Source organism: Virgibacillus sp. 7505 (assembly GCF_002272135.1).
Taxonomy (GTDB): domain Bacteria; phylum Bacillota; class Bacilli; order Bacillales; family Amphibacillaceae; genus Terribacillus.
Map to the genome: position 1 here is coordinate 57672 of NZ_NPBF01000004.1, position 230686 is coordinate 288357.

Below are 230686 nucleotides of genomic sequence, written 5' to 3' on the forward strand. Positions count from 1 at the left end.
CTTATCCGGTGCTGATAAAGGCTTCTTCTGTACAATCCGGCGGATGATAGCAAATGTTGTGTCCAGGATCGGAACACCAAGAATGATGATCGGCACGATCAAGGAGAACAATGCAACGTTCTTGAACAAACCGCTTACGGATAGAACAGCAATCATATAACCGAGGAATAATGCTCCTGTATCCCCCATGAATATCTTAGCCGGGTGGAAGTTGAACACTAGGAAGCCAAGTGTGCTGCCTAAAAGCAGGACGCCCATCATTGCAGAGATTGGGTTACCCATGCTGATGGCGATCATGGCAATCGTGAACAGCGCGATAGCTGACACTCCTGCTGCCAATCCATCCAATCCATCAATCAAGTTGATGGCGTTCGTTATACCGACAATCCACAGAATCGTGATTGGAATTGCCCAAACACCGAATTCAATTCGTCCAGTGAATGGCAATGTTACAAAGTCGATCTGGATGCCGCCCAATACCGTTACAGTAGCGGCTGCAATCTGTCCGATTAACTTCACTTTTGCGGATAGCATGAACTTATCGTCCAGCACTCCGATTAAAGTAATCATTGTTGCACCAATCAGGATTGGTGCTGTATTCGAATCATGTGGCATGAAAACCAAATAACCGATGATGAAACTGATGTAAATGGCCAATCCGCCTAGTCGCGGCATGATTTTCTGGTGTACTTTTCTAGCGTTTGGTTTATCCGTTGCTCCGATTGCGAATGCCAGCTTTTTCACCATAGGCGTCAGCGCAATTGAAAGGATGAAACATGCTGCCAACGCTACGATTAAAGGCGTTATGTGTACCATTTGTATCCTCCTAAATAGCTTGCAAATCGTTCCAAAAATGCTTTTATAATCCAAGTATCATAAATTACTAGATTTCGACAGTATTCTGCGTAGGTTCTGTACTATTATAATGTTTCTATTGACAAAACACAATTGCACATAATGTAAATTTTACATCATAACCGGGTCAAGCGCCTTTACATTTCTTTTACATTTATCAAGCTTCTTTGATAAAGTTGCTGAGAATCGCAAACATCCGCTCTTTCCCTGATTGAAACGGCTCTGGTTCAAAGTGCTCTGCCTCCTGTATTATCTTACCGAGATCTTCTCCTTCTCCCCAGCTAAGGATATGCTTCTGTTCCAGGAAGATGGACATCAGCTGCTGCTGATGATCATCATTATGTTCGCCGTACTTTTTCAGTCTGGCTGCCGCGATTACCTTTTTACCCTTTTTCAAGGCGGAGATAACCGATCCGGTACCTGCATGCGTGATCACAAGCCGGGCATCCTCCATCAGCTGATCCATGACTTCATAGTTAACGAATGGTTTTATTGTCAATAAGTCACTGTCAAACTTCGTGTGTCCAGCTTGGACGATAACTTCCTCATTGATGATTCCTTCCCGTTTCAGCCGTTCCACCTCTTCAAGCAGTCGGGTGAATGGAAGCTCGTGGGTACCTAAGACGACCAGTATCAATAGATGGACCCCCCATAGACCGCTTTCGGATAAATCTGTTTCATCGTCTCCCATTGGACGATGAATAAATCGGCGATAGGATAAATCAGCTTACCTGAAATGGTCGGTGAAGTGGACTTTGCAAAGCTCTCGATGAAGATGACACGCTTCCCAAACAGCTTGGCGATATAGCACATCGGCACGGATGTATGTGCTCCCGTGGAGATGACAACATCCGGACGATGCTTCAGGAATAAAAAGATCGATTTTATAATGTTATAACTGAACTTGAATATATAGCGAAAAGGATAATTGCGTGCGCCGTATACAAGGAAGCTCATCGGGTGCTTGCCCTTCATCTGCTCCGTGATTTCAGATTTCTCTGTCACGATATGGTAGTCATATTCCTTAAAAAGCGGCTCCAGCTGCAAAAGCTGCGTTAAATGTCCGCCAATGGATGAGATCAGAAGCAATTTTTTCTTTTTCGTTTTCATCACAGATTCGCTCCATTCCAGTTAAGGTGAGATGCTATTGAAAGAATTTCTCAGGCTTCTGTTTGACCAGCCCATACAGGAACCCGAGGAACAACGCCAGATAAAATCCGGATGCCGGTGACGATAAAATGTGTCCGGCTATAAATGCTGCTCCAAGACCGATACAAGCACCAACACCGCTGAATAAAGCAGTTGTGCTCACTGTTCGGAATCGCTGCTTGAAGATGAATACCAGGATTCTGCCGATGATAAACAAAAGCGGCAGTACGAGGATCAGTGTCCCAAGATATCCAAATCCGAAGAACCAATCCAGGATATCCATTTCAATGATCCTAGGTTCTTCCCCGGTGTAGTTTCCGCCAATTCCCATGCCAAAGACTTTCTGGATGACGGGTGCCCGTTCGAAGTAATAAAGTACTGTGCCAAAGAATTCTTCCCGGCCATTCAATGCCATGAGCTGCCAGGAACTCCACTGTCTTACGCTGCCAGGAGGCGGGACATCCCCTTCTGCTTCCTCCGGCAATGGCGGAGCTTCTGCTTGTTCCTGCTGCTGTGCCGCCTTTTCATTTGCCATGTCTACAGATAACCCGAGGTTATTACCGATTGGCATCTCAGGAGAGATGAAGACGGTCACTGCAAGCAGGACTAACACGACACCAGACTGGATGAAGTTGCTTCGTGTGATGATTGCTTGTATGAGAAGTATCAGGAACGCCATTCCCAACACAAGCAGGGCTGCTCCGAATGCGACCTTCGTTCCGATTGTCAGCATCGCCCATATCATGACTGCTATAAGTGCTGTACAGATAATTTGCGCCACAAGTCCCTTCTTTATGAAGAGATAGTAGATGATTGCCCCGCAGAAACCCATACCTAAAATGGCACTGATTTCATTACCGGAAAAGAACCAGCCAGAATGGCCTTGCTTTGCTAAGTAATCATAGCTCCGCTTCCCTGTACCAGTTAGTTCGGCAAGAAGCATAACGACACTGACGACACTTGTGTTGATAAATAGATATTTCGGTACAATCACTTTCCATTCCCTATTTTCTCCTATATGGCGGAAAATCATCACATAGACGAGTAAGGCTGTGATAAAGAAGAAGGTCTTCAGGATAAACGTCAATTCGCCTGCCGCTGAAACGGGATCCTTCCATATCATATTGACACCGAAATTGATGGCAAAATAGACAGCCAGCACCAGCATGTAAATGAACGCATTTCTGCTCCAGCGCCGATCCGGATAGCTAAGCATGTACAATGCTCCAATCGGAATGACGAGCAGCCGCACTGGATTGGAAATCGGTATCGAGAAGTACGACAGCAGATCGAGAAACGGCTGAGCCAAAATGAAGAAAATGAAAAGTTTTTCGAATATATGATAGTTGTCCTTGAGTTTCTGTGTCAGAGCTTGCAAAATGATTGTCCTCCTTCTTGCCACTCTTGCCAATTACTTAGCAGCGGAGCCGCCTCTTCCCAATAGGATATAAAATGATCTGATTTTCATCAGGAATACGCAGATCAGAAATACGATGACACCGGCTGCTGAACAGATCAGGATCGTCAGGATAGGCTGTACATCGCTTAAAGTCCCTTTGATCAAGAGAACAGCGATTCCCATGATGAGTACACTGGCAGTCGTCTTGGCGACATCTGCCAGCATTGCACTTACAGATATGCCACCCGTGAGCTTCCGGAACAAAAGGAAGCAGGCAACTGCATAGATCAAGCCTGTCACGGATGAAGAAAGCGGGATACCGATGAAACCGAAGCTTTCTGTAAATAAGTAGTTGAGCAAGAGCTTCAAGCCGATAGATAAGAACCCCAGCCGCATCATGTAATGTCCCTTTTCCATCGTATAAAAACCATTGTTGACGATAATGACCAGACTGTAGAACATGATGGTTCCGAAGTAATAATATGCTGCGATGCTAGTCTCTTCTGCATGCTGTGCAGTGAATTCTCCGTTTACAAAAAGCAGGGTCACTATCTCAGGCATCAGCAGCATCATTCCTGTCAGAACAGGCAGCAGGACGAAATACATAATCTGCAGGCCGCGTGTGATGTTCTCCTTGAAGCTTTCCATGTCCCGCTTTGCATATGCGGCAGCAAGCAGTGGAAATACGATTGTACCAACTGTCACTCCGATAATATTCTGCGGGAATTGCGTTAAGTTCTTTGCGATATTTAAATATGTAACAAAGCTGCTGCCAAGCATATTTGCAAAAGATGTATCAATCAGCAAAGTAATTTGACCGATCATCGCCGTGAGCGCTACCGGAATGAAGATATGGTAGAAGCGCTTGTTTTCTTCCCAATTTATTTTCCCTTTTAAGGTAAGCGTCCGTTTTGGGAGCAAGAGCAATAGCTTGAATAGCAAGCTCAGGATCACGCCTGCCAAGTTACCAAATGCAAAAGCATAAGCCCCGATCTCATCCGCGAAGAGCAAGGCGCTTCCGATTGTTCCTAAGAGCACGATTGCTTGTGCCAGTACCGATAAATAGTATTTGTTCTCGGCATCGAAGTAGGCTTCGAGCACCGCATTGACACCGACGAATAGTAACGAGGAAAGGAATATGATCGTCATGATCGTTGCCATCTGCGCTGTATCGCCTGTCAGATTCGGATATAGAAGACGGATATATACCGGCGCGATAAAAATGAAAACAACCGAGATCAGTAAACTGAGCAGCAGTGTCCCTTTCCATACGTCCTGCAGATGTGAAAGCCCTCTGCTCTTTTCTTTGTATTTGATATAACTTGGAACGAACGCACTCTTCATACCTGTTGTCAGGAACAAGATGAACATATTCGGCAGTGCGAATGCCGCGTAGTAGGCGTCCGATTCGCCGCTGGCTCCGAAATAATTAGTTATGAGCATATCCCGGATCAACCCTGACACCTTCAGAACGAGGGTCACGAACAGCAGCAGCAGACTGGCGATGCGAAGTTTCGACTTCATGATAGGACCTCTCTCTATTGCCCATGCAGATATAGCTTATGGGATGCGTATTGCTGGCTAAATTATAAGACTGAACAGAAAGCCGTTTCAAGGCAATTTACAGTAACTTAACGTACCGCATAGCCTGCAACACGCCTTCACCCCTTCCAGTAACTGGGCTGGGGCATAACTTTACAAAATATTCGCATATTCATACTATTTACAATTACTTCACCATTGATTAACAGTTGCACAATAATCCTTTGCTAGACTTGGTTCGACATATCCTAGAAAAGGAATGGAGTGTACGTAGTGAAAATAGCTGTATTGATTCCATGCTACAACGAAGAACAAACAATCGGTGATGTTATCGATGCTTTCCGGAACCAGCTGCCACATGCAGATATCTATGTGTTCGACAACAACTCAAAAGACAAGACGAGCGAGGTTGCCCGGAGGCATGGCGCAATCGTCCGTCATGAATATCAGCAGGGCAAGGGACATGTTGTCCGTTCCATGTTCCGTAATATTGAAGCGGATTGTTATGTAATGGTCGATGGGGATAATACATATCCTGCTGAATTCGTCCACGATTTGATTGCACCGATTCAGGAAGGCCGAGCCAATATGGTTATCGGGGACCGTCTGTCGAATGGCACATATGTAAAAGAGAATAAACGCAAATTCCATAACCTTGGTAACACAATGGTGAAAAGTTGCATCAACTTCCTATATAAAAAGAAGCTTAGCGATATCATGACAGGCTACCGTGCCTTTGACCGTCTTTTTGTCAAGACAATGCCCATCATGAGTCCCGGCTTCGAGATCGAGACCGAGATGTCAATCCATGCACTCGATAAGCGGCTTGCAATCGTCGAAGTCCCTATCGCTTATCGGGACCGTCCGGAGGGAAGCTATTCAAAATTGAACACACTGGCTGATGGCCGCAAAGTGCTCTATAAGATTTTCACCCTTTTCAAGGAATACAAACCGATGCTCTTTTTCACAGCATGGTCCCTGCTGTTTCTCATTCTCGGGCTAGCTGTCGGCATTCCGGTTATTGCTGAATACTTCGCTACCGATTTCATCACCCGGGTTCCCTCAGCCATCCTCGCTGTCGGATTGATTGTCCTATCGGTGCTGAGCTTCGCTTGCGGCGCAATTTTGGATACTGTTGCTTCCAATCAGCGTAAGCAATACGAATTGGAATTGAACCGGATTCAGGCAGAAAGCAAACCGAAACCTGTCCAAGGTATGACCAGAACTGGAGGCTCCATGTAATGACGCTTGTTCGAAATCTTTTGATCAGTGTGGCTGCAGGTCTTGCAGCCACTATTTCTTTATTGGCTGTTATGCAGGAAAGGCAGGACACGTCATTTTTGAAATATGCTGTCCTTGCTGTTATCAGTATCTGTTTCTTTTATGCTTTCCTTATCTTTAGTAAACAAATTCTCCGGGCTGTTCTGGAGAAACGTTACATACTGATAGGCATTGCTTTGCTGTCAGTTTATACGCTGATCAGCTTGATCGACTGGCCGCTCTTCATCAATCGCCCTTGGTATGAGACGGTGATTGTAGATGTCATTTCACTCGCTACAATTTTCTGCTTCTTTTCCTTCATTGCTTTTATGCTGCTGCGCGGAGGTTATATGTGGCAGAGGACGGCGGTAAGCAGGTGGCAAATCCTTTGGTATATGCTGCCGATGATTCTTGTTTGGATGGTCTACTTGCTCGCTTTCTTCCCAGGTAATATGAGCCCTGATTCGTTGAACCATTGGCGGCAAGTAGAAAATATGGAGTTCAATAACTGGCATCCATTCGCTTACACAATGGTGATTCTGGTCCTGACGCAGATTTGGGATTCTCCGGCCATCATCGTGTTATTCCAAATTTTGCTCATGTCGTTTGTGTATTCCTATGGAATCTATTCCTTCCGCCAATATGGACTCGGAAAAACGATCGCTTGGATTGCAGCCCTCCTATGGGCAGTACTGCCGGTAAACGGCATTTTCTCCACCATTCTTTGGAAGGATGTCGTTTATAGTACTTTCATCGTTTTCCTGACACTCTTTGTTATGAAAACAGTGCTGCAGGAAGGGAAAAATCTGCGGACTTGGAGTGGCATCGCGACATTTACAATAGTTCTCCTCGGCATTGCATTCTTCCGTAATAATGGATTGCCAATTGCCATTTTAACGGCGATAGGCATGCTCCTTGCTTATCAGAGAAACTGGAAGCAGCTGCTGACACCGCTCGTGCTCGTTTCCGCTCTTTATATTGTCGTCACGGGACCAGTATTTACTGCTTACAACATCCAATCTGCCAACCCGAATGAATCCATGAGTATACCGACGCAGCAGATTGCCGCAGTCGTATCCCAGGATGGAGAACTGACGGAAGAACAGCTCAATTACTTAGATACGATATTGCCGATTGAGGACTGGGATGCGTACAATCCATATCTGACAGATCGTATCAAGTTCCACGATAATTTCAAGGACGATGTCATTGTGGCCGATATGGGCAAGTACTTATCCGTCTGGTTCGATATTGTCAAACAGAACCCAGCTACCGTCATCGAGGCATATCTGAAGCAGACTTCACTCGTATGGCAGATCAATAAGCCAGTGGACGGTTATACTAATCCGTACACGATTGACGTGGATCCAAACGAGATGGGATTGGAAACGAGACCGGTGAGCCAAACTCTATATGATGTATTGGAATATGGTCTGGAAACATCCCGCTACCATACTGAAGAACTCTTCTGGCGTCCGGCTGTTTTCAGTATTCTCATCATCTTGTTCAGCTTGATCGCTTCCCGGAAACTTGGAGCAATTGCTTGGCTGCCGATTTTGCCAGTGCTTTTGAATACGGCAACAATCTTTGTTGGACTGCCGGCTCAGGATTATCGCTATCAAGTAAGCAACAGTATGGTAAGTATCTTCTTCCTTCTCTTTGCATGTTTGTACAAGAAAGGAAAGGAGCCAAGCCATGGAGAACGCGCGACCTCAACAAAACAGTCATAACAAGCAAAAGCTCGGTATAGCTTTAATCTTATTGTCAGCTGTCTTTACAAGCGTCGGTCAGTTGTTGTGGAAGATCGCGGACGGGGAAATCAATATTCCCCTCCTGATCGGCTGTGCCTGTTATGGAGCAGGAGCAGTCACCATGATGATTGCATTCCGTTTCGGTAAGCTTAGTGTGCTGCACCCGATGCTGAGCCTTGGTTATGTGTTCGCATTAGTGATGGGCTCCATCTTTTTGGATGAGCATATTTCTGCCATGCATATCATCGGGACGGCGCTGATTATCGTTGGGGCGATCCTGATTGGGGGTGGGGAGAATTAGCTGGATCTTATTAGTTACCTGTACGATGCTCGGTGCGGGCGGCGGATTCTTCTTCAAGCGGGCCAGTGATCCATCAACACACACGTCTCGTACACTTCTGATCGGACTCACTTGTTATGGCTCTGCTGCTTTGATCAACATCTATGTGCTCACATTGCTTCCTTATTCCGTCGTCTTCCCCCTGACGGCCATTACGTATGTGTGGACATTATTGCTGTCGTATTACTTCTTAAAGGAACATATTCGCTTACGGCAAATAATCGGTGTCGGACTGCTTGTCGCCGGCGCTGCCTGTCTTGTCCTATAAAAAACGACTCCCGCTTTAATCGCGGGAGTCGTTTTCTTTTTGTACAGTCGCATTGACTAGTCTGTAGGGGCGTACACGTACCAATTCAGTAAATTGTTCCGATAGATGCAAGGTTGAAAATTTGAAGTTCGAGTCTGCCCAGCGCATGATAAATCCGACAGTAGCTGCCATTTGAAAATGGATCATCAGATCATAATCCACTGGAATCCTTGGAGTTTCTGTTTCCATATAAAAATCACCTGATAAGCAGTCGACGAATACTCGCAGCATCTTGTCAGTTATATCAGGATAAAGAATTCGCAGAGCCTGCAAGACACGCCTTTCTTCATAAATATGTGTGAATATGCGCATCGTGGAAGGAGCCTGCTCCTGTAAATCGACAAAAGCACTTTCCTTATAAGGTTCTAACAAAGCGATAGCAATACCATCCAGGAAATCATGAAGGATACTTTCCTTCAGACTCTCTTTATCAGCAAAATGCTTATAGAAGGTGCCACGGTTATAATCGGCTTGATCGGCTATTTGCTGGATGCTGATCCTCTTTTCTTCTTCCTCCAGAATCAAATCGATATATGCCTGTTTAAGCGCCTTCACACTTCTTTTGCTACGTCGGTCCGTTTTCAATTTCATCAACAAAACCGCCTTTTTTGTATATTAAATCTATTTATCTTCTATCTCTAAAATCTTTTTGTTGATTAGGTTACATTACCTAAATTATTGAGCATTGTTACCTAGTTGTCAATGCGCTAAGATTACTATGGCATAACCATCTCAAAATTTTCAGTAATATCTTCTATATATACGAAGGAGGCTCGCACAGTGAAGGAATTCCAAGGAAAGGTCGTTTTGATCACTGGCGCTGCCGGCGGAATCGGGTCAGCCGCAGCCAAAGCTTTTGCAGAAGCAGGCGCAAAGCTTGCGTTGATCGATCTTTCAGAAAAGGCATTAGTCAGGGCTACGGCAGCTATTGAATCAGAAAAGCTCCTGCTTCCTGCAGACGTCACGAAAGAAGCAGATGTAGAACAATCCGTGGAAAAGACACTGCAGCGATTCGGAAGAATTGATGTGTTCATAAATCAGGCAGGATTGAGCGGTGACTTTGTTCCGATTACTGAACAAACTGCAACGAGCCTGGAGGAAGTACTTCAGGTAAATGTGGTCGGTGCCTTCCTCGGCTTAAAACATGTTTTGCGTGTCATGATTGAGCAAAAAAGCGGCGTAGTCGTCAATACTGCATGCAGCGGCAGCTTACTGGGCGGACCGGGTATGAGCACGTACGTAGCCTCCAAGCACGCTATGCTCGGCCTCAATAAGACAGCGGCTTTGGAAGTGGCAGATTACGGTATCCGAGTGAACGCAATTTGCCCGTCAGCTTTGGACACAGAATGGATGGAAGCTATCGAAACGAAGGCAGCTAAAGGGAATGAGAACACAGCCCGCCGAGGGTTTGAAGCGAGTTCACCTATGAATCGGTATGGAGAAGTCGAAGAGGTGACTGGACTGATGTTCTTCCTCGCTTCTGATCGCTCCAGCTTCATCACCGGCTCTTATTACCGTGTTGATGGCGGACAAGGAACAACATCAGTATAAAAAAAGAAAGACGAGCGGACAGGTACCTGTCTGCTGCGTCTTTTTTAGTTGGAATCGAATTCTTCTTTCAGTTTATCAAAGAGGATGCGGGCACCTTCCGGACTTAAATACAAATTGTCTGCATACTGCTTGTTTTCCGGCGTGATTTCTCCCGTTATAGCACAAGTAAAACCAGGCTGGTACTTTCGGAAGATGATCTTGTCACCTTCGACAAAAATTTCCACAGGATCTTTTTCTTCTATGCCGAACTCTCTTCTAATTTCTTTCGGCACAACGACACGCCCAAGATGATCGACCCGTCTCGTAATCCCGGTACTCTTCATGAAAACGCCTCCTTTACTGTGATGTTAACACTATACTATATATTTCTAATTATTGAAAATATTATTGTCGTAAAAAGAAGCACAAACACTGATTCTGTTTGTGCTTCTTTTTGTTACTGAAGGATTCCCTCGAGCTCCTGTCGTGTCCGATCTGCGATAGCAGCATCTGAGCCGAGATAGAAAATCTCAGGCTGATCGGTAACCTTATTTAGAAAAGCTCGTGTCGGCTTCGTAACAGCATCCGGTCTCGTCAGAACGATTGGTGCATCATATTTAGCTGCAAGCGGTGCACCAGACAGACTGTCTACCGTCGTTTGTCCATTAGCAAAGAATACTTGATCCGGATTGTTTCCATGATACTTCGTGATAACAGCAGCATTCGTCGAATAGCGATCAGGACCGTATACACGCTCCACAGAAGCACCAAGCTGCTTGACTGCATCCGCTACACGTTTAGACACGACTGTCTCACTGCCGATAATTGTCACTTTTTTAATGCTATTGCGCTTGATATAATTCTTTACTTCTTCATGCAGCTCTCCCGTTCTTGTCAGCAAGATAGGGATGCCTTCTTTTCCTGCATGAGGTCCGACAGTGAGCGCATCCGGCGATTTTTCATCTCCGACTGCAAGGAAGACCTCTGATGGCTTACTTGCAACAGCTGCCACTTCCTCTGCTACTTTTACGGCTGTCGCATAACGAGTAGAGCCGGCAACTCGTTCGATTGTGCTATTAGGAAACCTTTTACGCAAATCGTTCTCGACATTTTTCGAAATAGCTGGTTCTGCACCGACTATATAGATGGTAGACGGATTCAGTCGATCAATCTCCATAATTGTCACCTGCTCCAGCATATTCTGATCCGTTAACAGAAGCGGAGAGTCTGTTTGGGCTGCCAGGACGCTTCCTGAGAAAGCATCAATTGGCAGATCGCTTCTTCCAAGTACGACTGTATCAGGAGATTCAAGATGCCAGCCGTAGTTGGAAATGCTCGCACTCGTGGCATTACGGCGTGAACCTTCCAAATTGTGCACGACCATAGATGCCTTGCTCAAATAACCGCTGGCTACATAACCTGTTTTGCCGCTGCTAGTACGCACTGGATACCAGACATAGTGATTTACATTAGAATTATTTGCAGTGTAACCGCCCGTGATTGTCAGCTTTTCCCCTCTTGGCAAGGAGCCGATGGAAGAACCATTCGGACTATTTCGCAGCGTGAGCTGGTCAGCTGTAACATATACTGTGCTGCCATTTCCATAATTCTGTGTGCTTTCATGCAATGGTCCAGGCGTGGATACTTGGTTTGTCTGGAATGAGAAGTATGAACCAAGTTTTCCGCTAATTCTGCCAGGTGTCAATAGGTGAGTCGGGAAAGGCGTCGTGGTAATCAAGGACTGATTCTCCATTTCCTTATACACAAGCTCCTGGTAAGCAGTTTGCGGATTTGCTATTGGATCATTCCGCTCTAATCGTCCATTATATGCCAGAATAGCAAAGTACCAGTTTTCTAATTTATCAGGATTACCATCGTTGACCTTTGGAATCAGATTATATGCCAAAGTGGATTCAGCTTTCGCGTTGGCCTCATTCCATTTGTCTTTCAGAATACGCATCCCGCGATCGATATTGTAATCGATATCGTGCATCAGGCGCTCTATTTCCTCGGTGTCATTGCGGTTATAATCGGAAACCTGCATGATGCCGATACCAATACAATCATAGCCGATCACCACATTGGATCCGTCCGAAATGCTGCAGGAAGCCTGATAGGAAGGGGTGCTTCCCGTCCAATACTGTTTCCAGCCGCTTTCACGGAAGGCGATTGATTTTACGATCTCTGCTGGCACATCGTATTTAACCGCAGCTGCTGTCAGCTTACGGCTGATGGTGTCATAGCTTGGGTTTGAGTAGCTTGCAGCACTAGCACGGAACATGCGTGCTTGTGAAGCACTTGCTGTCGGTTCTGTCCGCTTATCCTCTTTCGTCACTTGCTGCGGAGCTACTGTGAATGCTTCGATATATACTTCCTTTGGTTCTGCAAGCGGTACATCCTGTTCGATTTTTGGGTAGCTTACTTCTAGCTGTGCCCCTTCCTCATCTACAGTGAGTCTCGCTCCTTCATATAATTCGGATTGATAAATGCGTTCCAGTTTCTCATTTGTGACATGCAAGATATCAAATTGCAAGGCTTGAGCTGTTCCGTGTGTACGATACTCTACAATTACGTAGGATGCATTGTCCATTGTTGTTTCCTGAACAGAGGCAATATCTGCATCCGGAATTGTGGATTCATAAAGTGTCCCAGTATTTCCTTTAATCCGAATTACCCCGTTCGAAGCATTCGTTACTTCGACTGTTTTACCATCTGACAATTGTACCGTTGCCGCACCCTCTGAAAAAGCATGAATGTTCGACTCTGCTTGGACATCAGCCGGCTGGATAAATGCTAAGCATGCAAGAAAAAGACCAGCAAAAAAGACAAATATATACGTCGCTCTGCTTCTTTCCACCTGTTACCCTCTTTCTTTTACTAGATTCACAATACAAAATGCTTATGTCGAATTTTGTATCACGTCTTTTAAACTATAAAAAGAGTAGGTGGAATTTACTAGACAATCAGAACAAACTTAACATTGCAAAACCCGAATTTACAATTGCTTAACAAAAAGGCCCAACCATAGTTGGGCTTCATACAGAGAATATTTTCGTCAAGCGAGGCTTGATTTCTTCCACTTCATAAGCTGCTGCTGTCTGTTTTGCCGATTCTTGAATCGTTTGCTTCGCTGCCTCTGGCAGTTCCATATAAGCAGTGATGCAGCCAGCCAGCTCCTCAGCAGATCCTGGTTCAAAAAGAAAGCCATTCCTGCCATGCTGCATATAGTCTAACAGTCCTGCCATCCGGCTGCCGATTACAGGTGTTCCGCAAGCCATCGCTTCCAGACCTACGAGACCAAGGCTTTCTCCTTCTCGCATTGTCGGAAAACAGAATACTGTCATACTATTGTATACACTGTTCAGCTTTTGCTGGGACAGAAGCGGGAAATGCACAAGATTTTCCCGTAATCCATAACTATCCACCATATTATCAAAGCTTTCTTTTTCCAGTCCATCACCGATGAACAATAACTTGTGTTTTTCCAGTTTGCCTTGTTCCTTCAGGAGCTTGGCAGCCTTCAGATAGACATCCCAGCCTTTTCCTCTATCAATCCTGCCAACAAATCCGATATAGCTATATGCCGGATTGATCTCCAGCTCCTGGCAAGCAAGCTGGGTATCTTTCTCATAGAAGGTATCCTTGTTAATGCCTCCGGATGGAAAAATTTCGATCCGATTCGTCAAACCATATTTCTGCTGCACAAGCTGCTTATAATAATCACTCGGTGTAATGACAGTATCTGATACTTCTAATAAACGCTTCACGTAAGGCTGGTATTTCTGCCGTTTCTGAAACTCTGGCACTACATCACTGCCATGCACATTTGTGTAGACAACCATATTCTTGTTCAATTTCTTGGCAATCAGCACCGGAATTGAATTATGTGTTGCATAATGCACATAGGTAACATCATATTTCCGGAAAAGCGATTTCACGATCACTTTGATAAAATGACTGGCATAAGCAATCAGCTTACCTAAGGAACTTGTTTGCTTTGTGACGACAGTACGGTCGAATGCTACTCCCGACTGTGCAAGGATCTTTTCTGTATTTTCGACAAACACCCCATAATTGGGATGCTGCTTGCTTGGATACATATTTGCGATCAAATGAACTTTCATACGAATGCCCCTTACGTACTTAATTGTAAACAAATTGTACGCTTATTCGACAATGCTTGCAGTAGGATTGTCTACTTCTTTAGAAACAATTTACAATCAATGATCAAGCAGACCGAGCAGGAATTCATAGCTTGTAAAGGAATCTCTCCAGGTGGACCAATTCATTTGCTGCGGTTTCCACGGCGTAACGAAAGGTTCATTTTGGTAATAATCACCTTGATTTGCAGGAAGGAATGCTCCTGTTTCGAGACCAGATGTGATAGCTGCCTGGTTATCATTTTGTGCTCCGATATCCACCTTGGTTGTGAATAACTGACCGTTTGCCATTCTCCAAACTTGATCTCCTTCCACCTGTGCCGGTTTAACGGTAGGGGCTTGACTGGCATATGCAAGTAAAATATCGGTATCCACATGATAGCCAGCTAAAAGCTCATCGGCTTGGTCATCTTCTGCCAAGTAAGATGCTTCGAATTTATACGTGCTTTCTTTTCCGGCATCAGAAACGGGCTGTTCAGCCAACTCCGTGATTTCCCCTTCCAAAGCGGGACCATCTTTAAGCTTCGCTTCGATCGTCATGGCATTCTGCACCTGTTTCCGCTCCGATTCGGCCAGTTCTCCAGTAATGACGAGTTCTCTGCTCTTTATCGTAATAATAGGTTTATTCCCAGGTTCATTGATAGCTTCCACAGTGCCTGCCGCTGGACTCGTGACAGTCACATATTCCCCTGTCTCCTCCAAACCAGCCAGCTGTTCTTCCGCTGCTGCAAGTTCTGCATTTTTCTCGGCAAGCTCTTTTTCCAAACTGATGCGGTATTGCTCCTGCAGCTGGGCAGTCTGCTCTTCTGTTGCCTGCTGCAGCGCTTCAGTAGCTTGATCTGTATTTTCCTCGTTCTCAGGTTCGTCAATCGTTTCTGGAACGCTCACATCTTCTGAAAATGCTGCAGCCATATCAGATTCGCCTGCTTCTGAAATTGCTTGCTCCACGGCTGCCGCCTGTTCATCCAGCGAAGTAATGCTGGCTGTCAATTCACGGTACGTTTTCGCATAATCTGCTACTTTGTAGGTGAAAAGGTCCGCTCCCTCTTCTACTGCATCACCAGGCTCTACAAGCATTTCTGAGACAGATCCAGACTCGGAATCCAAGTAGACTGGCACTTCATTTGCAGAAGTTAGTTCACCTGGAACAGATAACGTCTCTTTTACATCCTGCGCTGTTACCTGCTCCCACTTATTTATAAAATTCGTCCTGCCTACCCGGCCTTCATCATCCAAGAATAGGATGGCGATGTTGACCAGTACAAGGACGAGTCCTAATGCTAATAGCCTTTTCTTCATCCTTCAAGTCCTCCTATGCGAAGATGAATGCAACAATCTTATTCCCAATCCCTCCAAGCAGTGTCAGTAAAAGAATGTAACAGAGATACATCATACCGACAACAGCCCATACATGCCATCGTTTGGCTGGGAACAGCATAAGCAGGCATCTGGTCTGGAAATACAGGATAAACAGCTGGAACAATGACATTGCGCCAAACAAGCTGATTATCCAGGGGCGGTCTGTAAACAAATCTGCAATGACTCCAAGTGAAAACGGCGATCGATCCCAGTCCAGGCCGGCTGCGGGCAATAGGATCAGCCAGGAGAGAGCTTCCAGCAGGAATATAATACCTACACTTAATTGGATAACTAGCAGCTTCTGATATGGTATTTCATAAAAAAGGTAAAATACGAGAGACACAACAAAAATGATAAGCAGTCCCAGTCCTACTCCCCAGACGAGACGGCCTATGATGAACCAAAACTTCGCGTATTCATAATCCGAACCTATGTAATCTGCTTTCAATTGATTCAGCGTCTCTGTACCAGCACCAACCCATCCTAGTGCTGCATAAACGAGACAGAAAGCGAGGAGGATCAAGACAGTCCATAGCCAATGGCCACGCAGCTGCTCAGCTTCCCGCAGTTTGAATAATGTCTCCTTCGGGTTAGTCAGGAGACGGAAAGGATTCGTATGATATGTCATATTCTGCCATCCTTCTTCTATGTATATAGTAAAAGATTACCGTAATTTTTCAAAATTTGCACATATATTTACAATAAAAAAATAGACTGGCAATATGCCAATCTATTTGATAAGACTGTTGCTTGGTCGAAGTGCAGTGCGGTGCTTCGCGCGTTTTGGCACAACTGGGTTGCTGAGTTTTCCTTTCACGTACTGTATGCCTACATAAGAAAGCAGAGATAACATATACAGTATAGGTGCATAAAGCAGGCCCCAAGCAAACGTGTGCGTCACAGCTGATTGATCGAGTGCCTGATCAAAGATGCTGCGCCATAGTGTATGAATCAAGTAGATACCAACTACATTTTTAGCAATAATGCTAACATAACGATGCTTTCCGATGTTACGTGCTTTCAAGGTGAACAGCAGAAGGGAAATTGTCAAAGGAATCGTACTGATAAGATACTCTCCCTGCGGCAAATCCAGCCCGTAATATAGGATAGACCGCTCCATCAGCTGCAGAACAAATCCAGCAGCTACCATTATACCGATCGTCCTTACACGGATTGCTTGTGCTGCATGAACGATTTGTTTTTCATATAAGCCAAAGCAAGCTCCTAGTGCTGTATAAAATAAACCAAAGTAAATTCCGTTTCTTGTCGTCTCTTCCATCGTGACATGGAAGAGTGATCCATAAGATTGTCCCAGGAGACCAATTAGATTAAGAATAAGACCCACTAACAAAGTCATCTTCATTAGGCGTAATCTGTAAGCAGCATAAATGATGATGATTGAAAAGATCAAAGCGAACATAAACCAAAGCTGGAATTGTGTATAAGATATCCCATCCAATAATGTGCGCCACTGGAAGGTATCCTGAATGTATGCCGTCAGCTCAGCTTTTTGCTCACTCATTGTTCCGTTTGAAGTCGTGAGCATCTTTATAAAATCATATACCCAATAAAAAGCAAACCATGCAGCAAGCAAGCTGATCAGCTTTCCAGTATAGCGTTTGAAGTACGCGAATGTGTCATCTGTTCGCTGGAGTTTCATTGCGAATAAATAGCCTGATGCAGCAAAGAAGAACGGGACCGAGAAGCGTGCGATTGTATCGATGATGAATGCCCAGGTTTCACCGTTCCCGAATGGGACAGCGGTGTCTCGGAATGTATGTGTATGAATACAAACGACGCCGAAGATCGCCAGGCATTTGAAGAAATCAATGGAGTAATTCCTCGTCATGTGCATCTACCTGCTTTCTATATTCTAAGAAATCATATCCGTCTTTTCTTCTTTATATACCCTCAGTTCGGGGTCTCGCAAGAGTTTTAACAGAACTGTAATGACAACACAATCTGTTCGCAATATGATTACAAACTCTATCCAATTAGCCCTAATTTTTCCCACAAAAAAAGCACTTACCGTAGTAAGTGCTTAGGTGGTTTGGCTGAATGCCTGCACAAGCAGATCAAGCTTCTTGGCATCACTTGGCGGCTCATAGCTATCGTCTTTGAAATGCTCGTCGAATGCAGCAGCCAATGCGCCGAAACGGCTGTCCTGCAGAATGGATTGGTAAAACTCGAAAAGCTGACCGTATTGTTCGATATAACGCGCCATCTTCTTATCGAACCCAATCAAGTGATTGGCTGATGGCATACCTAGGAATGCAATTCTTGCCGGATCATATATCGGATAATGCACATTCAATAGATGCAGCATATGCGTAACGAGGGGAAATTGCATGGAAGGGTTTCCCCGGCGATTTCTCACTTCATATAACGCTGCTGTCAATTCGACGATTTTCCGCTTGTCCGGCTGGCATGCGGCTTCCTGGAACAGACGGAAAAAGGTCTGTTCGAATGCCTCTGTCAGATTGGGATTGACCAAGCCTATGTAGTGCTTCAATACGAATTGAAATACTGGACTGTGTTCAGGTCTTCTCGCTTCTTGGCGCAAGAACGCATCGAGGGCGATATCCTCCCGTCTGATTGATGATAGAAGCTGGTCTTTATGAAGCAGCAGCTGCTCCAGAAGATCGGCTCCGTTGTATGTGTCGCGCATAAGACAGGTTTCCTCCTCCACTCCAAAGCTGGTAATGATAGTTTACATGATAACATAACCGCTTCGGCAGAAGAAGTGATTGATAGCTTCAGGATAAGCCTTGCCCCATGAAGAAATGTTCATTATTTAGTAAGGCAATGACAGTACCTGTCCTTTTATACTGCTGGTCGAAGGAACGCTCTGACGTTTCTACAAACAAAGCAGTACCATTATAGAAGCTGACTCGGGTGCGGCTTTTTGTTTCTTTAAAGGATTGAATATGATAGAAGGACAGCCAGACGCAATGGGTGTTCGTAGGTGAGGAAGTCGGGAGCATAAAAACGCCATGGGCCGGATGCACTGGAATAGGCACCTTCTTGTCCGTTCGCAGCAGTCTGCCAATTGCATGTACTCTGCCCTCATAAGAGGATCCGTACTGCATGCAGCTATGATCAATGATCGTAAGAGGCGATTGTTCCACCCATATTTCTTTATCGGCTTCAAGAACACGGGATTGGTACACTGGATCGTGCAAACGAAAGACAGCAATGGTATTGCGGGTGATGATGTACTGTTCCCTTTTTTCTATTTGCATAATTTCCCCCTCCAATTGACTGATACAAGACTATATTACTATAAACAACTGCCCTAATATGTAAAGGAGTTGTAAAAAATAGTAAAAAAGGACGAAGCATATGCTTCGCCCTTTTATTTGATTGCAAAAGTGATTTCAGCTTCGCAAGCAAGCTCTCCATCAACAGTTGCTGTTGCTTTTCCTTTACCGATTGGTCCTTTCAAACGGACAATCTCTACTTCCAGCTTCAATGTATCACCTGGTTTCACCTGGCGTTTGAAGCGGCATTTATCGACGCCGGCAAGGAAGCCGATTTTTCCTTTGTTTTCTTCCTTCATCAGCATCGCAAATGCACCTGTCTGCGCAAGAGCTTCAAGGATCAAGACACCTGGCATTACCGGATAATCAGGAAAATGTCCTTGGAAGAATGGTTCATTGATTGTTACATTCTTCTTGCCGACAGCGCGTTTGCCTTCTTCGATTTCAGTTATTTGATCCACAAGCAAGAAAGGATAGCGATGCGGGATTATTTCTTTGATTTGTTGAACATCATACATAATATGGTGAGCCTCCTGAATGGTTGTCTTTCCTAACGTATTATACCAAAAATGATGCTAGCATGTTTAACGCGTTTTGCGTTAAGGGTATTGTTCCATAAAACTGCTGGGAGGGAAGCCAATTGCTTAATCTTTTGTTATGGATCGGCATCATCGTAGTCGCGTTCTGGCTTATTGGTGTCATTTTCAATATCCTCGGAGGAATCATTCACATTTTCCTTATCATTGCTGTGATCCTGTTCGTTATTTATGCAATCAGGAAAAGCAGGGGAAGGAAATAGAAAAAAGGCTTGCCCGGTAACCGGAGCAAGCCTTTTTTATGACTTCTGGTTGATTAAGTCATAGATGTGTGTCCATGTATCTCGTTTGAGGACGTCCAGCGCGTTGCCATCACCCAGTACGCCGTAGCCGAACAGCAAACCAAGCAGCAGGAAGACGATCAGGATAATCGGCACTACAAGCAAGCGAAGCCAAATCGGAAATAATCTTCTCCGTTGTTTTTTCGGTGCCTTTTCTCCTTCTGCCTGCTTCTTTTTATCATGTTGTTCTTTTGTCTGGAGTTTGGATGCATTACTCGGCATAGCGTTATGGCTCCTTATTCTTATCTAATCTGGTTAATGAGACCGCTCATCTGATCACTCATGGAAATGGAGCGTGCATTGAACTGATAAGCACGCTGTGTATTTACCATTGCAGTCATCTGTTCACTAAGATCAACGTTTGACCCTTCCAGGCTGCCTGCCTGTAATTCGACTTCTCCCGCATTAAGCGCTTGGGCAAGCGCAGGGTCAGCAAGCTCAAAGGCAGTATCACCTGTACGTGTCAGGACGCGTGGATTATCGATGGCTGTAATCTGAAGGTTTGCTTCCACAGCATTTACTCCATTGCGCTCTACAACGATTTCTCCGCGGTCATTGATTGTAATACTATCAAAATCAGGACGTAATGCAATAGGTCCATCGACACCGTTCACCAAGTTTCCTTCTGCTGTCGTCAAAGCAACTGTGCCATCCTGCTGCGGCTGAAGGTAGAAATTCCCGGCACGTGTATAGAGCTGCTCTCCGTTCTCGCCTGTAATCGTGAAGTATTGGTTGTCATTCACAAGTGCCGCATCCAGATTCCGGTCAGTTGTCTGGATCGTTCCCATCGTCATGAGCGGGTTTGTACTGCTCATGTATGCTCCAGAGCCGATCCGGATGCCGTCACTTGTGCTTCGGCTTGTCGTATTCGCCTCATCATTCGGCGGGTTATTCATCTGCTGATAAAGCAAGGAAGAGAAATTAGAGGTCTGTGCTTTATAGCCTGATGTATTTGTATTCGCCATATTATTCGCGATCAAATCCAATCGCTGCTGCAGCTGCCCCATTGTTACGGCAGCCTGTGTCATCATCCTGCTCATTTTGCTCCTCCTTTACAGCTTCCCGACTTCATTGACTGCTTTTCCAAGGCTTTCATCATATGCTGTCAGTACCTTTTGGTTCGTTTCAAACGTCCGGTATGCCTGCATCATGTCTGCCATTGTCTGCTGCAAGTCGACATTCGAGCCTTCTACTGCGCCTTGGACGATATTATATGTCACACCAGCTGTTGTCCGGGCGTCTGCTGCCTGGGCTTCTTCGCTAGCGGTATAGACGTTCTCACCCTGCTTGTCCAGCAAATTTGCATCCTGTACGTATGTCAGTCCGAGCTGGATATTCCTGCCGTCGGTGAATTGCATAGAACCATCTGCTGACATCGTATATGTCTGATTGTTTGTCTGAATCGGGTTGCCTGCTGTATCAAGAACATAACTGCCCTGATCATTCGTCAGAAAACCTTCTGCATCAATGGTAAAATTACCATTGCGAGTATACGCTTCACCATCTGCTGTCTGCAGATTGAAGAATACAGAGCCATTTTCATCCGGGTACGCTCCGTCCACTAGAGCCGTATCTGTACTGATACCTGTTTCCCGTAAATCTCCTTGGACAAAGTTCGGAATCGTCTCTTGCACATACACGCCGGAATTGATACTGCCGATTTCCTTGGAAGTCGTAACATAGCGGGAGTTATCCGCTGATGTCGGCTTGCTCTCCATCGATTTCAAAAGCATCTCCGGAAAAGCCCGCAGCTGACCTTGATCTGCTTTGTATCCATTTGTATTCGCATTAGCTAAGTTATTAGACAGTACTTCCTGTCTGCGCTGCTGGGCGAGCATACCGGATGCAGCTGTATATAATCCTTTAAGCAATGTTTCGGTCCTCCTAGGCAGTTAGATTGCCAGTGTTTTTGGTTTCTATCTATTTATATCGGCAGAATCCTAAACAAATTGAACCTCTTCCGTATACATTAGAGAATAAAGTACACAGAAGAGGTCAAATTATCATACTACTTTACGTTTTTCCAGTTTGTCGATGTTTTCAAGCATGATGCCAGTACCTTTTGCTACACAATCCATCGGATCTTCTGCAATGAATACAGGAACCTTCAATTGTTCAGCAAGCAGCTGGTCAATACCGTGAAGCAGTGCTCCACCGCCAGTCAGGATAATACCGCGGTCGATGATGTCTGCAGACAGCTCAGGAGGTGTCTGTTCCAATACGGTACGCGCCGCTTGTACAATCATGGCAACTGACTCACGCAGTGCTTCTTCTATTTCCTGCGAATGTACAGTGATCGTACGCGGAAGACCGCTTACCATGTCCCGGCCGCGGATATCAATCGATTCCTGACGCGCGCCTTCAAATACTGTCGCAATTTCAATTTTGATATTTTCGGCTGTACGTTCACCGATCAATAGCTTGTATTTACGTTTGATATACTGCAGGATTTCTGAATCGAACTTATCCCCAGCCATCCGAATGGACTGTGCTGTCACGATGTCACCCATGGAAAGAACAGCAACATCTGTTGTGCCGCCGCCGATATCGACGACCATATTACCGCTCGGCTGGAATATATCCATTCCTGCACCGATAGCTGCAATTTTTGGTTCTTCCTCCAAGTATACTTTCTTACCGCCGGATTTCTCCGCAGCTTCCCTGATTGCTTTTTGTTCCACTTTCGTGATATTCGTTGGGCAGCAAATCAGCATGCGCGGTTTAGATAGAAAACCTTTTACATTGATCTTGTTGATGAAATAGCGGAGCATCGCTTCAGTTACATCAAAATCAGCGATTACGCCGTCTTTCAACGGACGAATCGCCTCAATATTTCCAGGTGTTCTGCCTACCATGCGTCGTGCTTCTTCCCCGACTTCAAGTACATTGCCTGTAATTCTGTCCATCGCGACAACGGATGGTTCATTCAGAACGATTCCTTTTCCTTTTACATGTATTAGTACGTTTGCCGTACCGAGGTCAATTCCTATATCTCGTGCCAATATCCTCAGATCCTCCCTGTAAAGATAGAAACTTTGTCGCATCCGTTCGAGAACATAATGCTACTTATCTTATAGTGTAGCACAAAACATGGAGAATAGTAGCAAATTTTGAAAGAAAAGAAGGATAAAAGTAGGAATATTGGAAAGGGATTGGATGAACCTTTACAGGATGAAAGTTGGGTTTTAGGCAGGAGCGTCGGTATTTGTTTCCAGCTTATACTTCAATTTGGTGGCCTCCCCGCCCCTCAGATGACGGATAGCTTTGTGATAATCAAGGATCTCCTTCACTTCATTGGCCAAATCCGGATTGATCTCCGGCAGTCTCTCTGTCAGATCTTTATGCACAGTACTCTTGGATACACCGAATTCCTTTGCAATCACGCGAACTGTCTTCTTCGTTTCCACAATGTGCTTACCTATGCGCACCGTGCGCTCTTTGATATAATCATGCACAGCCCATGCCTCCTTAAGTTGACGGTTCTTGATGTTCATGAGACAAGATGAGAAGCGATGAAGTAATTCGGATATGTATTTTTCTTGTGCAAGTCATAGATGATTGGGCATCTGCGGCGTTGAGCGCTTCACACTCGTTCCCTTCAAACACTTGCTTTGGTTTGTAACATCTTATTAGCTGGAAAGCTGTTTTATTCCATAAAAAAGACCCTCTCAGCTAGTGGAGGGTCTGTCGTTATCTATTTTCTGGATTGCGTACATAGGTAAACGGGAAAAATAGAAGTCTTTATGTCTGCGGATGAATAGGTGATAGGATGCCACTAGATAATCCTTATTCTGGTGGATGAGTCCATAGAAGTATTTATAAAAAGCTGTCTGTTTTTCAGGCTTCCACTTAGGATAGCGCTTTCTTGCATTATCCACTTCGCCAAGCTGAAACTCGATATATGCAAGTGCATGCGGGTCATCTGTCAAATACGTATGCAAAATCCCAAAGTGGGCAGCTACGATCGGCAGCACTTGCCGGTCAAGTAATTGTGCCAGACAAGTGATGTTGTATTGCTTTGCCATCTTGCTCCCTTCAGCAAGATGAGAAAAGCTTGCAATCTTGTCATCGAAGAGGAAGGTCAAACCCATCTTGTAGTGCTGAACGGCTCGCTGGCCTGGCAGATATGTATGTTGGAGAATGTTCCTGCTATGTTTCCTGGCGATGATCAATTCGTTCCGTTTCCAATGATATTGGAAAAGCAGCTTGTCCATTCGTACAGTCATCATGATGCGCAGGAAATAATCTTTGATAAGGATAATCGTCTCCTGTAATTCATCCAGATAATATGCAATGGCATGATAATCGTGGCATTGGAAATGCTGGTAGATCCTGCCGAACAGAATCAAAGCCTTCGCCTCTGGAAAATCCGCTTGATGGCGGCTTATCTGCCTTTCAAATTCATTACCTGGCAGCTTGTACACCTGGTACTGATTTATCAGTTCATATAAGTGGGCATATGATCTGTTCCGCCGGTGCAATGATTGCTTATTCTTTTGTATCAGCAGTTGAAGCTCTTTCTCATAAAAGTTCATACCAAGGAAATCCATTGCTGCCAACTGGACATCGGCAGATGCGGAATGTACACAGAAATTCGCAGTCAGGTCTGTTACCTGCTTCACATCATGACTTGTCTCTACTAGCTGAATGAAGGACCAAAGATCTGTCATCCGGCTTGTTGCTGCCGAGAGCTTGCCCAAGTCAGTCGCTTCCTTACGCAAACTGGATTGATTCAACGTTCCTTTCTCCTCTCACATTTCCCAATCTTACCTCCATGGAATCACTTGACTTCGACTTTCACTTTGTGTTTTGCACCATTTCATTATTCCATCTTTTCAGATAATTTCAAGCAGTTTCTAGACTGATTCGTTCGACAAATTATTAGGTTTCCTGGTTTTATTGTTGGACTGCTTTATGCCTAAAAAAAGCACCCCGGGCTCGGGGTGCTTCTGTCGAATCAAGTTTGGGCTGAAGAAGAGGAAGACGTTGCTTCGTCCTCTGGCTGCTCATCTTGTTCTGGAGATTTTTCTTCATCAGATGTATCAGGTGTTTCTTCTGTTTCACCGGATTCATCTGTTGGAGTTGCTTCAGCATCTGCATTTTCTTCCGCTGGAGCTTCAGTCTCAGTCTGTTCATTCTGACCAGCTGTGTCAGCTGTATCTTCCTGTACTGCTTCTGCTTCAGCTTTTGCTTCCTGCAATTTGCTTACAGGCTGATTGAAAAAGCTTTCCGGGTTTACAGGTGTATCGCCGTTAAGCACCTCAAAGTGCAAATGCGTCGCTTTATCTTTTGCAAATAGGCTCTGTCCTGCTGTTGCCAGCACATCACCTTGTTTCACTTCCTGGCCTGCTTCTACTTTCACATCTTCCAGACTTGCATAATACGTTGCTACGCCATTTTTATGCTCGATCTGAACAACGTTTCCGTGGAGGGCATCTTCCTTCACTTCTGTGACTGTCCCGCTCAATGCAGCAAGGACATCGAATGCTCCGCCATCAGCTGCAGCGTAATCCACTCCGGTGCTTTGATAGTATTTGTTGTCGTAGAGTACGAGTGCATTCTCTTGGGCTTCGCTGTCTGCATTGTGATCATAGAATTTCGTTACGACTGTTGCTTCTGCGTCTTCAGCTACAGGAGCTTTCACTACTTCATCTTGTTCTGCTACAGGAGTTGCTTCTTCATCTCCATTAAAATTCAGGGAGTCGAAGATGCCTTTGTCATCCTCTGCTTGTTCCGGATCATTCGTACCGCTTTGGTACCACAATACGGCTGTCAGAAGCAAAGCAGAAATACCAAGATACAACGCTGGGAAAAACCATTTTTTACGGAAAAGACGTTTCCACTTAGATTTTGAAACGCTATTTTTTTCCTTCATAGATCATCACCTCTGCAACCATTGTCGTCACAAAGATAGATTCCTATACATATGTTTCAGAAAATTTTTCCAGCCTCACTTGGACACCAGCTTGGCGCCTTCTGCCGGCAGTTTATTAATCTCCGTATCTTTATAATAGTACGTCAGGATATCCTTATACGATTTGCCTTCTGCAGCCATGCCATTCGCACCATATTGACTCATCCCGACGCCGTGACCATACCCCTTTGTTTGAAAGATGAGATGATCATCCTTCATCGATATCGTGAAATCTGTCGATTTGAGTCCTAGTTTTTCGCGAATTTCCCTGCCTGTGAACTGCTTGCCGCCAATTGCCACTTCGGCTACGCGCTGACTGCTGTTGCGTTTCAGCTCACCTGGAGGTTTATTCGGATCAATTTCGACACCAAGCAGCTTCTCTGCTTCCTCTATTTCAATTACTTTCTGATCTTCGAATTTCGGTGACTGCTTATCCCATGGACTTTCAACTGATTTCAAATATGGCAGCGGATTTTCCCAATAGTTCTCCGCATTTTCCGTGTATCCATTGCTTGTGGAGAAAAAGGAAGGCGTAATCGGTTCGCCGTCATATGTGATAATCTCCCCGCTTGTTCCTTCCACCGCCTCTGTCAGCTTCGTCATTTTTTCTTCATAATCCTTGCCCCATGCCTGGCGGAGCTCGTCTTCATTCTTGTATACTTGGTCGCTGGTAGAATCCGATACCTCAATCGCTTCTGGTTCCTCTGCTTGATGATCTTCCATATAACGTACCACGTAAGTCCGAGCTGCGACCGCTTGCGCCTTGAGTGCTTCCAGTTCGAAATCGGCGGGCATCTCAGAAGCGACCACACGTGTCACGTACGTCTCAAGCGGAACCGTTTCAACTGTATTGCTTGCTGTACGGCTTACTTCCACTGCTACACTGGCTGTTTCCTTGACCTCTTTTTCTTGTTCCATTGCTGTTGCCGTCCTCTCCATTCCGCCGGGGTCTATAAATGGTACTACAATCAATGTAGGGAGCGCCACAATGACAGTGAAGAAACAGATGATCAAGATGCTGATGACTATGTGGGACTTGAGACGTCGCTTTGTGCTTGGTTTCTTATTTTGCATAGAGGACCTCCTTATCTGCCTGCTGGTCTACTCTTTACTCTATGTATCTTCTGTGGATTGCTAGAACATCTGCCCATAAAAAAATAGAGTACCCGCGGGCACTCTATCAGCTCCAATATCTTCTGACGGCACAAAGCTCTGTTTCATATACTGTGCCCGCCAAATTCAGGATTTCAATTTGTTTTCCTGTTTTCGGGGCATGCAGCATTTTTCCGTTCCCATAATAGAAACCAACATGGTGAACACGTCCCTTTCCACCATCATAAGCGAAGAACAGCAAATCCCCCGGTTCTGCTTGATCCAAACTAATGGCTTTTCCCTCCAAAGCCTGTGCACTCGCATCCCGTGGAATGACATAACCGCTCGCAAGATGCATATTGTAAGCAAATCCGGAGCAGTCATAGCCCCAGCTGCTCATTCCGCCCCATAGATAGTCCAGCCCAATGAATTGTTCCGCATACGTAATCAGTGCCTCACCGTCTTCCTCATGAAAAGTCCAGATACTGCTCTGGGCCTTGGAAAGTCGCCCCCGGCCGAGTGGTGTCATAACGGTAAAGGCTGTTCCCGACTCTTCAATAAAAGGCAGCTTTGTCAAAAAACTGAGTTGAACTATCTTGCCGGAACCCTCTACTTGCAGAGCAGCCTGCTTCGCTCGTACTTCAACCATATGATCTGATTTTGGCAGCGGATCTGCAAGCTGACGAGCGGGAATCCATCCGGGATATCCTTGTTCATCTTTTGGTGTGGACTGGGAGGGTATCACCACTTTGACCCAGTCACCCTTCCGCTCCGCTTCCCATACTGTTGTGCCGAATAGCACTTGTGATTGAAGCAAATTGTTTTCATGAAGCTCCAATCTATCGGCGTGAGAAAGGTCATGCACCCAGCGTGACGGATCAGACGGATTAGAAACAATCGGTGTATCCACTTGTCTGGAGGAGGCAGGATTTGTCCACAGATTAGCAACGGAAACAGCAATCACGCTTTTTTTCATAATACCTTTTCTCCTTGGACATCCACCGCCAGGATACCGAGCCCTGGCGATGCATTGAGCAGCAGTCTGCTACCTTCATATCGGACGCCGCCTGTAACGATATCCTCCCGGAGCATGAGCGGTGCATCAAAATCGACCCGTGTAATATGCTGCTGACTGGCAGCCAGATGCGCTGCTGCGCTGATACCGATTCGGGATTCGATCATACAGCCGACCATGCATTCTACACCATAAGAGCGAGCGATACGGGCGATATCCAGGGCAGGCTGAATGCCGCCCGCTTTCATCAATTTGATATTGAGCAAGTCAGCCGCACGCATTTCCAGCAGCGCAAGTGCATCCTGCGGAGAAAATAAGCTTTCATCAGCCATGACTGGCGTCTGGACATTTGCTGTTACATACTGTAATCCCTTCAAATCTGCAGCAGCTGTGGGCTGTTCCACGAGTTCGATAGCAAGGTCCATATCCTCCATCCTGCTGATGGCACGGACTGCGGTTTTCCTATCCCACCCTTGATTGGCATCTAGACGAAGCGTGATACTGCTGCCAACTGTCTCCCGGATTGCTTGCAGTCTTTTTATATCCGTTTCGATATCATCCTTGCCGACCTTTATTTTCAAAGTCCGGAAACCGTCCTTAACATAGCCTGCAGCGTCTGACGCCATTTCCGATGGTGTATTGACGCTGACTGTGTAGTCGGTTTCCAATGTATCACGAGCGCCGCCCAGCAGCTGATATAGCGGCATTCCTGCATACTGTGCAATACAGTCATGCAATGCCATATCTACAGCTGCTTTGGCGCTTGTGCTGCCGACGAGGCATTGCTGAAGCCGATGAAATAATGCGTCTCGTTCCAGCAATGACATGCCGGTGATGGCAGGTTTGATGATGGCTTCAACAGCATAACGAATGCTTGCCAGGCTGTCTCCCGTTATCACATGCGTCGGCGGAGCTTCCCCCCAGCCAATCACACCATCATCAGTTGTCACTTTTACAACGATGCTCTCTGCTACTGTCACCGTTCGCAGCGCTGTCTTGAAGGCTTTTTTCAAAGGAACAGCAGATTGGTATACATCTATTCGAGCAACCTTCATGCTCTCACCCCAGCACTCACCTGCAGGGTTTTCGTTTTGGTATCCATCGTTGCCTCTGTTCCAAGCGGCACTGTGATATTCGGATTGCAATGCCCGATGCGGAACCCTTTAAGGACAGGCTTTTCCAGGTCAGTCAGGTAATCAACAAGGACTTGATCAAAGGAGAGGGACGTTTCTGGATCCTTCGCTTCACAATCCGTGAAATCCCCGATAAGAATGCCTGCTGCCGCATCCAGCTTGCCTGCCAGCTTCAGCTGATTCAGCATACTGTCAATTTTATATGGCGGTTCAGAAACATCTTCTAACAAAAGCAGCTTGCCCTTTGTATCAATTTCATCTGGTGTACCAAGTGTACTCGTCAGCAAGGATAGGTTGCCGCCAACTAATGCTCCTGCAGCTCTTCCATGCACGATAGCCTCCAGCGGAGAAATAGCTGTTGTATAAACAACATCCTGCGGAATGAAGAATTGCTGTAGCAAATCATAGCTCAGTTTGGCAAAGTCAGATTCTCCCATGTCGTGAGCCACCATGGGACCATGAAAAGTAATCAGTCCTGTCCGCTGCCGGATCGCTGTATGTAGATACGTTATATCACTGTATCCGAGCAGCACTTTCGGGTTTTGTTTGATAGCTTCATAATCCAGCATTTCAACAATCCGAGCAGAACCATAGCCGCCTCTGCTGCAAATGATTCCTTTTACTTCATCATCTTTGAACATATCGTTCAGATCAGCAGCTCGATCAGAGTCAGAACCCGCAAGATAGCCATTTTTATCATACACATGCTTTCCCAGCTTCACATGCAGACCTAACGCTTCCACAATCTTGATCCCCTGCTCGAGTTCCTCGCGTTTAATCGGACCTGCTGGTGATACAATCCCGATTGTATCTCCTTTTTTCCACACAGATGCTTTCATCATTATCTCCTCCCAGTCTATATGTATGGTATGACAGACGGAAGAGAAGTGGTTCTCACCACTTCTCTTCCTCTGCTTTATTCAATATCCGCCCATTTCAGCTCCAAGTAGCCGACTGGGTGCATGATGACATTCTTTACATTCGTCTTTTGCAAGTACACATGCTGATAGAAGTGAAGCGGTACGATCGGCATTTCATCCATCAATATTTTCTCTGCTTCCATCAGCATCTCGTAACGCGCAGCCTCATCGCTTTGCGTTTTCGAGTCAGCAATCAGCTTATCGTATTCTTCATTGGACCAGCCTGTTCGGTTAGAAGAGGATTCAGTCGTAAAGCTTTCCAGGAAGTTAACCGGATCGCCATAATCCGCCAAGAAGGATCCGCGGAACAACTGATAGACGAGCTTCGTCTGCTCTTCGCTGAACACACTGGATTCGACTGTCTGCAATGTTACATCAACACCTAAGTTTTCAGAAAGCATATTCTGCACGCCTTCCGCCAAGCGTTCGTTTTCTGTATTTGTACCATATGTCAGTGTCACAGCAGGCAACTCATCCCAGCCTTCTTCAGCCATGCCTTCTTCCAGCAATTTCTTCGCCTCGGCTGGATCATCTTGGATTAAATCGCCATTTTCTTCACGGAAGTCACCGCCATCAGGTGTTTCAAAGCCATATGGTACGAAGCCGCGAGCAGGCTGTTCGCCAATACCGCGGACAAACTCGACGATATCATCACGATTCATTGCCATAGCGAATGCTTTACGGACTTTTTCATTCGTAAATGGTTCTTTCTGTACGTTGAAGCGGAGGAATTGATCACCGGCCTGCACCTCGGTTACCAGCTCATCACTTTCCATCAATTCCTTCGCATTATCTGCAGGGATGGAGGATCTGTCCAAGTCTCCGCTCTGATACATTTGGTACTCCGTATTCCGGTCAGCAACCATTGCCCAGTTCACTTGATCCAGCTTCACTGTTTCAGCATCCCAATACTCTGGGTTTTTGGCCATGATCAGTTCTTTATCATGCGACCAGCTGTCAATTTTGAATGGACCGTTGCTCACATATGTGTCTGCTTCGGCGAACCATTCCGGATTTTCCTCAGCTACTTTTTCATTGACTGGGAAGAAAGCAGGGTTAGTCAGCAGGTTCAAAAAGTATCCAGTTGGTGCTGTTAATGTCACTTTGAACGTCTTTTCATCGACTGCTTCAATGGCAACGTCATCCGCACTGCCTTCACCGCTGTTATACGCTTCGGCTCCTTCAATCACATATGCCAGGAATGCTGGCTGATAAGCCTGGTCCGGATCAAGCATATGCTTCCATGCATAGACAAAATCGTTAGCAGTGACGTCATCACCATTGGACCACTTGGCATCTTCACGAAGATGGAAAGTATATTCCTTGCCGTCCTCGCTGATATCCCAGCTCTTTGCAATCGCTGCTTGTGGCTGGTGACTTTCATCAAGACGAGTCAGTCCCTCCATCAAGTTGTTGACCATTACCCAGGATACACTGTCAAAGCCTTCTGGCGGATCAAGGGATGTAGGCTCCTGGCCGTTATTAAGGCGAAGGACTTTCTTATCCTCTCCTTCTCCACCATCGCCGCTTCCTCCGGCACTGTTATTCGCAGTACACGCAGATAGCAAAAGGACCAATGCAGCAAGACAAGCAATCATAGATAATTTCCAGTTTCTTTTCATCTCTTTTCCCCCTTGAAATTTGATCAGACTGGCTGCCGTTTGGCTCGTGCATCCTGCAGCCAGCATTCCACCTGATGTGAATCGGATAGATAACTGGTGCTAGGATGTACATTTGCGCATACTTGCATGGCATGTGCACATCGGGCCGTAAATGGACAGCCTTGCGGCGGTGCGAACAAATCCGGCGGTGTCCCGTCGATTGGCTGCAGGATATCTTCTTTCATATCGAGCCGCGGCACAGATTGCAGCAAACCGATTGTGTACGGATGCTGCGGACGATAAAAGATATCATCCTTATCCCCGGTCTCAATGATCTTCCCACCGTACATGACAGCGACACGATCCGCTACGCGGGCAACGACCCCAAGATCATGTGTAACAAGAATGATCGATACACCTGTTTTTTCCTGGATCTCCTTGAACAGCTCCATGATTTGTGCCTGGATGGTTACATCAAGTGCCGTTGTCGGTTCATCAGCGATGAGCAAGTCTGGTTCGCATATTAGCGCCATAGCGATGACAATCCGCTGCCGCATCCCGCCGCTGAATTGATGCGGGTATTGCTTCAGCCTGCTCTCCGGATTGGCTATACCGACAAGCCGGAGCATTTCCAAGGCCTTTGCCTTCGCTTCGCCTGAACTCACTGATGTGTGCTGCTTCAGTCCTTCCGTCAGCTGGTCACCGACAGTCAAGGTCGGATTGAGTGCTGTCATCGGATCTTGAAAAATCATCGAGATGTCGACACCGCGGATAGCCCTCATTTCCTTTTTCGATGTTTGTACAAGATCCTTGCCTTTGAAACGAATCGAACCGCGGACGATCTTACCGGACGGAGATGGAATGAGCTGCATGATGCTGTTGCTCGTCACACTTTTCCCGCTGCCGGATTCACCAACGATCGCAAGCGTCTCTCCTTTATTCAAATACAGATTCACACCCCTGACAGCCTGGACTGTTCCGCCATATGTCGAGAAATGCACATGCAAGTCATCAATTTCAAGTATCTTTTCCATTCTGTCACCTCCTCAGCTTCGGATCGAATGCATCCCGTAAGCCATCACCAAGTACATTGAAGGCGAACATTGTCAAACTGATGAACAATGCCGGGAAGAACAGCAGCCACCAATCTCCGGATAAAATTGCAGACAGACCATCATTGGCCATCGATCCCCAGCTCGCATTCGGCGCCTGTATACCAAGACCTAAAAAGCTTAGGAATGCTTCTGCGAAGATTGCGGATGGTACAGTCAGTGTGATCTGCACAATGATCGGACCCATCGTATTCGGCAGCAAGTTCTTGCGGATGATTCGACCTGTACTTGCTCCTAATGTTTTGGATGCAAGCACATATTCATGGTTGCGCAGCTGCATCACTTGGCCGCGGACAATCCTAGCCATTCCAATCCAGCCTGTAATCGTCAAAGCAACAATAATCGTGAAGAGACTCGGTCCCATCACAACAAGCAGCAAGATAACAACCAGCAAATGCGGCAGTCCGTAAAGCACCTCGATGATACGCATCATGACACTATCCGTACGTCCGCCTTTATAGCCTGCGACACCTCCATATATGATTCCGATAAAGAAATCGATCAAGGCAGCCGCTACACCGACAAATAACGAAACACGTGCTCCGTGCCAAAGCCGGGTAAACACATCACGTCCCAAATTATCAGTGCCAAACCAGTGTGCAGCAGATGGCGCTAGGTTTTGGTTCCGTAATGCCCCTTCTGAAATGGAATAAGGCGAGAAAATTGGAGCGAAGACTGCTGCTAGGATCAGGACGATCAGAAAGAATAACCCTGTAATGGCTAATCGATTTTGCTTCAATCGCAGCCAGGCATCTTTGTAGAAGGACAAGCTTGGACGAGCTACTTCCTCCGCTTTGTTCAGATCCTTTTCTATCGGCTGGAACCATTCATCCGGTATTTGCTGTCCAGTCGTATCAATCGGTCTATTATGATGTTCCATATCAGCTGCCTCCTTTCTTGTGCAGCTTGATTCTTGGATCCAGAATACTGTAAACGATATCGACTAGGAAAAGCATGAAAATGAGAAAGGCACTGTAGAAAACGGTCGTCCCCATAATGACCGGGTAATCACGGTTGTTTATACTTTCAACAAAATACTTTCCCATACCAGGTATGGCAAAAATACGCTCAATGACAAATGTTCCTGTCAGGATAGCAGCCACCAATGTTCCAAGAATGGTAACTACGGGCATCAGAGCATTCCGCAAAGCATGCTTAATGACGATTTTAGCTGGTGACAGACCTTTTGCCCGTGCTGTCTTGATATAATCCTGTGTCAGAACCTCTAGCATGCTGGATCTTGTCAAACGTGCAATGATCGCTGTAGGCCCTGTCGCCAAAGCAATGATCGGCATGATCATATGCATCGGTGAAGACCAAGTCGCAGCTGGCAGTATCTGCAAATTCACTGCAAGCTGCTGAATCAGCAATGTTGCCAGGATGAAGTTCGGTATGGAGATACCTAATACAGCCAATGTCATCGCTATATAATCTATAATGCCGTTATGCTTCAGCGCAGCCAGGACACCTAAAGTGATACCAGAAATAAGGGCGATTGTAATTGTCCACATGCCTAGCTCTGCTGATATCGGGAAACCGCGGGCAAGCAAATCATTCACGGTTTCAGTCGGCTGCTTGATGGACGGACCGAAATCAAATGTTGCCAAGGATTTAAGCCAGATGCCGTACTGAACGATCATTGGCTCATCCAAATGATAATGAGCATTCAAGTTTTCCTGGACAGCTTCACTTGTGCTTCGATCCTGTGTCGTGAACGGATTCCCCGGAATGCTGTGCATCAGGATGAATGTCAGTGTCGCGATAACGAATATGGTTGCTATCATAATTACAAATCGGCGAATCAGATAAATTGCCATAAGCTGTCACTCCTAACTGAAGGTCGTATGCATGGCAAGCTCCGTCATAACGAGCATGGCACGATACGCTTCGATGATGTCTTTGGCTGGAAAAGCAACAATGGTTGTACCTGGCTCGATATAGGTGCCTGGCATCAGATGGGCCCATTCCGCTTGTCCATAGTTGGTGAATTCAATTCGCAGAACGATTTTATCCGGCGGGACGAGCGGTTCCGCCATAGTCACTCTCTCCATCGCTTCTTGGACCTTTTCACGAAGGAGCTTGCTTGCTTTCTTCGGTGTCAGCGTTAAAACTGCAGAGCGGGATAGTGACTGTTTGACTGGAGCTGTTACAACCCCTGGGATAAGCTGCTCTGCCTCTAAACACGCTTGATCATCCCCTGCAACCAGAAGGACCGGTACACCGTAATGCCCAGCAACGTACGCATTGAAACCGAGTTCTCCGATCGGCTCATCATTCAGAAAAAAGTTACGGACCCCGTGAATCATGCTATGGGACATGACACCGAACTGTCCAGCACGTGCATGATAGCCGGAAAACATCACTCCTGCAAAGCTTGCATCCAGACTTTGCACCATTGAAAGCGGTTTCACTTCACCAGATATCAAATAAGCCTCTTCATGTAATTCCTCTACCAAAAGGTTATTCATTTTAGAATGGCTGTCGTTGACAAGAACATATGCTGCACCTGCATCCATCGCTGCCCCAATGATGCTATTCGTTTCGGCAGTCATAATCCTTCTTGCCCGTTCGTAATTATGTTTTGAACTGTCTACATATGTATAATCCGGTAAACCGACGATCCCTTCCATGTCCACCGACAGGTATATTTTCATTCTACCCCTCTCTTCCGAACATTCTTTATTAGTTGAATTTTCTAAATAATTATAGCATAGCGCTATACGCTTAGGAAGAAGAATTACCAATTTGTAGGGAAGGTTTTCTGACAAAGACATAAAAAATAAGCCCCTTCTGACAAAGGGACTTATCCTTAGTAGTATTAATAAGTTGTTTCTTCCATTGTAGCAGCTGCTTCTTCGAACACTTCATCATTTACGCGTTCGATATCTGCACCAAGTGCTGCCAGTTTTCCATGGAAATTCACGTAACCGCGATCCAAATGCTTAAGCTCTGTAACACGCGTATAACCATCTGCAATTAATCCTGCCAGAATAAGAGCTGCTCCAGCACGCAAATCTGTTGCCGCTACTTCAGCGCCTTGCATGTTTGTCGGACCTTCCATGATGACACTGCGTCCTTCGATTTTAATCTTCGCATTCATGCGGCGGAATTCTTCCACATGCATGAATCGATTCTCGAATACTGTTTCCGTAATGATGCTGGTGCCTTCTGCACATAGCATCAAGGCCATCATCTGTGACTGCATATCTGTCGGGAATCCTGGGTGTGGCAGCGTTTTGACATCTGTCGCTGTCAATTTGTCAGGACCGATAACACGAATGCCATTTGCTTCTTCCTTGATAATGACACCCATTTCTTCCATTTTAGCAGCAGCTGCACGCACATGCTCCATTTCAATGCCTTCAATCAAGACATCGCCTTTCGTGATTGCGGCTGCAACCATGAAAGTACCAGCTTCGATACGGTCTGCGATCATGACATGCTCAGCGCCTGTCAATTCTTCAACACCTTCGATACGGATTGTTTCTGTACCAGCGCCAACGATCTTCGCACCCATCGCATTCAGATAGTTTGCTAGATCCACAATCTCTGGTTCTTTTGCACAATTTTCGAGAATAGTAGTTCCTTCAGCTAGTGCGGCTGCTGTGATGATGTTCTCTGTTGCACCTACACTAGGTACATCCAGATATATTTTAGCGCCCTGCAGGCGTCCTTCTGTACGTAATTCTACATAGCCGTTGCCGACCTGTACACTAGCTCCCATCGCTTCGAACCCTTTCAGGTGCTGATCGATTGGTCGGGAACCGATTGCACAGCCACCTGGCAGTGCCACTTTTGCATGACCGAAACGTGCCAACAATGGGCCTAAAACCAATACAGATGCCCGCATCTTACGAACATACTCGAAAGGCGCTTCTGTCGTCATTTGCTTTGTAGCATCGACAGTGATAGTTCCATTGCTGAATACCACCTCAGCACCCATGCTGCGTAACACTTCATTGATGGTAAATACATCGGCTAAAGCCGGGACATTAGTAATAACACTTTTTCCTTTACTTGCAACTATACTTGCTGCGATGACAGGCAGTACGGCATTCTTCGCACCTTCGACCTTGACAGATCCTTTAAGCTGCCTTCCACCACGGACGATGATTTTTTCCAAGTTACATTCTCCTCCGCGTCCAATTTCACTATATTAATATTCAGTCGTTATGATAGGCGTTCCTACAGTTACGGTTGATTGCCCATTCCCATCATGCAGCGCAAGCTGGATATTCATGTTGTCTGCTAAGGAACGGCTGGCTTTCAATTGTGTTGTATATCCTGTTGTCGTAGTGTAAACGTTATCTTGCATATTCGTTAGTGGTTGAACATCTAATTTTCCCATGACATTCTGAAACAAAATACCACCGCTTATTTTATCACCGAAACCCGCTTTGAGACAAGCGAATTTTGTCGCATTATATGTGAAAAATCGCGATTCTGCCGCAGATGTCAAGTCTTGGACAGATTGTTGCACCTTTTCTGTCCATTCTGACCCGGAAACTGTATAAATAAGTTCTGCCTGGTATGCCTTATCTGTAGGTACTACCAACAATATACGTTCGGCAATGGTATTTTGTTTATGGGGGGTATGTACCAAAAATTTTGTAGATTTTTCCGTTTTTTCTTCTACAATGGTTCCCGCATTATTCATATCCATCAACTTTCCCTCGATATCGTCCCGGGAAATTGTCTCTCGTATTGTGACCTCAAAGGATATAAGCTCGGCCCCTTCGCTATCCAAAACTTCATACATACGATTTACATCATCTGATACGTCAGCTTTCACTGCTCCATATGATTCCAGGCTATTACCTACCAGCATAATGATTATTACGATTAGTCCAAGATAATGTTTCATTTTTCTTTCTCCCCTGTCCGACCATTTTAGAAACAGTATGAACAGAGATGAAAAAGCTTATACACTTTTGATAGAATGCTAGAGTAAATATTGGAGCTGTTTGGTCCAGCTGACCAGTTGAAGGAATACATTACTTACAGTTGTCCCGATAACGATCGTCAGTAAAATAAGCAGCATCCTTGCCTCAAATACTTTCCCTTTTTTAATTAATGCATCTACATTGACCCCCATCAATATACGCCAAGTAATTGCCATAAAAGCTATGTGGGAAACTATACCCAGCATCGCATCCTGTCCTAATACCGCAAACATGATATACACTCCTTAACGGATAAACAGGTAAATACGCGCTTTTTAGCCACATAATACCTTGATATCCTAATTTCCGTACCATTAAACCCGTTTCCTTCAAATTATAACGGCATTTGCTAAGCCCCGCCATCATTATTGCCCAGGAAATGACATAATAAAAAAACAGCATTCCTTGTGGGAATGCTGTTTTTATCAGCGGGCATGAGACGCGACATCAAGTCGGTTGATTGCCCGGTTAAGCGCTTGTTCAGCGCGGATCTGGTCTAAGTTAGCCTGCTTATCCTGCAGACGTTTCTCAGCGCGTTGCTTCGCCTGTTCTGCACGGTCCACATCAATGTCACTCGCTCTTTCGGCTGACTGAGCAAGGATTGTGATCCTGTCCGGACGGACTTCAAGGAATCCGCCGCTTACAGAAACCCAATCCGTGCGACCTTGGATCTGTAGACGAACCGAGCTAACCTTCAATGGCGCTACCAGCGGAATGTGACCTGGCAGGATACCAAGTTCACCATTTTCCGCCGTACAGCTAACCATTTCATAGTCTTCTTCCAGAACAGGGCCATCAGGAGTAACAATGCTTGTTGTTACGGTACTCATCAGGAGCCCCTCCTATCCTACTATTACATGATTGCTGCTTACTGGTTAACGCCAGCTTTTTCAAGCACTTCTTCGATACGTCCAACAAGGCGGAAAGCATCTTCCGGAATGTGATCGTATTTACCTTCAAGGATTCCTTTGAAGCCTGCAACTGTTTCTTTTACAGGTACATAAGAACCTTTTTGGCCTGTGAACTGCTCAGCAACGTGGAAGTTCTGAGATAGGAAGAATTGTACGCGACGTGCACGTGCAACGACAAGTTTGTCTTCTTCACTAAGCTCATCCATACCAAGGATTGCAATGATATCTTGCAATTCACGGTAACGCTGCAATGTTTGCTGCACTTGACGTGCTACATTGTAATGTTCTTCTCCGACTACGTTCGCATCCAATGCTCTTGATGTAGAAGCCAATGGATCTACGGCAGGGTAGATACCTTGTTCGGATAGTTTACGGTCAAGGTTTGTTGTTGCATCCAAGTGAGCGAAAGTTGTAGCCGGAGCCGGGTCTGTATAGTCATCGGCTGGTACATATACTGCTTGGATGGAAGTAACGGAACCTACATTTGTAGATGTGATACGCTCTTGCAGCTGACCCATCTCAGTAGCAAGTGTCGGCTGGTAGCCTACTGCTGATGGCATACGGCCAAGCAATGCGGATACCTCGGAACCTGCTTGTGTGAAACGGAAAATGTTATCGATGAATAGAAGTACGTCCTGACCTTCTTGGTCACGGAAGTGCTCTGCCATTGTCAAACCAGTCAATGCAACACGCATACGTGCTCCAGGCGGTTCGTTCATCTGACCGAAGACCATTGCAGTCTTCGCGATAACGCCGGAATCCTTCATCTCGAAGTACAAGTCGTTACCTTCACGAGTACGCTCTCCAACACCAGCGAATACGGAAATACCACCGTGTTCTTGCGCGATGTTGTTGATCAGTTCCTGGATAAGTACAGTTTTACCTACACCTGCACCACCGAAGAGACCGATCTTACCACCTTTGATATATGGAGCAAGCAAGTCGACAACTTTGATACCTGTTTCAAGGATCTCTGTTTCTGTTGCAAGGTTTTCGAATGCTGGTGCTTCACGGTGGATAGGATCTTTCTTGATTTCGCCTTGGATAGGCTCATCCAAATCGATTGTTTCACCTAAAACGTTGAAAATACGTCCTAGTGTAGCTTCCCCTACAGGTACGCTGATTGCTGCTCCTGTATCCACTACTTCTTTCCCGCGCTGTACGCCTTCTGTAGAAGACATCGCGATTGTACGAACACTGTCGTCACCAAGGTGAAGTGCAACTTCCAATGTCAAAGAAGAAGTTTCGTTCACTTGGACAACTAGTGCATTATAGATGGCAGGCAGGTGGCCGTTAGGGAAACGTACGTCCACAACCGGACCCATAACCTGCGTAATGATACCTTTGCTCATCTGGACCCCTCCTATCTGTATTCTTAGGATTGCTGCGCAGCCGCTCCGCTGACAATCTCACTGATTTCTTGTGTAATAGCTGCTTGACGTGCCCGGTTATAAGTAAGCGTCAGCTCATCGATCCGTTCGTTTGCGTTGTCTGTCGCACTTCTCATTGCTGTCATACGTGCAGCATGCTCACTAGCTTTCGCATCGAGCAACGCACCGTAAATCAAGCTCTCGGCATATTGAGGCAGCAATACTTTCAAAATTTCTTCCGCATCAGGTTCGAACTCGTACATGCTTTGTACGGAACGTCCTTTTTCCGAAGAAAGATCTGTTAATGGAAGCAGCTTCTGTGAAGTTACTTCCTGGGAGATAGCACTGTTGAAGTGGTTGTAGAACAATACCAATTCATCGATTTCTTCTTCCAGGAACATCTCCACTGCTTCAGATGCGATCTGCTTGATATCAGCAAAGTCTGGCTGATCAGGCAGTCCGATGATTTCTTTGGCAATCGGCAGGTTGTTCTTTTTAAAGAAGTCCCGGCCGAAACGTCCGGCAGCAATCACCGTATATTCATCTGCAGAAGCGTGCTGATGCTGGATGGTACGATACACTTCACGGATTACGTTGTTGTTGTATCCGCCAGCCAGACCACGGTCAGCCGTGATGACAAGATAACCTGTCTTCTTGACTGCACGAGTTTGCAGCATAGGATGTGTCGCGTCGCCTGATGCAGCGATCTGCGTCACAACCTCCTGCATTTTCTCACTGTATGGTACAAAAGCTTTTGCATTCTGTTCTGCCCGCGTCAGTTTAGACGCAGAGACCATCTGCATCGCTTTCGTAATTTGTTTCGTCTTTTTGGTAGAGTTGATTTTACTCTGGATATCTCTTAAGGATGCCAAGGCGCATGCAGCCTCCCTTCCGTAAGGAATACGTGCAGCATTCCGAAATTTATAGAAACGTTAGTTTACGACGAATGTCTTCTTGAATGCTTCGATCGCTTTGTTAAGCTGATCAGAATCAGCTGGGTTGCCAGTCTCACGGATGCCTTTAAGCAAGTCCGCTTGATTCGCAGCAAACCATGTGTGGAATTCATTCTCGAAACGAACAATCTGCTCAACCGGAATATCATCCAAGTAGCCATTTACTAGCGCATAGATAATTGTTACTTGCTTCTCAACGGAAAGCGGCTGATGCAGGCCTTGCTTCAGAACTTCTACAGTACGTGCTCCGCGGTTTAGACGGGACTGCGTCGCCGCATCCAAATCAGAACCGAACTGTGCGAAAGATTCAAGCTCACGGAATGCAGCCAAATCAAGACGCAATGTTCCGGCAACCTTCTTCATCGCTTTGATCTGTGCTGATCCACCTACACGGGATACAGATAGACCTGGGTTGATCGCTGGTCGTACACCTGAGAAGAACAAATCGGACTGCAAGAAGATCTGTCCATCCGTGATGGAGATAACGTTTGTCGGGATATAAGCGGAAATATCACCAGCTTGTGTTTCTACGAACGGCAATGCAGTGATGGAACCGCCGCCTTTTGCGTCACTTAGCTTCGCTGCACGCTCCAATAGACGGGAGTGCAAGTAGAAAACATCCCCTGGGAATGCTTCACGGCCTGGAGGACGTTTAAGAAGCAAGGAAAGCTCACGGTATGCTGCTGCTTGTTTGGAAAGATCATCGTATACGATCAAGACGTGCTTGCCGTTGTACATGAACTCTTCACCCATAGCTACACCTGCATATGGTGCTAGGTAAAGCAATGGTGCAGGATCAGAAGCACCTGCTGCTACTACGATTGTGTAATCAAGTGCACCGTGTTTACGAAGTGTTTCTACTGTACCGCGTACAGTGGATTCCTTCTGGCCGATTGCAACGTAGATACAGATCATATCTTGATCATGCTGGTTAAGAATTGCATCAATAGCTACAGATGTTTTACCAGTCTGACGGTCACCGATGATCAGCTCACGCTGACCGCGGCCTACAGGTACTAGTGCATCGATTGCTTTGATACCAGTCTGAAGCGGCTCATGAACGGATTTACGATCCATTACGCCTGGTGCTGGAGATTCGATTGGACGAGTGCTGCTAGCTTCGATTGGACCTTTACCATCGATCGGCTGCCCTAGTGGGTTAACAACACGTCCGATAAGCTCTTTTCCAACAGGTACTTGCATGATACGTCCTGTACGACGAACTTCGTCTCCTTCGCGGATGCCTTTGTATTCACCAAGAATAACGACACCGACATTTGATTCTTCCAAGTTCTGTGCAAGTCCCATGACACCGTTAGAGAACTCGATCAATTCTCCGGACATTACATTGTCCAAGCCATGGACACGCGCGATACCGTCACCAACTTGAATAACAGTACCAACATCACTTACTTCTATTTCAGCGTCATAACTTTCGATTTGCTGTTTGATCAACGCGCTGATTTCTTCAGCTTTCATGCTCATGCGGTCTCACCTCTATCCTTATTTGCTCACATTTACTAAATTTCGTTCGATACGAGTCAGCTTGGTTTTAATCGAGCTGTCGTAGATTGTATTGCCGATCCGTACTTTCAAACCGCCTAGCAGTGTCGGATCAATCTTGTTATCGATGGAAACAGCTTGTTTGCCGAGCTTTTTCGCAAATGTCTCTGCCACTGACTGACGTTCCGCTTCGGAAAGCTCACGGACAGAATAAACTGTCGCCTGTGCAGTTCCTTGCTTTTCGTCATACAACGTTTGGAAAGCATCCGCCACTTGAGGGATACTGCTGATACGTCCAGCATCCAAAAGCAGTTTCAACGTATTGCGAACTTCGATGCTTCCTGCAGCGAAGCTGGTTTCGATCAATGCTTTCTTTTTGTCCAAGCCAATCTTAGGCTCTGAGAGGAACCGGAGGAAAGCAGCATCGTTTTGTGCCACTTGCTTCGCTGTGTGCAATTCCGCTCGCACGGTTTCCACGATATCGCGGTTCTCTGCTACTTCGAACAGCGCTTCTGCGTATCGTTTTACAATGGTCACATCACGCATAGCTTATCGCTCCAATTCTTTCACATAGTCACTAATAAGCTTGTCCTGATCGTCGGAAGAAATTTCTTTCTCGATGATTTTGCTTGCAATCTGTACGGAAAGGGATGCCACTTGTGCTTGCAATGCTTGCATTGCTTTTTCCTTTTCGTTGGCGATATCTTCGACCGCTGCGTCTTTCAGGCGTTCAGCTTCACGGCGCGCTGTAGCAATGATCTGCTCTTCCTGCTGCTGGCCCGCTTTTCTTGCTTCTTCTATGATAGATTGTGCTTCTGCACGTGTTTGTTTCAATTCCTCTGCTGCAGTTTTAGCTGCTGCTTCGGCTTCCTTGCGGCTAGCTTCTGCCGTATCAATCTCATTTGAGATATATTCCTGGCGGTCCTGCATGACTTTCAATAAAGGCTTCCATGCGAACTTCTTAAGAAGCGCCAGCAGGATGATGAAGCTGATAAGTTGAATCAACATGCTACCGATAGGTAATCCACCTACTGCAGCACCAATCGTAAGTGTTTGCAACTGTGCCACTCCTTTCGAGCTAAACTATCTTTTTCCCGATTTATCCGGGGCCTTACAAAAAGAATGGCGAATATTCAAGATATAGAATTTCGCCATTCATTCAAATTATAGAGTACTTGCGATAGGTGAATTACATTACCATGAACGCGATAACTAGGGCGAAGATAGGAATAACCTCTACTAGTGCGACACCGATGTACATTGTAGTTTGAAGTCTTCCAGCAAGCTCAGGCTGTCTTGCGATCCCTTCTACTGTGCGGCTAACGATCAGACCGTTACCAATACCTGCGCCTAGTGCGGCTAAACCAATTGCAATTGCAGCTGCTAATGAACTCATGTTTAAATTTCCTCCTTGTATTTAAAAACTGATTAATGTGCTTTTGAAACTTTGTGCGACATATAAACCATTGTCAGCACCAGGAATATATAAGACTGGATTGTCCCGATGAAAAGACTGAAGCCCTGCCATGCGATCATCGGCACGAATGCCAATACTGTCGTAAATGGCGGGTTAACGCCAGCCAGAGACTCCCCAATCAAGGATAACAATACTTCCCCTGCGAAAATGTTACCGAAAAGACGCAATCCGAGTGTCAGTGTATTCGCTGCTTCCTCGATTAAGTTCAATGGAAGCAAGAACGGCACCGGACGAATGTAGCCCTTGAGGTATTCTTTTCCGCCAAGAATCTTGACACCATAGAAGTTGGTGAGCAAGATGACCATCACTGATAATGTTAGTGTGGTTGCTGCATCGGATGTCGGTGATTTCCACCAAAGATTATGGTCTTGACCCACGACAACCATGATGATGACACCAAGCATGTTACTCACAAAGATGTACATGAAGAGCGTCAGACCGAGCGGCAGGAATTGTTTGCCTGTTTTCCAGTCCATTGCGTCGCCAATCACTTTCTTTACGAAGTCAACTAGCATCTCCATCACGTTCTGGAAAGCACGAGGTCTGCGCTGCAGATTCCTGCTGCCCATTACACAAAGGATAAAGACGATAACAGAGGAGATGATGGTCATCAGAGATGTCGACAAGTTGAAGTCGAGCCATTCGATACCGAATGCATTATTCCACATTGGTGATCCGTGATTCAATTAATTTCACCTCTTTCATTACTAGTCTTTTAAACTCGTGAAGAAACTATCTATAAAGATAATGATGTAGCCAGCAGCTAAACCAATAACTACTGCAATAAGATGGAAATAAGCGTCAAAACGAAGTGCGAGCATCACAGCCAACACAGACGCTGCCATGCGGGAAAAGGTGCCTAAGGCTGGTATTCTGCCATGTGTAGCGACAGATTCAGTGAACTGTCTGATCTTCCGTTGAAGAAGCCACACGGAGAAGAAGCTGGCGGAGGCCCCAAGAAACAAGCCGAGGAAAATGCGCTGGTACGGAGTGAAACCCGCTCCAAGCATCAAAAGTGCCAGTAAATATAGCATCCATTTGAGTTGTCGTGCATGGATCATCTTATTGACTTGCTGCATCTTCATTACTCCCATGCGTGTAAGACGTACATTTACTGCTTATACTTATGTATGGAAAGCGGTAAATACGAAAAGATGGATCAACCTGCAAACCACATATAAGACATATAATTGCTTGTCCACCATTGTTCTTTCTTGCGCCGGTGTTTTACATGATCTGTAGGGACGCTGCGCGCAAACCACGCCTCACTTATGATACAAGTGCCCACCACACGCAATGTATAGAATACAATAGGCCTATTCGTGGTGTCAATACAAGATTGTGAAATAAATTACAAAGTTAATAATTTCCTTCCACAACAACATTGGATACGCTTCCACGAAAGCAATTAAGCAAAGGACTATCCGTCATCAAACGCATAGGCCTCCGCTTACTATTATATAGGATAATCAGCTGTTCATATATGACAATTCTGTGACATATAATTCACTTACTTGTACTATTTCACGAGCATCCGGTCTGACAAATAAAGCGGCAGTTCCGTGGTCACATACTTTCCATCATTAAGACGGAGCTGAATCAAAGCCAGATAGACTCCGGGTTTTCCGGCTTCCCTCTTACTCAGTCTCCCCTCCAGCAGCCCTGCATCCACTTGTTTTTTGGTCAGCAGCTTTCTGTTATAAATAAGTGTATCTGGGTCATACAAGTCTATTCGTAGTTCAGCCGCTCCTTCAGGCAAATAGATTTGATAGTGGTAGGCACCTCTTCTGTCAAGCGGTTTCCATTCCATTTCGAGCCCCATTGCCTTCGGGTAATCTGCGTTTTTTAAGAGGAATAAGTAAGGGATCTGCACTTCCTGTTTCCCAAATCGGGCCGATACATATCCTTGGTGGACACCTGCTTCCTGTATATCAGGATTGACAGAGATACTTATTTTTAATCGTTTCGTTTCATGAGGCGCTAGATTGACTGCCAATGGCACCTTCCAGCGTATACCACTCACTGCTTTAGGCTGATCGAATTGCAGATGCTGCTGGACGTCGCTTACATTATGGACAGTAAGTACGTATTCTGCTTCTTGCTTTGTATCGATCTTTCCGAATCGAATCAGAGGATTTTCAATGATGACTGGCGTAGAGATTGCTTTGGATGGCTGCATTTTCCCCATGCCTTGTTCAATCGGGGCATAGGGCTGCCCATCTGGCTTCAGGAGCTGCTGTGCCGTTGTAAGCAGCGCACCTATTTGCTGCTCATCAGTCCATTCTGGATGCGCTTCTTTAACGAGTGCCAGGGCCCCTGCCACATATGGCGCAGCCATACTCGTACCCTGTAGAGCTTGATACCCGGATTGGGGGACTGTACTCCATACAGGAGCGCCAGGTGCAGCTATTTCCGGCTTGATGGCCCAGTTCCTTGTAACAGGTCCTCTCGAACTGAATGCAGCCATTCTATTCTGGAGCTCTATTTGCTTCGCCGACAGCTGTGCAGTCTGCGCATTTTTTAGAAGCCATAATCCATCCCGCTTTGTGACGGCTGCCACAGGGATTGAAACTGGCTTTTTGCCATCCTGGATGGATGCTTCCAAAGGACCGCTCCCATCGTTATAAATGAGGACTGCTGCAGCATTCGCTTGCTCCGCAGCTCTAGCTTTTTCTGCAAATGGTATTTTTCCTCTTTTGAAGACGACAATTTTTCCTGTCGCATCCGGAAGCTGCCTTTCTCCCGTACCGCCATCCATTATCGGCAAGGAACGACGCTGCTTCCACTCAACAGCTCCTTGAAGCGGCAGAATCGGAATCAGTTTCTTATAAAAACGCTCGTATAGGACAGCTGTTTTCTGCGGTGTGGTAACAGCACCGACAGATAATGCTTTCGTGGCAGTTGCAGGGGAACCGACTGTCCAATTAGCAGGGCCTTCATTCCCATTTGCTGTTACGACGATCACGCCCAGCTCCACTGCTTTATTCACAGCCAGGCTGGTTGGCCAATCCGGTCCGTTCACAGAGCTACCCAACGACAAATTGATGATATCCATCTTATCTTCGACCGCTTTTTCAATAGCCGCAATCACCTGGACTGATGTTCCTGTACCACCTGGTCCCAGTGCCCGATAGCTATAGATGTCAGCATCCGGGGCAATACCTTTCATTTTTCCATTTGCTCCGATGATACCAGCAACATGCGTCCCATGAATTGTCGCTTCTCCTTCTTCCGGTTTTGTCTCCATCGGATCGTCATCCCAGTCGACAACATCAAAGCCGCCTTTGTAATTCTTTTTCAAATCAGGATGGGTGTAATCAATACCAGTATCGATGACTCCGACTTTGACCCCTTTCCCGGTGACACCCGCTGCACTAGTCCCGAGGAACTCCTGTGTCACAAATGGAACTTCCGCTTTTCTTGTTTCTGCTTTATAGGTATGCACCTGATGGATATTCAGCAGGTGACTGTGCTGGGACAATTCATTCAGCTGCGCGTCCGTCGCGCGCAGTGCCAATCCTTGGAACAAGGTGTCGAATTCTTCCACGACTTCAATAAAAGGATAATGCATCTCTAAATACTCCCGATAGGCAGATACGTCTCCGTCCAATTCAATGATTACCGTACTCTGCTCTGCTGCTTGAACCGGCTGAAAACCGAAGATGATACATACACATATGAACAGTAAACTAAATCGCTTCACAGCCTCTCCCCCCTCGTGCCATTAGGATGCACGTGTGAAGATTCCCTATGCAAAAAACCAGCTGCCCTATTTGGGATCAGCTGGTTGGAAAGGTATAGGCGGCTGCGATTGTAAGCCGAAATAATATTGAAGATAATCGGCAATACGAATCGAAGCTCGTCCATCTCCATAAGGATTGGACGCTTGTGACATTTCTTCATGTGCTTGACCATCACGAAGAAGCTTGTCTGCCATATTGAAAATGGTCTTTTCATCTGTACCGGCAAGTTTTAATGTACCTGCCTCGATACCTTCGGGCCGTTCTGTCGTATCACGAAGTACAAGCACAGGAACTCCAAGCGACGGCGCTTCTTCCTGGACACCACCGGAATCTGTGAGAATCAAGTAAGCCTGGGAAGCAAAGTTATGGAAATCAATCAGCCCTAGCGGCTCGATCAGTTGAATTCGATCATGGTTCCCGAGGATTCGATTCGCTATGTCACGCACTGCTGGATTCAAGTGCACCGGATAGACAATCAATGTGTCCGGATGAGCATCAGCAATCCTTCTGATCGCAGTGAACATATGCTCCATATTCTCACCAAGATTTTCCCGGCGGTGGGCTGTGACAAGCACTAAACGTTTGCCAGCAGCTTGTTCCAGGATAGGATGCTGATAATTCGGGTCGACAGTAGTCTGTAAGGCGTCGATTGCTGTATTGCCTGTAACAGCAATAGCTTCCACGCTCTTATTTTCATTAAGCAGATTTTGCCGTGCTTGAGCTGTCGGAGAGAAATGAAGATCTGCTATCACACCAGTCAGCTGCCGATTAAGCTCTTCCGGAAACGGTGAATACTTGTTCCAAGTACGCAACCCCGCTTCCACATGCCCCACAGGGATCTGATTATAGTATGCTGCCAGTGAAGCTGCAAAACTAGTTGTCGTGTCCCCATGTACAAGCACGATATCCGGCTTTATCTCTTGGTATAGCTCGTCCAGCCCCTCCATCACTTTTGTAGTGATATGTGCCAGGCTTTGCCGTGCTTTCATGATATTCAAGTCATAATCAGGAGTGATGTCAAATATGGTTAGTACTTGATCGAGCATTTCCCGCTGCTGTGCAGTCACCGCGACAATCGTGTCAAACTGCTCTGACCGCTTTTTCAATTCAAGAACAAGCGGTGCCATCTTGACTGCTTCAGGACGTGTCCCGAAGACAAGCATGACTCTTTTTTTACTTGGTGCCATATAAACGATCCCCAGCATCGCCAAGACCTGGTACGATATAGCCGTGATCATCAAGTTTTTCATCCATTGCAGCCAGGTAAATATCTACATCCGGATGTTCTTTCTTGATCACTTCCACACCTTCAGGAGCAGCGATTAAGCACATTAGACGAATCTGTTTCGCACCGCGCTTTTTCAAGGAGTGGATCGCATCATTAGCAGATCCGCCCGTTGCAAGCATCGGATCGATGACAATCAATTCACGTTCTTCAATATCAGATGGGAGTTTGATATAGTACTCCACTGGCTGCATTGTTTCCGGATCTCGGTACATACCAATATGTCCCACACGCGCAGCAGGGATCAGGCGCAGGATTCCTTCCGTCATACCAAGACCCGCACGCAAGATCGGTACAAGTCCGATTTTCTTCCCAGCAAGTACCTTCGTTTTCGCTTCTACGACAGGTGTTTGAATCGTTGTCTCTTCCATTGGCAGATCACGTGTGATCTCAAACGCCATAAGCGCAGCAACCTCATCCACCAACTCACGGAACTCCTTCGTACCTGTATTCTTATCACGTATGTACGTAAGCTTATGCTGAATTAACGGATGATCCAAAACAAAAACATTACCCATTTCCGAACACTCCCTCTAAAAATATTCAAATCTTTAATAGTATACAGAAAGAAAAAAAGGAACGCAATGAAAATACGAAAAGCGAAAGAAACCGCTTAGAAACGAAGAAGCAAGTGAGAAAGCCCGGAGAGGGGTGACCTTCCTCTCGCAGGGATTTATTGCTTGCGCCGCAGTTTCTGGTTTCTGTAGCTAGACAGCTCCCGAAAAGTGAATTACAGATCACTTGAAACTGGGATAAAACCCTGATTGTGTACTTTCTAATATGCACAAAAAGGTACCAAGAGACATGCATAGCCGCTCCGGCAGAATATTCCGCTTTCCTGCAGGCGGCAACAAGATTCAAACAAAAAGACAGCCGCCCATGCGACTGTCTTTCTTCTTTTACTTATACAGCGGGAAACGATCAGCCAATGCTTTGACGCGGCCTTTCACTTCCTCCAGCTTCGCTGCATCATCATGATGCTTCAATGTTGTAGCGATGATAGCAGCAAGCTCGTCCATTTCCGCAAGCTTGAAGCCGCGAGTAGTGACTGCTGCTGTACCGATCCGTACACCACTTGTGATGAATGGACCTTCTTTATCAAATGGAATCGTGTTTTTGTTCGTTGTTACACCGACCTCATCCAATGCAAGCTCCGCGTCTTTACCTGTAAGACCTAGTTTGCTTACATCAAGAAGAAGCAGGTGGTTGTCTGTACCGCCAGATACAAGACGGACGCCTTCTTTTGTAAGGCCTTCGGCAAGACGCTGTGCGTTATCAACAATCTGCTGCGCATAAGCTTTGAAATCATTATCCAGGATTTCTTTGAAGCTCACTGCTTTCGCTGCGATCACATGCATCAATGGTCCGCCTTGCATTGCTGGGAAGACAGCTTTATCAATCTGCTTAGCGTACTTCTCTTTTGTCAAGATCATACCACCACGAGGTCCGCGCAATGTTTTATGGGTTGTTGTTGTCACAACATCTGCATAAGGAACTGGCGATTGATGTACGCCTGTTGCTACAAGACCAGCAATATGCGCCATATCAACCATAAGATAAGCACCGACTTCATCAGCAATTTCGCGGAATTTCGCAAAATCGATTTCACGCGGATAAGCACTTGCTCCAGCTACGATCAGCTTTGGCTTTACTTCTAGTGCTTTTTCACGTACGACGTCGTAGTCAAGCTGCTCTGTTTCCTGATCCACACCATATTCCGTGAAGTTATACAGCTTACCGCTGAAGTTCACTGGACTGCCGTGGGTCAAATGGCCACCGTGACTGAGGTTCATCCCAAGAACCGTATCGCCTGGCTCCAAAAATGCGAAATAAACAGCCATGTTTGCCTGTGCACCGGAGTGCGGCTGTACATTGGCATGCTCTGCACCGAAGATTTCCTTTGCTCGGTTAATTGCGAGATTCTCTGCTACATCAACATATTCACAACCGCCATAATATCTGCGGCCTGGATAGCCTTCCGCATATTTGTTTGTGAGTACGGAGCCTTGCGCTTCCATGACAGCCTGTGATACGAAGTTCTCAGAAGCAATCAGCTCGATCTTGTCGTGCTGGCGCCCTCTTTCGTCTTCTATAGCTTGGAATAGTTCTGGATCATTCGCTTGAATATGTTTCATCGAAACATGCCTCCTCGTGTATTGTTGATGTATGTCGTGGCCGGTGTTTTATTCAGGGTACACAGCTCTCACGCCGCCGATCAGTTTAGGTCTTGTGTAAGCTGTATTGATCCGGGCACCGCCGATGTAACGCTGTTTGAGACGGAATGGCACTGCAACAGGCTTCAGATGCATCCCGATCATCGTTTCCCCGATATCAATTCCGGCATTTGCCCGGATATCTTCGACCAACACAGGATTCTCAAACTGCTCATAAGCGCAAGCAGCCATCGAACCACCGGCTCTTGCAACAGGTTTCGCGGAAACTTCGGTTAAACCGTATTGCCGACTGATATGCTTCTCTACTACAATAGCACGATTTAGGTGTTCACAGCACTGAAATACGAGATTTATGCCAGTTTCTTTTTTCAGCCATTCCAGCTGCTGGTAAAGCAGTTCCGCAATTTCCATATTTCCTGCACTGCCGATTCGCTCACCAGCTACTTCGCTTGTCGAACATCCGATCAAGAATAAATCTCCCTGATGCAAATGGCCACAGGAAGCAAGCTCCCTTACAACAGTTTTAATATGATCTGCAATTGCTTTCATGTATACCCTCGCTCTTTACTTGTTTTCGTACTCTGAAATTTTGTTGACGCGGTTTTGGTGACGACCAGCTGTAAATTCAGTTCCAAGCCACGTTTGAACGATTTCGCGTGCCAGTCCTGGCCCGATTACACGTTCACCCATTGCCAGCATGTTGCTGTCATTATGCTCACGCGTTGCTTTTGCGCTGAATACATCGTGCACGAGTGCTGCACGGATGCCTGGTACTTTGTTCGCCGAAATACTCATACCAATACCAGTACCGCAAATCAGGATACCGCGATCGAATTCGCCGTTTGCTACTCTTTCTGCAGCTGGAATTCCGTAATCCGGATAATCAACGGAGCCCTCACAATCACAGCCTGTATCTACAAATTCAATATTCAACTCAGTTAAAAGATCTGCAATTTCCTTACGAAGATTTACTCCACCGTGGTCTGATGTTAGAATCACTTTCATTTTCTTCATCCTTCCTTCCGAATTCCGCGTGATGCACGGATGATTGTTGTGTAAAATGGAATTGTTTCATTTGTTCTCTGAGCCTGCCAGCTTGTTCCTCGAGTGATGCCGATAATTGCTCCAGGTTATGCATGACAGATGCTTGCTCCTGAACAGAAGCACTTACTTCCTGCGCTCCGGCTGACGCCTGCTCAGCAAGTGTCGCCACACCTTTGGACTGATCTGTAACCGATGCAATTTCTTCTCGTTGCTGCAAGGTCAGCTTGCCGATTTCCTCAATCGACGTAACAACGTGTGTAATGGCTGCCGTCATTTCCTCCATGACGACACTGCTTTCGGAGCCTTTTTCTGCCTCAGTCCGTGCCAGTGCCAATTGCTCGTCAATTTCTGTAACAACTTGTCCAATGTTCTGCTGGATCTCTTTAATATTAACAGAAATGTCCTGTGCTGCCTGTCTGCTTTCATCCGCCAGCTTCCGAACCTCTTCAGCTACTACTGCGAATCCCCGTCCCTGTTCGCCGGCACGCGCCGCCTCGATGGAAGCATTAAGTGCAAGCAGATTTGTCTGTTCTGCTATATCACTGACAAAACGGATGATCTCTTCGATTTTTGAAGCGTTCTTTTCGAGCTGCTTTACATTGCCGATTGAATGCTCCTGTTTTTCTGCGATCATTTGAATTCCCTGTACCAAATCCATTACAACTGTCTGGGAACTGTGCAATTTTCCAACCATCCCATTGGATAGTTCCTGTGACTGATCCGCTTTAATCCGGACATCCTCTGACAAGGCTGTTGCGTTGTCGAGTGATTGCACAATGCTGCCGACCGCACCTGATGTAGATCGGGCTCCTTCAGCCATTGTCTGCATAATTCCATCAATCTCAATGACTTTTTCAGATGCAGTCATTGTTTCAGACTGGATCTGTCTGGCGTACTGATCATTCGCTTTTGCATTTGCATCAATGTCTGAAATCATTGACTTCAGGTTATGAAGCATTTTCTGAAAAGCGCGTGTCAAAGCACCAATCTCATCATTCGAAGGAACAACCTCCCATTCTTCCTCCAGGCTGCCATCAGCAGCTTTTGTTGCAACCTTTTCCAAATCCTTCAACGGCTTCGTGATAAAGCGGGCTGCAGAAAAGGCTAGGATCCCGGTCCATAAAACACCGAGAAATAGTGTGAGAAGAACCAGTACCGGACCGGCAACATTCCAATATTGCTGTACAAGGGGATGCACAATATAAATGAATAATGCACTCACACTATAGGTGACCAATGCGAGAACTGTGGCGAAAATCGCCAGTTTGAGACGCAGACTGAAGCTTTTCATGACATAATCCACCATCCATGCTGATATTTTGGTATGAGAGTCTTTTTACCTACTTCTCATTGTGAATCTTTTCTGCCAATTTATCAACATAGAATTCCAATTCCTTCAGCGTCGTGCGGTACACTTCAACAGAACGACCGAAAGGATCCATGATATCAGCTGCAGGCATACTTGCTTCAAGCTCCTGAATATGTGCGATCTCGTGCTGGTGGGCGCGCATGAATTCCCTTTGGAATGCAGCAGGGTCTCCAGAAAAACTGCTTGCGAACCGGACACGTTTTGTTTCCAGATCAGCATACGCTTCCTGCAATGATTTCCAAGCAGCTGCCGCCTCCTGAGATGCGTATTCCGGCAAGGTATACAGTTTTCCAGCCGCATGAGGATACTGTTCCAGCAATAATTGTTTATGCTGTTCTGTCATCGTCAGGATCAAATCGGCCCAATCCACACGCTCTCTCGTCACAGGCTTGGATTGGTGACTAAACAGTACTCCAGCCTCCTCCATGACTGTTACCGCCTGATGAGAGGGCGGTGACCCGTCATGTGCGAATATACCAGCGGACTGTACCTCCACCTGCGGCAGCCGTTTGCGCACAAGTGCTTCTGCCATCGGGCTTCTGCACGTATTGCCAGTACAAACAATCAATAGTTTCATCCAAATATCTCCTTGCTTCTAGAATTGTTCTACTAGTAGTATACAACAGGTGAGGCATTCTTACATCGTCATGGACATCTGCCCGAATCCGGTAATATTTATCACATAGAAAAGGAACGTCACACTGGACGTTCCCTTTTTGCTTATATTCTTCCTGTCGCTGCCTTTTCGAGCCTATTCATGATAGCTGCACCGACTCCATGCTTCTCGAAGCTTTCACAAAGGATGACAGTTACATCTGATTTCTTGAAATGCCTGAGCGCATCGTACAGATGCTCTGCTACTGTGGAGAGATCGCTTCGTGTGCCGCAGATTTGAATCCGCTCACCCTGCAGCATTTGCGCAAGCTCCTCTGTTGCAATAATGCCGACCTTCTCCCCTGCTTCAGTAAGCTTGTCCGCGTGCAGCTTCATCTCTTTGTCCACTAAATATAGCGGAGCTTCTGGTGCATAATGGGTGTATTTCATACCTGGTGCTTTTGGTTTCTCTTTCTCTCCGCCAGCAAGTCCGGGATCCACCATCACTGTTCCGATGACCTCTTGGATTGCTTCAGCTGTCACACCGCCTGGCCGCAATATGACTGGCACTGCTTCCGTACAGTCAACCACCGTGGACTCCAGGCCGATTCCAGTCGGACCACCGTCCATGATCCCGGCAATTCGTCCATCCAGATCATGGACTACGTGTTCAGCTTTCGTCGGGCTGGGTCTGCCTGATATATTCGCACTCGGTGCTGCAATCGGTAACGCTACTTCCTGCAAAAGACGTAAGCCAACCGGATGACTCGGTATCCGGATACCAATTGAATCTAGTCCAGCACTGACATTCGGTGCAACTGTCCCTTTGCTCTTCAAAATAAGCGTAATCGGCCCAGGGCTGAATGCCTCTAGAAGTTTATAAGCAACATCAGGGATATCTTCAACAAGGTCTTTCAGCTGCTCTTTGTCCGCCACGTGGACGATGAGCGGATTATCAGACGGACGGCCTTTTGCTTCGAATATTTTCCGGACGGCTCGTTCATTTGTTGCATCAGCGCCAAGACCATAAACTGTCTCGGTCGGAAAAGCAACAGCTTCCCCTTTTTTAAGAAGAGCTGCTGCCTCCTCCATCGCTATTTTATCGAAGGACTGCTGTAGCACAGTCCAATGCTTCGTTTCCATCATGGATCAGATGCTCCTTTTGCTAATATCACTAAGAGCTATGATACCACATAGACTGACAATCCCCAATGTCAGAGCGCCTTCTCCCAAAAGCCATGTTTAGCTTCAAATCCATACAGAGCCATTAGCTGGTCGAGCGTTTCATGGTGGCTGATCAGCCGCAGACTGCTCGCTTCCCGCCTTCTTGCTTCTATGCTGGCAAGCTCCATACAAGTTAAAATGATTGTCCCGTTAGCTGGCGGCTTGACGTACATGGAATGCACGCGCAGAGCCTCGCCATGCTGTTCCAAACAGAAAAACGCCCGCCATCCTTCTTCCGCCTCTATGATATAACCCTCTTCATATAGTTTCTGCTGCTCGAGATTCCACCGGGGCAGGCTATTCTCAAAAAAAGCATCCAGCTCGGACAGCTCGCACGCTTGAGCAGGTATCAATTGCATAAAAAGTCCTCCCGTCTAGCACTTATTACTAGATTATATGAACGGGAGGAATAGAATATGATCCTAGCTGAACCATTCTAATAGAAAGAACTTCACTTTAGGCTTTTCTTCTTCTGCCGGCGCTTCCGCCGCTACTTCGACTGGCTCTGCATCTGCATTCTCTTCTGCTTCTGCTACACTTGTACCGCTGGAGAAATCCAGAAAGCAAAGCGGCGGGAAGAGCACACACCACCAGTTTTCGCCTTCACCTTCTCCAAGTGTGATCAATACTGCCTCATACTGCCCTGCTGGATAAAGATAGGTTCCGTAAAGCTTTGCCGGAAAAGAAATCTCATCACTGTACTCCACGTTGAACCCTTGGCTCTTCCCTTGTTCATTCAGCACACGAGCGACCGTCTTCTCAATCTCAGGCAGATGCTCTTCGATAAGTGCCCGCGCCTCTTCAATATCCGTCATATCCTTCACCCAGCTATTGATCTGCGCATTCACTTCATCCCGGATCATGCGCTTCAGCTGCTGATCACCATCTGAATTGCTATTTGCCAGAATACGGAGACGTATTGCTTCATCCGGAATTTCTTTCACTGCTTGGGAACTATTGCTCACCTGCGCTTCTGTGCCATTTCCCGGATATAAAATATATAAAAATAATAGAAAGATTGCAGTCAGGGAAAAACAAAGCTTCTTCATATCTGGTACCTCTTTCCTTTTGTGTGATGGTACCAGTATGAACATGCTGGGAGGAATTAAACCTATGAATCTAGTTTTTTTTCACAAAAAAAAAGAACTGTGCCTGTGCACAGTCCCTTTTATTCTGGTATCCAAGCAAACACCATACGGTCCTTACCATTGATATCCTGTCGTACTTCCACTTCTGCGGATGGGAACTCCTCCACTAGCAAATCACGGACAGCCTGTCCTTGCTGCCAGCCGATTTCAAAGGCAGCAATAGCCGGAAAAGCAAGGATATCTGATAATCCGCTAATGATCTCCTTGTAAGCCGCAAGTCCGTTATCATCGGCGAACAAAGCGAGACTTGGATCAAAGTTTTTCACCGTGTCGCTCATATGTTCTCTGTCCGATTCATCAATATACGGCGGATTGGAAACAAGCACATTCACTTTTTTTTCAAGCTGACGGAGCGGTTCCAGGTAACTTCCTTGCTTTAGACTGATAGATGCCCCTAATGTGCGGCTATTGCTTTTGGCAATGAGCAAAGCTCGCTCGGATATATCCGTTGCTATTACTTCAGCCGCAGGAAAAGCAAGCTTCAAGGAAGTTGCTATAATTCCGCTGCCAGTACCGATATCCGCAATCGTCAAATCCTGTCCGGTCAGCTGCTGTTGAATCATCTTTTCTACACCAAGGACAAGCTCTTCCGTTTCCGGTCTTGGAATGAGCACATCCCGATTCACATAATAGCGTCGGCCAAGAAACTCTTCTTCTCCTGTCAAATGCTGGAGCGGTATTCCTGTTTCTGCATGCTCTTGCAGGTCTTTTCGGAAAGCAGCATAAAGCACAGGATCCACCGTTTCCCTCATATTCATCAGAAGCTCCGTTTTATTGATGCCAAGATGAAACAGAAGCAACAGTTCCGCTACTCGTTCTTCCCGCTGATGTGCTTGCAGGAATGCTATCGCCTCCTGCAAAGCCTGACTGATAGTCGGATACTGCTTATTCTCCGATTTGCTCAAGTTTCTTCGCCTGCTCTTCCATGATCAATGCATCGACCACTTCATGGAGCTTCCCTTCCAGAATCTGATCTAATTTCTGGATTGTAAGTCCGATTCGGTGATCTGTCACACGGTTTTGCGGGAAGTTGTATGTTCTGATACGCTCAGAACGATCCCCTGAACCGACAGCTGATTTCCGTGCATCATCGTATTCAGCCTGCGCTTCCTGCTGGAACTTATCATAAATGCGGGCACGCAGGATTTTCATTGCTTTTTCTTTGTTCTTGATCTGGGATTTCTCATCCTGCATGGAAACAACGATTCCTGTCGGCATATGCGTCAAACGGACCGCAGACATCGTCGTGTTTACACTTTGTCCTCCTGGACCGCTGGATGTGAATGTATCCACCCGGATATCTTTGTCCTGAATGTCTACTTCTACTTCTTCCGCTTCCGGCATAACTACTACAGTCGCTGTCGATGTATGGATACGACCGCCAGATTCTGTTTCAGGAACACGCTGCACGCGGTGGGCGCCATTTTCAAACTTCAGATTGGAATAGGCATTGGCACCATTGATCATGAAAATGATCTCCTTATAGCCGCCAACTCCAGTCGAATTCGCTTCCATCAATTCCGTCTTCCAGCCTTGCGCTTCGGCATATCTGCTGTACATACGGTAAAGATCCCCTGCAAATAAGGCTGCTTCATCTCCGCCAGCTGCTCCGCGGATTTCCATGATAACGTTTTTGTCATCATTTGGATCTTTCGGCAGCATAAGAATGCGCATCTGCTCTTCCAATTCAGGAAGACGCGGTGACAATTCTGAAATCTCCGCTTTGGCCATTTCTATGATTTCTGGATCTTTTTCCTCGGCAAGCATCGTCTTGGCATCTTCTACCTGTGCGCTGATATCTTTGTATTCGCGATAAGCTTGTACCACATCTGTCAATCCTGCTTGTTCTTTGGAAAACTCACGTAATTTATTCGTATCACTGATCACATCTGGATCACTTAATAATTCATTCAGTTTCTCATAACGATCTTCCAAAGCTTGTAAACGATCTAGCATCGTGACACCTCTTTCCTTGCTTTATTATAGCTTCTGCTGACAAACCTAGCAATTCAAGCCAAGCGTTTTGCGAATCTGTTCTGCGGCGCTCTTTTGCGCTTCTATAACCGTGTCACAAAACTTATCGAATTCAGGGTCTGGCTGCTGCCAATCAGGGTGACGTTCGAAATTCTCGATTGCTTCCCTGACTCCTTGGTCAAACCGCTTTGTTGCTGCGAATGACGGAACAAGCCGTTTAATTTTACTTGTATCAAAGACAGCACATTCCGCTTTATCCCCATACAGTGATCCTTCGAGATCAGGTCTGCACATAACGAGGAAGTCTGTCGACACATGAACTTTATTTACACGCTTTCCTAAAGCGTCTCCGATTATGTCGTAGATGCTGTTCCACGTCAGGACTTCATCAGAAGTGATGTGCACCGTCTCTCCAATTGCAGCTTGATTTCCCATCAACCCGACAAATCCTTTAGCGAAATCGGTATTGTGAGTCAAAGTCCAAAGCGAGGTCCCATCACCATGAATGAGAACAGGCTTGCCTTGCTTGATCCTCTCTACTACTTGCCAGCTGCCATTAGCGCCATAAAAAGCCACAGGAATCTTCTTATCTCCATATGTATGGCTCGGACGGACAATTGTTATAGGCAGTCCATTTTCCCGATATGCCTTTTGCAGCACTTCTTCTGCTTCTATTTTAGCCCGTGAATAGCTCCAGTAGGGATTCACGAGTGGTGTGCTCTCCGTTGTCTTATAGTGACGGGGCGGTTTTTGGTATGCAGATGCGGAGCTGACAAAGATGAATTGTTTTGTCTTATCTGCAAAAAGACGAATATCACGTTCAACGTCCGATGCTGAAAAAGCTATGAAATCCGCTACAACATCAAACTGCATATTCTGTAGTTTCGCTGCAACTGCTGCTTCATCTGTAATATCAGCTATGATACTATGACAGCCCTCTGGTACAGGCTTCGAGCCGCGATTAAGCAAATATAGCTCCCATCCTTGTTTTACAGCCAAATCGGTTACGCTTGAGCTGATTGTTCCGGTACCTCCGATAAATAACGCTTTCATCTCTGCCAGTCCCTTCATTCATTAATGTAGTTTTTGTTCATTTCACAGGGGTGGATTGGTGTGGCATCTGCGGCAAACAGGATAATAAGAGTCATTGCCGCCAATCTGTATCTGATCTCCTGTATACACTGGCTTGCCATCGTCGACTCGCAGGTTCATGGTTGCTTTTCGTTCACAGAACCAGCAGATTGTTTTCATCTCTTCGATTTTATCCGCATAAATGAGCATATAACGGCTTCCTTCGAACAGCTCATTTTGGAAATCATTCTTCAGTCCAAAGCCCATAACAGGAATGTTGAATGTATCAACGATGGCCGCCAACTGGAGCACATGCTCTTTACTTAAAAATTGCACTTCATCAATTAGAACACAATGCGGTGTCGGTTCATGTGATTTGACGATTTCCATGATGTCGGTTTCTTCGAAAATCGGAATTGCTTTTCGGCGTAATCCAATCCTGCTGGAAACATAGCCGACTTCATCTCTTGTATCAATGCCGGAAGTGAAGATAAGAACCGATTTGTTTTGTTCCTCGTAATTATTGGCCACTTTCAGTATTTCAATTGATTTTCCGCTGTTCATTGCGCCATATTTGAAAAATAATTGTGCCATGTCATTTCTCCTTGTCAAATAAAAAAGATAGTGCCACATTACACTATCTTTATCCATACTATATCTATCCCACTTATGTATATCTGGATGGTCAGTGTACATGTAATGGCAAGCTTTAAAAAAGGGGTTAGAAGCAGAAAAAACAGGCAAAGGGTGTTTGCCTGTTTTCTTCTTCATATCTCAAGCTATTAGCTCAAGTTGTATTTCTTCTTGAAACGATCTACGCGGCCGCCAGCTTTGTCAGCTTTTTGCTTACCAGTGTAGAACGGGTGAGAAGCTGAGCTGATTTCCACACGAATCAACGGGTAAGTGTTGCCATCTTCCCATTCGATTGTTTCGTCAGAACTCTGAGTAGAACCAGTCAAGAATTTGTAGTCAGAACTAGTATCTAGAAATACAACTTTGTTATATTTCGGATGGATTTGTTCTTTCATGCGTTAGCACTCCTTTTTGCCCTGAATCCCTTGGAAACAGAGTTTATTGTGAGAGACCGATAACACTGTCGTGAAAGCTCACATAACGTGATTATAACAGTCTGTCTAGCCCATTGCAAGAGGAAATCCATGTAATCAGACGCGCTTATTCGTGCCTTTTCGTTTCATGTCCTCTTCCATATTCACAAGGAATTCCTCATTGTTTTTAGATGCTTTCAAACGGCGCAAGAAACGCTCGGCGAAGTCATGAGAATCCTGCATTGTCTTACGAATTGCCCACATTTTATCCAATTGACCTTTCGGGACAAGCAATTCTTCTTTTCTTGTGCCGGAACGAACCATATCGATTGCAGGGAAGATGCGTCTTTCCGCAAGGGAACGATCCAAATGCAGCTCCATGTTACCTGTTCCTTTGAACTCTTCGTAAATGACATCATCCATGCGGGAGCCTGTGTCGACAAGCGCAGTAGCAAGAATCGTGAAGCTGCCGCCTTCCTCGATGTTACGAGCAGCACCGAAGAAACGTTTCGGACGGTGGAAAGCTGCTGGATCGATACCACCGGAAAGCGTACGTCCGCTTGGCGGGATAACCAAGTTATACGCCCGGGCAAGACGTGTAATGCTATCCATCAGTACGATAACATCCTTTTTATGCTCAACTAAGCGCATCGCGCGTTCCAGTACCAGCTCGGAAACCTTGATATGGTTTTCCGGTACTTCATCGAAAGTGGAACTGACAACATCGACATCCGGGTGAACGGAACGTTCGATATCCGTCACTTCCTCTGGGCGTTCATCTACTAGCAAAATAATAAGCTTGGCATCTGGATGATTTGTTGTGATGCTGTTGGCAATCTGTTTCAGCAGCATCGTTTTCCCAGCTTTTGGAGGGGCTACAATCAATCCACGCTGCCCAAAACCAACTGGCGTCATCAAATCGATGATACGTGTAGACACTTTACGAGTCTCCGTCTCCAGTTTCATCTGCTTATCTGGATATAAAGCTGTCAGTGCAGGGAAATGCACGCGCTCCTTCGCCACTTCCGGATCTTCATTGTTTACCGCATCTACATGCAGAAGTCCATAATAGCGTTCATTTTCTTTCGGCGGGCGAACCTTACCGGAAACTTTATCTCCATTTCGCAAATCAAAGCGTCTGATCTGCGACGCACTGATATAAATATCCTCTGCACTTGGAGCATAATTGATCGGCCTGAGGAATCCGAAGCCCTCGGATGGTATGATTTCCAGGATACCGTCCATGAAAAGGAAACCATCCTTTTCAGCCTGTGCTTTCAGAATGGCAAAGATTAATTCGCGTTTCGTTAGCTTCGCATAATACGAAACACGGTATTCGCGTGCCATCGTGTATAATTCTTTCAATGTCAATGTTTCTAGATGAGAAATAGATAGTTCAGCCACAAAATCACCACACCTATTGTATTTAAGGACTTGTCCTTATCTGTTTGGCTGTTTATTGTCATTTCCTTCATTGGTGCTTCAAAACTGGCGGAATCTGATTCAAGCTATTGGCCGGCATTCATGACCGAAGAGGTTGCAAGGGATTCTTTTTGACCATGCATAGCACTTGGAAGAAAAGGAAGGATGGTAGTGTATAACTAGAATAGAAGATTATAACTATCATTTTTTACCACAATACAGCTTTTTTAAACTTGCTGCGTTTTTTAGCATAACTAATCATACATTTTCGTACTTGAATATTCAACTGTATTTTTCACGTGAAACGAAGGAATTTTTAAATATAAAAAGACTGGCTTACGCCAGTCTCTGCATGAGGAAGGTTGGATGACAAGATTCGATTTCTTTTGCATGCTGTGCCCGCACAATAAAGAATAAGCTATCGGTTAAAATTTCTTCATCTCTTACCCTGCAGCCGGTCAGGAGTTCTGAAACTGCTCTACTTCCTGCTCGCTCATCTCTTCCCGCCAAATATTGGCACCTAGCGCGACCAGCTTCTCTGTAATACGCTCATAGCCGCGGTCAATGTGTTCAACGCCGGTGATTTCTGTCACGCCATCCGCCATCAAGGCAGCAATGATAAGGGCTGCCCCTGCCCGAAGATCACTCGCTTTTACCTTGGCTCCTTCCAGCTTAACAGTACCAGTAACGATGGAGGCTCCTCCCTCTACCTTTACCTGGGCGTTCATCCGGCGCAGTTCATCAATGTGCTTAAAACGTGCCTGATAGATGGTGTCCGTAATGACACCAGTACCATGTGCTTTGGTCAAGAGAGCAGTAAAAGGCTGCTGCAGATCAGTCGGGAAACCTGGATAAACCAGTGTCTTTACATCGACACTATTCAGTCTGGCTCCAGGCCTGACTGTCAGCTGCTCCTCCCCTTCTACAATCTCTACGCCCATCTCCCGCAGCTTGGCTAGCAAGGATTCCAGATGCTGCGGTATGACATTGTCGATAACTACTTCTTCCCCTTGGGAAGCAGCCAGGATTGTATACGTGCCAGCCTCGATTCGATCAGGGATGATGGTATGACGGCAGCCGTGAAGATGATCGACACCTTCGATACGAATCACATCTGTTCCAGCACCTTTGATCTTTGCGCCCATACTCGTCAAAAGCGTCGCTACATCAATGATTTCTGGTTCCTTGGCTGCATTCTCAATTACTGTCTTCCCTTCGGCTCGCACCGCTGCAAGCATGATATTAATCGTAGCCCCAACACTTGGAACGTCCAAATAAATTCGCGCTCCACGCAGCACATCCGCTCGCAAGTAGATTGCACCTTGCTCATTCGTCACTTTAGCTCCTAACGCTTCAAAGCCCTTGATATGCTGATCAATAGGTCGAGGGCCAAGATAACAGCCGCCAGGCAGGCCGATGACTGCCTGCTTGAACCGTCCGAGCATCGCACCCATGAAATAATAGGAAGCCCGGAGTTTCTTCACTTTCCCGTTCGGAAGAGGCATGGACGTCATTGCGGAAGGATCAATCGTAATTGTTTGACCGGTTTTAGATACTTTGCCGCCAATTTCTTCAAGCAAATGACTCAGCGTCTCAACATCTGATATCTCGGGCAGCCCTTCTATCGAAACGGAAGATTCAGCCAGTATCGCAGCTGGCAGCAATGCTACTGCGCTGTTTTTCGCTCCGCTTATCTTCACTTTTCCTTTAAGAAGGTTTCCGCCCTCTACTAGTATTTTCTGCATAAGGAACTCCTCACATTTAGGATAACAGCAACGTTAGTTTCCTCTATTTTACCATAATTATACTATATACGACTGTTCCAGTCTGCAAGAAATCGTTGGATACCTGCATCTGTCAACGGATGCTCTACTAATTTCCGCAGGACATCAAAAGGAACGGTCGCGATATGCGCTCCCTGCTGAGCGGCTTCTGTAATTTGAATCGGATGCCGGATGGAGGCTGCAATGATTTTCGTCTGGATCATATGCCGATCGAAAATCTCCGCAATCGTACCAATCAGGTCCATCCCATTATGCCCGATATCATCCAGCCTTCCGATAAATGGCGAGACATATGTAGCCCCAGCACGTGCCGCAAGCAATGCTTGGTTCACGTTAAAGATAAGTGTCACATTCGTCTTGATATTCAACTCGGATAAAACATTAACTGCCTTCATTCCTTCGAGGGTCATTGGAATACTCACGGTAATATTAGGGGCAACTTTAGCAAGCTCCTTGCCTTCTTCCACCATTTCATCTGCTTGTTCGGAAACAATCTCCGCACTGACAGAGCCAGACACCTCTTCCGTTATCTGCCGCAGCCTATCGTGAAAAGATATACCTTCTTTGGCCACCAGCGTCGTATTCGTTGTTACCCCGGATAGTACACCAAGTGCATTGGCTAGCTTAATTTCTTCCAAGTTCACAGTATCCACAAAGAACTTCATTTGTTCCACTCCTTAAGTAATTCCGAAGTAGTTTATGCAGGACTCCCTCATATGGCAAAGGATTAAATGAGCTTACGGTAAATTTCTTCGGTTTCGGCGCTGTATGCAGGAGGTACATACTCCTGTAACTCCACTCTACAGATTAAGTTACCGATTTTCCCATTCCTAAACCTTATGAGCTTTCTAAATCGACCCGTCGAAGATTCTGAGAACGAAGGCGATTATGCTTTCGCCCTGACTTTATTCCCTTGTCTCTGAACGGTTTTTTGCTTTTCGTTTAAATAAAAAAAAGAAAACCAACCATATTGGTCAGTTTTCCTTTTTGTTTTGATATGCTTACGCTTTGCCTGAAGATCCGAATTCGCGCATTTTGCCGATTACTGTTTCTTTGATAGCTTCGCGAGCTGGTCCTAGGTATTTACGAGGATCGTATTCATTTGGTTTTTCTGCCAATACTTCACGAACGCGTTTAGCAGAAGAGATTTGGTTTTCTGTGTTCACGTTGATTTTAGAAGTACCAAGCGTGATTGCTTTTTGGATATCTTTTGTCGGGATACCAGTACCGCCGTGCAATACCAATGGAAGACTTGTTGTATTGAAAATCTCTTCCATACGGTCAAAACCAAGGTTTGGTTCGCCTTTGTAAGGGCCGTGTACGGAACCAAGCGCAGGTGCGAAGCAGTCAACGCCAGTTTCTTCCACTAGTTGTTTACATTCAGAAGGAATCGCATACGCTGCGTCTGCATCGTCTACGATAAGATCGTCTTCTTGTCCACCGATGCGGCCAAGTTCTGCTTCTACAGATACGCCGTGGAAGTGTGCAAGCTCAACAACCTTCTTCGTAAGTGCGATGTTTTCTTCCAAAGGATGGTGGGAACCATCGATCATTACGGAAGTGAAGCCAGCGTGGATCGCTTTCGCACATGTTTCAAAACTGGAACCGTGGTCAAGGTGAATTGCTACTGGGACAGTGATGTTATAGTCTTCCATAAGACCTTTAACCATCAATACTACTGTCTTGAAGCCACCCATATATTTCGCTGCACCTTCGGATACACCAAGGATGACAGGAGAGCTTTCTTCCTGTGCTGCTTGCAGGATTGCTTGTGTGAATTCAAGGTTGTTGATGTTAAACTGTCCTACAGCATAGTGATTGTCTTTTGCTACATCTAGCATTTCTTTCATTGATACTAAAGGCATAACAAAAATCCTCCTTCAAATTTGCACGACGGTCGGCAACTATCTATGTGAAGTCGTGTATTTATCGCTTCCATACATAAGAATACCAACTCACCCGTCATGGTGCAACATTTCCCGCACTTTTATACCAGATTCGACCCTTGTTTTAATACTTGATTCACCATTTTTCGCACATTTAGTATGTCGAAAGGCTTAGCAAGCACACAAATTAGAAAGTCATAATTCTGCAGGAAAGTTTCTGCTTCCTCCGCCAATCCGCTCATCATGATTGTCGGGATAGACAGACCCTGTTCCTTCAGCCTGTCCAGTACCGCTGGTCCATCCAGCACCGGCAGCTTATAATCAATCAGCAGTAAATCCGGCTTCTGTCTTTTTATCTGATCAAGAGCATTTGCTCCCGTGCCTACGGAAATCACTTCATGTCCTTCTTCCCGGATGACTTCCTCCAGCAATATTCTGATACCTGGCTGGTCATCCACGATCAACACGCGCTTATTCATCCGCATCTCCCCCTAGAAAACGAAGCAAGCAGCTGCTTGCTTCGACATAATGTTCACTGCTGTGACCCAATTACACCTTTTTCTAGTAAAAAGCTCCAAATTCCTGCTTATCCACTCAAAATATTGTATACGGTCGTATCAATCAGCCTTCTTTATGCTGTAAAGATGCTCCGACAAAGCCGTGGAACAGGGCATGCGGACGGTTTGGACGGCTCTTGAATTCCGGATGATATTGAGAAGCGATGAACCAAGGATGATCCTTGATTTCAATCGTTTCAATCAGGCGTCCATCTGGGCTTGTACCGGAGAAGACAAAGCCTTTTTCCTCCATTTGTACACGATACTGGTTATTGAACTCGAAGCGATGGCGGTGACGCTCATAGATAACATCTTCATTGCCATAAGCTTCTTTTGTTTTCGTGCCTTCCTGCAGACGGCAAGGATATACGCCTAAACGCAATGTACCGCCAAGATCGGAAATGTCCTTCTGTTCAGGCAGCAAGTCGATAACTGGATGCGGAGTAAGCGGATCGATCTCACTGGAATGTGCACCCTCAAGATGCAAAACATTACGTGCGAACTCGATAGTTGCCAGCTGCATGCCAAGACAAATGCCAAGGAACGGAATTTTTCTTGTGCGGGCATAGTGGATTGCTTCAATCTTACCTTGAATACCGCGATCACCGAATCCTCCAGGTACAAGGATACCATCTGCATTACCGAGCAATTCACCTGCATTATCAGCTGTTACATCCTCGGAATTGATCCATTTCACTTCGATATCTGTATCATAAGGGTAGCCTGCATGCTTCAAAGATTCCACAACAGAAATGTATGCATCCTGCAGCTCCACATATTTACCTACCAATGCAATTCGGACAGTTTTCTTAAGATTTGTTACATGCGCTGCCATCGCGGACCATTCTGTCATATCAGCTGGCGGACACTCCAATTTGAAGTGATCACATACAAACTGATCCAGGTTTTGACGCTGCAAGGCAAGCGGTACATCGTAAAGTGTATCTGCATCAATACATTCAACAACTGCATTGACTTCCAAATCACAGGAAGATGCGATTTTTTCTTTCATATCCTGGCTGATAGCCATTTCAGAACGAAGAACGATTGCATCCGGCTGGATACCAAGCGAGCGAAGTTCTTTAACGCTATGCTGTGTAGGTTTTGTTTTTAATTCTCCAGCTGCCTTGATGAAAGGCACAAGCGTACAATGCAGATACATCACATTGTCACGTCCGATATCGGACTTGATTTGACGGATTGCTTCCAAGAAAGGCAACGACTCAATATCCCCTACAGTTCCACCGATTTCCGTGATGACAACATCTGCGTTCGTTTGTTTACCGGCACGGAATACTTTGTCTTTGATTTCATTCGTGATATGCGGGATAACTTGGACAGTACCGCCAAGATAATCACCACGGCGTTCTTTTTTCAACACAGTGGAATAAATCTTACCAGTTGTTACGTTTGAATATTTATTTAAATCGATGTCGATGAAACGTTCATAGTGACCAAGGTCCAAATCCGTTTCTGCTCCATCTTCCGTGACGAAGACTTCTCCATGCTGATATGGACTCATTGTTCCTGGGTCCACGTTGATATATGGATCAAATTTCTGGATCGTCACCTGCAAACCTCTATTTTTCAACAAACGGCCAAGTGATGCCGCTGTGATGCCTTTCCCCAGAGAAGATACTACTCCTCCTGTAACAAAGATATACTTTGTCAACGCAATCCCTCTTTTCTAGCATTTATTTATAGAATACCCATGTCCTTAAAAAAGTTTAAGAAAAAATAAAAAGCGCTCCCTTTGTTAAGGGAACGCGTCTTCGGACAATTAAAGAGCCCACATAAAATATTACTGATTCTCTAGTATAAAGTCAATAACATTCAGCGAATATATTCGCTTAGCGGTCTTCCTCATCGTCGTCTTCGTCACCAGTCAGCTGCATGTCTTCTCCAACGATTTCACGAGTTTCTTCGTCTGTATCATCGCTTTGATAATCGCCTTCGTAATCATCTTCGGCTACGTCATCATCAGCTAGATCATCGTCTTCTTCATCATCGCCGTAATCTTCATCAAAGCCTTCTTCGTCCAAAGTGAAGTCTTCTTCAAGATCATCCAGATCCTCATCTTCATCCGCAGTACGTTTCTTTCTTTTCTTCGTTGGTTCGACTGTAACGTCTTCGTCGAATTGATCTACTGAATACCAGCTTTTCAGTCCCCAAAGATTGGATCCTGCTGTCATGAAACGGCCATCTACGTTCAAGTCCGTATAGAACTGAAGCAAGTATTCTTCACGCTGATCGGAGCTCAATTGTTTGATGTCAGCTACTTTATTGAATAAATCTTTATAATCGGTTGCTTTGTTTTCTTCCTCAAGAATCAGATTCGTCAATTCCACGAGGGAAAAATCAGCAAGCTCTTCTTGGCTGTATTCTTTCAAACCCACTGTCACAGCACTCCCTTTGTCAATAAGTTGGTTATGTTCACGTCTACCGTTTTAGAACCATACCTTACATTATATTGCCAGGCCTATCAAAATGCAATATTTCTTCAGATCAGCGGCGTTTTTTAACTTGTTTGACGTTTTTAGACAGCTGTTTGAACTGCCTCCTCTGTTCCAGCTGGGCTTTGGCAGAGGACTTTCTATCAAGATACTGAAGCTCCCGCTGCAGCTTGTAATAGCTGTTGAGCCGTTCTTGCTCTATCTCACCAGTCTGTACAGCCTCCTGCACACGACAGCCAGGTTCGTTCTTATGTGTGCAATCACGGAAACGGCACAACTCACCAAATCGCTCGATATCGGAAAATGCTGCTGACACGCCAGTCTGCTGCTGGTCCCATAGCTGCAGCTCACGCATACCAGGTGTATCGATGATCATCCCGCCGCCGGGCAGCTGTACAAGCTCACGATGCGTAGTAGTATGTTTGCCTTTTCCATCATCTTCCCGGATCTCCCCTGCCAGCTGTACTTCTTTTCCATACAGCATGTTGACGAGAGTGGACTTCCCTGCACCTGAGGATCCGAGGAAAGCCGCAGTGATTCCTGCTGTAAGCTGTCTTCTAATCGCATCGACACCTCTTCTGTCAACTGCGCTTGTGACATAAATGTCAACCCCCGGAGCTATTGCTTCGACTTCGCTCCATCTTCCTTCTGTATCCTGGCACAGATCACCCTTACTTAAAATGATAACTGGTAATGCTCCGCTATCATAAGCAGCCAATAAATAGCGTTCCAGTCTGCGAAGATTATAATCCTGATTCAATGCCATAACCAAGTATACATAATCGACATTCGCAGCAACGATTTGTTCCCTGGTTACCGTTCCTGCTTCTTTCCGTGAAAACTTGCTTTTTCTTGGCAGCAAGACGTGTATCGTAGCTTTCCCTTCTTCATGCCGGGCATCTACCAGTACCCAATCCCCGACTGCTGGGAAATCCCCATTTTGCCGAAACTTCCCTGACGGTGTTGCCAGCATCTCTCCTCGGTCATCCAGCACTCTGTACATATGTTTATGCTCAAGCACGATACGTGCAGGCGTCCAAGCCTTATCATATGCTTGCTTTGCTGCTTCCAATTGGTCATTCCATCCTAATAAATTCCATGCTTCGTTCATGTTTTCCTCCTAGTGGGATCTTTTTTGGCCATAATAAAAAGGACTGTTTGCACAGCCCTCCCACTAGAAGTTTAAATAGCGGAAATATCCGCTATTCCAGACAAGCAGAAGGGATGTGCGTAGTGACGGACGGCTTTTGAGTCATCGCAAATGTCAACATAATCATCATCCCTTTCTGCGTCCGGCTTTACCGTTCGCTTTGATTTGTATTTATGATACATGATATTGGCTATATTTGTAAAGCCTATTATTACCTTAGGAAAGGAGATCGGTATATGTATGTCTTCTTCCTCCTGCTCGCTCTCCTGTTCCTCCTAATAGTTCTGGTATGGGTGGACTTGTCGCTTGGCAGGAAGTACAGCAAAAGAAAAGCAGTCAATCGGCTGGTCGGCGATAAACATGCCTTTGTTTCCACGTTAGATGATGGAGTCAGTTTCTTCGAGGCACTGATCCGTGACATAAAAGCTGCACAGCAGTCTGTTGATATTCAATTCTTTCTTGTGAAATGGGACGAACCTACACAACAGCTGACAGAATTACTGCAAAAACGCGCACAGGAAGGAATCAAAATCCGTTTCTTACTGGACAGAATCGGAGGCTATCGCTTGCCCCGGAAAGAACGGCAGCGTCTGCGCCAATCTGGTGTAATGCTCCGATTTGCTAATACACCACGTTTTCCTTATCTTCTGTATAATCTGAACTTCCGTAATCACAGGAAAGTCACCATCATCGATCAGCGAAGTGTCTATATAGGTGGATTCAATATCGGCAAGGAGTACTTGAGCAAGGAGCCCCGGTTCGGTTACTGGCGTGATTGTGTTGTGAAGCTCGAAGGCGAAGCGGTCTACACATTTGTACAGCTATTTGCTTCCGATTGGGGTGATCCATTTCACGTACTGCCAAAGCAAGCTCCAGCACTCGATGGCGCCCAGATAGAAGTAGTAATTACAGAAGCTGATGGCTATGAAGACTGGCTGCTTCATCAGATTCATCAAGCAAAGGAATATCTTTACATCGGAACACCCTATTGTTCACCGTCCAGACGCGTAGAAGCTGCCCTCAAGCGAGCTTCAGATAGGGGTGTCGATGTAAGATTAATGCTTCCGTCCAAGGTGGATCATTATGTTGTCAATCAAGTGTCCTTCCATTTTGCAAGGCGTCTGCTGCAGCATGGCATACGAATCAATTTATATTATAATGGCTTCTATCACGCGAAAATCCTGCTTAGCGATGGCGTATGGTGCGCTGTCGGTTCCGCCAATCTTGATGGTCGGAGTCTGTTGATTAACAAGGAGCTTACTGTGACCATTAGGGAAAACGATCTCTTTTACGCCCAGCTGCTTGCTCTTTGGAAAAAAGATGAACAATCCAGTATTCAAGCAACCATCAAGACGATTCAAAAACGTCCTTGGATCGCTAAGGTTACCGGCATTCTGTTTAGGCCATTACGGAATTACCTATAGAAAAAGCCCGCCAGCATTGTCGCTGACAGGCTTTTTTATTTTTTACATTTTTTCTGGTGCTTCCACACTGATGAGTCGCAATGCATTTTTGATTGTGATGCGAACTGCTTTCATCAACGCAATCCGAGCTTTTGTCAGCTCTTGATTATCCGGGTTCAATACCTTCTCCGCATTATAGAAGCTGTGGAGTGCAGAAGCCAAATCAAAGGCATATTGCGTTATACGGTGCGGCGTACGTTTTTCAGCTGCATCTGTCACTACTTGAGGGAATTCCCCAAGACGTTTTAGGAGATCCAATTCCTTCTCAGCAGTCAGAAGACTCGCATCGTAGGCTCCTTCTGTCTGGAATCCTTTATCAGCAGCCTGCGCGAGCATCGTGCTGATCCGGGCATATGCGTACTGTACGTAGAAAACAGGGTTTTCATTGGATTGGGATTTTGCCAAATCCATGTCGAAGTCAAGATGAGAATCACTGGAACGCATGACGAAGAAGTAACGCATCGCATCGATACCGACTTCTTCCATCAATTCACGCAGTGTAACTGCTTTTCCAGTACGTTTACTCATTTTCACCTTTTCGCCATTTTCGAACAGGTTCACCATCTGGATAATCGTAACTTCCAGCGTATCAGCATCATAGCCAAGTGCTTGGATAGCAGCGCGCATACGCGGGATGTAGCCATGGTGATCGGCTCCCCATACGTTGATCAGTTTCGAGAATCCGCGATCAAGTTTTGTTTTATGATAGGCGATATCCGGAGTAAGGTACGTATAGCTGCCATCCTGTTTGATGAGTACACGGTCCTTGTCATCACCGAAATCTGTCGAACGGAACCAGACAGCACCGTCTTCTTCAAAGACATAGTCCGTTTCACGAAGTGTTGCCAATGCTGTATCGATTTTTCCGTCTTGGTAAAGAGAAGTTTCTGAGTACCACACATCAAACGGAACACGGAAATCAGCAAGATCCTTCTCGAGCTTTTTAAGCTCATAAGTCAAACCATACTGACGGAAGAAAGCAAGGCGCTCCTCTTCCGGTTTAGACGCATAGCTATCTCCATGCTTTTCGGCAAGCTCTTTACCAATTCCGATGATATCCTTACCGTGATAGCCATCTTCCGGCATTTCAGCATCCTGTCCAAGCGCTTGCAAATAACGCGCCTGTACACTGCGTGCAAGATTATCGATCTGATTACCAGCATCATTTATATAATATTCGCGTCCAACCTCATAGCCTGCTGCATCAAGGATGTTGCAAAGAGAATCGCCTACCGCCGCACCACGGGCATGTCCAAGGTGCAAGTCACCTGTCGGGTTCGCCGAAACAAACTCAACTTGGACTTTTTCTCCTTTACCTGCGTTCGTGCGTCCGAAATCATCGCCAGCTTCCAAAATAGTAGATACTAGTTCGCCAAGATAGCTGTTACGCATGAAAAAGTTAATGAATCCTGGTCCAGCGATTTCGATCTTTTCAACAGGTGCCTGGCCGTAATCGAAGTTCTTCTGCAGATCCTCCGCGATGGCGCGTGGTGCTTTCTTCGCAACACGAGCAAGCTGCATTGCGATATTCGTTGCATAGTCGCCATGCGCTTTATCCTTCGGCTGCTCTAAAATGACAGCAGGAATTGTCTCTTTATCAGCCAAACCAGCCTTCAAAACAGCCTCCTGAATCGCCGTTTTCAATTTTTGTTCTGTTTGTTGTACGATATTCATCCGTTACTCTCCTCCTGCACACGCAACGTCAATGCATGTCTTCTAGACTGCACCTGATTCAAAGTTACTGTATAGCTTATTGTAAGTTCCGCCGGGCTTCCAGCTGCCAGCGGCGAGAACGTCATCGCGTGTGTGCTTGTTTCCATATGCATTGTACCATAAGGATGGCGGTATACGTTCTCTGTCGGCTGATTCTTTATGAAAACTTGCTTCATATCAAATCCGCCTGAGCGTTTGATGCTCACCTTATCAGTCGAGATGGTAATCATAGTTTTCGTTTCCCCGACTTCTTCGGATTCCTCTGTGAAATTGACGACTGTCAATCCCCCATTGGCGGAATAGGTACCTGCTGCCCTCAGAGTTGTATACTCCGTATCATCTTCCTCCGTTATTGCCGTATCCATCTCGATCCATACCGGAATTTTTGTTTGACGCATGCAGCTCTCCCCTTTCAGTAAGAAAAACGCTTCCCACGGAAGCGCCTCTCCATTTTTATTTCAATAGATCTTGTACGAACTTCGGCAGTACAAAAGCAGCTTGATGCAGCTCTGGTGTATAGTATTTCGTTTCGATAGGCTGGAACCGTTCTGCTTTCACTTCTTTTGGGTGATGCACCTTGCTGCCCATCGTGAACGTCCACAGACCACTTGGATAAGTAGGAATATTCGCCGTATACAACTCTGTAACCTGGAAGATTTCTTTCACATCTTTGTACACCTGTGAAATCAGGTCTGCTTTGAACCATGGATTATCTGTCTGCGCAACAAACAAGCCATCCTCTTTGAGTGCTTTAGCAATCCCGGCATAAAAGCCTTTCGTGAATAGGTTGACTGCTGGTCCTACTGGTTCTGTCGAGTCCACCATAATGACATCATAGGCATTCTCACTTTCAGCAATGTGCATGAAACCGTCACCGACGCGCACATCTGCACGCGGATCATCCATTTTACCTGCGATGGAAGGCAAGAACTTCTTGGAATACTCGATAACTTTGCCATCGATATCAACAAGCGTCGCTTTTTTCACTTTGTCATGCTTGAGTACTTCACGGATGACACCGCCATCTCCTCCGCCTACAATCAGCACGTTCTCCGGATTCGGGTGCGTGAACAATGGTACATGGGCAACCATCTCGTGATAGACAAACTCATCCCGCTCTGTAGTCATGACCATGCCATCCAATGTCAGCATATTGCCCCATTCTTCCGTCTCGAGCATGTCCAATTTCTGAAAATCAGTCTGCTCACTGTGCAGGGAACGCTTCACTTTTGCTGTGATACCGAAGCTGTCTGTCTGTTTTTCTGTATACCAAAGTTCCATTAGCTGTCAAAACTCCTCTATGTGTAAAATCCTTTAACATCTCGCAACTAGTGTTAGTCATTTTTATAGCTTTAAACAATCAAATTATAGAGAAATTCCGAAAAAAAGCAACCCTTTCCAATGTTTATTATCCTACTGGATGACGATACTGTTTTTGACACCATGAAGGAAGCAGGCGATAGATTTGATTCGGATTCCGATAGCCAGATGGCAGAGGTGGCTCCGGCCCAAAAGGCTGGCAGCTGTCATTCTTGGAAGCTTAATAACTGCCATCGGCGGACTGCTCCTCATTTGTTATCTGATGGGGCCTCCGGCGATGACAAATAAATGGAGTACAACATTCTATGCGAACGACAGCACAATCCTCGGTGAACAGTATGGCAACACACAGAAACGCTGGATCGCCTTGGACGAAGTTTCTCCGCATTTGATTCATGCGACTATCTTGGCAGAAGACAAGAATTTCTACAAACATCATGGCTTTGCCTGGAAACGTATATTTGCTGCCGCCCTGTCAGATATCAAGGCTGGCGCCAAGGTTGAAGGAGCCAGTACCATTACCCAGCAATATGCCAAAAACCTTTACTTAACGAATGATAAGACATGGACTCGAAAATTCAAAGAAGCAATATACAGTATCCGCCTAGAAATGTTTTACTCGAAGGATGAAATATTGGAAGGGTATCTTAATACGATTTATTACGGACATGGGATGTATGGTATTCAAGCAGCAAGCGATTATTATATGGATAAAGATCCCGGCAGTTTAACAGCTGCTGAAGCCGCACTGCTTGCCGGCATACCAAAGGGGCCATCCTACTATTCCCCTTTTCAAAATAAAGAGCTTGCTGATGAAAGGCAGGAATATATTTACGGACTGCTGCAGGATGCAGGTTATATCACAGAACCCGAATCACTTCCCGCTGTGTCTCTGTCGACAGAACAGGAACGGGAAACAATTAGACGTGCCGGTTATTTTCAGGACTATATTACAGATGAATTAGCCGAGGTTCTGGGGATGGATAAGGATGAGGCTGTAGCTTCTGGATATCATGTCTATACAACGATGGATTCTGACCACCAGCTTAAACTCGAGACGCAAATAGCCGATACGATTCCGGCTGATACAGAACTGCAGACAGGAGCCATTGCCATGGACCCGGATTCTGGTGCAATTACAGCTATGGTCGGCGGAACAGATTACAAGATGAGCACATATAACAGAGCTACTACTAGTAAACGTATGCCGGGCTCCTCATTTAAGCCTTTTGTCTATTACACTGCCTTGAAAAATGGTTTTACACCAATGACACAGTTAAGAAGCGAAGAAACGACCTTTGAGCTGCCAGAGGGCGGCGAATATGCTCCTGGTAATTTTCATGGCTATTATGCAAATGAGGAAATCACGATGGCAGAAGCTATCGCGATGTCGGATAATATTTATGCGGTGAAGACGAATTTAATGGTTGGCGCGGAGAAAGTCGCTGCGGATGCCAAGAAGCTTGGAATCACAAGTGATTTACAGGCAGTACCGTCCCTAGCACTCGGAACTTCGCCGGTATCTGTTGAAGAAATGGGCGTTGCCTACAGCCGGATAGCCAACGGTGGTAAACAGATAGAGAGCTATACGATTGAAAAAATCGTCGATCGCAATGGGAAGACTATCTATACGCATAAACCGCAGAAAACCAAAAGCAAGCTGGATAAAAAAAGACTGTTCGTGCTCACTGATCTCATGACAGGTATGTTCGATGATTCGCTTAGCAGCTATATGCGCGTCACAGGAGCATCGATCAAGGATCAGCTGAGCCGGCCATACGCAGGCAAATCTGGAACGACAACGACGGATAGCTGGATGGTCGGATTCAGCCCTGACTTAGTTACAGCGGTCTGGACAGGCTATGATGACAACCGCTCCATGGAGAAAGTAAAGGAATTGGCCTACAGCAAGGAAATTTGGGCAGGCTTTATGGAAGCAGCCCATCAGGGCGAACCAATCAAAGCATTCCGCCCTCCTGCAGGCGTACGCGGCGTGTTTGTTGATCCTGATTCCGGCTTCCTTTCTACGTCGTATTGTGAAAAGCGCCGATTCACTTACTTTGTACGAGGGACGGAGCCAAAGCTATACTGCCGGCCTGATTTGGATGAGTTTCCTCTCCGGCAAGATCAGGAAGAACCGATGAATAGAAGGAAACGCTGGTTCGATTGGCTGTTTTAATAGGAAAAGCCGCTGTCCTCCTTGAGGACAGCGGCTTTCATTTATTGCAGTTGATTTTCTAACTCCTTCGGTGACCTGCTCCAGAATTCCGGCTTATAGTCCTTAAGGAAATCCAGCAGCAATCCCTTCGATAGCTCATCCATATGCTCGAGCACGTACTTCCCTTTCATGGATTGCTCCATATGCTTCACATGCTCCGGCATTGATTTATAGGCGATACGATTCGGCCGATCGACGAGGATCTCGCTGGCAGCAGCTCCAAAATAATAAGGGCCATCCCCGCCATTTTGCACGGTTACCCAGACAATCCAATACAGCTTCCCGTCTTGTACCTTATCCTTCTCATGCTGGAAACGCACGCGTCTTTCCACTTGACTGCGGGCGTGCATCGCTGCCATGTCCACGTACGCTGTTTTCTCGTGCGGATCAACGATGACCGGACTCATATTTTCCAGACTGATGGAACCGACCCCATATCCCCCGTGACCATCTGTAGAATCATCCTTCATGATCGTGAAAGCATTATTTTTCTTCTTTTCCACGTATACCGCTCCCTCGACTTTTGCTTCTATAGTAGCATGTGTCGGATTATTACTTCAATTCAATTGTTTCATCATGGAAGCGGAAAGCATTGGTTGAGACGACAGTTGATGCGGCAACTTCGGTCAGAATTGGTTTCGATATCTTTTCTTTCTTTGGAAGATTAATCCCGAGTCTCCTTAACTCAACCTCTTTCAATCCGTCCACCATCAGTTGAACACAGCCAATCAATAGCAGGTATGCCAGTAAGATACTGATGGTATAAAAACCTTGCCCCGTCATTAGCATATAGCGGAGAAAGGAAATCTGAGAAGACCATTCACTAGTGGCTGGAGAACCAGAGAAGCCCTCTTCCCCAGGCACCGTACCACCGAAATACAACTGAAACACACCTAAATGGATGAATAGGACTATTACTTGAAGTGTTTGGTGGCCGAAAAGGATGTAACATCTAATTTTGATCTGCGGCCACACATGTTTTCTTAAAAGCTGCAAGCGGCTCGCTCCAAGGACAACTCCGCTTGTTACGTATGCACTCGATAGGGATTGATGTATTTCCTTTCCTAACAGTATGGTAGTTAGCGGTAATACTAACAGGAACAGAATCATTAGTTGCCAGATGATCTTCTCTGGAAATGACAGCATCGAGTCCGGCGCAATAATTGGCGTCAAAAGCATTATCGCTAACAAAGACTGCGGCACATAATGTAATCCATCCGCCAGTTGGTCCAGGAACTTCCGGATCCTTGATGGTATTAGCAGGACGTAGGGAATAGCAAGTAAGAACCCACCTCCGATCCGCAATGCAGCGACCAGCAAAGCGAATCCGATTGTATACTTAGCACCTGCCAACAGCACATCATCCAAATGCCTCCCCAGTCGATCCGTTCCCAGCAAATAGTCTTCTCCCGGTCCAAACGGCGCTTTTTGTACCATATTACCCGCAGCATCATATTGATATTGATCCACATTGATAACAGGATCCGCTGCTAGCGTATATATACAGCTGCCGATAAACAGCAAGGCAATCAACGCGAAACCCACGATGAACTTTTTATTTCTATAGATTCTTTGATTATGTGAAACTCTAGCGAATGGTATTCGGTTTCCATTGCTACTTGTTCCAAACAGCGGTGCCGCCTTCCATGCAGGTGCGGAGGAGATTCCTGACTTTCCCCCGAAAATCATTTCAGCAATGGAATAGATAAAATAGAATGGCACAAAGAATGCTGCTAGGATAAAGAAAAAAATAATACTCTGTACAGGCTGCAGCAGCATCTCTTTCAAAATACTTGTAATACCGTACAGATTCATTAAATATTCAATCGCTGGCAGTGCTGAGAGCGTAGCCCAAGTAATGACTTTTGTATGCAGGAAAGCAGATGGCAGGATATTCGGCAAGACATGACGGAATAGAATAGCCTCTCTTCCTATCCCCTTACTTTTTGCTAATAGTACATAGTCCTTTTGCTGCTCCTCTTCCAACATAGACAGTACGATGCGGTAGAAGGTTACAAAAGGCAGAATCGCTAATATCAGAATCGGCAGAACATAGATTTCTTCTTGGCCTACAGAGCTGAAACGGAATAATAAAAAACCGAATTGTTTATAAAAGAAAACAACAAATAATTGGATACCGAAAGCTAATATGACATCCGGGATGGATTCAAGCAGATAACCCAGCCGCTTAAATGGGAAGACGACTTTGTTTGGCAGCAGACAAGAAACGACTGCAAACAGCAACCCTCCAACAAATCCAGTCAACAATGCTCCAAACAGGATTGTCATGGAATACGACATCGCAGGAGCAAGATAATCGAATAATGGATAAACACGTCCATAGCCTTGATCATATATCCAACGGGAAGGATCTAGTACTTGCTCAACTAAAACAGCAACCGCACGGAAATATCCCGATGAATCCGGCATGAATACTGATGGGACACAGCTTATCATTACAAGTCCAACCAAACCAACAAACAGATAACCTACAAAAGAGACAGCTCGCATTCATCCCACTCTTCTTCCTCATGATATTTAGTGCCCTTTCAAAATTCTATTATATTATAATTTTCTGTTAATTATATACAAAAATGTAAGATCACTAAACGGGAATGTGCAAAAATGGACTAATATTCGGCAGAAAGTACACAATTCAATAAGCCCTTCTGCATGTAAGCCATCTAAATATGGATCAGCACCACAGTAGGATTATGGCAAGTTCGAATCGGGAAAAGTATTCACGCAGCAACGACTGAAAGGGGAATTTTATGTATTTTTGGCTTAGCTTGATTTTCGCAGCGGGGTTTGCACTTATTCATTACTGTTCTAAATATATGAGCTTTCTAAAGGAAACACCTCGGAGCAAGTTCCTGTCGGTTTCTGCGGGAATTGCTGTCGCGTATGTATTTGTACATCTTCTCCCTGAGTTGAATACTTATCAGGAAAAATTGGAAGCTGAACTTGGAGATAGTGTATGGCGATATGCAGAACATCATATTTATATTGTTGCTTTGATTGGTTTGGTACTTTTCTATGGATTGGAAAGAATGGTGACGGTATCGAAACATACAAATAGACTCAAAGATCCCGAAGCGGCAGGATCGGGTATTTTCTGGCTGCATATCAGTTCTTTCTTTTTATATAACGCTATTATAGGCTACTTGCTGGTACGGGAAGAGTATGAGTCTCCCCTCGGGATGCTGTTTTACTTTCTTGCTTTAGGTGTCCACTTCATCACCAATGACCGGAGCCTGCGGAGTGACCACAAGCATATCTATGATCGATATGGAAGATTACTTCTCACTGGAGCAATTCTAATAGGATGGTTGATCGGTATTTTAACCGAATTGAACGAAGCTGCAATCTCGATACTCAATGCCTTTATTGCAGGCGGTATCGTATTGAATGTACTGAAGGAAGAGCTTCCTGAGGAACGGGAAAGCAGTATCGGAAGCTTTCTGATTGGTGCAGTCGGTTATACCATATTGTTATTACTGGTTTAAGTAAAAGAGCGAAGGATCATGAGGATCCTTCGCTCTTTTCATGCTTGCTGCTTTTTTAGCGTATGGATGAATTCCCAGGCTTGGGTCATCTCTTCGTCTGTATAATTTTGTTTCTTTTTCACTGTCCGTACTTTTTCCTCTACTTCATCCTGCGGAAGCTCTTCGAAATACAGCATCGTGGAAACCAGCTCCAGGAATCGGGAGCTCTTTTCTTTCAGCAGGCGGATAGCCTCCTGATAATCAGGGAATTGATTATCATAATGTGTGAGAAACTGTTGGCCTTCCTCCGTAATTGTATAACGGTATTGGAAATAGCTGCTTTTATCCTCTTTTGTCTCTTTGATCAGACCGAGGTTGCTCAGTTCATCCACACGCAGGGATAATTCCTCCGAATAGGGACCGAAAAGATGGAATTCATATTTTTCACCGAACGGAATACCATTTTTCTTCAGTATGTAAATCATCTTCTGTAGTTTCTTTCTTCCTACCACTTCTTCCACGGAAGAAAAGAATTGCAGGAGATTTGCGTGGTTGGCTAGCATAGCTGCTCCTCCTTATTGGAATAAAATCTCATAAATCCGTTGCTTCTGTTGACTGTCATCCGGCAGGGCTTCCAGAATGTCCTGTGGGAAATATAATTTATGGTCTGTTCGTTTCTTACCCGAAATCGCTTCTACAATATCCGATTGACGCGATAATTCCTTCAATTTTCCATTAGGCAATTGTAAGTGAATCGGCAAGCGCTCCTCTTCCTCGCCTGGACGGTAGAAGTCATAAGGCAAATCAGATGAAGAATCATCAATCAGATAATATTCTGGATCGATTCCTACTTCGCTGAAGAGCCTGGACAGCTCGACCATCTCTTTCATATGCAGGAGCGGATTGAACTCGATATACTTGAATAGTCGGCGATTCAGGAATCTTTCACATAAGTCTCTTAGTATATCATCATCTTCTTCAAGCCAAGCCTGGAAATAGAAGGATGTGACATTTTCATCAAGCCGTATATAATCGTCCAAGGTAACTTTTTCATCAAACAAGGAAATGAAGTGCTGCGGTCGCAGCTTGAATGTATAATCACTTTTATAGAGCGCTTTTGCACGATGTAATATCTTCGTCAGAATCACTTCCGCACTGCGTGTTACAGGGTGGAAATATACTTGCCAATACATCTGATAGCGGCTCATGATATAATCTTCGACCGCGTGCATGCCGGACTCCTTGATTACGACCTGATCTTCACGTGGACGCATCACACGAAGTATGCGCTCCATATCAAAATGTCCATAGCTGACACCTGTGAAATAAGCGTCACGCTGCAGATAATCCATCCTGTCTGCGTCAATTTGGCTTGAGATGATACTGACAATCAATTTGTCATCATAAGTCTTATTAATGACTTCGGCTACTTTTTTAGGAAAACTTGCACTCACTTTCCGCAGCACATGATTGACTCCTGTATCCCCCAGGATAATCTTGCGGGTGAATTCCTCATGATCCAATCCGAAAACCTTCTCAAAGGAATGGGAATAAGGGCCATGACCAAGATCGTGGAGCAAAGCAGCACATAAAAGCAGCAGCCGCTGTTCCTTTTTCCAATTCTTGCGGTTCTCGAAGTTGTTCACAATCCGTCTGACTATCTCATAAACCCCTAGGGAATGATTGAAACGGCTGTGTTCGGCACCATGAAACGTCATATAAGAGGTTCCAAGCTGCTTGATTCTGCGAAGCCGCTGGAATTCTGGCGTCGCAATCAGATCCCATATCACCCTGTCACGGACATGTACATAACGATGCACAGGATCTTTGAAAACTTTTTCTTCATCTAGCTTTTCATCTCGATACGCCATTTCCTCTGCCTCACTTTATGTCATTCTGTCTCGTATTTTTTTGTCCAATAGAATTAGTTTATAAAATATCGGCTCCCCAGTAAATAACCAAAAGTAATTTTTACTCGTTTCTTGTCTACCCTATTCTTTGCTATACTATGTATTGGCGTTTAACGCCATTCAGCTGAAAAGGAGCGCGTTCTACGTGTTACATACATTACTTCAAACACCTGAATTCCGTATTATTGATCATTCCGGTGAAGATGGTCCCGAACAGGCGATGGCCTCCTTCGCGATAGACGATGCATTGGCTATCTCTGTCGGCGAAAATTTGGCTCCGCCAACTGCAAGGCTGTGGATCCATGACCGCACGATTATGCTCGGCATACCTGATTCCCGTCTGCCTTACATAAAGGAGGGAATATCTTATTTGCAGGAAAAGGGCTATAAAGCAGTCGTCCGAAACTCTGGCGGACTAGCTGTGCTGCTGGATAAAGGCGTTGTCAACCTATCCTTCATTTTCCCGGATGCCAAGCACATCGGAATCCATGATGGGTATCAAGCAATGGTTTCCTTCATCCAATATATCTTCCAGGATCTTACCGATAAAATCGAGGCATTCGAGGTAGTCGGTTCTTATTGTCCCGGAACCTATGATCTGAGCATAGACGGCCGGAAATTTGCCGGTATCTCCCAGCGCAGGGTGAAAGACGGTTCTGCCGTCCAAATTTACTTATGTGTAGATGGAAGCGGCGCGTCACGTGCAGAAATCGTTAGAGGATTCTATGAAAGGGCTAAAAAGAAAGCGGAAACTCGCTTCACCTTCCCTGATGTAGTGCCGGAAACGATGGCATCATTGGAAGAATTGCTCCAAGTTACTCTTACTAGCGAACAAGTTTGTAGACGGATTGCTGATGGCCTTGCATCTATCACGAACATCAATCCTACTGATGAGATGACGGAACGAGAAGTTCAGCTGCAGCAGGAACGGATGAAGCTGATGCGTGCCCGTAATGAGAATTTCCAATAAAAAACCGCTGACCGATTATCGGTTCAGCGGTTTTCTTCTTTTTCCAAAAAGGTTAAGGCTTGTTTCACCGAAGAATAGAACTTAATGTTCTGATCACTGAAGTCTGCTTGACGTACACTATCCATGGCCATCTTCGGATGGAAGCCTGTTACAATGAGTCGAGTACCCATCATATCCAGCAGCTGATGCAAGCGCAGCACACCATGATGGACTCCGCTATGGAAGCGACTGATTCCTTGCAAATCAAGAATGAAATTCCGCTCTCCTGTCTGTTGAACATGTTCTCCTACCCGTTCCAATATTTGATTCAGTCTGCGATCATCGACATCCCCAATCAATGGTAGGATCGATGTCGTATCCGTGATTGGTACAATAGGTGTCGATAAACGGGAAACTTCCTCCAAGTAACGGGAAACAAGCTCTTCGTTCTGCTTCCGCTGTGTCACGTCTTTCTGGACACCAACAAAGAACGTCTTCTGCTCACTTTCCAAAAAGATCGGATAGATCTCCAGCTCGTTCCAGAACATCTCACCGTTCTTGCGGTAATTTTTCAGTTCGACCACAACAGCTTTTTCATTTCGTATTGCATTCCGAACAGCAGCAACATCTTCTTTTCTCGTATCTTCCCCTTGAAGAAAACGGCAATTATGGCCGATAATCTCTTCAGAGGGATAACCGGTAAGTTCTTCGAAACCTTTGTTTGTATAAATAATCGGATTATCAGGAAGTGAGGGGTCTGTGATTACCACTCCTGCTCCTACGTAATCGATGGCATGCTTCACAAACTGATCTGTTACTTCGGATGAATAGCGGATATCTTTGCCCAACAAATACTCACTCCTTTTGCATCTGAGACAAGGCTATTCTACTATACTTGAGCTGGAAAAACAAAACAAACAAAAAAGACGCCCCCCTTTAAGAAAGGCGTCTTTCCTATATGCTTATTCTACAGACTGTGCAGCAGTGATAAGTGTAAGCTTGTACACATCATCTGCATTACAGCCGCGGGACAAATCGTTTACTGGTGCGTTCAGGCCTTGCAGGATCGGACCTACAGCATCGAAGTTACCTAGACGCTGAGCAATTTTGTAACCAATGTTACCTGCTTCGAGGCTAGGGAATACGAACACATTCGCATCACCTTTCAATACAGCATCCGGCGCTTTTTTCGCAGCAACGGATGGTACGAAAGCTGCATCGAATTGGAATTCGCCATCGACCACTAGGCTAGGGTTTTTCTCTTTTGCAATCGCAAGCGCATCTGCCACTTTCTCTGTTTCCGGAGATTTAGCAGAACCTTTTGTGGAGAAGCTTAGCAATGCAACTTTCGGATCAATACCAAACATAGCTGCTGTTTCAGCACTTGCTACAGCAATTTCTGCAAGATCCTGGCTGTCAGGTGCGATGTTGATGGCACAGTCACCGAAAACATAGCGCTCATCTTCTCTTACCATTACGAATGCTCCTGAAGTCTTTTTGTATCCTGGCTTCGTTTTGATGATTTGCAATGCTGGACGTACTGTATCCGCAGTAGAATGAGCCGCTCCGCTCACAAGACCATCAGCTTCACCAATATAAACAAGCATTGTACCGAAGTAATTTTCATCTTTTAGTAATTTCTTTGCATCTTCTTCTGTCGCTTTTCCTTTGCGGCGTTCCACGAACGCTGCAACCAGCTCATCGAATTTTTCATACGTATCTGGATCAAGAATTGCTGCGCCGTGCAAGTCGATAGACAGTTCTTTTGCCTTCTGTTCCACTTGCTCTTTATTGCCGACCAAAATCGGTGCAATAATCCCCTCTTCGGCAAGCTTTCCTGCTGCTTCCAAAATACGTTCATCCAAGCCTTCCGGCAAGACGATCTTTTTATTTTGACCTGTTACTTTTTCCCGCAATGTTTGAAATAAATCACTCATCCTAAAACCCTCCTAGAATATGTCTGCATTTTCTATAGTAAATCTTTTTGTTTTACTTTTAAAGTCATATCAGCTGATGCTGATTTTTTTAATTAAAATAACCGCTTCTTTAGATGTTCCCATTTCTGTCAAAGTATACACACCAGACATACGGAACAGTTGATATAATAGAGGCGGGAACTAGAAAGCAGCGACTAGCATGATGAGATGTCGTTTGTGTTACACTATACAAAGAATGTGAACGAAAAAGGAGTGTTTAGGCATGGCAGAAGCAGTAGAAACCATGGACGGCTGGTATTGCCTGCATGATTTCCGTGTAATGGATTGGACAAGCTGGAAACTGGTTTCCGAGGATGTGCGTCAAGCAGCAATCGAGGAATATCAGAACTGGCTTTCAAATATGGAACAAGTTGAGGAAGCAAAAAACGGCAGTCAGCTTGTCTATAAAATAATTGGTCATAAAGCAGACCTGATGTTTATGATTATGCGACCGACAATGGATGAATTGCAGGAGATCGAAACAGCTTTCGATAAGATGCAGATCGCATCTTTCATGACGAAAAGCTTCTCTTACTTATCTGTCGTCGAGCTCTCCAAATATATGAGCAAACCTGGTGTTGATATCGAACAGAAACCAGAAGTACAAGCGCGTCTGAAACCAATTCTTCCTCGCTGGGATTATATGTGCTTCTACCCAATGGATAAACGTCGTATGAATGATGACAACTGGTATTCACTCGAAAAAGATGCTCGATCAAAACTTATGTATGAGCACAGCAAAACCGGACGTAAATACGCTGGGCAAATCAAACAAATCATCACAGGTTCGTTTGGTTTCGATGATTGGGAATGGGGCGTTACATTGTTTGCACACGATCCACTGCCAATCAAAAAGCTAGTCTATGAAATGCGATTCGACGAAGTGAGCGCACGTTACGGCGAATTCGGTGACTTCTATTTCGGAAATAAGCTGGATAAAGAAGCAGTATCCGACTACTTTCATATTTAATGAAAGCTGGACCAACTTGGTCCGGCTTTTTTTATTCCTTTGTTCTACTCCCCTTCCAGGCTTCATATCATGTCAAAGAACAGGCATGAGTTCCTTAGACATGAGGTTAGGCGATAACAGTTAATGAAGGCTGGAGCATTTCTTGTATTCATGGTGGTCGTACGATCGAACACAATTCCTGGCCTTCACAGTTTTAGCCAGCCAAAATGTCTTCTGAAAGGATATAGGAAAGGGGAATGAAAATGAGCAAGAACCCGAATCAAGAAAACCAGTCTCCGAGCACCCCGCAGTATCAGGAACAGAGCCCGGCTTATACTTATCCGCAAGTCCCGAACTATAGCTATCCAACTCGTCAGCAAAACCAACCGTTTTTCCCGCAGCAGCAACAACAGCAGCAAGTCCCATCACAAGTTCAAGGCGGAGGGCCAGCAGGACCAGGACTGCCCGTTGAGCAGTCTTATATCGAGAACATTCTGCGTCTGAATCGAAATAAGCTCGCCACCGTGTACATGACCTTCGAAAACAATGACCGTTGGAACGCAAAAATCTTCAAAGGCGTGATCGAGGCTGCTGGTCGTGATCATCTAATCTTACGTGATCCAGAGAACAACCGACGTTACTTATTATTGATGGTCTATCTCGATTATGTAACATTCGATGAACCGCTTAATTATAGTTACCCATTTGGCAATCCAGGCGGCACTGCAACTTATCCACCACGATAAAAAAACCTCTGCTTCGGCAGAGGTTTTTTCCTTATAAATATTTAATTGCTGAATAGCCTAGCAGCACCCATCCGATCAGGAATGCCACACCACCGACTGGTGTAATGATGGCAAAGATCGTGATTCCGCTGACAGCATATATGTAAAGCGTTCCTGAAAATAGCAGGATGCCCGCGATAAAGAAACCGCCAGCAGTCGTCAAACTGCCTGCTTGGATCTTTTGCAGCAATAATGCTACTCCGATGATCGCCACTGTATGGAACATTTGATATTGAACTGCTTTTTCCCACGTGGCAATTGCCTTCTCTGACAATCTTCCTTCCATTCCGTGCGCTCCGAATGCTCCAAGTGCTACAGTAAGGAACCCACTTATGGCTCCGATTATGAGTAATGCTTTCATTTTTCTGCTCCTTTATATCAAAAATCGAACAATGACTTACCGTTCGATTCTTCATCATCATCTTCAAATGCTTTTTTGGGCTGCTGCTGGGCTGGCCATTCCCCTGTCATCGCTGCCCATTCAGCTGCTGATGGGCTCACTGCTGCTTCTGACGGTTTAGACACCTTAGACACCTGCGTTTTGACTGGATGCTCTGAACGCTCACTTTGCAAAAACAAGTCACACATCGAACGAACCGCTCGAACGTGCTCCCGCTGCTTTTGTACATCCTTAAGGTCCAATGCCCTTTCTAGCTCCTCTTTCATATGCCGAAGCACTGCTTCTTCACTTAACAAGTCGAACACCTCCATCGTTTTGCTGCTACATGCATTATAACAGATATAAAAGGAAATATTTAATCCCGAGACGAGAACGTATGTTCCTTTTCGGCGGAAAACTGGTATACTGTTCATAACATATACATAAATTAGAGCCTTAAGAAATGAAGACAGATGATGTAGAAGAAACTGAAGACCCTATGAAATTACAGAATTCAGTATGGCTTATATGGAAGCCGGTCATTCCTTACAATCCTGTTATGCAGAACCCAAACCAGAAAATAAAAAGACCCGCCGTATGGCGGGTCTTCTGTTATTGCGCTTGCTTTAGTATATCTAATTGTTCGGCGACATATTGTTCATGCATCCATTTCAAGAAATCATATTCTGTGGCTGTGGAAGGGCGCTTCATGTCCTGTTCCACCTGGTCGACAAAAGATAAAAAGCTAATCATTGCTAATTACCTCCTCTGGTTATACCTCTATCATCATTCTAATCGAGAATTGGATGCTTGACAACAAATTTTCAAAATATTCACGACAAATTAATAGTTCTATACAATCTATCAATCTTCTTTATTTTGAAAACGCAGCTCCAAATGACTGATCCGCTGCTTCAAGGCATCAACATCTGCTTTCGTGGCAAGTCCCAGGTCATGGACTTTTTTCTGCATATTCTCTTGATTCTTCTCATTCCATTCATTGGATTTGGCTTCTCCCTTATCTACAAAGCGCTGAATCAAATCCTTCGCTTGCTGTGGTGTTAACTCTCCCTTAGCCACAAGCTCTTTCAATTTAGCATCCAGCTTTTCCTTCCCAGCCAAAGCAGCACCAACACCTAAAAGAAATCCCTTTCGTAACAAATCTGCCATTATCATAACCTCCTAGTTTTATTTATGGATATAAGCAGCAGAACATGCTTGATGAAGAGAATTAACCATAAACCAAAGAAAATGAATGTCAGGATGAACCCGACGAGGACGAGCCATAATGTATGGTGGATGATTCCTTGGATGCCAGTGTATGTCGAACCTGCCGTCAAAGCGAGTAACAGAACCGTATAAAAGAAGTAAAATTGGTGCAGCAGCTGGTTCTTTTGCTTATCTCTTTCCCAGCCGCGCTGCTTCTCTCCGTCAGTGAGCCAGTCGACGAGTGCTCTTGGCATCGACAGGAATGGACGAAGTGAATTAGTAATGATACCAGTATAAATGGAGCTATGTTTTTTCGACCCTCTCATCCACCGCAGGATGACGGGTTTTCCCCATTCTACTAAATCTGCTTGCGGATAAATGACAGCCACCAGGCCAATTGCCAAGAAAACTGCCCGTCCGAGGAAAGCGAAATCTGCCGGGAGCTGGATCGGCTGTTCCTTTACGATCACCTGCAGCTCCTCCATCAGCTGCAAGAAGGATTCAGTATCACCTACATCCAGCTGCCCGCCCTTATACAGGTCCACTGTTTTCCGAAGTATCCGTTTCACTTTCTCCGTATCAGCTGACGGAAGCAAAAACTCCATCTTGTAAAGGGCTTGAATGACAGCCTCATAATCATCGAGTACGATGCCCTGGATAGCCTCCCGTAAGTACTCCGTGTCCGTTGCTCTAATCTCACCGACCATACCAAAATCGAGCAGTACGATTTTCCCGTCAGGCTGAACCATGATATTGCCTGCATGAGGATCAGCATGGAATATACCGCTGTTCAGAAACTGATCTGAAAAGAATTGAAAAAGTGCTTTGGCTACCTGCTCACGGGGAATCTTCTGGGCATCCAGATAATCTGTATCCGTCACTTTCCGTCCCTCTACCCAGTCCATCACAAGTACTCTGCCCGTGCAGAGCTCAGGATAATAATCAGGTACTCTGATATCCGGATTTCCTTTGTACCGTTTCCGGAAATAATCCGCATGCTCCAGTTCTTTCCTGAAATCCAATTCCCGGCTGATGATGGTTACTACTTCCGCGTATAAAGCCTTCATGTCCGATTTCTTGCCGATACTCGTAAATTTTCGGAGGAGGAAAAAAATGATTCGGAGCGCTTTGAAATCCATATGGAAGATCTGCCTGACATTGTGGCGCTGGACCTTGACCGCAATCTTCCGACCGTTCTGCAAGTATGCCTCGTACACTTCGCCGATAGAAGCAGAAGCAACTGCTTTAGGGTTCAGATGCACAATCTCCGTTTCATAGCAGCCGCCAAGCTCTTCCTTTAATATTGCTTCCGAATGTGTAAATGATGTCGGCTTTACCCTGTCGACGAGGCCTTCCATCTCCCGGATGAACACTTTTGGCAGCAAATCAGCACGCGAACTGAGAAACTGGCCTAACTTGATCAGCAATCCGCCCTTCTTCTCCGCCATTTTCCGATATTCCCGCGCCTGCTTGGTCAGTAATGCTTCCCATTCCTGTTTATCCTGTTCATCCCATACACGGCTATGCAGCAGGTAAAACCAATAGATCTGCACCATAAATCGGATAACCATCCACACGATAGCCATAATACGACGGGTGGATTTGACACGCATGTACACACCTCATTTTCAGACAATTGCCTTCTTTCTTGCTATTTTCTATTATAGCTAGTACTTCTCTTGCTTGTCTATTAACCTGCGGCTGTGTCGAAAAATGTAAAAATAGTAGTTTTATAAATATTTTTTAATAAAACAGTTTATTTTTTCTCAGAAAACGCTTACAATATTGATATATAAGACTGATGGTAAATCAAAAACCCTTAACGGAGGTATAGTATGTCTAGCATATCTAAAAATGCTGTTCTGCCTGAAAAACGTTCCGTCGAAAATACTAAGTCAAACAAACAATTTTTGTACCCTTCTTACCTGCTTGAAAACCAGCTGATGGATGCTGTATCCGATGGTGACTTGAACGGGGCATTATCTATAATTGAAAGCCTATCCACTTCTGAACGCCCGAAGTATGCCTTTCAACCATTACGTTCTGCCAAGAACCAATTGATCAGCATTTGTACGCTATACACACGTGCTATCTTAAGAGGCGGTGCTTCCCAAGAAGTAGCATCGAGCCTCAATATGACTTATATGCTTGAAATCGAGAACTGCCAGACAGAGCAGGAACTTTCAGAATTGGAATATGATATGCTCGTCCGTTTCATCGAAGGCTTGAATAAAAGCAGAGCTACACAATACTCCAACATCATCAATGAAGCTATCGGCTATATTCAGTCACATATCCTGGAAGACTTGAGCTTACAGGCAATCAGCTCTCACTGCAATGTGAATCCGAGCTACCTTTCCCATCTATTCAAAAAAGAAGTTGGCGTATCCACAGTCCAATTCATCAATCAAAAGAAGATTGAGGAGGCCAAATACTTCCTGCTTCATACGAACCAATCGATTGCTGATTTGGCTAAGAAGTTCAACTTCTGCAACCAAAGCTATTTCACGGCACAATTCAAGTTCTATACATCCATGACTCCAAAACAATTCCGCGACTCACGCGCAATCTAAAGATACCGCACAGGATAACCTGTGCGGTATTTTTATGGGCTTTTCAGCTCTATCAACGGTTTCCATATCCGCAGCATCCAGCGCTGGGAAAGTACCAGTACAATGCTTAGTGTGACAATCAGGAGACCTAAAACATCAAGACTATTGCTTACTTCGAACAAATCATCCACCCTGATCCACTGAATGAAGAATCCGTGCAGGAGATAAACATACAGTGTTCGCTGTCCATACTTCGTAAAAGGCATTTCTTTGTTTGGTACAAGCGCCAGTACGCTAATCATCATCAGCCCTGAAAACATATAGATCGACAAGCGGATCAATCCGCCTGATTCCCCGGCCCCTAAAACTGCATAAGATTTCGATCCGAGCAGCCAGTCAGTCGGGAAGTCAGGATAGAGATAAAATAAAGCACCTGCTGCCAGCAGCAGCAGTCCGCCTCCTATCCTGACAGGTATACGCCGAAGTACGGCAAGCTGATCCTTTGTCACCCAATATCCGATTAAGAAAAACGGAAAGAAAACAAATGTCCTGGAAAGGCTCATCGCTCCTCCAATTTCATTAAAGTAACCCACTAACAAACCGATGAACACTGCTAGCGGAATACCAAGGCTGGGACGTATCCTTTTGAATGGAATAAGCAGTATATGCCAGCAGAACAAGCTAAGTAAAAACCACAGCGCCCATTGCGGCACAAGAATGGATTCCATCCAGCCCTCTTTTCCGATCATGTAATAGTAAAACGTGTAGATGACTTGGAAAAACAAAAACGGTAAAAGCAGCTTTTTCGCAAGTTTTTCAATGGCAGCTTTATTGCCTGCCCCCCTTGCAAAGAAACCAGCCAAAAAGATAAAAATAGGCATGTGAAAGGTATATATCATTGTATAGCTCCATTGCAGGAATAACATGTCCTGATACGGCTGAATTAGATGTCCGAATACGACAAAGGCAATCATAAGCAATCTTGCATTATCAAAATACGCATCGCGTTCCATTCTATCGCTTCCTTCTTCCGGATGTATTCTTCCATAGTAAGGAGCACGGAGCAGAAACGCTATAGCGGACGCGGCTTCTTCATCTACTTGTTAGCCAGCTGTCAAGATGCTGTCATATACGACATCCGTGTGTAAAAAGAAGGGCAGAATTATCCAGCTTCCGGTTTCTTTTTAGGTCGGCTTGCCGTCTTTTTCCTCGTGGTCTTCTTGGCTGCGGGCTTATCTTTTTTCGCTTTATCGAGAGATGCCTGCAATGCGTCCATCAAGTTGGTTACATTGCTAGGCTGTTTCTTAGCTGTAGGAATATGAACTTCTTCATGATCCCGCTTCGCTTGAATCAAATCAAGCAGTGCTTCGCGGTAATCGTCATTGTACTTCTCCGGATCGAATGTAGCTGTCAGCTGTTCAATAAGCAGCTTAGCTGTTTTCAGCTCTTTATCGACAATAGCATCCTCTGCAGGGATATTCGGCACATCAGCGACATTTCGAACCTCATCGGGATAATGGATCGTCTCCACAACGAGCACATTCTTATACACACGTATAACCGCCAGCTGCTGCTTCGAACGGATGACCATAGAGGCAACACCGATTTTCCCTGTATCCTCAAGTGCTTTTCGCAATAAGCTGTATGCTTTTGTTCCGCCTTCATTTGGAGACAAGTAGTAGCAGCGTTCAAAATAGATTGGGTCAATTTCCTCTAAGCTGACAAAATCGACGATCTCCACTGCTTTGTCTTCCTGCTCCTTCTGCAACGCCTGCAGCTCGTCCTCATCCAGCACGACAAATTTATTCTTCGTGTATTCATAGGCTTTGACGATATCCTCTGTCTGTAATTCCTTCTCACAATGCGGACAGACTTTTTCATACTTTACCGGTGTGTTGCATTCTTTATGCAGCTGCCGCAGCTTCACATCTTTATTTTCCGTAGCAGCATGCATTTTTACGGGAATATTCACAAGCCCGAAGCTGATTGTTCCCTTCCACATCGTATGCATGAACTGATCACTCCTTTTTATCCTAGTTTGTACGTCTGTTCCATGTTTAATTCCGGTGCAATGCTTCAAACTAAGAAAGAAAGGAGTGGAATACGATGCAGGTAATGAAACCTATCTATCGAGATGATTGTCCGGTCGGGGAAGGATGGATTTATGAGGTGAAATATGACGGATTTAGAGCAGTTCTGACAGTTGCAAGTGACAGTGTGACACTGACAAGCAAAAATGGAGTCGATTTATCTCCCCAATTTCCCGAGATCATCTCGTATGCTGAACAGCAGATGGATTTAGTGGATAAGCACATCCCTTTCTCAATTGATGGTGAACTGATCATACCTAAAAATGCAATTAGCGGTGATTTTGGTTTGCTTCAAACACGCGGCAGATTGAAATCAGCTGATCGGATCAACCAGATTGCGTCTAACCGCCCTGCTGTGCTGATGGCCTTTGATTTGCTGATTGACCGTGGTAAGAATCAGGAAAAACGGCGGCTGACTTCCAGGAAGCAAGCATTACAGGAGCTGATCGACCTATTCGATAATCATTCAGGAGCTATACGGTACGTGGATTATTCCTTAGACTCATCTGCTTTGATGGATTCTGTCATTTTGCATCAGGGTGAAGGCATTATAGCTAAACGCTCAGCGAGTACATATAAGACTGGAAAGCAGCATCATGACTGGTATAAGATAAAGAATTGGCGTACAATTACTGCGATCCTGACAGGATATGATAAGGAAAATGATTATTTCCATGCACAGCTGTCAGATGGTAAAGGTCATTTCGTGCCGATCGGAAAATGCAAGCATGGGATGGAGGAAACAGAGCGAAGCACACTGACAGCTTTTTTTAAGGAAAATGGAAAAACAGAAAATAATCTCCTGCTTCTCCCTCCAGCAGTTTGCGCCAAGATAAATTGCCTCGGGCAGGCGGACGAGGAATTACGCGAACCAAGATTCCATGGTTTAGCCCCCACAGTGGCAGCAGCCGATTGCACAGAACAGCAAGCAGCTATAGATCTTGCCCAGTTTCCGCAATCAGTCGAGCTGAGCAACCTGGACAAGCTATATTGGGAAGAAGCACATATTGATAAGCTGCGTTATCTGCTTTATATTCGGACCGTCGCACCATTCATGCTGCCTCATATGATAAATCGGGAGATGACGATTATCCGCTGCCCCGACGGAATTGAAGCGGACTTTTTCTATCAGAAGCACAGACCTGATTATGCACCTGATTTTATTCCAGATACGAAGTCATTGCAGTGTCCGGACTTGCAGACGTTGATTTGGTTCGCAAACCACGGAAGTATCGAATTTCATGCACCATTTCACCATATCGGAAATGAGTTTCCCCGGGAAATCGCGATTGATCTTGATCCGCCAACGGATGATGCACTTCCTCTGGCCATCAAGGCTGCAAATTTGCTGAAGAACTGGCTGGATCAAATGCAGCTCTCTTCGTTTATCAAAACTTCTGGCAGCAAAGGGTTGCAGCTGTACATCCCGTTACCTAAAAACCAGCTTACTTACGAACAAGCAGGCACCTTTACAGAAGCATTGGCAAGATTACTCGTACAGCAGCATCCAGATCTTTTCACAATTGAAAGAATGAAGAAAAATCGCCATGAGCGTTTGTATATCGATTATGTTCAGTTCGGTATGGGAAAAACACTGCCAGTTCCATACACGGCACGAAAACGCAGCAGCGGCTCTGTCAGTACTCCATTGTTTTGGGAGGAAGTAAAAGAGGGTCTCTTACTTGAGGACTTCACCATTTTCACTGTGCCAGAGCGCTTACGCCAAAAAGGCTGTCCCTTTACTTCCTATGGGGAAGTCCGGAACAGCCAAAGGCTGGATTCTATCATCCAATTGGTATGATCATTTGAATTCGAACGCCCATGCTCCTTGGCGGAAGACTGCGACTGTAGTTCCGTCTTCTTTCACGCCATCGATATCCAGATCAGCAGATCCGATCATGAAATCTTCATGCATGATGCTGTCATTCACGCCTGCCGCTTCTAGTTCTGCGGCTGTCATATCATTTCCGCCTGCAATACAAGTAGGATATGCCTTTCCTAATGCAAGGTGGCAGGAAGCATTCTCATCGAACAATGTATTATAAAAAATCAAACCGGATTGTGAAACTGGAGACTTATGCGGAACAAGTGCTACCTCGCCAAGTCGTTTAGCACCAGCATCCGCTTCCAGAAGGTTTTTCAGCGCTTCTTGGCCTTTTTCTGCCTTATAGTCAACCACTTCGCCATCCTTGAAAGTCAGCTGGAAATTTTCGATCAGCTGGCCATTGAAATTGTAAGGCAGTGTACTGGAGACTGTACCGTTCACACCATTCTTGTGCGGCATTGTGAATACCTCTTCAGTTGGTATATTGGCATTGAATTCGACCCCTGCGTCTGTCGGACCAGAACCGCCGCTCCAAATATGCCCTTTTGGAAGCTCGATTGATAAATCTGTACCTTTTGCTTTATAAATCAATTTGGAGAACTGCTGCTTATTCATATAATCGGCAGCTAGGTGCAGCTGTTTATTATGCGCCTTCCAGGCAGCATTCGGATCTTCATTCCCCGTCACGCGGCTGATGCGCAGGATTTCTTCCATCATTGCTTCCTGTGCTTCCTCGACCGATTTGTCCGGGAACACTTTCTTGGACCATGCTACGGTCGGATAAGCAACGATTGACCATTGCATTTTGTCCTTCATCATGTAATCACGATATGGTGTTAATCCTTTTCCAGCAGCTTTCATATATGCCGCAACTTTGGATCCATCTACTTTTTCCAAAAGATCAGGATTCTCACCAAGGATATTCAGAACTGCGTAATTATCCTTGACCATTTCGTTACGAGCATGAAATTTCCATGCAGGTACATTCTCCAAAGCTTCGATCGGAGCATGTGTATAACGCTGAACGACCAACTCATCATCTAACCACTCTGTATGTACATCTTTAGCACCTGCTTTATACGCCTCTTCCGCTACCATGCGAGTGAAACGGACAGATTCAATCGGTGCTACAAGCAGAAGTCCTTGTCCCTTTTGTAGATTAACACCGGTCTGGATAGCCAGTTTGGCGAATTGCCGAAGCTGTTCTTCGAATTTTTTCATTTGAATACCCCTCCATTAAAACAAATATACCCACCTATTATATCGTAAAATTAGAATATTCACGAAACATTAGACATAACTGAATGTTTTGCGTAAGAATAATTAATTTCCTGAGCAGTCAAAAACCCGAACTCACACAAATCTTTTTTTTGAAGATTCATGTCAAAGTTCGGGCCTTCGATTTAGTCCACTCTTATTTATTCGTCAAAGCTTGCTCCAATGTTTCGATATTTTTATCCATCAGACTGAAGTAATCTTCACCTGCATCGATTTCATCCTCCGTGACCGTTTCCAGGTTATGGATTCTGAGTACGTCTGCTCCGATTTCATCTTGAACGATGGTTGCAACCTTTGGCGAGATATTCTGTTCGAACAATACATAATTAAGCTTGTTATCTTCTGCAGTATGGATGATTTCCTCTAATTCCTGCTGTGAAGGTTCATTTGTCGGTGAAAGACCAGTTATAGCAATTTGTTCGATACCATAACGATCTTCCCAGTATCCATACGCTGCATGAGAAACGATGATTTTCTTGTTATCCTTGCCTTCTACAGCTTGTTGGAATTTTTGATCAAGTTCGTCCAATTCTTTCGCTACCGCTGCATAGTTGTCTTCATATGTTGTTTCGTTATCTGGGTCAAGCTCAACAAGTGTATTTTTCATATTCTCCGCCATCTGCTTTGCACGTTCCGGATCAAGCCAGTAATGCGGATCGATACTTCCATGGTCATGCTCTTCTTCTGTTGCCTCTTCTTCATGATCATGTTCATCTTCCGTAGCCTCCTGACTGTGATCGTGCTCTTCTTCCGTAGCTTCGTGACTATGATCATGCTCTTCTTCGAAAGGAAGCAGGTTGATACCTTCTGCTAATTGGGCTATCTTAACATCTTCGTCCCCTACCGCATCGGCAATCGTTTTAGCGTATGTTTCCAGCTCATCACTCGAATAGAGGAATGCATCTGATTTCGCGATATCCACCATCTGATTCGACGTTGGCTCGAAGTTATGTGCATCACTTCCAGGCGGTAGTACGGATTCCACTTCCACTTGGTCGCCGCCAATTCGTTCAGCAAAATACTGAATTGGATAAATCGTTGTATAAACCTTAAGCTTTCCATCTTCTGTGCTTTTTTGACTGTCGTCATTTCCACAAGCTGCAAGCAGAACCAAAAGCAAGGCCGTGCTGATTAAAAATAATGATTTCTTCAAAATGATTCCTCCCGTTACATATAAGCTCTAATCGAGATTATATCGTAACCATTACTATTTGTAAACAGTAATAATTACGTTTCGTTCACAAAAAAATACTGCCTATCAATTATTGACAGGCAGGGCAAATGCCATACACTTCGAAATTATGGTTTTCTATTGTATAGCCACCTGGCAGCACCGTTTTCACATCTGCTATAGGACAAACATCAATTGCTTTCGTAATGCCGCATTGTTTGCAGATGAAATGATGATGATGGCCTTCTATATTGCAATGGAAACGGAAATGCTTATCACCGTCAATAGTTGTCATTTCCAGGATACCAAGTTCGGCCATCGTATAAAGATTACGGTACACGGTATCGTAGCTGGCACTCGGAAAGTCCTCACGAAATTCTTTCCAAAGATCATTCACCGCAGAATACTGGGACCGTTTCTGGAAGATATCCAGCAGTTTTTCGCGCTGCTTTGTCTGCTTAAAGCCATTCTCTTTCAGAATATGCATCGCACGTTCATTATTCATACGCTTTCCGTCCTTTATCTTGCAAAATTATTATGATTTCTTCTCGATATTCAGGTCTGCCTCTAAGCTTACTTCCACATTTCCTTTAATCGCTCTTGTGATCATACAGCTTTCTTCCGCCTTGACGGCAAGCCTCTCCAGCATCTGGAATTGCTTCTCTGTCGCTTCTTCTTTCAAATATACTGTAGGTCTATGGATAATTCGCTTGTACGTAATTACGCCATTTGTTTCGTCAACAATACCTTCTGATTCCAGTTTCATTGATGATAGTGGCAGATTAGCACGTTCGATCATTGCTGCTAACGTGATGATATAGCAAGTTGCCGCTGCTCCGAGCAGCATCTCATCTGGATTCGTACCGATGCCGGGGCCACCCATTTCTGGCGGAATACTGATTTCCGTCTTCAGGTTTCCTGCTTCTATTGTACCGGAGCTGTTTCTGCCTCCCGGCCAGGCTGCCGCTAAATGAAAATGATGTTCTGACATGGTACTCGTCCCCTTCTGCTATCGTTGTGCTATCTTCCATTTTAACGCTTCTAAGCAGGAAAAACAAAATGTCTGATCAAAAAACCTTCTACCAAAAGGTAGAAGGTTTTTTAAAATTATTCAGTTCCGCCAGCGGAATCCTCTTTTTTATGATCACCTTTGTTTTTACCGGACACAATCCAGCCGACTACTGCAATTGCAACCAATACACCATAGAAGATTAATTTCCAAGTAGTGGAATGAGCAAAGTCATGTGGCAACACACCCACCGCATCATGCGCAAGTGTACTAACTGTGAGCTTAACCCCTACCCAACCTACGATAATAAAGGCTGCAATCTCCAAAGCTGGTCTAGAGTGAAGAAGGTCCACGAAAATGTTAGCTGCAAAACGCATAATGATCAGACCAATGATACCGCCTGCAAAGACTACATAAAACTGTCCGCTATCCATGCTTCCTACTTGGCCCCAGCCAGTCGGAGGAAGTGCAACAGCGAGTGCTACTGCAGCAAGAATAGAATCAACTGCAAAAGCAATGTCAGCAAGCTCAACTTTCAAAACAGTCATCCAGAAGCCACTCTCTTTTTTCGGCTTCTTGTTAGCAACATCATTGTTCTTGGCACTGAATTTGTCGTACAGGTTCTTTATGGATATGAACAATAGATACGCAGCACCAATCGCCTGTACTTGCCATACATCGACAAGGAAAGAAATGACGAATAGCGATAGGAATCTAAATACAAATGCTCCCATTAATCCATAGAAAAGTGCTTTTTTACGTTGATCTTCAGGTAAATGCCTTACCATGATTGCTAGTACTAATGCGTTATCCGCTGCAAGCAGTCCTTCAAGTCCGACAAGGACAATCAGAACCCAGCCATACTCGAGAAGTAATTGTGCATCCATGTAGTTACGCTCCTTTAAGTGTAGTATGCGATTATCTTTGCAATCATACCCCATCTTAGTAAAGGCGTAACACTTTTTACTAAAAAAAAGCGAGACCTTTACCAAGAAGGTAAAGGTCTCGCTAACAACGTCTGAGTTGCCAATAAAGCCGGAGATTTCTCTCGGAATGACGACTTTACTGTACAGCTACTCCCCTTTAAAAGCATATTGCGCTTATCACACATTCAGTCTAGTAGAATACAAGGCGAATGTCAACAATTTATTGCAGGTATTTGCCAAGATCTGCTTTGAGCTTCTCTAACAGCTCCAGACTGCTTTCCCGGCTTGCACTGTTCACACCATAATAACTCTTGATCTTCGGCTCTGTTCCGGATGGACGCAGGCATACCCAGCTATCCTTCTCAAGGAATAGTTTGATGACATTTTCCCGTGGAAGTGTGATTTTCTCTTCCGTATCGGATTCGAGAATACGGCGTGTTTGTGTGGAATAGTCCTCCACTGTAAGTACCTTCAGGCCGCCGAGCTCTTGTGGTGTGTCTGCGCGTACAGCATCCATCATAGCGGCAATCTTCTCAGCGCCATCCTTGCCTTTTAGCGTAATGGAATGAAGATCTTCCAGGAAGAAGCCATGCTTCTCATACAATACATGCAATGCTTCAAGCAATGTCTTCCCTTGAGCACGCCAATGCGCAGCCATTTCGCAAGCGATCATAGCAGCCTGCACAGCATCTTTGTCACGGACAAAGTCACCGATCAAATAACCATAGCTCTCTTCATAGCCAAACAAGAAATTCTCGTCTGTTGTTTCGAATTGCTTGATTTTTTCACCGATATACTTGAAACCAGTAAGGGTATCGATTGTATCGACACCATAAGAAGCTGCTACCGCACGTCCCATTTCAGTCGTTACGATTGTTTTGATTAGTTTTCCGTTACGCAAATCAGCTTCTGAAGCATTCGCCAGCACGTAATCCAGCATCAATGTACCAAGCTGGTTTCCTGTCAGCACTTGATAAGCACCATTTCCGTCCTGTACAGCAACTCCGAGACGGTCTGCATCCGGATCGGTTCCAATCAGAACATCTGCTCCAATTTCCTTTCCTTGCTCCATAGCGAGTGTGAAAGCCTGATGCTCCTCTGGGTTTGGAGATTCAACTGTAGAAAACTCTGGATCCGGCTTTGCTTGTTCTTTGACCACATGAACATTTTGGAAGCCAAGCTGGTCCAAACCACGCAAAACAAGATCATGAGATGTACCATGCAGCGGAGTGAACACGATTTGGAGCTTGTCCAATTGCTCTCTCGCAGAATCAGACATATAAGAGATTGTTTTCAGTTCCTTCAGGTAGGCACTGTCCACATCTTCCCCGATCGAATGCAGCAAACCGTTTTCACGGATAGTTTCCAGATCTTCAACCTCCACAGCCAGTTCGTTTTCCACCTTTGCAATTTCCGCAATAATAGCTTCTGCCTGTTCAGGAGGAATTTGGCCGCCATCTTCGTTATACACCTTAAAGCCATTATATTCAGGTGGGTTATGGCTTGCTGTAATCATGATACCAGCAGCAGCGTTAAGATGACGTACCGCAAATGATAGAAGCGGAGTTGGTCGCAGGGATTCGAATACATGCGCCCGAATACCATGTGCTCCAAGAACACGTGCCGTTTCATCCGCGAACTCTGGAGACATGTAACGAGAGTCATATGCAACAGCTACGCCGCGCTCCTTATAATCAGAAATGTTTTTTTCCATATATACAGCCAAACCTTCTACAGCTTTGCGGACAGTATAAATGTTCATACGGTTTGTACCCACACCAAGCACACCACGCATACCGCCTGTACCAAATGTTAATTCTTTATAGAAAGCATCCTCCAAAGCTGCTTCATCATCAGCAAGCTTCGTCAGCTCCTCTTTATATTTCGGATCAAGTGCTTTGAATATAGTCCATTTCTTATATGTATCTTGCCATACCATGAGTTTTCCTCCTGAAAAATAAGTATAGTGATATCCTATCACATTTGTAAGTTGAATTGGCGCAGAATCCCATCCTGCTGGAAATTTAATAAATACTTGGGGAAAGGGTTACGCCATAGCCCGGCTATGCTATGCTAAGCTATATCAATAATTGGAAAGGATACTGATCTAAGTTGACTCAGAAAAAATGGTTCCAAGGCCTTGTGGCCGCTGTTCTGACTTTCACACTTATACTGTTGATTGCGAAAGTCGATTTCATCTTCCAGCCTCTGGCTACATACATAGGAGCGATTGCATTCCCGATGATTGCAGCCGGCCTTCTATTCTATATCACCAAACCGCTCGTGCGGCTCCTGGAGAAAATCCGCTTCCCAAAATGGGTAGCCATCCTAACGATATTCCTGCTCTTGATTGCGCTGGTATATTTCGTCTACAAATTCGCTGCACCAATCGTGCAAACCCAATATCAGGCATTGGTGAATAACATCCCGGGCATCACAAATCAACTCACGTCGATTGTGGACTATTGGGAGGAAAATCACTCTGCATTACCTGATCAAGTAGAGGAATCCATTCAAAATTTCGCAACAACCTTACAATCCAGCTTGCAGGATGTTCCAGGTTATCTGATCGGATTCATTTCCAGCCTGGTCAACTTTCTGTTCACATTGGTTTTGATACCCTTTTTCTTATTCTTTATGCTTAAAGACGGAGAAAAATTGATTCCATTTATAACAAAATTTTTCGATAAGAGAAAAGGTGCCAGTGTTAAGAAGCTGATGGAGGATTTGAATCATACGTTAGCATCCTTCATCCAAGGTCAGTTCATTGTATCGGTGTGTGTCGGCACGATGTTATTTATCGGATATGTGATTATCGATCTCAAGTATGCCTTCACTCTCGCTATTATCGGACTGGTCTTTAATGTCATTCCGTTTCTCGGTCCGTACCTAGCTGCTGTACCTGCTATTCTTGTTGCTTTATTCCAAGAACCAAAACTAGCTATCTTAGCTGCAGTCGTCATGCTCATTGCCCAGCAGATTGAAGGAAACCTGATTTCTCCGAATGTCATGGGAAAAGCACTGAGTATCCATCCGCTGACAGTTATCACGCTTATTCTGGCAGCCGGAAACATTGCTGGCTTCCTCGGTCTTCTGTTCGTCATCCCATTCTATGCCGTGTGTAAGACTATCATCTCCCACTTCTACCATGAATGGGTCGATTATAGGATGAAGAAAAAATCTGCTGCTGGAGTTCAAGCAGAATAGGAGGTCAACTATATGGTAAACAATCAGCCTCCCTTATGGACAAGAGCCTTCATTTTCTTATTGCTGGGCAATTTGTTCACTTTTATGAGCTTCCAGATGCTGCTGCCGAATCTGCCGCCGTATATCGCCTCCATTGGCGGCAGCAGCTTACAGGTTGGATTGGTAACAACAGCATTTTCGATTGCTGCGATTCTAATCAGGCCATTCATTGGCCATATCCTGCTGACGAAGAAAAGGAAAACGCCGATACTGATCGGTTCTTTCCTTTTGCTCGTCTGTGCAATTCTATATCCCTTCACCCAAATTGTTACACTTCTATTAATATTCCGCTTTCTGCATGGAGCAGCTTGGGGATGGAGCACCACCACAAATGGCACAGCCGCGGTTGACCTTGTACCGAGAAGGCGTGTCGGAGAAGGCATGGGTTATTTCGGTCTTTCTATTACTATCGGTATGATCATTGCACCAAGTGTCGGTATCTTCCTCTATCAAACTTATAACTTTCGGACGCTAATCCTCGTATCGATCGTACTTGGCATGGTTGCTTTTCTATTTCTGGCACTGACTCGATATGCTGAACCTGAAGCATTGTCACGAAACCAAGCCCAGCCTCCTAAATTTTCTTTTTTTAAGTCATTGATCGAAAAGAAAAGTGCCTATCCTGTATTCATTACGTTCCTTACATCATTCGGGTACGGTTCCATCGTCACTTATCTTGTCCTTTTTGGTCAGGAACAGCAGCTTACTGGAACATTTCTCTTTTATTTAGCCAATGCTTTATGCGCAACGGTTTCCAGACCATTTACTGGCCGCTTGTTCGATGCCAAGGGACCTTGGGTGCTGATCATGGGTTGTTCCGTTGTTGCTTTCCTTGCCATGTGGATACTCAGCATAGCATCAGCTAACTGGTATTTCATCGTCTCCGGTGCCTTATTCGGAATCGGTTATGGGTCTATGATCCCCGCTTTGCAAGCGTGGACAATTTCCAAGACAGATGTAGAAAGAAGCGGCATTGCCAATGGTATGTATTATTCATCTATCGATTTTGGCATCGGTTTGAGTGCCATCATCCTTGGCATCCTGCATCAATTCGTTTCGACATCTACCCTGTTCCAAATGTCGAGTTTCCTATTTTTGCTCGTATTTTTGTTCACGTTGACCGATTTTGTTATCAAGCGTCGAAGAGATCAGCAGCACGCTTTAAATGTAAAGAAATTATAAAGAATACAACAAAAATGAGATACATCGGTAATCACGGGTAAACAGGTACTATCGTCCTTTTTTCTGCATACTTTGGTGCTTTCATTTGTATTTATTTATAAAAGCATGTAGTATAGGGATAATATTTTCAACATTGTATTTATTTCGGATAGCGATGTTGATGTTGTGTTTCTTCCATAACCCGTTTCAGAGCGGCAGCGGTTTGCAAGGGATTTCCCCGGGAACCGGGAATTCAGGCTTGCAAGATAACTGATTCCGGCTGAATGGGCTATTGAAGAGTATTTTAGGGTATTCCATACTTATAAGGAGGATCTACTTATGCAGACTACAAATGTTTTGGAGCTGAAAAAACAGTACGAACAAACACATTTCGAGCTGTTGAAATTGTTGAACGAACAGGCAAGCCTTAAGCAGCAGCTGAAGGATCTTCCTGAAAGTGAACGCAGCCAGTCCGAGAAACTTCTTCTGGCAGAACTAAAAGCACAGAATGAAGCTGGTGTGCTTGGAGATTCCACGATGGATTCGATCTTCAAGGCTGTTTTGCAAGCGAAGACGAAAGAAGAAGAGGCCGCAAGCAAGCGTCCGATGCTTGTATCCCGCGCTTATAAAAACGAAGATACAGTTATCGACTTGAAAGGTGAAAAGGTCGGTACTGGTAAGGCAAGCTTCGTCTTTGGACCATGTTCTGTGGAAAGCTACGAGCAAGTGGCTGCGGTAGCGGAATCCTTAAAAGACAAAGGACTTAAATTACTACGCGGCGGTGCCTTCAAGCCCCGTTCATCACCATATGACTTCCAAGGCTTAGGTGTAGAAGGCTTGGAAATTCTGAAGCGTGCAGCAAATGAATACGATTTGGCAGTCATCAGTGAAATCGTCACTCCGCATGATATCGAGAAAGCACTTGATTTTGTCGACGTCATCCAAATCGGCGCACGTAACGCCCAAAACTTTGAATTACTGAAAGAAGCAGGACGTACCAACAAACCTATCCTGCTTAAACGCGCCCTGTCTGGTACTATTTCAGAATTCATTGCAGCGGCTGAATACATCCACTCCGAAGGCAATGGCCAAATCATCCTTTGCGAGCGCGGTATCCGCACGTATGAGACAGCGACACGGAATACATTGGATATTTCGGCTGTACCAATCCTGAAACAGGAAACGCATCTTCCTGTAATGGTTGATGTGACACACTCTACTGGCCGAAAAGATATCATGCTTCCATGCGCGAAAGCTGCATTGGCTGTCGGTGCAGATGGAGTCATGGCTGAAGTTCATCCGAATCCTGCTGTTGCATTGTCTGATGCAGGTCAGCAAATGGATATTCCAGCATTCGATAAATTCTACAAAGAACTCGCTGCCTTCCAAAGCAAGATCTAAAACGAAGAGGACCGTCACTAGTTGTGACGGTCCTCTTTTTATTTAAAGTCGATTGCACAGCTCTCAGCTATTCTTCGATAGCCAATTTTCTGGTACAGCTTGTTGGGTCCGGGATCATCCGCATTTGTGAACAAGCAGCAGAATTGCTTCCCATCCTCCAGCAATTTCGCAGAAAGTGCCGCTACGAGCGTCTGGGCATATCCCTTTCGCTGCTGTTCCTCAGGAGTGAATACCGCGTTAATCACAATCCCATTCCGGCTTTCTCTTGAGCAGCCAGCCATACTTACGATCTGACCATCAACCGTCCAGACGTACATCCGCTTTTGCGCAATCAGTCTGCCGATTACTGTATCCGCTCGTTCCTCTGTCATATGTTCTCCAGTAACTTTTCCAAATTGCATTAGCCAATCACGTAACAGGACGAAATCATCATTAACGGCCGCACGCATCTCCCCTCTGGCAGTACTTATATCCGTTACTTTATCGAGCTGATAGATGAACTGATTCATGTGTACTTTTACCTGTGTTTCGTTCAGCTGCTGCCAAGCTCCCGCAAATTGATTCGCTTGTTTTACTGGACCGATAACTCCGGGCAGATCGGGTGTTAAAGTTTGAACAAGCTCAGCTAGCTGGGCAGCTTCTTCCTCAGTCCAGACTGCGCCATCAGATAGGATGATCCGATTTCCTTTTGTATTCAAGAAGACTAGCCGAATTCCATCATTGTCCTCGCCATACCCAAAAACCGATCCCATATCTTCTCCCTCTGCCATTCTGCCAAGCAAACCCAACAGCAGATTATTTTCTGCTTCACGCTCCAATAAAAATGATTCCGCTTTTTCCAGCAGCCGATGCACATCCTGCTCTTGGATAAAACGCATCCTTTCCCCTCCTCGCTTGACGTTTAGACTCCTTCTTTCCTATTCTTAGTGTAGAGGTGATGATATGAATAGACAAGAGCTGGAAACCAAACTGGCTGAATTGAAAATGACGTATGCAAGCGTGCAGGCAGACGCTGACAAACTGGCATCAAGCGGTGCTGGCGCTGCCCACATGGAAAGACAGCTTGAGGAGATGGAAATCGAGATCAAATCGCTTCGCCAGCAGATCCGGGCACTGGAATAATTCCACAGTTCCCGGATATACTAATACATGCAGAGTATTTGGATTACACATAAAAAAAGCGTATAATGGATATAATGAAAACGCATTTTTTGCGTTTATTTTTTTAAGGGAGAGATTTTATACATGAATAGTCCGGATGATCCTGGGAGTCCAGTTTTACTCCAACTCGTATTGATTGGTATTTTAACAGTACTGAATGCTTTTTTTGCTGCAGCAGAAATTGCATTGGTCTCACTGAATAAGAACCGCATCTCACAGCAAGCAGACGAAGGTGATAAGAAAGCGGCAATGCTGCAAAAACTTATTGCTGATCCTAGTAAGTTCATCGCAACTATCCAAGTGGGTATTACGCTGGCAGGCTTCTTCTCAAGTGCCTCAGCTGCTACCGGGCTTGCAGATCGATTCGCTGGTGTACTTGGAGATATTCCTTACGCACAGCAAATCAGCGTTGTGGTCATTACTGTCTTGCTGTCTTATGTAACACTTGTATTCGGTGAATTATTCCCGAAAAGGGTTGCCCTTCAAAACGCGGAGAAGATTGCCAGATTCTCTGTCACACCGATTCTATTTATCAGTAAAATCGCAATGCCATTCGTCAAATTCCTTTCCTTCTCCACGAATGTACTTGTGAAAATCACACGTGTTGGAAATGATGCAGAAGCCGAAAAGGTCTCCAGGGAAGAGATCAAACTTCTGGCTCAGACTGGACAGGAGGAAGGAATCCTGAACGCGGATGAATTCGATATGATCAAAGGTGTTTTCGACCTTGATGATAAAATTGCACGTGAAATCATGACGCCGCGGACAGATACATTCACCCTAAGCATCGATACCCCAGCTGAAGAACTTGCAGATATTCTGCTCGAACAGAAATATTCCAGAATTCCGGTCTACCAGACAGACAGCGATACTATCGTCGGTATTCTGAACATGAAGGATTATTTCAAAGCAGTACGAGAATATGGATTTGATGGAGTGCGACTCGAAGCTATTTTGCGGGAAGCGCATTTCGTGCCCGAGACTAAATACATTGATGACCTTTTAAAAGAATTGCAGCAGACACATAATCATCTTGCAATCCTGATCGATGAGTATGGCGGCTTTTCCGGTATCGTCACGATGGAAGACATGATTGAAGAGATTGTCGGAGATATAGATGATGAATACGATGAAATCGAAGGAGAGCTGACCCGTATCGATGATAATACGTATATGGCGAGCGGTTCCCTTCAAATTGATGAATTCAATGATTTCTTCGATACAGATATCGATGTACCGAACTTTGATACGATTGCAGGCTTCATTCTAAGCCGCATCGGTTCGATCCCTGATGAGGATTCCGATACAGTTGTGGAATATGAAAACATGCTCTTCACTGTAGAATCTGTACGGGATAATCGACTGGAGAAAATTAAAATTGAATTGAAGCGCCCGCATAGCGAGGCAACGATTTAAAACAAGAAACTGCCTGTTCCATAACAGGCAGTTTCTTATTTTTCGACTAAAAAGCGATGAAGCCTCTAATCATGTTATGCTGTATGTAATGAGAAATAGGAAAGGGTTTTGAACGTGGAAGCTACAGCGCAGCAAATATTGAAGGATTATTACGGCTACGATACCTTCCGTAAAGGACAAGCCGAAGTAATCGAGCATGTGATGAAGAATGAAAATACATTAGCGATCATGCCGACAGGCGGAGGAAAATCGATATGTTACCAGGTGCCCGCTTTAATGCGCCATGGTACTGCACTGATCATCTCTCCGCTTATCTCCTTAATGAAGGATCAGGTCGACGCACTGACGGCAATGGATATACCTGCCGCTTATATAAACAGCACACTCGAAGCTGCCGAAATGGAATGGACGATGCAGCAAGCTGCAGAAGGTGCCTTCACCTTCCTTTACGTGGCACCAGAGCGACTGGAGAATTCTCGTTTCCTGCACATGATCCGTCGCCTTTCGATAAGCCTGATTGCTTTTGATGAAGCTCACTGTATTTCCCAGTGGGGACATGATTTTCGCCCAAGCTACCGATCTGCTATCAGCATACTGGATAAACTGACAGAGACACCGCCTGTCATGGCTCTGACCGCTACTGCCACGCCGCAGGTAGCAGACGATATTCAGAAACTGCTGGATATCCAGGAAGACTTCACGACTCGCACAGGCTTTGCTCGTGATAATCTTCGCTTTCAAGTAGTTAAAGGTGCAGATAAGGAGCGCTACATCCTGGATTTCATTCAAAAACGCAAGCAGGATACCGGTATCATCTACGCACCTACTAGAAAGCTAGTCGACCAGCTTTCCCTGTTCCTGGACCGACAAGGAATCAAAACAGCCAAATACCATGCTGGCATGAGCGAGGCAGACCGACAGGCCGCACAATCTTCCTTCATCCAAGATGAAGTCAGTGTCATGATCGCAACGAATGCTTTCGGAATGGGTATCGATAAAAGTAACGTACGTTATGTTCTGCACTATGCCTTGCCTATGAATATGGAAGCCTATTATCAGGAAGCAGGCCGTGCAGGTCGTGACGGTGAACCGAGTGATTGTGTACTGCTCTTCTCAGGTCAGGATGTACATTTACTGAAGTTCCTAATTGAAAATTCATCTTCCGATACACAAGCGGAATATCAAAAACTGCAGCAGATGATGAATTACTGCCATACACAGAGCTGCCTCCAGACGTATATGCTTCACTATTTTCAAGATCCGCACATCCCAGAGGATTGCGGCAGATGCAGCAACTGCTTGAATGAATTCGAGAAAACGGATATGACACGAGAAGCGCAAATGGTACTTTCCTGCATCAAACGGATGGATGAGCGCTTTGGTGCTGTATTGGTTGCGAAGGTATTGAAAGGTTCCAAGGACAAACGAATCAAGCAATTCGGTCTCGAAAGTCTTTCCACGTACGGCATTATGAAAAATCGGACAGAAAAGGATATCACACAGTTCATTCATTATCTTTCTGCTGAAATGATTCTCGCTCCAACTGATGATAAATATCCTGTTCTGACACTAACAGATGAAGCTGTCCAAATTCTTAAAGGTGAAAAGAAAGTGATGATGCAAATTGCCAAAGCTACCGAGACAGCCGAAGCGGATTATGATGAAGCGTTATTCCAAGAATTGCGGGAATTGCGCAAGCAGATTGCCCAAGCAGAAGGACTGCCTCCATACGTCATCTTCTCGGATGCAACACTAAAAGAGCTATGCCGATACATTCCGCATACGCAAGATGAGATGCTGGGGATAAAAGGTATCGGGGAAAGACGGATGGAACAGTATGGAGACCAATTCCTTGAAGTGCTAAAGCAGCATGAGCAGACAGCGATTGTACCTAACCGTGATCAAAAGCCATTACTCCAGGAAAAGCAAGATACTCCAAGTCATCTAATCAGTTTTGAAGCCTTTGAGAAAGGCAGTTCCATGGAAGAAATAGCAAAGGATAGAGGCTTGACTCCAATGACTGTCAGCAATCATCTTTTCAAAGCCTATGCAGATGGAGAACCACTGGACCTGCAGCAGTTTTTTACATCAGAGCAGGAAACAGCAGTTCTCGATGTACTGAAGCAGCATGATACACTTCCAAAGCTTCGGGAAATCAAGGAACAAATGGATGTAGCGTGTGACTACCATGCCATTCGCGCTGTACTCGTGCACCATGGTATTCTAGATCAATGAAAAAAACCCGCATTACTGGCTTTCTCCAGTAATACGGGTTTTTATTTAATCGAATTTGATTGCCCAGCTTCCATCACGGAAAACGGGTTCGGATGATCCATCTGCAAAAATGCCGTCAATGGAAAGGTCTGCTGATCCGATCATGAAATCAGTATGTGTCAAACTGTCGTTAACTCCATGCTTATCAAGCTCTTCCGCATTCATGGAAGCTCCGCCTTCCAGTGTAGTCGGATAAGCTTTTCCTAAAGCAACGTGACAGGATGCATTTTCATCATACAGCGTATTGTAGAAGATGAGACCAGACTGGGAAATTGGAGATTCATGCGGTACTAATGCAACTTCCCCAAGACGCAAAGCTCCCTCGTCTGTTTCAAGCAAGTGCTTCAATGTCTCCTGACCTACCTCGGCTTTATAATCGACAACCTTTCCTTCTTTGAAGGTAAGTGTGAAGTTATCGATCGTATTTCCATCATAAATCAATGGTTTTTTACTTGTAACAGTTCCCTCCACGTCGTATTTATGCGGCATCGTGAACACTTCCTCAGTCGGCATATTCGGATTGAATTCAGTACCGCCCTCGGTAGTAGAAGAACCGCCTTTCCAAATATGACCTTCTGGTAAGCCAATCGTCAAATCTGTTCCTTCAGATTTAAAATGCAGCTTCTTGTATCGTTTGCCATTCAGTACGTCGCGGGCATTGTGCAGCGTAGCATTATGCTCCTTCCACGCCTGAATCGGATCGTCCTGATCAATACGGACAATCTTGAAAATAGAATCCCAAAGAAGCTTCGTTGCTTCCTCAGCAGATTTCCCTGGGAAGATTTTTTGTGCCCAGGCGTCTGTCGGAATAGTTATGATCGTCCATGGAACGATATCATTCATTGTATAATGACGGAGATGCTGCAAAGCTTGCGCAGTAGCTTTTGTTGCTTGTGCCACTTTGTTTCCATCCACATCTTTTAGAAGGTCAGGGTCAGTGGAACGAATCTGCAAAAGTGCTGCACCCTTCTTCATATAATAAGCACGCTGCTCTACCAGCCAATCAGGGATGTCTGTCAGTACTTCCTCAGATTGATGCTTATATTTCAAAAGCATGAGAGTATCATCTGACCAATTGATATGTACCTCACTTGCGCCCAGTTCATAAGCACGTTTTGCAATCAAGCGTACAAATTCCGCTCCGTCAAGCGGTGCCATGATGAATAGCGGTTGATCCTTCTGGATATTTACACCTGTACGCAAAGCGACCTCAGCATATTTTTCTAATAATTCCTTATCTGGCATTGGAATCAATCCTTCCCGTCATTAAATTCAGACTATTCTTCCATTCTAGTAAAGTATGCACAAATTGGCACGAAATATGCCTTGGATGTGTAGCTGCGGTGACCAGAAACTGCGCTGTAAGCAATGTATCCCTGCATGGCGAAAAGCGCCCCACTCCGGGCTCCCTTGCTTACCGCTCCGTTTCTAAACGGTTTCTTTCGCTTTTCTTAGTTTTTCTGACTTTCGATTTCTTCTACTAGCAGGGATAATTCTTCCCATCGCTCCATCTTTTTTTCCAGTTGCTGTTCCAGCTCCTGTTGCTCGGTAAACAGTTCTTGGACACGCTCACTGTTACTGCCTGCCTCGGTTATCCCTTCGGCACACGCTTCCAGTCGCTCTTCCAGATCAGCAATTTCGTCTTCTATAGAGTTCCATTCCTGCTGTTCTTTATAAGAAAGCTTCTGCTTCTGCTTTTTCTTTTCTTTCTGCGCTTGGACTGGCTCTGGCTTTGTCTGTTGCAGTTTCGGCTGTTCCTGAACCTTTTCCCGGTACTCGCTATAGTTGCCATAGAACGTTGAGACTGCCCCTGCTCCTTCGAAAAGGATTAGCTGGTCCACTACACGGTCAAGGAAATAACGATCGTGGGAAACCGTTATGACGACACCTGGATAGCTCTCCAGATAATCTTCCAGAATGCCCAATGTTTCCGTATCCAGGTCATTGGTCGGTTCATCTAGAAATAGGACATTCGGTTCCTGCATCAATACACGAAGCAAATACAGCCTTTTTCGCTCACCGCCTGATAAACGGTGGATATACGTATATTGATGATTCCGCGGGAATAAGAATTGCTCCAGCATCTGTTCTGCAGTGATGATGTTACCATCAGCAGTATGGATAACTTCGGCTACTTCCTTAATATAGTCAATAATGCGCAGCTGCTGGTCCATATCCTGCTGCAGCTGTGTATAATACCCCAGCTTTACTGTCTCTCCGGTCTCAACCTCCCCTGCTGTCGGCTGGATTCTGCCTGCAAGTGTATTCAAAAGGGTCGTCTTCCCGCTCCCATTCGGACCGATAATTCCAATACGATCTCCTGGTTTGAACAGGAAGTCGAAATGACTGAATAGCGGCTTATCCCCGAATTGGACCGTTACGTCTTTTGCCTCCAGCACTTTCTTTCCTAAACGGGCTGCTCCAACCTGTAAGTCCAGTTCGTTCTCCTGTGTCTGAAACTTGGTTTCTTTCATTTGCTCTACTCGCTGGATCCGTGCTTTTTGTTTGGTTGTCCGGGCTTTTGCTCCGCGGTGCAGCCATGCAAGTTCCCGGCGCAATGTATTCTGGTGCTTTTCCTGATCCAGCAGTGTCTGAGCCTTCCGTTCTGCTTTTTTCGTCAAGTATGTTTCATAGTTTCCTTCATATCGATAGAGACTGCCCATCTCCAATTCAAAGATATGGCTCGTTATCCGATTCAGGAAATATCGATCATGTGTTACAAGCATAAGAGCTCCAGGATAGCTAGGCAGATAGCCTTCAAGCCATTCGATTGTCTCGTTATCCAGATGGTTTGTCGGCTCATCCAGAAGCAGCAAATCAGCAGGCTGAATAAGCGCTTTTGCTAATGCTACCCGTTTGCGCTGTCCACCTGATAAAGTGTCGACAAGCGCTGTATAATAATCTACTCCAAGCTTCGTCAGGATTGTTTTCGCCTGCGTACTTGCATCCCATGCATCTTCTGCATCCATTTTAGCTTGAAGGGTGAACAGCCGATTTTGCGTCTTTGCGTTATCTGGCTCCTTCTCCAAGCTTGAGAGTGTTTCCTCATATGCACGAATTGTCTGCAGGATTGGACTAGTACCGCTAAAAACTTCCTCCAGAACAGTTTTACCCGGAGTCAATTCCGGCTCCTGGGCCAAATAAGCCAACTGAAATGTTTTGCTGTGGTCGATGTTTCCGCTATCCGAACTTTCGATACCAGCCAATACCTTCAGCAAAGTTGATTTTCCAGTTCCGTTTACACCTACCAGACCAATTCTTTCACGGCTTTCGATGTGGAATTCGATTTCCTGAAACAGCTGTTTATCTCCATATGTCTTCGTAAGATTCTCTACACTGAAAATACGCATGTACTCCTCCTTCCTGGACAAGGAAAAAGCCGCCCGTACAGGCGGCTTTTCCTCATCCATCCCTGCTTATTGCTGCGGCATGGACTTTCTGGCACCATGATTGACAGGGCCTACATATTGATTAAGCTTGAAGCCTCCGCGAATCGCTTCTGTAATGAATGTCTTCGCTTCATAAATCGCTTCTTTCACACTGCTGCCGTTCGCTAACAGCGCACAGATAGCTGCAGAACTTGTGCAGCCAGCACCGTGAGTATAAGTCGTATCGACATTCTCACTCTCAAGAATTTCAAAGCTTTCTCCGTCATAAAGCACATCAATTGCTTTATCTGTCTCAAGCTTGCTGCCGCCTTTTACAAGGACGTATTTCGCACCGAGCTCATGGATTTTCTGTGCTGCTTCTTTCATTTCTTCCACAGAATGAATAAGTGGCATTTGCGCCAGTTTAGCAGCCTCGAACAAGTTAGGTGTGATCACAGTCGCAAGCGGGACTAGTTTCTCACGGAGACTGACTGTGTTTTCCGGCTGCAGCTCTTCATCCGCACCTTTACATACCATAACCGGGTCAATTACTACATTTGGTATATTGTTTTCTTTAATCATGTTTGCAGCCAATTCGATGATTTCCGGAGAACCTAGCATTCCTGTTTTCACTGCATCAACACCAGCACCTACTACGATCGTATTGAGCTGTTCCTTTACAGTATTCACATCAACCGGGAATACATTATGATGCCAGTTATTATAAGGATCCATTGCAACGATTGTCGTCACAGCAGACATTCCGTATACGCCAAATTCCTGCATTGTCTTCAGATCCGCTTGGATACCTGCCCCGCCAGAGGAATCTGAGCCTGCAATTGTCAAAGCTTTTTTCATGTCCGTTACCCCTTTTGCACACATGCTGTCATTTTTTTCACTAGTTTTATTATACTCCTTTTCCTCCATGACTATCAACCAGCCTGCATATAAGCAAAGAGCCCGAGTTAACTTTTGAGGAATTCTGCATTATATAAGGTTTTTCGTCAATCCTCTCTCCTTTTACTGGAAAACTATGTTGGATTTGTAATACAATGAATCTAGTTGTTTTTACCTATTTTATTAAGGAGGTGTTCCCTGTTGGAAGAGTATGGATTGGAAGAATCATATTTAAATAAGAGTTCTGCGCTCCATCGCCGGCATTATGGTCAGTATTTCACCCCCGATTATATTGCACACATGATGAAACAATGGGTGCTGCATAATCTGGAGGGCAGGAGGCTGCTTGATCCTGCTGTCGGTATGGGGAAGCTGGTTAAAGATATACCAACTACATATGATATAGACGCTTACGATGAGGACTTAGAGATTCTGGAAGCTAACAGGCACTTTTTCTCATCCCATTCGTCCATTCAGCTATATGAGCATGATTTCCTTGTAGATGGATGGGACAAAACATATGACGGTATTATATGCAATCCTCCCTATATTCCTTTTCGAAACGAAGATGAGAAGGAAATCTACTTAAACTTATTCCGGCAGAATATGGGCGTCTCGCTTTCTACATATACTAATTTGTACGGTCTATTTATATTGAAAGCACTGCATCAGTTAGAAGAACACGGACGTGCTGCATTTATTGTACCTTCAGACTTTTTGAATGCACGGTATGGGACGAAAATAAAAGAATATCTTCTGGATGATAGCGGCTTGGAAATGATCATAAATACTGACATCCAGATGGGCTGGTTCAAAGGGGCAGCGACTACCAGCTCTCTCCTGCTATTCGATAAGTCAAATAGAAGTGACACAATTGAGTTTATTCGAACGCAATCCAATGAGGAGCTTCAGCAGGCAGCAGCATATATGCTGTCTGATCGGAAAAAGCCCCTGGGTATCATTCGCCGCCAACAGGATCTGGCCCCGGCTGATAAATGGAGATTACATTTCTATCAGGAAGACCAGAAACGTTTCAGGAACGTCCAGCCGCTTAACCATTTTGCTGCAGCTAAACAGGGTATAAAAACTGGATCAAATCAGTATTTCTGCTTCAATAATAGCAAGATGCGCCAGTGGAACATCGGCAAGCAGCATTTTCTGCCTTGCATTTCTAAATCAGCACAATTGAAAAATCCCTTTTTTACGTATATTGATTACAAACAGCTCGTGCAAGAGGATGAACAAATGCTTTTGCTGAACGCTGATGATGAACAATTAGATCATGCATTGGTACAGTATCTGGAGGATGGCAAGGCCCACCGCGTCGATCAGCGCCACCTCATCCGATCCCGCAAACCATGGTACCGATATCCTGTAGTGGACGCAGCTTCGATCTTGGTAAGTGTATTCAACCGGAAGCAGATACAGTTTGTGCGAAATAAAACCAATGTCCGCCATCTGGACCAGTTAATCGGTATTCATTTTTATGAGGAATATGAACAAGATGCAGATCTTTTCATGGCTTATTTCCTCAGTGACAGAGCGCAGGAGCTAATGGCAAATCCTCACAAGGAATACGGTAAGGATCTGAAGAAACTGGAGCCTGATGATCTGAACTCATCCCTTGTCTTGGATGTTCACGCACTTTCTGAGGATCAGAAGCAGGAAATCCGCAGTCTATACGGACGAATCGAATATTTAACGACACATGACGGAGATCAGCGGGAATTGGAGCACCACTATCGGCTGCTGAACGAGTTGTTTCATGATTGGATACAACCATTTGAGGAAGAGGAGCTGTAAAAAAAGCTCCTCTTTTTTTGGTTAAAAACGCTAAACTAATCCTGGATTCCTCCGATAGATACGAATGTACATGTATAGCTACTAGGGGGATGACATTGGAAAATAAAATTGAAGCAATCATAACAGCAGTGCCATATATAAAAGCAATCCTTAGAGAAGAAGCAATGATCACCATTTTTGATGCAGAGCAGTATCTGTATTATTCTCCAAGTGCAGATCTAAACTTCCACCATAAAGCTGGAGATCCATTACCTGAAGATTACAAGCAATTCAAGCAAGTCAATCCAGACGGCGTTACTATCGTAAAAGTACCGAAAGAACAATTCGGCGTACCATTTGATAGCATTTCCATCCCGATAAAAGACGATGATGGGAAGATGATTGGCGGCTTGAATTGTGCAGTGACGACAGCCAAACAAGATCTGTTCAAGGACATTATCAGCAGTATGGAAAGCGCAACCGATGCTTTACTAGGAAAGATACAGCATATTGCAGCGCATTCTGAGGAGTTATCTGCAACGACTGAGCAAATCTCCGAGAATACACGCAATACAGTGGCACACTCTGCTAAAATAACTGATATTGCAGGAACAATCAAAGGTATCAGCGAACAGACGAACCTACTCGGTCTCAACGCAGCCATCGAAGCAGCACGCGTAGGCAGTGCTGGCGCCGGATTCGGAGTTGTGGCTACAGAAGTCCGCAAGCTCAGTATTGAATCAAAGAATGCAACTGTCAGTATCGAAGACACACTTCGTGCAATAAAGGATTCCATCAATCGGATGCAAAATGATTTCCAGGAAATTGCAAGCTCTTCCCAGGAGGAAGCCAAGCTTGTTACAGAGTTTATGACCGAAATTGAAACGCTGACAAAAACAGCGGCTGACCTTCGTGAATATGCAGAAAAGAATATCCTGACATAAAAAAGACGAGCCTGGCATGAAAGCAGGCTCATCTTACTTATTATTCTTCGAAATTACGACCATCGTTACGGAACCACGGATAGTCTGTTCCGAATGCCACTGCCATTTCCTTGGAGCGTTTCAACCGTTCCTTTCGATAGGCAGCACGCTGCGGCGCACCATCATGCAGCCACTTCTCTTCCGGGCTTTCCGGAAATACTTCTGGTACTACAACCGGCTGTTTGTTGTCATCCAATGCAACCATCGTTAAAAACGCTGTTGCCGATACCTTTCTGTCTCCTGTGCGCAAATCCTCTGTCACTGCTTTGACAAAAACCTCCATGGAGGTATTGTTTGTCCACGTAACAAATGCTTCTACACAGATTGTATCTCCTACTTTCACCGGTGCAAGGAAATCCACACTGTCGGTTGAAGCTGTCACAACAAGCTGTCTAGCATGGCGGTATGCAGCGATTGCTGCTACGTCATCGATATGAGCCATGAGCGTCCCTCCGAACAGCGTACCGTGGTTGTTCGTATCAGGAGGAAGTACATGGGACGTTTTAACTGTCAAAGATGCGATACATGGTTTCGATTTCACTATGGGTTCCTTCTTTCCGCCAGACTTTAGGCTACAAGATCGGGGAGATCAAACGTGAAATGGATTCCTTGAAACGAATCCAGTTTGACCTCTGTTTATATAGTTTATGTGAAAGCTGTGTTGATAATAGGATATCCTCTTCAAATTTTTCTTTCAATACCCCTGCCGTATTTTGATCATATAAAAATGCATTTACTTCGAAATTCAGACGGAAGCTTCGGACATCGATATTAGCTGTTCCGACCGAAGATATCTTATCATCCACCACAATCGTCTTCGCATGCAGGAAGCCATTTTGATAAATATAAACTTGGGCACCGGCCTTGATCAAGTCACCAGCATTCGAGTAAGTTGCCCAATAAACAAATGGATGATCCGGCTTGTTCGGAATCATGATCCGGACGTCTACCCCTGACAGCACAGCAACCTTCAGTGCATCCGCCAGACTCTCATCCGGAATGAAGTATGGCGTCTGGATATATACATACTTCTTGGCAGAGAGAATCATCTTGATATAGCCATGCTTGATCTGCTCCCATTCAGAATCCGGTCCGCTTGAAACGATCTGGACCCCGACATTACCGACTGGTTCAGATAAATAATAGCGGTCTTCATATTCGATATCGTGCCGGGAAGCTTGGTTCCAATCCAAAATGAAGCGTGTCTGCATTGCTCTTACGGCCTCTCCAGTGATCCGCAGATGCGTATCACGCCAGTAACCGAATTTTTTATCATAACCTAAATACTCATCCCCGATATTGAAGCCGCCAATATAGCCGACCTTCCCATCGATGATAGCCAATTTACGGTGATTTCGGTGATTGAGCTTCAGATTGATTTTCGGAATGAAGGACGGGAAGAAAGCTTCGATTTCAACACCAGCTTTTACGAGTCTGCGAACATAGTTCTTCTTGATACTTCGCGAGCCCATATCATCATATAAAAAGCGAACTTTGACGCCTTCTTGTGCCTTCATAATCAATACATCTGCCAACCGTTCGCCAAGCTTGTCGCTTCGCACAATATAATACAAAAGGTGGATATGGTCCTTTGCCTGCGAAAGATCATGCAGCAGCGCATGAAACTTCTTCTGGCCATCCGTGAACAGCTCCACATCATTCCCCTGCGTCAAAATTGCATCATCGTTCCGCAAATGCATGTAGGCCAGGTCTTTGTATTCCTTAACCGCCTCCTGTTTATAGACGAATGTATCTTCCTCGATAGCGCGTAATTGGGCCTGTACTTGCTTCTTCACACCAAGTCTGGATTTCGTATCCCAGGTGAATATCTTACTCGAGAGCTTGCGGCCGAAAAGCAAATAAATCACGAAGCCCGCTACCGGAATAAAGACGAGTACGAGCAGCCATGCCCATGTGACACTGGCATCGCGCCTTTCCAGGAAAACAATCGCTAATGCCAGGAGAATATTTATGATAGTTAATAATCCTAATAAATACGCAAATATATGCACATGAGCGTCTCCCTTCATATGTAGCATATTTCCAATTACCCATACTAATATATAGTATCACAGCAAGCATTGACAACTTCTTGAAACCCCAAAAGAAACAAAAGTATTGAAAAGCGTCAAACTCAACCTTACACTTGAATCATACAGAGAAAGAAAGAGAGGCCATAATAATATGCAATCGCAATCATCCAAGTCCGGCGTCGTGTATGCAGCAATCGCATACGTGATGTGGGGCGTACTGCCGCTTTTTTGGAACTTATTAGGGGAAATAGACGCAGGTCATCTGCTGGCTCACAGAATCGTCTGGTCCTTTGTGACGATGATCCTTGTAGTTCTTTTGCTAGGGAAAATCCGTCCCTTCCTGAAACAAATAAAGGATTTAGTTTCAGATAAGCGTGCGTTCTGGGGTCTGTTCGCTGCTTCCTTGACCGTAAGCCTCAATTGGCTCGTATTTATCTGGGCGGTAAATTCCGGACATGTCCTGCAGTCCAGCTTAGGTTATTATATAAATCCACTGATCAGCATTTTGCTCGCGATGATTGTCTTGAAGGAAAAAAGCACTCGCTTGCAAATTGTCAGCTTCATCCTTGCCGCTCTTGGCGTACTCTATCTGACTATCAGTTATGGTGTGTTTCCTTGGGTATCATTCCTGCTCGCAATCAGTTTCGCTGTTTATGGCCTGTTGAAAAAAGTCGTTACCATTCCGCCAATGTTCGGACTGACAATCGAAACAATGTTCGTCACACCGCTGGCCATTTTGTATCTGCTATTTGTACCCGCAGCACATAGCGAACCGATAGCTGCAGGTACAGCTATCATCCTATTTTTGTCTGGGGCTGCCACAGCCGCACCGCTTCTGCTGTTTGCCCATGGAGCCCGCAGGCTTACTTTGACACAAATCGGTTTGCTCCAATATATCGGCCCGACACTCATGCTTCTCTTAGGTGTCACTTTATTCGGCGAAGCATTCACACATGCACACCTGATCGCTTTTTCATGTATTTGGGGAGCTCTAGTCCTCTACACCATTTCGGGTATCCGGCTGAAGCGCCTGACGACGAAGCAGCTAAAACAAGCCCAAGCTGCAAAATAAGCCACCTTTATTTACGAAAAGGTGGCAAGAAAAGCAATAACACAAATAATCCACATAAGATAGTAGCAAAGATGTATAATGTCCCTTTGATGATCTCCTCCTGAAACAAGAAGGAGAATACACTGGTAACAAGCAGCAGCAAAGCCGTTACAGCAGCCGGGATGAATAAGACGAACGGGTTCTTTGTGAAATGTCGCAGCACTCCGATACTAAGCAGTGCAATTCCAGAAAAAGCTAACAGCAGCAAGGAAAAATCCATACCTGCACCTCCTGCTGTTCAGCTTATTCAGGAACTGCCCAATCGGTTATAACATATCGGCAATTCCTGCCGGGATTTTTTTAAAACCGCCGTTCTTCCCCAATCTCCTGTTGCGCATCATAGATGACAACTTTGCTAGGCGCATTATCCTTGGCAAGTCCTTCCGCTTCCAGAACAGCATCATCACGCGAACTATGATATTCAGCCGGTGCCACATTTTCTATCTTCACGTCACAGCCAGACACATCCTTGTTCTGGACACCACTGTATCCTTTCATACCATGTGCCTCCTTCATAACTTTACTTTTGTTCCCAGCTGTTCATCTCGTGAAACATTACATGCCAGCTGTTCCCACTATTCAACTCCCTTTAAATCTAGTAAAATATAATTTTACATTCAATTCACGATTCTATTTTATCGTATACCGCTGTCTAAGGAATTTGCTAGCGGGAATACGTAACTATATTTCTACCAAACGAGGGTGATGATGCTTGCAAAAAAGAAAAATCTACTTGATTATCGCATCATTCCTGCTTGCCATTATCATCGGCACAATGATTGTCCTTGCTGCATCCGAACAAAAAACAACAGTCACCAATTCCCCTGCAGAGGTCGTTCCATCTGAAACTGATTCCTCCGGAAATTCTGGTGAAGACGCTGCCGCATCGGAAGAAGAAGCGGATAATTCTTCTGACATAAAAGATGCTTTCCAGCGATTGCTTAAGGATACACTCGGCCTCTTCATCAAGGAAGATTTGCATATTACGGCTGTTGGTGATAGTTTGACTCAAGGAGTCGGTGATGAGACGGAGAATGGCGGCTATGTCGGTATTCTTCAGCAAACCTTTGAACAGACAGATGATCGTGTGAAGATTGATAACTTCGGTAAACGCGGAAATCGAACAGATCAGCTGCTGAAAAGACTGGATGATCCTATCATTTCAGCTTCCATCGAGAATGCTGATGTTGTCCTGATTACAATCGGTGCCAATGACATCATGAAAGTGACAAAGGATCACTTCACCGACTTGGATTATGAGGACTATAGTGCCGCCATGCCAGCCTATGAGAAACGAATGAATGATGTTTTTAATAAAATTGATACATTGAATCCAGATGCCGAGGTATATTTGATCGGCTTTTATAACCCATTCGAGGAGAACTTCCCAGAACTACAAGACCAGCTCGGAACAATCATCAATGAGTACAACGACATAGGCAAGCAGGTCGCAGGGGAGAAAGACCAGCATTATATCGAAACAGCTGATTTATTCGAAAATAAAACAGCTGATTTATTATCTGAAGACTACTTCCACCCGAATGAAGTCGGGTATGGAAAAGTTGCAGAAAGGGTATTGGAAAGCATCAAGCCCGTAATACAGGAAGACGATGAATAGGCAGGTGATGTATCGTGGAAAACAGGAAGAACGAATCTCAGCCACCGAAGCAGCGTGACTGGAAAAAATACTTTAAAATATTAGCTATTGCGAATGGTATCGTCCTGCTGCTTCTATTGCTGCTCATTTTCCTTCCGGCATTCAGCCCGGCACCGGAGCCTCCGAAGGAAGCACAATTTGACAGCTCTGACTCCTCGGAGTTCACAATCAGCTCAACGAAAGCAAATGTTAATGAACTGATAAACGCATATATCGATAAAGAGCTTAATGATAATTCCGATAATTATGCTGTCGTTCTGGGTGATGATGCTGTAGAGCTAAGCGGAGGTATTACAGCATTCGGCGTGCGGATTCCGCTGCAGATGACACTCGAGCCGCAGGTACAGGATAACGGAGATCTATTGCTTGTACAGCGTGATATCTCCCTCGGCAGTCTTTCCCTGCCGAATGATAAAGTTCTCAAATATATAGATAGATATTATAAAATGCCGGAGTGGGTAACTATCAATCCGGATGAAGAATCCATTTATGTTGCTGTTACCCAAATGGAATTAGAGAACAATTTCCACGTGGAAGTAGAGCAATTCGATTTACCGAATGATAATCTTAGCTTTAAGCTGTATATCCCGAATGATACATTCGGCTTGTAAAAAAACAGGGCATCTCCTTATAAGGATGCCCTGTTTTTTATGGAAGAAGCCCATTCTCATGGACATAAATTGCTGCTTGTGTCCGGTCCTGCACTTCGAGCTTACTTAGAATATTACTGACATGCACTTTGACTGTCTTTAAAGCAATGAACAGTTCAGAGGCAATCTCTTGATTCGATCTGCCCTTCGCTATCAAAAGCAGCACCTCCTGCTCTCTCGCTGTCAATGTATCGTGTAAAACGGGGGCTTGGGGCTTTCGCATGCGTGCCATCACTTTGTTCGTCACTTCAGGCTCGAAGACTGACGTGCCATTATATGTAGATCTGATTGCCTTCGCTATTTCAGAAGCTTTGGATGTTTTCAGCAAATAGCTGGCAGCTCCTGCTTCCAGGGCTGGATATACTTTATCATCATCCAGGAAGCTTGTGACGACGATTACTTTGGCTTCTGGCCAAGCAGCTATGATTTGTCTGGTAGCCTCTATTCCATCCATACGGTCCATTACAAGATCCATCAAGATGATATCCGGACGCAAATCAAGTGCAAGCTCCACCGCTTCCTCTCCATTATCTGCTTCACCTATCACCTCGATATCAGCTTGGGTGGATAGATAGGCTGAAACTCCGATTCGGACCATTTCATGATCGTCTACAAAAAGCACCTTGATCATGCTTCTTCTTCCTCTCTGTCAAGCATCGGAACGCGTACCTCCAAGCGTGTGCCTTGCTTCGGCACACTTACCACACGCAGATGAGCGCCGATTTCCGCTGCCCGCTCCTTCATATTTTGTAAACCGTATGCACCTGGCTGTTCGGTACCTATTTCAAAACCGATCCCATCATCTGCAACAAGCAGGATAATAAAGCTGTCGCGCTGCAGCAGTTTGATTGACAAGCTTTCAGCTTTCGCATGACGCAGCGTGTTGGATACCGACTCCTGCACGATTCGGAACAGCTGATCCTCGATCCCTATCTCTACAGGAAATGTGTCCAGCTCCCAGTCGATCGATAGGGGTACCTTTGCCCGCAAATCTTCCAGGAGCAGCTCCATTCCTTCCTGCAGCGTTTTCCCTTTCAGTGCAGCCGGTCTTAGATGCAGCAGCAGTGCACGCATCTCCAGCTGTGATTGCTGCACCATTGCCTCCAGCTGCTTCAGTGCTTTAAACAGAGCTGTCTCTTCTCCCTCGGATTCCGTCAAAGCAGAAATCAGCATAGATGCTGCAAACAGCTCTTGACTGACTGAGTCATGCAATTCCCTTGCCAGGCGATTCCGCTCCTCTGATACAATACGCTGGACCTCTTCCTCACGATCGATCACACGCTCATTTGTCAGCTTTTGGGCAAGCTTAGCCTGTTCATTCATATAAGTCTGAAGACGTTCGAGTTCAGCCCATGTCTGCTGCAGCTCGGTTAAGCTGAAGCTGCGTTTCTTCAACGGCTGCTGACCTTCCCGGATGCTTTCCATTTCCCTCGCCGCCTGATGCCAGCGCTTGCGCCAATACAGCCCGGAGAACAATCCAAGAATAGCCCCAGAAAAAAGGACAAAGAGCGGGGCTGCAACTAAAAATGGCAGGGTGCTTTCATGCATCGTCCAGATATCTTTCCAATCATCCAAAGGAAAATCGATAATATACAGAACAGTTAATCCGACCAGCAATAGCACACTGTACAGCATACCGAAGCCAACATGGCGTTTCACGATATTACTCATACGCGCACCACCTCCAGCTTACCGGCTACTACACTCGTAACGATTTTGATGCGCTGGGAGGATTGCTGATAGCCTTTCGTACGCAAATGGATCACTTTGCTCCAGCAGTTCTGTTCCCTGTGGTCGAAAATTGTGACTGAGCCATACACAACTGAATGATGGACATCGACTTCTATATCATATGGCACTATGATTCGTACATTTCCGAGCACTTTACGCACCATCAGGACGGCTTCTTCTTTTGGCAGCACAGTATAATTCAAGTCAATGATTGTATCACCTATGAACGATTGGATATTCGTATCCTGCCACTCATAAATGCCACTCCCTGCCGACTGCGCACCAAACCAGCTGTTTTGGAATAGAGATTTCTGTTCGAATACTTGCTCCTCCGACGCAGCCTGGTCAAAGGAAGGCTGATAGGTTTGCGGTTTATTTGCCGCACTGTCATGGATTTTCGAAAAGTAATAGATAATGCCTGCTGTCAGAACAAGATAAAAAGCAAATGATTGCAATAAACTGAAGGCAACAATGACTATCCCTATCCAAAACATGACTGGTCTTTTACCATTGGAAAGCCTCCGTTTTCCAAGATAAATGAAGAATATCCCGATTCCGATCCCTATCAGGACACCTGTGCCTGATATCAATAATTCAGCCACAAAAACGACAGCTGCTGTGATCAGCAGCCAGCGGATCATATCGTTAGGCTTCAATTCCGAGGCACTCCCTTTCATGCGGCAAGTGTAAATAAGGAAGCACACAGCCGCCTGTGTCCTTCCTAGATTACCATGATGTGCCTATTTTAACTAGATTTCTTCTCAAGCTCTGCAAGCTTGGCATCCAATGTCATTTTCCTGTAATCTGCGTCCACTTTCCGTTCCAAACGGTCAATATAGCCTTCCAAATCATTGAATTTGTTTGTAGCAAATTCGAATTCAGGTTTATGTTTCAATATTTCATTCATGCTTCGATGCGCTTTTGCGACATTTTCACGCTCCGCGAACTCCATTTTCTTTACATAAAGGTCTTTTAGTTTATGCTTCATCTGCACGTACTTCTTCTCAAGCTCTTGCAGGTCAGAACTTGCTTTATCCATCATTGCTTTAATCTTGTCTGCGCGTTCCTGATATTGCTCACGTTCATTTTGCGCTTGTTCAGCGAGTTCTGCTTCCCCTTGCTCGGCAGCAAGCTTCGCCTGTCTCTCCCGTTTATCTGCCATTGCCTGCGCTGCATGATATTCCTTCGTGAAATCATGCTTGAGCTGGTATTGCTTTTCGATCAATTCACGAATCTTTTTCGCTTGCTGCTCGCATTGACGAATATATTGACTGAGTTGAACCGTTGGATTCTTTTCTTCCTTCTTATCCAAGATTTCGTGAAAATCTGCTGCTACCGCCTGTTTGATACGAGTAAAAATGTTTTCCATGTGTACCTCTCCTTTTTTGTTTAAAATATGTCATCAACAAGAGCCAATACTGGGATGAGCAGTGCCAAAATCGGGATAAATGCCCAAATCCACGTATTATCCTGCCTATTCGGCTTTGCCTGCTCCTTCAGCTCTTCCACTTCCAATTCCAGCACACGTATTCGCTGCTCCAAGTAATCGTCCACTATGCTCTTCCTTCCATTTACAGAGTATAATCGAACTTCTCAGCTTCCTTTTCCTTCTTCCAAGCCCGGTACATGTAATACAAAGCTGCAAGAGCAACCAATCCGATCAACGCCGGCAAATTGGAAAGTGAAATACATACACCAATTCCAATCACTACACCCCAGCCAATCTTGGCACCGACACTATCTGTCAGGATGAACCTCCTCAACCCGTAATAGCCAATTGCAACACTGATAGCCAGCACAAGCAGCGAGCCCAGATTAGCCAAGAGCACTGCCGCAGCAATGACCGCACCGATGATCAATAACACCTTCTTCATCAAGCCTCTCTCCTTCCTTTCATACTCCTAGTCTACCGCTATCCCCGCTCCCCCATAACGACCCCCAGCCATAACTTGAATAAGACTTTGGTCTTACGAAAGGCGAAGGTGACCGTTCAGAAACGGAGCGGTAAGTGAGAAAGCCCGGAGTGGGCGTCCTAACCCACGCAGGGATTTCTCGCTTACAGCGCAGTTTCTGGTCACCGCAGCTAGACAACACGAAAAGCGTAAGAAACCGGTTAGAAACGGAGGGATAGGCGAGAAAGCCCGGAGGGTGTCCTTTCATTGCAGTAACTAATCGTATTGCTCCAATAAAAACAAACAAAAAAACGCTCGTAAATTATCGAGATAATTCACGAACGTCCTTACTACCTAAACGTCTAAATCAAATATGAAACTTCCGCTTTAACTTCTCTACCCACTTTTTAGGCATTCTATATGAAATCAGGAGCAAAATAGAACCTAATAAAGTAGACGGAAGAAGTTCATCCACAGAATGAAAAACTATGTTTTCTGTATCTGCATACCTGCCTACTATAAACTCAATTCCGATGAGGAGTATAAGAATAGAGAAAATGATATAGCCGCTTTGGCGAAACCAGCTTCTATTCCTTTTAAAAATAGCTATATTTATTACCAGCAGTAACAGAGAAATACCCAGGAGCGGGAATGCCGTTTCGACTGACCATCCTGTATATCCATTGATTACGTCAAAACCTACTAAACCAGCGCATATTGTTATGAGTAAGACGATAATTTTATCTCTAGTTCCTTTCACATAACCAAAGGCTACATATAGAAAACTCCAGCATATAACAATAGATAAGTTGCTGTATAGAGACCATGTCAACTCTTTATTCAATATGACATCTATAAGTGTAGGAATAAGGAATCCCAGGATCATCAGAACACATAGAACACGATACACAACACGTATGAAAAAATTCACCAGGTTTTCATATAAACTATAATAGGTCGGAAACCCGTTCGCATCCAGCAATTCTTCATCGCTTACAATTTTCGGTATGTATGTAAAGCATAGCGGACAAGGAATTTGGTCCTTTTCAACACTCACCCCGCATTTAGGACAGTAAGCCATTAATATGCACTCCTGTTGGTTTCGATTTTTATTTGTACGCCTTCTTTCACTAATTTCCTAAAAAACATTCTTTCTACCAGTCGGTCATTCGACAAATTACCAAAAGTAATATACATATCATCCTTGTAGCTTATTACTCCAGCTTTTATCTTGTTGCCGATACTTGGCGGAGGATAAAATTCAAAGCGCTCCACATGTTTTTCTAATTCTGTATCGAGTGATATTACTCCTAGATTGGAGATCGAGCTTGTGTATAAGTTTTCGCCAAACCTGGCGTGCACCATTGGAGAGATCCAATCTTTTACAAACAAAGGCAGCGCCCGCAGCAAAAAATTACGTTCGCCCCTCACACCGCGCGCAATTAATGTTTTTAACTGTTTATCATTTAGATATCGTTTTAGCTCTATACTAATCGTTTCAATGATATCCTCGAAACTATATGTACCAAGACGAGGATCTATCGTTACCGGAACACTTACAAAGAAATTTTTCAATGTATTCGTTTTAAAGAAATTACGTAAATTAACGGGAACATTTATTGTAATAGGCCTTCTTGTTTTCGTATTTTCCGCTTGAATATCAATCAATATTTCAGCATATAACGCCAGTAAATAGGTTGTGATACTTGTTTGGTATTTCTTTGCTATCTTCTTCAATTCCTGGATCTCCAGCTTACCAGTCGTAACGTGATACACGCCTCTTTTGTCCAATCTTAATGGTAGCTTATAGGCTCTGTCCAGAGTATCTTGCCATTTCGGAACCATTTTTTCATAATGCTGGAAAAATGCGTTATCAAAATTAAATCCATTAAGCTTTTCCCGTATACAAGGCAGGTCAACGCCTTCTTTTTTCAAATAGTTTCTTACCAACAGCTTTAAAAATTCTATTCCTCCAGTACCGTCGGTCAGCATATGGGACAGCTCTAGAGAAATTTTTTTATTATAGTAAAGCACTCTGTAAGGAAATGTGTTACGACCTCTGAAAAATAAATTGGAACAAGGATAATAATGCTCTTCAGATACAGTAGGAATAGTGGCTGTCTTTTCGAAGTAGTACCAAAATACGCCTCTTTTTACGATAACTTTGAAGGAAGATATCTCTTCCAATGTTTCCTCTAAAGCTTCTTGAAGAAATGCAGCATTGACAGATTTGTACATACTTACAGAAAGACGAAAGACAGTGGATACCCTGGAAGAAACAGTAGAAGCATAAAGCTTACCAGCACTATCTAGTTTGTACCAATCTGTTTCCATACTACTATCTCCTTCTTGTGCTCGGTTTCTTAGTTATAAATAAGATCAACTTAACCATAAAATTGTACTATATTCTACTTCATATTCTTTCAGTTATTTAGTTTACTCAAGCTTGAATGCTATTCTCCTCTCCCAGATTAAAACTGGCAGACATTAAAAAACTCGCTAACGGTGCTCTTCGTGGAAGAAACGATTTCCGATAACAAATAATATAAGTATGATACCTAATAGTAAAATACCGGTACCAACAGCAGAAAAGACAACTGCCGAAATGGCAATCTCCGTAACCTGAAGGATATGATACATCGCTATGCCTCCAAACGGAAAAATCAAGATAAGACCTGTGACAATGCCTGGAGCGTATTTCCGCTCTGCAATCATTGCAACAGCATGGGGCACGATTACATTTAGAAGCATAGCGCCAATCAAACCGATCTGAAGGTACTGAAAATATATATTAGATGGCCAGAGCAGATACAATGTACCAATAGAACATGCAAGTAATGTTATGACAGTTACAGCAAAATGGAATACCTTTGGTTCCACTGTCTTTTGATACTTGCTTGTCTTAGACCAAGCAGGCAAAAAGATAGCTTCCTCTATATTATGTAATGTAACTGCGATAAGGAAAAGCAGGACTTCCATATAAAAACCCCCCTCCCCTTCATTATCGCATATTAACCAAATCAGTTGTTTAACTTCCGAATATCAGCTAGTATCATTTGACTCTTCGGCATACTCGGCATGGCAGAATGACTATAGCTATAATCCTGCTTTGGAACATTATATTGCAGGCGGTTTGTAAGAAAGTCAATGCTAACTTCCATCACCTGTATCGTGACCCATTCTCCAGCACAGCGATGTCCCATGTCAAAGTCCCCGCCGCCCTGTGGGATAAAGTCAAATGGGCTTTCCTTCCAATCGAGGAATCGGTCTGGATTGAATAGATCCGGCTGCTCCCATAAATGCGGATCATGATTGTTACCATACAGATCCAGCAAGGTCATGGTACCTTCCTTGAATTGATAGCCTTCCCATTCGAAATCCTTTTTCACTTTTGCCATGGTTGCGGGGAAGAATGGATAGAAGCGGCGGGTTTCTTGTACGAACCTGCGGATACTGCCATCCCCCTTTTTCAGCCGTCCTCTTTCTCCCGGAAACTGATGCAGGGCAAGTGCAGCAAAAGTAATATAAATACTGATGGCGACTATAGGCCGCAGTATGTTCAGCACTTCTACAGCAACTATCTTTTCAGGAAGCAGCTTCCCATCACTATCCCGATGCTCGGAAAAAACGCGGAGTGCGCCTTCCTTAGTCGCATGCAGATTCCCTTTCCTTACCTGCTCAACAAGTCCGGCAATCCAGTTCTCCGCATCAGAACGGGAGGTTCGTCCTTTCCAGTGGGCGGGTCCTACGGCTGCTGGCGATTCGAATAGGTGTCGCATTTGATTTGTCCTTTTTTCCTCATCATCCAGCGGCACCCCTGCCCAATCACATGCGGCCTTCATCAGGATTTTCTGTGATTCTTTATATAACGTTATCTGATCGATTTTTTCCCATTGCTCGCTAGCCTTCTCCCATTCCGATTCCAACAATTTATCGAGCTGCTGCAGCTGAGCCTTAGACATGATGGACATGAACATCCCCTTGCGATTACGATGCTGTTCCCCATCCAGCGTCTGAACACCGCCTTCGCCAAATAGTGTTTTAACAAGCCGATTCGGAGCAGCTCCAGCACGAATGAACTTATCTGGGTCATAAAAGAGCGCTGCACCTTCTTTTCCACCAAGACAAATAGCCTTTTTTCCGAGCAATGTAGTCTCAAACACATTTGACTGAAAACTTTTTCTCCTATGCAGGATGAATTCATAGCCTTCTTTTAAAAAAGCTAGACTATGATCTAATCCTTCTTCCTTCGGCATGGACATATCATGTCACCCTTCCCTGTTTAGTTTGTCTATTTCCCTTGGATTGCAGGATGAAAACGAAAAGTACCTTGCTTATTTTCTCTAAGCAAGGTACTTCCTATGTATTAAAATGCTACATAAAGTGGGTGCTGATTCTCATCAAGGCAGTTCTCGATCCGTTCCAGGAAGTTTCCCCAGGTTACCATTTCCTTTACTTCTTCAAGCGGAAAATAGCCAACTTCCAGACTTTCTTCCGAAGGCGTACAAACACCGCCAATCGGTTTGCCTAGGAAAAGGGTATTGCAGATACTTTTTTCTGTATTTTGATAGACTCCGCAAAACCTGTTCACTTCTATATCGATTCCGCTTTCTTCCTTCACTTCCCGAATTGCTGCCTGTTCAAGTGATTCTCCTTCTTCCACTTGTCCTCCCGGCATCTCCCAGCCTCGTTTTGGTCCTTTAATCAGTAAAATATGTCCTTGGTCGTTCCGAACAATTGCTGCGGCGGAAACAATATGTTTTGGTGGCATCTTAAACTCCTCCTTCTTGTTTCTTTCCCTAGCAGGGACGACGGTTCCTGCTGCTATAAAGATTTTTTATGAGCATTTCTCCCATCTTCCGTTAATGGTAGAATCTAAAAAAAGGAGGCCATTCAATTGCCTGAGATCATTCTTCTTGGATTCGCTTTAGCTGCTACGCCAGGCCCTGATTTTTTGCTTATGACACGAAGCACCTTGTCGCATGGCAAAGGATTCGGGTTCATCACATTGCTCGGCAACCGCTGCGGCCTGCTCATTCACATCAGTTTTGCCTTACTCGGACTATCGATGATTCTGCAGGAATCTGTAATCCTGTTCACTAGCATCCGGCTGCTTGGGGCATGTTATTTGATTTATCTTGGCATCCAGAAAATCATTCATCTTTTACGCAGCAAAAAAAGCACGCATGATAGCGCAGCATTTACCATCACAAAAGTGCAGGCTTTCCGGATGGGGTTCCTAAGCAACTTCCTGAATCCAAAAGTCAGCTTATTCTTCCTGAGTATCTTCCCCCAATTCGCTAGTACCGACCAGCTGCAAAACCCATTTCTGCTTATCATCTGCTTCCTGCTTGGCAACAGTGCGTGGTACGTTGGGACATTGCTGCTTGTCGGCATGAAACAAATCCGTATGATTGTCGTCAAATTTCAATCTTACTTGGATGTAGTGTTTGGCTTTGTCTTCCTCATCTATGGCGGAAAAATCGTCTGGGAAGATGTGCTGCGCAAAATCACCTTTTCTCCCCGCCTGTATTAAAAGAAGCCCTGCCAAATGGCAGGGCTTCTTCGTTTATTGTTTCTTAAATTTAGCAAGTGCATCAGCCAATGCAGTATTTGCGAAGCTATCATCTTGCTGATTCTTCTTCAGATACTTCTGTACATCACGCTTACTCGCTTTATTGGTTTTCTCTTTCTTGCGGCGTTCGTTGAACGTACTCAGCTTTTCACGATGTCCGCATTTGCAGAAGAAAATCTGACCTTCCCCTTCACCGCGCAGTTCCAAACGTTTATGACAGTTCGGGCAGCGTGCATTCGTCGTTTTGGCGATATTTTTCTTATGCCCGCATTCCCGGTCCTGACAAACGAGCATACGACCACGTTTGCCATTGACTTCAAGCATCAGTTTCCCGCAATCCGGACACTGTGTGCCCGTCATATTATCGTGCTTATACTTATGCTCGCTGTTCTTGATTTCGGCAACGACTTCTTTCGCATACTGCTTCATTTCAGAAATGTATTGCTGCTGGTTCAGCTTCCCTTCCGCGATGGCACTTAGCTTCATTTCCCATTCTGCAGTCAATGCTGGTGATTTCAAGTCTTCCGGTACAAGCTCAAGCAGCTGTCGGCCTTTGGAAGTCATTTTCAGATACTTGCCTTGTTTCTCGATATAGAATGTATTGAACAGTTTATCAATGATATCAGCACGTGTCGCAACTGTGCCAAGTCCGCCAGTCTGGCCGATCGTTTTGATAAGATCCTTGTTCTCACCAGCCATGAAACGGACCGGATTTTCCATCGCATGAAGCAAGGTGCCTTCTGTGAATCGTTCCGGCGGTTTCGTCTCGCCCGTCGTCATCCGATACGCAAGCGACCACTCCTCGCCTTTTTCGACGTTCGGCAACGTTTGATCGTCATCTGCTTCCTCGTCATCAAAGTTGTTCGCATAGACTTCCTTCCAGCCTTGCTTTTGTACGATTTTACCTTTGGCAGTGAATGTTTCTCCAGCTGCCTCAACAGTCAATGTTGTCTGTTCATATTCAAACGGCGGGAACAGGACAGCGAAGAAACGCTTGATGACCAAATCATAGATTTTCCGTTCCTTATCGGAAAGGTCAGCACCATACGCATTCTGATCTGTTGGAATGATTGCGTGGTGATCAGATACCTTCTTGTCGTCAACAAATGCTTTTGTCGCTTTAATTGGTGCGTTCGTAATTTTCGTTGCCAGACGGCCGTAGCTTCCTACACCTGCAGCTTTAACCCGATCCTTCAGCGTAGGAACGATATCAGAAGAAAGATAACGTGAGTCCGTACGCGGATATGTGAGAAGCTTATGACGCTCATACAGCTGCTGCATGATATTGAGTGTTTCTTTACCGCCAAACCCAAACAGACGGTTCGCATCGCGCTGAAGTTCAGTCAGATCATACAATTGTGGAGCATAGCTCTTCTTCAGCTTCTTCTCCACTTCCTTCACTGTAGCCTTGACCTGATTCAGCTTCTGAAGCACCTGCTCTGCCTTATCTTTAGAGAACGTCCGTGTACTGTTATGCTTCTGATCCTTCCAGACGAGGCGCAAGCCTTTCTGAGTCTTTGCTTCGATGCCATAGAATGTCTCTGGCTTGAAGTTCTTTATCTCTTCTTCCCGGTGATGGATCATCGCCAAAGTCGGCGTCTGCACGCGTCCACTGGACAGCTGTGCGTTGAATTTCGTCGTCAATGCACGTGTTGCATTCAGACCGACATACCAATCAGCCTCAGAGCGGGCTACCGCTGCTTTATAGAGGTTCTCGAACTGCTTGCCGCTTTTCAGGTTTTTAAAACCGTCCTTGATCGCCTTATCCGTAACCGAGGATATCCACAACCGTTTCACAGGCTTGTTCACACGAGCTTTCTCTAGGATCCAGCGTGCAACAAGCTCCCCTTCACGCCCGGCATCAGTAGCAATGACAATATCACTGACGTCGCTTCTGTTCAATTGCGTTTTTACTGTGCTGAACTGCCTGCCAGTCTGCTTGATCACAACAAGCTTCAGCTTATCCGGCAGCATCGGCAAGTCCTCTATTTTCCAAGTTTTATATTTATCGTCATATGTCTCCGGGTCCGCCAATGTCACTAAATGACCAAGCGCCCACGTTACAATATAGTCTTTTCCTTCCATATAGCTGTTCGTCTTCTTCGTACAGCCAAGAACACGCGCTATATCGCGGCCGACAGATGGCTTCTCTGCCAGTACAACCGTTTTACCCATGAAAACATCCTTTCTCGAATCACTTCCTATAGTGTAGCACATGGCGGCTTTTTTCGGGAGCAAGCGGCATAGCAAAGGCAGTGCCAGCGCACTGCCTTTCCCTTTACTTATCCAATCGGATGATCCAACCTCTGCTTATCGAGAAACTTGACAATCTGTTCAAAGACTAACAGTTCATTTTCTTTCTTAGAGAAGCCATGCCCTTCATCCTCAAGCAGCAAATACTCTACTTCCACTCCTTTATCCCGTAATGCGTTTACGATTTTATCCGACTCTGCTTGTACGACACGCGGATCATTCGCTCCTTGTACAACCATCATCGGTTTTATCATATTTTCTAAATATGTAATTGGCGAATCCTCGATGAACTTCGCTTTATCTCGGTCCGGATTTCCTACGAATTGATCCATCATTTGCTTCCAATGATCCGGCACAGAATGATAAAAAGTGAACAAGTCACATGGTCCGAAAATGTCGACAAATGCCCGGAACAAATCACTATGCCTTCCATGCAAGAGCAAGGTCATGTAGCCGCCATAGCTGCCTCCGACACAATAAAGTGTTTCTGGTGTGGCATACCCTTGATCAAACAGCCATTCGGCACCTTTTACACAATCTAAGCGTGGACCGTAACCCCAATCCCTTTCCACCATTTTCATAAAGTCTGACCCATAACCGGCGCTGCCGCGGAAGTTCGGAGCAAAGACGGAATAGCCATTTGCCAGCCAATATTGGAAATAAGCACGGAAAGCTTTCGTTTCCAAACTTTGCGGTCCACCGTGCGGCCAGAAAATTGTAGCCCGGTTACTGACTTCATCAGAAGCTTTGAACCACAAAGCTTCGATTTGTAAGCCATCAAATGATGAATATGTAATCGTTTCGGCTTCGACAAGCATCTCTTCCGGCACGCCCGGCACGCGATTCGTGACAATTGGCTCCCACTCTGAACCAGTAAACGTAAAAATTTGCATCGGTGAAGTGGAAGTAGAGCCAAGAACATAAAGCGCACCGCTTGCAGCAATCTTCAAGCTTAGAATCATATCAAATGGCGTAACTACTTCCCTCCAACCTTTATCCGCAATTGTAAGACGATAAAGCCTCGCAATCGCGCCTTCCAAAGTCCTAACATATAAACAATGATTAGCAGCATCATAATCCAGTTCATCCATCGAAGCATTAGGAAGTTTTTTTATAATAGTAGTCAATTGCTCATCTAAATCGTAAGCGGCCAAATAATGATGATCTTCATGCAAGTTTGTCAGGTAATACACTTTTCTGCCTGCTACAACGGCTTGGCGCATTTCCTGTATTTCTTCCGGTTCAGATGAGAGCACATGTGTCTTGTCTCCGTCCAAAGCTTCGATCAAGCTATGCGTGTTGCTGAATTTTTTCACATAAGCAATGATATAACCGTCTTCGCTAACAGATTCAATTGTCGTTAATGCATCTTCTCCAACAACAAGCAGTTCTTCCTCACCTGTCATTACATTTCGCCTAAAACTATTGAAGTATTCAGGATTACCCTGACTCGTTGCATAGTATAGATATTCACCATCATCGGACAGATGTGAAATGAATTGCTTCGTCTCCTGTTCTGCAGGAATTAAAGATTTAGCCTGGCCTCCTGCTGGAGAAATGACTTTGATTTTGTAATTCTCATCTCCGTCTACGTCGCTGGTAATTAGCGTATATCTGCCTTTTGGATCACCATGAACACTCCCGATAGACTGATTTTCGAACGTGAGCTGGCTGGGGAAACCGACTGGAAGTGCTTTGCTCCACAAATTCATCTTACCGCTTAAATTGGATACAAACAGAAGTTTATCCTCGTTACTTGTTACAGCGAATTTCCCAAGTGTCAAGGTTTGCAGGAATTGCCTTGCCGCTGGTTTTGGAAAATCAATCATATGCTCATCCCTTCCTTTTTATGTAAGTATAGCAAACACCTCATAATAAAATCAGACTTTATTACAAAATTTTGAACATTGACTTACACTCTTATTTCCCGTAAGCTTAAGGCATGCGTGACATTTTTGATCATGGAGGAAAAGGTATACATGATAACGGTAAATAATGTAGGTCTACAATATGGCGACAAAAAGCTATTTGAAGAAGTTAATATAAAGTTCACCCCTGGAAACTGCTATGGGGTTATAGGTGCAAACGGTGCCGGAAAATCCACTTTCTTGAAAGTACTTTCTGGTGATATTGAGCCGCAGGTAGGTAACGTAGCGATTGGTGATGGAGAGCGTCTAGCCTTCCTGAAACAGAACCACTTCGGATATGAAGAGCATGAAGTTCTGCAAACGGTCATGATGGGTCATGAGCGTCTATTCAAAATCATCGAAGAAAAAGATGCGCTTTATGCAAAAGCAGACTTCTCTGAAGCAGACGGCATGCGTGCCGCTGAACTTGAAGGTGAATTCGCAGAGCTTAACGGTTGGGAAGCAGAATCTGATGCCGCTGTTCTATTAAAAGGCTTAGGTATTTCTGAAAACTTGCATGATAAAAAAATGGCTGAACTGACTGGTTCCGAGAAAGTGAAAGTGCTCCTTGCACAAGCCTTGTTCGGCAACCCTGATGTTTTGCTTCTGGATGAGCCTACCAACGGACTTGATTTGCAGGCGATCCAATGGCTGGAAGAATTCTTGATCAATTTCGATAACACAGTTATCGTCGTATCCCACGACCGTCACTTCTTAAATAAGATTTGTACGCATATCGCGGATGTTGACTTTGGTAAAATCCAGCTTTATGTGGGTAACTATGACTTCTGGTATGAATCCAGCCAGTTAGCTACACAAATGGCACAGGATGAGAACAAGAAAAAAGAAGAGAAAATCAAGGAATTACAAGCCTTCGTCGCGCGATTCAGTGCGAATGCTTCGAAATCCAAGCAAGCGACTTCCCGTAAGAAGATGCTTGATAACATCACATTGGAAGACATCAAGCCTTCTTCCCGCCGCTATCCGTATGTAGGATTCCAGCAAGAGCGCGAAATCGGTAATGATGTACTTACTGTCAAAGGCATTTCGAAGACAATCGACGGTGTCAAAGTACTCGATAACGTCAGCTTCACAATCGGCCGTGAAGACAAACTTGCCCTTGTCGGCCGCGATGAGATCGCGAAAACAACACTATTGAAAATCATCATGGGTGAAATGGAGCCTGACGCTGGTGAGTACAAGTGGGGTATCACTACTTCCCAATCGTACTTCCCGAAAGACAACTCCAAATACTTTGATGGTGTGAATTTGACTTTGGTGGAATGGCTTCGTCAGTACTCTCCTGAGGACCAGACAGAGACGTTCCTTCGCGGATTCCTTGGACGTATGCTATTCAGCGGGGAAGATGCACTGAAAGAAGCGAACGTGCTTTCCGGAGGAGAAAAAGTACGCTGTATGCTATCGAAGATGATGCTCAGCAAATCGAATGTATTGGTAATGGATGAACCGACGAACCACTTGGATCTTGAATCCATCCAGTCCTTGAACGAAGGATTGATCAAATTCAAAGGTGTTCTTCTCTTCACTTCCCATGACCAACAGTTTGTGAACAGTATAGCGAACCGTCTGATCGAGATCACTCCAGCTGGTATCGTAGATAAAGAAATGACGTATGATGAATATGTTTCTGACAAAAAGCTGCAGAAAGAAATTGCGGCAATGTACAGCTAATCTATCAAGCTCCAAGGCTTTCCGCTTTGGAGCTTATTTCTTAGGAGGCAATCATGTCTTATACAAGTAATATCGAGACGCCTTTAGGTAATGTACAGATTACAGCAACAGATCAACTCATAACAAGCATCCTATTCGGTGAACAGCTGCCTGCTAACGAAAACATGCTGACAAAACTGGCTCAAACTCAGCTGCAGGCTTATTTTAACGGTGAACTTACCAATTTCCAGCTGCCACTGGCGATGAACGGAACTTCGTTTCAGCAGCGTGTGTGGGAACAGGTCAATCAAATACCATATGGCAGTTCCGCTTTTTATAGCACAATTGCCGAAGATGCAGGTAATGGACGAGCCGTTCGGGCAGCAGCCAGTGCGGTCGGGCGAAACACATTCGCCATCGTCATCCCCTGCCATCGGGTTGTCGGCAGGAGCAGGATTGTAACAGGTTACCGCTGGGAGCCGTGGCGTAAGAACTGGCTGTTGGAATTCGAACAACAAAGGAGCAGATGAAAGATGAAAGTACTTGTGACAGGAGCTGCCGGTCATATTGGCAAGAATTTAGTCAAGGCTATCCACGATCAATATGATCTAGTGATGACCGATATTAAACAAGACGAAGACTTAAATCAATTCGGTACATTTAAACAAGCTGATCTTGCTGTAGCAGAAGAAGTCGAACAGCTGGCAGAAGGTGTGGATGCAATCGTCCATTTGGGCGGGATTGCAACAGAAAGCACATACGAGAAGATTAACCGAAACAACTTCAATGGAACCTACCATGTATATGAAGCAGCCCGGAAACATGGTATCAAACGCATCGTTTTCGCCAGCAGCAACCACGCTGTCGGCTTCCATCCGATCAATCAATCGATCGGACCAGATGCCCCTCACCTGCCTGATACATACTACGGTTCCAGCAAAGCATTCGGAGAGAACCTGGCGAATATGTATCACAAAAAGCATGGCATTGAAACGGCCAGCCTGCGCATCGGCAGCTATTTGGAGAAACCCGCGGAGCATCGCAACCTGAATACATGGATCAGTGTCCGGGATATGAATCAGCTGATTGTCTGCTGTCTGGAGGCGGACCAAATCGGCACGAGTGTCTTTTATGGCGTGTCTTCCTTGCATAATGACTACTTTGATAATCGAGATGCAGCCAAAATCGGCTATGATCCCGACGACAATCCTGAGGATTACAGGGAAGAAATAGAAAATGTGAAGATGGAAAATGTGACTGACTTTGTTGGCGGTATATTTACCAACTTCGGAAGATGATTCGAACTATCCTATCCGGCCAGTCTGGATGGATAGTTCTTTTTTACATAGATAGTAAAGGAATCTCGCAATCTGCCGCGAAATCCTTACAGGAATGAAATAAAACATAGTAAAGGATGAACTTACATGGTACAAGGAATCAATTCTTATATTGTGACAAACGGCAATGGACAAGAAGCAGTCAAATTATATGAGGAGGCCTTAGGGGCTCAAGTACTGCATATACAAACTTTTGGTGAGATGCCGGAGGATCCTAACCACCCAATTCCGGCTGAAGCAAAGGATCGCGTTTTGCATGCGCATTTAAAAGTGGGCGGCAACGACTTGATGCTATCTGATACATTCCCAGGTCAGCCGCTCGAGTTAGGGGACCAAGTAGGAATTGCCGTTATTATCAGCACTCCGGAAGAAACAAAGGATGTATTTGAGAAGCTGTCAAGCGGCGGCCAAATCATTATGGAACTGCAGCAGACCTTCTGGAGTCCTTTATATGGGCAGGTCAAAGATAAGTTCGGTGTAACATGGCAGGTATCTACTGCAAATGAGGCGCAATAGAAGATTGGCAAGGTATAAAGCGTAGCTATAGCTCCCGCCTAAGCGGGAGCTTATTTTTAACAAAAAACGTACAGAAAACAAGAAGTTCTCTGCACGCTCAACAATCTTACCATATCTATTTTTTTATATTTCCTGATAGCTTTAACGCTTCCTTCAGCTGATTGAATGATCCGCCTTTACCATACATCAATACGCCGCCGCGATAGATTTTAGCAGCAATCCAAGCAATCAGCGTAATGGTTGCTACAAGGATTGCGATGGAAAGGGCTATTTCCCAGGCAGGAACGCCAAGCATTCCAATACGTAAAAACATAATCATCGGTGTGAAGAATGGAATGTAGGATGTCACGACTATGAGTGGTGAATCGGGTGAGCTAAGTCCATAGATAGATAGAAAGAATGCTCCCATCACCAAGAAGATAACTGGACTTACAAGCTGCTGGACATCCTCCATTCTGCTTACAACCGATCCGAGCCCTGCACAAATTGTGGCATATAAGAAGTAGCCTAGGATAAAGAAAATCAACGCAAAGGTTAATGTGACCGGCGATGCATCAGCGATACCAATAAAATCGAAGAAGCCTCCGCCCAGTTCTTCCCCGCGGATCTGCACCATTGCATACACTGCTACCGTGATTAAAGCGACTTGTGTAAGTCCTACCATTCCTATCGCCAGAATCTTGGCGAACATTTGGCCGACCGGCGAAGAGCTGGAGATCAATATTTCCATCACTCTTGATGATTTCTCATTGGTGATATCCGTTGCGATCATCATGCCGTAAACAATCACACTCATATATAGAGCAAAAACTAAAATATAAACAAGTCCATATGATCCTGCCAATTCTTCTTCCGTTTTTGCATTATCATCAAGGGCATCCCGCTGGAAAGACACTGGTGCATATATATCCTGCATCGTCGCTTCGTCAACGCCTGCCTGAGAAGCTGCTTGGGCAACTTTGATTTGCTGCAGCTGTGCTTCTATTGTTTCACTGGTACTGTTCGTGAGCTGCATACTGTAAAAAGCGGCTTCTGGCAAGCTTTGTTCAGACTGACTTAAAACGAGCAGTCCTTCATATTCCTCATTCTCTACTGCATCTTTCGCTTCTTCTTCGCTTCCATTGAATAATTCTGGCTGATATTCTTCTGCACTGGCATGTAATGCTTCATAGGTCTGCTGATTTTCTGTTTCATCTATAACAGCTACGACCGGTTCTTCAGAATCGCCGGTAAAACGGTCGATAATATCCGGCACATAAAAGATTCCGCAGATAACAAGTAAAAATATCGCACTCGAAATGACATAACCTTTTGTTTTTACTCGAGAGAGATAGGTATGCGAAAACACCGTCCAAAACTTACGCATAAGACTCACCTGCCTTTTCAATGAAGATATCGTTCAGCGTTGGTTCTTCCACTTCAAATTTGCTGACAAATCCTTTCTCGGTCAGCTGCTTCCATACAGAAACGGCATCTTCTGATGATGCAATCTGAAGTCGGCATCCCTGCTGCGTCTGATGGTACTTCACCACACCTGATGCTTCTTTTAAAAAGGTTAAGTCATAGTCTGCTGATATGGTAATGTTCTTCTTGCGGAAGGATCGCTTTATTTCGATTAAGTCGCCCTCTACGACCGGCTTTCCGTGCTTCATAATACAAAGAAAACGACATAGTTCTTCTACATGCTCCATGCGGTGAGACGAGAAGATGATTGATGTTCCATTATTTTTCAGGTCCATTACGGCTTGCTTCAGCATTTCCACATTAACTGGATCCAGTCCTGAGAATGGTTCATCCAATATCAATAGGCGAGGATTGTGCAATACAGCGGATATGAATTGTATTTTCTGCTGGTTTCCTTTAGAGAGCTCTTCCACTTTCTTGTTTTCATATTCTGTTATATTAAATCGATCAAGCCAGTTCTTTATTGCTTTCACACTGTCTGCCTTTGCCATCCCCCTAAGCTTGGCTAGATACACGAGCTGATCCTTTACGGTAAGCTTTGGATAAAGTCCGCGTTCCTCCGGAAGGTAGCCAATTTCATCACTCTGGTCATACGTAATCTTTTTACCACGCCAGAATATCTCTCCTTCTGAATTCTCCAATAAGTTAAGAATCATACGGAAAGTAGTCGTTTTACCAGCACCGTTAGCTCCTAGGAATCCAAAAATTTCTCCTTCTGGTATCGACAATGTCAGCTGGTCGACAGCAGTATGCTTGCCGAACCTCTTCGTCACATCTTTTAGTTCAAGCACTAGCACCATCCTTTCTTTTTCCTCTTAATGAATCTACGGATGGTTGCCGGAAATGTTTCACTGTATTATAAGTTTGAACTAAGCGTTTCGGGCTGGGGACAGACAGACCTTTCTCCTCTTAAACAAAAAAAGCGCAGAGAAAACATGATTTCCCTGCACTCCAACTATAACGAAAACAAATCATTTACACTTGCTTCCTTGATCTAATCAACTCTTCCACTTGCTGTCTGTCTCCTTGATGCAATGCATCGACAATCTTACTTCCGACCACTACTCCATCACAATATTGGCTCAGTTCCTTCACATGCGCTGGTGTAGAAACTCCGAAACCAGCCAGTACTGGTGCGTTGCTGATTTTTTTCAGCTCCTGCAGATGTGTTCCCAGCTGATCGACGAATGTCGCTCTCTCCCCTGTGGTACCTGAAACTGTCACGGCATAAAGAAAGCCTTCAGCGCGCTCAGCGAGTGCCCGGATCCTTTCTGGTGTACTGGTCAAAGCGACCAAACGGATCAGAGCTATTTCATGCTTTTGAAGGGCTTCGACAACAAGTCCTTCCTCTTCAAGCGGCAGATCAGGCAGGATAAGACCAGATATCCCTGCTGCAGCACAGGCTGACGCGAAGTCTTCCACACCAAAGGCGAAGACTGGATTCAAGTACGTCATGATAACAAGCGGCACATGGCAGCTGGCTTTTTCCTTAGCAACCTCATCGAGTACTGCACGGACAGTCGTGCCTGCCTCCAATGCGCGAATTCCAGCTGCCTGGATAGTTGGCCCGTCTGCGACTGGATCTGAAAAAGGAAGACCAAGCTCGATTGCTGTTGCACCACTATCAGCAAGAAATTGAATGCGTTCATTCAAACTGTCCAAGCCGCCATCACCAGCCATTATATATGGTACGAAAGCTTTTTCCCCAGCTTGTGATACCGTTTGAAATGCATTATCCAGCATAGCTTTACTCATACAGATCTCCTCCTGTTTCATGCGCTTCCCTGATTGTGTTTACATCCTTATCCCCGCGTCCGGACAAACAGACAACAAGCACATCCTCTCCACCCATCACTGGCGCCAGCTTTTTACAGTATGCGACTGCATGCGCGCTTTCCAGTGCTGGTATGATTCCTTCTGTTCTGGATAGAAGTCGCACAGCCTCTAGCGCTTCTTCGTCGGTAACAGCATCGTACGTAACTCGACCAGCATCTTTTAAATAGCTATGCTCCGGACCGACGCCTGGATAATCCAATCCGGCCGAAATGGAGTGAGGCTCCTGTACCTGACCGTCTTCATTTTGAAGCAAATAGGATAATGATCCATGCAGAATTCCCGCTTTCCCCTCTGTAAGAGAGGCTGCATGCTTACCTGTTGGTAGCCCCATACCTCCTGCTTCCACACCGTACATTTTAACACCGCGATCATCCACGAACGGATAGAACATGCCAATTGCGTTACTTCCTCCTCCAACGCAGGCAACAATTGCTTCCGGCAGCTTGCCTTCTGCCTCGATGATCTGCTTGCGGGTTTCATCGCCGATAATCCGCTGGAAATCACGGACGATTTGCGGGAATGGATGCGGGCCGGCAGCTGTACCGAAAATATAATGTGTATCTTCTACATTCGCCGTCCAATAGCGCATCGCTTCGTTTACTGCATCCTTCAAGGTGCCGTTACCCTGATCGACGGATACGACTTGAGCGCCTAAGAGCTCCATCCGGTATACGTTCAATGCTTGTCGTCTGACGTCTTCTTTTCCCATGAAGATGATGCATTCCAATCCTAGCAACGCACTGACTGTCGCAGTGGCAACACCATGCTGGCCAGCGCCTGTTTCCGCCACAACCTTTTTCTTGCCCATCCGCTGTGTGAGCAACGCCTGCCCGATTGTGTTGTTGATTTTATGTGCCCCTGTATGGTTAAGGTCTTCTCTTTTCAAATAGATCCTCGGTCCGCCAAGAGTTGCTGTTAAGCGTTCTGCAAAATAAAGCGGGGTCTCCCGTCCGATATACTGTTTCAAGTAATAGCGCATCTCTTCTTGGAAGGCAGGATCTCCCTTCGCTTCCTTGAATGCTTCTTCTAGTTCCAAGATGGCTGGCATGAGTGTTTCTGGTACAAATCGGCCGCCAAAGCTTCCATAATGCCCGGTTTCTGTCGGATATGTTGCCATGTTTTTCACTGTCCTCTCTTTGCCGCTGTAATGAATTGTTTTATTTTAATCGGATCCTTTTGTCCATCTGTCTCCACGCCGCTGCTGACGTCGACCCCAGCAGGACTCACTTCCTCAATCGCCTGCTGTACATTGCCAGCATGCAATCCGCCTGCAAGAAAGAGCCTTTCCCTCGGAATTGTTTCTGAGCTTGCCAGCGACCAGTCGAATGTGGTGCCGTTCCCTCCCCTATATGCTTCAGCCGGACTATCCAGCAGATAATAATCACATGGGTAATCAGCCAGCTGCTTCAGGTCATCCTCTGAACCTACCGAAAAAGCTTTAATGACAGGCTTGCGGATAGCTTTAATGTAGTCTGGTGTTTCGTCGCCATGCAGCTGAATATAATCCAGTTCTGCCGTCTCGGCTATGACCAGCAAACTCTCGATCGGCTCATTGACAAATACACCTACTTTTTTCACATGATCTGGAAGCTTTTTCCCGATGCCGGCAGCTTGCTCAGGTGACACTCTCCGTCTGCTGTCCGCAAAAACGAATCCGATCATATCAGCTCCTGCAACCACCGCTGTCTGCCCAGCCTCCACAGACTGAATGCCGCAAATCTTGACGATCATGACTGCTCCGCTCCAACCGGAACTTGGAGTGTCTCCAGTACTGCTGCTATATCGTCAGCTCGCATAAGTGTTTCCCCAACAAGGATTCCCCTTGCCCCTGCTTTTGCTGCACGAGATGCATCAGCTGATACCGTTATGCCGCTTTCGCTGATAACAAGAATATTTGAGGACTCAATTCTCTCTATCAATCTTTCTGTTACACCCAAATCCACCTCGAAGGTTTTTAGATTTCGATTATTGATGCCGATGATATTGGCACCAAGCTTCTGCGCTTGCTCTAATTCTTCTTCATTGTGCACCTCTACCAGCACATCCATCTCTTTGGATTTTGCATACTGATAGAGAGCGTGCAATCGCTCTTCTTCCAATGCCGCTACAATCAATAGAATTACATCAGCACCATAATCAGCTGCTCGGTCTATCTGAATTTCATCAAGGATGAAATCTTTATTCAATATCGGTACTTCCACTGCCTCCCGGACAGCTGCCAAATCATCCATCGTGCCTTTGAAAAACGGTGTATCAGTCAACACTGAAATTGCACCCGCTCCTGCGGCTTCGTAAATCTTTGCCTGGTCCGCAGGTACAACATCGGGATTGATCATTCCTTTGGAAGGTGAAGCACGCTTGATTTCTGCGATAATCTGCAGCTGTTTCTGTTCTTTGAATCGTTCATATAACGATATCGGCTTGCGCTGCGCTGCTGTCGGTCGATATGTTTGCTTCATTGTACTAATTTCCGTTCGCTTCTCTTCTAGTATCCTTGCTAAGAATGTCATGATCTCACTTCCCTTTGTTTATAATCGATCAAGTATTGCAGTTTCTGTCTAGCAGCTCCGCTATCAATGCTTTCCTTAGCAAGCTCGATGCCTTCCTGTATAGAAGCCACTTTTCCATTCGCAAATATGCCAAGTCCTGCATTCAAAACCACTGTGTCCCGATGGACACCTTTCTCCCCATTCAACACACGCAGCAGAATGTCTGCATTCTCAGCTGCATCACCGCCCTTGATTGCTTCAAGCGGATAAACCGGCAGGCCAACCTCATCCGGATGAAGAGTGAAAGCTGTCTGTTTACCGTCCTCCAGCAGGACAAGATGGTTCTCTCCTGCAAGTGATGCTTCATCCATATATCCTGCTCCATTAATGACAATCGCTCTTTTGCGTCCCAGCTTATGGAGCGCTTCGGCCATCATCCCAAGCATATCGCGGCGATAGATGCCGAGCAGCTGTGAATCAAGCTGGACCGGATTCGTCAATGGCCCGATTAAATTAAAGATCGTAGGAATTCGCAGTACTTTGCGCAGCTGCATCACCTGCTTCAGACCTGGATGAACATGAGGCGCGAATAAAAAGGCGATACCATTCTCCTCAAGCAGATGCGTCATCTCCTCTGCCGGCAAATACAATGGGATCCCCAGCTTCTCCAGTACATCCGCACTTCCGGTTCTGCTTGATATGCTGCGATTCCCATGTTTGGCAATCGTAATACCCGCTCCAGCAATGACAAAGGCTGCAGTCGTACTAATGTTGAAGCTTTGCGATCCATCGCCTCCGGTACCGCAGTTATCCATCACATTTGCTGCCTGAAGGGGAATTGTCTGCGCTTTTTCCCGAATTGCAGCCACCATACCAGCTACTTCATCCGCTGTTTCCCCTCGGGTTTGCAGCATCGAAAGAAATGCACCTGCCACAGCATCAGGCATACTGCCATCCAGCAATTCCCGGGATGCCTGCAGCGTTTCTGCATATGTCAAAGCCTGTGTATTCGTAAGCTTAGCCAATAATGGTTCCATTACTTTCCCCTTCTTTCATGGTTAGGATATAATGCTTCACGATCTCCTTACCTGCTTCTGTTCCGATTGATTCCGGGTGGAACTGCAGTCCGTAAACCGGATAGCGGATATGCTGGACAGCCATGATTTCCTCGTCATCCTCTGAATAAGCGGTAACTTTCAATTCATTCGGAATATTGTGCTTATCGATGACTAGAGAATGATAGCGCATGATCGGCAAATCCTTAACTATCCCTTCGATTGCAGGTTCTCCCTCATATCGAAGCGTCGATGTCTTGCCATGCTTGATTTGCCCTGCACGGATAATGTCCGCACCGAAGGCTGTACCGATTGCCTGGTGACCAAGACATATGCCGAGTATCGGAATTTTTCCTGTAAAGTGGCGGATTGCATCGACACATATTCCTGCATCTTCCGGTCTGCCCGGACCAGGTGAGACGATGATTGCCTCGGGTTTCAATGTTTCGATGTCCTGGATGGAGATTGCATCGTTACGTACAACCTTGACTTGTTCCCCAAGCTCCGCTGTGTATTGGAAAAGATTATACGTAAAAGAATCATAATTATCGATCAGCAGTATCATGTAATCCGACCTCCGTTAAAGATTTCGCTTTATGCAGCGTCTCGTGATATTCTGTCTCGGGGTCGGAATCATACACTAGTCCGGCTCCCGCCTGTACATACGCCTTGTTGTCTTTTATGATCATCGTTCGAATAGCCAGCGCCAGATCGAGATCGCCATTCATATTTATATAGCCTACCGCCCCGGCATAGAGCCCTCTTTTTTTCTTTTCAAAATGATTGATCAATTCCATTGCCCTAATCTTAGGAGCACCTGATACGGTTCCAGCAGGAAGTGCTGCAACCAATGCGTCCAATCCAGTCATATTATCTGCTAGTTCTCCTTGTACTTCAGAGACGATGTGCATGATATGCTGGTACTTTTCCACCGTCATATACTTTGTCAGCTCGACGGTGCCGACCTTACACACACGTCCCAGATCATTGCGGCTTAAGTCGACAAGCATCCGATGCTCTGCCAATTCCTTTTCATCGGCCAGCAGTTCAGTCGTCAGCTGTTCATCTTGCTCTGTCGTTTTACCACGGGGCCTTGACCCAGCAATCGGGTTAGCTGTCACTTTATTGCCGCTAGCTTTGATCAAGCTTTCAGGGGAAGCACCGAGTACGGTATAGTCCTCAAAATCGAGGAAGAACATATACGGCGAAGGATTGCTAGCCCGAAGCTTTCGGTAAAAGCTGAAAGCATCTCCATGGAAGTCTGCTGTCAATCGCTGCGAAAGCACTATCTGGAATACATCACCGGCTTTGATGTACGCCTTGGCATCTTCCACCATCTGCATAAATGTTGCTTGATCCGTCTCAGGCTGGAAATAGACTGGCTTCAATACTGCATCGGGTATGTTCTTGAAGGTTGTAATCTCTCGCTCCATAACCTCCAAACGAGCCTGGAGCATATCCGCCGACCGGTTTCTCGCGCCATCAATAGCCAGTAAAGTGATCTGCTGATGCTTATGGTCATAAATGATGATATCCTCATAAAACATAAAATGAACTTCCGGCATACCAATCGGATCCTCTGGCACTTCTCCAATCACTTCGTATTGCCGGATCGAATCATATGCCATATATCCGACAGCACCGCCATAGAAAGGAAACTCAAGCGGCAGCTCCATTCCGCTTATCTGTTTCTTCAGAACCTCTAACGGTTTATCTGCCAGCTTCTCTTCCTGTCCTGAAGACTTCAGCGTTGTATCCTGTCCCTGCCCAATCAATTCTTTATAAGGATTAGCTCCAATGATGGAATAGCGACCCTTTCCTGTATGGTGTACCGAACTTTCCAGCAAAAACTTCTTTTCTCCTGCCAGCCGTTTATAAATTACGACAGGTGTGAGTGTATCTCCGTTCAATTGCTTCTTCTGAAATCGAACACTATCCGTAACCGTCATCTTTTTCGCTCCCTTTTCTTTGAAATAAAAAAACCGTCCCCTATGCACATGATTGGTTCATGTGCATAGGGGACGGTTTTACACCGCGGTGCCACCTCTATTGAAAGCTCTTTTGCTTTCCTCTCATTCGGATACGAAAGCTTTAGCCTTGATATCCTATCCCGGTAACGGGGGAAGCCGGATTCCCCTACTATGTTTCAAGGAATCTCTCTGAAGTCCATTCCATGCTGCCGATTTGACCTGGATCTCACCACACCAGGCTCTCTGTGCAAATCAAGCAGCATGTACTCCTCTTCATCAACGAGTTATGTGTATAAAAAAAGGGCAATCTCTCCAATAAAGGACGAGATTACCCGTGGTACCACCTTTGTTAGCTAACGAACTAGCTCACTTTGCTCCTGCTATCGGGGGAGTTGCCGCCACAGCCTACTGGTCATTTCAGCTATGGTGCTCGGAAGTCCATTCACGTATGTGTCACACCGGTTTCCACCATCCACCGGCTCTCTGAAGTGACCACATAAGCTACTACTCTTCGTCTTCGCTCACGTATCAGATATGTTGGATTCATTGTATTACCCTTGTTTTCATTTGTCAAGGGCAATTTACTCTGCATCCAGTAAATCAGGCTTGCCATTCTCTCCGAAAACAAGTTCTTTTCGCGGCAGATGCTGTTTTGTTTCTTTTTCAATTTGTTTTATTTGATGTCTGTCGCGAGGTGTCACAAAGGCTACCGTTAAGCCCGTACTGCCTGCCCTGCCTGTACGGCCGATGCGGTGGATATAGCTTTCAGTATCCTCCGGAAGATCGTAATTGAATACATGGGTCACACCTTCAACATCCAACCCCCGAGCTGCTACATCTGTTGCAACAAGGAACTGCGTCTTATACTCCCGGAAATTCTTCATAGCACGTTCCCGCTTTGCTTGTGATAAATCACCATGCAGTTCATCCGATTCGAAACCCTGCGCGCGCAAATACCCATGCAGCTCAGAAGCACGTCTTCTTGTCCGGCAGAAGATAATAGCAGCAAATGGACGATACATTTGCAATAACACCTTCAATGCATTCCGCTTCTCACGATCAGACATTTCCAGGACAATCTGCTTTATTTCCTTCAGAGTCACATTGGTTGTTTGAATGGTGATTTCCTTTGGCTTTTGCATCTGGGAGGATGCCAGCTGGCGGATTTCCTTCGGCATTGTAGCAGAGAACAGCAGTGTTTGTTTCGTATTCGGCAATGCATTTGCAACGTCCTTTACATCATGCCAGAATCCCATATGCAGCATCTGATCTGCCTCATCCAGCACGAATGTCCGGACATGGGAAAGATCCACTGTGCCGCGCCGCATATGGTCGAGCAGACGTCCCGGTGTCGCGACAACGATATCCACTCTGCCTTCCAGCTTCTTAAGCTGCTTGACGATATCCTGACCGCCATAGACTGCCAACGTACCAATTTCTTCTTCCGGATGAATCAGCTTCGCCAGTTCATCATAGATCTGGATAGCCAGCTCCCTCGTCGGGCTCAGAATAAGTGCCTGAATGCCAGCACTATCAGCTTCCAGCATTTCCAATATCGGCAGCAGGAATGCAAGTGTCTTACCAGTACCTGTCTGTGCTTTGGCAATCACATCTTTTCCAGCCAAAATTTCTGGAATAGCTTGCTTTTGAACAGGTGTTGGTTCTGTCAGACCTAATTTATGTAATATTTCCAAACGATTATTTTGTAAGTTCAGATCATTGAACACGTTCATGTTGTTCCCTCTTTCATACTTTTTCCATAATTATTATGTGAAGTTTCCATAGAAGTACGCGCGAAAAGTTTGTAAGATACTAGTATACACATAAAAAGGGGGAAATTATATGCAAAAGTGGCTGATCGGCATTTTTGTCCTGCTGATCATCAGTTTCAGCATAATCGGTCTTTTTCGAGGGGAAGGAAATATCCAAAGCATTAACGAGACAAGTAAATCTTCTGTAAATTTAAAATAGTGATGCGTTTATCCTGCACACATGCGGGTAAACTATAATATAAATAAAAACAGGCAGAGCAAACCGCCATTTGCTCCACCTGTTACGCTATTTGTATTAGTCTAGTACTTTTACTGTTACAGTTTTACGTCCCCAGTTCAAAGCAGTTCCTTGATCAGGTACGTGTACATCGATCTTATTACCTTTGATTGCACCGCCAGTATCGCCTGCAATTGCTTCACCATAGCCTTCAACCCATACTTTGGATCCCAAAGGAATGACACTAGGGTCTACTGCAATAACTTTCGCATTAGGATTAGCGTTCAAATCGATACCAGTTGCTGTTACACCAGAGCAACCTTCACATTGGCCAGTATATGCAGTTGCGGATACTGTCAATTCTTTCGTTGCTTCTTGGCTAGTACTTGTAGCTGCTTTTTCTTCTTGGGCAGGAGCTGCTTCTTGTTTAGCAGGTTCTGCTTTTTGTTCTGTTTGTGCAGGTGCTTCTTGCTTTTCTTCTTGTTTAGGAGCTTCCTGTTTAGGAGCTTCTGTCTTAGCAGCTTCCTGCTTCACTGGTGCTGTTTCAGTTACAGCCCCGCCAGTTACAGCTAGTTGCTGACCTATTACAATCAAATCGGAATTAAGGCTGTTCCAAGATTTCAACTCGCCTACCGATATATTGAACTTCCCTGCGATCTTAGAAAGAGAATCGCCTTTTTGTACTGTGTATGAGTCTGTTTGGTTTGTTTCTTTATCTATAGTTAATTTTTGATTAGGAAAGATTAGGTCAGAATCAAGTTGGTTAAGCTCTTTAAGCTGATCTACACTCACTTCGTATTTGTCTGCGATTTTCCAAAGAGAGTCCCCTGTTTGAACATTATATTCAGCAGCTGATGCTGTTGTACTGAATGCCCCCGCAATTACTAGTCCTGTAGCTAAAGATACGACTGTTTTTTTCATACGTCGTTTACCTCCTTAAATTTCTAACAGAACTTATGGTATCACATGGGCTTAGCCAGGTGGGTTACAGGAAGTTTAAGGTTATATTACAGGCTAGGCCTCCAGCAATACTATTGTTACACTGTAATCTTTCTGTAATAAAACATTCGATAACCAAGCTTTTAGGGGCTTTTTTGTAATAAAAGGCCTCTCTTTATTCCATTAATTGTAAAATGACAAAATTAAATTTCTTGTTGACTTTGTTTGCACTCGCTTTTTTTCATTCGGTTTTTGTCGTTTTTCCGGCTTTATTGGGACAAATGTTACAAAATCAATCCTTGATTTCCCTTTTTTATTCCAATTACAGTAGAAAACAGGAGCGGGAGCTCCTGTTTTCTACTTCTTCACTACCCAATTATGATTGCAAGTTGCTTCGATTACATTTCGCTTGCTGATGTAATCTGCAATTAGTTCCGTCATATCTGTTGTGATCTCCCTGACAACATGCTTTCCTTTGAACATGACGTAATCTCCACCGCCAGCTGCCCGGTAATTATTCATTACTACCTCATACATCTCATCTGCAATGACAGGTGTGCCCTTGATGGTCAATTCCTGTACACGGTCTCCAATTTCACGGCTGATATCCAATGTATAGTCTATTCCTTCCCACATGTCATAATTGTAGTGCTGCGGCTTAGGTTCCAGGAAGGAGCGGCTCACCTCAAGCTCACCCTCTTGATCCAAATTGAAGTAAGTAGCAGAGAGTTCGAGTGCATGCTTCATATCTGCTCCAGAAATCTCAATCACCTTTAACGTGTTTGGATAGATATAATTGGAGACGATATCGCGCATCGTAATATTCTGCGGAAAACCAGGCGAAGCATTATGAAACAATGCTGTACTGGAGATGGCAACATTTGCTGCATCCATCTGAACTTTATTGATGAACTCAATAAATGGTGTCTCCTTCACCCTCGTTTCAAAGGCATCATGGATGATCATATCTCCATTTATTTTCCCGATCGGCTGGTCCAGCCATTTCTGTGTTTCCTCTTCATAGGAAGAAACTAGTCTCAGAATCGTTTCATCAGGCTGAATTTCATTCGTGATCGTATGTAATTTCGTCTCTGATGTGACACGTTTTCTACTATTATACAGATGCTCGACAGCAATCGAGACTTCTCCTAGGAATGCACCATTGGATCCAGGCTGCACAACGGTCACATTATTCACCTTTTCAGCAAGTGATCGATGCTGGTGACCGGTGACCAGAATATCAATTCCTTCTATTGAATGGCAAATTTCATAGCCTACATTTTCGCCAGTAAGTGATTCTGTTGGTTCTCCGGTTTCCAGATCACGTTCGAACCCGCCATGATAAGCAACGATAAGGACATCAGGCTGTTCTTTTTCCCGAACTTCCTTCACCCATCTTCTCGTCGATTCCAGGACATGCTCGAACGTAAGCCCCTCAATGTGGTTCGGATCTTCCCAGTTAGGAATGAAATGAGTGGTGACACCAATGACCGCCAGTTTCACGCCATCAATCTGCTTGATTTCATATGGTCTGCCAAAGACAGGTTCCTTTTTCGTCTCATCAAGTATATTGCCACAAAGGTAAGGAAACTCTGCAAGCTGGATTGCTGACTGCAGATACGGCATGCCATAGTTGAATTCATGATTTCCTATTACCGCAGCATCATATTTGAGCTCGTTCATGCATCTGATCAAGGGGTTATCCTTATCTGCTTGGTATTTTGCATGATGATACGTCAGCGGTGTCCCTTGTATCATATCCCCATTATCCAGCAGCAGAACATGCTTCTTTTCTTCTCTTATTCTTTTAATCAAGGTAGCTACCCGTGCCAGTCCCTGAGGAGCTGGTTCGTGATCCCGGTATGTAGTAGGAAAGATATTTCCATGCACATCACTAGTAACGAGCATGGTGATATTTGTCACTTTTTCAGACATACTTTTGATTCCTCCGACCTATTTTTCAGAATTAAAACAGTTTTTGCTATTATCTATCATAACATGCCAAAACTATCTTTACATTCTTATTACAGTAAGTTAACATAAACTGGAACAAGTCGTGATATAGTTGTTCATGCAGTGCAAATTAAACAATTTTTGGGGGTATATCATGTTTAAGAAAATTGCAGGTGTTGGCGCGACTCTATTTCTTGCAGCAGGGTTGCTAAGTGCGTGCGGATCTGACGATTCCAGTGCAGATGGCGGCAGCAACGGAGATTTGAAAGAATTGCGTGTGCAGTTCGTTCCTTCTCAGAATGCAGAAACACTTGAGGCAAAAGCAGAGCCGCTTGCAGATCTTCTCGAAGAAGAACTGGACATTCCTGTTGAAGTAAGTGTATCTACTAACTACAACACTATCATTGAGGCAATGGCTTCCGGCCAAGTAGATGTCGGTTTCCTACCGCCTACAGCATATGTATTGGCACATGACAAAGGTGCTGCAGATGTTATCCTCCAGTCCCAGCGTTACGGTGTCAATCCAGAAGACGGTTCGCCAACTGACGAATTAGTAGATTTCTACTTAGCACAATTCGTCGTGAAGAGCGATTCTGGTATTGATTCTCTTGAAGATTTGAAAGACAAGACGATTGCTGTTCAGGATGTAACATCCTCTGCAGGTTATGTATGGCCTGCCGGTGCACTTGATGCTGCTGGTTTGGACATTCAGTCCGACTTGACTCCAACGACTGTAAAAGGTCATGATGCTGGTATCATCAGCGTATTGAATGGCGACACAGATGCTGCTGTAACATTCCAGGATGCACGTAACGTCGTTAAAGCTGACTACCCAACTGTATTCGAGGATACAAAAGTAATTGCTACTACTGAAAAGATCCCGAATGATACGATCGCAGTCACTCCTGAAATCAATGACGAGTGGAAAGAAAAAATCACGGATGCCTTCATCAACATCGGTAAAGATCCGGAAGGTTTGGAAATCATCCGCGATGTTTACACACATGAAGGTTACGTAAAATCCGATGACAGTAAATTCGAAGTTGTTCGCGAGTATTCCGAAAAATTCGCACAAGAATAATTGAATAATCAAGCTTTCAATCCAGCCAGCCTGAGATTTCCTTAGACTGGCTGGGCTTTTGTCTGTATGTATATCTTTTCTTAACCGTATTTTTTCTGCTTTACTATTAAACTACATAAAAAGGTTGGTATAGAAAGTGATAGAATTTCGCAACGTTTCGAAAACATATCCGAATGGCGTCAAAGGTTTGAAAAACATCAACTTGACTATCGAAAAAGGCGAGTTTATTGTCATTGTTGGTCTTTCCGGTGCCGGTAAGTCTACATTGCTACGCTCGATTAATAGATTGCATGAAATTTCCGAAGGCGAAATCATGATCGATAATGAATCCATTACAGCTGCAAAAGGAAAGAACTTGCGTCATATCCGCCGTGATATCGGCATGATTTTCCAAAACTTCAATCTCGTTAAACGTTCTACTGTTCTGCGGAACGTACTTTCTGGCCGTGTCGCTTACCATTCTACTTTAAGAACTGTTTTCGGCTTATTCCCAAAAGAAGATGTCAACTTGGCCCTTAACGCTCTGGATCGTGTAAATATCATCGATAAAGCGTACACGCGCTCGGATCAGCTTTCTGGCGGACAGCAGCAGCGTGTATCGATTGCCAGAGCTTTGGCACAGGAAGCTAAAATCATCCTTGCTGATGAACCAGTGGCCTCCCTTGATCCGCTGACAACAAAACAAGTAATGGATGATTTGAAAAAGATCAACCAAGAGCTTGGCATCACGACTGTTGTCAACCTTCACTTCATTGATATTGCACGTCAATATGCAACACGCATTATCGGTTTGAATGCAGGAGAGGTCGTGTTCGACGGACCAGTAGAAGAAGCGACAGATGAGAAATTCCAGGAAATTTACGGACAGCAGCTGGAAAAAGAACAGCAGCGAGGGCCAATTGGAGCGGGTACCGAATGAGTCAGCCTCCGAAGAAGACGATTCCGAAACCGCCTACCAGAATTAAGCATTATCTGACAGCGGCAATCGTACTTGCCCTGCTTGCCTTAAGTTATATTCAAACTGGCTCAAGCTTCATGGATTTGATTACGAACCGTGATCAAATGGCCAGCCTTATCATCGATATGTTCCCGCCAGACTGGGCTTATTTTGAAAACATCATCGAACCGATGCTCGAGACGATCCGCATGGCTGTCATCGGGACGACATTCGGAGCTATCATCTCCGTACCAGTAATTCTGCTATGTGCTAACAACGTAAACCGGATACCTTGGATCTCTTATCCGGCGCGATTTGTACTGAACTTGATTAGAACAGTTCCAGAACTATTGCTAGCCGCAATCTTCGTAGCAATTTTTGGTTTAGGCATGATTCCTGGTATCTTTGCTCTGACAATCTTCTCCGTGGGGATTATCGCAAAATTGACATATGAATCTGTCGAAGGAATCGACAAGGGACCTATGGAAGCCATGACAGCGGTTGGTGCGAATAAAGTCCAGTGGATCACTTTCGCTATCATTCCGCAGGCTGCTGCCTATTTCGTTTCGTATGTGCTGTATACATTCGAAGTGAATATCCGTGCCGCTGCCATCCTTGGCCTTGTAGGAGCTGGTGGTATCGGTCTTTACTACGACAGCAACCTTGGTTTCTTGAATTATCCACGTGTCAATACCTTGATCATTGCGACACTTGCCGTTGTGTTGATCATCGATTATGTGAGTAACAAACTACGGGAGAAATTACTATGAGCCAATTACCTACACATACTGTCGATAAACCGAAAGGCCGCGGTAAAAAGGTCTTCAACCGTGTGTTGATCCTAGTTATCCTGGCTGCCATCTATGTTTGGGCTTTTTCTGGGATAGAAGAATTTGAAATCAAGGAAACTGCCGGTCAGATTTCCAAGGCGATTTTCGATGGTATCATCCATCCGGACTGGGCATTCGTCAATGAAGAGGAAGGCCTTATCTTCGGATTGATCGATACACTTGCCATCTCCATCCTTGGTACGTTCATTTCTGCTATTCTTACGATACCATTCGGTTTCTGGGCCGCGAGCCGCCGTGATAAATCCGGCTTCTTCGTTACTGGCCTGGGCCGATTCGTACTTAGCTTCATCCGTGTATTCCCAGAGGTTGTCCTGGCGATTATCTTCATTAAAGCAGTCGGCCCTGGATCATTTGCCGGTGTACTTGCCTTGGGTCTGCACTCCATCGGGATGCTCGGTAAACTATTTGCTGAGGAAGTAGAAGCAATCGATCATGGGCCACGTGAAGCCTTGATCGCAACAGGTGCTAATCGTATCCAGGTACTTGTCTATTCTGTATTCCCGCAAGTACTGCCTGGTTTCATCTCCTATACACTCTATCGTTTCGAACTGAATGTCCGTGGAGCTTCCATCCTCGGTATTATCGGCGCAGGTGGTATCGGAGCACCGCTTATCTTCGCTTTGACTTCCCGTAACTGGCCGCGAGTTGGTGTCATTTTGCTTGGTATCATTATATTGGTATCCGTTATTGATTTAATCTCCGGCTATTTACGTAAAAAGATCGTATAAAGAAAACAGCGATTCTGCTTTGAACAGAATCGCTGTTTTTTAGTTCAATACAGTTGTACGTTCGCTTGCAGGCACTCTTGGCTTCGCTTTCGGTTCCTTCCCGATAAATCCGACTTGCAGGAGTCCGATATTACGCTCCCCTGGCCTGATTTGCAGTAATTCCCTCGCATCTGCATTCTCAAGCAATGCATTCGTCTTCCAGATCGTCCCGATGCCTTTTTCCCAAGCAAGCAGACTGAAATTCTGGATCAGCATACTGGCAGAAGCATAATCTTCTTCCCGGAATTTCATTTGTGTATTTTCCTCTAGGACGACCGCAATCCAAAGCGGGACATCGGTAATCTTCCTTCTTAGCGCCTCTGCTTTTTTCTCTTTCTCTTCGGCAGTTGCAGCACCTTTCGCCCCTTGCTTCGCATTGATGTCCCCAAGCCTTTGTTTCGTATCGCCATCAATCAGGATGAAACGCCATGGCTGCGTCATCTTATGATTTGGCACCCAAACTGCTATATCAAGCAATTTCTGTATCTCCTCGTAAGAGATCCTTTTACTCGTATCATAATTCGTTATGGATCTTCTGTCCTTAATCAGCTGCTCCAATTGCATCTGTCTCACTCCTCTTCCCATCTCCGTGCTTTTCTTTAATTGAAAATCATTATCAATATCATATCTGAATATTCCATACACTGTCAATGTGCGAGTAATTTGGAAAAAATCTTACTTTTTTATGAAACTTTTCGGATAACGCTTGAACAGACACCAATTTTGTGACAATATAAATGATAACGAATCTCATTCTCAAAGCAACGAGAAGAGGAAAGGGGTACCAGTAATGGGACGTTTACAGACGGAATTACTCGAAGTAGCCTATGGAGATAAATCAATCGTAAAAGATTTGACTATAGAAATACCTAAAGGAAAGATTACAGCTCTTGTCGGAGCGAATGGTTCCGGCAAATCCACTATACTTAAAACGATGGCACGTGTCATGAAACCGAAGAACGGCACGGTACTATTGGACGGGAAAAGTATCCATAAACAATCAACGAAGGCTGTCGCGAAGCAGCTTGCCATCCTGCCGCAGAATCCTGTTGCACCCGAGGGTTTGACAGTGTCTGAGCTTGTTGCATATGGCCGCTATCCCCATCAGAAAGGCTTCGGCACACTTACTTCTTATGATAAGGAAGTCATAGCTTGGGCAATCGAAGTGACAGCAATGGAAGATTTCGCACAGCGTGCGGTCGATCAGCTTTCCGGCGGACAGCGTCAGCGCGCTTGGATTGCAATGGCATTGGCACAAGAAACAGAGACTCTCTTCCTTGATGAGCCGACGACATTCCTTGATATGGCGCATCAGCTGGAAGTGCTTATGCTGCTGCATAAACTGAATCGTGAAGAAAATCGCACAATTGTCATGGTCGTACATGATCTCAATCATGCGACACGTTATGCAGATCATATGATTGCTATCAAAAAGGGACAGGTCATTTGTGAAGGTTCACCCGCTGAAACCGTCACTGCGGAAAACCTGCGGGAAGTATTCAATATCGAAGCTGATGTGATCATCGACCCGCGTTCAGGAGTGCCTCTTTGCTTGCCATATAATATTCTCGGAAGTACCGCTCCTGTTGAGCCAGAACGTATGATGGAGAAAACTTTAGCATAAATAAAACGCGTTGCAGCTTTCTGCAACGCGTTTTATAATGCCTGCTCTTCTTCGATTTGTCTTGTTGCTCGGATAAAAGCTATTGCTCCGCCTATCTCCTTTTCGGTCATCTTCCTTTGATCGACTGACAGCTCTGTATTCCCCCGCTCTGTCAGCTCCAGACTTCTATCAAAATGACGTCCCAGCAAATCGTCACAGCTTGTTCCAAATAAGTCTGCCAGCATAATCAGTGCCTCAAATGACGGACGCCGATATCCGGATTCGTAGCCTGCATATGTGCTCTTGGCTATACCAAGACGGTCTGCGGTATCTTGCAGCGACCAATTTTTCTTTTTCCTTAATTCAGATAACCGATCCAGATTCATCCTACTTCCCCCGCTCATTTTTCCTTCCTATTATTATAGCATCGTTTCGTACGCGATACGAATAATATAATCTTGATTAACCCTAATACCTTCTCTATAATTAGGGTTAAAGTACGCAATTAGCGAATAACATTTTGAGATAGATAGAAGAGGTGCAGGGAATGAAGAAGCTATTATTACTTACCACCGGCGGCACCATTGCATCAGTCGAAGGAACAAATGGCCTGTCACCGGCTGTAGATGCGAATGAATTATTAAGCTATGTTTCCAATATGGATAATGATTATACAATGGAAACAATCTCGCTTATGAATCTGGACAGCACAAACATGCAGCCGGAAGATTGGGTGACGATGGCAGAGGCAGTCAAAGAACATTATGATGCTTACGATGGCTTTGTCATCACGCACGGAACCGATACGATGGCTTATACGGCAGCAGCTCTATCCTATATGCTGCAAAACGCAAACAAACCGATTGTGATCACCGGATCGCAAATCCCGATTACGTTCCAAAAAACAGACGCCAAGAAAAATATCAAGGATGCCATCCGCTTTGCTTGTGAAGAAGTTGGCGGCGTCTATGTTGTATTTGATGGCCGAGTTATACAAGGAACACGGGCAATCAAGCTCCGAACGAAAAGCTATGATGCATTTGAAAGCATCAATTACCCGTACATCGCCTTCATCCATGAAGATGAGGTCGAATACAATAAAAAAATTCAAAGCGAAAAAGTCCCGTTTACCGTTGATACTTCCCTCTGTACTGATGTACTCTTATTAAGGTTGTATCCGGGCTTGAAGCCCGAGATATTGGATGCTTTAGGAAGCATGTATAAAGGAATAGTAATCGAGAGCTATGGCAGCGGCGGTATTCCATTCGAGGGACGCGACCTTCTCCAAAAGATAAACGAATTGGTGGAAAGAGGCATTATCGTCGTCATCACTACACAATGCCTGGAAGAAGGCGAAGACATGAGTATCTACGAAGTCGGCCGGCGCATCAACCAGGATTTGGTGATTCGTTCAAGCAATATGAACACAGAGGCAATCGTACCGAAACTCATGTGGGCACTAGGCCAATCCACTGATCTTAAAGAAGTGAAACGCATGATGGAAACACCGATCGCTGAAGATATTACTATATGGCCCTCTTAAATAAGTGAAAAGGAAGGTTCAGTTCATGGCAGACTTACAAGAGAACTACCGGATTGAGAAAGACTTTCTGGGAGAAAAACAAATTATAAAGGATGCCTATTACGGCATTCAAACGCTGCGTGCGTCAGAGAATTTCCCTATAACGGGTTACCGCATCCATGAAGAAATGATCAAAGCACTTGGTATCGTGAAAAAGTCAGCTGCTCTTGCCAATATGGATGTAAAACGCTTGTATGAAGGACTCGGCAATGCAATTGTTCAAGCATCAGATGAAATCATTAACGGCCAATGGCATGATCAATTTATCGTAGATCCAATCCAAGGCGGTGCTGGAACTTCTATTAATATGAATGCGAATGAAGTCATCACGAACCGCGCCCTGGAAATCCTCGGTCATGAAAAAGGCGATTATCAGCATTTAAGCCCAAACACACATGTAAATATGTCTCAATCGACGAATGATGTATTTCCGACAGCCATCCATATTTCGACATTGAATATGCTTGAGAAATTACTCGATACGATGGAATATATGCAGCAGGAATTCAAGAAGAAAGCAAAACAATTCGATTCTGTCATCAAAATGGGGCGTACGCATCTTCAGGATGCAGTGCCGATTCGTTTAGGACAGGAATTCGAAGCGTATAGCCGTGTGCTGGAAAGAGATATCAAACGAATCAAGCAGTCCCGTCAGCATCTGTACGAGGTCAATATGGGAGCAACAGCGGTCGGTACAGGTTTGAATGCAAACCCGAAATATATCGAACATGTTGTCGAACATTTGGCTGCCAACAGCGGCCTGCCGCTTGTAACTGCTGAAAATCTTGTCGATGCAACACAGAATACGGATGCCTATACCGAGGTTTCCGCTTCTCTGAAGGTTTGTATGATGAACATGTCCAAGATTGCCAATGACCTACGCTTGATGGCTTCTGGCCCGAGAGCAGGACTGAACGAAATCAACTTGCCGGCACGTCAGCCAGGATCATCCATCATGCCTGGGAAAGTGAATCCAGTCATGGCTGAGATGATCAACCAAATCGCATTCCAAGTAATCGGCAATGATAACACGATTTGCCTGGCATCCGAAGCTGGACAGCTGGAATTGAATGTCATGGAACCTGTGCTTGTGTTCAACCTATTGCAGTCCATCAGCATCATGAATAACGGCTTCCGCTCCTTCACCGATAACTGTTTGATCGGCATTGAGGCAAATGAAGCTTTATTGAAGGAATACGTAGATAAAAGTGTTGGCTTGCTAACGGCAGTCAATCCGCATTTAGGCTATGAAGTTGCAGCACGGATTGCACGTGAAGCGATCCTTACTGGTAAATCTATCCGTGAACTTTGCCTCCAATATGATGTCTTAACTGAAGAAGAGCTTGATATTATCTTAAATCCTTACGAAATGACAAAACCGGGTATTGCAGGCGAGGAGCTTTTTGATAGATAATAGAAAAATGTGCGTGCGACCTATTTCTTTAAAAAAATAGGTCACAGGGCGCATGTTTATCCGTTTCTATTTGTAAGCGGGTTCATTATTATTTTTAGGAGGACTGGTTTTGAAAGAAGCAAGATTACCAAAAATTACTGAGATAATCATCATACTAGGAATATTTCTAGCGCTTGTATTATCATTCACAGTCTATCTTGACCTGCCGATTCAGCTGGCAATTTTCATATCATGGTTTGTTGTCATCATACTTGGCATACGACTTGGTCACCGGTATCAGGACTTGCAGAAATCGATTATGGGCGGTATATCGAACGGATTGGAAGCAATCCTGATTCTTGTTGCCGTTGGAGCATTGATTGGTACATGGATCGCCGGTGGTGTCGTACCGACATTAATATACTATGGTCTTGAATTCATTCACCCTAGTATCTTCCTGCTTGCAACCTTGATCATCTGTTCCATCATGTCCGTCGCTACAGGAACATCCTGGGGAACCGCTGGTACAGCTGGTATCGCGATGATGGCGATCGGCGAAGGACTAGGTATGCCGCTGCCGCTAGTAGCTGGAGCAGTACTGTCCGGATCTTATTTCGGGGATAAGCTCTCCCCTTTGTCTGATAGTACAGTGCTTGCTGCATCTCTCTCCAAGGTAGATGTATTGGAACATGTTCGAGCTATGCTGTTCCTGTCACTACCAGCGTTCGTCATCACGGCTATTCTTTTTACAGGGGCTGGATTCCTCTATGCTGGCGATGATATAGACCAAGCAAGGGTAGATTCACTCAAAACTGCTTTGTTAAATAACTTTGATATCAGCATCCTTATGCTGATCCCAGCGATAGCAGTACTTGTTTTACTGGCCATGAAGAAACCATCCTTGCCGGTAATCGTTACCGGAGCCCTGCTGGGCGCGATTTGGGCATCCCTGTTCCAGGGAATGAATTTCGCAGAAGCGCTTGGCACTGCTTATAATGGCTTCTCAATAGACACAGGTGTGAACTTCATTGATGGCATCCTCAACCGAGGCGGCGTAATGGGTATGCTCGACACACTGATGGTCATCATCTTCGGTCTTGGTTTCGGTGGATTACTGGAGAGGCTTGGCGTCCTGCAGGTTATCGTTTCCACTTTCGAAAAGAAACTTGTATCAGCAGGCAATACGACAGTAGCTACACTTATAGTTGCATTCCTTGGTAATGTACTTGGCTGTGCCATGTATGTTGCCTTGATCCTAACACCAAAAATGATGGAAAAAACGTACGACAGGCAGCAGCTTGACCGTCGTGTTCTGTCCCGTAACACAGAAGTCGGCGGTACATTGACATCCGGTATGGTACCTTGGTCAGACAATGGCATATACATGGCTGGTATTCTTGGCGTTTCTACATTATCCTATCTGCCTTTCATGTGGCTGAGTTTTGTAGCTATCGGACTTGCAATCATTTACGGTTACACCGGAAAGTTCATTTGGTATAATAAAGAAAAAACAGCAGCCGAAAGCTAAAAAACACCTTCAAGCAATAATTGCTTGAAGGTGTTTTTGCATTACCAGCTCCAGAACAGGTTCTTCACCCAATTCCACACAGTACCGATAATATCTTTGACGATGTCCACAATCGGATGATTTGGTGTTTCGTCTTCATCCGGCTGATCAGGTTCGGTCGGTGGTTCTTCCGGATCCACTGGCGGATCCTCGGGTTCTGTTGGAGGATCAGTCGGTGTATTTCCGCTCACCTCTGAAATGCGTCCCTCTGCTGCATAGCTTATCGGCTTCATTTCGAAGCTGCGTACATATTCCACAGTAGCCTCCAGGTCCTCTGGTCCCATTATAGGGTTGCGTCCCAGCTCGCTTATCGGACGATATTTATCTCCTAATGAAGTTCCCATGAAGTTATTCACTGTCAGCGTATATACTTCATCGTCGTCAATAGGCGAACCATCAGGAAGCTTGATGTCCACAACCTGATTTGTTTCTCCATCCCACGTATACGTAAAGCCGCTTATACTGTAATCCGGACCGTAGGAAGTGATCTGGGCATTCAATATAGGTGCCAAATCAGCTCCATCGATTTCAAATGTCATGAGTGTATTATTGAAAGGCTGGATATTGAAAAGCTCACCCCAAGTAATGTCACCTTCCAATAAATCATCCCTGATTCCTCCGCCATTCATCATAGCGAAATCACTATTCATTGCATGATTCATGCCATCAGCAAGCAAATTGCCAAGTGCATTATCACCTATTTCCCCTTTAACGGCATAACCGCCAGTCATCGTATTAGCTGCGACACCTACAACTTCGTTCATGATTGGCGCCACTTCTTCTGCGTATTTAGACAGTATAGCTCCGACTGCCGGATCAGGTGTATAGGCCGCTTGATCTGTCCAGACAATTTCAGCTTGCTTGGATACGATATCGCCAGTTTCACGGTCGATTTCCAGGTCCACATCAGAGAAAGCCTTGCCGTATTCAGATGCTTGTACTATAAGTTTATTGTCTACAGTTGCGTTGACAACAGCATGGTTATGCGCTGCAAAGATGATATCAACTTCGTCATCTACCGCGTTTGCCATGTCAGCTGCGTCACCTGTAGCACTATCTCCGCTCTGCTCCGCTGGCATATGAGACAGAACTACAATAGCCTTCACGCCTTGCTCCTTCAGTTCTGCTGTTGCTTTGTTGACTGCTTCTACCTCATCTGTAATGGTAATGTCTTGAATTCCTTCCGGCATGACCATACCAAGGGATGCTGTCGTATTTACTCCGATAAAGCCTATTTTTTCTCCGTCCACTTCCTGAATGCTGTAAGGAGGAAGAATTGTCTCACCACTGTCTTTGTAGACACAGTTCGCACAAAGTGTGGCAAAGTTCGTACCATCATAGCCTGAAGTCCCATTCGGGTGCTCCCCGCCTTCCACGATACGCAGTAGCTCTTCTGTTCCTTCGTCCAATTCATGGTTGCCAATTGTACCGACATCGAAGCCCATCGCTTCCATAATCTCGATTGTCGGCTCATCCTGAAGCAGAGCTGATACAGGTGAGCTGCCGCCGATCATATCTCCGGCATGTACTAACAAACTATTTGGATTCTCTGCTTCCCGCTGCTTGATAGCGGCAGCAGTATAATCCATACGGCCGAATGTACCATCCATCGTACCATCTTCGTTTGTATCAAGTTCGTATTGCTGATCAATCTTCCCGTGCAGATCATTCATACCAAGCAGCTGCACCGCCAAGTTATCTTCATTAGCTGGAGGCTCTGTACCATCATCTGCAGTATAGCCTTCTGCAATGGCATCCTCTTCTGTCCAGAAGAAGATACGCTTATCAACCGGAATAGATTCCCATTCAGTTGGAACTACATATTCCTTTGTATCCGAGTTTCCAACATATTTATCCAGACCGCCGCCATCATAGCGGGCCCGGAATTCAAATGGCAGTTCCTCCAGCGGCGAATCAGGATTCCAGATACCTCTTTCCTGTTCTTTTGCATCCGCAACAGCTTGCTGGAAGATGTCATATTCGTCTGTATCCCCTATTGGTGCGATGAAATAAGTGACTGCCAGTCCTTCTTTCACCAATTCGAGGTTCATATTTTCGCCTTCATCAGTGATGACCTGTGCCAGCAAACGGCCGTAGTTATCTGTCGGCTCTTCACCCACTTTCAGGGTAATTTCCTCGCCTGCAGAAAGCTTTGTCTTCAAATAATCAGACGCAGCTTTTCCATGATCCAGCTGGTTCTGATCCAATTCATTTTTTACAGAGTGGAATGTCTCAGGCGTATCCGCATTTACAAAACGCACACGATCCGAGCCTAAAACAGGGTCTTGAAGACGGATTGTGTCTCCGTCTGTGACAGATTCCACAATTGCTTTGTACGTACCTTCCGTATGAGGTGCTTCTGGCTGTTCTGCCGCAACCTGCATATCCTCCTGACTACGAGGAAGAATTTGATAGCTGTCATATTGGCTCAGGATAGCGGTAACGTCATACCACTTACCTTCTTCGACAGTCGAAATATCCAAGGCGGATTCCATGATACGCAATGTAACAGATTCATAGTTTTCATTGATAAACTGCACATTGTAGCCACCGCCAGCTGGGCTTTCCGGAATATCCTTGATGTAACCTGTCACCTGGACAAGCTTTCCTTCAGCCGGTTCAGCTGATGTTTCATCCTGAAGCTGACTGATTGTCATTTCTTCAGCTAAAGGTATCTCATTACCGACAGAAACGATTGTGACGCCATCTTCTGCTGGTTCTATTTCAGTTAGTCCTTTATAACTCGTAATTTTCCCAGTAACGCGGATAAGGTCGCCTTCCTTGATATCCGGAAAAGCAGCTGTATCCGTATGATAGATATTGATACCAGCTGTATCGTCTTGAAGGAATGTGGATAACCTCCCACCGCCGATACTAGCATTATCTGCTGTAGCAATTCCTTCCACTGTTACCGTTTCACCAGTCTTGCTCTTCACATCGGCTATCGGCTGGACTGTACCTGCCTCCGGCTCTTCTTCAGGATTCTCACCAGGCTGCTCTTGCCTGTGAGAGCCGATAGTGTTAAACGTATCCTTTTCCGTTACCTCCCACTGCTCTGAAACGAAGACTGTGTTGCCTTCGGTCACTTCAGTGGACCGGATAAGGCCGATATCCTTGGCTGTTTCCCGATCATTCCCGATTTCACCAACCACATCCAGAACAGCACCATCCTGCTGGAGAGCAACTGCATCATTTCCATTGAAGTTAATGACGCTTCCGTTTGTCTGATCCGCCGCTGCAAGCAATTCTTCGCCAGCACGCGGGTTGGCGATCACATATGTAGCACCAGATTCCAATGTACCCGATAATGTCAGGGAAGCAGTCGCTTCCGTATTGCCATTGAAATATCCTGCCAGTTCGAATTGACTTAGGTCAATCGGCTCGCTTGTCGGATTATAAAGCTCGATCGCTTTATTATAAGAGCTTCCTTCTACGTATTCCGATAGAATTGGTGCCGCAGCACGTTCTGCAGCTTGTACCGAAGAAAAGCTCGGCAAAATCCCGGAACAAATAAGTGTGACTATTGCAAAAACAGATATGATCCTTTTGCCCATCTACTTGATTCCCCCAAAATATTAGTAAGTTCGGCAAATACCGGCGAACTCCGTCATTTACATACTAGCGGGAATGCCGCTTTCCTGATATAGGAGGATAGTTTTGATTCTGGTTAATTTTCTGTAAAGCAACCGGGTGTTCTGGGCAAAAAGGAAAAAAGCAGCCGAAGCTGCTTTTCTAACGTAGTGGATAGGCGTCCATATAAGCTTTGGCTGCACGAAGCACACGGGCATCCTGAAATCGGTTGGCAGCTAGCTGCATGCCGATCGGCAAGCGCCCTTGTGATAGACCTGCTGGCAGGGAAGCTGCCGGAAGACCAGTCACATTATAAGCATGTGTCATCATCCAGTCTGCATCTTCCTTTACTTGCTGCCCATCAATGACAGACGGACCTAACAACTGATAGTCGAATGCTGGAACTGCCAGTGTCGGCGACAGCACCAAATCGTAATCCTGTAGTACCGTCTGCAGCCTGTTCCAGACTGTCGAGCGATTTCTTTCGTATGCACGATAATCCGAGGCCATCAATGGCTTGCCTTTTTCGATCATATCGCGATAGGAATCTGACACCCATTCTGGATTGGTTTCAAGCAATTTGGCACTGCCTGCAGCTGAAGACGCATACCACATACTTGTAAAGAATCCATTGAATTCATGTCTATCCATATCAAAGTTAAGATCTACTGTCTCAATAGACATTCCGAGCGACCGCCAATTATCAAATGTTGCTTCGACGACTTTCCTCACTTCTGGATCCACAGCATACATGCCGAAATCCGGTGTATAGGCGATACGCAAACCTTGAGCTTGTTCCTCCAAATAGGAAGAGCCGATATGACTATCCAGAAGTGGCAGACTGAAAGGATCTGTTGTGGACGGACCCTGAACTGCCTCAAGGAAAAGCGCACTGTCATCTGGATGTTTGGAGAGCGGTCCATGATTGACGAACGGAGAACTTGATCCAAATACATTACCTAGATTGTTATCCATCGGAATACGGCCATATGTCGGCTTAAAGCCAAATACACCGCAAAGGCTGGCCGGAATTCGAATGGAGCCTCCTCCATCGCTTCCCTCTGCCAGCGGCACCATTCCTGCTGCAACAGCTGCAGCGGCCCCGCCGCTTGATCCGCCTGCTGTCTTGGTATGATCCCAAGGATTCACAGTCGCACCGAAGACCATATTATCCGTCGTACCTTTATGACCGAATTCAGGCGTGTTCGTCTTGCCCATGATCAGAGCACCTGCTTGGCGCAGACGCTTGACGATCGTAGCGTCCCTATCAGCAATATGATTCTTATAAGCCGGTGAACCAAAAGTGGTACGCATACCTTTTACCGGAGTAAGATCTTTGATCCCGACTGGAATACCATGCAAGAGCCCTGTCTCTTCGCCGCGCATCACTGCCGCTTCTGCCTCTTTCGCCTCCGCAAGCAGCTCATCATTCATGGTAACGAACGCATTGATCTCGCCGTTTTTACTCTCTGTCTGCTCCAAATAATAAGAAGCAACCTCAACTGGTGAGATTTCCTTATCTTTGATAGCCGTCACTAATTCGCGTACTGTTTTGCCTTCCACTGTCATCGCCCCTTTTTATCCTCTACACGTATCATAACGCTAGCATGTCCAGCGTTCAACCGTCAGAGGATCATCGCTGCAATCCAGCCTAGTGCGATTACAGGCAAGTTGTAATGGAGAAATGTCGGGACGACTGTATCCCACATGTGATCATGCTGTCCATCTGCATTTAAGCCGGATGTAGGGCCAAGTGTACTATCAGAAGCAGGCGATCCTGCATCACCAAGCGCACCTGCTGTACCAACCAACGCAATGATAGCCATCGGACTGAAGCCTAGTTCGATTGCCAAAGGTACAAAGATCGTTGCGATTACTGGCACTGTTGAGAATGAAGACCCAATTCCCATAGTTACAAGCAAGCCAACAACTAGCATCATCAATGCACCAAGAGCCTGGCTGCCATGAATTGCTTTTGCTGCAGTCTCGACCAGCGATTCAACATCTCCGGTAGCACCAATTACGCTGGAGAAACCGGAAGCGGAGATCATTACGAATCCAATAAAAGCCATCAGGCGCATGCCATTGGTCAAGATTGTATCCGCTTCTTTCCATTTGAGTGTTCTTGTAACATAGAGCACGATAATACCGGCCAAAGCACCGAATACCATGGAGTCAGTCCAAATCTGAACGGCTAGTGCTGCAACAATGGATAAAATGGAGAAGATTAAGGTAGAACGTTTCAGATTCACATTCTCTTCTTTCACTTCATCTGGGACTGGCAGTTCGACAGTTTGATACTGTCTTGGTTTTCGATAAGAAAATAGTGCAATAATCAGACCTGCCACCATTCCCAAGGATGGAATAAGCATTGCAGTCGGGATTTGATCCGGATTCACTTCCAAACCGCTTGCTGTCATATTCGTTGCTACGATTTCATGAAAAATCTGGCCATAGCCTGCTGGCAGAAGCATATATGGCGTTACCAAACCAAATGTCAAAATGGTAGCCGTCAAGCGGCGGTCAATTTGCAATTCATTCATGATCTTCAACAGCGGCGGAATCAATAATGGTATAAATGCTATATGCACAGGAATCACATTCTGCGAGAAGCAGGCCATGATTAAAATCAAAATAAGAATGAGTGCGCGCGTACGTTTTTTAGCGTAAGCTGTATCTTTCTTTCCACTGATGGAAATGATGCCTCTTACCATCGCCTCTGGAAGACCTGTGCTAGCAATTGCGACAGCAAATCCACCGAGCATTGCATAGCTTAAGGCGACATTTGCCCCTCCTCCTACACCATCTGTGAACGCACTAAGCGTTCCATCTATTCCTAGCCCTCCGATTAATCCGCCGATTAGGGAGCCTAATATCAATGAAAAAACAACGTTGATTCGCAGCAAACTGAGAACCAGCACTGCGATAACTGCTATAACAACTGCATTCACTTCTAATTCCTCCATCGCTTTATTATGGTAAAGTATTAAAGTACAATAACAGATAATCCAACTTTTTGTCAATGTAATCTAAATTAATCGGAATATTCAAGACAAAAGAAAAACCAGCATTCCTGCTGGTTCCCCTCCCTCTTATTCTGATATGATTACATCAATCAGCTTGAATGTCGTAACATCGGCAAGTCCGCGATTCGTTACACGAATCTCCGGAATGACTGGTAAAGCAATCAAGGAGAACGTCATAATCGGGTCTGTAATGCTGCAGCCCAGCTTTTCCCATGCTTTTACTAGCTCCCCTACTTGACCGACAACTGTTTCCAATGGCTGATCAGACATCAATCCGGCAATCGGCATCGGTAATTCTGCCAAGATCTCGCCGTCCAGAACAGCCACAAGGCCGCCTCCGATTTCTGCTAGCCTATTAGCAGCGATGGCCATATCTTCTCGATCGACACCCATGACAAGCAGATTATGACTATCATGTGCAACAGTCGAAGCGACTGCTCCACGCTGGAACTGGAACCCATGCACGAAGACGTTGGATATCTGTCCGGTTCCTCTATGTCTTTCAATATTAGATAAATGGATGATGTCCTGTTTCTTATCTATTTGCACCGCTCCATCCTTGACTTGCAGTGAAGCGGTCATCTTCTCTGTCCGCGCACTTCCTTCAATTGCTTTGATGACATTCACCTGCACGTCACCGTCCGGACGATCTGTCCGATACAGGAAATCATCCGCTTGCATGTCACGCGTGAGATGCACGGATCTTCGCACAGCATCCGGATACGTATACGCTGGGAATGCTTGCTGCAGCTCACCATTTTCAAATTGGATGCTTCCATCCGCGATAACAGTAGCTGCTTCCATCTGCTGCAAATCCTCGATTAAAAGCAAATCAGCAAATTTACCAGCACTGATGCTGCCAATATCATTTTCCATATGGAAATATCGAGCCGAGTTGATCGTAGCCAGCTGAATTGCTGTCACAGGATCAAGCCCTTCCTCGATCGCACGGCGGACAACATGATTCATATGTCCTTTTGTAATCAAAGTTTCTGGATAAACGTCATCCGTCACCAAGGAAATGTTGCGTGTGTCGACATTATACTCCGTGATTACCTTGATAACTTCCTTCACGTCACGCCAAGCTGAACCTTCGCGAATCTGCACATGCAATCCTGCACGAAGCTTAGCCAATGCATCTTCTTTGGCAATCGTTTCATGATCAGATGTAACACCTGCTGCAATATATGCTTGCAGCGCATACGGATCCTCTGAAGGGAAATGGCCGGTAACTGTCTTCCCTGCTTTGATTGTCTCCGCTATTTCGCCATGCATTTTGCTATCTCCATAAACGACACCAGGGAAGTTCATTACTTCTCCCAGTCCTTGGACATTCTCCCACGTAAGTCCTTCCTGTATATCTGCTACAGTGAGGCTTGCTCCCGCATCCTCCAAGTCATCCGTTGCCGGGACACATGACGGGAACGTCGTATACACTTTCAATGGCAGCTGCTGCCCTTCTTCGTGCATATAACGAACACCTTCAATCCCGAATACATTCGCTATCTCATGGGGATCCATGAATACCGTCGTCGTACCTTTTGCGAGTGCTGCTTTGGAGAATTCCGTCACGGAAAGCATCGTACTTTCCACATGCATATGGCCATCGATCAGCCCTGGAACTATGTACTGTCCGTTTGCTTCTATCACTTTTGTATCTTGTCCTTCATGCTCCTTCAGTGCTTTACCGACTAGCGCTATCCGGTCGCCTGATACGACAACATCGGTATGCTCCAGCAGTTCTCCTGTGAATACGTTGACTAGCACACCATCTCGGATAATCAAATCAGCGGGACGCTTTCCTAATGCAACCTCACCTAATCGCTTTGCTGCTTCATATAATTTCGTTCTTTTTCCCACTGTGTTCAACTCCTATTATCCTTATACGTTATGCCCATAAACGTGTAAAAAATTCCCGGCATCGTGGAACTCAAGCTCGGTAAACTCTCTTTCTAATACGCATTTATTTCTATTTATAGAATCATATATCAGATGCTTGCGTCAACCCCGACATACGAAAAAACCGCCCTGCCAGGCGGTTTCAAGTTGTTATTTCTTTTTAGTATCAAGCGGTGTCAGCTTAGCTTCAATACTCTCCCGCTCACCTTCGAGAAACGGCGGCAGCGCCAATGTCTCACCTAAAGCATCCGGATCTTCATCCGTTGCAAATCCAGGTCCGTCTGTGGCAAGCTCAAACAAAATACCATTCGGCTCCCGGAAATAAAGAGATTGGAAATAATAACGGTCCACCAGTCCCGAATTCGGCAAGTGAGCAGCATATAGGATTTTCTTTGCGCGCTCCAATTCGTCCCTGTCTTTCACCCGGAAAGCTACATGGTGCACACTTCCGCGGCCAGGACGCTCCCGCTGTAAATCAGGTACAACTTCTACCATTATTTCCGCGCCTGTGCCGCCTTGGCCAACTTCATATATATGCAAATTCGTTCCAGCAAGCTGTGCCTCTGTTTTCTTACGGAATCCCATAAGCTCTACTAAGACACGTTCTGTCGGTGCAAGCTCCGGCACAGTCAGCTTTACAGGCCCAAGACCAATGATGGCAAACTCCGCCGGTACATCGGCATCTTCCCAAGGAACTCCTGCAGAGACACCTTCGTTCTGTTCATCCGAAACAAGCATGAGCCGCTGCTTTTCCGGATCCTCAAAGAAGAGAACCTTACGCCCCTGCAGTTCCACCTGCTGTGATTGGATATCATAATCCTCCAAACGATTCGCCCAATAGCGAATTGCTTCATCTGATGCGACACGCAAGGAAGTGAGGGAGATACTGTTGTTTCCCGTATACGTGCGGCCAGCACGATGAATTTCGAAAAAAGTTAGATCTGTTCCCGGACTGCCAAGCTTGTCAGCATAGAAAAGGTGATACATCGACGTATCATCCTGGTTGACTGTCTTTTTGACAAGACGCATCCCCATCACTTTTGTATAAAAATCATAGTTATTCGCTGCGTTTGCTGTTATGGCTGAAACGTGGTGAATACCGTGAAGCTCCATCATCTGCTTCGCCCCCTAAACGTACAATGTATTAGTTACTTACAAAATGTAACCTAGTTCAAATAAAAATGCAAATGCCCCCTCTCTTTATTGATAGAATTAAAGGGAAGGAGGACAATTATGCTGACAACTCTTTATGTTGTGCGTCATGCGCATACTATTTATACACCAGATGAACGGAACCGGACATTATCCGAGAAAGGATATCGTGATGCGAGGATAGTTCAGAAGCTTTTAGCAGCCGAACAAGTAGATACCTATATCTCCAGTCCCTATCGGCGTGCTTGGGAAACGATCGTGCGTAATGCTTCCGCTGCTGTTCTGGATGAAAGACTGCGAGAGCGGCAAGTTGCCGCTGCACCGGTTGAAGACTTCCAAGGAGCTATGGACCGTTTATGGTCACAGGAAGAATATCAGTTTCCGGGAGGTGAATCGAATAGGAGCGCTAGAGCAAGAGGCGTAGATGCCTTTCAGGATATACTCGCTGCTTGTGCTGGCAAACGGATCGCTATCGGAACGCACGGTAATCTGATGGTGCTGACAATGGGCCATTACGACACCCGATTCAATTATGATTTCTGGAAACAGCTGAACATGCCCGCTATCTGGAAGCTAACGTTCGATGGCCAGCAATACATACAGGCAGAGCCTTTATCCATACAAAAATAGCGGACATCATCTGTCCGCTATTTTCCATCCATATGCAATTTCAGGGTAAGATACCCCTTCAATCTGAAGCTTGTCTTCAGCGATTTTCACTCCGCCTAAGCTTTCATAGAAATGCCTGGCATCATTTCCGACGAGCATCCATGCCACCACGCCTGTCATCCCTTCGGCCGCAAGCCGATTTTCCAAAGATCGAATAAGCATCTTTCCAATCCCACGATTCTTATTGGCAGGATCAAGATAAACTGCGTATACCTCGCCATCGTAATCCGGATGTATATTATCCCGGCATCTGCCTCCGCTGATGAAGCCGACAACCGTCTCTCCTTCTTCTGCAACAAGCAGTAAGGATCCGGACTCCAGCACCATTTCAAACCGAGCTGCTCTTTCTTCCGGTCGAATGGCAGTTAGATAATCAGCAGGCAATATATCCTGATAGGCAAATTGCCAGCCAAGCATACTAATTTCTCCGATCCTATTACAGTCAGCTTTTCTTGCTTCACGTATGGTAACTGTCATCCTGATCCCCCTTTTTAGATTAAGCTAATACAGTAGGCTGAAAATCTATCAATAAAACAGCTCGTACACCTGGACGATCTGCTTCCCCTTTTTGGATTGGGCTGACATAGTGACTGACTGCCTCATCATGTACTCCGTAGGATTCCAACGGCTTATGGATTTCAAAGCTTTCGTGGAATTGACTGGAGTCAGCGTCTTTAGGCAGCTTTCCGGCACAAGCAGGAGTCGCAATGATATTAAGCCCTCCAACGACATTATCCCGCTTGATAAGATGGGCAAATGTGAATGGTTCGCCATCCTGATGAATCAGATTCGGCGAAGATACGCCCTCTTGTCCCTTTTCAGTCACTTCCAGCTTTACGAAATGAATGCCCGCATGAACCGGTAAAATCAAATCCTCTTTACGCCAGAATGTTTCGTGATAATCATGCATGATGATTTTCTGTAATAATTTGTTTTCCAGGATATGATCCGGCAGGGCCGGAAATTCACGGTAAGAATCCACATACTCCGGATTGAAGCGTCCCTGGAAATACTGCGCCATGCTTCCGTTTTCCCGTTCGATACCCGGCAGCCATTCCAATCGGTCATCCTTGTCGAAGATGATTGCCCGTGAATAGCGACGGTAACGATTTAAATCAAGCGCATAGCTATCTGCCGGCAATGTATCGAAAACTGCCTGTATTTCAGCTAAATCCTGTTCCATCCCCTCATATGCCAGATCCTTTTGTAAATCATATATGCTGTATCCTTGTTTCTCTAATGCATTCATGCTTAAACCTCCACAAAACTATAATCTTTCTCTATCATAATACATGCAGAGATAAAGGAACATGCTTTCGTTTGCGATTTTGTGACATTTGAAAAGGAGTGGACCATTTGAGAAAATCAAAAGCAGAATTTGAAAAGCTATTCCAGACAGCTTCCAACCTCCAAAAGCTGCTTCAGGCTGGTGACGTACTGTACAGTTCGATTGGTCCTTCCACCTTCTTCTTCAGCCACGCTGGTATAGTCGGCAGTGACGGGCGGATTTTCCATGCACACCCATCAGGCGGTATCACCGAATCATTGACAGTGTATCTGTCCCGTCACCGCTACGGCGGAACAATCACGCTGCTCCGGCCAAAAATAGATCCGTCTGGTGCAGCGGATTGGGCAAAACGTTCCATCAGCTTAATGAAAGGATACAGTTTCAGCCGCACCTTGGCAGACCCTGCTTGGAATTATTGCACCAAGTTCGTCTGGCAGGCGTTTTGGAGCGGCGCCAGCACCGATTTGACCAGTGCTCGAAAACAGCTGCCCAAACGCTGGATCTTTCCGCACCATATCAAGCACTCCACCCATTTTGAGCCGATTGCAAAATTCTCTCTTGAGTATCGGCTCTAGTCATAATTTTCTGGTAAAATGATGAAGATAGTATAATTAAAGGGGGATCTTGACATGCAATTTGAACAGAAATTAGAGAAATATGCCAAGCTGCTGCTGCATATCGGCTTGAAAGTTAAGCAAGGACAGGACTTGATGATTGTAGCTGATCTAGCTGCTGCACCTTTTACAAAGGTCGTAGCTGAGAAAGCATACGAAGCCGGCATGCGGGACGTAATTGTCGATTATCAGGATGATAATATTACAAAAGCAAAAGTGAAGCATGCAAAAGAAGAAGATTTGGATTACTTCACCCCATTCCGAGGCCGTGTGTATGAAGAACTAGCAGCAGCGGACACAGCTTTCCTGGAGCTCAAGACACCGAATCCATCTCTTTTTGACGGAATTGATCCAGCAAGGGTTGCACGCTATACAAAAGCAGTGGGTGCTGCCAGACAAGGGTATCAAGCTCACAAAACAAATGGCCGTATTAATTGGCTGATCGCTTCGGTACCAACTGTCGAATGGGCAGAGTCTGTCTTTCCCGACTCACAGGGACAGGAAGCTATCGATAAGCTGTGGGATGCTATCTTCTTCACAACTCGCTCCGATCTGGAAAATACAGTCGAGCTGTGGGAACAGCATGTTGCAGCCATGAAGAAGAATGCTGACCACTTAAATGCACGCGACTATCGCAAGCTCCATTATACGGGGCCAGGTACTGATTTAACGATTGAACTGCATCCTGATTCCTTCTGGACTTGCGCAGAATTCATGAAAGAAGATGGCTCTACATATATCCCGAATCTTCCTACAGAAGAAGTATTTACGATTCCAGTTAAAAATGGAGTAAACGGAACAGTTAGCAGTACAAAGCCCTTGAATTATGCTGGTACGTTGCTGGAGAACTTCTCCCTTACCTTCGAAAATGGAAAAGTAGTAGATTTCAAAGCCGAAAAAGGCTATGAAACATTGAAGAACTTGCTGGAAACGGACGAAGGCGCACAATTTCTTGGAGAGGTTGCACTTGTACCGCATCAATCACCGATTTCCCAGTCGGGAATCGTCTTCAATAATACCTTATTCGATGAGAATGCTTCGTGTCATTTGGCTCTCGGACAAGCGATTGGCATGTGCGTGAAGGATGCCCGCGAGAAATCAAAAGGAGAACTAGAGGCAATCGGCTTCAACTACAGTCTCACACATGTTGATTTCATGGTTGGCTCTGGGGAATTATCCATCACGGGCGAAACACCAGATGGCACCGTGGAACAAATCTTCGAAAATGGAAACTGGGCTTTTTAAGAATACAGAAAAGGAGCAGCATTACGCTGCTCCTTTTGCTATGTACGGCAGATCATGAGTACTTCTCGGTAATAGCCAAGCTGATGAGGACAAAGTTCTTCATGTGCAACCTCGATCCGCTGACGTGGAGCTCCTGCCACAATTTCCGCTTCTACGCTTGCTGCTTTTCCTTCGACGAGCTTCTCCAAATCATTAACCCGCATCCGTACGATTTGTACCACTTCTTCATTCAGAAGAATATCCGGGAGTTCCTCCAAATAATAAAAGAATTGGTGACAGAACTCTCGATCAACCAGGTTTTCAGCAAATAACTCTTCTTGAATGATTCCTTTATAAAAAAGATCGCTCTCCTGGAGCGTCACACCCAATTCTTCCTGCACTTCACGTAAACCTCCGACCACAGGCGTTTCGCCGCTTTCCAGATGACCAGCTGCGGTAATGTCGTATTTCCCGGGAAATTCACTTTTATTGAAAGAACGCTGCTGTAGATAAATGTATAGTTCTGTACCATCATGTTCCACGAACCAGCAGTGAAAAGTCTCATGCCAGTCTCCATCACGATGGACTTCCTCTCTTTCCTTCACCCCAAGCTCCCGATGCTGCTCATCGAAAATCGTCAATAGCTCCATGTTTTGCCCCCATACTTATTCCTTTTTTTCTAATGTAAGCGATATCGCCAGGCTTGTCTACCGTATATTTCCAATCAAATCGAGTTATCGCGCATTTCCTCGACTAATGGCATGATTTCCTTAGTAAAACGTTCCATTTCCTGCTTGTGCGGCGAAAATTGAAGCAGCAGAAGACTGACGCCGGCATGCTCGTAGGCAAGTATCCGCTGCGCAATTTGCATCGGCGTCCCAACCAGATGCGGCCGCAAGCCCCTTGCAGAAACAGCATCGTCGCTGATCTTGCTTTTTTGTGCCAGCTCTTCCTCTGTTACATATGATTCGTAATCCGCACCGGTAATTCTTTCCCATTCCTGGTAAGCTTCTTCCTCCGTTTCGCGGCAAATGACATAAGCTGTCATGCCAAATTCTGTAAACGGAGACTTGCCGGCTGCTTCACGGCGAATCTGCATATCAGCGATCATACTGGCCACTTCCTGTACAGTACCGCCCTTCATTACATAGGCATCGCATGTCTCGGCAATTGTCTGTCGTAAATAGTCGCTCTCGCCGCCTGCGTATAATGGCGAGATCTCTTTGCTCTTGCCAGCTGGTAAATAATCGACGTGCTGAACTTGATAGTACAAACCATCATAGGTGTAATTGCCAGCTGCCCAAACTCCGCGCAGCACTTCGAAAAATTCCTCGGTTTGCATATAGAAATCCTCTGATCCAGCGATATCGCCATCTTGGCGCTTTTGTTCCTCTTCGCGCAAGAAAGAAACGACTGCCAGGGAAAAACGGCTATTACTTACCTGATCAATCATTACTGCTTGTCTCGCGGCTTCCGCGGGCTGATCAATGCTCGGCCGGACTGCTGCCATGATGTGCAGTCTATCGGTTGCTTCCGCAATAGCACCAGCAGCTTCCCAAAAGTTAAGCTGCTGATCGGCATTTTTCCCTTGGTATAGGTAGGTATCTGGAAGAAAGACGGCATCGAACCCTAAATCCTCCGCCAGATGCGCCGTTTCCTGCACATCTGACAAACTTAGCGGTCCACCATCCTCCACATGACGCAGCCAGCTGCTTGAAACTGGCTGCCAGTATGCATATTTCATTGTTATTACTCCTTTTGCACATAGGAAATCCTACCGAACGACACATCGATTCTACTAAAAAAGCTTCTTCGATGAGGAAGAAGCTCTGTATTGCAGCCGTCGTCATCTTATCACGCAGCTTTCGCTGCAGGTCGTAGCACCTTCCTGCAGGACTGCCCTCCTGCAGTGGGTTGCCGGGCTTCATCGGGCCTTTCCCTCCGCCACTCGTTATAAGATTTCTTATGAATTGTACTTCCTACTATACCAGATTTGCAGTGTCAGATTCAAACAGAACAACTGCTATGCCATTTGCATATACGCCTCCATCAAAAGGCGGAACCCATCCTGTCTTGCTTTTTCTTCATAAACAGGACTGGTGAGCATGAACTCAATCTCCCCGCCGTAGTAGTCTTCCAGCTCTCCAAGCTGCTGCAGCACCTCAGCTGGTGTTCCGATTACCATGGTTGGACGATTGTCCTCAAGACGCTCCTTTTCATAAGGAGACATTTTATAATCTGCTGCTGTATCTGGACGCAGCATCCCTTTGACGGGCCTTCCCTGTTCCTGAAGCAGCGATGCAACCTCATGGCTCTTTGCCAGTGCTTCTGCAGCTTCTGTTGTCTCTGCACAGAACAAAAACAGACTGACCATCATTTGCGGCTGCTGCTTCCCTTTCCGGAAGGATTTCTGATACACATCCAGCACTGCCGCATCCTTTTCTCCCCGTATGAATTGGGCATAAGCGAATCCGATTCCATGATATGCAGCAAGACCTGCACTGCCAGCGCTGCCGCCCAGCAGCCAGACAGATGGGGCGGTGCCAATGCTCGGCATCGCTACCAAGTCCCCGAACCGATGTTTTTCTTCTTTTCTTATATTCAAATAATGAAGCAAATCGCGTATCTGCCGATCATACCAATCCTCCGGCACAGCTCTATGCTCTTGCAGCGCTCTTTTCGCTGCCGGCATTCCTCCTGGCGCACGCCCGATACCAAGGTCGATTCTTCCTGGATGAAGCGCTTCGAGCAATCTTGCATTTTCTGCAACTTTATACGCACTATAATGAGGCAGCATAACACCGCCTGAGCCGATACGGATACGGGATGTTTTAGCAGCAAGATGCCCCATCAGAAGCTCTGGACTGCTATGGGCGAGGCTGCCGGCGTGATGCTCGGACACCCAGAAACGCACATAGCCAAGCTGATCGGCAAGTTCGGCCAGCCGCACTGTTTCCTCCAATGCCTCTGTTGCATTACCGTCTTCTTTGATTCGGGATTGATCCAATATACTAAGCTTCATACTATCCACTCCTTCTTTGTATCATATCCTGTGCGAAAGACTTTTAAAAACAATCCGTTTTTCTGTATGCTAGAATTGACTGAATAAAAAGGATGGTGCTCATATGATTGGATTTATCGGATTAGGAATCATGGGTCAAAACATGGCAGCTAATCTGCTCGAAAAGGGCGAACAGTTAGTTGTCTATAATCGTACAAAAGAAAAAGCTCAAGCACTATTGGACAAAGGTGCTGTCTGGGCAGATTCCCCCCGGAAAGTCGGAGAACAAGCTAATATCGTATTTACGATGCTGACAGATCCTGCAGCTGTCCAAGCAGTTGCTTACGGAGAAGATGGGCTTTTCAGCGGGATGCAGGAAAACAGTTTATGGGTGGATGTCAGTACTGTTAAGCCAGCGTTCACAAAAGAGATGGCAGAAGCCGCTCGCGCGCATCATATCCGTTTTGTTGATGCCCCTGTATCTGGTTCAAAGGCACCAGCACAGCAAGGTAAACTGCACTTCCTTGTTGGCGGAGACGACCAAGATGTAAAGGAGATCGCCCCCCTGCTTGAGAAAATGGGACAAAGCATCCAGCATATGGGCGCCAATGGGAATGGCTCAGCTACTAAGCTGGCAGTGAATATGCTGCTCGTTCAATCCTTGACTGGTCTATCTGAAGCAATCAGCTTCGGCGAAGCAGTCGGCCTTGATAAAGAGCATCTGATGGATGTATTGCTTGCCCTTCCAGTTACAAGCGATATTCAAGCAGGCAAAAGGGATACGATTCTCCAGCAGAACTTTGAACCGCAATTCCCTCTGGAGCATGCTTACAAGGACTTGCAGCAGATTTCCGAAACAGCTTATGAAGCAGGCGCTCCCCTTCCAATGACAAACAGCGTGAAAGAACTGTATGCATTAGCGAAGAAAAATGGTTATGGCAAACAGGATGTCGCTGCCGTTTTTGCACTTTTAGCAAAAGATTGAGACGAATCAGACTAAGAATCCGAATTTTTTCGGATTCTTTTTTTATTCTCATTTATTTTTTTTAATTAACATTGGCATATTAACAAGAGGCGCAAGGTATCAAGCTCTGAGATACTTAATTTATGTGAAGTAAATTTTTTGCTTATTTTCACCAAATTATAATCATTATCATCTGACTGATTTATTAAATTTTTTAAATCGGACAAAAGCATACTGGGACTGAACAGAATACTTTCATATCAATATTTTTATGCTAATATAATTATGGTTTTATTAATTTCATTACTTTTAAAAGGAGTCTTCATCATGGCTGATTCATCTAACAAACCAAAACGGGAGGTCAAGTGGATTCCGCTCCTGATCACTGTATTGATCGGCGTAATTATTTGGTTCGTCCCTTCACCAGATGGTGTTAAAGCAGAAGCATGGCATTTATTCGCTATCTTCGTTGCTACGATCATCGGTCTGATCATTAAACCGATGCCAATGGGCAGTGTCGCCATCCTTTCGCTGACGGCTATCGTTTTGACGAAGACACTTGGATTAGAAGAAGCGCTGAGCGGCTTCCAGAACAGTACAATCTGGCTCATCGTCATTGCATTCTTTATTTCCAGAGGTTTCATCAAAACCGGCCTCGGATCCAGAATTGCCTATTTGTTCGTACGTCTATTCGGTAAGAAGACTTTAGGCTTGTCTTACTCGTTGATTGGCAGTGACTTGATCCTGTCACCGGCTATGCCATCCAATACAGCTCGTGCCGGCGGTATCATTTTCCCGATTATCCAGTCGTTATCAAACTCATATGGCTCTAAAAGCGGTGATGGTACGGAGCGCAAAATCGGTTCCTTCCTGACTTTTGCTTCCTATCAGGGAAACGGGATTACTTCCGCAATGTTTCTGACAGCAATGGCAGCAAACCCATTGGCAGCTAGTGCTGCAGAGAGCGTCACTGGCCAATCCATCTCTTGGGGCAGCTGGATTCTCGCTTCCATCGTTCCTGGTATCATCAGTTTGATCGTTATTCCATTCGTCATCTTCAAGCTGTATCCTCCTGAAATCAAGGAGACACCGAAGGCGACTGAAATGGCAACAGAAAAATTGCAAAGCATGGGTAAACTGAAGCGTTCTGAATGGTATATGATCGGCGTATTCTTATTGCTGCTCGTATTGTGGATCTTTGGTGAGAGCTTCGGAATCGGCTCTACGACTGCAGCTTTCATCGGACTAGTCGTACTATTGCTGACTGAGGTTTTGACTTGGTCTGATATCAAGCAGGAACAAGGTGCATGGGACACACTTGTATGGTTCGCTGTGCTTGTCATGATGGCAAATTACTTGAACGAACTTGGCCTTGTCCCTTGGTTCAGTGACATTATGGGAAATATCGTAAGTACACTTTCCTGGCCTGTCGCTTTGCTCATATTAGCTATTGTGTACTTCTACTCCCACTATTTCTTTGCGAGTAACACAGCACACGTTAGCGCTATGTACGCAGCCTTTCTTTCAGTAGTTGTGGCTGCCGGCGCGCCGCCATTATTGTCAGCCCTGCTGTTAGCTTTCTTCAGTAACTTGTTCGGCTGTTTGACACACTACGGCAGCGGTCCAGCACCTGTATTCTTCGGAGCAGGCTTCGTCACCCAGCAAAAATGGTGGGGACTTGGCTTCCTCATCTCCATCATCCATCTTGTCGTCTGGATCGGTATCGGCGGACTTTGGTGGAAACTGATTGGTCTATGGTAAATAAATAAAAACAGGAATCCTTCGTGGATTCCTGTTTTTTTAATTGCTTGTATAAGTAGCTGCATCTGCTGCTTCAATAAACGGACTCAAGTTACCAATGCTGTACATATGCAATTCATGCATCGCACGTGTACATGCTGTATAAAGCAAGGTACGTTCTGATTCATGGCCATACGCCTCATCTGAGACATCGTACAGAATGACAGCATCGAATTCGATACCTTTGGCAAGATATGCCGGAATAACCGATAACCCTTTTTTATACTGGGAAGTTGTCTCTGTAATCAAATCTGCTTCCATTTCATCCTTGATCCAGTTATGCGCTTCTTTGCTTTCTTTACTAGTTTTGGCGATAACAGCAATCGTCTCATAACCAGCTTCCTTCAAGGAGTGGATTTTCTCCAAGACCAGCTTGCGTCTCTCTGTATCATCAGCTGCTTTCGTCAGTGTCGGAAGATCTCCATCACGGTTGAATGGCTGGATTCGCTTTGCATGATCCAAAAGCTCCTTTGTAAAATCAACAATCTGCCTCGTTGAACGGTAGCTGCGCCATAGCTCGATCCGATGGCTGTCAACTGTGTTGCCGGAGAGCACATTCTCCCCTGTCAGCGCATGCGCCTGAATGGCCTGATTGATATCCCCAAGCAATGTCATCCGTGCGTTAGGGAATGCCTGCTGTAAATAAGCGAATTGGAAAGCAGAATAATCCTGCGCTTCATCAATAAGCACATAACGGATGGTTTTATCCGAACGGTCACCAAGTACTTTATCACGGAAATAGACAAACGGCGTCACATCTTCCCAGCTCATGTACTTGCGGATGAGATTTTGCTTGGTTGTTTCATATAGTTCCGTCCATGATGCTGGCATTTCCGGTCGTCTTTCAGCTGTCAGCATACGTAAATAGGATTTTTTCACATTGATGAAGGCATGCTTGCGCACTTTCTTGATCAACGGGCGAAGCTTTCGTTCTACAACCCATTTGCGAAGGATTTCTTCTTCCTGTTTGTTTTCCTCAAAATCATCTGTTTCTGTGCGGTCTTTCTTTTGAAGCTCGGAAAAGGCCTCGACATAGTCTTCCTTCTCCATCAGCTCTACTTCTTCCCGGACCCAATCTTTCCTTGTCTCCCAATCACCCCAAAGCTGCAGCTTTTCTACGATCCAAGCTGCCGTCAGCTCTGCTCGGTTCGAAATCGGCAAAGTGTTGGATAGGCTGTAGAAATAAGATTGAATCTCCTGTTTGCTCACTATACGCTGCTTGCGGAAGCTGACGTCCTTGAATATAAGGCCGGCGCGCTTGAATTCATCCAGCTTGTCATCGATATACTGTTTAAAATCAAGGCTTGCTTTATACTGGATTCCAGCCAGCCGCTGCTCTTTTTCCTCACTGGAAGCAAGCAGCATATACTCCATCTGTTCAAATGGTGTTTCGATCGTTTCTCTGCCTTCCAGCTGGGCATCCATATGGGCATAGAAGGTGGCTTGCCTCATATTATCTTCGCCAAGCTCCGGTAGGACATTGGAAACATAGCTATTGAACAGCGGATTCGGCGACAGCAGTACAATATTCTCAGCCGTAATGCGGTCACGATAATGGTATAGCAGGTAAGCAACACGCTGCAGTGCTGCTGAAGTTTTCCCGCTGCCTGCCGCACCTTGTACGATCAGATTAGCTGCTGATTCATTACGGATGATTTGATTTTGTTCCTTCTGAATCGTGGCAACAATACTTTTCATCTCTGTACTGGCATTACCGCCCAGAACATACTGCAGCAGACTGTCTCCTATCGTCACTCCAGTATCGAACAAGGCTACAAGCTTGCCATTCCGGATGATGAATTGACGTTTGAGTGTCATATCACCCTGAATCTTGCCTTCTATCGTTTCATACGAAGCACCACCAGGAGAGAAGTCATAGTACATACTGGAGATTGGTGCACGCCAATCATAAATAAGGAAATCCTCTTCTTTCTCATCCATCAGACTCGCTAAGCCTACATAGATTTCTTCGTCTTGATCAGCACCCTCTTCCCGGAAGTCGATACGACCAAAATAAGGGTTGCGCTGCAGCCGATCCAGCGTCTTCACTTCATTGTGAATCTGCTGATGCGTTCGTTCCCGCTCCCCCAGAAGCTCTGCTTGCTGCTTCAAGCTGGCTTGTGTTTCGTTCACATCATCCGGTTCATCCAGGTTTACGGTCACATCCTCCCAGAAGTTTTTCCGAAGATCAATTACTTTCTCCCGCAGACCCTGTATCATGCCTGCCGTTTTCTCACGCTTCTTTTCGATCGTCTTCTGGACACGGGCCACACGGGCTTGTTCGTCCTTCAAATCCTTTTCATCTTCTGTCATTCCGGCGTCCCTCCAAAACAATTGACATTTATATATAAATAATGTATAATTTTAAATGGTTTGCTAAATTATGTTATATTAGCAGAACATCCTCTATTTTATCATGTTCATTGTTCCCCTGCAATTTTTCTCTATCCTGTCATTTCCAAGCTATCCTTTTGCATATCCTTTCTATTCGTGTGTATAATTAGTTAGGGAATCGAAATATTAACGCGAAAGAAGTGTTTTTCATTCATGACGGACGAACAGCTCGCAAAGCGTAATCTGTTTATCATGTGGTTCGCCAACTTCTTCATCTCGGCGAGCCTGAGTATGATCATGCCATTTCTATCCTTATATATTTCATCATTCGGCACATTATCTGAACGGGAGGTTCAGAGCTGGTCAGGTATCATTTTCGGGGTAACTTTTGTTACCGCATTCATCTGTTCGCCATTCTGGGGTAAAATCGGCGATCGGTATGGACGAAAGCTGATCCTGATTATATCTTCCTTCGGCATGGGGGTTTCCATTCTCCTGCTCGGATTCACCGAAAATGTATGGCAGCTATTCATGCTACGTGTGTTCATGGGGATCTTTACAGGCTTCATCGGTATATCCCAAGCATTCATCTCGACTCAGACGCCCAGCCACATTGCTGGACGTGTGCTAGGCACCTTACAGACCGGAAGCATCACCGGTATGCTTTTCGGACCAATGATTGGCGGAATACTCGCAGACAGTATCGGCTTCCACGGTACGTTCCTGCTCGTATCGATAAGTGTCTTCACCTCTGCTCTCTTGGTCACCTTCGGAACAAAGGAATATCCGGTCAAGATTCAAAAAGGCGAAAAGTCACACTATACCTTTAAGGAAGTGCTCGCACATATTCTGCGGGACCCGATTTTATTGGTCGTACTCATCTTAAGTTCATTGATTCAAATTGCCAATTTCAGTGTACAGCCTATTTTATCCTTGTATGTGCAAGAACTGCACGGACCTGAGAATATAGCATTCTACTCTGGTATCGCCTTTTCAGCGGCTGGCCTTGGCAATCTGCTCATGACAAGGACTTGGGGGAAGCTTGGCGACCGTATCGGATATGTGAAGATTCTGATTGGGCTTATTTTTGCAGCTGGTATCGTTTATATACCCGGCGCACTGGTCGGCTCCGTATGGGAACTCGCTGCTATCCGCTTGCTCCTCGGTATGGCGATAGGCGGCATCATTCCTTTACGCGTCGCCTATATCAGGCAAGCTGCTCCGCTTACGATGCAAGGAGAAGTACTCGGATATAATAACAGCCTCCGCTTCCTCGGAAACTTCATCGGTCCGATACTTGGCGGGATGATGGCTGGATACTTCGGATTCTCAGCTGTATTCTACATGACAAGTGCGCTGCTCATCATCTGCGGCATTACCTTGCTCACTGCCCATATCCGGAATGCTCGTGCACAAACACGAACTTCTTCCATTTAAAAAAAGATTGCCGAACAAATCGGCAATCTTTTTTTCTTACATATTAAAGCTTCGTACGGCAATCGCTTCGATTTCAACATTCGCACCTTTAGGCAGTTTGGAAATCTCTACTGTTGCACGTGCCGGGTATGGCTCGGACAAATGACGCCCGTATACTTCATTCACCGCTGCAAAATCATCTAAGGATGTAAGGAAGATTGTTGTCTTCACGACTTGATCAAATGACAAACCTGCTTCTTCCAAAATAGCGGACAGGTTCTTCATCACCTGATCTGTCTGTTCCTCAATCGTTCCTGCCATCTCTCCTGTTGCCGGATCCAATGGGATCTGACCGGAAATATAAACCGTCCCTGCAGTTTCTACCGCTTGAGAATAAGGTCCGATTGCTTGTGGTGCTTTGTCAGTTTGGATGATGTTACGCATTCGTATCTCTCCTATTTAAACAGATTTAATTATGAAGTCTAAAATAGATTTTTGAAAAAGTCACCTATCGACTTGAAGAAATCCTTCACACTTTGCCAGAAACCATCATTTCCAGCCACTTCATCTATCTTATCCTGGATAGTAGTAGCGATGTCATCAAGCTGTGATTTCACGCCATCGAAATTGATGTCCAGCTCACGCATCTTATCGAATAGATCGATAAGCAGCTGACGATCTTCATCGCTAAGGCTGATTTCCAGCTTGCTCAGCTGATCCGTTACGATCTGCTCCACATCTTCCCGTGTTGCAGGATTCTGCTCTGCGATTTCTTGCTTGATATCTGTTAAGAGCTGGGTAACCTTTTCGTTATCCAAGCCTTCTTTTTGCGCAAGATCTGTAGCCAGATCAAGCTCTTCATTAGCTACCTCTGTCCGCTCCGGATCCAGGTTCCCATCGGCTGTATCATACGCCTTGTAGATGCCTGTCAAAGCGGAATGTCCGCTAACCTTAACCGGGGAAGCTACATCTACTGTTGCATCCTCAATACCAGCTGTCAGCAGGGCATTTTTATACATATCCACTGTTACCTGTGTGATATTGTCAGGTGTGACGATTTGGACATCCAGCCCATGACCCTCGTCTTCTCTTGTGATCATCGCTGAGGAATACATTCTGGAATTTGCATCTCCATTTATGTATTTCACGATATCATCGGCTGTAACCGGAATTTCTTCTATATTATCCGTATTTGTGACACCAAGGTCTTCTCTGACTTGTTCTTTTTGTGCTTCTGATAATGAATCTCCAACTACGACAATCGGCAAGCCGAATTTTTCATTGATACTATCCGTGTTCTTTCCTGTACTTGCGGATACAACATCGGAAAAGGCAAAGCTGAACATCAAAGCAACCGCGAAACAAGCCGCTATGCATTTGGTTAACCCTCTCATGGAATGATCCACCTTTTCTTCAATATGGTCTTGCTTTCCCCATTATAAGCTTTTCTAGGAATAAATAAAGCATTATCCTGACAAGCAGGAAAAGCGGACATACAAAAAGAGCTGTATCACAAGTGATACAGCTCTTCCTTTAGGAACGCTTCTGAACAGAACCGTCTTTTTTATGGATGATCGTCTCAGTCCCTTTATTATCTGCAATCTCTTTCGCTCGTTTGATTGCATCCTGCTTGTTATCAAAAACCTGTGAAGGCCGCTTTGACCCTTTTGCCTGCACTGCCCAGCCCTCATCATGCGGAACCACTTCCTCCGCATTATCGATCAGATCTGGATTACTATGGGAGGCATGCGAATCACGCTTCGTCGGGTCATCGTTCTTTAGAAAGTCCTTCACTTCCTTTTCGGAAACATTCGACTTCCACTCTTTCGCCTGATTCGTCGCAATGGGAATAGCCCTGCCTTCATCGTAGCCTTCATCCACCATCGCATTGGCAATTTCTATGGCTTTCTTTTTCACCGGCTTGTCCAGATTCTTAAGCGATGCGGGATAATCATTCATAGTCCATGGCATGCTAAAACTCCTTCCGATGTTTTTTATGTACTTACTATTCCCCTTGCCGTATCTATAAAACACATTAAGCAAAAGAGTTGTATGAGCCACTTACCCGTCTTACAATTGCCCTATTACCAAAAAGGAGATGATAGCACATGGCGAAAAATGAAGAAATCCAATTAGCTAAACGTCCGGAAGGCACACCAACAGAAGAGAACTTCCGCTTTGTTGAAACAGAAATACCAGAGCCCGAAGAAGGACAGGTGCTCATCAAGAGTATCTATATCAGTGTCGACCCATATATGCGTGGTCGAATGAACGATACAAAATCCTATGTACCGCCATATGAACTCGACGCTCCCATCTCAGGAGGCATTGTTGGTCAAGTGACCGAATCCAAATCAGATAAATTCAAAAAAGGCGACTATGTACTTGGAAACCTGCCATGGGCTCGTTACAATGCAGCAAATCCAAATAATTTGCAAAAAGTAGATCCGGAGCTAGGACCGATTTCCACCGCATTAGGCGTGATGGGAATGCCCGGACTTACAGCATATTTCGGCTTGACTGATATCGGTGAACCAAAATCCGGCGAAACAGTCGTTGTATCAGGTGCAGCTGGCGCGGTCGGTTCTACCGTTGTCCAAATCGCAAAAATCCTCGGTGCGCGCGTTGTCGGCATCGCAGGATCCCCGAAGAAGCTCGATTATGTGAAAAACACGCTCGGTGCAGATGAAGTAATCAACTATAAGGAAGACAATGTAGCAGAAGCATTGGAAAGAGCGTGTCCGGATGGTGTGGATGTTTATTTCGACAACGTCGGCGGCCCCGTATCTGACGCAGTTTACCCACTGCTCAATGCGCACGCACGCATTCCGCTCTGCGGCAGCATCTCTTCTTACAATAAAAAAGAAGACCAAGGCCCGCGCGTTCACGGCTACCTTGTCAAATCCAAAGCCAAGATGCAAGGCTTCATCGTCGGCGACTACAGCGATCGGTTCGCTGAAGGAAAGAAACAGCTTTCCGAATGGTTCAGCCAGGACAAGCTTACCTTTGAAGAAAATATTGTAGAAGGTTTCGAGAATGTGCCTGATGCTTTTCTTGGACTGTTTAAGGGTGAGAATCTTGGGAAGCAGTTAGTGAAAGTAGCAGAAACGGAATAAAAGAAAAAGCTAGTGCAGCCCCCCTTTTTGGCTTCACTAGCTTTTTTCGGTTATTAACAATTTTTTTCTTCATCGTAGTAGTGTTTTCGATCATACATTATATAATATAGTCTGTATCCTTTTTTCAGACTAGAAGAAGAGGTGTCCTACTATGATATTTATAATACTATTCGGCATCCTTGCTCTTGTTATACTAATTGCATTATTTGTAACAAGAAATCAAAAAAATGTACCAATGGATAATTATCGAAAAAGTATAGAAGAAGCCAAGATTGACGCGAAGAACCACTCAAATAGCAACAATAACAGTAACTCTGGTTTATAAACAATCACTATATTTACTATTGATTAACGGTGATTCCCTTCAAACAAGATACCCCTTTTACTTTTTCAGGAAAAAGAAAAGACACCTCTTTCAAGAGATGTCTTTTCTTTTATTTCACTTTATCTATTATCCACTTTCTCCGGATACATATCATGGTTCATCATGCGATGATCTGCCATTTGCTCATACTTCGTGCCTGGACGGCCGTAGTTGACGTATGGATCGATGGAGATTCCGCCGCGTGGCGTGAACTTGCCCCATACTTCGATGTAGCGTGGGTTCATCAGTTCTTTCAGGTCGTTCAGGATGATGTTGATGCAATCTTCATGGAAGTCACCATGGTTACGGAAGCTGAAAAGATACAGCTTCAGTGATTTGCTTTCCACCATCTTTTCATCAGGAATGTAGCTGATGTAAACCGTACCGAAATCCGGCTGGTTTGTAATCGGGCACAGCGTCGTGAATTCCGGACAGTTGAATTTCACGAAATAGTCACGGTATGTGTGTTTATTATCAAAGGTTTCGAGAACCTCAGGTTTGTAATCGAAGTCGTAAACATTGTTTTGGTTGCCAAGCAATGTTACGTCTGTCATTTCTTCAGGATTTCTTCCTGCCATTTGTATTCCTCCTTGCAAACTTTTACACAAGCGATTCTTATTATAAAGGATTTTCTTCTTTTTGTCTCATGAAGGCGATGACTTCTGCATCAGTCGGCATTCCTGCCTGTGCGCCGTGTGATCCGATCTGTAAGGCAGCAGCTGCATTTGCATAGCTGCATGCTTCCGCCAACGTGCTGCCGCTTGCCAGCTTCAGTCCAAGTGCTGCATTGAATGTATCGCCCGCACCTGTTGTGTCTACTGCTGAGACAGGGAATGCTGCCACATGACCGCCACTGTAGACAACGCCTTCCTCACCCTTTGTAATGACAAGCTTGTCGGGAAATTCCTGTAATGCTTTATCCGTATCTTCAAATAGGATTGCCGCTTCTGACTCATTCGGCGTAATGTAAGCAGCCTGGTTGATAATTTCATAAGGAAGCGGCTGCGCTGGAGCTGGATTCAATATGTAAGGCACATTTGCCTCTTTACAGCACTTTGCAGCTGCTGCTACTGTCTCTAGTGGAATCTCTAGCTGGATAAGGACGATATCACTGTTTTGGATGACATCCCTTTTTTCCTCTATATAATCCGGCATGAGCTTAAAGTTGGCTCCTGGAATGACTGTAATGCTGTTATCTCCATCCACTACTTGGATGACAGCTACACCAGATGATGTGTCAGCTCTTCCAATGTGCTCTGTTTTTACTCCTTCCTGACGAAGGACTTGCGTTAATTCATCCCCAAAAGGGTCCTGGCCGACCATGCCGATCATCGTAACGTCTGCTCCCAGACGCGCTGCCGCTACCGCTTGATTGGCACCCTTACCGCCAGGAAACGTCTCAAAACGTTCGCCAAGTATCGTTTCCCCTGCTGCAGGACGTTTAGCTGAAGTTGCTGTCAAATCCATATTGAGACTGCCGATCACGGTTATCTTGGGCTGTTGCGACATAGCTAGTCCTCCTTAAAATACGATCGTTTTATTGCCGAATACGATTACCCGGTCATCTATATGCCATTTAATCGCCCGCATTAATACACTGCGCTCGACAAGACGTCCGACACGTTTCAAATCTTCCGCTTTATCTTTATGATTGACCCGATGTATATCTTGTTCGATGATTGGGCCTTCATCCAAGTCGGAGGTCACGTAATGGCTTGTTGCACCAATCAATTTCACTCCGCGTTCATATGCGCGTTCATAAGGCTTGGCACCGATAAAAGCCGGCAGGAAGCTATGATGAATATTGATGATCTTATTTTTAAAATTCTCCAGGAATCCAGGTGTGAGTATCTGCATGTACCTTGCGAGAATGACTGTATCGATGTTGTATTGTTCCAATAGGTCAAGCTGCTGACGCTCTGCTTGCAGACGGATATCTTTGTTTGCAGGAATGTGATGGAAAGGAATATTGTAGGATTCCGCTAGTTCCCTTGAGTCTTCATGATTACTCACAATAACCGAGAGATCAGCCATGAGATTTCCACTCTGATATTCCCAAAGTATCTCCTGCAAGCAATGCAGCTCCTTGGAGACGAAGAGTGCCAATTTCTTCATATCCCGTACGCGCACTAGCTGCCACTCCATCTTAAAATGGGCTGCTATGTGCTGGAAGCCTTGCTCCAGCAGCTGCTGTGTGTCGCCATCTTGCTGACACTCGAATTCGATTCGAAGAAAGAAGCTCCCTCCATCTGGATCCGTTGTGTATTGATTTGATTCCATAATATTTGCTTGCTGATTAAAAAGAAACTCGGAAACTGCTGCAACAATCCCCGGCTGATCAGGACAGGAAATGACGATTCTATATCTGTTTTCGTTCTTCTGCTGGAAAGCTTTGATTTTTTCTAGATAATGTGCGGCCATGACTAACCTCCTAATATTCTTCTATCTTAACGATTGTATCTTGTTTCTACAACAGAGAATTGTGACAAAAAAATACGATCCCAAATGATTGGAATCGTATGTATTGTATGAGCGAAGAACAGCTTTATTCACCCGCAATCTGTTTCAGTGTTTCGATGCAGAAATCAACTTCCGCTTTATTTGTATTGAGCGGCGGCAATATCCGTAGTACGCTCTCTCCAGCTACTAGCACGAGCAAACCGAGATCTCGAGCCTGATTGACGAGGTCAATCGCTTTTCCTGTTGTACCGAGACCAAGCAGCAATCCTTTTCCCCGTACATCAGTGAATGCACGTGATGCTGCTGCGATTCCTTCCAGTTCCCTACGGAAATAGTCAGCTGTCTCTTGAACTTCAATCAAAAATTGAGGATTCGTGATTACTTCCAGTGTTGATTTGCCCGCTGCCGCAGCCACCGGATTACCTCCGAAGGTGCTGCCATGACTGCCTGCTTCAAATGCCGCAGCAGCTTTGCCCGTCGCGATCATTGCCCCGATCGGGATACCTGAACCCAATCCTTTTGCCGTTGTCAGCACATCTGGTTCCAGCTCGTACTGCTCATAAGCATAAAGGGTGCCGGTTCGACCGACTCCAGTTTGTACTTCATCCAGCATAAACAGTACATCGTGCTCCTTACAAAGGCGCTCCACTTCCTTTACCCAAGCAGGATCAGCTGGGATGACACCGCCTTCCCCTTGGACAAGCTCCAATAATACGCCGCATGTATCCGGACCGATCAGCTCATCAAGTGCTTCCACATCATTATAAGGAAGATGCCGGAAGCCCTTTGTCAGCGGTGCGAAATGCTTTTGTATCTTTTCCTGACCCGTTGCAGCCAACGTCGCTAATGTCCGGCCGTGAAACGACTGACTGAATGTGACCACCTCATAGGCATTTGTCCCTTTCACCTTCTGGGCGTAGCTGCGCGCCAGCTTGATTGCCGCTTCATTTGCCTCTGCCCCGCTATTGGCGAAGAATACTTGATCAGCGAATGTATGACCAGTCAAAAGCTCCGCCAACTGCTCTTGAATCGGAATATGGTATAGATTGGAACAGTGCCAAATGGTGTCCAGCTGTTCCTTGACAGCTTCCTTTACTGCTGCAGGGGCGTGACCTAAATTACAAGTAGCAATTCCTGCAGTATAATCAAGGTATTGCTTACCGTCAGCATCCCAGACATAGCTTCCTTCTCCTTTTGCGATAGAGATTGGAAATCTGCTATACGTTGGCATCACAGATGATACTGCTGCATTCGTTTCAGACATGATGAGCCTCCTCCGATAATGTTATGGTAGTACCTGCGACTTTACCTTCCACTAACTGCAGCAAACTGTCATCAGCCAGTCCGTTGACGATCGTAACCTTTCCTGCTCCATGCTCCAATGCTTCCAGCGCTGCCCGCACCTTCGGGATCATACCATCCTTGATGAACCCTTCCGCTATCATTTGCTTCAATTCACTGTCTGTTACATTTGTGAGCATCTGTTTTTGACCATTCACTTGCCGATAAATGCCCGGGATGTCACTTATGAAGCACAGCTCCGCATTCAATGCCCGTGAGATGGCTGATGCTGCTAAATCGGCATTTATATTGAATCTGGAGTTGCCCTCACCTCCAGCGAGCGGTGATATGACCGGGATGTTGTCTTGAGAGACAATTTGCTCGATAAGCGCCGTATTTACTTCTGTGACAGTACCGACAAGTCCGAGTTTATCTGCATTCGCAACAGGTTCCGCGTAAAGCAGCTTACCATCCAGTCCGCTGACCCCATAAGCATCTGTTCTGCTCATCAGCTTGCGAACCAGGAACTTGTTCACTGCTCCGCTGAGCGCCATCTCGACAACATCCAGCACCTCTTCGGTTGTCACCCTTAAACCATCGACGAATTCCGGCTTCACACCTGTTTGTTCCAGCAGCTCATTGATTAGCTTGCCGCCACCATGGACAATGATAGGCTTCCAATCACCCTGCTTTTGAATAGCAGCGATATTATCATAGAAATTATCCGGCAGCTTATCGATTATACTGCCGCCGCATTTTATAATAAGATAATTCATTTCGCCGCCCCCTTCATGTCCGGTAAGAAGCATTGATTTTGACGTAATCGTATGACAAATCACAGCCCCAGGCGGTCGCTTCTCCGTTTCCTTCCTGCAAATCGATCGTGATTACGACATTGTCCTGTTTTAAATGTTCGCTAGCCTCCAACTCATCAAATAAAGCGGGTGTTCCTTCCTTTACGACCAATACATCTCCGAGCCAAACCGAAATTTTTTCAGGAGTAAATGCTGCACCGCTATAACCTGCTGCCGTAATGATACGGCCCCAATTTGGATCGGCTCCATAAACTGCTGCTTTCACCAGACTGGAGGCAACTACCGACTTTCCTATTTTCCGCGCCTCTTCTGCCGATTGCGCCTGACGTACACGAACTTCTACAAGCTTCGTCGCGCCTTCTCCGTCACGAGCGATTTTTTTGGCCAATTCCTGTGAAACATATTGGAAGGCTGCACAGAATTTTTCCCATTCCGGATGGTTTGGATTAAGCTCCTTGTTGCCTGCTTTTCCGTTTGCAAGAACAAGTACCATATCATTTGTACTCGTATCTCCATCTACCGTAATCATATTGTAGGATTTATCCGTCGTTTTCCGCAGCTGCTGCTCCAATACATCAGCCGGAATGACGGCATCAGTTGTCACGAAGGCTAGCATAGTCGCCATATTCGGATGAATCATGCCAGATCCTTTTGCAGCTCCGCCTATCGTTATTGGTACACCATCAATTTTGACGCTGACTGCAATTTGCTTTGTGCAAGTATCTGTTGTCAAGATGGCCTGAGCGAAATCCTCTGCCTTGCCTTCTCCTGAGATTGAATGAATACCCGACATTATCTTATCCATCGGCAGCTGGACGCCAATCAGTCCAGTTGATGCTACCGCCGCATGCTGTACTTGAATTCCGAGCTGCTCTGAGAAAGCTTTGCGCATCGCATAAGCATTTGTCAAACCCTCTTCTCCTGTACATGCATTTGCATTGGCGCTATTCACTACAATTGCCTGCAGCTTCCCCTCTTGCTTAATACTTTCCTCTGTCACAAGAAGCGGAGCTGCCCGAAAAGAATTCAATGTGTATACTCCAGCAGCAGCTGCTGGCACTTCTGAATAGACCCAACCCATATCGAGCTTGTCATGCTTGCGTAGGCCAATTGCGACACCGCCCGCCTGGAATCCGCTCGGACTGGTGATATTGCCATTTTCAATGACTGTATATGCAGTCTGTTCTGTCTTTATCATTAGATCCCTCTCCTTTATGGATAAACCGGCAGCATCCACAATCCTGCAGTCTGCTCCCAGCCTTGCATGATATTCATATTCTGGATAGCTTGGCCTGCCGCTCCTTTTACCAGGTTGTCGATAACCGATACGATAGTCAGCCTGTTTGTCCGCTTATCCAGATGCAGCCCGATATCACAGAAATTACTTGTGGCTACTTCCTTTGTCGCCGGCCATTCTCCTTGCGGTCTGATACGTACAAATGGGTGTGATCGATAATAATTTTCATATGATTCCAATAATTCAGCTTCTGATAAGTCCTTTTGAAGATCTGCATAAATGGTAGCGAGAATCCCTCTTGTCATCGGAACAAGCTGCGTGGAAAAGGTAATAGGCTTCTGCGTACCGCCGACACCTGCCAAAACCTGTTCTATTTCCGGGATATGCTTGTGTGTACCTAATTTATAAGCTTTCATATTTTCATTTATCTCACTATAATGCGTAACAGAACTTAGAGACTTGCCAGCTCCGGAAAGACCTGATTTGGCATCAACGATAATGGAAGATGGATCAATCAAACCATTATGTACTGCCGGCAGCAGACCGAGAAGCGTGGCTGTCGGGTAACAGCCCGGATTAGCTACAAATGCAGCGCCTGCAACCTCCTCACTATTCAGCTCAGGCAATCCGTAAACAGCTCTTTCCAGCAGGTCAGCTGAAGCCGCGTCCAGCTTATACCATTCCTTATAGACTGCTGGATCCTTCAAACGGAAATCCCCTGCTAAATCTACACATCGAATACCAGCTCCCACAAGCTCCGGCAGAAGATCCCTGCTCACACCAGGAGGAGCAGCAAAGAATGCAAAGTCCACTTGCTCTTTCAATTCCGAAACATCAAAAGTTTCCATAGTTCCTTCTACAAAACCATCCGTATGCGGATACAATGCTGTTAATGAGTTTCCCGCATTAGAATGGGAGATAATCGCCTTCACTTCTGCATATGGATGTATATGCAGAAGTCTTAGTAATTCCACCGCTCCATAACCTGTACCGCCTATTATTGCGACTTTCACGGACGTAACCTCCTATAAACAAGTACGAATTAGTTAGTAATTATACTTTAGTATGTATTTTTATTCAATAGGAAAGGTGAAAATTATACACTTGCTGCTGTCTCTCCGCATCCCAGTGTTATACGTTGTAAATACATTTACTTTTTAGGGGAATATTCCTTATCTCAAGTGCATTCTTTTAGTTTTATTACGTCGCATACTATTAAGAGCAAGCAAAAGTTGTTACTTCTTTATTGAAAATATTGGAGAATCTGAGATGACAAAATAGATCTGCCTACGCTGTTATGTGAGAGTGTTTCATCCTGATGAAAATATCCTTCTTCCTGAGCAGAAAGAACTTCGAATATCTCTGATAGGGAAAGCACGCACCCGTTGTGCGCTTTCATGCATATACTTATCAAAATCATTGCACTCACCATACAATATGTTATACTGCTATCAAGTAATGTGTAAGCGCTATCAATAAGTTCATCTTGCACTTTTCTGCTACTGCTGTAAAATTTGGTATGCTAAACTGCTAGACAAAGGAGAATGATATATGCGATCAAAGAAAACACTCATCCACGCTGCAGTAGATATCAATCAAACTGCAAACCAGTTCAAATCGAGTATTGTATTAGTAATGGATAACAAAGTGGTAGATGCCAAAAGTATGCTCGGACTTTCCAATAGTGTACTGACATCCGATTTTTTCCGCTTGGAGATATATGGCGAGGACGCTGAAGAAGCGAAGAAGGCAATGCGGGATGTATTCCTAAGTAATGGCCTGCCAGTGGAAATCAGCAATAAATAAAAAGACAGCTTCGGATAACCGAAGCTGTCTTTTCTATTAGATTCGGGCTGGTTTAGGAATGATCTTGTTGCGAAGCTGACCGATTCCTTCGATTTCTATCTCAACCACATCTCCGTCTTTTAAGAACTGCGGCGGATCCATTGCGAAGCCAACGCCATTCGGAGTCCCTGTCATGATGACATCTCCTGGTTCCAATGTCATGATGCCTGAGATGAAAGAAACCAAATGAGGTACTGAGAAAATCAGATGTTTTGTACTGGAATCCTGTCGTTTTTCCCCATTCACAAACGTACGGATCGAAAGATTGGATACGTCTTCGATTTCTTCCGCAGTAACAAGGTGCGGACCCATAGGGGCACTGCGATCTAATGTCTTTCCTTGAAGGAATTGCGGAGTCCGGCGCTGCAAGTCACGAGCGGACACATCATTGGCAATGGTATACCCTGCTATATAGTCCATTGCCTCACTCTCTGTTACCTCCTGCGCCCTTCTCCCGATTACAACCGCAAGTTCTCCTTCATAATCAAGCTTTTCAGTAAGCTTTGAATGGTATACACCTTGGTCATGCGCGCATACCGCATTAGCGAATTTACCGAAAAGAACTGGGTAATCTGGCAGTTCCCGGCCCATTTCCTCGATATGGTCCTTATAATTCAAACCCACACAGACAATTTTCCCTGGCTTCGGCACAGGTGGTCCAAGTATGATTTCTTCTGTTCTAAACTGGACCTCCTCCAGCCCTTCCGCAAGCGCAAATGCCTCCGCACGGAATGCACGCTTCATTGCATGCGGACCCATTTCATAGAAAGCATTCGGATCAGCTGGCAGCAAACTCTCGACTGTCATCGCCAAATCTATCTCTTTCTCTGACAGTAAATAATGCCGGTACGCTTCCTGTAAATCGATTATACGCCCTTCCACTCTGCTTCCGATTCGATACGGATTAAGGTCTCTGCCAACTTTATAAGCTACTAGCTTCATCCAAACCCTCTCCTTTTTATGCGAATACTCAAAATTGACTCTCTCTTTCTATGATATAGTAAGAAAGTCAGACAGCATAGAAGAAAGGGAGTCATAAAATGAAAAACGTCTATTTAAATCATGATGGCGGAGTCGATGATCTTATTTCGCTATATCTTTTATTGAAAATGGAGAATGTGCGCCTTATCGGCTGTTCCGTCATTCCAGCAGATTGCTATTTGGAACCTGCACTGTCAGCAAGCCGGAAAATCAATGATCGCTTCGGCAATCCGGACGTACTCGAAATTGCTGCGTCCACTTCCCGAGGTAAAAATCCGTTCCCGAAAGACTGGCGCATGCATGCCTTTTTCGTTGATGCTTTGCCAATTTTGAATGAACATCTTCCGGTGCGTACAAAGGTTGCCGAAAAACCTGCCCACTTGGATATCATAGATAAATTGAAAGCGCAGGAAGAGAAAACGACTCTCATTTTCATCGGACCACTGACTGATTTGGCACGAGCATTGGAAATGGATCCGTCTATTGAACAGCATATCGAAAAGCTTGTATGGATGGGCGGCACATTGCTTCCAACAGGGAATGTGGAAGAACCAGAACACGATGGTACAGCTGAATGGAATGCCTTCTGGGATCCAGAAGCAATGGACACTGTTTGGAAAAGTGACATACTAATTGATATGGTAGCGCTGGAGAGTACAAATCAAGTTCCTCTTACTGTGGATATCCGCGAGGAATGGGCACGCAACCGTAAGTATGAGGGTGTCGATTTTGTAGGTCAGAGCTATGCTGCTGTACCGCCGCTCGTACACTTCGAAACGAACTCGACTTACTATCTGTGGGACGTACTTACAACAGCTTCTGTCGGCAATAGCTCCTTAGTGAAAAAACAGTCTGTTCACGTAAGTGTAGAGGCTGATGGACCATCACAAGGTCGTACATACGAGGATAAAAATGGGAAAGAAATTCAATTGGTTCATGATGTCGATCATGATGCTTTCTTCTCTTACATCCTGTCATTGATGAAAGCATAATACACCGTAGTTTCATATAATTGGTATCGCATATATACAATAAATTTGTTATACTATTCCGGGGTTGTTATCCACATGTGGATAACCTAATAAGTACGAACGGAAAGAAGGCAGATTAGAGATTATGTATATGGATTACCATCATCACACGAATAACTCAATCGATTCCAAAGCTGTCATGCAGGACGTGTGTGAAGAAGCAATCAGCAAAGGAATCAAAGAAATCTGTTTCACCGAGCATTTTTCCGTAAATCCATCTGCGCCAACATATGGCCATATGGATTTCGCCAAATATCAGCAGGATATCAAAGACTCTCAGGATTCCTATGGTAACCAGCTAACGATCAAAATGGGAATTGAGCTCTGTGAACCGCATCTTATGAAGGATGTGTATCAATCTGAGCTCAGCTCCATTCCATTTGATTTCATCATGGGATCTGTTCATAATATCGGCAACCAGAAGCTGCGTCTTCATCTTCGTGCGAATGAAGACACTTTTTACGATGACTATTTCGCAGAAATGTACACGCTTGTATCGGATGCCGATATCGACGTACTTGCTCACATCGATTTGATGAAACGTTACGCAGTCCAAGAAGGGCATGATGTTTATCTATTCGAACAACATAAGGATCAAATTGCCGCGATTTTGGAAAAGGCGATACAGCGCGGTATCGGTATTGAGATCAACACTTCCGGTTTGCGGAGCTCACTTAAAGAGGCTCTGCCTACACCGCAGATCGTTTCTCTATATCGTGATCTAGGCGGGAAGATCCTGACACTTGGCTCTGATTCCCATAAAGCAGAGACAGTCGGGGCAGGTATAAAAGAGGCTGCACTAATTGCCAGACAATGCGGATTCACTCATATCTGCCAATTTGATAAGCGCGAACCGCGTGCTGTGCCTTTACCTTTAAGCTAATACTTCCTTTTCATTACGCAGCTTATGCTTGATAAAAGCTTTGAATTGCTCATCCTGACTGTCCGGCACTAATGCTGGATTGTCAGGATTTTGCATATAGGATTCTTCTTCACTCCATAATTCCTTCCTCAGCACTCGCAGTCTTACATAATACGTCATCAGCTTCAGATCAAGCCACATTTCTTCTTTGAAGAACTCAAATACTTCTGCCTGACTTGCTGTTGTCTCCTCTTTCTTCTGTGCAATCGTATATTGCGCTTGTACGATCTTATTCAGATGCTCTTCCATCACTTCCTGTTCAGCAGTTGTGAATGTTCCCTTACTGATGGTATCATTCATCAGCTTCTCGGCTTCTGCTGTATGCTTCAATATTGATTCCTGCTCCTGCCGAATTGTATCCAACAGATCAAAAAATCTAGAAAATGCCTGCTGGATGATATCGGTAGCAAGACGCATCACATTCTTCTCCACAGCCTCAAGCAGCTGACGAAAAGAATGATAGCGAGTGTCCGTCAGTTTAACTCCATCATCTGAAGTCAACCTCCGAATCATCTGCACACTGGTCATATAGCTATAGTAACGAGCAGCCAGATCCTCCACTTCATGCTGCGTAGGTACTCTGCCGTCCTCTGCAATAAGCAGCCGTTCATTGCTGGGCATAAATGTAAAATAATAATGCACTGGTATGTTATTGTCCTTGCATACAGCAGGACATACATCCATACGTTCATCATCCTGCTTCCGATTGCGCTCGGCCGCTTCACTCACCTGCTGCGGTAACAACTCTTTCGTAATCATCCGAATTCCTCCGTTCTTTCCTGCTTATATCTAGTATTTCACAAATTTATCTAACTCAATCCTACCTTATTTCCCTATTCTTATGTAAGCATTTTCATTCCATAATAAAAATAACAGCCCTCATAGGACTGTTATTCTGTCTCAGCTTTTCGAGGCAAGATCAAGACTTCCACTCGGCGGTTCTTTTCCCTGCCTTCAGCTGTATCGTTTGAAGCGATCGGTTTAAATTCACCGTATCCTTTTGAACTGAACCAGCGTGGGTCAAGCTCCTCGTTTTCCAATACGACTTTCATGAAGTTAACAGAACGCATCACACTAAGCTCCCAGTTGGAATTGTATGATGATGTGCTTATCGGCACATTATCGGTATGACCGCTGATGATTACTTCGCGCGGCGGATCCATCACAAGAAGATCCGAAATCTCTCTTGCGATCTCTTCATCACTTACACTGACCTCACTGCTGCCCGAGTTGAACAAGACATTGTCATTGATAGTCAGCAGCAAGCCCTCGTCTGTCAACGCAGTTGAGAACTTATCACTCAGATCTTTATCCTTGATATATGTCTCTATCTTCTCCTGAATCTTTTGCAGCTCTTCCTGTTCGGCTGCTTCCAAGTCAGCTTCATTAGCTTTCTCTTTATCAGCCTCTTCAGATGCAGCTGTCTCTTCTTTCTTTTCTTCTTCATTATTCTGATCAATAGCAGTTGAACTAGTATCGTTTCCTGGAGTCATGCTTGTATTGGATTCCAATAACCCTTCTCCGCCATGCAAGATACTGCTGAAGGAGTCAGATATTTTGGCGAACTTCTGCGCATCGATTGAGCTGGTGGCGAACAAGACGATGAAAAGCGCCAGCAGAAGTGTCAGAAGATCGGCATACGGGAGCAGCCAGGATTCGTCCACATGTTCTTCATGCTTTTTGTGCTTGCGCCTCCGGCTCATACTGCCACTTCCTCTTCCGTCTCCGCCTCAGCAAACTCAGCTTTTTCTTTACTTGGCAAGTAAGCAAGCAGCTTCTGTTCGAGCATGCGCGGTGTCTCGCCTTCTAAGATGGAGAGGATACCTTCCACCATCAGCAGCTTATGCTGTACTTCCTGCTGTGTCTTCCGCTTCAATTTATTGGCGATCGGGTGACAGATGACATAGCCTGTAAATATCCCCATTAAAGTTGCAACAAAGGCAGCAGCAATAGCATGACTTAACTTATCGATATCTGATATGTCGCCAAGTGCCGCAATAAGGCCGATAACAGCTCCCAGTACACCTAATGATGGTGCATAAGTGCCGGCCTGTGTGAAAATAGATGCACCAACCGCATGACGATCTTCCAACGCATCAACCTCTTCATTTAAAACATTACGGATATATTCTGGTGACTCTCCATCAACAGCCATGCTCAATCCGTTCCGAAGAAAATCATCTTCTACATCACGAGCACTGTTCTCCAATGCAAGCAATCCTTCTTTCCGGCTAATCTGTGACCATTCCGAAAACATACGGACAAGCTCTTTTGTATTGAATTCCTGTTTATTCTTAAATACAACGCCAAGCAGCTTAGGGAATCGTTTCAATTCATTTCCCGGAAAAGCCAGTACAACAGAAGCTGCTGTACCTACGATGATGATCAGTATGGCAGCAGGGTTAATAAGTGCTGCAGGACTTACACCCTTCAATACCATACCGACTCCTACTGCAACCAAGCCCAATATAACACCAATGATTGATGATTTATCCATATTTCCATTCTCCTAAAAAAGTTTGATTACCATTAATATCGGATGCAATTATAAAATCTGTATGCTTTTTCATAAACTTTACGTTTCTTTTCCAGGAGAGAAGGTTATCAGTAACAAAAGTGTCAAAATTATATTCGACAGTATAGTCTGCGGCCTTTTACCTAAGCTAAAAACATTGCAAAAGACACAGTTGGCAGGAAGACACGTGACAAAGGTGGTGTTTGTTTCTGTTGTGAAATCGCATACATACCTCGTAAGATAGAAGCAAGCACTACTATATACAATATTTTTTCACATATAAAAGGGGGAAAAAGCATGGCACAGGAAAAAGCCGGTGTCCGCGCTCGTGTTCAAAAGTTTGGCTCATATTTGAGCAGCATGGTTATGCCAAACATCGGTGCATTTATTGCTTGGGGTCTTATTACCGCTTTATTCATTCCGGATGGATACTTTCCAAATGAAACGATCGCTGCGATCGTTAGTCCGTCCATCACGTATTTACTGCCATTATTAATTGGTTTTACTGGAGGACGTCTCGTCCACGATATCCGAGGCGGTGTCGTTGGGGCAATCGTCACCATGGGGGCAATTGTAGGCTCTCCGGATACTCCGATGTTCCTTGGTGCAATGGCAATGGGTCCGCTCGGCGGATATGCCATCAAATTGTTTGACCAGTATATCGGTTCTAAAGTACGTTCCGGTTTCGAAATGCTAGTCAATAACTTTTCTGCCGGTATCATCGGCGGTGCACTTGCTATCGGTGCAATCTATTTTGTAGGTCCGCTCCTTGAAGGTTTGACGAACGTATTGTCAGCTGGTGTTGACTGGCTCGTTGGACTTGGTCTTCTGCCGCTTGTTAACGTCTTGATTGAACCAGCGAAAGTATTGTTCTTGAACAATGCGATCAACCATAGTATTTTTACTCCGCTTGGTCTTGAACAATCAGCAGAAGTCGGTAAATCCATACTATTCCTGCTGGAAGCTAACCCAGGACCAGGACTAGGTATCCTACTTGCTTTTATGGTCTTTGGAAAAGGAAGCGCAAGAGCATCTGCACCAGGTGCAGCAATCATCCATTTCTTCGGGGGGATTCATGAGATCTACTTCCCGTATATCTTGATGAAACCATTCTTGATTGTTGCGGCAATTGGCGGCGGTGTAACAGGTACACTTATCTTCTCTCTAATGGATGTTGGTCTTCGTGCGGCAGCATCACCAGGTAGTGTCATCGCAATCTTCTTGATGGGTAATCCAAGTGACTACCTCGGCCTGGCACTTGGTATTCTCGGTGCAGCTGCAGTATCATTCGCTATCTCTGCTGTCATCATGAAGAGCAGTAAAGCTTCCGAAACGAATATTGAGGAAGCAACTGCGAAATCTAAAGAAATGAAAGGTACAAAACCAGCTGCTGCTGTCGGTATCAACCAAGCTGGCGGTGCTGCAGATGAAGCTGCAGAAACACTTGATACAAAAGTACAGCACGATGAAACGAGCAGTAATTCATTCGACTACAGCAATGTAAACAAAATTACATTCGCTTGTGATGCAGGCATGGGATCAAGTGCAATGGGTGCTTCCCTTCTGCGTAAGAAGATGAAGGATGCTGGATTGACTGAAATCAAGGTCGATAATGCAGCCATCTCCAATATCCAGGATGATGCTGATATCGTCATCACACAGAAGAATCTGACAGACCGCGCCCGCAACAAACGTCCTGACGCTGAGCATATCTCAGTGGAAAACTTCTTGAACAGTCCGAGATACGCAGAACTGATCGAGAACCTTAAAAAGCATCAATAAGCAAGGAGTGATTGATTTGGAATTGGTTAGCAGCAGAGAAAGAAGAATAATCCTGCAATTGCTGCGTTCCAGAAACCAATTCATCTCCATTCGAGAGCTGGCAGAGCTATTACATGTCAGCTCTCGAACTATTCACCGGGAATTGAAGCAAGTGGAACGTACACTTGCCGAAAATAAGCTGTCCCTGCTGCGCGTTACCGGATCCGGTATCCGGATTGAAGGAGAAAGGGAACAGATGGAAGCATTGCAAGAGCAGCTGCGTGATGCGGTCGAGGTAGATACGACCCAGGAAGAGCGGCTGCTTCATTTGCTTTATCTACTAGTTGAGGCTGCCGAACCTGTTAAAGTAGCTTATTTGGCAAATGAAGTGCAATTATCGAAAACGGCTTTATCCATGTATTTGGATGCATTGGAGGCAAGGTTAGCCGATTATTCGCTGTCCATCATAAGGCGTCGAGGTGTTGGAGTTGAGCTGGATGGAGAAGAGAACGAAAAAAGGAAGGTACTCGTCCAGCTCATGATGGAACAGCTGGATCAAGCATCCATCTATACTTTTACAAATGATCACGAAGAACAGAATTTGCATCAGTTCCTTCAAAACATCATAAAGGATCAGCGTATGACAATGGTCGAAAAATACGTAATGGATCATTTGACCAAACTGTCGTATTCCATTGCAGACAATGCCTACGTTGCATTGATCACCTATATCAGTATTACGATCAAAAGAATACAGCAGGCCAATAGCGTTACACTATCTCCCCCGCTGCTCGAATCTTTACAAAAAACGGAAGAATATACGATTGCCGCGGCCCTCAGCAGGGAATTGGAAGATACCTTCTCTGTAACGTTTTCAGCTTCTGAGATTGGTTATATTGCCGTACAGATCCAAGGTGCGAAGCGGAACGAAACGACACATCGCTCTGATCCGCTGTTTGAGTTGCAAGTACAAGCTTTCATCCAATTGGTTGCTGCTTCGATACAGCTGCCACAGTTGGAAAAGGACGAAACTTTTACTGATGGACTGCTCGCTCATATCGAACCGGCTATCAGCCGAGCGAGGGAAGGTATTCAAACGTACAATCCGCTCACAGAGAAGATTGAACAAGATTATCAAAAAGTTGTAGCCGCAGTTCGAGATGCTCTTGAAACGGTGTTTCCAACTTTTCGTTTCGGACAAGGAGAAGTTGCCTTCCTGGCACTGCATTTCGCTTCCGCAAGGGAAAGGCAGCGCAGCAGACAACGATTGCATGCCTTAGTCGTTTGCGCAAGCGGGATTGGCACTTCCAAGATGCTTGCCAGCAGGCTGCAGAATGAGTTTCCCGAAATCACCCAGGTGTCGCTGTCATCTTTTCTAGAGTTGAAGGATATGGAGTTGGAAAGCTTTGATTTGCTTATTTCAACAATCAGCCTTGACCAATTCCACCGCCAATACTTGCTTGTCAATCCACTCCTGCCTGGACCGGATGTCAAACGAGTAGATGCATTCATCCAACAGGAACTTCCGACTATTTATAAGAAAAGAAAACATATAGCACCCGCTAAAGCGTCACCCGCAACATATCCGACAGTTTCAGCTTTCGATTCAAAATTAGAGGAATTGAAGACATTGACAGCGGCTACTCGAACTGTATGGAATAACTTTTTGATCGATGAGACATATCAATCGCAGATAGATTTGTTCTCCTATATCGATCAGCGTGCAGCGGATCATGCTGTCATCAAGAAAGAAGGAACGCTTGCAACCCTTCTCCGACAACGTGATGAGCTCGGCGGAATGGGTATCCCTGATACAAGAATGGCTTTGTATCATAGCCGCAGTACAGAAATCGAGCAGCCCGCATTTTGGATGATGGCGCTATCCTCCCCTATTATGATCAAGGGGATGGACAACAAAGTGATGGAGGCTGATCGCCTTTTCATCCTTGCTGCACCGGACAATTTGCCTGCGAGCTGTTACGAGCTGTTCAGTAAGATCAGTATCCTTATTTTAGAAGAGCATATTCAGCACATGATTCGCTCTGCGGATCATGTTGCACTCAGCAAGGAATTGGCGCAGCTGCTCACTGCCCACATCCAACAATTCACAGATCACTTAGGAGGGTAATCATGGAAGTATTACAAGAAGCAAATATTTTGATGAACACGACATTGGACAATCAGGAAGATGCTATCCGGAAAGCCGGCCAAATTCTTGTGGATAATGGCTATGTTAATGAAACGTATGTGGATAAAATGATCGAACGAGAAGCATTGACATCTACTTATATGGGTAATTTCGTAGCTATTCCGCATGGTACAGAAGATGCAAAAGGCGAAGTTATCGCTTCCGGTATCTCTATCATCCAGGCACCAGAAGGCGTTACATTCGATGGCAATGAAGTGAAGCTCGTTTTCGGTATTGCTGGTAAAAACAATGAACATTTGGATATCCTTTCGCAAATTGCTATCGTTTGCTCCGAGGAGGAAAACATTGAAAAGCTTGTGAATGCAACAAGCAAACAGGAGATCATTGACATGTTCTCTGAGGTGGATGCGTAATGAAGAGCGTACACATTGGTGCCGGCAATATCGGCAGAGGCTTTATCGGCGCCCTTCTCTCTCATGCGGATGTACATGTTACTTTTGCTGATGTGAACAGTGACATCATCTCCGCTTTGAAGGAAAAGCAGCAATATGAAGTCGTCTATGCACAGGAAGAAGCACATTCCGAAACCATAACCGGTGTTACTGGTTTAAATAGCGCCACAGAAGAAGAAGCTGTCATCAAAGCAATTGCAGAAGCTGATCTTATTACGACCGCAGTCGGCCCATCCATCCTGCCTCATGTTGCACCTGTAATCGCCAAAGGACTCGTCAAACGGGCAAAACAGCCCAAACCGGTCCATGTCATTGCATGCGAGAATATGATCCGAGGATCAAGCCAGCTGCGTGAGTTTGTCATTTCTCACATCGATGAACAGGATATGGAAAATGTAGAAAGCTATACAGCATTCTGCGATGCTGCTGTTGATCGGATTGTTCCGATTCAGGAGCAGCAGGATTTGCTGACAGTCCAAGTGGAACCTTATTTCGAATGGGTTGTGGAGAAGAAGAACTGGCAGGGCGAACTACCCGCAATAGATGCTATCACTTTTGTTGATAATCTGGAGCCTTATATTGAAAGAAAGCTTCTGACAGTTAATACGGGTCATGCTGCCATTGCCTATGCTGGCTACGCAAAAGGCTACGACACAATCATTGACGCTATTAAAGATGAAGAGATCCTTACTTTAGCTAAGCAGGCACTGCAAGAAACAAGCTCTCTATTACAAGAAAAGTGGGGCTTCGAGGAAGATGACCTGTCCCACTATATCGCAAAAATCCTTCAGCGTTACCAAAACCCATACATTTCAGATATGGTGACACGCGTGGGACGCGGACCGATCCGTAAGCTTGGACCTAAGGATAGATTGGTCTACCCAGCACAAGCATTGCTGGAGCAAGGCAAATCGGCTGATGCGCTGCTTACGACAATCGCCTTTGCATTGGAATTCGATCCAGAAGGCGATGATGAAGCGAAAGAGTTGCAGGAACGCATCAAGTCGGAAGGGGCAGCTTCCGCTTTATCGCATATTAGCGGACAGCCTAAAGACAGCGAGCTAGTAAAGCAAGCTATCGAAAAATATGAACAACAAAAAGACAGAGCGTAAAGCCTGACCAAAAAAAGAGGATCAATCCGTTCCATTTCGAACGGACTGATCCTCTTTTTTTATGTTATATCTTTCATTAACTTTATGATACGTCACCTGCAAGACCTCTGCATACTACCGTCGTTAGCCTATCTCCGCAAGGAATCGTTGAACTGTAATGTTATGTTCATTAGATATTGCTGTAGGCATAGATGCAGATGCAAATACAAATCCTATTCCCTTAAGTTGGTCTTTTCATTTTGTCTTCAATAAACGCTTTTGCATCCAGATAGCTGCCTGCATGCCATCCCCCATCGCGATACTGACCTGCTCAGAATGAACCGTAATATCTCCGGCTGCCCAGACTCCTTCTACGCTTGTTTCCTTTGTACGGGGATTGTTTTCGATATGCTTATTCTTATGAAGTTCCACACCTAATGATTCTGCCAGCTCGCTGTTCACTTTGTTCTTACCAAAAGCAACGAAAGCTTTCTCCGCCCATAGCTTCTCGCCATTCACTAGGAAGCCTTCCAATTTATCCTCGTCGTCTAATACGACTTCTTGGATCGGCTGGTCATAGTATTCGATCGAATGCTTTTTCAATTTCTCGAAAGTTTCCTCTGACACCGGCTCCTGCTCATGATTAACAAAGACTATATCATCCGACCAGTAATGAAGCATGATGGCTAAATGTGCTCCTGCTTCTCCTGAACCAGCAACAACTGTCCGCTTGCCGCTTATTTCATAGCCATCACAATCAGGACACACATACACATCCGTACCAAGCAGCGGATACAGCTCCTTGATTGGTATACGGTCTGTTATTCCTGTCGAGAACAACAGAAGTTTTGCATCATGCTTATTTCCGTCTGCTGTTTTGACTGTGAAGCCTTCCTTCCATTTCTCCACTTCCACTGCTTCCTGCTGTTCAATACTAATACAGCCATACGAATCAATCTGTTTCCTGCCCAGCTCCAGCAAATGATTTCCTGATACCCCATCTGGCCACCCAATTAAATTATGGTAGCTTTTGCACCAATGTGATCTTCCGTCATTACGCTTATCCAGAACAAGTACATCACGCTTGTATCTGCCGAACTGTATAGCAGCTTGAATACCTGCGATTCCGCCGCCAATAATAATTACATCATACATTAACTTGCCTCCTAAAATTTATAGCAATGTTTCTGCACCGTCCGCATAAAGGACACTTCCTGACATATGCCCGGAAGCATCGGATGCGAGAAAGCAGACAATTGATGCTACATCTTCCGGCTTACCAGGCTCCCCTTTTAAAGGATGCTGACCTTTGGGAAAGATTTTGGGTATTTCCACTTCTGCCAGATGCTCCTCGTCTTTGTTCGTCCGTTTTTCAATATTCGTTTCGATTCCACCTGGGCAAATGACATTCACCCGAATACGATAAGCCGATAACTCCAATGCAGCCATTTTACCGAAAGCAGTTTCTGCAGCTTTTGAAGCACTGTACGCACTCATGCCAAAACCAGAAAATGTACGATTTCCATTTATCGAACTTGTAATGATGATACTCCCGCCATTGCTTTTCATGTAAGGAATGGCGAATTTCACTGTCAGAAAAGTACCTTTCGCATTCGTTCCTAGGGTCTTATCCCAATCCTCCTCAGGCAAATGTTCAATCGGAGAAAGCGTGCCATTGATGCCCGCATTAGCGAAGACGATATCCAGCTGTCCGAACTTATCCAGCACTTGCTTGTACGCCTCCTGCAGCTGACTGCTATCTGCTACGTCGACTTTGGCTGCTATCGCCGCTCCTCCAGCTGATTCGATTTCTGCTGCTGTCTTCTCTACAGCAGAAGCGTCCATATCAAACAACCCTACCCGGACACCCTTTTCAGCTAGCATGGCTGCAGCTGCCTTTCCGATACCAGATCCCGCTCCAGTCACAACCGCCACCTTACCATTCAATGATGCATCCATTCCGTCATCCACTCCTTCATCTATTTACTAGTTATTTCCTTACTAATCCTGAAGTAAAACCCGATCCATCAAAAAAGAGTATCCGTATAGGATACTCCATTAGTATTCGTTTTCGTTTTTCAGCGCCAAGCGAATATGAGCCAAATGATGTTTGCCATGCCAAGCATAGATGCCGATATTTTCTTTCAAGCTCACCTCACCTGATTCCGGATGCCGGAATGTCCGAGCAAGCTGTTCGGCAGTAAGTGATTGCAGCAGAATAACCCACTTTTGATGGATGGAAGCAAGCAGATTTAAAGCAGCTTGAGCTGGCATGTCATAGTCTGGCAGCTTGGCCCATTCTGCTTCTTCGTATGATTTAATGATTGGATTTTCTTCCGTCAATGCCAATTTGAAACGGATGAAGGAGTTAAGATGGCTGTCAGCTAAATGATGTACAAGCTGCTGGATAGTCCAGCCACCTTCCCGATATGTATGCTGGAGATCTGACTCTGACAGCCCCCTCACTAATGATGTGACCTGCTCTGGCAGCTGGTTTATTTCTTCTATCCACCGCTTCACTTGCTCCTCGGCTATAGGTCCTTCCTGTCGAAACTGACCAATTGGATATTTCCTGTCCATCGAACCCCTCCTTCACTTCATTTTTGATAATTTTACCATAGAAAAAAGCCTGCACCCATTGGGCACAGGCTTTTTTCAAGATACTTGTGAAGCTGCGTTTGCTTCTGTAATCCGGGCTTCTGTTTCTTTATCGAAGAAATGTACTTGATCCATATCGAACAATAGTGTCCGCTTATCCTTATTCCTAATATCCGAACGGGCGTCAACACGAGCAACAAATTCCTGTCCAGCCATATCCGCATAAAGGAAGCTTTCAGCACCCATCAATTCGACTACATCGATTGTCGCTTCCACTTCATGCGCATGCGCCAGGCTTTCTTCATAATCTGCATCGTGGATATGCTCCGGTCTGATACCCATTACAACCTCGCCGCTGCCATAGCCTGCCTCTTGCAGCATTTTACGTTTTGCTGGCGGAAGCTGGAAAGTAACATTACCAAGTTTCGCTTTGCCATCCTGGATGGTCACGTTGAGGAAGTTCATAGATGGAGAGCCGATGAAGCCGCCTACGAACATATTATTTGGATTATCATACACATCCTTCGGTGCACCTACCTGCTGGATGATACCGTCTTTCATGACAACAAGGCGGCTTGCCATCGTCATCGCTTCCGTCTGGTCATGCGTTACATAAATTGTAGTCGTCTGCAAGCGCTGGTGAAGCTTTTGGATTTCCGCACGCATCTGCACACGCAGCTTTGCATCCAAGTTGGAAAGCGGCTCATCCATGAGGAATACTTTCGCATCACGGACAATCGCACGTCCTAGTGCAACCCGCTGACGCTGACCGCCGGAAAGGGCTTTTGGCTTCCGATTTAAGTAATCTGTCAATCCAAGAATCCGGCTTGCTTCCTGCACTCGTTTGTCGATTTCGTCCTTTTTGAATTTACGCAGCTTCAGACCGAATGCCATATTATTGTATACGTTCATATGCGGATATAGCGCATAGTTTTGGAATACCATTGCAATGTCCCGATCCTTTGGAGGGATATCGTTCATTCGTTCTCCGTCCATATAGAAGTCACCGCCTGAAATTTCCTCCAGACCAGCAATCATACGTAAAGTCGTTGATTTCCCGCAGCCGGAGGGACCAACGAAAACGATGAATTCTTTGTCATCTATCTCTAAGTTGAAATCTTCAACTGCCGTAACGTTCTTATCATAGACTTTCTGGATATTCTTCAACTGTATTTTAGCCATGTAAGCGCCTCCTTTTGTATACCTTTACTTTACCTTGTTTCGGAGTTTATTTCCATTTGTCACTTGCACAAAATGTAAGCGCTTTTATTGTGCGATATGCTAAGAAGCGCAGCTTTAGCTACGCTTCATCTCTCCTTCTTCCAAGAGCACTGTATCGTCCAAATAGATTGTCGGAGCTTTTACAACGCAATCGATGTGGACACCCGCAGCCACCATGCCTCCGAAGGTGTTGTTGCTGCCAAAAGCGATATGAATCGTTCCATATACTTTTTCATCCTCCAGGACATTTCCAGTGATTCTGGCTTTGTCATTCGTACCAACACCGAATTCAGCTACATTGCGTCCATCACCGCTCCCAAGCATTTGCAGCAGCATTTCTCCTTGCCGGCCAGTAGCTTCTGTCAAACGCCCTTCTTCTATTGTAAGGAGAATCGGTTCCTCCATTTTGCCTAAACCCGATATCGAGCCATCGATCCAAATACGTCCTGAAGCTGTACCTTCCAATGGTGCGATATATGCTTCACCAGAAGGCAGGTTTCCGGATTGCCCCTTTTCCCGATAAATACCTGTACTTGGTACGCCGCTGCGGCCTTGGATGGAGAAGCTTAGTTCTTCGCCGTCTTTTTGGATTGTTACTCGTTTCGATTGACCCAATTTTTCCGTTACTTCAAATGTCATTCTTTCAACTGTATCGTAATCTGCACTTATTGCGCCTTCCAAAAACATATCATATGTAATTCCAGGCATCGTCGCAACGCGAACTCCAGCAGCCACAGCTTCTTTTTTGGCTTGTGTATGCGTCAGGGAATGCTCTGTAATACAAACCGCAACATCACAATGCTTCATTGCTTCTGCCACGCTGCTCGGCGGTTCCTGACCAGACTTCTCCCTGTCTTGCATAACAAGCAGCAGTGTTTCCGATCCAATTGATCTGCCAGCTGCATAGAGTGCTTCCGCAAGCTCTTTCTTACTGTCATCTGTCACAATAAGCAGTGTTTCTTCTTTTTTCAGCGCTAAACTACTGCTTAATACATTCCGGCTATTCTCCACTAATTTGCTTCCCATTGGATATCCCTCCTGTTTCTTCCTATTATACACAAAGAAACCGCCTGCTTAAGCAGACGGTCCTCCATTCAAATGAATAGAAGCAAACTAAGAGCCATCACCATCATACCGCTGATCAGTCCGTAAATAGAGGTATGACCTTCATCGTATTTCTTAGCGGCTGGCAAGAGACCGTCAAGTGAGATAAAGACCATGATGCCTGCTACAGCAGCAAAGATAACTCCGAACATGATATCGTTTAAAAATGGCATCAAAACTAGAAAAGCAAGAATCGCACCTACTGGTTCGGATAAACCGGATAAGAACGAAAGACGAAAAGCTTTTTTCTTATTTCCCGTTGCAAAGTACACTGGCACCGCAACAGCGATACCCTCTGGTATGTTATGGATCGCAATGGCTACGGCTATTGCTATACCCAGAGAAGGATCCTGCAAGGCAGACGTAAAGGTGGCAATACCTTCTGGAAAGTTGTGGATAGCAATAGCTAATGCAGTAAAAGTACCCATTTTGAGCAAGGCTTGATTCTGAGCTGGATTATCCATCTCTTCCAGCTTCTTGCCTTCATGCGGGTTGGATTGTTTTGGTATCACTTTATCAATTAGTGCAATAAGAAGCATACCGCCAAAAAATCCACCTACAGTTGCCCAGTTACCAGCCTGGATACCCATGGCACCTGTCAAGGAATCCTTTGCCTTGACGAAGATTTCCACCATTGAAACATATATCATTACCCCAGCAGAAAAACCTAGGCTAAGTGATAAGAACTTTGTATTTGTGGTAGAAGTAAAAAACGCCATTAAACTTCCTATACCTGTTGCAAGGCCTGCCATTAAAGTTAACCCTAAAGCTAGTAATACATTTCCGTCCATTTATTGCCCTCCTCATTTTTAACAATATATTTTCTCTTATCATGCACTATAACAATAAAGTTTCCCACTGGCAACTTTTAAACAGCAGAAACCTATCTTCCCTTACTATATGTGCATCACCCGCCTATGTTTCCAAGAAAAAGGCCGGCAATGATCGCCAGCCTCTCCTTATTCCAATGCCTCAACAAACTCCATATTTACCAGCTCTTCGTATTTATAATCTCCCTTATATACACCCGTCTTCGTCACGACATCCATCGTCTTATCTGTTGCTTCTTCCGTTATATAGCCGTCCTTGCTCCATAGCTCATCCGCATACGCACGATCCAATGATGCTTGCAAACTCGCTTCCTCCGTTGTCGGGAACTCCTTCTTTAATACCCGCATCGCCAGCTCTTCATCCTCATCTACTGCTTTCAAAGCTTTTGTAATAGCAGTCACGAATTTCTGGACAGTTTCGGGATCTTCGTCAATGGTAGACTGCTTTACACTGATGACACTATACGGATAATCTCCCAAACTAGGAAATCCGTAAAAAGGTTCCTTCCATACCCCTTTTTCAATACCATCGTATATTTGCGGTTCAGCTCCATTGGCAATATCCGCCTGGCCGTTTTCCACTAATGATACGACTGCACTTGCGTCGGCAGGCTCCTCAAGTAAAACGTCTTTGCCTGGCTCCATACCGAGCTCCATGATCAAATAACGTGTCAGCAGGTTCGGACTGCCGCCATAACGCCCAGCAGCGATTGTTTTTCCTTCCAGGTAAGCTGCCAACTCTTCCTCTGATGCTCCTGGAGGAGGTGTGTCTCCGCCCGCCATCAAGTAGACATTCGCTCGATTAACCACGTTGACAACAGATACGATTGGGTCATTTGAGTCGATATTGGCAAGGGCATTCGAATCCGGACCGGCGATATTACCCCAGGCATCTCCGCTTACAACGGTTGTCACATGTGCTCCGCCAGTTGCGGTTACTACTTCTACATCCAGTCCTTCATCCTCAAAATACCCTTCATGGATTGCTGCATACAGCGGCAGATAGCCAGTCAAGTGCACTGGTTCTGCAATAGTGATTTTCTTCAGCTTCTCTTCCTCACCGCCACCTGTACATCCTGCCAGGATACCAAGCAAAACTGCCAAACAAATCACACCAAACAACCGTGCTTTACTCATTGGACACCTCCTATTGTTTCGGCTCTTGACCGCGAAGCAATAACTTTTCCAAGCTGACTGTCCCTGCGTACATGAGCAAAGACAATAGTGACAATACGACAACTCCAACCCAAACAAGGTCGATATCTAAAATCTGTCCTGCATAAAGGATCATCCTGCCAATCCCTTGACGGGAACTGATGAATTCTCCGACGATGGTTCCTGCAAGCGCTAATGCGATATTGATTCGCAGACTGCTGACAATCCAAGGCATCGTTGTCGGGACAACTACTTTTGTAAAGACATGTCTGCGTTTCGCTCCTAAAGAATAAAGCAGCTTTTCCAGGTCTCTATCAATTGCTTTAATGCCGCTATGAGCAGCCAGTGCAGTTACGATAACTGTCATCAAGAATGCGAGCATCACTTTGGAAAAGAATCCGATGCCGAAAAGAATAACAATGACCGGCCCAAGCGCAAGCTTTGGAATGGCATTAAATGCAATTAAATAGGGCTCTGATATTCTTGAATAGTAAGCAGACCACCAAAAAGACAGACCGACCAGGGAGCCAATTACGGTTCCTGATGCAAAACCAGCAAGTGTGGCAAGCGATGTATAGACCAAGTCATCCCAAAGCGTGCCTTCCAAAAATGCGACTTTGGCAGTTTCATAAATTGTACTTGGACTGCTCCAATAATAAGGATCCATCACTTCGTATCGTGTCAGGACCTCCCACAGCACAATCATCAGAATCCCAAGACCAATCTGACCGCCGAATACTATACGCTTCATACGCTGCAGACGTTTTTTCTCATCCTCGATGTAGCGTTTCTTTTCAGGTTGTGCCATTGTCTTTCGGTTCCTCTCTAAGCAAATCCAGCAATGTTTGCTTTAATGATATGAAATTGTCCGACAGCAATGTCTCTTCCCCGCGCGGCCGTTCCAATTCCACATGAATTTTCGCTTTAAGCTTGCCGGGACGATGGGACAGGACATAAATATCATCTGATAAGAAAATTGCTTCATCTATATCATGGGTGATGAATAAAATAGTTTTCTGAAAATCCTCCCAAATGCGGAGCAGCCATCCTTGCATCTGCAGTCTCGTCTGTGCATCAAGCGCCCCGAACGGCTCATCAAGCAGGATCACATCCTGGTCATACAGCAGCGTCCGCAATAATGCTGCCCGCTGTCGCATACCGCCTGATAACTCTGGCGGATAATTATTTTCAAAGCCTTGCAAACCATATCTCTCTAGTAATGGCTGAGCCCGCTTCCTGGCCTCCCTCTTCGAAACACCCTTGACTTCCAAACCGAGAATCACATTATCCAAGATTGTCCGCCATGGCAGCAGCAGATCCTTTTGAAGCATATATCCGACATAACCACTCTTGCCGACAATATCCTGCCCATCCAATAAGATTTTTCCAGTGGTGGGTTTAATAAGCCCGGCAATCATATTAAAGAGTGTCGACTTGCCGCAGCCACTGGGGCCAATAATACTGACAAATCGTCCAGCAGGTATTTGCATTGTAGTCTCCTGCAATGCAACAACTTCCTGTCCGTCGCGTCTGAATATCTTGCTAGCATCTACGACTTTTAATTTATACATTGCGCCACTCCTGTCATTTCTATAGACCCATCATACGCAGGAGCGTGCTAAATGATTACAAATTAATAGCATGTCCAGCACAATTTTCCTTATTTCCGCAAAAAGCACAAAAAAACAGCCTGCACAGTCGGATATGCCACGCAACATATCACCTGTACAAGCTGTAAGACAAGCCGAACAATGCATTCTGCTTGCAAATGAGAGGGATTAACCGAGAACATGACGAATGTTGCCTATAGGTTACAGTTCGTTTGTTACCCGAAAATCTTACCCTTACTTTAGCATAGGGAATATAGGATAACAGCAAACTTGTAAGAAAATATGACGCCCTTTTTACAAAGAAACAGCCAGTGCAAAAATGCACTGGCTGTACTTGTCATAAAACTTTACTCAAGAAAGCTTTTGTCCGTTCTTCCTTCGGATTATTGAAAATTTCCTCCGGTTTCGCTTCCTCTACGATATAACCGCCATCCATGAACAGCACCCGATCACCTACTTCGCGCGCAAAGCCCATTTCATGCGTTACAACTATCATGGTCATGCCTTCATTCGCAAGCTGCTTCATAACTTCGAGCACCTCACCGACCATCTCTGGATCAAGTGCAGATGTTGGTTCATCGAACAGCATCACCTTCGGTTCCATGCATAAAGCACGAGCAATTGCGACACGCTGTTTCTGTCCGCCTGAAAGCGATTCGGGATATACGCCTGCTTTGTCCTCCAGACCAACTTTACGAAGCAGTGCAAGAGCCTTTTCTTCCGCATCTTTCTTTTTCCATTTGCGGACAACCATCGGAGAAAGCATGATGTTCTCCAGTACTGTCTTATGAGGGAACAGATTGAACTGCTGGAATACCATGCCGACATCTGTACGCACTTTATTAATGTTTACTTTTCTCTGGGAGATATCTGTTCCTTCTATATAAACATGACCACCCGTAATATCCTCGATCCGGTTGAGGCACCGAATGAAAGTGGACTTGCCGGAACCTGAAGGGCCGATAACGACGACCACTTCCTTTTCCTCTATTTCGACGTTAATGTCCCGCAGCACCTCGAGATCGCCGAACGACTTTTTTAGGTTTTTTACGCTGATCATCTGTCGCATACTTCCTTTCTAAAAAGCTCTGTACATATGATAATACTAAACAAACGACGAAATATAAAACGGCAACAGCCAAATACGGCTCCCAAATTCGGGAAGTCGCGCCTACCGCTACTCTGCCCCAGTAAAACAGTTCCGGTGCAGCAATGACGGCTCCAAGTGAGGAATCCTTCACCAACACAATAAATTCATTACCAAGCGGCGGAATCATCCGTTTGAATGCCTGCGGCAGCACGACATGCCGCAGTACTTGCGCATGGTTCATACCGAGACTGTATGCAGCCTCCCGCTGCCCCTTATCGATTGAGTTGATACCAGCACGGAAGATTTCTGCAATATAAGCTGCAGAATTCAAAGCCAAAGCAACGATCAATGATATAAGCGGCTCCGGCGGCTTAATGAAAATCGGCATCACCGCAAAGTGGATCAAAAAGATCTGCACTAACAGCGGGGTGCCTCTGAAAATATTCACATACCAAATGAACGGCAGCCTGAGGATCGGATTGTTCAAGCTTTTTCCCATTCCGATCACTAATCCGATTAAAGCCCCAATGAGGAACCCTATCAAAGACGCCAGGATTGTATAACCTAATCCTCTCATGAAGAAAGGCAAATATTCACTAATAATTTCCCATCTAAAATCCATTTCTCTCACCTCAGTATAGCTGATAAATCAACACATAAATATAGCGTAACGGTAATTATCGTTACGCTATATGATTCTTCTTATGGCTGTGCGCTTTCCAGACCTTCAATATCTGGTGTACCTTCGAACCATTCCTGATAAATCTCTTCATACGTTCCGTTTTCCATGATCGTGTGAATAGCTTCATCTATTTGTTCTTTATATTCACTGTCCTTCGGAAGCAGCATACCGTAGTATTCCTGTTCAAAGTTCTCATCGTCTTCAACTAAAGTAAGATTGGCATCAGGATTATTTTTCACATAATGCTGAGCTACAGCGATATCGGTAACAACAGCCTCTACATCACCGTTTTGCAAAGCCATCATAGTTGCTGCAGATGAATCGTACTTAGAAAGATCACTGCTGTTCTCTCCAACAAGTTTCTGTGCAGCTTCATCACCAGTCGTACCGTTCTGTACGCCGATCTTCATCCCTTGCAGATCTTCGGCTGATTGAATATCTGTTCCTTCTGGTACAGCGATAACTTGCGTTGCCTCGAAGTAAGGTGCTGAGAAGTCATACGTTTCTTTTCTTTCATCCGTTATTGTGATACCAGCCATTCCAGCTTGCAGCGTTTCATCCTCTACTCCGACAAGCATCGGATCCCAGCCAGTGTTTTCGTATTCATAATCGAGACCTGCTTCTTTCATGACAGCATCTAGCAAATCTGCATCAAATCCAACAATTTTATCACCTTCCATGGATTCGAAAGGAGCGAAGGTCGCTTCTGTTCCGATAGTGAGTTTCTCTTCACCAGAACCACTTGATTCGTTATTGGATATACACGCACTTAAGAATAAAACACTAAAAAGTCCCGCTGCTGCCATGAGCTTCTTTACTGATTTCATAGTTGATCTCCCTTTTCTATCTATATTTTAAACTTGCAATAAAATCTATAATTATTCATTTCCGGTGCATTTATTTTACATAACATCCTATGCCTTGTAAATATAAAAATAGAACAAATCATTACTTTTCGACTATTTACGCGGTTTAAATTGTCAGTATATTGAGATTTTATGTTACAGTACACGTATACCATAGGAAAGCAGGGGAATATATGACATCAACCAGCAAAGTATTCGCAAAGGAGTTTGAGCAGCTTTTAGATCTTCAGCAAGTACGTGACGCCCTCTATTTTCTCAAGCAGGATAATGAACAGACGACAAAGGATCAAATAGAAGTGACAGAAGTGGAAGCACCTCCCTTCAAAGAGGAAGGCCGCGCAGCCTTCTTCAAAGAGAAACTGGAAGATTTTGGCTTGGAGGACTTGAAAACAGATGACGAAGGAAATGTATATGGCATACGAAAAGGCAGCGGTAAAGGACCTACGGTTGTCATCGCAGCCCATTTGGACACCGTCTTCCCTGCTGGAACAAATGTGAAAGCAAAAATTGAAAATGGAATCGTCTATGCTCCCGGAATCGGGGATGATGGACGCGGCTTGGCAGTTTTACTGACTTTACTGCGTACTTTGGAAGAAAATAAGATTGAAACGGAAGGAGATATCGTTTTCCTTGCTGATGTCGGAGAAGAAGGTCTGGGAGACTTGCGCGGAATGAAAGCATATTTCCGGGATAATACATATGTGGATGGCTTCATTTCTGTGGAACCAGGTTCACCTGGCGACTTAATTTATTGCGGTGTCGGCAGCAAACGCTACAATGTAACCTTCAAAGGAAAAGGCGGACACAGCTTTGGGGACTTTGGTACTTCAAGTGCCATTCATGCAGCTGGACGCGCTATCGCTGCGTTAGCAGATCTGACCGTTCCAAATGATCCGAAGACAACATACAACGTCGGCACGATTCATGGTGGTACATCCATCAACACCATCGCACAACACGCAGGATTCCAGCTGGATTTACGTTCTGTATCCAGCGACGCTCTTGCAGAGTTGGAAGCCAACGCACTAGCTATCATTGAAGAAGCGGCACAGGCAGAAGGCGAAGCACGAAAGCAGCCGGGCAGCATCTCCGTTACGACAGAGCTTGTAGGAGACAGACCTGCTGGCAGCCAGCCAGAAGATGCACCGATTCGTCACATTGCACTACAGGCGGCTGAAGTTCTTGGTATTGAAGTAGAACGGGAGGAACCGCTTAGTACCGATGCAAATGTTCCTATCAGCCTGGGTATTCCAGCCCTAACACTAGGCGGCGGCGGTAACAGCGGCGGACACCATACACTGGAGGAGTTCTTCGATCCGACGGATGCCTTCTATGGGCCGCAGCGAATTCTGCTTGCCCTGCTTGGAATGGTAGGCATTAAGGATGCGACCGCTCCAATGCTTCCTATCCGAAACTAAAAAATGAGCAAGAGCCGCTACCGGCTCTTGCTCATTTTTTTCAATTATGCGGAGGATATTCATATTGGATATCATCCCATTTACGAGAATACTTAACGCTCAAGTCTACCCCTTCAAAATACCATGCATCTGAACGTTCGACGAAGAATGTTATACCCTGTACTTCCTCACTTGTAATTGGATCATTTGGCTGTTCCGCGGAAATACCAAGTGAAAATCCTTCTTTAATGCCGCCCATCCCGCCATAGCGAACATAAAACCGCACAGCACTGCCAGGTTCAAGGTCCATTTCTTGAACAAACCAGTTTGATGCGGGCTTTGTAATGGAGATCTGCATAATTTCACCCCTTCTATACAACTATAACAAATAGTGACAAAGTGTACCTCATTCGACAAAAATCAAACGAAAACATTGATAATTATTAATAAAAAGTTTACAATCTCTAGAGGATAGTTTACAAAAAATTATCATTATATGTTCCCAGGAACAACCCTATTCAAACACCATTCGGAGGTTTTGTAATGTTCAAGAAGAAACAAGACAAATTCTCTTTGCTTTTAGCTGATATAGCAAAGAATATTGATGAGACTGCTGACTTTTTTGTTACGTATAAAGTGAAAGATGCAGCAACTTTATCCGAGTTTTCCAATAAATTGAAGGAATACGAGACAAAGGGTGATCAGCTTGTACATACGATCATCAAGGAATTGAATCATGCCTTCATTACACCAATCGAACGCGAAGATATCCTTCAGCTGACGAACAGCCTGGATGACGTACTTGATGGAATAGAAGAATTTTCTGGAATGATGGACACTTATGGTATCTATTCTTCTGATAGCTTCATCGACCAGTTTACAGAAGAAATCCGTTCTTGTGCAAAGGAAATCTTGATTACAATCGATTTGCTTTCACACAACAAACTGAAAGAAATACAAGAACATGCAATCAAAATCAAGGAGCACGAGCAAAACTGCGACACGATCTTCCGTAAATCCTTGAAACAGCTCTTCCAGAACGAAAAAGATCCAATCAAGGTGATTCAGTACAAAGAGTTGTACTACATCCTTGAAGAAATCGCCGACAGCTGTCAGTCTGTTGCGAACAATCTTGAAACAATCATCATGAAGAATTCGTGAGGCGTAAACAATGGATGTTTTATTAGTACTAACCATCTTAACCGTCATTTTCGCCCTTGCCTTTGACTTCATCAATGGTTTTCATGATACGGCTAATGCTATTGCAACATCTGTATCAACTAAAGCATTGAAACCAAGACACGCTATCATTTTGGCAGCAGTCATGAACTTTGTTGGAGCCATGACTTTTACTGGAGTGGCAAAGACAATTACAAGCGATATTGCTAATCCGAATGACATCGTCAACGGATCTGTCGTTATCCTAGCTGCACTGATTGCAGGTATTGCATGGAACTTAATTACGTGGTACTACGGTATCCCGAGCAGTTCTTCCCATGCCATCATCGGTTCTCTTGCAGGAGCAGTTATAGCATCAAGTGGATTTGCAATTCTCAATGTAGAGGGATTTTTGAAGATCCTGCAAGCGTTGATCATTTCCCCGATTTTGGCTTTTGTTGTAGGTTTTATTCTATATAACATCATCAAGCTGATCTTCCGGGAAAAGAACTTGCCGAAAACTAACAAGAATTTCCGTCGCGTACAGATCTTGACTGCAGCGCTGCAATCATTTACCCATGGTACAAACGATGCCCAAAAAGCAATGGGGATCATCACAATGGCATTGATCACAGCAGGCCTGCACACAACATCTGATATTCCATTTTGGGTACAAGTTGCCTGTGCGACTGCAATGGGACTTGGTACTTCAGTAGGTGGATGGAAAATCATCAAAACTGTCGGCGGTAAAATCATGAAGATTCGTCCAGTGAACGGTGTTGCAGCTGATTTGACTGGAGCGTTCATTATTTTTGGTGCCACATATATTCACTTACCGGTAAGTACGACACATGTTATTTCCTCCTCTATCATGGGGGTTGGTGCAGCTCACCGACGCAAAGGTGTTAACTGGGGTACTGCCAAGCGCATGGTCATCACGTGGTTCATTACCTTACCGATCACTGCTACCCTAGGTGGCTTGATCTATTACATCTTAAATATTTTCTTCTAATATATAGTAAAGCACGCTTGGAATTAACCAAGCGTGCTTTTCTTAGTCTTTTCGCAATCGTCTTGCCAACACATTCCCGAATGTCTGCATTGCTTGTACAAGTATGATCAGGATGATGATAACGACATACATAACGACAGGCTCGAAGCGCAAATGCCCATATTGATATGCCAAATCTCCAAGGCCGCCAGCACCGACTAAACCAGCCATTGCTGTGGCTCCGATCAATCCGATTGTTGCGATTGTTAAACCTAGAATCATCGTAGAACGTGCTTCCCTGATGATTACACTCCAGATTATTTTACTAGTCGATATCCCCATCGATTCATATGCCTCGATAACACCTTTATTCACTTCCAGTAGCGCAGACTCCATTAAACGCGCAATATAAGGAGCTGTATAGACAACAAGCGGAAGGATAACGCCTTCTACGCCAATTGTGGTTCCGACTAAAGCTCTTGTCAGAGGTAAAAGCAGGAATAAAAGGATGATAAAGGGAATGGATCTGATTACGTTTATAATCGTATTCACGATTGAATAAAATACTCGATTCTCTGCTTGGCCGCCTTTTCTTGTCATGACCAGCAAAATACCCAGCGGCAGTCCGATCACGATTGAAATAGCTAGCGAAATACCAGTCATCAGCAGCGTTTGCCAAAACGCCTCGGTGATGTCTGCACCCCATTCTGTCCAGAACTCAATCATGACGCCACCTCCTCAACCGTTACTTGCTGCGACTCCAAGTAAGAAATTGCCTTCTCCACTTCTGCTGGATCTCCTTGCAAATGGATAAGCAATTTACCAACGGAGCTGGCTTTCAGCTGATCAATTCCCCCTGCCAGTATACTTGGAACAACATCAAATTTCTTTGTGATGGCCGCAAGGAATGGCTCATTGGAAGCTTCCCCGATAAACGTCAGTGAAACGAGACGCCCTGTAGCAGAAAGTCCTTTTTTCACGCTCTCCGGTACTTGGAAATTCGCATCATCAAAGACAAATTTCCGGGTCTGCGGATGTTTCGGTTTAGTAAAGACATCGATAACAGCCCCTTCTTCCACCAGCTCTCCATGGTGCATAACACCGACACGATCACAAATACGCTGGATGACATCCAGCTCGTGTGTAATCAGGAAGATGGTGATGCCAAGCTCCTTATTCACTCGGAGCAGCAGTTCAAGGATGGAAGACGTCGTATTCGGATCCAAAGCACTTGTGGCCTCATCACTTAGCAGCACTTCCGGCTCTTGAGCAAGTGCTCGTGCGATAGCCACTCGCTGCTTCTGACCACCAGATAATTGAGCCGGATATACATTCTTCTTTTCTTCCAGACCTACAATTTTCAGATACTTATCAACGCGTTCCTTGATTTCATACTTCGGCACCTTACTCAGCTTGAGTGGTCTAGCGACGTTTTCGTATACTGTTGCAGTCGTCAGCAGATTAAAATGCTGGAAAATCATACCGATTTTCCCTCTTGCTTTACGAAGCTGCCACTTCTTAAGCTTCGTGAGGTCTACACCGTCGATGAATACTTCGCCCTCAGTTGGACGCTCCAGTAAATTGGCACAGCGGATCAGGGTACTTTTCCCTGCTCCGCTGAATCCGATGACGCCATAGATTTCACCTTTATTGATATTCAAGGAGACGTTTTTCAGCGCCTCCACTTTTTTCTTGCCAGTGGTAAAGGTCTTCGATACATTTTTTAGTTCAATCATACTGCTTCCCCCTTACCAGCTTGGAACAACGGATCCTTGGAATTCATCTTCCACAAACTGTTTTACTTCATCAGATTGGTAGATTTCTTGAAGCTTCTTGACGACCTCATCTTCCGTGTTCGCTGATCTTACAACAAAATAGTTGGACCAAGGATTGTTTTCTGATTCCTCTGCAAAGATTGCATCATCATTGATATTCAAGTCAGCACCCATCGCAAAGTTCGTGTTGATTGCCGCTGCTGCTACTTCTGGAAGCTGGGCTGGAAGCTGGGAAGCATCCAATTCAACGATTTCCAGGTTCAGTGGATTTTCTACGACATCTTTTGCCGTGGCAGAGTTTTCTGCTTCCGGATCAACTTTCAATACTCCTGCTGCCTCAAAGAGCTTCAACGCACGATATTCGTTGGCTGGATCATTCGGTACAGCGATCTTGTCGCCTTCCTTCAATTCGGAAATATCCGAAATCTTATCTGTATAAATACCCATTGGGAACGTCAGCGTCTTAAATACCTCTTTCAATTCATAACCTTGGTTCTTTACTTGGTCTTCTAGGAAAGGAAGTGTCTGATAGCTGTTCGCATCAAGGCTTCCATCATCCAACGCACTGTTTGGTGTGTTGTAATCATTGAATGTTTTGATTTCGACATCGATACCTTCATCTGCTGCTAATTCTTTTACTTTTTCCATTACTTGCTCATGCGGTCCGCCGCTGACACCGACCAATATTTTGTCATTTGCCAGTGCAGCAGATTTGTCATTGCCACATGCCGCTAAGAATAATGCTAATAATCCGATAAGTCCAAAGCTTAAGATTTTTTTCATGTTGCTCTCCCCTTTTTCTTCGCTGTTATCAACTACAATAAAAAAAGCGCCTCTCTAGATTAAGAGAGGCGCATGGTATCCGTATGCACTCATTCTCTTATCTCTCAGTACAGCTGTTCGCCGTCTGCAGGAATTAGCACCTAGATCATCGATCTGGTTGCCGGGCTTCATAGGACCTGTTCCTCCGCCGCTCTTGATAAGAATTTCATTATACATTTGTTGTTGATCTGTTTGTTACTTTACCTTCCAAACTAGTTATTGTCAATATAATTTTAAAATTTATAGAAAAATCAATCTGATTTTTTGTATTATGATTGCTGGAGAGTATGCAGGCATTCAACCCAGTCTAATAATACGAGAATATGACTGCATATCTTTAAAACAAACGATTGATCAAGCTGCAATTGCCGACAGAAGTCTTCATTTATTCTTTGTGAATCACTTTGATAATGCTGTCTGCTAAGTGATTTATGACGAATTCGGCAGATTACCTTTTAGTTGTATATACGTTTTGAATACTTTACTTCACGTATCCTATTTTTCATTAAAATCATTTAAACTGGCTAGATAACAGCATGTCAGAAAGTTATCCAGTGATTTATAGAGTAAACTTTTTTGACAAAATAAAAAGCCGGATGATAACCATCCGGCTCTCCTGTGTACTAGGCCTCCCAACACATACGTACACACACACTTACTCTCTCTGTATACCAAAGCGGGCGTTGATCTGTCCACGCAGCATTTGCTGGCGGCTTTCTCGTTCCGCTTCTTTTCTCTTGTCTCTCAGCATCTGCTGACGAATTTCGAAGGTTTGCACACCCTCTTCCCTTTTGTTGGCGATCTCGATCAATTGCTCTACATCCGAAAAAGAGTACTTGCGATTTCCCTTCGCTGAACGTTCAGGAAAAATGAGCTTGCGTTCCTCGTAATAACGAATTTTGCGTTCAGTCAGACCAGTCAGCTCGCTCACAATACCTATTGTGATTACTTTCCTGTTCTTGTAAGAAGGCTCGTTACTCATCTGTTCACCTCATCACCATGTGCTGTTACTCCACATTATACCGTATTTATCCATTCATCCTAGTGTTGTGTGAGGAAACCTGACAAACAACAAAATAGTTCGTCAGCATCGTTAACATGTTTGATGCAAAATTATTCGGCTATAAGTATACTGAGTGTAACAGTAAAAAGGGAACATCAGAAAGGAGCGTCAAGCACGTGGCACATGATCAGGAAGCCCTTGATTTAGCCAAACAAATCGTAGAACTCGACCTGAAGCGTGACGAGTGCTGGGAGGACCTTGCTGCACTTGCAGGAGACAGAGCATTCGAACTGCTTCGACTCGTTCAGAATAGATAATATAAAAAAGGAGACCTGTAAAAGGTCTCCTTTTTTATTTCACATAATTCGGGTAGTCTGTAATGATTCCGTCAACACCAGCTCGGATTAAAGGCTGGACTTCACCAGGTGCCCGTACTGTCCATGGCATAATTCGCATTCCACGTGTATGGATTCTGCCAACTAATGTATCATCCTGTGTGACGTTTGTAAAATGTGTATTTACATAGTTTGCATACGTAGATATTTTATCAAGTTTACGATTTGTGAGGTCAGCACTTCTTGACGTCAATACACCAAGCGGTACATGCGGCAACAGCTGGGAAAGATACGCAATTGATCCAAAATTGAAGGATTGCAGAATCACTTCCTCATAAAGAACATTAGCCAAATCATTTTTTTCCAGCAGCTCAGCTGCCGCTTCCTCTATACCATCATAAAGCTCTGGCGATTTTAATTCGATCAGGAACTTTGTTTTTCCTTTATACTTTCTTATTACATCCTCTAACAACGGGATTCGCTGACCTTCATACACCGAATCATATCCAGCACCTACGTCATAAGACTGTAAGGCGGCAAACGTAAGGTCCTTCACGTACACGGCCTCTTCAGGGGCATCGACAGCTGTGCGATTTATAGATGTATCATGAATGACAACAAGCTGACCATCCTTGGACATTTGTACATCCAGTTCGATGAAATCGGCTTGCATCTCTACAGCCAGATCAAAAGCAGCGATTGTATTTTCAGGTGCAAATCCGGAAGCGCCGCGATGAGCGATGACAGGCAGGATTCCAATTTGCATGTACTGACTATCAAGCGACCTTGTAGTTACGGACTCATACGATGGATTAATCTGATTCATCATTCGGATCATCTCCCTGTAGTTATCTGGATTGTAATCTTTGTTCTATGCAGAGTACATGAATTTGACGGTGATCTTGGTTATCTTCTTGACTTTAATATAGCTACTTTTTATTAAGCAGATGTTGAGCTGCTGTGTAGAATGATGCAGCTTATCTTAAGAACGTGTAAACATGCCACAAAGCTTAAATGTTTGTAATCTTGTAAGATGGGGAATGCTATTATCACAACACATTAAATCACATCATTGTTTGGAGGTAGGTATTATGAGTTTCATCTTATATCTAATTGTTGGTGGTATTATCGGCTGGCTGGCAGGCTTGATCCTTGGACGTGACGTTCCAGGTGGTATCATTGGTAATATCATTGCAGGTATTATCGGGGCATGGCTTGGCGGACTTATCTTCGGAGACTTCGGTCCTGACCTCGCAGGTATAGCAATCATCCCTGCTTTGATCGGTGCCATTATCTTCGTCTTTGTAATTAGCCTAATTCTACGCAAAATGCGCAGAAAGTAATAGAACAAAAAAGGACTTGCAGGCAATATTGCCTGCAAGTCCTTTTTTTGTGCCGGGATTGTATGAGCTTTGTAAAATAAACAGTCATCTCCTTCTTCTCTGTAAACGCTTTTTCACCCACTCTTCACGTTAACTCAATTTTCACTCGATATAGTATAGATGAATTCACAGAAAGGAGCAGATTATGACACATGTAACCTTGGCTGGTTTAAAAAAGTCTTACGATGGCAAAAAAAATGTTATTGAGCAAGTGGACCTGCAGCTGGAGCAAGGCGAGTTCTTCGTGCTTGTCGGTCCTTCAGGTTGTGGGAAAAGCACTATTCTCCGCATGATAGCTGGCCTGGAGCAGATAACGGGCGGGGAATTGTTTGTGAATGGCAAGAAGATGAATGATGCACCGCCGAATAAACGGGATTTATCCATGGTCTTTCAGAATTATGCATTGTATCCGCATTTGAATGTGGAACAAAATATCACCTTCGGCTTACATACAAAAAAAATTTCACGCGAGGAACAAAGACGCCGCACTCTCGAAGCTTCTGACATGCTCGGATTAGCTGATTACTTAAAACGCAAACCACGTGAGCTATCTGGCGGCCAGAGACAGCGTGTCGCCCTGGCCCGTGCCATTGTGACACAAGCTCCTCTTTGCTTGATGGACGAGCCATTATCAAATCTTGATGCGAAACTGCGGACGCGGATGCGTTCGGAAATCCGGCAGATACAGCGGAAGCTCGGGATTACGATGGTATATGTTACACATGATCAGACCGAAGCGATGACGATGGCAGACCGAATGATGATCCTCCATGAAGGCGAAGCGATGCAAATCGGCAAGCCGCTTGATATCTATAATAACCCTGCCAATACATTCGTAGCATCATTTATCGGATCACCTGCCATGAATGTAATGGAAGCAGACGTTTCTCCAAACGGTATTGTTCTATCACCAAATTGCAGCTTACCTAACCCAATGAAAGGCAATGTAAAAGCAGCAAGCAAGAATGTCCAAGTGGGTATACGGCCAGAGCACATCCTATTTGCTGCTCCAGAACAAGCCGATGCTATAGTAGAGATCGTTAATACTGAGATTCTTGGTACAGAAACGCTCATTACTTTCATTCTGGATGAATCCAATGAGCAGTGGATTGCCCGATGGAACGGACAATGGCAATTCTCTGTCGGAGATCGGATTCCGATTCGTTTTGATTTGGATGCTATCCATCTCTTCTCAAAAGACAATGGACGGATTCTATGGTCAGCTAGTGATGGACAACCGAAGCAGACAGCCAGAGAGGTGCTAAGATGAACGCTTCCCGGGATTCACAGCCTGTTCCACCTCAGGAAAGCGTACCAAAGCGGAATCTATTTTCCTTTCTGGAGGGCTGGCTCTATTTGCTTCCTTCTATCATTTTGTTCAGCGTGTTCGTTTTCTACCCAATGTTCCGAACCATATACTTGAGTTTCTTTTTAGCTGACCAAATGGGTCCATTCGAATTCGTCGGATTGGAAAACTATCAGTATATCCTAAGCTCTGACAGTTTTCAGAGCAGTGTAAAAGCTACCATTCTTTTTGTGCTGTACACAGTACCCGCAGGCATCCTGCTCGCTCTTTTCCTGGCTTTGCTGACAAATGAAAAGATACAAGGAATCGGCATATTCCGGACATTGTTTTCCTCAACAATGGGGATGAGCGTTGCAGCATCCAGCGTCATTTGGATGTTCATGTATAATCCTTCAATCGGCATATTCAGCAGGATTGCCGAGTGGCTGGGCTTTCCGGCCGTCCAATGGCTGCAGGACCCCGACTATGCCTTGCTTGCAGTATCATTATCCACGATTTGGATGAATGCCGGCTTCGCATTTCTGATCATACTTGGAGGATTACAGAACATCGATACACACCTATACGAGAATGCAAAAGTGGCGGGAGTAAGCTATCTTTATCAGCTTCGTCGAATTACGCTGCCCATGCTGTCCCCCACTTTATTCTTTATCGTGACAGTATCGTTCATCAATGCCTTTCAGACATTCGGACAAATTGACATCCTTACAAAGGGCGGACCGGTAGAATCAACCAATGTAATCGTCTATTCCATCTATAAGGATGCCTTCATCAATAATGATGTCGGCTCTGCGAGTGCTCAGGCAGTCATCCTGTTCTTCTGCGTCCTGCTGCTGACAGCACTGCAATTTAAGCTTGGCGAGAGGAAGGTGCATTATCAGTGATACTCGCAAAGCGTATCAGTCTTTATGCGGTCCTGATCATCTGTGCCATTATCATGATGTTTCCGATCTTCTATGCTTTCAGCATCTCGTTCATGGATGGCGGGGAAGTGATGGGCGGCCAGCTTCTCCCTAGCAGTCTATCGCTGGATAATTACGTCGAGGTATTTCAAAAAGTGCCGCTTCTAACCTACTTGCTCAATAGTTTCGTCACATCAGCCATTGTTATGATTGGCCAGCTGCTAGTCAGCAGTTTAGCCGCCTTCGCTTTTGTTTTCATGAAATTCAAAGGTAGGGATTTCGTCTTCTTCCTGTTCATTTCTACCATGATGATACCTTGGGAAGCAACGATGGTACCGAACTTCATGACCATACAAGGTTTAGGCTGGACAAACAGCTATCTTGGTTTGACAGTTCCGTTCTTTGCTTTGGCATTCGGAACCTTCCTATTGCGCCAGCATTTCAAGACAATACCACAGGAACTCTACGAAGCTTCTCGGGTAGCTGGCATTTCCAGATTTCGTTTTTTCTGGAATGTCATCCTGCCTATCAGCCGATCGAGCTTAATCACCTTAGGTATTTACAGCTTTCTTACCAATTGGAATATGTATCTTTGGCCGTTGCTAGTAACAAATACGGAATCTGCAAGAACCGTCCAGATCGGGCTTAAACAGCTGCAAACACAGGAAATCGCGTCTGACTGGGGTATCGTCATGGCCGGTGTCGTCATCGTCATTCTGCCTACACTGCTGCTGTTGTTCGCCGGACAGAAAAAACTGCAAAAAGGTCTCACGCAAGGTGCAATCAAATAAAATCGAAAGAGGTTATATGATGAAAAGACTATTAGCTGGTTTATCTGTTTTATTTGTACTGTTCCTCACTGCTTGTTCCAGTACGGATTCTGCGAGCGGTACGACTGAGGATGGCAAGACTGAAATCATCTTCTGGCATGCCATGGGCGGAGAATTGGAAGCAAGCGTCAATGAAATCGTAGACGAATATAACAATTCACAGGATAAATATACTGTAAAACCAGTTTATCAAGGTTCCTATGAGGAATCTTTAACAAAATTGAATACTGTTGCAGGTACTGCGGATGCTCCAGCAGTTACACAGATTTTTGAAGCAGGTACAAAACAAA

Annotated in this window: 230 protein-coding genes, 2 riboswitches and 2 other annotated features (2 of these 234 only partly in view); of the genes, 62 read left to right on the plus strand and 168 right to left on the minus strand. The window is 45.1% G+C overall.

Annotation, left to right across the window (positions count from 1 at the left end):
• The 5 genes from CHH91_RS00245 to murJ all read right to left on the minus strand — a co-directional run.
• A protein-coding gene (locus CHH91_RS00245; RefSeq protein ID WP_095220894.1) for a glycosyltransferase family 4 protein crosses the window boundary here: on the minus strand, nt 1–816 show its 5' portion. It extends 276 nt beyond the left edge of the window; only the first 816 of its 1092 coding nucleotides appear in the window; it begins with the start codon at nt 814–816; its stop codon lies beyond the left edge, outside the window.
• A 196-nt stretch (nt 817–1012) separates the two neighbouring features.
• Complete coding sequence (pssE, locus tag CHH91_RS00250) at nt 1013–1492, minus strand: PssE/Cps14G family polysaccharide biosynthesis glycosyltransferase (RefSeq protein ID WP_095220895.1); 480 nt, start codon at nt 1490–1492, stop codon at nt 1013–1015.
• The gene (pssD, locus tag CHH91_RS00255; protein WP_095220896.1) at nt 1489–1965 is read right to left on the minus strand and encodes a PssD/Cps14F family polysaccharide biosynthesis glycosyltransferase; all 477 of its coding nucleotides are present in this window, start codon (nt 1963–1965) and stop codon (nt 1489–1491) included. The genes pssE and pssD overlap by 4 nt, the downstream gene beginning before the upstream one ends.
• A 34-nt stretch (nt 1966–1999) precedes the next feature.
• Nucleotides 2000–3382, minus strand: coding sequence for an O-antigen ligase family protein (locus CHH91_RS00260; protein WP_176465606.1), 1383 nt, complete (start codon nt 3380–3382; stop codon nt 2000–2002).
• Between the two features lie 33 nt (nt 3383–3415).
• Nucleotides 3416–4927, minus strand: coding sequence for a murein biosynthesis integral membrane protein MurJ (murJ, locus tag CHH91_RS00265; RefSeq protein ID WP_095220898.1), 1512 nt, complete (start codon nt 4925–4927; stop codon nt 3416–3418).
• A gap of 291 nt (nt 4928–5218) precedes the next feature.
• Between murJ and CHH91_RS00270 the strand changes: the two genes are divergently transcribed.
• From CHH91_RS00270 to CHH91_RS00285, 4 genes are read left to right on the plus strand one after another with little or no spacing between them, the layout of a single operon-like run.
• Complete coding sequence (locus tag CHH91_RS00270) at nt 5219–6187, plus strand: glycosyltransferase family 2 protein (RefSeq protein WP_095220899.1); 969 nt, start codon at nt 5219–5221, stop codon at nt 6185–6187.
• A complete protein-coding gene (locus CHH91_RS00275) occupies nt 6187–7935 on the plus strand; it encodes a DUF6020 family protein (protein ID WP_095220900.1) in 1749 nt (582 codons plus the stop codon). The genes CHH91_RS00270 and CHH91_RS00275 overlap by 1 nt, the downstream gene beginning before the upstream one ends.
• Nucleotides 7901–8257, plus strand: a complete 357-nt coding sequence (locus tag CHH91_RS00280) for a DMT family transporter (protein ID WP_095220901.1) — start codon at nt 7901–7903, stop codon at nt 8255–8257. Before CHH91_RS00275 ends, CHH91_RS00280 begins: the two co-directional genes overlap by 35 nt.
• Nucleotides 8244–8564 (plus strand): EamA family transporter, encoded by a 321-nt coding sequence (locus CHH91_RS00285; RefSeq protein WP_286160656.1) that lies wholly within the window; start codon nt 8244–8246, stop codon nt 8562–8564. The genes CHH91_RS00280 and CHH91_RS00285 overlap by 14 nt, the downstream gene beginning before the upstream one ends.
• A 15-nt stretch (nt 8565–8579) precedes the next feature.
• Here the strand turns inward: CHH91_RS00285 and CHH91_RS00290 are convergent, their stop codons facing one another.
• Entirely contained in the window at nt 8580–9194 is a 615-nt protein-coding gene (locus CHH91_RS00290; RefSeq protein ID WP_095220903.1) for a TetR/AcrR family transcriptional regulator, read from the minus strand.
• Between the two features lie 189 nt (nt 9195–9383).
• On the opposite strand from CHH91_RS00290, the gene CHH91_RS00295 reads away from it, so the two are divergent.
• The gene (locus CHH91_RS00295) at nt 9384–10154 is read left to right on the plus strand and encodes an SDR family NAD(P)-dependent oxidoreductase (RefSeq protein WP_095220904.1); all 771 of its coding nucleotides are present in this window, start codon (nt 9384–9386) and stop codon (nt 10152–10154) included.
• A gap of 44 nt (nt 10155–10198) precedes the next feature.
• Here the strand turns inward: CHH91_RS00295 and CHH91_RS00300 are convergent, their stop codons facing one another.
• From CHH91_RS00300 to fabZ, 9 genes are all read right to left on the minus strand, one after another.
• The gene (locus CHH91_RS00300) at nt 10199–10477 is read right to left on the minus strand and encodes an AbrB/MazE/SpoVT family DNA-binding domain-containing protein (RefSeq protein WP_095220905.1); all 279 of its coding nucleotides are present in this window, start codon (nt 10475–10477) and stop codon (nt 10199–10201) included.
• Between the two features lie 113 nt (nt 10478–10590).
• Nucleotides 10591–12990, minus strand: coding sequence for a cell wall-binding repeat-containing protein (locus CHH91_RS00305; RefSeq protein ID WP_095220906.1), 2400 nt, complete (start codon nt 12988–12990; stop codon nt 10591–10593).
• 178 nt (nt 12991–13168) lie between these two features.
• Nucleotides 13169–14257 carry a glycosyltransferase family 4 protein gene (locus CHH91_RS00310; RefSeq protein WP_095220907.1) on the minus strand — a complete coding sequence of 363 codons (1089 nt, stop codon included), beginning with the start codon at nt 14255–14257 and terminating at the stop codon, nt 13169–13171.
• Between the two features lie 96 nt (nt 14258–14353).
• A complete protein-coding gene (locus tag CHH91_RS00315; RefSeq protein ID WP_095220908.1) occupies nt 14354–15592 on the minus strand; it encodes an efflux RND transporter periplasmic adaptor subunit in 1239 nt (412 codons plus the stop codon).
• A gap of 13 nt (nt 15593–15605) precedes the next feature.
• The gene (locus CHH91_RS00320) at nt 15606–16280 is read right to left on the minus strand and encodes a hypothetical protein (RefSeq protein ID WP_095220909.1); all 675 of its coding nucleotides are present in this window, start codon (nt 16278–16280) and stop codon (nt 15606–15608) included.
• A gap of 102 nt (nt 16281–16382) precedes the next feature.
• On the minus strand, nt 16383–17501 hold the full coding sequence (locus CHH91_RS00325) for an acyltransferase (RefSeq protein WP_176465607.1): 1119 nt from the start codon (nt 17499–17501) through the stop codon (nt 16383–16385).
• Between the two features lie 192 nt (nt 17502–17693).
• Nucleotides 17694–18320, minus strand: a complete 627-nt coding sequence (locus CHH91_RS00330; protein ID WP_095220911.1) for a hypothetical protein — start codon at nt 18318–18320, stop codon at nt 17694–17696.
• Nucleotides 18321–18408: 88 nt separating this feature from the next.
• The gene (locus CHH91_RS00335) at nt 18409–18894 is read right to left on the minus strand and encodes a competence protein ComK (RefSeq protein ID WP_095220912.1); all 486 of its coding nucleotides are present in this window, start codon (nt 18892–18894) and stop codon (nt 18409–18411) included.
• Nucleotides 18895–19007: 113 nt separating this feature from the next.
• A complete protein-coding gene (gene fabZ, locus CHH91_RS00340) occupies nt 19008–19430 on the minus strand; it encodes a 3-hydroxyacyl-ACP dehydratase FabZ (RefSeq protein ID WP_095220913.1) in 423 nt (140 codons plus the stop codon).
• A 122-nt stretch (nt 19431–19552) separates the two neighbouring features.
• Here fabZ and CHH91_RS20210 point away from each other — a divergent pair, with 122 nt between their 5' ends.
• Entirely contained in the window at nt 19553–19711 is a 159-nt protein-coding gene (locus tag CHH91_RS20210; RefSeq protein WP_286160647.1) for a lmo0937 family membrane protein, read from the plus strand.
• A gap of 36 nt (nt 19712–19747) precedes the next feature.
• Here the strand turns inward: CHH91_RS20210 and CHH91_RS00345 are convergent, their stop codons facing one another.
• The 52 genes from CHH91_RS00345 to rsgA all read right to left on the minus strand — a co-directional run bounded on the left by CHH91_RS00345 (nt 19748) and on the right by rsgA (nt 69618).
• The gene (locus CHH91_RS00345) at nt 19748–20011 is read right to left on the minus strand and encodes a DNA-directed RNA polymerase subunit beta (protein ID WP_095220914.1); all 264 of its coding nucleotides are present in this window, start codon (nt 20009–20011) and stop codon (nt 19748–19750) included.
• A gap of 20 nt (nt 20012–20031) precedes the next feature.
• On the minus strand, nt 20032–20829 hold the full coding sequence (locus CHH91_RS00350; RefSeq protein WP_095220915.1) for a flagellar hook-basal body protein: 798 nt from the start codon (nt 20827–20829) through the stop codon (nt 20032–20034).
• A 12-nt stretch (nt 20830–20841) separates the two neighbouring features.
• Nucleotides 20842–21660, minus strand: coding sequence for a flagellar hook-basal body protein (locus tag CHH91_RS00355; protein ID WP_095220916.1), 819 nt, complete (start codon nt 21658–21660; stop codon nt 20842–20844).
• 132 nt (nt 21661–21792) lie between these two features.
• The gene (gene mreB / locus CHH91_RS00360; protein WP_095221237.1) at nt 21793–22794 is read right to left on the minus strand and encodes a rod shape-determining protein; all 1002 of its coding nucleotides are present in this window, start codon (nt 22792–22794) and stop codon (nt 21793–21795) included.
• 180 nt (nt 22795–22974) lie between these two features.
• Nucleotides 22975–23244, minus strand: a complete 270-nt coding sequence (gene spoIIID / locus CHH91_RS00365) for a sporulation transcriptional regulator SpoIIID (RefSeq protein ID WP_038564118.1) — start codon at nt 23242–23244, stop codon at nt 22975–22977.
• A gap of 213 nt (nt 23245–23457) precedes the next feature.
• Entirely contained in the window at nt 23458–24525 is a 1068-nt protein-coding gene (locus CHH91_RS00370) for an AimR family lysis-lysogeny pheromone receptor (protein WP_095220917.1), read from the minus strand.
• A 221-nt stretch (nt 24526–24746) separates the two neighbouring features.
• Complete coding sequence (spoIIQ, locus tag CHH91_RS00375) at nt 24747–25664, minus strand: stage II sporulation protein SpoIIQ (protein WP_095220918.1); 918 nt, start codon at nt 25662–25664, stop codon at nt 24747–24749.
• A 75-nt stretch (nt 25665–25739) separates the two neighbouring features.
• Nucleotides 25740–26777: a stage II sporulation protein D gene (spoIID, locus tag CHH91_RS00380; RefSeq protein ID WP_095220919.1), complete on the minus strand. Its 1038-nt coding sequence runs from the start codon at nt 26775–26777 to the stop codon at nt 25740–25742.
• Between the two features lie 106 nt (nt 26778–26883).
• A complete protein-coding gene (locus CHH91_RS00385; protein WP_095220920.1) occupies nt 26884–27771 on the minus strand; it encodes a C40 family peptidase in 888 nt (295 codons plus the stop codon).
• Complete coding sequence (locus CHH91_RS00390; RefSeq protein ID WP_095220921.1) at nt 27768–28865, minus strand: mandelate racemase/muconate lactonizing enzyme family protein; 1098 nt, start codon at nt 28863–28865, stop codon at nt 27768–27770. The genes CHH91_RS00385 and CHH91_RS00390 overlap by 4 nt, the downstream gene beginning before the upstream one ends.
• Nucleotides 28862–29785, minus strand: a complete 924-nt coding sequence (locus CHH91_RS00395; RefSeq protein ID WP_095220922.1) for a S66 peptidase family protein — start codon at nt 29783–29785, stop codon at nt 28862–28864. The genes CHH91_RS00390 and CHH91_RS00395 overlap by 4 nt, the downstream gene beginning before the upstream one ends.
• Nucleotides 29786–29859: 74 nt before the next feature.
• Complete coding sequence (locus tag CHH91_RS00400) at nt 29860–31485, minus strand: peptide ABC transporter substrate-binding protein (protein WP_095220923.1); 1626 nt, start codon at nt 31483–31485, stop codon at nt 29860–29862.
• A gap of 23 nt (nt 31486–31508) precedes the next feature.
• Nucleotides 31509–32498, minus strand: coding sequence for an ABC transporter ATP-binding protein (locus CHH91_RS00405; RefSeq protein WP_095220924.1), 990 nt, complete (start codon nt 32496–32498; stop codon nt 31509–31511).
• Nucleotides 32499–32502: 4 nt separating this feature from the next.
• Nucleotides 32503–33456, minus strand: a complete 954-nt coding sequence (locus tag CHH91_RS00410) for an ABC transporter permease (protein ID WP_095220925.1) — start codon at nt 33454–33456, stop codon at nt 32503–32505.
• Nucleotide 33457: 1 nt separating this feature from the next.
• The gene (locus tag CHH91_RS00415; RefSeq protein ID WP_095220926.1) at nt 33458–34393 is read right to left on the minus strand and encodes an ABC transporter permease; all 936 of its coding nucleotides are present in this window, start codon (nt 34391–34393) and stop codon (nt 33458–33460) included.
• A gap of 12 nt (nt 34394–34405) precedes the next feature.
• Nucleotides 34406–35230: a M55 family metallopeptidase gene (locus tag CHH91_RS00420; protein ID WP_095220927.1), complete on the minus strand. Its 825-nt coding sequence runs from the start codon at nt 35228–35230 to the stop codon at nt 34406–34408.
• A gap of 164 nt (nt 35231–35394) precedes the next feature.
• The gene (murA, locus tag CHH91_RS00425; protein WP_095220928.1) at nt 35395–36699 is read right to left on the minus strand and encodes a UDP-N-acetylglucosamine 1-carboxyvinyltransferase; all 1305 of its coding nucleotides are present in this window, start codon (nt 36697–36699) and stop codon (nt 35395–35397) included.
• A 33-nt stretch (nt 36700–36732) separates the two neighbouring features.
• Nucleotides 36733–37440: a YwmB family TATA-box binding protein gene (locus CHH91_RS00430; RefSeq protein WP_095220929.1), complete on the minus strand. Its 708-nt coding sequence runs from the start codon at nt 37438–37440 to the stop codon at nt 36733–36735.
• Nucleotides 37441–37518: 78 nt separating this feature from the next.
• The gene (locus CHH91_RS00435) at nt 37519–37752 is read right to left on the minus strand and encodes a DUF1146 family protein (RefSeq protein WP_095220930.1); all 234 of its coding nucleotides are present in this window, start codon (nt 37750–37752) and stop codon (nt 37519–37521) included.
• Between the two features lie 192 nt (nt 37753–37944).
• Complete coding sequence (locus CHH91_RS00440) at nt 37945–38349, minus strand: F0F1 ATP synthase subunit epsilon (protein WP_141234103.1); 405 nt, start codon at nt 38347–38349, stop codon at nt 37945–37947.
• A 38-nt stretch (nt 38350–38387) separates the two neighbouring features.
• Entirely contained in the window at nt 38388–39782 is a 1395-nt protein-coding gene (gene atpD / locus CHH91_RS00445) for a F0F1 ATP synthase subunit beta (protein ID WP_095220932.1), read from the minus strand.
• Nucleotides 39783–39805: 23 nt separating this feature from the next.
• Entirely contained in the window at nt 39806–40672 is an 867-nt protein-coding gene (gene atpG, locus CHH91_RS00450) for an ATP synthase F1 subunit gamma (protein WP_095220933.1), read from the minus strand.
• 60 nt (nt 40673–40732) lie between these two features.
• The gene (atpA, locus tag CHH91_RS00455; protein ID WP_095220934.1) at nt 40733–42238 is read right to left on the minus strand and encodes a F0F1 ATP synthase subunit alpha; all 1506 of its coding nucleotides are present in this window, start codon (nt 42236–42238) and stop codon (nt 40733–40735) included.
• A gap of 18 nt (nt 42239–42256) precedes the next feature.
• Entirely contained in the window at nt 42257–42802 is a 546-nt protein-coding gene (locus CHH91_RS00460; protein ID WP_095220935.1) for a F0F1 ATP synthase subunit delta, read from the minus strand.
• A 3-nt stretch (nt 42803–42805) separates the two neighbouring features.
• Nucleotides 42806–43315: a F0F1 ATP synthase subunit B gene (gene atpF, locus CHH91_RS00465; RefSeq protein WP_374074647.1), complete on the minus strand. Its 510-nt coding sequence runs from the start codon at nt 43313–43315 to the stop codon at nt 42806–42808.
• Nucleotides 43316–43445: 130 nt separating this feature from the next.
• Nucleotides 43446–43652, minus strand: coding sequence for a F0F1 ATP synthase subunit C (gene atpE, locus CHH91_RS00470; RefSeq protein WP_077307123.1), 207 nt, complete (start codon nt 43650–43652; stop codon nt 43446–43448).
• 32 nt (nt 43653–43684) lie between these two features.
• Nucleotides 43685–44419 carry a F0F1 ATP synthase subunit A gene (atpB, locus tag CHH91_RS00475; protein ID WP_095220936.1) on the minus strand — a complete coding sequence of 245 codons (735 nt, stop codon included), beginning with the start codon at nt 44417–44419 and terminating at the stop codon, nt 43685–43687.
• Nucleotides 44420–44440: 21 nt separating this feature from the next.
• Complete coding sequence (locus CHH91_RS00480; RefSeq protein WP_095220937.1) at nt 44441–44812, minus strand: ATP synthase subunit I; 372 nt, start codon at nt 44810–44812, stop codon at nt 44441–44443.
• Nucleotides 44813–45252: 440 nt separating this feature from the next.
• A complete protein-coding gene (locus tag CHH91_RS00485) occupies nt 45253–47436 on the minus strand; it encodes a S8 family serine peptidase (RefSeq protein ID WP_095220938.1) in 2184 nt (727 codons plus the stop codon).
• Nucleotides 47437–47502: 66 nt separating this feature from the next.
• Complete coding sequence (wecB, locus tag CHH91_RS00490; RefSeq protein ID WP_095220939.1) at nt 47503–48663, minus strand: non-hydrolyzing UDP-N-acetylglucosamine 2-epimerase; 1161 nt, start codon at nt 48661–48663, stop codon at nt 47503–47505.
• Nucleotides 48650–49279 (minus strand): uracil phosphoribosyltransferase, encoded by a 630-nt coding sequence (gene upp, locus CHH91_RS00495; protein WP_038564063.1) that lies wholly within the window; start codon nt 49277–49279, stop codon nt 48650–48652. The genes wecB and upp overlap by 14 nt, the downstream gene beginning before the upstream one ends.
• Before the next feature lie 381 nt (nt 49280–49660).
• On the minus strand, nt 49661–50896 hold the full coding sequence (locus CHH91_RS00500; protein ID WP_095220940.1) for a serine hydroxymethyltransferase: 1236 nt from the start codon (nt 50894–50896) through the stop codon (nt 49661–49663).
• A gap of 48 nt (nt 50897–50944) precedes the next feature.
• Nucleotides 50945–51484 (minus strand): TIGR01440 family protein, encoded by a 540-nt coding sequence (locus tag CHH91_RS00505; protein WP_095220941.1) that lies wholly within the window; start codon nt 51482–51484, stop codon nt 50945–50947.
• Nucleotides 51485–51499: 15 nt separating this feature from the next.
• Nucleotides 51500–51940, minus strand: coding sequence for a ribose 5-phosphate isomerase B (gene rpiB / locus CHH91_RS00510; RefSeq protein ID WP_095220942.1), 441 nt, complete (start codon nt 51938–51940; stop codon nt 51500–51502).
• Nucleotides 51894–53270: a methyl-accepting chemotaxis protein gene (locus tag CHH91_RS00515; protein WP_176465609.1), complete on the minus strand. Its 1377-nt coding sequence runs from the start codon at nt 53268–53270 to the stop codon at nt 51894–51896. The genes rpiB and CHH91_RS00515 overlap by 47 nt, the downstream gene beginning before the upstream one ends.
• 49 nt (nt 53271–53319) lie before the next feature.
• A complete protein-coding gene (locus CHH91_RS00520; protein ID WP_095220944.1) occupies nt 53320–53925 on the minus strand; it encodes a low molecular weight protein arginine phosphatase in 606 nt (201 codons plus the stop codon).
• Between the two features lie 143 nt (nt 53926–54068).
• Nucleotides 54069–55085: an L-threonylcarbamoyladenylate synthase gene (locus tag CHH91_RS00525; protein WP_095221239.1), complete on the minus strand. Its 1017-nt coding sequence runs from the start codon at nt 55083–55085 to the stop codon at nt 54069–54071.
• Between the two features lie 71 nt (nt 55086–55156).
• Nucleotides 55157–55525 carry a hypothetical protein gene (locus CHH91_RS00530; protein ID WP_095220945.1) on the minus strand — a complete coding sequence of 123 codons (369 nt, stop codon included), beginning with the start codon at nt 55523–55525 and terminating at the stop codon, nt 55157–55159.
• 63 nt (nt 55526–55588) lie between these two features.
• On the minus strand, nt 55589–56215 hold the full coding sequence (gene spoIIR / locus CHH91_RS00535) for a stage II sporulation protein R (RefSeq protein WP_095220946.1): 627 nt from the start codon (nt 56213–56215) through the stop codon (nt 55589–55591).
• Nucleotides 56216–56334: 119 nt separating this feature from the next.
• Entirely contained in the window at nt 56335–57219 is an 885-nt protein-coding gene (gene prmC / locus CHH91_RS00540; protein WP_286160648.1) for a peptide chain release factor N(5)-glutamine methyltransferase, read from the minus strand.
• Nucleotides 57200–58270, minus strand: coding sequence for a peptide chain release factor 1 (gene prfA / locus CHH91_RS00545; RefSeq protein ID WP_095220947.1), 1071 nt, complete (start codon nt 58268–58270; stop codon nt 57200–57202). The genes prmC and prfA overlap by 20 nt, the downstream gene beginning before the upstream one ends.
• Nucleotides 58271–58315: 45 nt before the next feature.
• Nucleotides 58316–59341, minus strand: a complete 1026-nt coding sequence (locus CHH91_RS00550; protein ID WP_095220948.1) for an SDR family oxidoreductase — start codon at nt 59339–59341, stop codon at nt 58316–58318.
• Between the two features lie 42 nt (nt 59342–59383).
• Nucleotides 59384–59953, minus strand: a complete 570-nt coding sequence (locus CHH91_RS00555) for a thymidine kinase (RefSeq protein ID WP_095220949.1) — start codon at nt 59951–59953, stop codon at nt 59384–59386.
• Nucleotides 59954–60141: 188 nt separating this feature from the next.
• Nucleotides 60142–60387: a type B 50S ribosomal protein L31 gene (locus CHH91_RS00560; protein ID WP_038564035.1), complete on the minus strand. Its 246-nt coding sequence runs from the start codon at nt 60385–60387 to the stop codon at nt 60142–60144.
• A 135-nt stretch (nt 60388–60522) separates the two neighbouring features.
• Nucleotides 60523–61809 (minus strand): transcription termination factor Rho, encoded by a 1287-nt coding sequence (gene rho / locus CHH91_RS00565; RefSeq protein ID WP_095220950.1) that lies wholly within the window; start codon nt 61807–61809, stop codon nt 60523–60525.
• Nucleotides 61810–62285: 476 nt separating this feature from the next.
• Nucleotides 62286–63572 carry a UDP-N-acetylglucosamine 1-carboxyvinyltransferase gene (locus CHH91_RS00570; protein WP_095220951.1) on the minus strand — a complete coding sequence of 429 codons (1287 nt, stop codon included), beginning with the start codon at nt 63570–63572 and terminating at the stop codon, nt 62286–62288.
• Nucleotides 63573–63634: 62 nt separating this feature from the next.
• Complete coding sequence (gene fsa / locus CHH91_RS00575) at nt 63635–64276, minus strand: fructose-6-phosphate aldolase (protein ID WP_095220952.1); 642 nt, start codon at nt 64274–64276, stop codon at nt 63635–63637.
• Between the two features lie 336 nt (nt 64277–64612).
• Nucleotides 64613–65476 (minus strand): class II fructose-bisphosphate aldolase, encoded by an 864-nt coding sequence (locus CHH91_RS00580; protein ID WP_095220953.1) that lies wholly within the window; start codon nt 65474–65476, stop codon nt 64613–64615.
• A 122-nt stretch (nt 65477–65598) separates the two neighbouring features.
• Complete coding sequence (locus tag CHH91_RS00585; protein ID WP_176465610.1) at nt 65599–65976, minus strand: response regulator; 378 nt, start codon at nt 65974–65976, stop codon at nt 65599–65601.
• A 142-nt stretch (nt 65977–66118) separates the two neighbouring features.
• Nucleotides 66119–67726, minus strand: a complete 1608-nt coding sequence (locus CHH91_RS00590; RefSeq protein ID WP_095220957.1) for a CTP synthase — start codon at nt 67724–67726, stop codon at nt 66119–66121.
• Nucleotides 67727–67904: 178 nt separating this feature from the next.
• A complete protein-coding gene (gene rpoE, locus CHH91_RS00595; protein ID WP_095220959.1) occupies nt 67905–68450 on the minus strand; it encodes a DNA-directed RNA polymerase subunit delta in 546 nt (181 codons plus the stop codon).
• A 109-nt stretch (nt 68451–68559) separates the two neighbouring features.
• Nucleotides 68560–69618, minus strand: coding sequence for a ribosome small subunit-dependent GTPase A (gene rsgA, locus CHH91_RS00600; RefSeq protein WP_095220961.1), 1059 nt, complete (start codon nt 69616–69618; stop codon nt 68560–68562).
• A gap of 275 nt (nt 69619–69893) precedes the next feature.
• On the opposite strand from rsgA, the gene CHH91_RS00605 reads away from it, so the two are divergent.
• Nucleotides 69894–71081: a phospholipase D-like domain-containing protein gene (locus CHH91_RS00605; RefSeq protein ID WP_176465611.1), complete on the plus strand. Its 1188-nt coding sequence runs from the start codon at nt 69894–69896 to the stop codon at nt 71079–71081.
• Nucleotides 71082–71123: 42 nt separating this feature from the next.
• Here CHH91_RS00605 and argS read toward each other — a convergent pair whose 3' ends face one another.
• The 4 genes from argS to CHH91_RS21130 form a co-directional block, all read right to left on the minus strand.
• On the minus strand, nt 71124–72794 hold the full coding sequence (argS, locus tag CHH91_RS00610) for an arginine--tRNA ligase (RefSeq protein ID WP_095220965.1): 1671 nt from the start codon (nt 72792–72794) through the stop codon (nt 71124–71126).
• The gene (locus CHH91_RS00615; RefSeq protein WP_095220967.1) at nt 72791–73231 is read right to left on the minus strand and encodes a YwiB family protein; all 441 of its coding nucleotides are present in this window, start codon (nt 73229–73231) and stop codon (nt 72791–72793) included. Before CHH91_RS00615 ends, argS begins: the two co-directional genes overlap by 4 nt.
• A gap of 55 nt (nt 73232–73286) precedes the next feature.
• Nucleotides 73287–74114, minus strand: coding sequence for a polyamine aminopropyltransferase (gene speE, locus CHH91_RS00620; protein WP_095220968.1), 828 nt, complete (start codon nt 74112–74114; stop codon nt 73287–73289).
• Between the two features lie 132 nt (nt 74115–74246).
• Nucleotides 74247–74387: a hypothetical protein gene (locus CHH91_RS21130; protein WP_286160649.1), complete on the minus strand. Its 141-nt coding sequence runs from the start codon at nt 74385–74387 to the stop codon at nt 74247–74249.
• Between the two features lie 43 nt (nt 74388–74430).
• Here CHH91_RS21130 and CHH91_RS00625 point away from each other — a divergent pair, with 43 nt between their 5' ends.
• On the plus strand, nt 74431–76332 hold the full coding sequence (locus CHH91_RS00625) for a transglycosylase domain-containing protein (RefSeq protein ID WP_286160650.1): 1902 nt from the start codon (nt 74431–74433) through the stop codon (nt 76330–76332).
• 41 nt (nt 76333–76373) lie between these two features.
• On the opposite strand, the gene CHH91_RS00630 is transcribed toward CHH91_RS00625, so the two are convergent.
• Nucleotides 76374–76874, minus strand: coding sequence for a YwhD family protein (locus CHH91_RS00630; RefSeq protein WP_095220972.1), 501 nt, complete (start codon nt 76872–76874; stop codon nt 76374–76376).
• A gap of 49 nt (nt 76875–76923) precedes the next feature.
• Entirely contained in the window at nt 76924–78882 is a 1959-nt protein-coding gene (locus CHH91_RS00635) for an ABC transporter permease subunit (protein WP_095220974.1), read from the minus strand.
• Nucleotides 78883–79142: 260 nt separating this feature from the next.
• On the opposite strand from CHH91_RS00635, the gene CHH91_RS00640 reads away from it, so the two are divergent.
• Entirely contained in the window at nt 79143–79877 is a 735-nt protein-coding gene (locus tag CHH91_RS00640; protein WP_095220976.1) for a hypothetical protein, read from the plus strand.
• Nucleotides 79878–79915: 38 nt separating this feature from the next.
• On the opposite strand, the gene CHH91_RS00645 is transcribed toward CHH91_RS00640, so the two are convergent.
• Nucleotides 79916–80419 (minus strand): YwgA family protein, encoded by a 504-nt coding sequence (locus tag CHH91_RS00645; protein WP_095220978.1) that lies wholly within the window; start codon nt 80417–80419, stop codon nt 79916–79918.
• Between the two features lie 12 nt (nt 80420–80431).
• Nucleotides 80432–81727, minus strand: a complete 1296-nt coding sequence (locus CHH91_RS00650) for an HD domain-containing protein (protein WP_095220980.1) — start codon at nt 81725–81727, stop codon at nt 80432–80434.
• 184 nt (nt 81728–81911) lie between these two features.
• Here CHH91_RS00650 and CHH91_RS00655 point away from each other — a divergent pair, with 184 nt between their 5' ends.
• Entirely contained in the window at nt 81912–82736 is an 825-nt protein-coding gene (locus CHH91_RS00655; protein WP_286160651.1) for a lipoate--protein ligase family protein, read from the plus strand.
• 23 nt (nt 82737–82759) lie between these two features.
• Here the strand turns inward: CHH91_RS00655 and ytvA are convergent, their stop codons facing one another.
• Together ytvA and pta are read right to left on the minus strand one after the other, a co-directional pair.
• The gene (gene ytvA, locus CHH91_RS00660; RefSeq protein ID WP_286160652.1) at nt 82760–83563 is read right to left on the minus strand and encodes a YtvA family blue-light photoreceptor; all 804 of its coding nucleotides are present in this window, start codon (nt 83561–83563) and stop codon (nt 82760–82762) included.
• A 114-nt stretch (nt 83564–83677) separates the two neighbouring features.
• Nucleotides 83678–84652: a phosphate acetyltransferase gene (gene pta / locus CHH91_RS00665; RefSeq protein ID WP_095220984.1), complete on the minus strand. Its 975-nt coding sequence runs from the start codon at nt 84650–84652 to the stop codon at nt 83678–83680.
• 262 nt (nt 84653–84914) lie between these two features.
• Here pta and hemQ point away from each other — a divergent pair, with 262 nt between their 5' ends.
• Together hemQ and gerQ are read left to right on the plus strand one after the other, a co-directional pair.
• Nucleotides 84915–85661, plus strand: coding sequence for a hydrogen peroxide-dependent heme synthase (gene hemQ / locus CHH91_RS00670; protein ID WP_095220986.1), 747 nt, complete (start codon nt 84915–84917; stop codon nt 85659–85661).
• 236 nt (nt 85662–85897) lie between these two features.
• The gene (gene gerQ, locus CHH91_RS00675) at nt 85898–86386 is read left to right on the plus strand and encodes a spore coat protein GerQ (protein ID WP_095220988.1); all 489 of its coding nucleotides are present in this window, start codon (nt 85898–85900) and stop codon (nt 86384–86386) included.
• Nucleotides 86387–86417: 31 nt separating this feature from the next.
• On the opposite strand, the gene CHH91_RS00680 is transcribed toward gerQ, so the two are convergent.
• The 5 genes from CHH91_RS00680 to CHH91_RS00695 all read right to left on the minus strand — a co-directional run bounded on the left by CHH91_RS00680 (nt 86418) and on the right by CHH91_RS00695 (nt 89626).
• On the minus strand, nt 86418–86786 hold the full coding sequence (locus CHH91_RS00680) for a DUF423 domain-containing protein (protein WP_095220989.1): 369 nt from the start codon (nt 86784–86786) through the stop codon (nt 86418–86420).
• A 17-nt stretch (nt 86787–86803) separates the two neighbouring features.
• On the minus strand, nt 86804–87121 hold the full coding sequence (locus CHH91_RS00685; RefSeq protein WP_095220990.1) for a YwdI family protein: 318 nt from the start codon (nt 87119–87121) through the stop codon (nt 86804–86806).
• A 295-nt stretch (nt 87122–87416) separates the two neighbouring features.
• Entirely contained in the window at nt 87417–87557 is a 141-nt protein-coding gene (locus CHH91_RS20395; RefSeq protein WP_176465612.1) for a hypothetical protein, read from the minus strand.
• 111 nt (nt 87558–87668) lie between these two features.
• The gene (locus CHH91_RS00690) at nt 87669–87974 is read right to left on the minus strand and encodes a phasin family protein (protein ID WP_095220992.1); all 306 of its coding nucleotides are present in this window, start codon (nt 87972–87974) and stop codon (nt 87669–87671) included.
• Between the two features lie 2 nt (nt 87975–87976).
• Nucleotides 87977–89626 carry an ABC1 kinase family protein gene (locus CHH91_RS00695; protein WP_095220994.1) on the minus strand — a complete coding sequence of 550 codons (1650 nt, stop codon included), beginning with the start codon at nt 89624–89626 and terminating at the stop codon, nt 87977–87979.
• 222 nt (nt 89627–89848) lie between these two features.
• Between CHH91_RS00695 and CHH91_RS00700 the strand changes: the two genes are divergently transcribed.
• Complete coding sequence (locus CHH91_RS00700; RefSeq protein WP_095220996.1) at nt 89849–90586, plus strand: AraC family transcriptional regulator; 738 nt, start codon at nt 89849–89851, stop codon at nt 90584–90586.
• 32 nt (nt 90587–90618) lie between these two features.
• On the opposite strand, the gene CHH91_RS00705 is transcribed toward CHH91_RS00700, so the two are convergent.
• Both CHH91_RS00705 and ku read right to left on the minus strand, forming a co-directional pair.
• On the minus strand, nt 90619–91578 hold the full coding sequence (locus tag CHH91_RS00705) for an acyltransferase family protein (protein ID WP_095220998.1): 960 nt from the start codon (nt 91576–91578) through the stop codon (nt 90619–90621).
• 149 nt (nt 91579–91727) lie between these two features.
• Nucleotides 91728–92576 (minus strand): non-homologous end joining protein Ku, encoded by an 849-nt coding sequence (ku, locus tag CHH91_RS00710; protein ID WP_095221000.1) that lies wholly within the window; start codon nt 92574–92576, stop codon nt 91728–91730.
• Between the two features lie 95 nt (nt 92577–92671).
• Between ku and ligD the strand changes: the two genes are divergently transcribed.
• A complete protein-coding gene (gene ligD / locus CHH91_RS00715) occupies nt 92672–94456 on the plus strand; it encodes a DNA ligase D (protein ID WP_095221002.1) in 1785 nt (594 codons plus the stop codon).
• Here the strand turns inward: ligD and CHH91_RS00720 are convergent, their stop codons facing one another.
• From CHH91_RS00720 to CHH91_RS00745, 6 genes are all read right to left on the minus strand, one after another.
• On the minus strand, nt 94457–95701 hold the full coding sequence (locus tag CHH91_RS00720; protein ID WP_095221004.1) for an aminopeptidase: 1245 nt from the start codon (nt 95699–95701) through the stop codon (nt 94457–94459).
• A 193-nt stretch (nt 95702–95894) separates the two neighbouring features.
• Nucleotides 95895–96911, minus strand: a complete 1017-nt coding sequence (locus CHH91_RS00725) for a metal ABC transporter solute-binding protein, Zn/Mn family (RefSeq protein WP_095221006.1) — start codon at nt 96909–96911, stop codon at nt 95895–95897.
• Between the two features lie 109 nt (nt 96912–97020).
• Nucleotides 97021–97434 (minus strand): Fur family transcriptional regulator, encoded by a 414-nt coding sequence (locus CHH91_RS00730; protein WP_095221008.1) that lies wholly within the window; start codon nt 97432–97434, stop codon nt 97021–97023.
• A 30-nt stretch (nt 97435–97464) separates the two neighbouring features.
• The gene (locus tag CHH91_RS00735) at nt 97465–97920 is read right to left on the minus strand and encodes an OsmC family protein (RefSeq protein WP_095221010.1); all 456 of its coding nucleotides are present in this window, start codon (nt 97918–97920) and stop codon (nt 97465–97467) included.
• 116 nt (nt 97921–98036) lie between these two features.
• A complete protein-coding gene (locus tag CHH91_RS00740) occupies nt 98037–98825 on the minus strand; it encodes a TerC family protein (protein ID WP_095221011.1) in 789 nt (262 codons plus the stop codon).
• A gap of 259 nt (nt 98826–99084) precedes the next feature.
• The gene (locus CHH91_RS00745) at nt 99085–100803 is read right to left on the minus strand and encodes a phospho-sugar mutase (RefSeq protein WP_095221013.1); all 1719 of its coding nucleotides are present in this window, start codon (nt 100801–100803) and stop codon (nt 99085–99087) included.
• A gap of 173 nt (nt 100804–100976) precedes the next feature.
• Here CHH91_RS00745 and CHH91_RS00750 point away from each other — a divergent pair, with 173 nt between their 5' ends.
• From CHH91_RS00750 to CHH91_RS00760, 3 genes are all read left to right on the plus strand, one after another.
• Nucleotides 100977–102071 (plus strand): AI-2E family transporter, encoded by a 1095-nt coding sequence (locus tag CHH91_RS00750; RefSeq protein ID WP_095221015.1) that lies wholly within the window; start codon nt 100977–100979, stop codon nt 102069–102071.
• Between the two features lie 12 nt (nt 102072–102083).
• The gene (locus tag CHH91_RS00755; RefSeq protein ID WP_095221017.1) at nt 102084–103292 is read left to right on the plus strand and encodes an MFS transporter; all 1209 of its coding nucleotides are present in this window, start codon (nt 102084–102086) and stop codon (nt 103290–103292) included.
• A gap of 318 nt (nt 103293–103610) precedes the next feature.
• Nucleotides 103611–104672 (plus strand): bifunctional 3-deoxy-7-phosphoheptulonate synthase/chorismate mutase, encoded by a 1062-nt coding sequence (locus CHH91_RS00760; protein ID WP_095221019.1) that lies wholly within the window; start codon nt 103611–103613, stop codon nt 104670–104672.
• 38 nt (nt 104673–104710) lie between these two features.
• On the opposite strand, the gene CHH91_RS00765 is transcribed toward CHH91_RS00760, so the two are convergent.
• Entirely contained in the window at nt 104711–105550 is an 840-nt protein-coding gene (locus CHH91_RS00765; RefSeq protein WP_095221021.1) for a GNAT family N-acetyltransferase, read from the minus strand.
• A 64-nt stretch (nt 105551–105614) separates the two neighbouring features.
• Between CHH91_RS00765 and CHH91_RS00770 the strand changes: the two genes are divergently transcribed.
• The 3 genes from CHH91_RS00770 (at nt 105615) to recQ (ending at nt 109484) form a co-directional block, all read left to right on the plus strand.
• Nucleotides 105615–105794: an SE1832 family protein gene (locus CHH91_RS00770; RefSeq protein ID WP_095221023.1), complete on the plus strand. Its 180-nt coding sequence runs from the start codon at nt 105615–105617 to the stop codon at nt 105792–105794.
• Nucleotides 105795–105917: 123 nt separating this feature from the next.
• The gene (locus CHH91_RS00775) at nt 105918–107249 is read left to right on the plus strand and encodes a hemolysin family protein (protein ID WP_095221025.1); all 1332 of its coding nucleotides are present in this window, start codon (nt 105918–105920) and stop codon (nt 107247–107249) included.
• 114 nt (nt 107250–107363) lie between these two features.
• A complete protein-coding gene (gene recQ, locus CHH91_RS00780) occupies nt 107364–109484 on the plus strand; it encodes a DNA helicase RecQ (protein WP_095221027.1) in 2121 nt (706 codons plus the stop codon).
• Nucleotides 109485–109529: 45 nt separating this feature from the next.
• Here the strand turns inward: recQ and CHH91_RS00785 are convergent, their stop codons facing one another.
• From CHH91_RS00785 to pdxK, 3 genes are all read right to left on the minus strand, one after another.
• Nucleotides 109530–110768 carry an aminopeptidase gene (locus CHH91_RS00785; RefSeq protein ID WP_095221029.1) on the minus strand — a complete coding sequence of 413 codons (1239 nt, stop codon included), beginning with the start codon at nt 110766–110768 and terminating at the stop codon, nt 109530–109532.
• 206 nt (nt 110769–110974) lie between these two features.
• The gene (locus CHH91_RS00790; protein WP_095221030.1) at nt 110975–112873 is read right to left on the minus strand and encodes an ABC-F family ATP-binding cassette domain-containing protein; all 1899 of its coding nucleotides are present in this window, start codon (nt 112871–112873) and stop codon (nt 110975–110977) included.
• A gap of 66 nt (nt 112874–112939) precedes the next feature.
• Complete coding sequence (gene pdxK, locus CHH91_RS00795; RefSeq protein WP_095221032.1) at nt 112940–113749, minus strand: pyridoxine/pyridoxal/pyridoxamine kinase; 810 nt, start codon at nt 113747–113749, stop codon at nt 112940–112942.
• Nucleotides 113750–113989: 240 nt separating this feature from the next.
• On the opposite strand from pdxK, the gene CHH91_RS00800 reads away from it, so the two are divergent.
• Nucleotides 113990–115591: an Eco57I restriction-modification methylase domain-containing protein gene (locus CHH91_RS00800; protein WP_176465613.1), complete on the plus strand. Its 1602-nt coding sequence runs from the start codon at nt 113990–113992 to the stop codon at nt 115589–115591.
• A 95-nt stretch (nt 115592–115686) separates the two neighbouring features.
• Nucleotides 115687–116514, plus strand: coding sequence for a methyl-accepting chemotaxis protein (locus CHH91_RS00805; protein WP_483372375.1), 828 nt, complete (start codon nt 115687–115689; stop codon nt 116512–116514).
• A 40-nt stretch (nt 116515–116554) separates the two neighbouring features.
• On the opposite strand, the gene CHH91_RS00810 is transcribed toward CHH91_RS00805, so the two are convergent.
• Together CHH91_RS00810 and cls are read right to left on the minus strand one after the other, a co-directional pair.
• On the minus strand, nt 116555–117094 hold the full coding sequence (locus CHH91_RS00810) for an acyl-CoA thioesterase (protein WP_095221038.1): 540 nt from the start codon (nt 117092–117094) through the stop codon (nt 116555–116557).
• A gap of 31 nt (nt 117095–117125) precedes the next feature.
• Nucleotides 117126–118565 carry a cardiolipin synthase gene (gene cls, locus CHH91_RS00815; protein WP_095221040.1) on the minus strand — a complete coding sequence of 480 codons (1440 nt, stop codon included), beginning with the start codon at nt 118563–118565 and terminating at the stop codon, nt 117126–117128.
• A 172-nt stretch (nt 118566–118737) separates the two neighbouring features.
• Between cls and rarD the strand changes: the two genes are divergently transcribed.
• Complete coding sequence (rarD, locus tag CHH91_RS00820) at nt 118738–119658, plus strand: EamA family transporter RarD (RefSeq protein WP_095221042.1); 921 nt, start codon at nt 118738–118740, stop codon at nt 119656–119658.
• 7 nt (nt 119659–119665) lie between these two features.
• Here rarD and CHH91_RS00825 read toward each other — a convergent pair whose 3' ends face one another.
• Complete coding sequence (locus CHH91_RS00825) at nt 119666–119917, minus strand: hypothetical protein (protein WP_095221044.1); 252 nt, start codon at nt 119915–119917, stop codon at nt 119666–119668.
• An 80-nt stretch (nt 119918–119997) separates the two neighbouring features.
• Nucleotides 119998–120195, minus strand: coding sequence for a DUF2188 domain-containing protein (locus CHH91_RS00830; protein WP_095221046.1), 198 nt, complete (start codon nt 120193–120195; stop codon nt 119998–120000).
• Nucleotides 120196–120409: 214 nt separating this feature from the next.
• On the opposite strand from CHH91_RS00830, the gene CHH91_RS00835 reads away from it, so the two are divergent.
• Nucleotides 120410–121315 carry a GDSL-type esterase/lipase family protein gene (locus tag CHH91_RS00835; RefSeq protein ID WP_095221048.1) on the plus strand — a complete coding sequence of 302 codons (906 nt, stop codon included), beginning with the start codon at nt 120410–120412 and terminating at the stop codon, nt 121313–121315.
• 14 nt (nt 121316–121329) lie between these two features.
• Nucleotides 121330–121965 carry a YpmS family protein gene (locus CHH91_RS00840; RefSeq protein ID WP_176465614.1) on the plus strand — a complete coding sequence of 212 codons (636 nt, stop codon included), beginning with the start codon at nt 121330–121332 and terminating at the stop codon, nt 121963–121965.
• Nucleotides 121966–122002: 37 nt separating this feature from the next.
• Here CHH91_RS00840 and CHH91_RS00845 read toward each other — a convergent pair whose 3' ends face one another.
• The 11 genes from CHH91_RS00845 to CHH91_RS00890 all read right to left on the minus strand — a co-directional run bounded on the left by CHH91_RS00845 (nt 122003) and on the right by CHH91_RS00890 (nt 130398).
• Nucleotides 122003–122635 carry a response regulator gene (locus CHH91_RS00845; RefSeq protein WP_095221052.1) on the minus strand — a complete coding sequence of 211 codons (633 nt, stop codon included), beginning with the start codon at nt 122633–122635 and terminating at the stop codon, nt 122003–122005.
• Entirely contained in the window at nt 122632–123675 is a 1044-nt protein-coding gene (locus tag CHH91_RS00850; protein ID WP_095221054.1) for a sensor histidine kinase, read from the minus strand. The genes CHH91_RS00845 and CHH91_RS00850 overlap by 4 nt, the downstream gene beginning before the upstream one ends.
• A complete protein-coding gene (liaF, locus tag CHH91_RS00855; RefSeq protein ID WP_176465615.1) occupies nt 123672–124391 on the minus strand; it encodes a cell wall-active antibiotics response protein LiaF in 720 nt (239 codons plus the stop codon). The genes CHH91_RS00850 and liaF overlap by 4 nt, the downstream gene beginning before the upstream one ends.
• Nucleotides 124392–124480: 89 nt before the next feature.
• A complete protein-coding gene (locus CHH91_RS00860; protein WP_095221057.1) occupies nt 124481–125104 on the minus strand; it encodes a PspA/IM30 family protein in 624 nt (207 codons plus the stop codon).
• A gap of 20 nt (nt 125105–125124) precedes the next feature.
• The gene (locus tag CHH91_RS20400; protein ID WP_176465616.1) at nt 125125–125289 is read right to left on the minus strand and encodes a hypothetical protein; all 165 of its coding nucleotides are present in this window, start codon (nt 125287–125289) and stop codon (nt 125125–125127) included.
• Nucleotides 125290–125306: 17 nt separating this feature from the next.
• A complete protein-coding gene (locus CHH91_RS00865; protein WP_095221058.1) occupies nt 125307–125609 on the minus strand; it encodes a lmo0954 family membrane protein in 303 nt (100 codons plus the stop codon).
• Between the two features lie 385 nt (nt 125610–125994).
• The gene (locus CHH91_RS00870) at nt 125995–126708 is read right to left on the minus strand and encodes a DUF6320 domain-containing protein (RefSeq protein ID WP_095221059.1); all 714 of its coding nucleotides are present in this window, start codon (nt 126706–126708) and stop codon (nt 125995–125997) included.
• Nucleotides 126708–127961, minus strand: coding sequence for an alcohol acetyltransferase (locus tag CHH91_RS00875; RefSeq protein ID WP_095221060.1), 1254 nt, complete (start codon nt 127959–127961; stop codon nt 126708–126710). Before CHH91_RS00875 ends, CHH91_RS00870 begins: the two co-directional genes overlap by 1 nt.
• Before the next feature lie 165 nt (nt 127962–128126).
• A complete protein-coding gene (locus tag CHH91_RS00880) occupies nt 128127–128606 on the minus strand; it encodes an HXXEE domain-containing protein (protein ID WP_095221062.1) in 480 nt (159 codons plus the stop codon).
• 41 nt (nt 128607–128647) lie between these two features.
• Complete coding sequence (cypC, locus tag CHH91_RS00885) at nt 128648–129889, minus strand: CYP152 family fatty-acid peroxygenase CypC (protein ID WP_095221064.1); 1242 nt, start codon at nt 129887–129889, stop codon at nt 128648–128650.
• 104 nt (nt 129890–129993) lie between these two features.
• Nucleotides 129994–130398 (minus strand): NUDIX hydrolase, encoded by a 405-nt coding sequence (locus CHH91_RS00890; RefSeq protein WP_095221066.1) that lies wholly within the window; start codon nt 130396–130398, stop codon nt 129994–129996.
• Between the two features lie 126 nt (nt 130399–130524).
• On the opposite strand from CHH91_RS00890, the gene CHH91_RS00895 reads away from it, so the two are divergent.
• Nucleotides 130525–131163: a LysE family translocator gene (locus tag CHH91_RS00895; protein ID WP_095221068.1), complete on the plus strand. Its 639-nt coding sequence runs from the start codon at nt 130525–130527 to the stop codon at nt 131161–131163.
• Nucleotides 131164–131196: 33 nt separating this feature from the next.
• On the opposite strand, the gene CHH91_RS00900 is transcribed toward CHH91_RS00895, so the two are convergent.
• Together CHH91_RS00900 and CHH91_RS00905 are read right to left on the minus strand one after the other, a co-directional pair.
• Nucleotides 131197–133377, minus strand: coding sequence for a DNA topoisomerase III (locus CHH91_RS00900; protein ID WP_095221070.1), 2181 nt, complete (start codon nt 133375–133377; stop codon nt 131197–131199).
• Nucleotides 133378–133484: 107 nt separating this feature from the next.
• Nucleotides 133485–135284, minus strand: a complete 1800-nt coding sequence (locus CHH91_RS00905) for a S9 family peptidase (protein ID WP_095221072.1) — start codon at nt 135282–135284, stop codon at nt 133485–133487.
• Between the two features lie 150 nt (nt 135285–135434).
• Here CHH91_RS00905 and CHH91_RS00910 point away from each other — a divergent pair, with 150 nt between their 5' ends.
• The 4 genes from CHH91_RS00910 (at nt 135435) to CHH91_RS00925 (ending at nt 138886) form a co-directional block, all read left to right on the plus strand.
• Complete coding sequence (locus CHH91_RS00910; protein ID WP_095221074.1) at nt 135435–137054, plus strand: ABC-F family ATP-binding cassette domain-containing protein; 1620 nt, start codon at nt 135435–135437, stop codon at nt 137052–137054.
• 53 nt (nt 137055–137107) lie between these two features.
• Nucleotides 137108–137563, plus strand: a complete 456-nt coding sequence (locus tag CHH91_RS00915) for a methylated-DNA--[protein]-cysteine S-methyltransferase (RefSeq protein WP_095221076.1) — start codon at nt 137108–137110, stop codon at nt 137561–137563.
• 3 nt (nt 137564–137566) lie between these two features.
• Nucleotides 137567–138331, plus strand: a complete 765-nt coding sequence (locus CHH91_RS00920) for an NAD-dependent epimerase/dehydratase family protein (protein ID WP_095221078.1) — start codon at nt 137567–137569, stop codon at nt 138329–138331.
• A 126-nt stretch (nt 138332–138457) separates the two neighbouring features.
• A complete protein-coding gene (locus CHH91_RS00925) occupies nt 138458–138886 on the plus strand; it encodes a VOC family protein (RefSeq protein WP_095221080.1) in 429 nt (142 codons plus the stop codon).
• Between the two features lie 115 nt (nt 138887–139001).
• Here the strand turns inward: CHH91_RS00925 and CHH91_RS00930 are convergent, their stop codons facing one another.
• The 10 genes from CHH91_RS00930 to CHH91_RS00970 form a co-directional block, all read right to left on the minus strand.
• The gene (locus tag CHH91_RS00930) at nt 139002–140252 is read right to left on the minus strand and encodes an ABC transporter permease (protein WP_095221082.1); all 1251 of its coding nucleotides are present in this window, start codon (nt 140250–140252) and stop codon (nt 139002–139004) included.
• Nucleotides 140245–141150, minus strand: a complete 906-nt coding sequence (locus tag CHH91_RS00935; protein ID WP_095221084.1) for an ABC transporter ATP-binding protein — start codon at nt 141148–141150, stop codon at nt 140245–140247. Before CHH91_RS00935 ends, CHH91_RS00930 begins: the two co-directional genes overlap by 8 nt.
• Before the next feature lie 175 nt (nt 141151–141325).
• Entirely contained in the window at nt 141326–142105 is a 780-nt protein-coding gene (trpA, locus tag CHH91_RS00940; protein WP_095221086.1) for a tryptophan synthase subunit alpha, read from the minus strand.
• Nucleotides 142098–143303, minus strand: a complete 1206-nt coding sequence (trpB, locus tag CHH91_RS00945; RefSeq protein WP_095221244.1) for a tryptophan synthase subunit beta — start codon at nt 143301–143303, stop codon at nt 142098–142100. The genes trpA and trpB overlap by 8 nt, the downstream gene beginning before the upstream one ends.
• A gap of 5 nt (nt 143304–143308) precedes the next feature.
• Nucleotides 143309–143917 (minus strand): phosphoribosylanthranilate isomerase, encoded by a 609-nt coding sequence (locus tag CHH91_RS20405; RefSeq protein ID WP_176465617.1) that lies wholly within the window; start codon nt 143915–143917, stop codon nt 143309–143311.
• The gene (gene trpC / locus CHH91_RS20410; RefSeq protein ID WP_176465618.1) at nt 143914–144696 is read right to left on the minus strand and encodes an indole-3-glycerol phosphate synthase TrpC; all 783 of its coding nucleotides are present in this window, start codon (nt 144694–144696) and stop codon (nt 143914–143916) included. Before trpC ends, CHH91_RS20405 begins: the two co-directional genes overlap by 4 nt.
• Nucleotides 144693–145712, minus strand: coding sequence for an anthranilate phosphoribosyltransferase (gene trpD / locus CHH91_RS00955; RefSeq protein WP_095221088.1), 1020 nt, complete (start codon nt 145710–145712; stop codon nt 144693–144695). Before trpD ends, trpC begins: the two co-directional genes overlap by 4 nt.
• Nucleotides 145693–146295: an anthranilate synthase component II gene (locus tag CHH91_RS00960; protein WP_095221090.1), complete on the minus strand. Its 603-nt coding sequence runs from the start codon at nt 146293–146295 to the stop codon at nt 145693–145695. Before CHH91_RS00960 ends, trpD begins: the two co-directional genes overlap by 20 nt.
• Nucleotides 146276–147679, minus strand: coding sequence for an anthranilate synthase component I (gene trpE / locus CHH91_RS00965; RefSeq protein WP_095221092.1), 1404 nt, complete (start codon nt 147677–147679; stop codon nt 146276–146278). The genes CHH91_RS00960 and trpE overlap by 20 nt, the downstream gene beginning before the upstream one ends.
• Nucleotides 147680–147744: 65 nt before the next feature.
• Nucleotides 147745–147989, minus strand: a binding site (T-box leader).
• 26 nt (nt 147990–148015) lie between these two features.
• Nucleotides 148016–148227, minus strand: a binding site (T-box leader).
• 54 nt (nt 148228–148281) lie between these two features.
• Nucleotides 148282–149433: a DEAD/DEAH box helicase gene (locus tag CHH91_RS00970; protein ID WP_095221093.1), complete on the minus strand. Its 1152-nt coding sequence runs from the start codon at nt 149431–149433 to the stop codon at nt 148282–148284.
• Between the two features lie 109 nt (nt 149434–149542).
• Here CHH91_RS00970 and CHH91_RS21135 point away from each other — a divergent pair, with 109 nt between their 5' ends.
• A complete protein-coding gene (locus tag CHH91_RS21135) occupies nt 149543–149671 on the plus strand; it encodes a hypothetical protein (RefSeq protein WP_255220708.1) in 129 nt (42 codons plus the stop codon).
• 96 nt (nt 149672–149767) lie between these two features.
• Here the strand turns inward: CHH91_RS21135 and CHH91_RS00975 are convergent, their stop codons facing one another.
• Both CHH91_RS00975 and CHH91_RS00980 read right to left on the minus strand, forming a co-directional pair.
• Nucleotides 149768–150610, minus strand: a complete 843-nt coding sequence (locus CHH91_RS00975; protein WP_095221094.1) for a 3D domain-containing protein — start codon at nt 150608–150610, stop codon at nt 149768–149770.
• Nucleotides 150611–150985: 375 nt separating this feature from the next.
• On the minus strand, nt 150986–152563 hold the full coding sequence (locus CHH91_RS00980) for a bifunctional metallophosphatase/5'-nucleotidase (RefSeq protein WP_095221095.1): 1578 nt from the start codon (nt 152561–152563) through the stop codon (nt 150986–150988).
• A 172-nt stretch (nt 152564–152735) separates the two neighbouring features.
• Here CHH91_RS00980 and CHH91_RS00985 point away from each other — a divergent pair, with 172 nt between their 5' ends.
• The 4 genes from CHH91_RS00985 (at nt 152736) to phnE (CHH91_RS01000) (ending at nt 156178) form a co-directional block, all read left to right on the plus strand.
• Complete coding sequence (locus CHH91_RS00985; RefSeq protein ID WP_095221097.1) at nt 152736–153662, plus strand: phosphate/phosphite/phosphonate ABC transporter substrate-binding protein; 927 nt, start codon at nt 152736–152738, stop codon at nt 153660–153662.
• Nucleotides 153663–153798: 136 nt separating this feature from the next.
• Entirely contained in the window at nt 153799–154581 is a 783-nt protein-coding gene (gene phnC / locus CHH91_RS00990) for a phosphonate ABC transporter ATP-binding protein (protein ID WP_095221099.1), read from the plus strand.
• Nucleotides 154578–155369 carry a phosphonate ABC transporter, permease protein PhnE gene (gene phnE, locus CHH91_RS00995; protein WP_095221101.1) on the plus strand — a complete coding sequence of 264 codons (792 nt, stop codon included), beginning with the start codon at nt 154578–154580 and terminating at the stop codon, nt 155367–155369. Before phnC ends, phnE (CHH91_RS00995) begins: the two co-directional genes overlap by 4 nt.
• Nucleotides 155366–156178: a phosphonate ABC transporter, permease protein PhnE gene (gene phnE / locus CHH91_RS01000; RefSeq protein WP_095221103.1), complete on the plus strand. Its 813-nt coding sequence runs from the start codon at nt 155366–155368 to the stop codon at nt 156176–156178. Before phnE (CHH91_RS00995) ends, phnE (CHH91_RS01000) begins: the two co-directional genes overlap by 4 nt.
• A gap of 39 nt (nt 156179–156217) precedes the next feature.
• Here the strand turns inward: phnE (CHH91_RS01000) and CHH91_RS01005 are convergent, their stop codons facing one another.
• Nucleotides 156218–156781 carry a nitroreductase family protein gene (locus CHH91_RS01005; protein WP_176465619.1) on the minus strand — a complete coding sequence of 188 codons (564 nt, stop codon included), beginning with the start codon at nt 156779–156781 and terminating at the stop codon, nt 156218–156220.
• Nucleotides 156782–157007: 226 nt separating this feature from the next.
• On the opposite strand from CHH91_RS01005, the gene CHH91_RS01010 reads away from it, so the two are divergent.
• Complete coding sequence (locus CHH91_RS01010) at nt 157008–157841, plus strand: ABC transporter ATP-binding protein (RefSeq protein ID WP_095221107.1); 834 nt, start codon at nt 157008–157010, stop codon at nt 157839–157841.
• A 32-nt stretch (nt 157842–157873) separates the two neighbouring features.
• On the opposite strand, the gene CHH91_RS01015 is transcribed toward CHH91_RS01010, so the two are convergent.
• Nucleotides 157874–158206, minus strand: a complete 333-nt coding sequence (locus tag CHH91_RS01015) for a helix-turn-helix domain-containing protein (RefSeq protein ID WP_095221109.1) — start codon at nt 158204–158206, stop codon at nt 157874–157876.
• Nucleotides 158207–158367: 161 nt separating this feature from the next.
• Here CHH91_RS01015 and CHH91_RS01020 point away from each other — a divergent pair, with 161 nt between their 5' ends.
• From CHH91_RS01020 to nhaC, 3 genes are all read left to right on the plus strand, one after another.
• A complete protein-coding gene (locus CHH91_RS01020) occupies nt 158368–159363 on the plus strand; it encodes an asparaginase (protein WP_095221110.1) in 996 nt (331 codons plus the stop codon).
• Nucleotides 159364–159388: 25 nt separating this feature from the next.
• Nucleotides 159389–160816: an aspartate ammonia-lyase gene (gene aspA / locus CHH91_RS01025; protein WP_095221111.1), complete on the plus strand. Its 1428-nt coding sequence runs from the start codon at nt 159389–159391 to the stop codon at nt 160814–160816.
• Between the two features lie 109 nt (nt 160817–160925).
• Nucleotides 160926–162323 carry a Na+/H+ antiporter NhaC gene (gene nhaC / locus CHH91_RS01030; protein WP_095221113.1) on the plus strand — a complete coding sequence of 466 codons (1398 nt, stop codon included), beginning with the start codon at nt 160926–160928 and terminating at the stop codon, nt 162321–162323.
• Between the two features lie 41 nt (nt 162324–162364).
• Here the strand turns inward: nhaC and CHH91_RS01035 are convergent, their stop codons facing one another.
• The 5 genes from CHH91_RS01035 to CHH91_RS01055 form a co-directional block, all read right to left on the minus strand.
• Complete coding sequence (locus CHH91_RS01035) at nt 162365–165916, minus strand: 5'-nucleotidase C-terminal domain-containing protein (RefSeq protein WP_095221115.1); 3552 nt, start codon at nt 165914–165916, stop codon at nt 162365–162367.
• A gap of 178 nt (nt 165917–166094) precedes the next feature.
• Nucleotides 166095–167495 (minus strand): amidase, encoded by a 1401-nt coding sequence (locus CHH91_RS01040; RefSeq protein ID WP_176465620.1) that lies wholly within the window; start codon nt 167493–167495, stop codon nt 166095–166097.
• A 62-nt stretch (nt 167496–167557) separates the two neighbouring features.
• Nucleotides 167558–168883: a Na+/H+ antiporter family protein gene (locus tag CHH91_RS01045; protein WP_095221119.1), complete on the minus strand. Its 1326-nt coding sequence runs from the start codon at nt 168881–168883 to the stop codon at nt 167558–167560.
• A gap of 141 nt (nt 168884–169024) precedes the next feature.
• A complete protein-coding gene (ade, locus tag CHH91_RS01050) occupies nt 169025–170818 on the minus strand; it encodes an adenine deaminase (RefSeq protein ID WP_483372376.1) in 1794 nt (597 codons plus the stop codon).
• 189 nt (nt 170819–171007) lie between these two features.
• Entirely contained in the window at nt 171008–171970 is a 963-nt protein-coding gene (locus CHH91_RS01055) for a ring-cleaving dioxygenase (protein WP_095221246.1), read from the minus strand.
• Nucleotides 171971–172090: 120 nt separating this feature from the next.
• Here CHH91_RS01055 and CHH91_RS01060 point away from each other — a divergent pair, with 120 nt between their 5' ends.
• Nucleotides 172091–172639 carry a histidine phosphatase family protein gene (locus CHH91_RS01060; RefSeq protein ID WP_095221123.1) on the plus strand — a complete coding sequence of 183 codons (549 nt, stop codon included), beginning with the start codon at nt 172091–172093 and terminating at the stop codon, nt 172637–172639.
• Nucleotides 172640–172645: 6 nt separating this feature from the next.
• Here CHH91_RS01060 and CHH91_RS01065 read toward each other — a convergent pair whose 3' ends face one another.
• Both CHH91_RS01065 and CHH91_RS01070 read right to left on the minus strand, forming a co-directional pair.
• A complete protein-coding gene (locus CHH91_RS01065) occupies nt 172646–173155 on the minus strand; it encodes a GNAT family N-acetyltransferase (protein WP_095221125.1) in 510 nt (169 codons plus the stop codon).
• A gap of 19 nt (nt 173156–173174) precedes the next feature.
• The gene (locus CHH91_RS01070) at nt 173175–173927 is read right to left on the minus strand and encodes a 2OG-Fe dioxygenase family protein (protein ID WP_095221127.1); all 753 of its coding nucleotides are present in this window, start codon (nt 173925–173927) and stop codon (nt 173175–173177) included.
• Nucleotides 173928–174034: 107 nt separating this feature from the next.
• On the opposite strand from CHH91_RS01070, the gene CHH91_RS01075 reads away from it, so the two are divergent.
• Nucleotides 174035–174541 (plus strand): C40 family peptidase, encoded by a 507-nt coding sequence (locus tag CHH91_RS01075; protein ID WP_095221129.1) that lies wholly within the window; start codon nt 174035–174037, stop codon nt 174539–174541.
• Nucleotides 174542–174595: 54 nt separating this feature from the next.
• Nucleotides 174596–175825, plus strand: a complete 1230-nt coding sequence (locus tag CHH91_RS01080) for an aminopeptidase (protein WP_095221131.1) — start codon at nt 174596–174598, stop codon at nt 175823–175825.
• Nucleotides 175826–175863: 38 nt separating this feature from the next.
• Here CHH91_RS01080 and CHH91_RS01085 read toward each other — a convergent pair whose 3' ends face one another.
• From CHH91_RS01085 to CHH91_RS01095, 3 genes are all read right to left on the minus strand, one after another.
• Complete coding sequence (locus CHH91_RS01085; protein WP_095221133.1) at nt 175864–176454, minus strand: NUDIX hydrolase; 591 nt, start codon at nt 176452–176454, stop codon at nt 175864–175866.
• A gap of 74 nt (nt 176455–176528) precedes the next feature.
• Nucleotides 176529–177548: an LLM class flavin-dependent oxidoreductase gene (locus CHH91_RS01090; RefSeq protein WP_095221135.1), complete on the minus strand. Its 1020-nt coding sequence runs from the start codon at nt 177546–177548 to the stop codon at nt 176529–176531.
• Nucleotides 177549–177652: 104 nt separating this feature from the next.
• Nucleotides 177653–177764: riboswitch (SAM riboswitch) on the minus strand.
• Nucleotides 177765–177827: 63 nt separating this feature from the next.
• Nucleotides 177828–178826 carry an LLM class flavin-dependent oxidoreductase gene (locus CHH91_RS01095; protein WP_095221137.1) on the minus strand — a complete coding sequence of 333 codons (999 nt, stop codon included), beginning with the start codon at nt 178824–178826 and terminating at the stop codon, nt 177828–177830.
• Between the two features lie 103 nt (nt 178827–178929).
• Between CHH91_RS01095 and CHH91_RS01100 the strand changes: the two genes are divergently transcribed.
• Both CHH91_RS01100 and CHH91_RS01105 read left to right on the plus strand, forming a co-directional pair.
• Nucleotides 178930–179790, plus strand: coding sequence for an NAD(P)-dependent oxidoreductase (locus CHH91_RS01100; RefSeq protein ID WP_095221139.1), 861 nt, complete (start codon nt 178930–178932; stop codon nt 179788–179790).
• 306 nt (nt 179791–180096) lie between these two features.
• A complete protein-coding gene (locus CHH91_RS01105; RefSeq protein ID WP_095221141.1) occupies nt 180097–181530 on the plus strand; it encodes an anion permease in 1434 nt (477 codons plus the stop codon).
• 39 nt (nt 181531–181569) lie between these two features.
• Here the strand turns inward: CHH91_RS01105 and helD are convergent, their stop codons facing one another.
• Nucleotides 181570–183882 carry an RNA polymerase recycling motor HelD gene (gene helD / locus CHH91_RS01110; protein ID WP_095221143.1) on the minus strand — a complete coding sequence of 771 codons (2313 nt, stop codon included), beginning with the start codon at nt 183880–183882 and terminating at the stop codon, nt 181570–181572.
• Between the two features lie 234 nt (nt 183883–184116).
• On the opposite strand from helD, the gene CHH91_RS01115 reads away from it, so the two are divergent.
• A complete protein-coding gene (locus CHH91_RS01115; RefSeq protein ID WP_095221144.1) occupies nt 184117–185340 on the plus strand; it encodes an MFS transporter in 1224 nt (407 codons plus the stop codon).
• A gap of 36 nt (nt 185341–185376) precedes the next feature.
• On the opposite strand, the gene CHH91_RS01120 is transcribed toward CHH91_RS01115, so the two are convergent.
• From CHH91_RS01120 to CHH91_RS01130, 3 genes are all read right to left on the minus strand, one after another.
• Nucleotides 185377–185763 carry a RidA family protein gene (locus tag CHH91_RS01120; RefSeq protein ID WP_095221146.1) on the minus strand — a complete coding sequence of 129 codons (387 nt, stop codon included), beginning with the start codon at nt 185761–185763 and terminating at the stop codon, nt 185377–185379.
• A gap of 38 nt (nt 185764–185801) precedes the next feature.
• Nucleotides 185802–186713, minus strand: coding sequence for a DUF1002 domain-containing protein (locus tag CHH91_RS01125; protein WP_095221148.1), 912 nt, complete (start codon nt 186711–186713; stop codon nt 185802–185804).
• 139 nt (nt 186714–186852) lie between these two features.
• Nucleotides 186853–187290, minus strand: a complete 438-nt coding sequence (locus CHH91_RS01130) for a DUF2188 domain-containing protein (RefSeq protein WP_095221150.1) — start codon at nt 187288–187290, stop codon at nt 186853–186855.
• Nucleotides 187291–187427: 137 nt separating this feature from the next.
• On the opposite strand from CHH91_RS01130, the gene CHH91_RS01135 reads away from it, so the two are divergent.
• A complete protein-coding gene (locus tag CHH91_RS01135) occupies nt 187428–188435 on the plus strand; it encodes an NADP-dependent oxidoreductase (protein ID WP_095221152.1) in 1008 nt (335 codons plus the stop codon).
• Between the two features lie 444 nt (nt 188436–188879).
• Here the strand turns inward: CHH91_RS01135 and queF are convergent, their stop codons facing one another.
• The 7 genes from queF to argC all read right to left on the minus strand — a co-directional run bounded on the left by queF (nt 188880) and on the right by argC (nt 195605).
• Entirely contained in the window at nt 188880–189377 is a 498-nt protein-coding gene (gene queF / locus CHH91_RS01140; RefSeq protein ID WP_095221154.1) for a preQ(1) synthase, read from the minus strand.
• Nucleotides 189378–189417: 40 nt separating this feature from the next.
• Nucleotides 189418–190308 (minus strand): ribokinase, encoded by an 891-nt coding sequence (rbsK, locus tag CHH91_RS01145; RefSeq protein WP_095221156.1) that lies wholly within the window; start codon nt 190306–190308, stop codon nt 189418–189420.
• A 12-nt stretch (nt 190309–190320) separates the two neighbouring features.
• On the minus strand, nt 190321–191220 hold the full coding sequence (purU, locus tag CHH91_RS01150; RefSeq protein ID WP_095221158.1) for a formyltetrahydrofolate deformylase: 900 nt from the start codon (nt 191218–191220) through the stop codon (nt 190321–190323).
• 124 nt (nt 191221–191344) lie between these two features.
• On the minus strand, nt 191345–192523 hold the full coding sequence (locus CHH91_RS01155) for an acetylornithine transaminase (protein ID WP_095221160.1): 1179 nt from the start codon (nt 192521–192523) through the stop codon (nt 191345–191347).
• Nucleotides 192516–193316 (minus strand): acetylglutamate kinase, encoded by an 801-nt coding sequence (gene argB / locus CHH91_RS01160; RefSeq protein WP_095221162.1) that lies wholly within the window; start codon nt 193314–193316, stop codon nt 192516–192518. Before argB ends, CHH91_RS01155 begins: the two co-directional genes overlap by 8 nt.
• A 13-nt stretch (nt 193317–193329) precedes the next feature.
• Nucleotides 193330–194553 (minus strand): bifunctional glutamate N-acetyltransferase/amino-acid acetyltransferase ArgJ, encoded by a 1224-nt coding sequence (gene argJ / locus CHH91_RS01165; RefSeq protein ID WP_095221164.1) that lies wholly within the window; start codon nt 194551–194553, stop codon nt 193330–193332.
• Between the two features lie 14 nt (nt 194554–194567).
• On the minus strand, nt 194568–195605 hold the full coding sequence (gene argC / locus CHH91_RS01170) for an N-acetyl-gamma-glutamyl-phosphate reductase (RefSeq protein WP_095221166.1): 1038 nt from the start codon (nt 195603–195605) through the stop codon (nt 194568–194570).
• A gap of 538 nt (nt 195606–196143) precedes the next feature.
• Between argC and CHH91_RS01175 the strand changes: the two genes are divergently transcribed.
• Complete coding sequence (locus CHH91_RS01175) at nt 196144–196398, plus strand: HPr family phosphocarrier protein (protein ID WP_038563758.1); 255 nt, start codon at nt 196144–196146, stop codon at nt 196396–196398.
• 36 nt (nt 196399–196434) lie between these two features.
• Here CHH91_RS01175 and CHH91_RS01180 read toward each other — a convergent pair whose 3' ends face one another.
• Nucleotides 196435–197379, minus strand: a complete 945-nt coding sequence (locus CHH91_RS01180; protein WP_095221168.1) for a fumarylacetoacetate hydrolase family protein — start codon at nt 197377–197379, stop codon at nt 196435–196437.
• Between the two features lie 98 nt (nt 197380–197477).
• On the opposite strand from CHH91_RS01180, the gene CHH91_RS01185 reads away from it, so the two are divergent.
• Both CHH91_RS01185 and CHH91_RS01190 read left to right on the plus strand, forming a co-directional pair.
• Complete coding sequence (locus CHH91_RS01185) at nt 197478–198410, plus strand: nucleoside hydrolase (protein WP_095221170.1); 933 nt, start codon at nt 197478–197480, stop codon at nt 198408–198410.
• Nucleotides 198411–198540: 130 nt separating this feature from the next.
• Nucleotides 198541–199332, plus strand: a complete 792-nt coding sequence (locus tag CHH91_RS01190; protein WP_353615306.1) for a histidinol-phosphatase HisJ family protein — start codon at nt 198541–198543, stop codon at nt 199330–199332.
• Here the strand turns inward: CHH91_RS01190 and CHH91_RS01195 are convergent.
• From CHH91_RS01195 to motA, 3 genes are all read right to left on the minus strand, one after another.
• Nucleotides 199324–200130 carry a hypothetical protein gene (locus CHH91_RS01195; RefSeq protein WP_095221174.1) on the minus strand — a complete coding sequence of 269 codons (807 nt, stop codon included), beginning with the start codon at nt 200128–200130 and terminating at the stop codon, nt 199324–199326. The genes CHH91_RS01190 and CHH91_RS01195 overlap by 9 nt on opposite strands.
• 131 nt (nt 200131–200261) lie before the next feature.
• Complete coding sequence (gene motB, locus CHH91_RS01200; protein ID WP_095221176.1) at nt 200262–201074, minus strand: flagellar motor protein MotB; 813 nt, start codon at nt 201072–201074, stop codon at nt 200262–200264.
• A complete protein-coding gene (gene motA, locus CHH91_RS01205) occupies nt 201071–201868 on the minus strand; it encodes a flagellar motor stator protein MotA (RefSeq protein WP_095221177.1) in 798 nt (265 codons plus the stop codon). The genes motB and motA overlap by 4 nt, the downstream gene beginning before the upstream one ends.
• A gap of 315 nt (nt 201869–202183) precedes the next feature.
• Here motA and CHH91_RS01210 point away from each other — a divergent pair, with 315 nt between their 5' ends.
• From CHH91_RS01210 to CHH91_RS01225, 4 genes are read left to right on the plus strand one after another with little or no spacing between them, the layout of a single operon-like run.
• Nucleotides 202184–203668: a PTS mannitol transporter subunit IIBC gene (locus tag CHH91_RS01210; protein ID WP_095221179.1), complete on the plus strand. Its 1485-nt coding sequence runs from the start codon at nt 202184–202186 to the stop codon at nt 203666–203668.
• A gap of 16 nt (nt 203669–203684) precedes the next feature.
• Nucleotides 203685–205775 (plus strand): BglG family transcription antiterminator, encoded by a 2091-nt coding sequence (locus CHH91_RS01215; RefSeq protein ID WP_141234105.1) that lies wholly within the window; start codon nt 203685–203687, stop codon nt 205773–205775.
• Nucleotides 205776–205777: 2 nt separating this feature from the next.
• Nucleotides 205778–206209, plus strand: coding sequence for a PTS mannitol transporter subunit IIA (locus tag CHH91_RS01220; protein ID WP_095221183.1), 432 nt, complete (start codon nt 205778–205780; stop codon nt 206207–206209).
• A complete protein-coding gene (locus CHH91_RS01225) occupies nt 206209–207360 on the plus strand; it encodes a mannitol-1-phosphate 5-dehydrogenase (protein WP_095221185.1) in 1152 nt (383 codons plus the stop codon). The genes CHH91_RS01220 and CHH91_RS01225 overlap by 1 nt, the downstream gene beginning before the upstream one ends.
• Before the next feature lie 234 nt (nt 207361–207594).
• Here CHH91_RS01225 and CHH91_RS01230 read toward each other — a convergent pair whose 3' ends face one another.
• From CHH91_RS01230 to CHH91_RS01285, 12 genes are all read right to left on the minus strand, one after another.
• Nucleotides 207595–208494: an NAD(P)/FAD-dependent oxidoreductase gene (locus CHH91_RS01230; protein WP_095221186.1), complete on the minus strand. Its 900-nt coding sequence runs from the start codon at nt 208492–208494 to the stop codon at nt 207595–207597.
• 18 nt (nt 208495–208512) lie between these two features.
• Entirely contained in the window at nt 208513–209298 is a 786-nt protein-coding gene (locus CHH91_RS01235; protein ID WP_095221188.1) for an SDR family oxidoreductase, read from the minus strand.
• A 99-nt stretch (nt 209299–209397) separates the two neighbouring features.
• A complete protein-coding gene (locus CHH91_RS01240; protein ID WP_095221190.1) occupies nt 209398–209919 on the minus strand; it encodes a YfiT family bacillithiol transferase in 522 nt (173 codons plus the stop codon).
• A gap of 75 nt (nt 209920–209994) precedes the next feature.
• Nucleotides 209995–211119 (minus strand): ABC transporter ATP-binding protein, encoded by a 1125-nt coding sequence (locus CHH91_RS01245; protein WP_095221191.1) that lies wholly within the window; start codon nt 211117–211119, stop codon nt 209995–209997.
• Between the two features lie 114 nt (nt 211120–211233).
• The gene (locus CHH91_RS01250; RefSeq protein ID WP_095221193.1) at nt 211234–212184 is read right to left on the minus strand and encodes an aminopeptidase; all 951 of its coding nucleotides are present in this window, start codon (nt 212182–212184) and stop codon (nt 211234–211236) included.
• 68 nt (nt 212185–212252) lie between these two features.
• Nucleotides 212253–213053 carry a zinc transporter ZupT gene (gene zupT / locus CHH91_RS01255; protein ID WP_095221195.1) on the minus strand — a complete coding sequence of 267 codons (801 nt, stop codon included), beginning with the start codon at nt 213051–213053 and terminating at the stop codon, nt 212253–212255.
• 168 nt (nt 213054–213221) lie between these two features.
• The gene (locus tag CHH91_RS01260) at nt 213222–214229 is read right to left on the minus strand and encodes an ABC transporter substrate-binding protein (protein WP_095221197.1); all 1008 of its coding nucleotides are present in this window, start codon (nt 214227–214229) and stop codon (nt 213222–213224) included.
• A gap of 10 nt (nt 214230–214239) precedes the next feature.
• Nucleotides 214240–215055: an ABC transporter permease gene (locus CHH91_RS01265; RefSeq protein ID WP_095221199.1), complete on the minus strand. Its 816-nt coding sequence runs from the start codon at nt 215053–215055 to the stop codon at nt 214240–214242.
• Nucleotides 215042–215818: an ABC transporter ATP-binding protein gene (locus CHH91_RS01270; protein ID WP_095221201.1), complete on the minus strand. Its 777-nt coding sequence runs from the start codon at nt 215816–215818 to the stop codon at nt 215042–215044. Before CHH91_RS01270 ends, CHH91_RS01265 begins: the two co-directional genes overlap by 14 nt.
• A gap of 376 nt (nt 215819–216194) precedes the next feature.
• The gene (locus tag CHH91_RS01275; protein ID WP_095221202.1) at nt 216195–216917 is read right to left on the minus strand and encodes an amino acid ABC transporter ATP-binding protein; all 723 of its coding nucleotides are present in this window, start codon (nt 216915–216917) and stop codon (nt 216195–216197) included.
• Nucleotides 216856–217569: an amino acid ABC transporter permease gene (locus tag CHH91_RS01280; RefSeq protein WP_095221204.1), complete on the minus strand. Its 714-nt coding sequence runs from the start codon at nt 217567–217569 to the stop codon at nt 216856–216858. Before CHH91_RS01280 ends, CHH91_RS01275 begins: the two co-directional genes overlap by 62 nt.
• Nucleotides 217570–217649: 80 nt before the next feature.
• Nucleotides 217650–218456: a basic amino acid ABC transporter substrate-binding protein gene (locus CHH91_RS01285; protein ID WP_095221206.1), complete on the minus strand. Its 807-nt coding sequence runs from the start codon at nt 218454–218456 to the stop codon at nt 217650–217652.
• Between the two features lie 212 nt (nt 218457–218668).
• On the opposite strand from CHH91_RS01285, the gene CHH91_RS01290 reads away from it, so the two are divergent.
• On the plus strand, nt 218669–219913 hold the full coding sequence (locus CHH91_RS01290) for a M20/M25/M40 family metallo-hydrolase (protein WP_095221208.1): 1245 nt from the start codon (nt 218669–218671) through the stop codon (nt 219911–219913).
• A 40-nt stretch (nt 219914–219953) separates the two neighbouring features.
• Here CHH91_RS01290 and CHH91_RS01295 read toward each other — a convergent pair whose 3' ends face one another.
• On the minus strand, nt 219954–220250 hold the full coding sequence (locus tag CHH91_RS01295) for a HesB/YadR/YfhF family protein (RefSeq protein WP_095221210.1): 297 nt from the start codon (nt 220248–220250) through the stop codon (nt 219954–219956).
• A gap of 185 nt (nt 220251–220435) precedes the next feature.
• Here CHH91_RS01295 and CHH91_RS01300 point away from each other — a divergent pair, with 185 nt between their 5' ends.
• Both CHH91_RS01300 and CHH91_RS01305 read left to right on the plus strand, forming a co-directional pair.
• Entirely contained in the window at nt 220436–221053 is a 618-nt protein-coding gene (locus CHH91_RS01300) for a DUF47 domain-containing protein (protein ID WP_095221212.1), read from the plus strand.
• A gap of 10 nt (nt 221054–221063) precedes the next feature.
• Nucleotides 221064–222062, plus strand: coding sequence for an inorganic phosphate transporter (locus tag CHH91_RS01305; protein ID WP_095221214.1), 999 nt, complete (start codon nt 221064–221066; stop codon nt 222060–222062).
• A gap of 42 nt (nt 222063–222104) precedes the next feature.
• Here CHH91_RS01305 and CHH91_RS01310 read toward each other — a convergent pair whose 3' ends face one another.
• From CHH91_RS01310 to CHH91_RS01325, 4 genes are all read right to left on the minus strand, one after another.
• On the minus strand, nt 222105–222767 hold the full coding sequence (locus CHH91_RS01310; RefSeq protein ID WP_095221215.1) for a methionine ABC transporter permease: 663 nt from the start codon (nt 222765–222767) through the stop codon (nt 222105–222107).
• Nucleotides 222764–223777 carry a methionine ABC transporter ATP-binding protein gene (locus CHH91_RS01315; protein ID WP_095221217.1) on the minus strand — a complete coding sequence of 338 codons (1014 nt, stop codon included), beginning with the start codon at nt 223775–223777 and terminating at the stop codon, nt 222764–222766. Before CHH91_RS01315 ends, CHH91_RS01310 begins: the two co-directional genes overlap by 4 nt.
• A 12-nt stretch (nt 223778–223789) precedes the next feature.
• Nucleotides 223790–224599: a MetQ/NlpA family ABC transporter substrate-binding protein gene (locus CHH91_RS01320; RefSeq protein WP_095221219.1), complete on the minus strand. Its 810-nt coding sequence runs from the start codon at nt 224597–224599 to the stop codon at nt 223790–223792.
• Between the two features lie 94 nt (nt 224600–224693).
• Nucleotides 224694–224802, minus strand: a riboswitch (SAM riboswitch).
• Between the two features lie 491 nt (nt 224803–225293).
• Nucleotides 225294–225620 carry a MerR family transcriptional regulator gene (locus CHH91_RS01325; protein ID WP_038563668.1) on the minus strand — a complete coding sequence of 109 codons (327 nt, stop codon included), beginning with the start codon at nt 225618–225620 and terminating at the stop codon, nt 225294–225296.
• A 197-nt stretch (nt 225621–225817) separates the two neighbouring features.
• On the opposite strand from CHH91_RS01325, the gene CHH91_RS20415 reads away from it, so the two are divergent.
• Nucleotides 225818–225958, plus strand: coding sequence for a hypothetical protein (locus CHH91_RS20415; protein WP_176465621.1), 141 nt, complete (start codon nt 225818–225820; stop codon nt 225956–225958).
• 34 nt (nt 225959–225992) lie between these two features.
• On the opposite strand, the gene CHH91_RS01330 is transcribed toward CHH91_RS20415, so the two are convergent.
• Entirely contained in the window at nt 225993–226805 is an 813-nt protein-coding gene (locus tag CHH91_RS01330) for a glycerophosphodiester phosphodiesterase (protein ID WP_176465622.1), read from the minus strand.
• 262 nt (nt 226806–227067) lie between these two features.
• Between CHH91_RS01330 and CHH91_RS01335 the strand changes: the two genes are divergently transcribed.
• The 5 genes from CHH91_RS01335 to CHH91_RS01355 all read left to right on the plus strand — a co-directional run.
• Complete coding sequence (locus tag CHH91_RS01335) at nt 227068–227319, plus strand: GlsB/YeaQ/YmgE family stress response membrane protein (RefSeq protein ID WP_095221222.1); 252 nt, start codon at nt 227068–227070, stop codon at nt 227317–227319.
• A 184-nt stretch (nt 227320–227503) separates the two neighbouring features.
• Complete coding sequence (locus CHH91_RS01340) at nt 227504–228628, plus strand: ABC transporter ATP-binding protein (RefSeq protein ID WP_095221224.1); 1125 nt, start codon at nt 227504–227506, stop codon at nt 228626–228628.
• A complete protein-coding gene (locus CHH91_RS01345) occupies nt 228625–229548 on the plus strand; it encodes a carbohydrate ABC transporter permease (protein WP_095221226.1) in 924 nt (307 codons plus the stop codon). Before CHH91_RS01340 ends, CHH91_RS01345 begins: the two co-directional genes overlap by 4 nt.
• 53 nt (nt 229549–229601) lie before the next feature.
• The gene (locus CHH91_RS01350; protein ID WP_411259338.1) at nt 229602–230357 is read left to right on the plus strand and encodes a carbohydrate ABC transporter permease; all 756 of its coding nucleotides are present in this window, start codon (nt 229602–229604) and stop codon (nt 230355–230357) included.
• Nucleotides 230358–230376: 19 nt separating this feature from the next.
• Nucleotides 230377–230686 carry the start of an ABC transporter substrate-binding protein gene (locus CHH91_RS01355; protein ID WP_095221230.1) on the plus strand. The gene runs 1019 nt beyond the window's last position, so only the first 310 of its 1329 coding nucleotides appear in the window; it begins with the start codon at nt 230377–230379; its stop codon lies beyond the right edge, outside the window.

Coding starts and splice junctions, on each gene's coding strand:
- pssD (WP_095220896.1), bottom strand. CDS start 1,965: ATGAAAACGAAAAAGAAAAAATTGCTTCTGATCTCATCCATTGGCGGA.
- murJ (WP_095220898.1), bottom strand. CDS start 4,927: ATGAAGTCGAAACTTCGCATCGCCAGTCTGCTGCTGCTGTTCGTGACC.
- CHH91_RS00275 (WP_095220900.1), top strand. CDS start 6,187: ATGACGCTTGTTCGAAATCTTTTGATCAGTGTGGCTGCAGGTCTTGCA.
- CHH91_RS00280 (WP_095220901.1), top strand. CDS start 7,901: ATGGAGAACGCGCGACCTCAACAAAACAGTCATAACAAGCAAAAGCTC.
- CHH91_RS00290 (WP_095220903.1), bottom strand. CDS start 9,194: ATGAAATTGAAAACGGACCGACGTAGCAAAAGAAGTGTGAAGGCGCTT.
- CHH91_RS00300 (WP_095220905.1), bottom strand. CDS start 10,477: ATGAAGAGTACCGGGATTACGAGACGGGTCGATCATCTTGGGCGTGTC.
- CHH91_RS00310 (WP_095220907.1), bottom strand. CDS start 14,257: ATGAAAGTTCATTTGATCGCAAATATGTATCCAAGCAAGCAGCATCCC.
- CHH91_RS00315 (WP_095220908.1), bottom strand. CDS start 15,592: ATGAAGAAAAGGCTATTAGCATTAGGACTCGTCCTTGTACTGGTCAAC.
- CHH91_RS00320 (WP_095220909.1), bottom strand. CDS start 16,280: ATGACATATCATACGAATCCTTTCCGTCTCCTGACTAACCCGAAGGAG.
- CHH91_RS00325 (WP_176465607.1), bottom strand. CDS start 17,501: ATGACGAGGAATTACTCCATTGATTTCTTCAAATGCCTGGCGATCTTC.
- CHH91_RS00330 (WP_095220911.1), bottom strand. CDS start 18,320: ATGCGCGACACATACAACGGAGCCGATCTTCTGGAGCAGCTGCTGCTT.
- CHH91_RS00335 (WP_095220912.1), bottom strand. CDS start 18,894: ATGCAAATAGAAAAAAGGGAACAGTACATCATCACCCGCAATACCATT.
- fabZ (WP_095220913.1), bottom strand. CDS start 19,430: ATGTATGATGTTCAACAAATCAAAGAAATAATCCCGCATCGCTATCCT.
- CHH91_RS00345 (WP_095220914.1), bottom strand. CDS start 20,011: ATGCCGAGTAATGCATCCAAACTCCAGACAAAAGAACAACATGATAAA.
- CHH91_RS00350 (WP_095220915.1), bottom strand. CDS start 20,829: ATGAGCAGGATGATGACACAGGCTGCCGTAACAATGGGGCAGCTGCAG.
- spoIIQ (WP_095220918.1), bottom strand. CDS start 25,664: ATGAAGGAAAAAAATAGCGTTTCAAAATCTAAGTGGAAACGTCTTTTC.
- spoIID (WP_095220919.1), bottom strand. CDS start 26,777: ATGCAAAATAAGAAACCAAGCACAAAGCGACGTCTCAAGTCCCACATA.
- CHH91_RS00385 (WP_095220920.1), bottom strand. CDS start 27,771: ATGAAAAAAAGCGTGATTGCTGTTTCCGTTGCTAATCTGTGGACAAAT.
- CHH91_RS00390 (WP_095220921.1), bottom strand. CDS start 28,865: ATGAAGGTTGCTCGAATAGATGTATACCAATCTGCTGTTCCTTTGAAA.
- CHH91_RS00395 (WP_095220922.1), bottom strand. CDS start 29,785: ATGATGAAAGCATCTGTGTGGAAAAAAGGAGATACAATCGGGATTGTA.
- CHH91_RS00400 (WP_095220923.1), bottom strand. CDS start 31,485: ATGAAAAGAAACTGGAAATTATCTATGATTGCTTGTCTTGCTGCATTG.
- CHH91_RS00405 (WP_095220924.1), bottom strand. CDS start 32,498: ATGGAAAAGATACTTGAAATTGATGACTTGCATGTGCATTTCTCGACA.
- CHH91_RS00410 (WP_095220925.1), bottom strand. CDS start 33,456: ATGGAACATCATAATAGACCGATTGATACGACTGGACAGCAAATACCG.
- CHH91_RS00415 (WP_095220926.1), bottom strand. CDS start 34,393: ATGGCAATTTATCTGATTCGCCGATTTGTAATTATGATAGCAACCATA.
- CHH91_RS00420 (WP_095220927.1), bottom strand. CDS start 35,230: ATGAAAATATACCTGTCGGTGGACATGGAAGGGATCGTCGGTTTACCG.
- CHH91_RS00430 (WP_095220929.1), bottom strand. CDS start 37,440: ATGAAACATTATCTTGGACTAATCGTAATAATCATTATGCTGGTAGGT.
- CHH91_RS00435 (WP_095220930.1), bottom strand. CDS start 37,752: ATGTTTGCGGTATTAGGACAGGATGCGATGCTGGGTATAGTTTCCCAC.
- CHH91_RS00440 (WP_141234103.1), bottom strand. CDS start 38,349: ATGAGTACCGTAACAACAAGCATTGTTACTCCTGATGGCCCTGTTCTG.
- atpD (WP_095220932.1), bottom strand. CDS start 39,782: ATGAGCAAAGGTATCATTACGCAGGTTATGGGTCCGGTTGTGGACGTA.
- atpA (WP_095220934.1), bottom strand. CDS start 42,238: ATGAGCATGAAAGCTGAAGAAATCAGCGCGTTGATCAAACAGCAAATC.
- CHH91_RS00460 (WP_095220935.1), bottom strand. CDS start 42,802: ATGCGTGATGTGACCATTGTAAAACGATACGCAGAAGCGCTGTTCGAA.
- atpE (WP_077307123.1), bottom strand. CDS start 43,652: ATGAGTTCATTAGCAGCTGCAATTGCAATTGGTTTAGCCGCACTAGGC.
- CHH91_RS00480 (WP_095220937.1), bottom strand. CDS start 44,812: ATGCAGCAAGTCAATAAGATGATCCATGCACGACAACTCAAATGGATG.
- wecB (WP_095220939.1), bottom strand. CDS start 48,663: ATGGCACCAAGTAAAAAAAGAGTCATGCTTGTCTTCGGGACACGTCCT.
- upp (WP_038564063.1), bottom strand. CDS start 49,279: ATGGGTAATGTTTTTGTTTTGGATCATCCGTTAATTCAGCATAAGCTT.
- CHH91_RS00500 (WP_095220940.1), bottom strand. CDS start 50,896: ATGAAACATATTCAAGCGAATGATCCAGAACTATTCCAAGCTATAGAA.
- CHH91_RS00505 (WP_095220941.1), bottom strand. CDS start 51,484: ATGAAAGCAATTGCAGATCATATTAAAACTGTTGTAAGGGAGCTTGCT.
- rpiB (WP_095220942.1), bottom strand. CDS start 51,940: ATGAAAGTGATTCTAACATCAGACCACGGTGGAGTAAATCTTCGTAAG.
- CHH91_RS00515 (WP_176465609.1), bottom strand. CDS start 53,270: ATGAAAAGCTTCAGTCTGCGTCTCAAACTGGCGATTTTCGCCACAGTT.
- CHH91_RS00520 (WP_095220944.1), bottom strand. CDS start 53,925: ATGAAACTATTGATTGTTTGTACTGGCAATACGTGCAGAAGCCCGATG.
- CHH91_RS00525 (WP_095221239.1), bottom strand. CDS start 55,085: ATGGAAACGAAGCATTGGACTGTGCTACAGCAGTCCTTCGATAAAATA.
- CHH91_RS00530 (WP_095220945.1), bottom strand. CDS start 55,525: ATGCAATTGATACCTGCTCAAGCGTGCGAGCTGTCCGAGCTGGATGCT.
- spoIIR (WP_095220946.1), bottom strand. CDS start 56,215: ATGAAGAAGCTTTGTTTTTCCCTGACTGCAATCTTTCTATTATTTTTA.
- prfA (WP_095220947.1), bottom strand. CDS start 58,270: ATGCTAGATCGTTTACAAGCTTTGGAAGATCGTTATGAGAAACTGAAT.
- CHH91_RS00550 (WP_095220948.1), bottom strand. CDS start 59,341: ATGAAAGCGTTATTTATCGGAGGTACCGGAACAATCAGCTCAAGCGTA.
- CHH91_RS00555 (WP_095220949.1), bottom strand. CDS start 59,953: ATGGCACAATTATTTTTCAAATATGGCGCAATGAACAGCGGAAAATCA.
- CHH91_RS00560 (WP_038564035.1), bottom strand. CDS start 60,387: ATGAAAGAACAAATCCATCCGAAATATAACAAAGTTGTATTTCTAGAT.
- CHH91_RS00570 (WP_095220951.1), bottom strand. CDS start 63,572: ATGCAGAAAATACTAGTAGAGGGCGGAAACCTTCTTAAAGGAAAAGTG.
- fsa (WP_095220952.1), bottom strand. CDS start 64,276: ATGAAGTTCTTTGTGGATACTGTGAACTTGGAAGAAATTAAGCTAGCC.
- CHH91_RS00580 (WP_095220953.1), bottom strand. CDS start 65,476: ATGCCTTTAGTATCAATGAAAGAAATGCTAGATGTAGCAAAAGACAAT.
- CHH91_RS00585 (WP_176465610.1), bottom strand. CDS start 65,976: ATGAATAAGCGCGTGTTGATCGTGGATGACCAGCCAGGTATCAGAATA.
- rsgA (WP_095220961.1), bottom strand. CDS start 69,618: ATGAACGAAGCATGGAATTTATTAGGATGGAATGACCAATTGGAAGCA.
- CHH91_RS00605 (WP_176465611.1), top strand. CDS start 69,894: ATGTATGTCTTCTTCCTCCTGCTCGCTCTCCTGTTCCTCCTAATAGTT.
- argS (WP_095220965.1), bottom strand. CDS start 72,794: ATGAATATCGTACAACAAACAGAACAAAAATTGAAAACGGCGATTCAG.
- CHH91_RS00615 (WP_095220967.1), bottom strand. CDS start 73,231: ATGCGTCAAACAAAAATTCCGGTATGGATCGAGATGGATACGGCAATA.
- speE (WP_095220968.1), bottom strand. CDS start 74,114: ATGGAACTTTGGTATACAGAAAAACAGACAGACAGCTTCGGTATCACA.
- CHH91_RS21130 (WP_286160649.1), bottom strand. CDS start 74,387: ATGGCAGTTATTAAGCTTCCAAGAATGACAGCTGCCAGCCTTTTGGGC.
- CHH91_RS00625 (WP_286160650.1), top strand. CDS start 74,431: ATGACAAATAAATGGAGTACAACATTCTATGCGAACGACAGCACAATC.
- CHH91_RS00635 (WP_095220974.1), bottom strand. CDS start 78,882: ATGCGAGCTGTCTCTTTTGTAGGTTATCTGTTTGTTGGTTTGGTTGGA.
- CHH91_RS00640 (WP_095220976.1), top strand. CDS start 79,143: ATGTATTTTTGGCTTAGCTTGATTTTCGCAGCGGGGTTTGCACTTATT.
- CHH91_RS00645 (WP_095220978.1), bottom strand. CDS start 80,419: ATGCTAGCCAACCACGCAAATCTCCTGCAATTCTTTTCTTCCGTGGAA.
- CHH91_RS00650 (WP_095220980.1), bottom strand. CDS start 81,727: ATGGCGTATCGAGATGAAAAGCTAGATGAAGAAAAAGTTTTCAAAGAT.
- pta (WP_095220984.1), bottom strand. CDS start 84,652: ATGAGTGATTTATTTCAAACATTGCGGGAAAAAGTAACAGGTCAAAAT.
- hemQ (WP_095220986.1), top strand. CDS start 84,915: ATGGCAGAAGCAGTAGAAACCATGGACGGCTGGTATTGCCTGCATGAT.
- gerQ (WP_095220988.1), top strand. CDS start 85,898: ATGAAAATGAGCAAGAACCCGAATCAAGAAAACCAGTCTCCGAGCACC.
- CHH91_RS00680 (WP_095220989.1), bottom strand. CDS start 86,786: ATGAAAGCATTACTCATAATCGGAGCCATAAGTGGGTTCCTTACTGTA.
- CHH91_RS20395 (WP_176465612.1), bottom strand. CDS start 87,557: ATGATTAGCTTTTTATCTTTTGTCGACCAGGTGGAACAGGACATGAAG.
- CHH91_RS00690 (WP_095220992.1), bottom strand. CDS start 87,974: ATGGCAGATTTGTTACGAAAGGGATTTCTTTTAGGTGTTGGTGCTGCT.
- CHH91_RS00695 (WP_095220994.1), bottom strand. CDS start 89,626: ATGCGTGTCAAATCCACCCGTCGTATTATGGCTATCGTGTGGATGGTT.
- CHH91_RS00700 (WP_095220996.1), top strand. CDS start 89,849: ATGTCTAGCATATCTAAAAATGCTGTTCTGCCTGAAAAACGTTCCGTC.
- CHH91_RS00705 (WP_095220998.1), bottom strand. CDS start 91,578: ATGGAACGCGATGCGTATTTTGATAATGCAAGATTGCTTATGATTGCC.
- ku (WP_095221000.1), bottom strand. CDS start 92,576: ATGCATACGATGTGGAAGGGAACAATCAGCTTCGGGCTTGTGAATATT.
- ligD (WP_095221002.1), top strand. CDS start 92,672: ATGCAGGTAATGAAACCTATCTATCGAGATGATTGTCCGGTCGGGGAA.
- CHH91_RS00720 (WP_095221004.1), bottom strand. CDS start 95,701: ATGAAAAAATTCGAAGAACAGCTTCGGCAATTCGCCAAACTGGCTATC.
- CHH91_RS00730 (WP_095221008.1), bottom strand. CDS start 97,434: ATGAATAATGAACGTGCGATGCATATTCTGAAAGAGAATGGCTTTAAG.
- CHH91_RS00735 (WP_095221010.1), bottom strand. CDS start 97,920: ATGTCAGAACATCATTTTCATTTAGCGGCAGCCTGGCCGGGAGGCAGA.
- CHH91_RS00740 (WP_095221011.1), bottom strand. CDS start 98,825: ATGGATGCACAATTACTTCTCGAGTATGGCTGGGTTCTGATTGTCCTT.
- CHH91_RS00745 (WP_095221013.1), bottom strand. CDS start 100,803: ATGGTATGGCAAGATACATATAAGAAATGGACTATATTCAAAGCACTT.
- CHH91_RS00755 (WP_095221017.1), top strand. CDS start 102,084: ATGGTAAACAATCAGCCTCCCTTATGGACAAGAGCCTTCATTTTCTTA.
- CHH91_RS00760 (WP_095221019.1), top strand. CDS start 103,611: ATGCAGACTACAAATGTTTTGGAGCTGAAAAAACAGTACGAACAAACA.
- CHH91_RS00765 (WP_095221021.1), bottom strand. CDS start 105,550: ATGCGTTTTATCCAAGAGCAGGATGTGCATCGGCTGCTGGAAAAAGCG.
- CHH91_RS00770 (WP_095221023.1), top strand. CDS start 105,615: ATGAATAGACAAGAGCTGGAAACCAAACTGGCTGAATTGAAAATGACG.
- CHH91_RS00775 (WP_095221025.1), top strand. CDS start 105,918: ATGAATAGTCCGGATGATCCTGGGAGTCCAGTTTTACTCCAACTCGTA.
- CHH91_RS00785 (WP_095221029.1), bottom strand. CDS start 110,768: ATGCCAGATAAGGAATTATTAGAAAAATATGCTGAGGTCGCTTTGCGT.
- CHH91_RS00790 (WP_095221030.1), bottom strand. CDS start 112,873: ATGCGTATTTTCAGTGTAGAGAATCTTACGAAGACATATGGAGATAAA.
- pdxK (WP_095221032.1), bottom strand. CDS start 113,749: ATGAAAAAAGCTTTGACAATTGCAGGCTCAGATTCCTCTGGCGGGGCA.
- rarD (WP_095221042.1), top strand. CDS start 118,738: ATGCAATCGCAATCATCCAAGTCCGGCGTCGTGTATGCAGCAATCGCA.
- CHH91_RS00825 (WP_095221044.1), bottom strand. CDS start 119,917: ATGGATTTTTCCTTGCTGCTGTTAGCTTTTTCTGGAATTGCACTGCTT.
- CHH91_RS00830 (WP_095221046.1), bottom strand. CDS start 120,195: ATGAAAGGATACAGTGGTGTCCAGAACAAGGATGTGTCTGGCTGTGAC.
- CHH91_RS00845 (WP_095221052.1), bottom strand. CDS start 122,635: ATGATCAAGGTGCTTTTTGTAGACGATCATGAAATGGTCCGAATCGGA.
- CHH91_RS00850 (WP_095221054.1), bottom strand. CDS start 123,675: ATGAGTAATATCGTGAAACGCCATGTTGGCTTCGGTATGCTGTACAGT.
- CHH91_RS00860 (WP_095221057.1), bottom strand. CDS start 125,104: ATGGAAAACATTTTTACTCGTATCAAACAGGCGGTAGCAGCAGATTTT.
- CHH91_RS00865 (WP_095221058.1), bottom strand. CDS start 125,609: ATGAAGAAGGTGTTATTGATCATCGGTGCGGTCATTGCTGCGGCAGTG.
- CHH91_RS00870 (WP_095221059.1), bottom strand. CDS start 126,708: ATGGCTTACTGTCCTAAATGCGGGGTGAGTGTTGAAAAGGACCAAATT.
- CHH91_RS00875 (WP_095221060.1), bottom strand. CDS start 127,961: ATGGAAACAGATTGGTACAAACTAGATAGTGCTGGTAAGCTTTATGCT.
- CHH91_RS00880 (WP_095221062.1), bottom strand. CDS start 128,606: ATGGAAGTCCTGCTTTTCCTTATCGCAGTTACATTACATAATATAGAG.
- cypC (WP_095221064.1), bottom strand. CDS start 129,889: ATGTCCATGCCGAAGGAAGAAGGATTAGATCATAGTCTAGCTTTTTTA.
- CHH91_RS00890 (WP_095221066.1), bottom strand. CDS start 130,398: ATGCCACCAAAACATATTGTTTCCGCCGCAGCAATTGTTCGGAACGAC.
- CHH91_RS00900 (WP_095221070.1), bottom strand. CDS start 133,377: ATGGGTAAAACGGTTGTACTGGCAGAGAAGCCATCTGTCGGCCGCGAT.
- CHH91_RS00905 (WP_095221072.1), bottom strand. CDS start 135,284: ATGATTGATTTTCCAAAACCAGCGGCAAGGCAATTCCTGCAAACCTTG.
- CHH91_RS00910 (WP_095221074.1), top strand. CDS start 135,435: ATGATAACGGTAAATAATGTAGGTCTACAATATGGCGACAAAAAGCTA.
- CHH91_RS00915 (WP_095221076.1), top strand. CDS start 137,108: ATGTCTTATACAAGTAATATCGAGACGCCTTTAGGTAATGTACAGATT.
- CHH91_RS00920 (WP_095221078.1), top strand. CDS start 137,567: ATGAAAGTACTTGTGACAGGAGCTGCCGGTCATATTGGCAAGAATTTA.
- CHH91_RS00925 (WP_095221080.1), top strand. CDS start 138,458: ATGGTACAAGGAATCAATTCTTATATTGTGACAAACGGCAATGGACAA.
- CHH91_RS00930 (WP_095221082.1), bottom strand. CDS start 140,252: ATGCGTAAGTTTTGGACGGTGTTTTCGCATACCTATCTCTCTCGAGTA.
- CHH91_RS00935 (WP_095221084.1), bottom strand. CDS start 141,150: ATGGTGCTAGTGCTTGAACTAAAAGATGTGACGAAGAGGTTCGGCAAG.
- trpA (WP_095221086.1), bottom strand. CDS start 142,105: ATGAGTAAAGCTATGCTGGATAATGCATTTCAAACGGTATCACAAGCT.
- trpB (WP_095221244.1), bottom strand. CDS start 143,303: ATGGCAACATATCCGACAGAAACCGGGCATTATGGAAGCTTTGGCGGC.
- CHH91_RS20405 (WP_176465617.1), bottom strand. CDS start 143,917: ATGATCGTCAAGATTTGCGGCATTCAGTCTGTGGAGGCTGGGCAGACA.
- trpC (WP_176465618.1), bottom strand. CDS start 144,696: ATGACATTCTTAGCAAGGATACTAGAAGAGAAGCGAACGGAAATTAGT.
- trpD (WP_095221088.1), bottom strand. CDS start 145,712: ATGGAACCATTATTGGCTAAGCTTACGAATACACAGGCTTTGACATAT.
- CHH91_RS00960 (WP_095221090.1), bottom strand. CDS start 146,295: ATGATACTGCTGATCGATAATTATGATTCTTTTACGTATAATCTTTTC.
- trpE (WP_095221092.1), bottom strand. CDS start 147,679: ATGACGGTTACGGATAGTGTTCGATTTCAGAAGAAGCAATTGAACGGA.
- CHH91_RS00970 (WP_095221093.1), bottom strand. CDS start 149,433: ATGAACGTGTTCAATGATCTGAACTTACAAAATAATCGTTTGGAAATA.
- CHH91_RS21135 (WP_255220708.1), top strand. CDS start 149,543: ATGCAAAAGTGGCTGATCGGCATTTTTGTCCTGCTGATCATCAGTTTC.
- CHH91_RS00975 (WP_095221094.1), bottom strand. CDS start 150,610: ATGAAAAAAACAGTCGTATCTTTAGCTACAGGACTAGTAATTGCGGGG.
- CHH91_RS00980 (WP_095221095.1), bottom strand. CDS start 152,563: ATGTCTGAAAAAGTGACAAATATCACCATGCTCGTTACTAGTGATGTG.
- CHH91_RS00985 (WP_095221097.1), top strand. CDS start 152,736: ATGTTTAAGAAAATTGCAGGTGTTGGCGCGACTCTATTTCTTGCAGCA.
- phnE (WP_095221101.1), top strand. CDS start 154,578: ATGAGTCAGCCTCCGAAGAAGACGATTCCGAAACCGCCTACCAGAATT.
- phnE (WP_095221103.1), top strand. CDS start 155,366: ATGAGCCAATTACCTACACATACTGTCGATAAACCGAAAGGCCGCGGT.
- CHH91_RS01005 (WP_176465619.1), bottom strand. CDS start 156,781: ATGCAATTGGAGCAGCTGATTAAGGACAGAAGATCCATAACGAATTAT.
- CHH91_RS01010 (WP_095221107.1), top strand. CDS start 157,008: ATGGGACGTTTACAGACGGAATTACTCGAAGTAGCCTATGGAGATAAA.
- CHH91_RS01015 (WP_095221109.1), bottom strand. CDS start 158,206: ATGAATCTGGATCGGTTATCTGAATTAAGGAAAAAGAAAAATTGGTCG.
- CHH91_RS01020 (WP_095221110.1), top strand. CDS start 158,368: ATGAAGAAGCTATTATTACTTACCACCGGCGGCACCATTGCATCAGTC.
- aspA (WP_095221111.1), top strand. CDS start 159,389: ATGGCAGACTTACAAGAGAACTACCGGATTGAGAAAGACTTTCTGGGA.
- CHH91_RS01035 (WP_095221115.1), bottom strand. CDS start 165,916: ATGGGCAAAAGGATCATATCTGTTTTTGCAATAGTCACACTTATTTGT.
- CHH91_RS01055 (WP_095221246.1), bottom strand. CDS start 171,970: ATGGAGCTTCACGGTATTCACCACGTTTCAGCCATAACAGCAAACGCA.
- CHH91_RS01060 (WP_095221123.1), top strand. CDS start 172,091: ATGCTGACAACTCTTTATGTTGTGCGTCATGCGCATACTATTTATACA.
- CHH91_RS01065 (WP_095221125.1), bottom strand. CDS start 173,155: ATGACAGTTACCATACGTGAAGCAAGAAAAGCTGACTGTAATAGGATC.
- CHH91_RS01070 (WP_095221127.1), bottom strand. CDS start 173,927: ATGAATGCATTAGAGAAACAAGGATACAGCATATATGATTTACAAAAG.
- CHH91_RS01080 (WP_095221131.1), top strand. CDS start 174,596: ATGCAATTTGAACAGAAATTAGAGAAATATGCCAAGCTGCTGCTGCAT.
- CHH91_RS01085 (WP_095221133.1), bottom strand. CDS start 176,454: ATGGAGCTATTGACGATTTTCGATGAGCAGCATCGGGAGCTTGGGGTG.
- CHH91_RS01090 (WP_095221135.1), bottom strand. CDS start 177,548: ATGAAATATGCATACTGGCAGCCAGTTTCAAGCAGCTGGCTGCGTCAT.
- CHH91_RS01095 (WP_095221137.1), bottom strand. CDS start 178,826: ATGAAGCTTAGTATATTGGATCAATCCCGAATCAAAGAAGACGGTAAT.
- CHH91_RS01100 (WP_095221139.1), top strand. CDS start 178,930: ATGATTGGATTTATCGGATTAGGAATCATGGGTCAAAACATGGCAGCT.
- CHH91_RS01105 (WP_095221141.1), top strand. CDS start 180,097: ATGGCTGATTCATCTAACAAACCAAAACGGGAGGTCAAGTGGATTCCG.
- helD (WP_095221143.1), bottom strand. CDS start 183,882: ATGACAGAAGATGAAAAGGATTTGAAGGACGAACAAGCCCGTGTGGCC.
- CHH91_RS01115 (WP_095221144.1), top strand. CDS start 184,117: ATGACGGACGAACAGCTCGCAAAGCGTAATCTGTTTATCATGTGGTTC.
- CHH91_RS01120 (WP_095221146.1), bottom strand. CDS start 185,763: ATGCGTAACATCATCCAAACTGACAAAGCACCACAAGCAATCGGACCT.
- CHH91_RS01125 (WP_095221148.1), bottom strand. CDS start 186,713: ATGAGAGGGTTAACCAAATGCATAGCGGCTTGTTTCGCGGTTGCTTTG.
- CHH91_RS01130 (WP_095221150.1), bottom strand. CDS start 187,290: ATGCCATGGACTATGAATGATTATCCCGCATCGCTTAAGAATCTGGAC.
- CHH91_RS01135 (WP_095221152.1), top strand. CDS start 187,428: ATGGCGAAAAATGAAGAAATCCAATTAGCTAAACGTCCGGAAGGCACA.
- queF (WP_095221154.1), bottom strand. CDS start 189,377: ATGGCAGGAAGAAATCCTGAAGAAATGACAGACGTAACATTGCTTGGC.
- rbsK (WP_095221156.1), bottom strand. CDS start 190,308: ATGTCGCAACAGCCCAAGATAACCGTGATCGGCAGTCTCAATATGGAT.
- purU (WP_095221158.1), bottom strand. CDS start 191,220: ATGGCCGCACATTATCTAGAAAAAATCAAAGCTTTCCAGCAGAAGAAC.
- CHH91_RS01155 (WP_095221160.1), bottom strand. CDS start 192,523: ATGTCTGAAACGAATGCAGCAGTATCATCTGTGATGCCAACGTATAGC.
- argB (WP_095221162.1), bottom strand. CDS start 193,316: ATGAATTATCTTATTATAAAATGCGGCGGCAGTATAATCGATAAGCTG.
- argJ (WP_095221164.1), bottom strand. CDS start 194,553: ATGATAAAGACAGAACAGACTGCATATACAGTCATTGAAAATGGCAAT.
- CHH91_RS01175 (WP_038563758.1), top strand. CDS start 196,144: ATGCGATCAAAGAAAACACTCATCCACGCTGCAGTAGATATCAATCAA.
- CHH91_RS01180 (WP_095221168.1), bottom strand. CDS start 197,379: ATGAAGCTAGTAGCTTATAAAGTTGGCAGAGACCTTAATCCGTATCGA.
- CHH91_RS01185 (WP_095221170.1), top strand. CDS start 197,478: ATGAAAAACGTCTATTTAAATCATGATGGCGGAGTCGATGATCTTATT.
- CHH91_RS01190 (WP_353615306.1), top strand. CDS start 198,541: ATGGATTACCATCATCACACGAATAACTCAATCGATTCCAAAGCTGTC.
- CHH91_RS01195 (WP_095221174.1), bottom strand. CDS start 200,130: ATGATTACGAAAGAGTTGTTACCGCAGCAGGTGAGTGAAGCGGCCGAG.
- motB (WP_095221176.1), bottom strand. CDS start 201,074: ATGAGCCGGAGGCGCAAGCACAAAAAGCATGAAGAACATGTGGACGAA.
- motA (WP_095221177.1), bottom strand. CDS start 201,868: ATGGATAAATCATCAATCATTGGTGTTATATTGGGCTTGGTTGCAGTA.
- CHH91_RS01210 (WP_095221179.1), top strand. CDS start 202,184: ATGGCACAGGAAAAAGCCGGTGTCCGCGCTCGTGTTCAAAAGTTTGGC.
- CHH91_RS01220 (WP_095221183.1), top strand. CDS start 205,778: ATGGAAGTATTACAAGAAGCAAATATTTTGATGAACACGACATTGGAC.
- CHH91_RS01225 (WP_095221185.1), top strand. CDS start 206,209: ATGAAGAGCGTACACATTGGTGCCGGCAATATCGGCAGAGGCTTTATC.
- CHH91_RS01230 (WP_095221186.1), bottom strand. CDS start 208,494: ATGTATGATGTAATTATTATTGGCGGCGGAATCGCAGGTATTCAAGCT.
- CHH91_RS01235 (WP_095221188.1), bottom strand. CDS start 209,298: ATGGATGCATCATTGAATGGTAAGGTGGCGGTTGTGACTGGAGCGGGA.
- CHH91_RS01240 (WP_095221190.1), bottom strand. CDS start 209,919: ATGGACAGGAAATATCCAATTGGTCAGTTTCGACAGGAAGGACCTATA.
- CHH91_RS01245 (WP_095221191.1), bottom strand. CDS start 211,119: ATGGCTAAAATACAGTTGAAGAATATCCAGAAAGTCTATGATAAGAAC.
- CHH91_RS01250 (WP_095221193.1), bottom strand. CDS start 212,184: ATGGGAAGCAAATTAGTGGAGAATAGCCGGAATGTATTAAGCAGTAGT.
- zupT (WP_095221195.1), bottom strand. CDS start 213,053: ATGGACGGAAATGTATTACTAGCTTTAGGGTTAACTTTAATGGCAGGC.
- CHH91_RS01260 (WP_095221197.1), bottom strand. CDS start 214,229: ATGAGTAAAGCACGGTTGTTTGGTGTGATTTGTTTGGCAGTTTTGCTT.
- CHH91_RS01265 (WP_095221199.1), bottom strand. CDS start 215,055: ATGGCACAACCTGAAAAGAAACGCTACATCGAGGATGAGAAAAAACGT.
- CHH91_RS01270 (WP_095221201.1), bottom strand. CDS start 215,818: ATGTATAAATTAAAAGTCGTAGATGCTAGCAAGATATTCAGACGCGAC.
- CHH91_RS01275 (WP_095221202.1), bottom strand. CDS start 216,917: ATGATCAGCGTAAAAAACCTAAAAAAGTCGTTCGGCGATCTCGAGGTG.
- CHH91_RS01280 (WP_095221204.1), bottom strand. CDS start 217,569: ATGGATTTTAGATGGGAAATTATTAGTGAATATTTGCCTTTCTTCATG.
- CHH91_RS01285 (WP_095221206.1), bottom strand. CDS start 218,456: ATGAAATCAGTAAAGAAGCTCATGGCAGCAGCGGGACTTTTTAGTGTT.
- CHH91_RS01290 (WP_095221208.1), top strand. CDS start 218,669: ATGACATCAACCAGCAAAGTATTCGCAAAGGAGTTTGAGCAGCTTTTA.
- CHH91_RS01295 (WP_095221210.1), bottom strand. CDS start 220,250: ATGCAGATCTCCATTACAAAGCCCGCATCAAACTGGTTTGTTCAAGAA.
- CHH91_RS01300 (WP_095221212.1), top strand. CDS start 220,436: ATGTTCAAGAAGAAACAAGACAAATTCTCTTTGCTTTTAGCTGATATA.
- CHH91_RS01305 (WP_095221214.1), top strand. CDS start 221,064: ATGGATGTTTTATTAGTACTAACCATCTTAACCGTCATTTTCGCCCTT.
- CHH91_RS01310 (WP_095221215.1), bottom strand. CDS start 222,767: ATGATTGAGTTCTGGACAGAATGGGGTGCAGACATCACCGAGGCGTTT.
- CHH91_RS01315 (WP_095221217.1), bottom strand. CDS start 223,777: ATGATTGAACTAAAAAATGTATCGAAGACCTTTACCACTGGCAAGAAA.
- CHH91_RS01320 (WP_095221219.1), bottom strand. CDS start 224,599: ATGAAAAAAATCTTAAGCTTTGGACTTATCGGATTATTAGCATTATTC.
- CHH91_RS01325 (WP_038563668.1), bottom strand. CDS start 225,620: ATGAGTAACGAGCCTTCTTACAAGAACAGGAAAGTAATCACAATAGGT.
- CHH91_RS01330 (WP_176465622.1), bottom strand. CDS start 226,805: ATGATGAATCAGATTAATCCATCGTATGAGTCCGTAACTACAAGGTCG.
- CHH91_RS01335 (WP_095221222.1), top strand. CDS start 227,068: ATGAGTTTCATCTTATATCTAATTGTTGGTGGTATTATCGGCTGGCTG.
- CHH91_RS01340 (WP_095221224.1), top strand. CDS start 227,504: ATGACACATGTAACCTTGGCTGGTTTAAAAAAGTCTTACGATGGCAAA.
- CHH91_RS01345 (WP_095221226.1), top strand. CDS start 228,625: ATGAACGCTTCCCGGGATTCACAGCCTGTTCCACCTCAGGAAAGCGTA.
- CHH91_RS01350 (WP_411259338.1), top strand. CDS start 229,602: ATGATGTTTCCGATCTTCTATGCTTTCAGCATCTCGTTCATGGATGGC.